The sequence below is a fragment of the Christiangramia fulva genome (assembly GCF_003024155.1).
Taxonomy (GTDB): Bacteria; Bacteroidota; Bacteroidia; order Flavobacteriales; family Flavobacteriaceae; genus Christiangramia; species Christiangramia fulva.
In genome coordinates this window covers 1901809-2132494 of record NZ_CP028136.1, presented here as the reverse complement: position 1 = coordinate 2132494, position 230686 = coordinate 1901809, and the positions used below count along the sequence as shown (strand labels likewise).

General features: G+C 40.5%; 195 protein-coding genes, 2 tRNA genes, 2 pseudogenes and 1 riboswitch (2 of these 200 running past the window's edge). Of the genes and pseudogenes, 72 read left to right on the top strand and 127 right to left on the bottom strand.

Annotation, left to right across the window (positions count from 1 at the left end; translation table 11 throughout):
- The 3 genes in view from C7S20_RS09710 to C7S20_RS09700 are tightly spaced (at most 7 nt apart) and all read left to right on the top strand, a layout consistent with a single transcriptional unit that may run on beyond the window.
- Positions 1 to 215 carry the end of an alpha/beta hydrolase gene (locus C7S20_RS09710; RefSeq protein ID WP_227009146.1) on the top strand. The gene continues 688 nt to the left of window position 1, outside the view, so only the last 215 of its 903 coding nucleotides appear in the window; its start codon lies off the left edge, out of view; the stop codon is at positions 213 to 215.
- A 6-nt stretch (positions 216 to 221) separates the two neighbouring features.
- The gene (locus C7S20_RS09705) at positions 222 to 1400 is read left to right on the top strand and encodes a PHP domain-containing protein (RefSeq protein ID WP_107012296.1); all 1179 of its coding nucleotides are present in this window, start codon (positions 222 to 224) and stop codon (positions 1398 to 1400) included.
- Between the two features lie 7 nt (positions 1401 to 1407).
- The gene (locus tag C7S20_RS09700) at positions 1408 to 3987 is read left to right on the top strand and encodes a glycoside hydrolase family 2 TIM barrel-domain containing protein (RefSeq protein ID WP_107012295.1); all 2580 of its coding nucleotides are present in this window, start codon (positions 1408 to 1410) and stop codon (positions 3985 to 3987) included.
- Between the two features lie 63 nt (positions 3988 to 4050).
- Here the strand turns inward: C7S20_RS09700 and bglX are convergent, their stop codons facing one another.
- From bglX to C7S20_RS09655, 9 genes are all read right to left on the bottom strand, one after another.
- Positions 4051 to 6321 carry a beta-glucosidase BglX gene (bglX, locus tag C7S20_RS09695; protein WP_107014175.1) on the bottom strand — a complete coding sequence of 757 codons (2271 nt, stop codon included), beginning with the start codon at positions 6319 to 6321 and terminating at the stop codon, positions 4051 to 4053.
- A gap of 22 nt (positions 6322 to 6343) precedes the next feature.
- Entirely contained in the window at positions 6344 to 8110 is a 1767-nt protein-coding gene (locus C7S20_RS09690) for a discoidin domain-containing protein (RefSeq protein WP_107014174.1), read from the bottom strand.
- Positions 8100 to 8927 carry a carboxylesterase family protein gene (locus C7S20_RS09685; protein ID WP_107012294.1) on the bottom strand — a complete coding sequence of 276 codons (828 nt, stop codon included), beginning with the start codon at positions 8925 to 8927 and terminating at the stop codon, positions 8100 to 8102. Before C7S20_RS09685 ends, C7S20_RS09690 begins: the two co-directional genes overlap by 11 nt.
- The gene (locus C7S20_RS09680) at positions 8917 to 10314 is read right to left on the bottom strand and encodes a glucoamylase family protein (protein ID WP_107012293.1); all 1398 of its coding nucleotides are present in this window, start codon (positions 10312 to 10314) and stop codon (positions 8917 to 8919) included. Before C7S20_RS09680 ends, C7S20_RS09685 begins: the two co-directional genes overlap by 11 nt.
- 15 nt (positions 10315 to 10329) lie before the next feature.
- Entirely contained in the window at positions 10330 to 11697 is a 1368-nt protein-coding gene (locus C7S20_RS09675; protein WP_107012292.1) for a glucoamylase family protein, read from the bottom strand.
- 150 nt (positions 11698 to 11847) lie between these two features.
- On the bottom strand, positions 11848 to 13557 hold the full coding sequence (locus C7S20_RS09670; protein ID WP_107012291.1) for a LamG-like jellyroll fold domain-containing protein: 1710 nt from the start codon (positions 13555 to 13557) through the stop codon (positions 11848 to 11850).
- A 6-nt stretch (positions 13558 to 13563) separates the two neighbouring features.
- A complete protein-coding gene (locus tag C7S20_RS09665; protein WP_107012290.1) occupies positions 13564 to 15141 on the bottom strand; it encodes a RagB/SusD family nutrient uptake outer membrane protein in 1578 nt (525 codons plus the stop codon).
- A gap of 11 nt (positions 15142 to 15152) precedes the next feature.
- The gene (locus tag C7S20_RS09660; RefSeq protein WP_107012289.1) at positions 15153 to 18164 is read right to left on the bottom strand and encodes a SusC/RagA family TonB-linked outer membrane protein; all 3012 of its coding nucleotides are present in this window, start codon (positions 18162 to 18164) and stop codon (positions 15153 to 15155) included.
- Positions 18165 to 18389: 225 nt separating this feature from the next.
- Positions 18390 to 21128: a helix-turn-helix and ligand-binding sensor domain-containing protein gene (locus C7S20_RS09655; RefSeq protein WP_107012288.1), complete on the bottom strand. Its 2739-nt coding sequence runs from the start codon at positions 21126 to 21128 to the stop codon at positions 18390 to 18392.
- 416 nt (positions 21129 to 21544) lie between these two features.
- Here C7S20_RS09655 and C7S20_RS09650 point away from each other — a divergent pair, with 416 nt between their 5' ends.
- On the top strand, positions 21545 to 21784 hold the full coding sequence (locus C7S20_RS09650) for a hypothetical protein (RefSeq protein ID WP_107012287.1): 240 nt from the start codon (positions 21545 to 21547) through the stop codon (positions 21782 to 21784).
- Positions 21785 to 21855: 71 nt separating this feature from the next.
- Positions 21856 to 22098, top strand: a complete 243-nt coding sequence (locus tag C7S20_RS09645; RefSeq protein ID WP_107014173.1) for a hypothetical protein — start codon at positions 21856 to 21858, stop codon at positions 22096 to 22098.
- A 21-nt stretch (positions 22099 to 22119) separates the two neighbouring features.
- On the opposite strand, the gene C7S20_RS09640 is transcribed toward C7S20_RS09645, so the two are convergent.
- From C7S20_RS09640 to rsgA, 8 genes are all read right to left on the bottom strand, one after another.
- Positions 22120 to 23097 (bottom strand): polyprenyl synthetase family protein, encoded by a 978-nt coding sequence (locus C7S20_RS09640; RefSeq protein WP_107012286.1) that lies wholly within the window; start codon positions 23095 to 23097, stop codon positions 22120 to 22122.
- 56 nt (positions 23098 to 23153) lie between these two features.
- Complete coding sequence (gene rlmN, locus C7S20_RS09635) at positions 23154 to 24197, bottom strand: dual-specificity RNA methyltransferase RlmN (protein ID WP_193510805.1); 1044 nt, start codon at positions 24195 to 24197, stop codon at positions 23154 to 23156.
- Positions 24198 to 24266: 69 nt separating this feature from the next.
- Positions 24267 to 25316 carry a tRNA preQ1(34) S-adenosylmethionine ribosyltransferase-isomerase QueA gene (queA, locus tag C7S20_RS09630; protein ID WP_107014172.1) on the bottom strand — a complete coding sequence of 350 codons (1050 nt, stop codon included), beginning with the start codon at positions 25314 to 25316 and terminating at the stop codon, positions 24267 to 24269.
- An 81-nt stretch (positions 25317 to 25397) separates the two neighbouring features.
- Positions 25398 to 26624, bottom strand: a complete 1227-nt coding sequence (gene aroA / locus C7S20_RS09625) for a 3-phosphoshikimate 1-carboxyvinyltransferase (protein ID WP_107012284.1) — start codon at positions 26622 to 26624, stop codon at positions 25398 to 25400.
- Positions 26625 to 26645: 21 nt separating this feature from the next.
- Positions 26646 to 26900: a hypothetical protein gene (locus C7S20_RS09620; RefSeq protein WP_107012283.1), complete on the bottom strand. Its 255-nt coding sequence runs from the start codon at positions 26898 to 26900 to the stop codon at positions 26646 to 26648.
- Positions 26900 to 27226, bottom strand: coding sequence for a nucleotide pyrophosphohydrolase (locus C7S20_RS09615; RefSeq protein WP_107012282.1), 327 nt, complete (start codon positions 27224 to 27226; stop codon positions 26900 to 26902). Before C7S20_RS09615 ends, C7S20_RS09620 begins: the two co-directional genes overlap by 1 nt.
- 72 nt (positions 27227 to 27298) lie before the next feature.
- A complete protein-coding gene (gene dtd / locus C7S20_RS09610) occupies positions 27299 to 27751 on the bottom strand; it encodes a D-aminoacyl-tRNA deacylase (protein WP_107012281.1) in 453 nt (150 codons plus the stop codon).
- The gene (gene rsgA / locus C7S20_RS09605; protein ID WP_107012280.1) at positions 27751 to 28698 is read right to left on the bottom strand and encodes a ribosome small subunit-dependent GTPase A; all 948 of its coding nucleotides are present in this window, start codon (positions 28696 to 28698) and stop codon (positions 27751 to 27753) included. The genes dtd and rsgA overlap by 1 nt, the downstream gene beginning before the upstream one ends.
- A gap of 89 nt (positions 28699 to 28787) precedes the next feature.
- On the opposite strand from rsgA, the gene C7S20_RS09600 reads away from it, so the two are divergent.
- A complete protein-coding gene (locus C7S20_RS09600; protein ID WP_107014171.1) occupies positions 28788 to 29429 on the top strand; it encodes a hypothetical protein in 642 nt (213 codons plus the stop codon).
- 86 nt (positions 29430 to 29515) lie between these two features.
- On the opposite strand, the gene C7S20_RS09595 is transcribed toward C7S20_RS09600, so the two are convergent.
- The 4 genes from C7S20_RS09595 to C7S20_RS09580 are packed head-to-tail and all read right to left on the bottom strand — an operon-like array spanning position 29516 to position 33444.
- Positions 29516 to 30604, bottom strand: coding sequence for a bifunctional 3-deoxy-7-phosphoheptulonate synthase/chorismate mutase type II (locus C7S20_RS09595; RefSeq protein ID WP_107012279.1), 1089 nt, complete (start codon positions 30602 to 30604; stop codon positions 29516 to 29518).
- Complete coding sequence (locus tag C7S20_RS09590) at positions 30594 to 31478, bottom strand: prephenate dehydrogenase (RefSeq protein WP_107012278.1); 885 nt, start codon at positions 31476 to 31478, stop codon at positions 30594 to 30596. Before C7S20_RS09590 ends, C7S20_RS09595 begins: the two co-directional genes overlap by 11 nt.
- A complete protein-coding gene (locus tag C7S20_RS09585; RefSeq protein WP_107012277.1) occupies positions 31475 to 32620 on the bottom strand; it encodes a pyridoxal phosphate-dependent aminotransferase in 1146 nt (381 codons plus the stop codon). Before C7S20_RS09585 ends, C7S20_RS09590 begins: the two co-directional genes overlap by 4 nt.
- Positions 32617 to 33444 (bottom strand): prephenate dehydratase, encoded by an 828-nt coding sequence (locus C7S20_RS09580; RefSeq protein ID WP_107012276.1) that lies wholly within the window; start codon positions 33442 to 33444, stop codon positions 32617 to 32619. Before C7S20_RS09580 ends, C7S20_RS09585 begins: the two co-directional genes overlap by 4 nt.
- Before the next feature lie 350 nt (positions 33445 to 33794).
- On the opposite strand from C7S20_RS09580, the gene gldA reads away from it, so the two are divergent.
- A complete protein-coding gene (gldA, locus tag C7S20_RS09575) occupies positions 33795 to 34700 on the top strand; it encodes a gliding motility-associated ABC transporter ATP-binding subunit GldA (RefSeq protein WP_107012275.1) in 906 nt (301 codons plus the stop codon).
- A gap of 15 nt (positions 34701 to 34715) precedes the next feature.
- On the opposite strand, the gene C7S20_RS09570 is transcribed toward gldA, so the two are convergent.
- From C7S20_RS09570 to C7S20_RS09495, 16 genes are all read right to left on the bottom strand, one after another.
- Positions 34716 to 35471, bottom strand: coding sequence for a head GIN domain-containing protein (locus tag C7S20_RS09570; protein ID WP_107012274.1), 756 nt, complete (start codon positions 35469 to 35471; stop codon positions 34716 to 34718).
- Positions 35468 to 36571 carry an acyloxyacyl hydrolase gene (locus C7S20_RS09565; protein ID WP_107012273.1) on the bottom strand — a complete coding sequence of 368 codons (1104 nt, stop codon included), beginning with the start codon at positions 36569 to 36571 and terminating at the stop codon, positions 35468 to 35470. Before C7S20_RS09565 ends, C7S20_RS09570 begins: the two co-directional genes overlap by 4 nt.
- Before the next feature lie 52 nt (positions 36572 to 36623).
- The gene (metF, locus tag C7S20_RS09560; protein ID WP_107012272.1) at positions 36624 to 37577 is read right to left on the bottom strand and encodes a methylenetetrahydrofolate reductase [NAD(P)H]; all 954 of its coding nucleotides are present in this window, start codon (positions 37575 to 37577) and stop codon (positions 36624 to 36626) included.
- 145 nt (positions 37578 to 37722) lie between these two features.
- On the bottom strand, positions 37723 to 40812 hold the full coding sequence (locus C7S20_RS09555) for a vitamin B12 dependent-methionine synthase activation domain-containing protein (RefSeq protein ID WP_227009156.1): 3090 nt from the start codon (positions 40810 to 40812) through the stop codon (positions 37723 to 37725).
- Positions 40813 to 40933: 121 nt separating this feature from the next.
- Entirely contained in the window at positions 40934 to 41974 is a 1041-nt protein-coding gene (locus C7S20_RS09550) for a homocysteine S-methyltransferase family protein (RefSeq protein WP_107012270.1), read from the bottom strand.
- A gap of 45 nt (positions 41975 to 42019) precedes the next feature.
- A riboswitch (SAM riboswitch) is annotated at positions 42020 to 42123 on the bottom strand.
- Between the two features lie 165 nt (positions 42124 to 42288).
- Entirely contained in the window at positions 42289 to 42711 is a 423-nt protein-coding gene (locus C7S20_RS09545) for an OsmC family protein (protein ID WP_107012269.1), read from the bottom strand.
- A gap of 30 nt (positions 42712 to 42741) precedes the next feature.
- Positions 42742 to 43236, bottom strand: coding sequence for an SRPBCC family protein (locus tag C7S20_RS09540; protein ID WP_107012268.1), 495 nt, complete (start codon positions 43234 to 43236; stop codon positions 42742 to 42744).
- Positions 43237 to 43389: 153 nt separating this feature from the next.
- The gene (locus C7S20_RS09535) at positions 43390 to 44454 is read right to left on the bottom strand and encodes an NAD(P)/FAD-dependent oxidoreductase (protein WP_107014170.1); all 1065 of its coding nucleotides are present in this window, start codon (positions 44452 to 44454) and stop codon (positions 43390 to 43392) included.
- Positions 44447 to 45040, bottom strand: coding sequence for a precorrin-2 dehydrogenase/sirohydrochlorin ferrochelatase family protein (locus C7S20_RS09530; RefSeq protein WP_107012267.1), 594 nt, complete (start codon positions 45038 to 45040; stop codon positions 44447 to 44449). The genes C7S20_RS09535 and C7S20_RS09530 overlap by 8 nt, the downstream gene beginning before the upstream one ends.
- Before the next feature lie 9 nt (positions 45041 to 45049).
- A complete protein-coding gene (gene cobA / locus C7S20_RS09525; protein WP_107012266.1) occupies positions 45050 to 45865 on the bottom strand; it encodes a uroporphyrinogen-III C-methyltransferase in 816 nt (271 codons plus the stop codon).
- Positions 45858 to 47951 (bottom strand): HEPN domain-containing protein, encoded by a 2094-nt coding sequence (locus C7S20_RS09520; protein WP_107014169.1) that lies wholly within the window; start codon positions 47949 to 47951, stop codon positions 45858 to 45860. Before C7S20_RS09520 ends, cobA begins: the two co-directional genes overlap by 8 nt.
- A 319-nt stretch (positions 47952 to 48270) precedes the next feature.
- Positions 48271 to 48900 carry a phosphoadenosine phosphosulfate reductase domain-containing protein gene (locus C7S20_RS09515; protein ID WP_107012265.1) on the bottom strand — a complete coding sequence of 210 codons (630 nt, stop codon included), beginning with the start codon at positions 48898 to 48900 and terminating at the stop codon, positions 48271 to 48273.
- A 134-nt stretch (positions 48901 to 49034) separates the two neighbouring features.
- A complete protein-coding gene (locus tag C7S20_RS09510; RefSeq protein WP_107012264.1) occupies positions 49035 to 49451 on the bottom strand; it encodes an RrF2 family transcriptional regulator in 417 nt (138 codons plus the stop codon).
- A gap of 106 nt (positions 49452 to 49557) precedes the next feature.
- Positions 49558 to 50721 carry a trans-sulfuration enzyme family protein gene (locus C7S20_RS09505; RefSeq protein WP_107012263.1) on the bottom strand — a complete coding sequence of 388 codons (1164 nt, stop codon included), beginning with the start codon at positions 50719 to 50721 and terminating at the stop codon, positions 49558 to 49560.
- Positions 50721 to 54101 (bottom strand): bifunctional aspartate kinase/homoserine dehydrogenase I, encoded by a 3381-nt coding sequence (thrA, locus tag C7S20_RS09500; RefSeq protein WP_107012262.1) that lies wholly within the window; start codon positions 54099 to 54101, stop codon positions 50721 to 50723. Before thrA ends, C7S20_RS09505 begins: the two co-directional genes overlap by 1 nt.
- Positions 54102 to 54165: 64 nt before the next feature.
- Positions 54166 to 55458, bottom strand: a complete 1293-nt coding sequence (locus C7S20_RS09495; protein WP_107012261.1) for an O-acetylhomoserine aminocarboxypropyltransferase/cysteine synthase family protein — start codon at positions 55456 to 55458, stop codon at positions 54166 to 54168.
- A gap of 835 nt (positions 55459 to 56293) precedes the next feature.
- Between C7S20_RS09495 and metK the strand changes: the two genes are divergently transcribed.
- The 13 genes from metK to C7S20_RS09430 all read left to right on the top strand — a co-directional run bounded on the left by metK (position 56294) and on the right by C7S20_RS09430 (position 68034).
- A complete protein-coding gene (metK, locus tag C7S20_RS09490; protein ID WP_107012260.1) occupies positions 56294 to 57556 on the top strand; it encodes a methionine adenosyltransferase in 1263 nt (420 codons plus the stop codon).
- Between the two features lie 115 nt (positions 57557 to 57671).
- Positions 57672 to 59036 carry an acyl-CoA dehydrogenase family protein gene (locus C7S20_RS09485; RefSeq protein WP_107012259.1) on the top strand — a complete coding sequence of 455 codons (1365 nt, stop codon included), beginning with the start codon at positions 57672 to 57674 and terminating at the stop codon, positions 59034 to 59036.
- An 18-nt stretch (positions 59037 to 59054) separates the two neighbouring features.
- Positions 59055 to 59984, top strand: a complete 930-nt coding sequence (locus C7S20_RS09480) for a 2-hydroxyacid dehydrogenase (protein WP_107012258.1) — start codon at positions 59055 to 59057, stop codon at positions 59982 to 59984.
- Between the two features lie 17 nt (positions 59985 to 60001).
- On the top strand, positions 60002 to 60457 hold the full coding sequence (locus C7S20_RS09475) for a universal stress protein (RefSeq protein WP_107012257.1): 456 nt from the start codon (positions 60002 to 60004) through the stop codon (positions 60455 to 60457).
- Between the two features lie 49 nt (positions 60458 to 60506).
- Positions 60507 to 61448, top strand: a complete 942-nt coding sequence (locus C7S20_RS09470; protein ID WP_107012256.1) for a pyridoxal-phosphate dependent enzyme — start codon at positions 60507 to 60509, stop codon at positions 61446 to 61448.
- 119 nt (positions 61449 to 61567) lie between these two features.
- Complete coding sequence (locus tag C7S20_RS09465) at positions 61568 to 61999, top strand: RrF2 family transcriptional regulator (RefSeq protein ID WP_107012255.1); 432 nt, start codon at positions 61568 to 61570, stop codon at positions 61997 to 61999.
- An 83-nt stretch (positions 62000 to 62082) separates the two neighbouring features.
- Complete coding sequence (locus tag C7S20_RS09460) at positions 62083 to 62817, top strand: DUF2490 domain-containing protein (RefSeq protein ID WP_107012254.1); 735 nt, start codon at positions 62083 to 62085, stop codon at positions 62815 to 62817.
- Between the two features lie 5 nt (positions 62818 to 62822).
- Positions 62823 to 63842: an inorganic phosphate transporter gene (locus C7S20_RS09455; RefSeq protein ID WP_107012253.1), complete on the top strand. Its 1020-nt coding sequence runs from the start codon at positions 62823 to 62825 to the stop codon at positions 63840 to 63842.
- A 176-nt stretch (positions 63843 to 64018) separates the two neighbouring features.
- The gene (locus C7S20_RS09450) at positions 64019 to 65776 is read left to right on the top strand and encodes an SLC13 family permease (protein WP_107012252.1); all 1758 of its coding nucleotides are present in this window, start codon (positions 64019 to 64021) and stop codon (positions 65774 to 65776) included.
- A gap of 109 nt (positions 65777 to 65885) precedes the next feature.
- Positions 65886 to 66239 (top strand): DUF202 domain-containing protein, encoded by a 354-nt coding sequence (locus C7S20_RS09445; RefSeq protein ID WP_107014168.1) that lies wholly within the window; start codon positions 65886 to 65888, stop codon positions 66237 to 66239.
- Positions 66240 to 66241: 2 nt separating this feature from the next.
- Positions 66242 to 66598, top strand: coding sequence for a DUF6122 family protein (locus C7S20_RS09440; protein ID WP_341476521.1), 357 nt, complete (start codon positions 66242 to 66244; stop codon positions 66596 to 66598).
- Positions 66599 to 66740: 142 nt separating this feature from the next.
- Positions 66741 to 67355 carry a deoxynucleoside kinase gene (locus C7S20_RS09435; RefSeq protein WP_107012251.1) on the top strand — a complete coding sequence of 205 codons (615 nt, stop codon included), beginning with the start codon at positions 66741 to 66743 and terminating at the stop codon, positions 67353 to 67355.
- Positions 67356 to 67368: 13 nt separating this feature from the next.
- Complete coding sequence (locus C7S20_RS09430; RefSeq protein ID WP_107012250.1) at positions 67369 to 68034, top strand: sterol desaturase family protein; 666 nt, start codon at positions 67369 to 67371, stop codon at positions 68032 to 68034.
- Positions 68035 to 68082: 48 nt separating this feature from the next.
- Here the strand turns inward: C7S20_RS09430 and C7S20_RS09425 are convergent, their stop codons facing one another.
- The 4 genes from C7S20_RS09425 to C7S20_RS09410 form a co-directional block, all read right to left on the bottom strand.
- On the bottom strand, positions 68083 to 69120 hold the full coding sequence (locus C7S20_RS09425; protein ID WP_107012249.1) for an App1 family protein: 1038 nt from the start codon (positions 69118 to 69120) through the stop codon (positions 68083 to 68085).
- An 80-nt stretch (positions 69121 to 69200) separates the two neighbouring features.
- Positions 69201 to 71669, bottom strand: coding sequence for a DNA ligase D (ligD, locus tag C7S20_RS09420; protein ID WP_107012248.1), 2469 nt, complete (start codon positions 71667 to 71669; stop codon positions 69201 to 69203).
- Positions 71670 to 72443 carry a non-homologous end joining protein Ku gene (ku, locus tag C7S20_RS09415; RefSeq protein ID WP_107012247.1) on the bottom strand — a complete coding sequence of 258 codons (774 nt, stop codon included), beginning with the start codon at positions 72441 to 72443 and terminating at the stop codon, positions 71670 to 71672.
- A 3-nt stretch (positions 72444 to 72446) separates the two neighbouring features.
- Positions 72447 to 72695, bottom strand: coding sequence for a DUF7218 family protein (locus tag C7S20_RS09410; RefSeq protein ID WP_107012246.1), 249 nt, complete (start codon positions 72693 to 72695; stop codon positions 72447 to 72449).
- Between the two features lie 324 nt (positions 72696 to 73019).
- Between C7S20_RS09410 and C7S20_RS09405 the strand changes: the two genes are divergently transcribed.
- Positions 73020 to 73484 carry a hypothetical protein gene (locus C7S20_RS09405; protein ID WP_107012245.1) on the top strand — a complete coding sequence of 155 codons (465 nt, stop codon included), beginning with the start codon at positions 73020 to 73022 and terminating at the stop codon, positions 73482 to 73484.
- Between the two features lie 48 nt (positions 73485 to 73532).
- Here the strand turns inward: C7S20_RS09405 and C7S20_RS09400 are convergent, their stop codons facing one another.
- From C7S20_RS09400 to C7S20_RS09385, 4 genes are all read right to left on the bottom strand, one after another.
- Complete coding sequence (locus tag C7S20_RS09400; protein ID WP_107012244.1) at positions 73533 to 75944, bottom strand: sodium-translocating pyrophosphatase; 2412 nt, start codon at positions 75942 to 75944, stop codon at positions 73533 to 73535.
- Between the two features lie 131 nt (positions 75945 to 76075).
- A complete protein-coding gene (locus C7S20_RS09395) occupies positions 76076 to 76597 on the bottom strand; it encodes an inorganic diphosphatase (RefSeq protein WP_107012243.1) in 522 nt (173 codons plus the stop codon).
- 69 nt (positions 76598 to 76666) lie between these two features.
- Positions 76667 to 79159 (bottom strand): DUF5686 and carboxypeptidase-like regulatory domain-containing protein, encoded by a 2493-nt coding sequence (locus tag C7S20_RS09390; RefSeq protein WP_107012242.1) that lies wholly within the window; start codon positions 79157 to 79159, stop codon positions 76667 to 76669.
- Between the two features lie 59 nt (positions 79160 to 79218).
- A complete protein-coding gene (locus C7S20_RS09385; RefSeq protein WP_107012241.1) occupies positions 79219 to 80196 on the bottom strand; it encodes a pyruvate dehydrogenase complex E1 component subunit beta in 978 nt (325 codons plus the stop codon).
- 305 nt (positions 80197 to 80501) lie between these two features.
- Between C7S20_RS09385 and C7S20_RS09380 the strand changes: the two genes are divergently transcribed.
- The 10 genes and pseudogenes from C7S20_RS09380 (at position 80502) to C7S20_RS09335 (ending at position 89125) form a co-directional block, all read left to right on the top strand.
- Positions 80502 to 81248 (top strand): electron transfer flavoprotein subunit beta/FixA family protein, encoded by a 747-nt coding sequence (locus C7S20_RS09380; RefSeq protein ID WP_107012240.1) that lies wholly within the window; start codon positions 80502 to 80504, stop codon positions 81246 to 81248.
- Between the two features lie 37 nt (positions 81249 to 81285).
- Positions 81286 to 82254 (top strand): electron transfer flavoprotein subunit alpha/FixB family protein, encoded by a 969-nt coding sequence (locus tag C7S20_RS09375; protein WP_107012239.1) that lies wholly within the window; start codon positions 81286 to 81288, stop codon positions 82252 to 82254.
- Positions 82255 to 82340: 86 nt separating this feature from the next.
- Entirely contained in the window at positions 82341 to 82967 is a 627-nt protein-coding gene (locus C7S20_RS09370) for a bifunctional nuclease family protein (RefSeq protein ID WP_107012238.1), read from the top strand.
- A gap of 6 nt (positions 82968 to 82973) precedes the next feature.
- Entirely contained in the window at positions 82974 to 84680 is a 1707-nt protein-coding gene (locus C7S20_RS09365; protein ID WP_107012237.1) for a NupC/NupG family nucleoside CNT transporter, read from the top strand.
- Between the two features lie 195 nt (positions 84681 to 84875).
- The gene (locus C7S20_RS09360; RefSeq protein ID WP_107012236.1) at positions 84876 to 85700 is read left to right on the top strand and encodes a thymidylate synthase; all 825 of its coding nucleotides are present in this window, start codon (positions 84876 to 84878) and stop codon (positions 85698 to 85700) included.
- A gap of 24 nt (positions 85701 to 85724) precedes the next feature.
- Positions 85725 to 86102, top strand: coding sequence for an energy transducer TonB (locus C7S20_RS09355; RefSeq protein WP_107012235.1), 378 nt, complete (start codon positions 85725 to 85727; stop codon positions 86100 to 86102).
- A 45-nt stretch (positions 86103 to 86147) separates the two neighbouring features.
- Positions 86148 to 86558: an energy transducer TonB gene (locus C7S20_RS09350; protein WP_107012234.1), complete on the top strand. Its 411-nt coding sequence runs from the start codon at positions 86148 to 86150 to the stop codon at positions 86556 to 86558.
- A gap of 127 nt (positions 86559 to 86685) precedes the next feature.
- On the top strand, positions 86686 to 87849 hold the full coding sequence (egtB, locus tag C7S20_RS09345) for an ergothioneine biosynthesis protein EgtB (RefSeq protein WP_107012233.1): 1164 nt from the start codon (positions 86686 to 86688) through the stop codon (positions 87847 to 87849).
- A gap of 7 nt (positions 87850 to 87856) precedes the next feature.
- The gene (egtD, locus tag C7S20_RS09340) at positions 87857 to 88825 is read left to right on the top strand and encodes an L-histidine N(alpha)-methyltransferase (protein WP_107012232.1); all 969 of its coding nucleotides are present in this window, start codon (positions 87857 to 87859) and stop codon (positions 88823 to 88825) included.
- A gap of 19 nt (positions 88826 to 88844) precedes the next feature.
- Positions 88845 to 89125 (top strand): annotated as a pseudogene (locus C7S20_RS09335) (DUF427 domain-containing protein).
- A 29-nt stretch (positions 89126 to 89154) separates the two neighbouring features.
- Here the strand turns inward: C7S20_RS09335 and C7S20_RS09330 are convergent.
- Both C7S20_RS09330 and C7S20_RS09325 read right to left on the bottom strand, forming a co-directional pair.
- Positions 89155 to 89445: an isoamylase early set domain-containing protein gene (locus tag C7S20_RS09330; protein ID WP_107014166.1), complete on the bottom strand. Its 291-nt coding sequence runs from the start codon at positions 89443 to 89445 to the stop codon at positions 89155 to 89157.
- 201 nt (positions 89446 to 89646) lie between these two features.
- Complete coding sequence (locus C7S20_RS09325; protein WP_107014165.1) at positions 89647 to 90723, bottom strand: aminotransferase class V-fold PLP-dependent enzyme; 1077 nt, start codon at positions 90721 to 90723, stop codon at positions 89647 to 89649.
- A 63-nt stretch (positions 90724 to 90786) separates the two neighbouring features.
- On the opposite strand from C7S20_RS09325, the gene C7S20_RS09320 reads away from it, so the two are divergent.
- The 5 genes from C7S20_RS09320 (at position 90787) to fabD (ending at position 94232) form a co-directional block, all read left to right on the top strand.
- On the top strand, positions 90787 to 91245 hold the full coding sequence (locus tag C7S20_RS09320) for a 2TM domain-containing protein (protein ID WP_107012231.1): 459 nt from the start codon (positions 90787 to 90789) through the stop codon (positions 91243 to 91245).
- Between the two features lie 4 nt (positions 91246 to 91249).
- Positions 91250 to 91738, top strand: a complete 489-nt coding sequence (locus C7S20_RS09315; RefSeq protein WP_107012230.1) for a dihydrofolate reductase — start codon at positions 91250 to 91252, stop codon at positions 91736 to 91738.
- Positions 91719 to 92579, top strand: a complete 861-nt coding sequence (locus C7S20_RS09310; RefSeq protein WP_107012229.1) for a fructosamine kinase family protein — start codon at positions 91719 to 91721, stop codon at positions 92577 to 92579. The genes C7S20_RS09315 and C7S20_RS09310 overlap by 20 nt, the downstream gene beginning before the upstream one ends.
- 95 nt (positions 92580 to 92674) lie before the next feature.
- On the top strand, positions 92675 to 93175 hold the full coding sequence (locus tag C7S20_RS09305) for a pyridoxamine 5'-phosphate oxidase family protein (protein ID WP_107012228.1): 501 nt from the start codon (positions 92675 to 92677) through the stop codon (positions 93173 to 93175).
- A 175-nt stretch (positions 93176 to 93350) separates the two neighbouring features.
- Positions 93351 to 94232, top strand: a complete 882-nt coding sequence (gene fabD / locus C7S20_RS09300) for an ACP S-malonyltransferase (protein ID WP_107012227.1) — start codon at positions 93351 to 93353, stop codon at positions 94230 to 94232.
- Between the two features lie 197 nt (positions 94233 to 94429).
- On the opposite strand, the gene C7S20_RS09295 is transcribed toward fabD, so the two are convergent.
- Complete coding sequence (locus C7S20_RS09295; RefSeq protein WP_107012226.1) at positions 94430 to 95563, bottom strand: DegT/DnrJ/EryC1/StrS family aminotransferase; 1134 nt, start codon at positions 95561 to 95563, stop codon at positions 94430 to 94432.
- 79 nt (positions 95564 to 95642) lie between these two features.
- Between C7S20_RS09295 and C7S20_RS09290 the strand changes: the two genes are divergently transcribed.
- Together C7S20_RS09290 and C7S20_RS09285 are read left to right on the top strand one after the other, a co-directional pair.
- Positions 95643 to 96893 carry a 3-deoxy-D-manno-octulosonic acid transferase gene (locus C7S20_RS09290; protein WP_227009145.1) on the top strand — a complete coding sequence of 417 codons (1251 nt, stop codon included), beginning with the start codon at positions 95643 to 95645 and terminating at the stop codon, positions 96891 to 96893.
- A 103-nt stretch (positions 96894 to 96996) separates the two neighbouring features.
- Positions 96997 to 97245 (top strand): hypothetical protein, encoded by a 249-nt coding sequence (locus C7S20_RS09285; RefSeq protein WP_107012225.1) that lies wholly within the window; start codon positions 96997 to 96999, stop codon positions 97243 to 97245.
- A gap of 70 nt (positions 97246 to 97315) precedes the next feature.
- On the opposite strand, the gene C7S20_RS09280 is transcribed toward C7S20_RS09285, so the two are convergent.
- The 6 genes from C7S20_RS09280 to C7S20_RS09255 all read right to left on the bottom strand — a co-directional run bounded on the left by C7S20_RS09280 (position 97316) and on the right by C7S20_RS09255 (position 107204).
- A complete protein-coding gene (locus C7S20_RS09280; protein WP_107012224.1) occupies positions 97316 to 98083 on the bottom strand; it encodes a LexA family transcriptional regulator in 768 nt (255 codons plus the stop codon).
- A gap of 67 nt (positions 98084 to 98150) precedes the next feature.
- Positions 98151 to 100130: a heavy metal translocating P-type ATPase gene (locus tag C7S20_RS09275; RefSeq protein WP_107012223.1), complete on the bottom strand. Its 1980-nt coding sequence runs from the start codon at positions 100128 to 100130 to the stop codon at positions 98151 to 98153.
- 160 nt (positions 100131 to 100290) lie between these two features.
- Positions 100291 to 100488, bottom strand: coding sequence for a hypothetical protein (locus tag C7S20_RS09270; RefSeq protein ID WP_107012222.1), 198 nt, complete (start codon positions 100486 to 100488; stop codon positions 100291 to 100293).
- 151 nt (positions 100489 to 100639) lie between these two features.
- Positions 100640 to 103093, bottom strand: coding sequence for a TonB-dependent receptor (locus C7S20_RS09265; protein ID WP_107012221.1), 2454 nt, complete (start codon positions 103091 to 103093; stop codon positions 100640 to 100642).
- A gap of 163 nt (positions 103094 to 103256) precedes the next feature.
- A complete protein-coding gene (locus C7S20_RS09260) occupies positions 103257 to 104633 on the bottom strand; it encodes an amidohydrolase family protein (protein ID WP_107012220.1) in 1377 nt (458 codons plus the stop codon).
- Positions 104634 to 104771: 138 nt separating this feature from the next.
- Positions 104772 to 107204 carry a TonB-dependent receptor gene (locus C7S20_RS09255; protein ID WP_107012219.1) on the bottom strand — a complete coding sequence of 811 codons (2433 nt, stop codon included), beginning with the start codon at positions 107202 to 107204 and terminating at the stop codon, positions 104772 to 104774.
- Between the two features lie 187 nt (positions 107205 to 107391).
- Between C7S20_RS09255 and C7S20_RS09250 the strand changes: the two genes are divergently transcribed.
- Both C7S20_RS09250 and C7S20_RS09245 read left to right on the top strand, forming a co-directional pair.
- Positions 107392 to 108561 (top strand): sensor histidine kinase, encoded by a 1170-nt coding sequence (locus C7S20_RS09250; RefSeq protein ID WP_107012218.1) that lies wholly within the window; start codon positions 107392 to 107394, stop codon positions 108559 to 108561.
- Positions 108542 to 109309, top strand: a complete 768-nt coding sequence (locus C7S20_RS09245) for a LytR/AlgR family response regulator transcription factor (RefSeq protein WP_107012217.1) — start codon at positions 108542 to 108544, stop codon at positions 109307 to 109309. The genes C7S20_RS09250 and C7S20_RS09245 overlap by 20 nt, the downstream gene beginning before the upstream one ends.
- On the opposite strand, the gene C7S20_RS09240 is transcribed toward C7S20_RS09245, so the two are convergent.
- Positions 109306 to 109641 (bottom strand): hypothetical protein, encoded by a 336-nt coding sequence (locus tag C7S20_RS09240; protein ID WP_159039913.1) that lies wholly within the window; start codon positions 109639 to 109641, stop codon positions 109306 to 109308. The genes C7S20_RS09245 and C7S20_RS09240 overlap by 4 nt on opposite strands.
- 495 nt (positions 109642 to 110136) lie before the next feature.
- On the opposite strand from C7S20_RS09240, the gene C7S20_RS09235 reads away from it, so the two are divergent.
- The 4 genes from C7S20_RS09235 to C7S20_RS09225 all read left to right on the top strand — a co-directional run bounded on the left by C7S20_RS09235 (position 110137) and on the right by C7S20_RS09225 (position 113648).
- Complete coding sequence (locus C7S20_RS09235) at positions 110137 to 110982, top strand: universal stress protein (RefSeq protein ID WP_107012215.1); 846 nt, start codon at positions 110137 to 110139, stop codon at positions 110980 to 110982.
- Positions 110983 to 111123: 141 nt separating this feature from the next.
- A complete protein-coding gene (locus C7S20_RS09230) occupies positions 111124 to 111558 on the top strand; it encodes a BLUF domain-containing protein (protein ID WP_107012214.1) in 435 nt (144 codons plus the stop codon).
- A gap of 378 nt (positions 111559 to 111936) precedes the next feature.
- Complete coding sequence (locus C7S20_RS19555) at positions 111937 to 112101, top strand: hypothetical protein (protein ID WP_159039912.1); 165 nt, start codon at positions 111937 to 111939, stop codon at positions 112099 to 112101.
- Positions 112102 to 112382: 281 nt separating this feature from the next.
- The gene (locus C7S20_RS09225) at positions 112383 to 113648 is read left to right on the top strand and encodes an IS256 family transposase (RefSeq protein WP_107012213.1); all 1266 of its coding nucleotides are present in this window, start codon (positions 112383 to 112385) and stop codon (positions 113646 to 113648) included.
- 34 nt (positions 113649 to 113682) lie between these two features.
- Here the strand turns inward: C7S20_RS09225 and C7S20_RS09220 are convergent, their stop codons facing one another.
- On the bottom strand, positions 113683 to 115713 hold the full coding sequence (locus C7S20_RS09220; protein WP_107012212.1) for a type I restriction-modification enzyme R subunit C-terminal domain-containing protein: 2031 nt from the start codon (positions 115711 to 115713) through the stop codon (positions 113683 to 113685).
- A 118-nt stretch (positions 115714 to 115831) separates the two neighbouring features.
- Here C7S20_RS09220 and C7S20_RS09215 point away from each other — a divergent pair, with 118 nt between their 5' ends.
- From C7S20_RS09215 to C7S20_RS09165, 11 genes and pseudogenes are all read left to right on the top strand, one after another.
- Positions 115832 to 117148 (top strand): N-6 DNA methylase, encoded by a 1317-nt coding sequence (locus tag C7S20_RS09215; RefSeq protein WP_227009143.1) that lies wholly within the window; start codon positions 115832 to 115834, stop codon positions 117146 to 117148.
- 61 nt (positions 117149 to 117209) lie between these two features.
- A complete protein-coding gene (locus C7S20_RS09210; RefSeq protein WP_107012211.1) occupies positions 117210 to 117773 on the top strand; it encodes an REP-associated tyrosine transposase in 564 nt (187 codons plus the stop codon).
- Positions 117774 to 118002: 229 nt separating this feature from the next.
- Positions 118003 to 118269, top strand: a pseudogene (locus C7S20_RS09205) (DUF4145 domain-containing protein); the annotation flags it as partial.
- A gap of 69 nt (positions 118270 to 118338) precedes the next feature.
- Complete coding sequence (locus C7S20_RS09200; protein ID WP_107012209.1) at positions 118339 to 119232, top strand: hypothetical protein; 894 nt, start codon at positions 118339 to 118341, stop codon at positions 119230 to 119232.
- Between the two features lie 179 nt (positions 119233 to 119411).
- Positions 119412 to 120233 (top strand): pentapeptide repeat-containing protein, encoded by an 822-nt coding sequence (locus C7S20_RS09195; protein WP_107012208.1) that lies wholly within the window; start codon positions 119412 to 119414, stop codon positions 120231 to 120233.
- Positions 120233 to 120862 (top strand): nucleotidyltransferase domain-containing protein, encoded by a 630-nt coding sequence (locus C7S20_RS09190; protein WP_107012207.1) that lies wholly within the window; start codon positions 120233 to 120235, stop codon positions 120860 to 120862. The genes C7S20_RS09195 and C7S20_RS09190 overlap by 1 nt, the downstream gene beginning before the upstream one ends.
- Entirely contained in the window at positions 120862 to 121164 is a 303-nt protein-coding gene (locus tag C7S20_RS09185; RefSeq protein ID WP_107012206.1) for a hypothetical protein, read from the top strand. Before C7S20_RS09190 ends, C7S20_RS09185 begins: the two co-directional genes overlap by 1 nt.
- 47 nt (positions 121165 to 121211) lie before the next feature.
- Entirely contained in the window at positions 121212 to 122507 is a 1296-nt protein-coding gene (locus C7S20_RS09180) for a restriction endonuclease subunit S (RefSeq protein ID WP_107012205.1), read from the top strand.
- Positions 122504 to 125506: a type I restriction endonuclease subunit R gene (locus C7S20_RS09175; RefSeq protein ID WP_107012204.1), complete on the top strand. Its 3003-nt coding sequence runs from the start codon at positions 122504 to 122506 to the stop codon at positions 125504 to 125506. Before C7S20_RS09180 ends, C7S20_RS09175 begins: the two co-directional genes overlap by 4 nt.
- A gap of 557 nt (positions 125507 to 126063) precedes the next feature.
- A complete protein-coding gene (locus C7S20_RS19550; protein WP_159039911.1) occupies positions 126064 to 126372 on the top strand; it encodes a GIY-YIG nuclease family protein in 309 nt (102 codons plus the stop codon).
- 477 nt (positions 126373 to 126849) lie between these two features.
- Entirely contained in the window at positions 126850 to 127800 is a 951-nt protein-coding gene (locus tag C7S20_RS09165; protein ID WP_107012203.1) for an Lcl domain-containing protein, read from the top strand.
- An 88-nt stretch (positions 127801 to 127888) separates the two neighbouring features.
- Here the strand turns inward: C7S20_RS09165 and C7S20_RS09160 are convergent.
- Together C7S20_RS09160 and C7S20_RS09155 are read right to left on the bottom strand one after the other, a co-directional pair.
- Positions 127889 to 127974 (bottom strand) — tRNA-Leu (locus C7S20_RS09160).
- Between the two features lie 153 nt (positions 127975 to 128127).
- Positions 128128 to 128200: transfer RNA gene (locus tag C7S20_RS09155), tRNA-Gly, on the bottom strand.
- A 542-nt stretch (positions 128201 to 128742) separates the two neighbouring features.
- Between C7S20_RS09155 and C7S20_RS09150 the strand changes: the two genes are divergently transcribed.
- Positions 128743 to 128922 (top strand): hypothetical protein, encoded by a 180-nt coding sequence (locus C7S20_RS09150; protein ID WP_159039910.1) that lies wholly within the window; start codon positions 128743 to 128745, stop codon positions 128920 to 128922.
- A 297-nt stretch (positions 128923 to 129219) separates the two neighbouring features.
- Here the strand turns inward: C7S20_RS09150 and mutS are convergent, their stop codons facing one another.
- From mutS to C7S20_RS08890, 52 genes are all read right to left on the bottom strand, one after another.
- Entirely contained in the window at positions 129220 to 131835 is a 2616-nt protein-coding gene (gene mutS / locus C7S20_RS09145; protein ID WP_107012201.1) for a DNA mismatch repair protein MutS, read from the bottom strand.
- Positions 131836 to 131928: 93 nt separating this feature from the next.
- Complete coding sequence (locus tag C7S20_RS09140; protein WP_107012200.1) at positions 131929 to 132795, bottom strand: CPBP family intramembrane glutamic endopeptidase; 867 nt, start codon at positions 132793 to 132795, stop codon at positions 131929 to 131931.
- Between the two features lie 104 nt (positions 132796 to 132899).
- Positions 132900 to 133577: a DUF6090 family protein gene (locus tag C7S20_RS09135; RefSeq protein ID WP_159039909.1), complete on the bottom strand. Its 678-nt coding sequence runs from the start codon at positions 133575 to 133577 to the stop codon at positions 132900 to 132902.
- A 32-nt stretch (positions 133578 to 133609) separates the two neighbouring features.
- A complete protein-coding gene (locus C7S20_RS09130; protein ID WP_107012198.1) occupies positions 133610 to 134680 on the bottom strand; it encodes a hypothetical protein in 1071 nt (356 codons plus the stop codon).
- 27 nt (positions 134681 to 134707) lie between these two features.
- Entirely contained in the window at positions 134708 to 135403 is a 696-nt protein-coding gene (locus tag C7S20_RS09125; protein ID WP_107012197.1) for a DUF6090 family protein, read from the bottom strand.
- Positions 135404 to 135418: 15 nt separating this feature from the next.
- Complete coding sequence (locus tag C7S20_RS09120) at positions 135419 to 136183, bottom strand: DUF6090 family protein (RefSeq protein ID WP_107012196.1); 765 nt, start codon at positions 136181 to 136183, stop codon at positions 135419 to 135421.
- A gap of 174 nt (positions 136184 to 136357) precedes the next feature.
- The gene (locus C7S20_RS09115; RefSeq protein WP_107012195.1) at positions 136358 to 137599 is read right to left on the bottom strand and encodes an ATP-binding cassette domain-containing protein; all 1242 of its coding nucleotides are present in this window, start codon (positions 137597 to 137599) and stop codon (positions 136358 to 136360) included.
- 3 nt (positions 137600 to 137602) lie between these two features.
- Positions 137603 to 138529 carry an alpha/beta hydrolase gene (locus C7S20_RS09110; RefSeq protein ID WP_107012194.1) on the bottom strand — a complete coding sequence of 309 codons (927 nt, stop codon included), beginning with the start codon at positions 138527 to 138529 and terminating at the stop codon, positions 137603 to 137605.
- A 74-nt stretch (positions 138530 to 138603) separates the two neighbouring features.
- On the bottom strand, positions 138604 to 140436 hold the full coding sequence (locus tag C7S20_RS09105) for an ABC transporter ATP-binding protein (RefSeq protein WP_107012193.1): 1833 nt from the start codon (positions 140434 to 140436) through the stop codon (positions 138604 to 138606).
- A gap of 200 nt (positions 140437 to 140636) precedes the next feature.
- Positions 140637 to 141044: a hypothetical protein gene (locus tag C7S20_RS09100; RefSeq protein WP_107012192.1), complete on the bottom strand. Its 408-nt coding sequence runs from the start codon at positions 141042 to 141044 to the stop codon at positions 140637 to 140639.
- Positions 141045 to 141089: 45 nt separating this feature from the next.
- A complete protein-coding gene (locus C7S20_RS09095; protein ID WP_107012191.1) occupies positions 141090 to 141584 on the bottom strand; it encodes a hypothetical protein in 495 nt (164 codons plus the stop codon).
- Complete coding sequence (locus C7S20_RS09090) at positions 141581 to 143614, bottom strand: TonB-dependent receptor (protein WP_107012190.1); 2034 nt, start codon at positions 143612 to 143614, stop codon at positions 141581 to 141583. Before C7S20_RS09090 ends, C7S20_RS09095 begins: the two co-directional genes overlap by 4 nt.
- 395 nt (positions 143615 to 144009) lie before the next feature.
- The gene (locus tag C7S20_RS09085; RefSeq protein ID WP_107012189.1) at positions 144010 to 144369 is read right to left on the bottom strand and encodes a GIY-YIG nuclease family protein; all 360 of its coding nucleotides are present in this window, start codon (positions 144367 to 144369) and stop codon (positions 144010 to 144012) included.
- A gap of 150 nt (positions 144370 to 144519) precedes the next feature.
- The gene (locus C7S20_RS09080) at positions 144520 to 145284 is read right to left on the bottom strand and encodes a DUF6090 family protein (RefSeq protein ID WP_107012188.1); all 765 of its coding nucleotides are present in this window, start codon (positions 145282 to 145284) and stop codon (positions 144520 to 144522) included.
- Positions 145285 to 145299: 15 nt separating this feature from the next.
- On the bottom strand, positions 145300 to 146130 hold the full coding sequence (locus C7S20_RS09075) for a hypothetical protein (RefSeq protein ID WP_107012187.1): 831 nt from the start codon (positions 146128 to 146130) through the stop codon (positions 145300 to 145302).
- Between the two features lies 1 nt (position 146131).
- Positions 146132 to 146842, bottom strand: coding sequence for a DUF6090 family protein (locus C7S20_RS09070; RefSeq protein ID WP_107012186.1), 711 nt, complete (start codon positions 146840 to 146842; stop codon positions 146132 to 146134).
- Between the two features lie 82 nt (positions 146843 to 146924).
- Positions 146925 to 150185 carry a S41 family peptidase gene (locus C7S20_RS09065; RefSeq protein ID WP_107012185.1) on the bottom strand — a complete coding sequence of 1087 codons (3261 nt, stop codon included), beginning with the start codon at positions 150183 to 150185 and terminating at the stop codon, positions 146925 to 146927.
- 85 nt (positions 150186 to 150270) lie between these two features.
- A complete protein-coding gene (locus tag C7S20_RS09060; protein ID WP_107012184.1) occupies positions 150271 to 151008 on the bottom strand; it encodes a DUF6090 family protein in 738 nt (245 codons plus the stop codon).
- 10 nt (positions 151009 to 151018) lie between these two features.
- Complete coding sequence (locus C7S20_RS09055; RefSeq protein ID WP_107012183.1) at positions 151019 to 151348, bottom strand: hypothetical protein; 330 nt, start codon at positions 151346 to 151348, stop codon at positions 151019 to 151021.
- A 32-nt stretch (positions 151349 to 151380) separates the two neighbouring features.
- Positions 151381 to 151947 (bottom strand): Pycsar system effector family protein, encoded by a 567-nt coding sequence (locus C7S20_RS09050; protein ID WP_107012182.1) that lies wholly within the window; start codon positions 151945 to 151947, stop codon positions 151381 to 151383.
- Between the two features lie 25 nt (positions 151948 to 151972).
- A complete protein-coding gene (locus tag C7S20_RS09045) occupies positions 151973 to 153013 on the bottom strand; it encodes an adenylate/guanylate cyclase domain-containing protein (protein ID WP_107012181.1) in 1041 nt (346 codons plus the stop codon).
- A gap of 17 nt (positions 153014 to 153030) precedes the next feature.
- A complete protein-coding gene (locus tag C7S20_RS09040; RefSeq protein ID WP_227009142.1) occupies positions 153031 to 153429 on the bottom strand; it encodes a response regulator in 399 nt (132 codons plus the stop codon).
- Positions 153426 to 157181 (bottom strand): sensor histidine kinase, encoded by a 3756-nt coding sequence (locus C7S20_RS09035; RefSeq protein ID WP_107012180.1) that lies wholly within the window; start codon positions 157179 to 157181, stop codon positions 153426 to 153428. The genes C7S20_RS09040 and C7S20_RS09035 overlap by 4 nt, the downstream gene beginning before the upstream one ends.
- Before the next feature lie 5 nt (positions 157182 to 157186).
- Positions 157187 to 157564 (bottom strand): response regulator, encoded by a 378-nt coding sequence (locus C7S20_RS09030; protein WP_107014162.1) that lies wholly within the window; start codon positions 157562 to 157564, stop codon positions 157187 to 157189.
- Between the two features lie 12 nt (positions 157565 to 157576).
- Positions 157577 to 161032 carry a sensor histidine kinase gene (locus tag C7S20_RS09025; RefSeq protein WP_107012179.1) on the bottom strand — a complete coding sequence of 1152 codons (3456 nt, stop codon included), beginning with the start codon at positions 161030 to 161032 and terminating at the stop codon, positions 157577 to 157579.
- Entirely contained in the window at positions 161029 to 166005 is a 4977-nt protein-coding gene (locus C7S20_RS09020) for a GAF domain-containing protein (protein ID WP_107012178.1), read from the bottom strand. The genes C7S20_RS09025 and C7S20_RS09020 overlap by 4 nt, the downstream gene beginning before the upstream one ends.
- Before the next feature lie 11 nt (positions 166006 to 166016).
- Positions 166017 to 168062, bottom strand: a complete 2046-nt coding sequence (locus C7S20_RS09015) for an ATP-binding protein (protein WP_159039908.1) — start codon at positions 168060 to 168062, stop codon at positions 166017 to 166019.
- 5 nt (positions 168063 to 168067) lie between these two features.
- Entirely contained in the window at positions 168068 to 174433 is a 6366-nt protein-coding gene (locus C7S20_RS09010) for an ATP-binding protein (protein WP_159039907.1), read from the bottom strand.
- Between the two features lie 8 nt (positions 174434 to 174441).
- The gene (locus C7S20_RS09005) at positions 174442 to 175476 is read right to left on the bottom strand and encodes a sensor histidine kinase (protein WP_107012175.1); all 1035 of its coding nucleotides are present in this window, start codon (positions 175474 to 175476) and stop codon (positions 174442 to 174444) included.
- Between the two features lie 3 nt (positions 175477 to 175479).
- Positions 175480 to 176025, bottom strand: coding sequence for a RidA family protein (locus C7S20_RS09000; protein WP_107012174.1), 546 nt, complete (start codon positions 176023 to 176025; stop codon positions 175480 to 175482).
- Positions 176026 to 176077: 52 nt separating this feature from the next.
- Positions 176078 to 177229 (bottom strand): FIST signal transduction protein, encoded by a 1152-nt coding sequence (locus C7S20_RS08995; RefSeq protein ID WP_107012173.1) that lies wholly within the window; start codon positions 177227 to 177229, stop codon positions 176078 to 176080.
- Positions 177226 to 178371, bottom strand: a complete 1146-nt coding sequence (locus tag C7S20_RS08990; protein ID WP_107012172.1) for an FIST signal transduction protein — start codon at positions 178369 to 178371, stop codon at positions 177226 to 177228. Before C7S20_RS08990 ends, C7S20_RS08995 begins: the two co-directional genes overlap by 4 nt.
- Positions 178368 to 179510 (bottom strand): FIST signal transduction protein, encoded by a 1143-nt coding sequence (locus tag C7S20_RS08985; RefSeq protein WP_107012171.1) that lies wholly within the window; start codon positions 179508 to 179510, stop codon positions 178368 to 178370. Before C7S20_RS08985 ends, C7S20_RS08990 begins: the two co-directional genes overlap by 4 nt.
- A 361-nt stretch (positions 179511 to 179871) precedes the next feature.
- The gene (locus tag C7S20_RS08980; RefSeq protein WP_107012170.1) at positions 179872 to 180900 is read right to left on the bottom strand and encodes a DUF6090 family protein; all 1029 of its coding nucleotides are present in this window, start codon (positions 180898 to 180900) and stop codon (positions 179872 to 179874) included.
- Positions 180901 to 180944: 44 nt separating this feature from the next.
- Positions 180945 to 181733 (bottom strand): DUF6090 family protein, encoded by a 789-nt coding sequence (locus C7S20_RS08975; protein WP_107012169.1) that lies wholly within the window; start codon positions 181731 to 181733, stop codon positions 180945 to 180947.
- 7 nt (positions 181734 to 181740) lie between these two features.
- Entirely contained in the window at positions 181741 to 182511 is a 771-nt protein-coding gene (locus C7S20_RS08970; RefSeq protein ID WP_107012168.1) for a DUF6090 family protein, read from the bottom strand.
- Positions 182512 to 182518: 7 nt separating this feature from the next.
- Positions 182519 to 183274 (bottom strand): DUF6090 family protein, encoded by a 756-nt coding sequence (locus C7S20_RS08965; RefSeq protein ID WP_107012167.1) that lies wholly within the window; start codon positions 183272 to 183274, stop codon positions 182519 to 182521.
- A complete protein-coding gene (locus tag C7S20_RS08960; protein WP_107012166.1) occupies positions 183267 to 184592 on the bottom strand; it encodes an APC family permease in 1326 nt (441 codons plus the stop codon). Before C7S20_RS08960 ends, C7S20_RS08965 begins: the two co-directional genes overlap by 8 nt.
- A 131-nt stretch (positions 184593 to 184723) precedes the next feature.
- Positions 184724 to 184885 (bottom strand): hypothetical protein, encoded by a 162-nt coding sequence (locus C7S20_RS19545; RefSeq protein ID WP_159039906.1) that lies wholly within the window; start codon positions 184883 to 184885, stop codon positions 184724 to 184726.
- Positions 184882 to 185640, bottom strand: a complete 759-nt coding sequence (locus C7S20_RS08955) for a DUF6090 family protein (RefSeq protein WP_107012165.1) — start codon at positions 185638 to 185640, stop codon at positions 184882 to 184884. The genes C7S20_RS19545 and C7S20_RS08955 overlap by 4 nt, the downstream gene beginning before the upstream one ends.
- Positions 185641 to 185673: 33 nt before the next feature.
- A complete protein-coding gene (locus C7S20_RS08950) occupies positions 185674 to 186423 on the bottom strand; it encodes a DUF6090 family protein (RefSeq protein WP_107012164.1) in 750 nt (249 codons plus the stop codon).
- A gap of 27 nt (positions 186424 to 186450) precedes the next feature.
- On the bottom strand, positions 186451 to 187731 hold the full coding sequence (locus tag C7S20_RS08945) for a DUF6090 family protein (RefSeq protein WP_107012163.1): 1281 nt from the start codon (positions 187729 to 187731) through the stop codon (positions 186451 to 186453).
- A complete protein-coding gene (locus C7S20_RS08940; RefSeq protein ID WP_227009141.1) occupies positions 187653 to 188162 on the bottom strand; it encodes an endonuclease domain-containing protein in 510 nt (169 codons plus the stop codon). Before C7S20_RS08940 ends, C7S20_RS08945 begins: the two co-directional genes overlap by 79 nt.
- Positions 188163 to 188431: 269 nt before the next feature.
- Positions 188432 to 189796: an MFS transporter gene (locus tag C7S20_RS08930; RefSeq protein WP_107012160.1), complete on the bottom strand. Its 1365-nt coding sequence runs from the start codon at positions 189794 to 189796 to the stop codon at positions 188432 to 188434.
- 118 nt (positions 189797 to 189914) lie between these two features.
- Positions 189915 to 190106 carry a hypothetical protein gene (locus C7S20_RS08925; protein ID WP_107012159.1) on the bottom strand — a complete coding sequence of 64 codons (192 nt, stop codon included), beginning with the start codon at positions 190104 to 190106 and terminating at the stop codon, positions 189915 to 189917.
- Between the two features lie 26 nt (positions 190107 to 190132).
- Positions 190133 to 190570: an ester cyclase gene (locus tag C7S20_RS19765; RefSeq protein WP_227009140.1), complete on the bottom strand. Its 438-nt coding sequence runs from the start codon at positions 190568 to 190570 to the stop codon at positions 190133 to 190135.
- A complete protein-coding gene (locus C7S20_RS19760; protein ID WP_107012157.1) occupies positions 190571 to 191446 on the bottom strand; it encodes an ester cyclase in 876 nt (291 codons plus the stop codon).
- A gap of 82 nt (positions 191447 to 191528) precedes the next feature.
- Complete coding sequence (locus C7S20_RS08910) at positions 191529 to 192014, bottom strand: nuclear transport factor 2-like protein (RefSeq protein WP_107012156.1); 486 nt, start codon at positions 192012 to 192014, stop codon at positions 191529 to 191531.
- 294 nt (positions 192015 to 192308) lie between these two features.
- On the bottom strand, positions 192309 to 193079 hold the full coding sequence (locus C7S20_RS08905) for a hypothetical protein (RefSeq protein WP_227009139.1): 771 nt from the start codon (positions 193077 to 193079) through the stop codon (positions 192309 to 192311).
- Positions 193080 to 193295: 216 nt separating this feature from the next.
- On the bottom strand, positions 193296 to 193823 hold the full coding sequence (locus tag C7S20_RS08900; protein WP_107012155.1) for a nuclear transport factor 2 family protein: 528 nt from the start codon (positions 193821 to 193823) through the stop codon (positions 193296 to 193298).
- 113 nt (positions 193824 to 193936) lie between these two features.
- Positions 193937 to 194755: a helix-turn-helix domain-containing protein gene (locus tag C7S20_RS08895; protein WP_159039905.1), complete on the bottom strand. Its 819-nt coding sequence runs from the start codon at positions 194753 to 194755 to the stop codon at positions 193937 to 193939.
- Between the two features lie 82 nt (positions 194756 to 194837).
- The gene (locus C7S20_RS08890) at positions 194838 to 195839 is read right to left on the bottom strand and encodes a PDZ domain-containing protein (RefSeq protein ID WP_107012153.1); all 1002 of its coding nucleotides are present in this window, start codon (positions 195837 to 195839) and stop codon (positions 194838 to 194840) included.
- Between the two features lie 327 nt (positions 195840 to 196166).
- Between C7S20_RS08890 and C7S20_RS08885 the strand changes: the two genes are divergently transcribed.
- Positions 196167 to 196703: an RNA methyltransferase gene (locus tag C7S20_RS08885; RefSeq protein WP_107012152.1), complete on the top strand. Its 537-nt coding sequence runs from the start codon at positions 196167 to 196169 to the stop codon at positions 196701 to 196703.
- Here C7S20_RS08885 and folK read toward each other — a convergent pair.
- Complete coding sequence (gene folK / locus C7S20_RS08880; RefSeq protein WP_107012151.1) at positions 196700 to 197851, bottom strand: 2-amino-4-hydroxy-6-hydroxymethyldihydropteridine diphosphokinase; 1152 nt, start codon at positions 197849 to 197851, stop codon at positions 196700 to 196702. The two genes, C7S20_RS08885 and folK, sit on opposite strands and share 4 nt — an antisense overlap.
- Before the next feature lie 153 nt (positions 197852 to 198004).
- Here folK and C7S20_RS08875 point away from each other — a divergent pair, with 153 nt between their 5' ends.
- Together C7S20_RS08875 and C7S20_RS08870 are read left to right on the top strand one after the other, a co-directional pair.
- On the top strand, positions 198005 to 198667 hold the full coding sequence (locus C7S20_RS08875) for a queuosine precursor transporter (protein ID WP_107014160.1): 663 nt from the start codon (positions 198005 to 198007) through the stop codon (positions 198665 to 198667).
- A gap of 34 nt (positions 198668 to 198701) precedes the next feature.
- On the top strand, positions 198702 to 201392 hold the full coding sequence (locus C7S20_RS08870) for an AsmA family protein (RefSeq protein ID WP_107012150.1): 2691 nt from the start codon (positions 198702 to 198704) through the stop codon (positions 201390 to 201392).
- Positions 201393 to 201695: 303 nt separating this feature from the next.
- Here C7S20_RS08870 and C7S20_RS08865 read toward each other — a convergent pair whose 3' ends face one another.
- Positions 201696 to 202493, bottom strand: a complete 798-nt coding sequence (locus C7S20_RS08865; protein ID WP_107012149.1) for a DUF2797 domain-containing protein — start codon at positions 202491 to 202493, stop codon at positions 201696 to 201698.
- Positions 202494 to 202605: 112 nt separating this feature from the next.
- Here C7S20_RS08865 and C7S20_RS08860 point away from each other — a divergent pair, with 112 nt between their 5' ends.
- Positions 202606 to 204117, top strand: a complete 1512-nt coding sequence (locus C7S20_RS08860; protein ID WP_107012148.1) for a GH3 auxin-responsive promoter family protein — start codon at positions 202606 to 202608, stop codon at positions 204115 to 204117.
- A gap of 73 nt (positions 204118 to 204190) precedes the next feature.
- Here the strand turns inward: C7S20_RS08860 and hemL are convergent, their stop codons facing one another.
- Genes hemL through C7S20_RS08840 form a run of 4 tightly spaced genes read right to left on the bottom strand, consistent with a single transcriptional unit; the run spans position 204191 to position 207590 of the window.
- On the bottom strand, positions 204191 to 205480 hold the full coding sequence (gene hemL, locus C7S20_RS08855) for a glutamate-1-semialdehyde 2,1-aminomutase (protein WP_107012147.1): 1290 nt from the start codon (positions 205478 to 205480) through the stop codon (positions 204191 to 204193).
- A gap of 18 nt (positions 205481 to 205498) precedes the next feature.
- Positions 205499 to 206314, bottom strand: coding sequence for a glucosaminidase domain-containing protein (locus C7S20_RS08850; RefSeq protein WP_107012146.1), 816 nt, complete (start codon positions 206312 to 206314; stop codon positions 205499 to 205501).
- Between the two features lies 1 nt (position 206315).
- Entirely contained in the window at positions 206316 to 207242 is a 927-nt protein-coding gene (locus tag C7S20_RS08845; RefSeq protein WP_107012145.1) for a 1-aminocyclopropane-1-carboxylate deaminase/D-cysteine desulfhydrase, read from the bottom strand.
- 21 nt (positions 207243 to 207263) lie between these two features.
- Positions 207264 to 207590 (bottom strand): hypothetical protein, encoded by a 327-nt coding sequence (locus tag C7S20_RS08840; RefSeq protein WP_107012144.1) that lies wholly within the window; start codon positions 207588 to 207590, stop codon positions 207264 to 207266.
- A gap of 32 nt (positions 207591 to 207622) precedes the next feature.
- Between C7S20_RS08840 and C7S20_RS19535 the strand changes: the two genes are divergently transcribed.
- The 4 genes from C7S20_RS19535 (at position 207623) to C7S20_RS08825 (ending at position 212236) form a co-directional block, all read left to right on the top strand.
- Positions 207623 to 207793: a C1orf53 family protein gene (locus C7S20_RS19535; protein WP_159039904.1), complete on the top strand. Its 171-nt coding sequence runs from the start codon at positions 207623 to 207625 to the stop codon at positions 207791 to 207793.
- 5 nt (positions 207794 to 207798) lie between these two features.
- Entirely contained in the window at positions 207799 to 209790 is a 1992-nt protein-coding gene (locus tag C7S20_RS08835; protein WP_107012143.1) for a urocanate hydratase, read from the top strand.
- Between the two features lie 26 nt (positions 209791 to 209816).
- Complete coding sequence (locus tag C7S20_RS08830; RefSeq protein WP_107012142.1) at positions 209817 to 210362, top strand: DUF4136 domain-containing protein; 546 nt, start codon at positions 209817 to 209819, stop codon at positions 210360 to 210362.
- A 116-nt stretch (positions 210363 to 210478) separates the two neighbouring features.
- Complete coding sequence (locus tag C7S20_RS08825) at positions 210479 to 212236, top strand: aromatic amino acid hydroxylase (protein WP_107012141.1); 1758 nt, start codon at positions 210479 to 210481, stop codon at positions 212234 to 212236.
- Here C7S20_RS08825 and C7S20_RS08820 read toward each other — a convergent pair.
- The 3 genes from C7S20_RS08820 to alaS all read right to left on the bottom strand — a co-directional run bounded on the left by C7S20_RS08820 (position 212233) and on the right by alaS (position 216821).
- Positions 212233 to 212847 (bottom strand): DUF4230 domain-containing protein, encoded by a 615-nt coding sequence (locus C7S20_RS08820; protein WP_107012140.1) that lies wholly within the window; start codon positions 212845 to 212847, stop codon positions 212233 to 212235. The two genes, C7S20_RS08825 and C7S20_RS08820, sit on opposite strands and share 4 nt — an antisense overlap.
- 302 nt (positions 212848 to 213149) lie before the next feature.
- The gene (locus tag C7S20_RS08815) at positions 213150 to 214115 is read right to left on the bottom strand and encodes a GSCFA domain-containing protein (RefSeq protein WP_107012139.1); all 966 of its coding nucleotides are present in this window, start codon (positions 214113 to 214115) and stop codon (positions 213150 to 213152) included.
- Positions 214116 to 214205: 90 nt separating this feature from the next.
- Positions 214206 to 216821 (bottom strand): alanine--tRNA ligase, encoded by a 2616-nt coding sequence (alaS, locus tag C7S20_RS08810; protein WP_107012138.1) that lies wholly within the window; start codon positions 216819 to 216821, stop codon positions 214206 to 214208.
- A 131-nt stretch (positions 216822 to 216952) separates the two neighbouring features.
- On the opposite strand from alaS, the gene C7S20_RS08805 reads away from it, so the two are divergent.
- From C7S20_RS08805 to C7S20_RS08785, 5 genes are read left to right on the top strand one after another with little or no spacing between them, the layout of a single operon-like run.
- Positions 216953 to 217930, top strand: coding sequence for a M23 family metallopeptidase (locus C7S20_RS08805; protein WP_107012137.1), 978 nt, complete (start codon positions 216953 to 216955; stop codon positions 217928 to 217930).
- The gene (locus C7S20_RS08800; protein WP_107012136.1) at positions 217930 to 218259 is read left to right on the top strand and encodes a MerR family transcriptional regulator; all 330 of its coding nucleotides are present in this window, start codon (positions 217930 to 217932) and stop codon (positions 218257 to 218259) included. Before C7S20_RS08805 ends, C7S20_RS08800 begins: the two co-directional genes overlap by 1 nt.
- Positions 218260 to 218856, top strand: coding sequence for a LemA family protein (locus C7S20_RS08795; RefSeq protein ID WP_107012135.1), 597 nt, complete (start codon positions 218260 to 218262; stop codon positions 218854 to 218856).
- A 3-nt stretch (positions 218857 to 218859) separates the two neighbouring features.
- Positions 218860 to 219297, top strand: coding sequence for a TPM domain-containing protein (locus C7S20_RS08790; protein ID WP_107012134.1), 438 nt, complete (start codon positions 218860 to 218862; stop codon positions 219295 to 219297).
- On the top strand, positions 219251 to 220075 hold the full coding sequence (locus tag C7S20_RS08785) for a TPM domain-containing protein (protein ID WP_107012133.1): 825 nt from the start codon (positions 219251 to 219253) through the stop codon (positions 220073 to 220075). The genes C7S20_RS08790 and C7S20_RS08785 overlap by 47 nt, the downstream gene beginning before the upstream one ends.
- A gap of 187 nt (positions 220076 to 220262) precedes the next feature.
- On the opposite strand, the gene clpX is transcribed toward C7S20_RS08785, so the two are convergent.
- The 8 genes from clpX to C7S20_RS08745 form a co-directional block, all read right to left on the bottom strand.
- Positions 220263 to 221495, bottom strand: coding sequence for an ATP-dependent Clp protease ATP-binding subunit ClpX (gene clpX / locus C7S20_RS08780; protein WP_107012132.1), 1233 nt, complete (start codon positions 221493 to 221495; stop codon positions 220263 to 220265).
- A 50-nt stretch (positions 221496 to 221545) separates the two neighbouring features.
- The gene (clpP, locus tag C7S20_RS08775; RefSeq protein ID WP_107012131.1) at positions 221546 to 222223 is read right to left on the bottom strand and encodes an ATP-dependent Clp endopeptidase proteolytic subunit ClpP; all 678 of its coding nucleotides are present in this window, start codon (positions 222221 to 222223) and stop codon (positions 221546 to 221548) included.
- 109 nt (positions 222224 to 222332) lie between these two features.
- On the bottom strand, positions 222333 to 223655 hold the full coding sequence (gene tig, locus C7S20_RS08770) for a trigger factor (protein WP_107012130.1): 1323 nt from the start codon (positions 223653 to 223655) through the stop codon (positions 222333 to 222335).
- An 85-nt stretch (positions 223656 to 223740) separates the two neighbouring features.
- Complete coding sequence (locus C7S20_RS08765) at positions 223741 to 224082, bottom strand: phage holin family protein (RefSeq protein ID WP_107012129.1); 342 nt, start codon at positions 224080 to 224082, stop codon at positions 223741 to 223743.
- A gap of 88 nt (positions 224083 to 224170) precedes the next feature.
- Positions 224171 to 225712 carry an SGNH/GDSL hydrolase family protein gene (locus C7S20_RS08760; RefSeq protein ID WP_107012128.1) on the bottom strand — a complete coding sequence of 514 codons (1542 nt, stop codon included), beginning with the start codon at positions 225710 to 225712 and terminating at the stop codon, positions 224171 to 224173.
- A 12-nt stretch (positions 225713 to 225724) separates the two neighbouring features.
- The gene (locus C7S20_RS08755; protein WP_107012127.1) at positions 225725 to 226975 is read right to left on the bottom strand and encodes an OmpP1/FadL family transporter; all 1251 of its coding nucleotides are present in this window, start codon (positions 226973 to 226975) and stop codon (positions 225725 to 225727) included.
- 119 nt (positions 226976 to 227094) lie between these two features.
- Entirely contained in the window at positions 227095 to 227856 is a 762-nt protein-coding gene (locus C7S20_RS08750) for an alpha/beta fold hydrolase (protein WP_107012126.1), read from the bottom strand.
- Entirely contained in the window at positions 227857 to 228570 is a 714-nt protein-coding gene (locus C7S20_RS08745) for a pyridoxine 5'-phosphate synthase (RefSeq protein ID WP_107012125.1), read from the bottom strand.
- 88 nt (positions 228571 to 228658) lie between these two features.
- Between C7S20_RS08745 and C7S20_RS08740 the strand changes: the two genes are divergently transcribed.
- The 3 genes from C7S20_RS08740 to porG all read left to right on the top strand — a co-directional run.
- Positions 228659 to 229315, top strand: coding sequence for a CBS domain-containing protein (locus C7S20_RS08740; RefSeq protein WP_107012124.1), 657 nt, complete (start codon positions 228659 to 228661; stop codon positions 229313 to 229315).
- 3 nt (positions 229316 to 229318) lie between these two features.
- A complete protein-coding gene (locus tag C7S20_RS08735; RefSeq protein ID WP_107012123.1) occupies positions 229319 to 230203 on the top strand; it encodes an NAD kinase in 885 nt (294 codons plus the stop codon).
- Positions 230204 to 230303: 100 nt separating this feature from the next.
- Positions 230304 to 230686, top strand: the 5' portion of a protein-coding gene (porG, locus tag C7S20_RS08730) for a type IX secretion system protein PorG (protein WP_107012122.1). 316 nt of this gene lie beyond the right edge of the window; 383 of the gene's 699 nt are visible here — the first part of the coding sequence; its start codon is at positions 230304 to 230306; the stop codon falls past the right edge of the window.

Here is a 230686-nt window from a genome sequence, read left to right as displayed (position 1 = left end):
GTGAGCCTTCAGAACCCGGATATATTATTCTGGATGGTGCAGAAACCATTACTGAAAAGTTGCAAAAACTGAATACTTCTTATCTATTTTTCTCTTTTGATGGCGCCGGACATGAGATTTCCGGAATGCCTTTTCAATATTTTCCGCAGCTATTTGGATTTCTGAAGAATGTTGTATTTCAAAATATGAAAATTCAGGAAACCGTCTATGAATAAAAAATTATGAAAAAGATCCTGCTACAAATCATTGCGCTTTTACTAATATTTTCGGCTAATGCCCAGAAGGAAAATTGGTATAAAGGAAATCTACACACGCATTCTTACTGGAGTGATGGCGATGAATTTCCCGAAATGGTCATGCAATGGTATAAAGATCACGGCTACCAGTTTGTGGCACTTTCTGATCATAATATTATCGCGGAAGGTGAAAAATGGAAAAGTATTTCAAAAGATAGCTTGTACAGAAATGCTTTTCAGGATTATCTGGACAAGTACGGCGAAGATTGGGTAGATTATAAGAAGGAAGGCGATGAACTTCAGGTGAAATTAAAGACACTTGACGAATTTCGTCCTCTTTTCGAGGAGCCGGAAAAATTCAAAATCTTTAAAGCCGAAGAGGTGACTTCTTATCTTGCAGATAAAGCGGTACATATGGGCGCGATCAATGTTCAAAAGGTCATTCAGCCTAAAGAGGGAAATACCATTGGAGAGCTAATTCAGAATAATCTGGATGCTATCAAACAGCAAAGCGAAGAAACCGGAAAGCCCATTCTTCAACATCTCAACCATCCTAATTTTACTTATGCGATCACAGCTAAGGATATCATTCAGCTCAATGGCGAACGCTTTTTTGAGGTTTTCAACGGGCATCCACTGGTAAATAATTATGGCGACAGCCTGCACGACAGCACCGAAGAAATTTGGGATAAAGTCAATATTGCCTATAAATCTATGGGCAAACCCCTGCTTTTGGGAATCGCCACCGATGACAGCCATAATTACCATAAATTCGGGTCGAGATACAGCAATGCAGGCCGTGGCTGGGTGGTGGTAAAAGCAAAAGAACTGACTCCTGAAGCCATCATCTCCTCCCTTGAAAATGGAGATTTTTACGCCAGTACAGGGGTAAGCCTTCAAAAAGTCGATTTTAAAGACAACAGGCTTTCGATAAGCGTAAAACCAGAAGAAAATGTTCATTACCAGATACAATTTATCGGGGTAAAAAAAGGATCGATGAAAAGCGAAGTGCTTAAAGCCGTCGAGGGAAAAGAAGCTTCTTATAATCTTCCCCAGAATGTGCTTTTTGTGCGCGCAAAGATCATTTCAGATAAAAACAAGAAAAATCCTTATCAGGAAGGCGATAAAGAAGTCGCCTGGACTCAACCCGTCTCACCCGAATAAAATATTTATGAATCATAAAGCTTTTCTTTTCATTTTCCTGTTTGCCTTTTCATTCTGCAATGCGCAGCGGCTTGTAAAAACCATCAATCCCGGCTGGGATTTTCGACTGGAAAAAGATTCGGTTTCAGAAATTGTGAATATCCCTCATACCTGGAATGCGAAAGATGCTTTTGAGGAAGACCGGAAATATTATCGCGGAAAGGGAATTTATTCCAAAGAGATCTTTATTCCCGAAGCCTATCAGGAAAAGTCGGTTTTTATTCATTTTGAAGGTGCCAATCAGCTCACCCGGGTTTTCATAAATGGCAAAAAAGCAGGTGAGCATATTGGCGGATATACCGGTTTTGCCTTTGATATTTCAGATTTTTTGAAATTTGGAAAGGCTAACGAATTCCGGATCGAAGTTGATAATTCCTTTAACGAAGACATCCCTCCGCTGGAAGCCGATTTTAATTTTTACGGCGGAATCTACCGTGACCTCGAATTGATCATTACCGGCAAATCCCATTTTAAAATTGAGGGCAATGCCGCGGGAAACCTTCTCATAAGAACACCAAAAGTTTCTGAAAAAGTCGCTTCTGTATATTTTGAAGGTGAATTTATCCCTCATTCTGAAGATAAAAACCTATCTGTTGAAGTGGAAATCTCAGATCCGCAAGGAAAGATCGTTCATAAAGAAGTCAAAACTTTTAAATATAAGCGCACTCAATTTTCTTTTAATTTTAATATTGAAAATCCCGTTCTCTGGTCTCCCAATTCTCCTGATTTGTATCTCCTGAAAGCCAATTTAAAGAATAAAAAAGGCGAAATTGTAGATTCATTTATCTCAAATTTTGGCTGTAGGTGGTTTCGCGCAGATCCCGAAAAAGGCTTTTTCCTGAATGGAAAACCCATAAAACTTATTGGTGCCAATCGTCACCAGGATTTTGAAGATCTTGGTAATGCCCTCCCCAATTTTATCCATCGCAAAGATTACAAAATGATCAAGGACATGGGCAGTAATTTTGTGCGGCTGGCCCATTATCCGCAGGATCCTGAAGTATACAGGATGTGCGACGAACTGGGATTGCTGGTGTGGACCGAGGTTCCGATAATTAACGATGTGACCGCTTCAGATACCTATCATCAAAACGCCGTGAATATGCAGCGTGAGCAGATCCTGCAGCTGTACAATCACCCTTCCATCGTGTTTTGGGGATATATGAACGAGATCTTTATAAGGCTGGTTTTTAACCGCGAGATGACCGAAGCTGAGAAATCGGCTAAGATCGAAACCAGCGTGGAACTGGCTAAAAAACTCGAAGCGGCGACTAAAGCCCTGGACACTTCGCGCTTAACGGTGATGGCGCTGCATGAAAATGAACTTTACAATACCTCGGGCATAGCCGATATTCCCGATGTTATCGGCTGGAATTTGTATTTTGGATGGTATTCCCCGGGGCTCGAAAATTTTGGGAAATTCCTTGATAAACAACATCAAAAATACCCAAACCGGCCTTTAATTATTTCAGAATACGGTCCGGGAAGCGATTCCAGGATTCAAACCAATGATCCAAAACCCTGGGATTTCAGTGAGGCTTATCAGTTAAAAAGCCATTTGAGCTATATCAACCAGGTGATGGAACGGCCTTATGTACTTGGAATGACAGCCTGGAATTTTGCCGATTTTGGATCTTCCGGCAGGCAGGATACGCGGCCGGGCATCAATCAGAAAGGCCTGGTGAACTTCAACCGGAAACCAAAAGATATTTATTATTATTACAAGACACGCTTCTCGGAGAATGATTTTGTGTATATCGCCGGCAGGAATTTCCAGAACAGGTTTATTCATAAAAATGATTCTATAGAGCTCAAGGTCTTCGCGAATACTGAAAATGTCGAGTTGAATATCGACAGGAAAACTTCAGAAACCGCAGCTGTAAATGATAATATTGCCATTTTTAAGCTTCCTTTATCAGAAGGAGAACATCGGCTGACGGCTAAAGCCGGAAATTCTGAATTTCAGCGGAAAATTAAAGTGCATTTCCGTGAAAACCTGCTTCAGAATATCGAAAACAATACCATCAATATAAACGCGGGTGCGCATTCCGATTTTATTGACGAGAAAACCGGGGAGATCTGGATAAGCGACCAGCCTTACACCGAAAATTCCTTCGGCTATATTGGTGGAAAAGATTACCGGGAGTCAGCTTCAAAATTCCAGGGAACAGCGGCCAACATCAAAAACACCGAAAATGATCCGCTTTTCCAGACCATGAGAGAGGGGATCAAGGCCTATAAGTTTAATACCAAACCGGGAAAATATAAGATTTCTTTATTTTTCACCGAACCAAATCGTTCTGCTTCCAAAGAAACCCTTTACAATTTGAGCAATGAAAGCAGGGGATCTACTGAAGATACACGAATTTTTAATATTTCTATAAATGGAAGAAAAGTAGAACGAAATCTCAACCTGGCTGCCCAATATGGTATTCTCCAGGCAGTAGAAATCGACTATGAGATCTGGAGTGACAATGGGATTTCCATTGAATTTGATCCCGTGGAAGGCCAACCTGTCTTAAGCGGAATTAGACTGGAAAGGCTATAAATGAAGAGCCCCGGCATCAACATGGAACGCAGGGGACTCTTTTACAAACTAAAACTAAATGGATTATTTTTCATAGACAAAACTTCCATCGAAATCGGCAGCCGAGGAACCTGCCACTGAAAATTCAAATTCTCCTGGTTCTGCCACGTATTCCAAATCGGAATTATAAAATTTAAGGTCTTCAGGAGTTATAGTGAAAGTCACTGTTTTAGATTCTCCCTTTTTCAAAAATATCTTTTTAAATGCCTTCAGTTCCTTGACCGGCGGGGTGATACTTCTTACCACATCGTGAAGGTAGAGTTGCACCACTTCCTCGCCGTCGTAATTCCCCGTATTGGTAATTTTCGCGGAAATTTCCAGGGAGCCATCGGCATTTAATGTATCGGCACTCGCTTTTACATCTTCAAAGTTGAAATCGGTGTAACTAAGGCCGTAACCGAATGGCAGCAAAGGTGAGTTAGGCGAATCTATATAATTAGAGCGAAATTTCTGAAATTCATCGGAAGCTGCCGGTCTCCCGGTAGATTTATGGCGATAATAAACAGGGATCTGCCCCACGCTTCTCGGCCAACTTGCGGTAAGTTTTCCGGAAGGATTATAGTCCCCAAAAACAACATCGGCCACGGCATTTCCGGCCTCCACACCGGGGAACCAGATTTGCAGAATGCTCACGGGGAGTTTCATTTCTTCGGAAATATCAAGGGGACGGCCGCTCATAAGAAGCAAAACCACCGGTTTTCCAGTATCGACAAGTGACCTGATCAGCTTTTTCTGACTATCGGGAATGGTGATATCGGTTCGACTGGCCGATTCCCCGGTCATTTCAGAAGCCTCTCCCACAACCGCTAAAATCACATCAGAATCTTTGGCCTTATCTAAAGCTTCCTTTAGAAGAACCTTAGGAGAATTATCGCTAATCGAAACCTTTTCACCAAAAACATTCACATTTTTTGCCAGCGTCGTATCGTTGGTAATATTTGCTCCTTTAGCATAGGTGATCTTAGCATTCGGCGCAGCCTTTTTAAGGCCCTCGAGAATGGGGATCGCAAATGATGAATCACCCGTTGGAGCCCAGGTCCCCAGCATATTGCTCTTATCATTGGCCAGTGGCCCAATTACAGCAATTTTTGCATTTTTTTTCAGGGGAAGCACATTATTGTGCTTTTTCAGAAGAACAAACGAATGAGTTGCCATTTTTCGGGCAAAATCACGATGTTCCTCTGTAAGAATATCTTTATCAGGCCTTCCTTTATCCAGGTATTTATAAGGATCTTCAAAAAGACCAAGTTTATACTTTGCTTTCAGAATCCTTCTGGCTGCCTGGGTAATTGTTTCTTCGGAAACTTTTCCTTCTTTAACCGATTTCTTCAGAGTGGTAAGAAAACCTTCACCCACCATATCCATATCCAGGCCGGCATTGATCGCTCTGGCAGAAACCGCCTGCAGGTCTCCAATACCGTGCTCGACCATTTCGTTCACTGAAGTATAATCAGAAACCACAAATCCGTCGAACCCCCAGCGATCACGAAGAACATCGGTTAATAACCATTTATTCGCAGAGGCGGGAACGCCTTCTACATCGTTAAAAGAGCTCATCACCGAGGCCACACCAGCGTCAACGGCTGCCTTGTAGGGAGGCAGGTATTCGTTGAACATCTTGATACGGCTCATGTCAACCGTATTGTAATCGCGGCCGGCCTCGGGAGCTCCATAAAGGGCGAAATGTTTTACTGTGGCGATCATTGTTTCAGGATCGGTAAGATCTTCTCCCTGATATCCGTGCACCATGGCTTTGGCGATCTGAGATCCGAGATACGGATCTGCGCCGGCACCTTCGGCGATACGTCCCCAGCGAGGATCACGGGCGATATCGACCATAGGGGAAAAATTCCAGTTTATTCCATCGGCGGTGGCTTCCTGCGCAGCAATTTCAGCCGCGTGTTTGATCATTTCCATATCCCAGCTCGAAGCAGATGCCAGGGGAATAGGAAAAGTAGTTTTGTAACCGTGAATGACATCAGATCCTATCAAAAGCGGAATTCCCAGCCGTGTATCGTTTACAGCAAATTCCTGCGCCACCCTGATCTTCGCCGGACCAGCAACCCCGAAAAGCCCTCCAACTTCTCCTGCTTTGATCTTCTCTTCAACATTTTTGCTTACCACCTCACCGGTCGCGACTCCACCTCCGGGAGTTAAAAGGTTCAACTGTCCTATTTTTTCATCCAGGGTCATTTTAGACAGGAGTTCTTCTACCTTGGGAATACGCTCCTGGGCCTGTAATATTGATATTCCCAGGAGGAAAATCATCGATATTGATACATAAACTTTTCTCATCGCCATTTTATTTTTGGTTTTGCTATTCAGATTTTATGATTTCAGATCTTTCGGAAATGCCATTATTATTAAAAGCCTCTATCTGGAAATAATAAGCATCGGTGCGGTCCATGCCGGTAAAGAAATAATCGTTTTTACCGTACACCATGATGCTTCCGTAAAGTTTGTCTTTAGATTTTCCGAAATAGATCATATAGCCATCGGCATTGTCGTTCATTTTCCATTTTAACCAGGAACTTCGGCGTTCGCCATATTTTTCAGGACTCGCCCTCAAAACAACAAAGTCTTCAACAGGATTGGGGGCCTTGCCGCTTCCCCTTCCGAAGACCCGAAAACCGCTCAGAGCAAACTTCCCGGTGGGCATTTTGATATTTTCAATTTTAAGAAAACGAGTCTTTACAGGATCCTTCAGTTCGATATAGTCATGCGGCACATCGGTTTTATTCTTGCTCTTATCAACCAGTACTTTCCAGTTCTTACCATCTTCAGAAGAATAAATCTTATACTGGTGATAGACACCCATTGATTTTCCAAGGAATTCCGCGTCCTGATCGGCATAATTCACCTGAATGGCCTGCACGGTGGAAAGCTCGCCCAAATCGGTTTGGAACCACTCCCCTTTTTTTCCGGTTTCGGCTGACCAATAGGTTTTGAGATCTTCATTCACCGCGTTGTTGGCATGGTAACCACCCAAAGTAGAGGAAACCTTCACCGGCTTATTATAGTTTAACAGCATCCAGCCGGTAAACATTCCTTTTAAATGGCTGGCATTTTCCTGCGGAAGATAGGTTGGATAATCGCCATAGGCCGTATTGCAGTAGAGCACGTCGTCTTCATCAAAGCCCGCGGGCCAGATTCCGATGCGTCGTTCGAAATTGTTCTTATTTCCCAGTACCACAGTGGAAACATGCCACCATTTGCCAAAATTATCGCGATAAGTTGCTCCATGGCCTGCGCCTCTCGCAAAGCCTCCCGGTTTATAGGAAAAAGGATTGTGCTTTTGATATTTAAAACCACTTAGAGGTTTATCGCTTACATACACACCATCGGCATAGCCGCTAAATTCGGTGCCAGGCGCACTGTATTGAAGGTAATACTTATCATTATGCTTGGTCATCCAGGCTCCTTCGATGAAGGGCTGCAAAAATGTATTGTCGTTATATTCGCCAAAACGTTCCCAGCCGTGATCTTCAGGATGTAAATTCACCAAAGGTTTCACATAACCTTCAGATTGTAAGGTTTGGGGATTGATCTCGGTGCCGAGAATGGGATATTCATTGCTTGAACCCCAGTAAAGAAAGAGTTTTTCCTTTTCTTCATCGTATAAAAAGGCAGGATCCCAGGCACCAACTTTCAGGGAGTCAACCGCGATTTCCCAGTCATCTTCGGTAGGATTATCGCTTTTCCAGATAGGAAAGGTTTTTCCGTGGGTAGAACCAATCAGGTAAAGTTCATCTTTCATCACAAAAGCAGCAGGCGCACAAAGTTCATCATAAACGTCGTGGTAGGGCAGCAAAAATTTCCGCGGAATAAAATTCCAATGATACATATCGTCACTCCACCAGTAGCCCCACTGATTCGTAGAAAACAGGAAATATTTATTATGATAATTTACAATAACAGGATCGGCAGTTGCCCGATGTCGCCCCTGGGTTGAAAAATTCGGAATTGGAGTATAGCCGTAATCTATATTTACAGGGTTGCAATAAGTTTTTTGCTGACCAAAAGATAAGTTACCCCACAGGATAAAAAGAAAAAGGCAGAAATATGGAATTCTTTTACTTCTCATTTTCAAATTTTTCTTCATTTAAGCTATAAGAAAACAACCAGTCTAAAAGATCACATTGAGCAAAAGCCCTGTCCCAGCTGTTGTGATTGGCTCCTTTGTACAATCGTAAACTCGCGTTTCCTTCATTTTCATTGATGGCTGCGGTCATTTGCTTAGAATAATTAGGAGAAACCACATTATCCTGTAAGCCATGGAAGATGCCAATGGGGAGATTTTTTCGATATTTTTCAGCGGTTTCGGTATCGGCGGCACCGCAAATAGCAATAGCGGCGGCGAAGGTTTCTGGTTTTCGGGCCAGTAATTCAAAGGTTCCCATCCCGCCCATGGAGAGACCGCCAAGGTAAATCCTGTCTTTATCGATAAAGCTTTTTTCAGCAACCGAATCCATCAGCTTCATCACCATGCTCATTGCCTTTGTAGGTCCCTCCTCAAAATGAAAGTCAAATTTTAAAGGAAATTCACTTCTGTCTACCTCGACATTCGCCAAGTAATCATCTTTTGGGCATTGGGGGAAAATCACAATTGCAGGATATTTCTGCCGGTTCTCCTCTTTCAGAAAAAGTTCTGAGCCATGAACTAATTGAGCTTTATTATCATCTCCCCTTTCTCCCGCACCGTGTAAAAATAAGACCAGGGGGTAATTTTTATCTTCCGAAAAATTTTCAGGATAAAGAATTCTGTAGTTCAGCGTATCTTTTCCCCGGATAAATTTTTTGGCCTTAAACTCATCTGTTTTTTCCTGCGCAATAGATGATAACGGAGCCATTAAAAAAACTCCAACCATCATAACCAGTAGAATCTTTAACCTACTTTTCATATTCAAAACCTAATTTTTTAAGTCCTTTTTGAACTTCAGGAGCTCCCATAAAGAGATCCCAGATCAACCCGGTTTTGTAATTTTCAATCATCACTATTTGAGGACCCTGGTCGATCGCCAGGTACCAGGGAGCAACCCATTTTTCGCCATTTTCAAGGCTATAGGCATCATAAAATCCGGCAGGCCCCCAAAGAAGATCATGAAGATCGGTATAGAAATACCGGATGGCGCGCATCGATTTTTCGGGGGTATACGGAATGGAACTTACGGCAGCGGTAGGTGAAACCACACCCCGATCATCATCTGGCGAATGTGCGGCATAACCTATGCTACCATCTTTATTTTTTGTGTAGCTGGCCGTTAAGCCCCAGGATTCATCAGAATAGGTATCAAAATTCTTCGGATTCTCTTGAGTATATTTATAGTTGATATTAGCATGATTCACATTCAGGTCCCAGTAATTGGCATATTTATCAGAAAGTCCATGGGGATTAAGTCCCATATATGAATAATGTGACCAGAAAAGAGGACCGCCTTTATTACCTTGGGTATTGTGTTTCAGAATTAGCGGAATACCATAAGCGGTCGTATCGGTGGTAATGTTACCGCCTCTTGCCCAGCCTTGATGATATACTTCAGGATCAATGGCATGATTTGGGGAAGATGCCGCCAGCACATAGGTAATAAGACCCTCATTATAGCCTTCCAATTTAAAATTCTTCTCGAATTTATAATCGGGAGACCAGTGCCAGAAAATACCGTTTTTACCATTGGTGTACCAATCCCATTCGATTCCCTGCCAAAGTTCATCATATCTTTTTGCCAGGTTTTGTTCTTTTTCATTGCCATTTTTAAAATACTCCCTTACGACTAAAAGGCCTTCGGCAAGAAAGGAAGTTTCAACAATATCCCCGCCATTATCCTTAGAGTTTTCTGAACCAAATGACCGCGTCTTCGCTGTCTCTCCGTTGATCCAGTGAGGCCATGCTCCATGGTACCTTGGCGTTTTTTCGAGAAAATCGGCTATCTTATTGAACCTTGCAATTGCTGAGTCCCTGTCTATAAAACCACGATCAACGCCCGCTATGATTCCCATAAGTCCAAAGCCGGTTCCACCCGTGGTAACAATATTTGAGTCGTTATTAGGATAATTTCCATCGGGATGAAATCGTTCCCTGGCCATCCCGCTGTTAGGTTCAGCATAATCCCAGAAATATTTAAGGGTTTGCTTTTGAACCGTGTCCAGCAAAGCCTCATCAGAGATTTGTATAGAATCATTTACTTCACTATTATCAGCTTTGGAATTATCAGCATCTTTTTTCCCGTCTTTGCAGGAAGACATGAGCAAACTTAAAATAGCAAGAGAAAAAATTGATTTTTTGAGCATTCGTAGATTTTTTGGTTAGTAAGTGAACCCCAGTTTATCCAATCCATTTTGCACATCTTCATCAGCCATAAACAGGTTCCATAATAATTGAGTTCGGTAATTTTCGATCATTGCGATTATGGGACCCTGATCTATTCCCAAATATCCATCAGAAACCCAATTATGTTCTTCAGAAAAAGCATCATAAAAACCATAATCACCCCATAATTTATTTCCAAGATCTTCATAAAAATGGCGCAATGCGGCCATTGATTTTTCCGGAGTGTACGGAAAAGAAGACAACGCAGCAGTTGGAGTGATCACTCCAAGATCATTTGTAGGGCTATGAGCCGCGTAGCCTTCATAACTATCGGAAGCGGTAAGCCCCCAGGAGTCTTGTCCGTAACCTTCATAATTTTTAGGATTCTCCACACAATAATTATAATTAATGAGAGTGTGAGAAGTGTTTTGATCCCAGTAATTGGCGTACTGATCCTGCAAATTACGCGGATCAAGACCTATAAAGGAATAATGACTAAAAAATAATGGGCCGCCATAAGGAGGGCCTAGAGGCAGGTTGATTCCATAATAACTTCTGCTGGTGACAATATTTCCATTTGAAGCCCAGCCTTGTTCATAAACCTCTTTAGAGATGGGATGAGTGGGTGATGAAGCGGCGAGAACATACACCATCAAAGCTTCATTCCAGCCTTTAATTTCCATGTGTATTTGGAAATCATAAACCGGGGACCAGTGCCAATAAAGCACATTATCGCCATTAGTGTACCAGTCCCATTCCACATTTTCCCATAAGGCGGTAATTCGGTTCCTTATACTGGTTTCGTTTTCGCCGGAACCGTCAAAAAACTGACGGTTGATCAAAAGACCTTCCATTAAAAATGCTGTTTCCACAAGATCTCCCCCATCGTCATAGGTGCTAAAAGGACGGGTTTGAGCAGTATTTCCTAAATACCAGTGCGAAAAAGCCCCGTGATAGGTAGGCACGGTTTCAAGAAAATCCAATATTTTTTGCATTCTGGTAATCGCCTCGTCGCGGGTAATCCATCCTCTCTGAACCGCTGCGGGAAAGGAAGCAATACCAAATCCGCTGCCGCCGGTGGTCACCAATTGAGGTGATTGCCCTCCATAGGCATCATTTTGAGATCTTTCACGAGCCATGCCGCTATTAGTTTCGGCAAAATCCCAGAAGTAACTGAAGGTTGTTTCCTGTACTAAATCCAGCAGTTCATCATCGGTGAGGGAGGGAGTTTCATTGCCACCTCCTTCTTCGGGAGGATTGGGATTATAAGGTTCCTGGTAACCCGGTCCTTTATCGTTCGAGCACGAGATACCAGAGATAATGATCAACATTAATATTAAAATCCCTTTTATTCTATTATTCATGTACATGTTTTTAGTCACTATCCAGGGTCAAAAAGAAGGATCTTTTAAAATTTTTGAAAAAGAATTCCACCTACATCCTTTTTGACAGGTTGGAGGAACACGGTTTTAAGGAAGCTGTTCCGGCAGGAATTCCTGCCGGAACAGCTTGAATTATTCAGACATTGCGGCCTGGATCTCTTCCTGAGAAAGCACTTTGTTATAGAATTTCAGATTATCCATAAAGCTGGTATCAGAGAGATGGTTCCAGCCGGTAAACCTGGGAGCCCCCGACATTACCGATACAAGATCTGTACCAGTCCAATCAATTGGAGCAGTGAGTGTTCCAGTATTTACCGCTTCCCCATTGAGGTAGATCACAGTTTCGGTTTCGGAAATTGTAAATGCTACAAATACCCAACTATCAGCAGTTACATCAATAACACCTCCATCGTTCCAGCTTTCTCCACTTCCGGTACCCACATTTAGTTTTATTCGCTGTTCTGTGGCATTACCTTCCCTGAATAAACGGAAACCGCTCGTGCGTATATTCTGTGCATTAGGATGTTCAGTATCTTCGGGGCCTATTACAATTATTCCTGCCCTGTCAGGATCTGAATGTACTTTATACCAGAAAGTTCCCGAGAATTCTGTAGAGAGTAATCCTTCTGAAGGAAGGGTAAGATAAGAATTGAGAGCACCTGCATAGGCATTAGACCCAATTTTACCTTCACCGGTAAAGCCCGGATCTCCCACCACAGTTACCTCTCTATTGTATGCCACATCTTTATAATCACCATCAAAAGGCATATGAAGTGTAACTGCAGAAGCACTAATTAAATTCTGGATTTCTTCCTTGGTTAGCGCATGGTCAAAAAACCTTAATTCATCTATTGGACTACTATCGTATTTATGATCCCAATAACTAAAGGTTTCTCCGCCTGAACCAATGGTTAACTGTTCCACCCCTGTCCAGTCTATCGGAGCAGTTAGGGTTCCAGTATTCATAAGTTCACCGTTAAAATAAATTTTAGATTCAGTTGGGGAAACCGTAACAGTTACATAAACCCAATCGCTATTACTTACATCCAGAACACCACCATCATTCCAGCTTTCTCCGGTACCTGTACCAACATTAAGTTTAAGCCTTTGTTCATCGGCACTTCCTTCACGGAATAAACGGAAACCCTGAGTACGGTTTTGATCGGCACCAGCTACAAGAATACCAGCACGATCAGGATCACCTTTTACGTTATACCAGAAACCGGCCGTAAATTCTTCGCCCAGGAAGTTCTCAGCCAATGGATAGGTAAGGTAAGAATCGGGAGCTCCTTTATAAGCTGCAGTTCCAAGGTAAGCATCGTTGGTGAAACCGGGGTCACCTACCTCGTTAGCAGTCTTTAAGGTCACAAGATCTGTATAATCCCCATCAAAAGGCATATAAAAAATCTCACCTGAGAATTTAGGAGAATAAGGTGGTTCCTTGCTGAAGTTGACCGTTTTAGTGGTGGTATTCCCAGCCATATCTGTCGCCTTTACCGTAACCGTATGATCGCCGTTGGCAAGGTTATCATATGGAACCGAAGCTTTGACAATTCGGTAATCGGTAAATTCATTGAGGGTTTCAATGGTATTTCCATCTACCATCACTTCAATATTATCGATTTCAATATCATCGGTAACCTCGAATTTTATGTTTATTGAGGTAGTTTCTTCAATCACTTTTATGGTAGTTCCCTCGAGAGGGTATTTAATTTCTACCTCCGGACTACCCGCGTCGGCACCTGCATCAACCTTTGTAATAGGATCGATATTATCGTACTCACAGGATGCTAAAACAAAAATTAAAAGTAATCCCAGGATCTTATATTTAGAATTTTTCATAGTTTCTTAGTTTAAATCTCTTAACACATCGTTCATTTGAGCATTCTCGACAGCCGTAGCCTCTAAAGGAAGGGCATCTATCTGAGCCTGTGGATATGGCAGGTATTCATCGGCCTGGGAAAAGGTTCTTCCCCCATAACTCAACTCATCGTAGTTGTTCAACCTTATCATATCATAGAAACGGATTCCCCATTCCATTGCCAGTTCTGCAAATTTTTCATCCATTACCTGATCGTGGGTTACACCGCTAAGGTCTGACAAACCTGCTCTTTCCCTTACAAGGTTCACCGCCTGATCTGCAGTCATTCCGTTACCACTGGCTCCCTGGGTAAGGGCTTCAGCATACATCAATAAAATTTCCCCGTATCTGATTATAATGTAATTCTTACCCGCACCGTAATTATTACGTCCCTCAGTAAGCTGAATAGATGGCAAATATTGCTTTCCACTCACATACATTTCCCTGGCGAAATTGTTCAGTTCATCACCAGATCTGGTTACGCTGCTGACAAAGGCCGGAAGATCGGTGTAACCATCTTCTTGCAAGGCTTCAATTCCCCTGGGAGTAAAAAGAACACTGGTTTCAAGGCGAACAGTTTCATTGCGATCCAGCATAAATTCAATATATTTTGTGCTTGGTTCAAAAAATCCCCATCCTCCTTCAGCATTTTCACGAGCAGGATCCCATCCCTGCGGACCAAATGGAGCATATAAATGATAAAAGGCATCTCCAGTTGAATTACCATAATCTGAATACTGTAATTCCAAAAGGCTTTCATTGCTTAATTCACCAGGCTTTTTGAATAACTGATAAAAATTTGGGAATAATTCAAATAAGCCTGAATTGATTATAGCACCCGTAGCATCAGCTACTGCCTGATAATTTTCGAGTTCCTGATTGGCAAGGGCTTTTATGGCGTAAGCGGTATATTTGGTCACTCCACCCGGAATATCTGTTCTCTGGTTGGGACGCATATCAGGCAAATTAGGAATCGCCTCGTCCATCTGATCAGAAATCCACTGCATCACTTCCTCTTTTGATGCCGGACCTCCTTCAACTTCATCCAAAGGCTGGTTGGAAGTAATAATAAATACATCTTTCCAGGTTCTGGCAAGATTCAAATGAAACCATGCTCTCAGCACCTTTATTTCAGCAATATACTGTTCGGCTCTCTGTACATCATTTCCTGTCGCAAACTCTTCAAATTTCTGAATTTGCTGAATGGCCGTATTCATATTGATGATATCATTATACTGCAAATTCCAAAGGGAATTGTACATCCAGTAGTCTTTCGTATAATTGTAGCGATCAGTATCAGCAAAAGGCTGTTGGTCTCCCAAACCTCCTGCATTTACATCATCTCCACGAACAGAAAGAAGAAGAGGTTCCTCCCAGCCCCGTGTATAAAATTCATAATAGGCACCAATTAAAGGCTCTACCATGTCAGAAGTGTTGGTATAGTCAAGATCACCTGTGTTTAACTGACCTTCCTGCGTATTAAGTTTATCACTACAGGAAACTGTTGTAGCGATACAAATAAGTATAAATACGCTGAAATATATTTTTGATTGTAATTTTTTCATATCGCGTTTTTTTAAATTTTTACGTTTACTCCAACAGTATAGGTCGCTGGAATTGGATAGGTTTCTCTTTCTACACCATTAGGAACTTCAGCAGTAAAACCATTATAATTAAAGAAAGTAAACGGTTTTTCTGCGGTTATGTAAAGCCTAATATTTGGTAATTTTTCAGAGCTCACCGTATAACCTAACTGAATATTCTGAATTCGGAAAAAATCTCCGTCCTCTACCCAGAAATTACTTAATTTTTGGTTCCAGGCTTTTCTTAATCCTGCTGAAGAAGGGTAGGAATTACTGGTACCTTCCCCATGCCAGCGATTAATGGCCAGATCAGCATCCATATTGGTGTCCTGGGTAAAAATAACTTCTCCTCTTTTACGGTTAAGTATTTTATTTCCCCCCTGCCCATAAAAGCTCAAAGAGAAATCAAAAGCCTTATAATTCATGCTGATGTTTCCTCCATAGGTATATTTTGGCAGGAAAGATCCTAATACTACCCTGTCGGCAGCATCAATTACTCCATCGCCATTTTGATCTTTATAAATAAGATCTCCGGGTTGAAGATTATTGGCTACAGCGATTGGATCTGCATTGATCTCAGCCTGGTTTTGGTAAACCCCTATACGCTCATAACCATAAAAGGCAAATAAAGGCTGGCCCTCAATTGTTCTCTGGCGAAATTCTGCGGTACCGGCATCTATATAACCGCTTTCGTTTTGAATTTCGGTAGCTTCGTTATGGAGGGTAGTAAAATTAGCCCCTATGCTATAGTTAAAGTCATCTGAAATGTTTTGGTTCCACCCCAGGTTCAATTCCAGACCCTGATTTCGGATCGTTCCTGAATTTTGGTCAATACTTCTGTTTACAATAGGGATAAACACCGGCATAATAGCATTGTGGGTATCCCTGATGTAATAATCGGCATCAAGAGAAAAACGATTTTCAAATGCTTCCATATTAATACCAAAGTTTTTCTCTTCGATGACTTCCCAGGTGTTATTAGAGAAAACAGTTGAAGAAACTGTACCGGTATTAGGAGAATCTCCAAGCGGTACAGATATAACCGATGTGGTATTAGAACCTGCACTGGCAGCAACATTATCGTTACCAAGTTTACCCCAATTCGCTTTAAGTTTCAAAAAGTTGATGAAATCTACGTTATTCATAAAATTTTCATCTGAAAGTACCCAGCCTAAACCTACAGAAGGGAAATACCCCCAGGGATCCCGGGTAAACTTTGAAGAACCATCGGCCCTCATAGTGGCATAGAGTAGATATTTGTCCTTGTAATTGTATTCAAGTCTTCCAAAATAGGAAAAACCATAATATCTTCTTCCTATCTCGCTCACATTATTACTAAAAGATTCCGGATCAGCAAAATCCAGGAACCAGCTGGATTCCAGTTGAATTCCCTTGATATCCTGGCCTGTGGCCGAAAATTCATTTTTTGCTTCATCCCGGAAAGAGGTACCTCCCATGAGTTTAAGACTATGATCACCAAAATGGTCATTATAAGTAAGGGTATTGTCCCAGTATTGTTTCGAAAAGGTAGTATTTACTCTTTTTATGCTTGAGCGGCGTTCCACGTTATTACCCAAAGTAAAAGGAAGACGGACCTCGCGAGTTTCCAATGCCTGAAAGTTATGACTATAGGAAGATTTAAAATCCAGTTTGTCTGGAATTATATCAATATCTACATACATGTTCGCCATAATTTTCCTGATTTTAAGGCGGTTGTTATTGTAAGTCATATCAGGAAAAGGGTTTTGTGTACTCCTGTATCCCAATAACTGAGCATTTGAATATCTTATAGGTGATGCCTCAGTATTGAGAGGATCTATTACCGGCATGGTAGGCACGGCATAATAGGCCTTGAAAAAAGCAGATGTTTCTGGATTATATTTGGTCGCATTACTGAAAATAGTATTTACCCCCGCTTTCACACGATCTGAAACATCCACATCAACTTTAGACCGAATATTAAAACGTTCATATTCATTTTTCATATCAAGTATACCTTCCTGGTTCAGGTAATTCGTACCGACAGAATAAGAAACTTTATCTCCACCGCCTGAAACACCCAGGCTGTGACTTTGAATAAGGCCGTCTCTGAGAATTTCTTTATACCAGTCGGTATTTACCGCAGGAACATTAGGGTTGATATGACTTCTCCCAAAGCGTTGCATCGCGTTCAAAATATATTGAACATCAGGATCTGATCCAGATTCATAGGCCATGGTTGTAAACTGTTCGGCATTGGCCATTTTTACAATATTCTGTGCATGCTGGAACCCGGTATATCCGTCATACTCGAAGGTAGGCTTTTGATTGAGGTGACCTGATTTAGTTTCAATAATGACTACGCCATTCGCAGCTCTTACCCCGTAAATAGCAGAAGACGACGCATCTTTAAGAATATTTATAGTCTTAATATCTTTAGTATTCAGGAAGTCAATATTATTATATAAAGTCCCGTCTACCACATAAAGAACATTCGTGGCATCTCCATTTCCATAAGTTCCAAGACCCCTAATTCGTACCGTTGGCGAATCTCCCGGCGAACCATTACTAACAATTTGGACACCGCTTACTTTTCCCTGGAGTGATTGCATCACATTAGCGGTTGGTGTTTTTTCGATCTGCTCTGCTTCCACAGTAGCAATAGATCCTGTTAGGTCTCTCTTTCTCTGGGTACCATACCCAACAACCACCACTTCATCTAACTGGCTGGTATCTTCCTGGAGTTCCACCAGGTATTTGTTGTTAGCGGTGATATCAAATTGCCTTGTTTTAAAACCAAGGAAACTCACTTCAAATTGATCACCTACTTCAACATTTTCAAGCGTAAATTTTCCGTCAAAATCAGTGACATCAAAAATATCTTTTCCAAGGACCTTTACCTGAGCTCCTGGTAGAGGCATTCCATTTGCATCGGTAACGGTACCTGTGATTGTTTGTTGCTGCGCAAATCCTAAACTGGTAAAAGCAAGGAAGAGCATGCAGCTAAAGAATAGTTTTACTTTCATACTCGTGGGTGTTTTAGCTTAATAGTTATTGAAATATACGCCTGATGTTAAACTTTACGCAAACGTTATAGTACACATCTACTACATCAAATTTTATTCAAACTTAATTATCTAATAAACAGTGTTTTAACTAGATAATGAAGTATGTTTTTCACAAAATTTAAACATATTGAAGTAGTAATGTAGTAGTAAAAAAGACTCGATTTAATTGCTGAAATTTTTTCCTTAGAAATTTTTTATCAGGAATTTGGTAAGATTCACATCACTAGAAAGCTTCATCTTCTTTCGTAAACGGTAACGATGCACCTCCACACCTCTAACCGAAATACCCATTAGAGGAGCTATTTCTTTTGAACTGAGATTCATTTTTAAATAAGAACATAGTTTTAGATCCTTACTCGTAAGCTTAGGATATTCCTTTAGAACGTCTTTAAAGAAATCTTCATGTACTTCATTGAAATTCGTTTCAAACACCTTCCATTCATCCTTATTTTTCACGGCTTTATTAATCTTATTCATTATATGTTTTAGCCGGAACTGATTTGAAAATTTATTTTTATCCTTACTTAATTCCGTCTGGATTTCCATAAGCACCTCATTTTTTTTAGCGGCCATCATGGTTGTATTGGCAAGTTCCTTTCTTTTAATATCTATTTCATGCATCAGCCTCTCTTTCTCAAGCTGATTTAGCCGATCCTGATGTTCTTTTTCAAATTTTGTTTCTAACTGCAATTGGTGCTTTTTCAATTTTTGTTGATTGAACCAGTACATGATTGCTATAAGGGTAATTACAAGCAATATGTAGACAAACTTCATCAATGATGACAGATACCAGGGCGGCTGAATGTGGAAATTGAATGCTGTTGTATTAGCTTTTATACCCGGAGAAAGCATGGAACTTAATTCTAATTTATAGTCACCATGGTTGAGATTACGAAGATTAATATATCCTTTTCTTGCGTCCCCCTCCAGGGAATCATCCCCACTGAGTTCATAATGGAGGAAAGAACTTTCAGAATCTGGCATTCCAACCCGAATGGCGAGGTTTTTAGAATCTGGATAAGAAATGGAAGGTTTTTCCTTTAAACTATAAGATCTATAGCCATCAGAAAAATTAATCACAAATGGGGTGCTAATCCATTCTCTTTCTTTTCTATGTTTGAGTTTATTAATATTAAGCCTGGCAAATCCATCATTTAAAGCAATTAGAAAGACAGAGTCATTCTCCCGAATGAACTTTTCATTAGATTTAACCAGCCTGTCGCCAAATTTATCAGAGGGAAGAAGGATATTACTGTTTTTGAGGTCGGTGTACATTACACTTTCATCCCTTTCATCCACAAAGAAATATTCTCCTTTGCCGGCGTATACCAGCCGGCAATTATTGTATTTTGAAAATTCTTTAAATGCTTCAAATTTTCCCTTAAAAGGATTGTATTTATACCATTTGGTGTTTAAGTAAACGATTATCTGATCATTGACTTTATAAAGTTGGGGACTAAAATTCGCCTTGCCATCTAAACCTGGCAGCTTCTCAATTTTTGAAAAAGTAGTATCATTTTTACGAAACAGATGGTAAATTCCTTCATAAGGGTGAGCTGCCCAAATACTGCCATCACTATCGAAAACAGCTTTTTTCACAGGAAAATTCACCTCTTTAAGATCTTCAAGTTTTTCATTTATAGGATCATAAAAGCTCAAACCTGTATAGTGACAGAGCAAATATTTGCCTTTATTTTCCTGATCTTCTTTAAAACAGTAACTTCCGGTATGCGTATCAATGGGTTCAAAAGTATTCTCTACTATTTTAAAGGTACCCGCATTATGATTCGCATAAAGATCCCCATTTATTAATTCAAGATTCCAGGTATGACTCTGTGAATTCTCGATCTGCTCAGGAACCATATCTTTAAACCTGTAAGTCCCTGTATTGGAGGCGATAAAATAATTATTCTTGTAAGAGGCAATGTCATAAACAGCGCCAATTTCGCCCGATTTATCGGTATAAAAACTGAACGGAGAATGAAGATCTATTGCGTCAATTCCTTTATCTAAAGCAAGCCACAGTTTATGATGGGCATAATGCATCCCCAGAACCGTATTATTTTGCAATCCGGAGGTACGATTATATAAATTCACCTTTCCATCTTTGTAATGAATGATCCCGTTTTTAAGGGTTCCAAGAATAATTTCATTGGGAGAAAGAATTAATAAATGATTAAGTTCAAATTCCGATAGCAGCTTATGGATAAGAGGATCAGGGAAGGATCTTAACTTATCACCGGAATAGATGTACAAATTATCTGTGGTGCCTATATAAAGGGAATCTTTATATTTTTTTAAATCAACTATCTTTTTTCCCTGCAAAGCTTTAAAATCTGCCATAGTTTCAGCTTTCGTTCCATCCTCATTAAAAAAACTTATTCCTTGAGAACCTTCTGCTGCAACAAGATGACCTTTAAAAGTTTCCAGCGCGGTACAGTTAATACTGGTGAATTTCTTTATTTGGTTATTAGCATATTTATAGATAGCTCCGAAGGATCTGAAATAAATATCATCTTTAAAGGATATGATCTGCCAGAATTCATCGCTTCTTAAATTAAGATCTTTCATTAGCGGACTTAAAGACCTATAAACCAATTGTCCTTTATCATTCCTGCTCCAATAGCCAAATTCATTATAAGATCCTGTATAAATTCTATTATTGAAAGGATATACGGCGCGAATAATTGACTGGGTATCTAAAGACAATAGCTCCCAGCTTAAACCGTCATAAACCAGTAATCCCTGATTATTCGCAGAATAAATTACTCCTTTGTCATCAATAGCAATTTCCCAATTCTGACTTCCACCTCCGTAGGTATTGGGAGAATAACTTTGTATAGGTGGCACAAGTTGCTGAGAATAGGCCGAAGCTACACTTAAAACAATGGCAAACAATGTTTTACAGACTTTACTAAACATTTATGAAATGACTTTGTGAAATTAATGAGCAGGTAAAAAGATACAATATTTTTAAATTTTGAAGTACTTTTTATAAAATTAATTGAGGTGCTTTACCTTTAAACCAACTACAATTTTGAATGTCTGAAACTGTTTTTTCCGGGAGCAGTATATTTGCAAGGATTTCAGTACATCAGCTTCGGGTAGTTAAGAAAGAAACTTAGGACGAAAATCCGGAGAAGAGACACAGGAAACCTACGAGATTCCTTTTATGAGTTTTTTAATAAAATTTAAGGTTCCTCGTTAATTTTTTAAGGAAATTTTTACCTCCTGGGGAAATAGCTCAAAACTTTAAGAATATTTAAAGTAAATACTCCGCTTTAACATAAATAAAATTTGCTTAAATTTGTTGCTTCAACTAATTAAACATTTTAACAATGAAAAAATTATTCTTACTATTTGCTGTTGCAACAATGACCCTTTCAATCTATTCCTGTAGAGAAACGACTCAGGAAAACGCGGAAGACGCAGTAGAAAATACTGGTGATGCGATTGAATCTGCTGGAGAAAATGCAGAAAACGCCGCAGAAAACGCTGGTGATGAAATGGAACAAGAAGCAGAAGGCACTGATGACATGAATGCCGATGACGATATGAATACTGATGATGATATGTAGTCTTTAAATATTCCAAATCCTTAAAGCCATTCTTGCGAATGGCTTTTTTTATAAGAAAGAAAAAAATGAAAATGCTGAAAAAATTTACATGCCTGTTCTTATTGACCCTTTTTACCATTGGTGCCTTTTCCTGCCGGGAAACTACACAGGAGAAAACCGAAGAAGCTGCCAAGGCCATTGAAAAAGATATTAAGGACGGTGCTGAAAAAGCAGGAGAAAAAATTGAAAAAGGAGCCGAAAAGCTTAATAAGGAGATCAATGAGGAAATTAATGATACCGATGATGGCCTGGAAGAGATCGATGATGCTTCTTAGCCTTTCAATCCTGTCTAAAAATTATTTCTCTCTCTCGATCACGTAGTTCACCATAAGCTCCAGGCTGTCTTTATAAGGTGAATCTGGATAATCCTTCAGGATGAGGAGTGCCTCATTTTGAAATTCCTTCATACGCTTTACCGCATAGTCCAGGCCTCCATTTTTCTTTACAAAAGAAATCACTTCATTTACCCGCTTACGATCTTTATTGTGGTTTTTAACAGAATTTATCAGCCAGTCCTTTTCCTTTTTTGAAACATTGTTCAAAGTATATATAAGAGGAAGCGTCATTTTCTGTTCCTTAATATCGATTCCGGTAGGTTTGCCAATTTTTTCAGCGCCATAATCGAAAAGGTCATCTTTTATTTGAAAAGCCATTCCAATCAGCTCACCAAATCTTCTCATTTTACCAATTTCATTGCTTTCAGGCTTAACTGAAGCTGCCCCGAGACTACAGCAGGCGGCGATCAAAGTAGCCGTTTTTTGCCGAATAATATCATAATAAACCGCTTCGGTAATATCAAGTCTCCTTGCTTTTTCAATTTGAAGCAGCTCCCCTTCGCTCATTTCTTTAACGGCAACCGAAATAATTTTCAGAAGGTCAAAATCATTATTGTCAATAGAAAGTAAAAGTCCTTTTGATAATAAGTAATCTCCAACCAGGACGGCAATTTTGTTCTTCCAGAGAGCATTAATACTAAAGAATCCCCTGCGCCGGTTGGAATCGTCCACTACATCATCATGAACTAAAGTCGCGGTATGTATTAACTCAATAACCGAAGCTCCGCGGTAGGTGCGTTCGTTTACAGTTCCTTCAGAAACCATTTTTGCAACGAGGAATACAAACATGGGGCGCATTTGTTTGCCCTTGCGGTTTACGATAAAATGAGTTATTCTATTTAATAGAGCCACTTTTGAAGACATGGACTCGAAGAACTTTTTTTCAAAAAGTTCCATCTCCTTTTCAACCGGTAGTTTTATCTGGGAAATTACCTTCATAAAGGCGGTAAAGATAAGTATTTTCCTTAAGTCGAAAACACAAAATTAATAGGGTCTTAAGAAGATTTATTAGCCAGTTGTCCACAGGCGGCATCGATATCTTTTCCCCTGGAACGTCTAACCGTGACGGTAATACCATTTTTCTCAAGCATCTCCTGGTACATATCTGTAGCACTGCCTGCTGCCTGCCGGAAATCTCCGTCGTCAATTGGATTGTACTCAATGAGATTGACTTTACAGGGAACATATTTGCAAAACTGCACGAGTGCCCGTGCATCTTCCGGAGTATCATTAATATCTTTCCACACGATATATTCGTAGGTAATGCGGCGTTTGGTTTTGGAATACCAGTATTCAAGGGATTCACGAAGATCTTTAAGCGGAAAAGTCTCATTAAAAGGCATAATTGCAGTTCTCACCTCATCCCTGGCAGAATGTAATGAAACCGCCAGTTTTATCTTCGCCTCGTCATCTGCCAGTTTTTTGATCATTTTAGGAACCCCTGAAGTAGAAACGGTAATTCGCTTTGGAGACATTCCAAGGCCTTCGGGAGAGGTTATTTTTTCTATAGCCTTCATCACGTTGTTGTAATTCATCAGTGGTTCTCCCATTCCCATAAAAACAATATTAGACAAGGGCCTGTCATAATAAAGCCTGCTTTCATTATCGATTGCGACCACCTGATCGTAAATTTCATCAGGATTTAAATTACGCATTCGTTTCAATCTCGCAGTTGCACAAAACTGGCAATCAAGGCTGCATCCCACCTGGGAAGAAACACAGGCAGTGGTCCTGGTTTTAGTTGGAATCAAAACCGACTCTACCGTTAGGGAATCGTGAAGTTTTACCGCATTTTTAATGGTCCCGTCACTGCTCCTTTGCATACGGTCGACCCGAATGTGGTTAATGACGAAATTCTCCTTCAGCATTTCACGGGTATCTTTTGAAATGTTGGTCATGTCATCAAAACTATGCACGCCTTTATTCCATAACCACTCGTAAACCTGAGATCCACGAAAAGATTTATCTCCCTGGGAAATAAAAAATTCCTGAAGTTGCTCTTTAGTTAATGCCCGTATGTCTTTCTTTGATTCTTTCACTTCACAAAAATACAAACCTCACAGGTTTCGAGAACCTGTGAGGTTGATTTTTAAATTATTATAAATTCATTATAATATCAGCATCGCATCGCCGTAAGTATAAAAACGATATTTTTCTTTTACCGCTTCTGCATACGCTTTCTTTACGAAATCATGTCCTGCAAAGGCAGATACCATCATTAACAAAGTTGATTTTGGCGTGTGAAAATTGGTAACCATACAATTAGCGATATTGAAATCGTATGGAGGGAAAATAAATTTGTTGGTCCAGCCGGCAAATTCGTTAAGAGTTTGATTTGAAGATACCGAACTTTCCAATACACGCATCACTGTAGTTCCCACTGCGCATACCTTACGTCTTTCACTCTTCGCTTTATTGATTATATCGGTAGCATCTTTAGTGATAAAAGCTTCCTCACTGTCCATTTTATGCTTTGAAAGGTCCTCAACCTCTACTGGGCTAAAAGTTCCTAAACCTACGTGAAGGGTAACCTCGGCAAAATCCACGCCCTTTATCTCAAGTCTTTTAAGCAAATGTTTTGAGAAATGCAGGCCGGCGGTTGGTGCGGCTACAGCGCCTTCGTTTTTAGCATAGATCGTCTGGTAACGTTCCTCATCCTCAGGTTCTACATCCCTTTTAATGTATTTTGGAAGCGGAGTCTGTCCCAGTTCCTTTAATTTTCTTCGGAAATCGCTATACGACCCATCGTACAAAAATCTCAAGGTTCTTCCTCTGGAAGTAGTATTATCGATTACCTCAGCGACAAGACTCTCGTCTTCGCCGAAATAAAGTTTATTTCCAATCCTGATCTTTCTGGCAGGATCTACAAGTACATCCCATAATTTGGTCTCCGGATTCAACTCCCGCAATAAAAAAACTTCGATCCTGGCACCTGTTTTTTCCTTGTTTCCAAACAATCTTGCAGGAAAAACCTTGGTGTTGTTCAGAACCATCACGTCTTCAGGCTCAAAATAATCGATTAAGTCTTTAAATTTTTTGTGTTCAATTGTCTGCTCTTTTCTATTTAGAACCATTAGCCGTGCTTCATCCCTGTTTTCAGTAGGATACTCGGCCAAAAGTTCTTTAGGCAGCTCAAAATTGAAGTTTGAAAGTTTCATTCCCATAGTTCCGGTTTTAAAAGCTGCAAATATACAATCCCGGAAGGGGGGTTGTCAAGTAAATGACGATTTATTTAAGAATTATTCAATTTCTGAACTTTCAATTCCCAGTTTACTGAAATCTTTCCAAAAATCTGGATAAGATTTGGAAACAACACCGGCATCTTCAATTTCCAAAGGAACACGAAGGGCTAGTGGTGCAAATGCCATAGCCATTCGGTGATCATTATAAGTAGCAATGCGCACATTTTCATTAAGCTTTCCTACTGGAAATAATCTTAAACTATCGCTTGTAATGGCTACTTTAGCCCCAAATTTTTCGATCTCTGTTTTTAAGGCCTGAAGCCTATCGGTTTCTTTAATTTTAAGGGTATGTAAACCGGTTAAATTGCATTCCATATTTAAAGCAAGACAGGTAACCGCAATGGTTTGGGCGATATCGGGCGAATTGGCAAGATCTTCGCTGAGCCTTTTGGCTCTTTTTTTATGTCCTTTTTTTAAAACAATACTGTTCTTTTCAAAAGTGGTTTCCACTCCAAAATTTCGGTAGATAGAAGAAAGACAGCAGTCTCCCTGCCTGCTTGTTTCACGGTAATTGGAAAGCCTGATCTCAGCTCTGTCAGAAATTGCTGCCAGGCTGTAAAAATAGGATGCCGAACTCCAGTCAGACTCTACAGCAATTGATTTAGATGTCAATTCTTTTACTGGCTCTATTTTTACACAATTCCCTTCCAGCTTTCCTTCTATGCCTGCATGTTTCATAATTTCCAGCGTCATAAGAATATAGGGAGTAGAAGTAATTTTCCCATGAAGTATTATTTCAAGCCCATTAGGCAAGGAAGGTGCAATAAGCATCAAGGCAGACACGTACTGGCTGCTAACATTTGCCTGAAGCTTTACACTTTTGGCGCCAAGTTTTTTGCCATTGATCTTAAGTGGTGGAAAACCATCATCCTTCATATATTCAATATCAGCGCCCATCTCACGTAAGGCTTCAACAAGTAAACGGATAGGTCGCTCTTTCATTCTTTTACTTCCCGTAAGCACGACCTCATTGTTTTCCCGGCTGGCGAAATAGGCGGTTAGAAAACGCATGGCAGTACCGGCATGATGGATATCAATAGTCCCTGAATGCTTCTCCAGGGCCATCTGCATCACTTTTGAATCATCGCTGTTGGAAAGGTTTTCGATTTCAATTTCAGGAAAAAGCGCCTGCAGGATAAGTAATCTATTGGATTCACTTTTTGAGCCTGTAATTTTTAGATCACCTTCAAGCTCTTTTCGGGTGTGGGATAAGGAAATAGTCATTGCAAAGTTTAAACTGCTAATTTAACTTTTCTTTTGTTTTACATGAAACTGACCGAAGGCTAAAATAAATCCATAAAGGAAACCTCCCATAAGCTGTGCGAGTACAAACCTCAACCAGTTTCCATTTTCAGTCCTGTCCTGAAAAAATTGGGCAAAATGAAATCCGCCGTAATCGAACATCATGGTGATAAAGTTGTAAATAAGAATAAAAGCCAGCCCTAACCATAAAACCGATTTCCAAAAAGCCTTCATCTTAAGAAAAGCCTTAGCCTTCATTATTTAAGTTTTTTGTTATTCTGATGTCTTTTGTGATCGCGTTTGGCCTTTAGATCCATCTTTTTATCGAAGGCATCCTGAAGGTCGATACCGGTTTGATTCGCAAGGCAGAGCACCACAAAGACAACATCGGCAAGTTCTTCGCCAAGATCTTTGGTTTTATCACTTTCTTTTTCGCTTTGCTCCCCGTAGCGACGTGCAATGATCCTTGCCACCTCGCCAACTTCTTCGGTAAGCTGCGCCATATTGGTGAGCTCGTTAAAATAGCGAACGCCATGCTCATTGATCCAATCATCTACCGCTTTCTGTGCTTTTTTTAAGTCCATCTGTTGAAACTTTTCCCAAAACTATACTTTCATTTTGTTTTTCAATAATTATTTCCGCACAGAATGTGAAAATCAACTTTTTTCTTTCGAATCAATCAAAATTGTCACCGGTCCATCATTTAAAAGCTCAACTTTCATATCGGCACCAAATTCTCCGGTACCGATCTTTTTCCCGAATTCCTTTTCGAAATGAGCGACGAACTTTTCGTACATAGGCTCAGCAAAATCAGGCTTTGCTGCTTTTATAAAACTGGGGCGATTTCCTTTTTTTGTACTCGCGTGAAGTGTAAACTGGCTTACCACAATGGCATCGCCATCAACATCTTTTAGAGAATTATTCATCGCATTATTCTCGTCTCCGAAAATCCGCATATTGATGATCTTTCGGCATAGCCATTCAATGTCATCCTGAGTGTCGGCTTCTTCAATTCCCAGTAAAATAAGAAGTCCGTTACCGATCTTTGCCGAAATTTCACCTTCAATAGTTACAGATGCTTTGGATACACGTTGTAAAACTGCTTTCATTATTTTTGAAATTGATCAATTCTATAATTGCTTTCCTCCCCTTCCATCAGCTGAAGATAACTTTTATAGCGTGACCACGCAATTTCATCATTTTCCAGTGCCTCTTTGACCGCACATTTCGGCTCTTCTATATGCAGGCAATTATGAAATTTACAATTCTGTTTTCTTTCGAAAAATTCAGGGAAATAATCGCCAATTTCTTCCCGTTCCATATCGACCACTCCAAAACCTTTAATTCCCGGAGTGTCTATAATTCGTGCCCCAAAACTGAGGTCGAACATTTCGGCAAAGGTCGTGGTATGCTGGCCCTGCTGGTGTTGCTCTGAAATTTCCGCGGTTTTAAGATCAAGAGAAGGCTCAATGGCATTGACAAGCGTAGATTTTCCGGTGCCGCTATGGCCTGAGATCATACTGGTTCTGTCCTTCATCATGGCGACCACCTTATCAACATTCTTTCCTGTCTTTGCGGAAATTCCTATGCACTCATATCCAATATTTCGGTAGAGCTCTGCCAGGTATTTTACTTCGGCAAGTTCTTCAATAGAATAGGTATCGACTTTATTAAATAGAAGCACCGCTTTCACATGATAGGCCTCTGCGGTTACCAGAAAACGATCGATAAATGTGGTTAAAGTAGGCGGATTATTAAGCGTGATTAGTAAAAAAACCTGGTCAATATTCGCGGCGATAATATGAGTTTGTTTGGAAAGGTTTACCGATCGCCGAATGATGTAATTCTCGCGAGGAAGTATTTTTTTTATAATACCGGTATCCCGGCCTTCTTCCTCAGCCGGATCAAAAACCACCACATCTCCAACCGCCACTGGATTGGTACTTTTTATTCCCTGAATTCGAAATTTTCCCTTGATACGGCACTCATAGAGTTTATTATTTTCAGCTTTAACCGTATACCAGCTGCCAGTAGATTTATATACCGTACCCTTCATGAATATTTTTTAATCCTGTCATAAAATTTTTGAAAAAATATTAAAGTTTTAAAATATATTTGGCTTCTTTTTTAACCAATCATAAACTTATGTACAAATTTAATTTTAAAATTTTTACAGTACTTTTCCTATTTGGTCTGGGAATAGTATCTGCTCAAACAAAGCTTTATCAGCATCCCGATTTTGAGCAAAAAACAAAAGATCACAAGATCATTGCGATCCTTCCCTTTGACGCAAAGGTAAGCCTTAGACCTAAACAAATGAAAGAGTTAAGCGAAGAACAATTCGCTGATATTCAAAAGAACGAGGGCTTTTCTGTGCAAAACTCGATGTATTCCTGGTTTTTGAACCGCAAGAAAAGAGGAAGCCTGAAAGTTGATGTTCAGGATCCTAAAAAGACAAATGTTCTTTTACTACAAAACAACATCGACTTAAAAGCGGTGACTTCTGAACAACTGGCCCAAATCCTTGGTGTTGATGCAGTTATTACCGGTACTTTTGAAACCGATAAACCAATGTCTGATGGTGCTTCCATCGCCCTGGGACTGCTGGTTGGATTTTGGGGAGCTACCAATACCGCCACGATCAATATGAGTGTTAACAACGGTACCGACGGCGAACTACTCTGGAACTACAATAAGAAAGTTGCCGGAAGCCTTGGTAGTAATAATGATGCACTAATTAACACCCTAATGCGCAAAGCTTCTCGCAGATTGGGTTATACCGATTAATTTCTTCCTGAAAAATCAAAAATTTAAAAGCCTGAGTTCAGCAAATTTTGAGCTCAGGCTTTTTTTATAAACTTAACCGGTGGAAGTTATCCTATTCCGTCAATAATTTTCTGTTGATGGTTGATCGATTCCTGGTGGATCGCCTTGAACATTCTCAAAACAAATTCTTCACTCAGGCCTTTTTCCTCACCTTCAAGAACCATTTTTCCAAGAATCTCATTCCATCTTTTAGTTTGTAGAATTGCCACATTCTGCTCTTTTTTAACCTGGCCGATCTCTTCTGAGATCTTCATTCTCTTGGAAATGATATCCAGGATCTGACTGTCGGCAATGTCAATTTTGGAACGCAAGGTGTTCAGTTTGTTTTGATATTCCTCGCTTGCAGAAACCTCTTTTCGTACTTTCAAATCTTTCATAATCTGTTTTAAAGTATCGGGAGTAATTTGTTGTTTGGCATCGCTCCAGGCATCATCAGGTGTATGATGAGTTTCAACCATTATTCCATCGTAATTGAGATCCAGGGCAGTCTGGCACAGATCAAAAATAATATCTCTTCTTCCTGCAATATGCGATGGATCAAGGATAAGTGGCAGGTCAGGAAATTTATTCTGAAGTTCGATTGCGATCTGCCATTCGGGATTATTTCGATATTTCGTCTTTTCATAAGCTGAAAATCCGCGGTGGATCACTCCCAGGTTCGAGATATCGGCTGTATATAATCTTTCCACAGCTCCCAGCCAAAGTGCCAGATCAGGATTTACAGGGTTTTTAACGAGTACGATCTTATCTGTTCCTTTTAGTGCATCGGCAATTTCCTGAACAATAAAAGGAGAAACGGTAGTACGCGCCCCAATCCAGAGAATATCCACATCGTGCTTCAATGCCAGATCAACATGAGTAGGATTTGCAACTTCAGTAGTAGTTAACATTCCTGTTTCTTCTTTGGCTTTCTGAAGCCATTTTAGCCCGAGGGAGCCCACGCCTTCAAAATTTCCCGGCCGGGTTCGGGGTTTCCAGATTCCAGCGCGCAGTACGGTAGCATCACTGTCTTTTAACTGATGTGCGATGGTTAGCACCTGTTCTTCGGTTTCGGCGCTGCAGGGCCCCGCGATTACGAGCGGATGATCCAGTCCGAAATCATCTAACCATTTTCTAAGTTCTTTCTTATTTTCCATTTTCCAGTTTCTTTAAGGGTTCATTTTCTGTTATTCCGTTTAATACTGATTTTATATGATTGGTTTTATCCATTTCGCTGAAAACTTCTTCAAAATTATCTTTAGAAAGCAATTCTCTGAAGTGCGATAAATTGGAAATATATTCATCCAGGGTTTCCAGCACATTATCTTTATTCTGTGCGAAAATCGGGGTCCACATAGCGGGGGAGCTTTTGGCAAGCCTTACCGTGGATGCGAAACCACTTCCCGCCAGGTCAAAAATATCCCGCTCGTTCTTCTCTTTTTCCAACACAGTTTTGCCCAGCATGAATGAACTTATATGTGACAAATGGGAAACATAGGCAATATGGCGGTCATGCGATGCAGGATCCATATACCGGATTCTCATCCCAACTGAGTGGAAAATTTCGAGGGCTTTTTCCTGAAGCTTAAAAGCTGTTTTCTCCACTTCGCAGATAATATTCGTTTTTTTGGAGAACAATCCGTTTATCGCCGCTGATGGTCCCGAAAATTCTGTTCCGGCAATGGGATGGGCCGCAAGAAAGTTCCTTCTTTTGGGATGATCGGCAACCAGCTGACAAATTTTCTCTTTAGTTGAGCCGGTATCGATCACCACGCAGTTTTCAGGTACTAATTCCAGAATTTCGGGTAGCAATTTAATCGCCGCATCCACAGGAATTGCTAAGTAAACCAGTTCGGCATTACAGAGATCAGAGAAATTTGCCTCTGCATCAATAATTCCGGTTTCGAGTGCCTGCTGAAGATGTTCCTCTTTCGCATCGATCCCGAAGATCTTTACTTTCGGCATCACCTGTTTCAGGTCCAGCGCAAAAGAACCTCCTATCAATCCTGTTCCAATTATAAAGACATTCATCGTTTGATCCTGTTTAGAGCTTCGTTGATCGCATTTTCTGAAGCGCAGAGTGAAAGGCGCACATAACCCTCCCCGTTCGAGCCAAAAATAAAGCCCGGTGTAGTGAAAATATCGTATTTATAAAGCAATTCATCAACCACTTCAGCTGAAGTTTTACCTGCAGGGACCTTCGCCCAGACAAACAATCCTGCCTGGTCTTTATCAGCCTCACAACCCAATTCCTTTAAAAATTGCATGACCAGTTTTTTGCGATCGCTGTAAATCTTATTCTGTTTTTCAAACCAGTCTTCTTTCAGTTTTAAAGCTTCCACTGCCCCGGCCTGAACAGGATAGAACATCCCGCTATCCATATTCGATTTTACCCTTAAAACCGAATCAATATTTTTCCTGCTTCCAACCAGCATTCCAACGCGCCATCCCGCCATATTGAAACTTTTGCTCAGGGAATTAAGCTCCATAACATAATCACTTGGGTTTTGCTTTTTAATGGCACTCGAGGGTTTTGAATTCTGAATAAAACTGTACGGATTGTCATTGATCACAAGAATCTTATGTTTTTCGGCAAAGGCTGTGATCTCTTCAAAAAATGATTCCGGAGCCCGGGTTCCCGTTGGCATATTCGGATAATTGATCCACATAAGTTTCACCTTACTCAAATCTTCTTTTTCCAGCCCTTCAAGATCAGGCAGCCAATTGGTTTCATCTTTAAGATCGTAATTTCTGATCTTTGCTTCGAGCAGTTGGCTTACGGAGCTATAGGTGGGATAACCCGGATTTGGCAGCAGAACCTCATCATCTTTATTCAAAAAAGCCATGGAAATATGCATGATCCCTTCCTTACTGCCCATTAGCGGAAGGATTTCATTCTCAGGGTCAAGAGAAACTCCATAAAAATGATCATAGAAATTGGCAATTTCCTCGCGCAATTCATTAATTCCTTTATAAGGCTGGTACTGGTGCGCATTGTTGCTGGTAAGAGCTTCATTCAAAGCTTCGATAACCTCCACTGGCGGAGCAAGATCTGGACTTCCTATCCCGAGATTAATAACCGGTTTTCCCTGTTTGCGCAACTCGGCAACCTCACGAAGTTTTTTCGAGAAATAGTATTCCTGGACTTCTCCAAGTCTGTCTGCCGTGATCATATCAGATTATTTTTATAGATCCCTAATATTTTTAATTCTTCTGTCATCAGTTTCAATACGTCCATCGCTCTTTGAAAATCTTCCGGTCTTTCGAAGATCACATCTACAAAAAACGAATATTTCCAGGGTTCATCGATCACCGGAAGCGATTGGATCTTGGTCATATCCAGGTAACAATCCCTGATGATATTCAAAATTGAAACCAGGCTTCCCCGCTCACTTTTCAGATCGAATTTGATCGAAGCTTTGTCCAGCTTTTCACCATTTGGCTTTTTCTGCTCCCGCCCTAATACCAGAAATCTCGTCGCATTGCTTTTAATGGTATGGATCTCTTTAGCCAGGATTTCCAGACCGTACATTTCAGCAGCCGCAGGACTTGCCACGGCAGCTGTCTTTTTAAGTTCCTGCTCCGAAATTCTCTTTGCAGCCTCCGCAGTATCACTGTCTTCAATAAGCTTGATATGCGGATGTTTTTTAAAGAAATCCTTACACTGCAACAGTGCCATCGGGTGAGAAAACACCTTTTTTATATCCTCGATTTTCTGACCTTCCAGCGCCATCAAATTCATATTTACCGGCGTGTAATGCTCGCCTATGACTTTTAAATTATACTCATCGATCAGGGCGTAATTAGGTAAAATCGAACCGGCTATGCTGTTTTCAATCGCCATCACCGCTTCATCGGCTTCTTTTGAAGCCAGCTTCTGCGCCAGCTCATGAAAAGAAAGATATTCCAAAACTTCCACCTCTTTATGGTAGTAATCCATCGCCACCAGATGATGAAATGATCCTTTTATCCCCTGGATCCCTATTTTTTTATTCATAAATGCATCAATAAAAAAAGCCCCGATTTTCGATCGAGACTTTTATATAATTTTATTTTTAGTTAATCATATAGCATTCCCGATCCTATCTCTGAAATAGAAATAAAAATAATAGAATGCGTTCCAGCTGATTAATCCAGTCATTTCCAGTATTATTGAGCGACTAAAGTAGCGCATAAATTTTAGTTTCAAAATAATTTTTGCTGAAATTTTACAGATTTCAGAAATTCGGAATTTGAAGGCTGTTTTTCTGCGAATTACAATTTAAAGCCTTTTTATTTCGTTGAAAGATTGAAAAGTTTTCTGAAGCCACAGTATATTTTTATTCCTAATTTTGACAGAAGAAGCCTATGTCTATAAGTGTACATAACATATCAAAGCATTTTGGCGACCAAAAAGCGCTAAATGCCGTCAGTTTTTCCATCAATAAAGGAGAGATCGTCGGATTTCTTGGGCCGAATGGCGCCGGAAAATCTACTTTGATGAAGATCCTCACCGGTTATCTTCCCGCTGATGAGGGAAAAGCTGAAATTGTAGGCCTTGATCTGGAAAATCAGCTTTCAGAAGTTCAAAAGCGAACCGGTTATCTTCCCGAACACAATCCGTTATACACCGAAATGTATGTACGCGAATATTTGGATTTTGTGGCTTCGGTTTATAAAAATGCCAAAAAGCCTAAAATTGAAGAAGTCATTCAAATGACCGGCCTAAAACCTGAAGCCAATAAAAAGATCGAGCAGCTTTCCAAAGGTTACCGCCAGAGAGTCGGACTGGCCGCGGCGCTGCTTCACGATCCGGAAGTACTGATCCTGGATGAACCTACTACAGGCCTGGATCCAAACCAGCTGGTGGAAATTCGGGGACTGATCAAGAAAATTGGACAGGATAAGACCATTTTCCTTTCCACTCATATAATGCAGGAAGTAGAGGCGATCTGTGATCGTGTGATCATAATTAATAAAGGACAGATCGTAGCCGATAAAAAACTGGAAGAATTGCGGGCTCACGAAGAGCAGGTGATCTTTGTGGAATTTGATTATAAGATCGAAAATGTAGCTTTGCAGCGCATTCCCCATCTTAAAAGTTTTAAAAATACCGGCGGATTTTCTTACGAACTTATATTCGACACCAAAGAAGACATGCGGCCTGCCGTTTTTGATTTTGCTCATGACCACGGTTTGAAAACCCTTCAGCTTAATCAGAAAACCAGAAACCTGGAAAGCCTTTTCGCTGAATTAACCAACACTGATGTTTAAGTCCCCTCTGGGGATTTAGGGGCTCTCAAAAATAAGTCTTCCACGGAAGTGTTCATTAACCCTTACCACAGGCGGCCTGTTCACCGAAATAATATCGCCATAACTGTAAATATCGCCTTTCAGGCTTTGCTGCGGATTCACAATAATAGAATTGGTGCCGCGATGAAAAATATCATAATTCTGAACGATAAAATCCCTTCCCTCCAGCCTTCCGTCACCTGCGGCAAAGAAAATATTCACATTTTCGGCCTTTCCGCTTATATAAAAATGAGCATAATTGTCACTGGTAATGCGAAGATTTTTAACATCCAGATCAAGAATAAAATCGCCGTCGGTATGAATTTCCGGATCCATTTCCTGGTTCAGGGAACGCAGCCATAAATTGTCAAATTTCAAGGTCCCGATACTTTCAATAGGAATATTCGAACTGCTTTGAAGCCAGGTAAGATCGGGCGTGGTCACATAAATTTTTGTCACGCCATAATCCCTAAATAAATTGCAGCCGTTTTCATTATAAAGCAACAACCGCCCATTTTCTACTTCTGCTGAAACCTCATTCATCAAATTTTTTCCCGTTTCGATTACCACTTTCTGCTCCGGACCCTGCTGAATATATAATTTGATACGTTCAAATACCTCAATTTCGGTAAAAGGCTCAACTGAAACTTCCTTCTGAATGATCTTTCCGGCTTTCTGAAAACAATCTGGAGCATTTTCGGTTTCACAACCAAAAACGACGAAAATCATCATGAATGCAATTAACCTTTTCATAATCTGTACCCAATTGAAAGTTCCACGCATTCCGCGTTTGCACCGTGTGCCCTCAAACTCACCGAAGTCCACCAGTCGTCATTGATTTTCCGCTCGAGCCCCACCCGATTATAAACCTGGTCCACATAATCGGTATATGGATAATACGCATAAAAGCCTAGCTGAGTGATGAGCGACATTTTATTAAAGGTGAGTTTATGCCCAACAAATACACCCACCCGTTTGGCATCTTCCTCGCCCGTCGTGGTTTGCTGTGGAAAAGCTATAGATTTATATTTTATAAATTCTTCAAGAGAACGGGAAAAGAAAATTTCTGCTCCGGCCTGGAGTGTGCTTTTATGATTCAACACTTTATCGGCGTAGGCAGCGATGGTAAAAAATGGCAATTGCGGAGAACCAACCACACCGGTAGTATTCACTCCACCACGCAAAGCAAAATTATAATGAACCGGTTCTGTATATTTTTCTTTCGGGCCTCGTGGAATATAATTAGGAATATCCTCATGTTCCAGCATATAATTCAGCCCAAGGTTAAAAGTAAAGGTATTTGTACTGTGATTCGGGGAGCCGAGATCGGCATTGGAATAATGGATTAATGTAATCCCTGCCTGCACTCCAAGACCTTCAAAAATATTTTCCTTTTTAAAATTCCCCATCAGGTAAGTGGTACTCAGAAAATGGGTTCCGTAGGCATTATTCCGGTAATTATCATTTTGATCATAAGGAGTCGTGGCATAAGCCACTCCCTGCCCGATGCGGAACATGAATTTCCGCTTTAGCGCATAAAAGCTCATATGAGCATAAAGGCCCATATTTTCTCCCAAATACTGATTTTTCAGATCCTGATAAATAAAAGAAAAGCCAAAATCTGGATAATTATACCGTCGTTCCCATTTTTCAAATCCGTAGGTCTTGCGGTTATAAGTTAAAATAAAACCGGTAGGATGACCGGTGATCAAATGTGAAATATCGGGATTATGCTCAACAATGCTCCCATAATAAAAATTCGCATCCAGGGAATGGAATTTCGGGATTTCATTTTCCTGCCCAAGTGCAAACAGAGTGGAAAGCAGAAAAAAGACTGGAGCGATTTTTTTCATACGAAGGCAAATCTAAGATATTTACGAAAAAAATCACCTTTAGGTTGAAAAATCAAAAAACGGCTGAAGCGATCTGCTCAATATTGCTGCTTTTGCCCATAGAATAATAATGCAGCACAGGCACGCCAAAATCCATTAATTCTTTAGATTGCTGGATACACCACTCGATACCCAGTTGCCTCACCTCCTTATTGGATTTACATTTTTCAACTTCAGAAATCAACTCTTCCGGGAGATCAATTTTAAAAACCTGCGGTAATAATTGCAGATGTTTTTTGACTGCAATAGGCTTGATTCCTGGGATTATGGGTACCTCTATGCCCATTTCCCGTGCCGCTTTTACAAATTCGAAAAATTTCTGGTTGTCGAAGAACATCTGGGTTACGATATAATCGGCCCCGGAATCTACCTTTTCCTTAAGCCTTTTCAGATCAGATTTTAACGAAGGTGCTTCCATATGCTTTTCGGGATACCCGGCTACTCCAATACAGAATTCAGAATTATAATCGGTTTCGATCACATCATGCAAATATCGGCCGGTATTCAGGTCTTTGATCTGCTTCACCAGCTCACAGGCGAAGTTATGACCACCTTCCGAAGGTTCAAAATACTTCTGATGGCTCATCGCGTCACCGCGCAGCGCCATTACATTCTCAATCTCGAGATACTGACAGTCCACAAGCAGATATTCGGTTTCCTGCTTGGTGAATCCGCCGCAAAGCACATGTGGGACGGTATCAACATTGTATTTATGTTTTATGGCCGCGCAAATCCCAACGGTTCCCGGTCGCATACGGGTAATTTGCCGATCAAATAGTCCGTCACGTTCAACATAAACAAACTCCTCACGGGAAGTGGTCACGTCTATGAATGGCGGCCTAAATTCCATCAGCGGATCGATATTATCATAGAGTTCCTGGATATTTTTTCCTTTTTTTGGCGGAATGATCTCGAATGAAAACAGGGTTTTCCCGTTTGCTTTCTGGATGTGCTCTGTTACTTTCATTTAAACTTATATCAGCTAAAAGCTTTAAGCTATAAGCCTAAAGCAAATTTTATCACTTTAATTATATTTTTTTAATAGATCTTCGAGGTCTTGAAAAACTGGCAGATCTACTCAATACTTACTACTAACTACTCTATACAATAATCTAATCCGCGATATTCGGATTCAGCCATTTCTCTGCTTTTTTCAAGGGAATTCCTTTTCGTTCGGCATAATCTTTCACCTGGTCTTCCTTGATTTTTCCAAGTCCGAAATATCTGGCTTCCGGATTAGCAAAATAATAACCACTAACACTCGCTGCCGGCCACATCGCCAGACTTTCGGTTAATTTCACGCCAATTCTTTCCTCAACCTTCAAAATATCCCAAATGGTCAATTTCTCCAAATGATCGGGACAGGCGGGATATCCAGGTGCAGGACGAATGCCTTTATATTCTTCTTTTATCAGGTCTTCATTGCTCAGGCTTTCAGCCGAAGCATAGCCCCACTCGTTTTTTCTCACTTTTTTATGAAGGTATTCGGCAAAAGCTTCGGCAAGTCGATCGGCTAATGCTTTGATCATGATCGAATTATAATCGTCATGATTTTTTTCATATTCTGCCGCTATTTTATCGGTTCCAAAACCTGTGGTCACGCAAAAAGCACCTACATAATCCTGAATTCCCGTTTCCTTAGGCGCGACAAAATCGGCAAGGGCGAAATTGGGCTTCTCACCATATTTTTTCAGCTGCTGGCGAAGCGTTCTGAAAATCGTCTTTTTCTTCTCTGAATCCTGGTTGTATTTAACTTCGATATCATCATTTACTGAATTCGCTTCAAAAAGTCCGAAAACAGCCTTTGCTTTAAGCAGTTTTTCATCCAAAATTCGCTTCAGCAGAACTTTTGCATCTTCGAAAAGAATCTGCGCCTGCTCCCCAACCTTTTTATCTTTAAGAATATCCGGATAACGGCCGTGTAGGTCCCAACTTCTGAAAAACGGACTCCAGTCAATATAATCCAGAAGTTTATCCAGTTCAAAATCTTCGATTACCTGGATTCCTAACTGGTTTGGTTTAAAAATTTCGGTAGATTCCCAGTCAATTTTGAACTTATTTTCTCGGGCTTCCTCAATGCTCAGGAAGGATTTAACCTTGCTGCGCTTTTTAAAATTCTTCCTGAATTTGTCATATTCAACTTTCAGATCAGATTTGTATTTTTCGCGTGTAGTTTCCTTGAGCAAATCGCCCACCACGGTCACCGCCCTTGAGGCATCGTTCACATGGGCCACCGCATGTTTGTATTGTGGATCGATCTTTACCGCGGTATGGGCTTTGGAGGTCGTCGCGCCACCGATCAACAGCGGCACCGAAAATTCCTGGCGCTCCATTTCTTTGGCGAGATACACCATTTCATCCAGCGACGGAGTAATGAGTCCGCTAAGGCCAATGGCATCAACGTTTTCCTTTTTAGCGGTTTCGATGATCTTTTCCGGTGGCACCATTACGCCGAGATCGATAATTTCATAATTATTACAACCCAAAACCACGCCAACGATATTTTTCCCGATATCGTGTACATCGCCTTTTACGGTTGCCAACAAGACTTTTCCTGCCCCCCCAACCCCCGATGGGGGCGCTTTTTTCAACTCTGCTAAAATCTTTTTCAGAACTTTTTCAGTTTCATTTAAAACTGCTTCATTTGAAAATCTTATCACTCTGAATTCCTGAGATTTTAACCACTCAGTTCTTTCTTCATCGCTCTTTTTATTCTCCGGGAGCTGATGAATAAGCCCGTCAACTTCTATTATAAGTTTTTCTTTCAGGCAGATGAAATCGGCGATATAACTGCCAACAATATGTTGTCTTCTAAATTTGTATCCTTCGAGTTTCTTGTTGCTTAGTGCATCCCATAGCACCCGCTCTGCTTCGGTTGATTTCTCATATCGCATTTTCTTCGCGTACTCCTTCATCTTTCCGTATAGCAAAGGGTCGGCAGTTTGCCAATATGGTTCCCCCTTTGGGGGAGTGGGGGCTTTTTTTGCGGCTTCAATATAGGGTAATAAATAAGCCACGGCTTTTTTCATCACCCTTGCCGATTTCACCACTTGTGGCAGGAACATTTTCCCACTTCCGAAGAGGTCTCCCACGACATTCATCCCGATCATCAAAGGTCCTTCGATCACATCCAGAGGTTTTTCGGCCTCCTGCCGCGCCTGTTCTATGTCTTCAAGAATAAAGCCGTCTATTCCTTTTACCAGCGCATGGGTAATCCTATCCTGAAGCGGTTTTTCTCTCCATGCAAGATCGGTTTTTTGCACTTTTTTGGAAGCGACCACATTTTCAGCAAAATCCAGCAATCGTTCCGTGGCATCATCGCGACGATCCAGGATCACATCTTCAACATGTTCGAGCAGGTCTTTGGGAATCTCATCATAAACCTCCAGCATTCCGGGGTTTACGATTCCCATATTCATTCCGGCTTTGATCGCGTGATACAGAAAAGCAGAATGCATGGCCTCACGAACGGGATTATTTCCGCGGAAAGAAAAGGAAACATTGCTCACCCCGCCGCTAACGCTGCAATAAGGGAGATTTTCTTTCACCCAGCGCGTAGCTTCAATGAAATCGATCGCGTTACGACGATGCTCATCCATCCCTGTTCCGACAGGAAAAATATTAAGATCGAAAATAATGTCTTCGGGAGGAAAATTTACTTTGTTTACAAGAATATCATAGGAACGTTTGGTAATTTCAATGCGTCGTTCATAATTATCTGCCTGGCCTACCTCGTCAAAAGCCATCACGATTACAGCTGCGCCGTATCGCCTGATTTTTTTAGCATGCTTAATGAATTCTTCTTCACCTTCCTTTAAACTGATGGAATTCACCACGCATTTTCCCTGGACAACCTGAAGACCGGCCTCGATAATTTCCCATTTCGAGCTATCGATCATGATCGGAACACGAGCGATATCGGGTTCGGCAACCATGAGATTGAGAAATTTCACCATCGCTTCCTTACCTTCAATAAGGCCATCATCCATGTTTACATCGATGATCTGTGCGCCACCTTCCACCTGCTCGCGAGCAACATCGAGGGCTTCTTCAAACTTTTCTTCTTTTATAAGACGCAGGAATTTTCTTGAACCGGCAACATTGGTTCTTTCCCCTACATTAACGAAATTGCTTTCCGGCGTGATAATCAGCGGCTCGAGTCCGGATAATTTTAAGGGACGGGACCCACCCGAACCCCCCATGGAATCTGATTTATTTATTGAATTTGTACTTATAGTACTCATATTTTACAGTTTTCGTCACCCTAAAACAGTTTAACTCCGATGAATCCTCAAGATTTCAGGGTCTCCGTTCAGTTCTCAATTAATTATTTGATTGATGGGATGCTGAAACAAGTTCAGCATGACGTTTAATTTTAATCTTTCGAGGTTTATAATTAGCGGCAATTTCAGCAATTGCCTTAATGTGGGCAGGTGTGGTACCGCAGCAGCCACCGAGGATATTCACCAGTCCTTTTTCAAGGTATTCCTTTACCTGCGCAGCCATCTCGGGAGCTTCCTGGTCATATTCTCCAAAAGCATTGGGAAGTCCGGCATTAGGGTAAGCCGAAACTCCAAAATTGGAATTTCTTGCCACTGCTTCCAGATGTGGCGTCAGTTGTTTCGCGCCGAGTGCGCAGTTAAAACCTATGCTCATCAGCGGAATATGAGAAACCGAAATCAGGAAAGCTTCAGCAGTCTGCCCCGAAAGGGTTCTTCCGGAAGCGTCGGTAATCGTACCGCTGACCATGATCGGGATATCTAAATTCAACTCTTCTTTCAATTCATCAATGGCGAACAAGGCAGCCTTGGCATTCAATGTATCAAAAACGGTTTCCACTAGAAGTACATCCACACCGCCGTCGATCAAAGCCTTAGCTTGTTCCTTGTAATTTTCATATAATTCTTCAAATGAAATCGCCCTGTAGCCGGGATCATTTACATCGGGGCTCATACTCGCCGTCTTATTGGTGGGTCCCATTGCACCAGCGACAAATCTTGGCTTTTCAGGATTTTCAGCCGTTACTTCCTCTGCCACTTTTTTGGCAATTTTAGCCGACTCGTAATTCAGCTCATACACCAGATCCTCCATTTTATAATCGGCCATGGCGATGCGCGTACCTGAAAATGTATTGGTTTCCACAATATCGGCACCGGCTTCAAAATATTTTCGGTGGATATCGGCGATGGCGTTTGGCTGTGTGATTGACAACAGGTCGTTATTTCCTTTTAAGGAAACCGGCCAGTCGGCAAATCGTTTTCCGCGGAAATCTTCTTCAGAAAATTTATATTCCTGAAGCATGGTTCCCATGGCTCCATCGAGTATCAGTATTTTTTGTGAGAGTACGTCTTCTATTTTTGACATTTGATTGTAATAATTGTTATCAAAAAAGAAGGAGGAAAGAATCTTTTGTTATCTATCCGCGCCAGGCGTGGTAGAACGTAGCACCTTCTCCCGTGGGAGGGTTGCTAAGGCTTCAGCGGGTCTATTCCCTCAGCCTTTCTTGATAACGACATTTTATAAATGAACTTATAACGCAAATATAGGGCGAAGCCTTGAATTTGCAAGGATTTTTAGAAAAAGTTAGCTTAAATAAGTTAAAGAGGAAATGAGTTAAAAAGCTAAAAGTAATATTGAAAAAGAATTAACTCATTTCCTTCTTAACTCTTTTACTTTGTTTATTCAATTTTTTCTCCATTCAACTGAACGGCATAACTGATCTCGGCCGCTTTTTCAAGCATTTTGGCAACAGAACAGTATTTTTTCATGGATAGATCAACCGCTCTTTTTGCTTTGGCCGGAGGCACATCGCCTTTCAGAATAAAATCAAGATGAATTTTCTTAAAAACATTCGGAATGGCTCCGTCTACACGGAAACCTTCCACTTCAACCCGTAAATCTTCCAGTTCGTGCTGCTGTTTTTTTAGGATCATCACCACGTCAATACTACTACAGCCCGCGATCCCACGAAGCAATAAATCCATGGGACTGGAACCTTTTGGATCTGCTTCAGATTTATTATCGAGCAGCACGATATCGCCCCGCTCATTTTTGGTTTCAAAAAGATAATTATCGTTGATTCTTCTTAAACTGACCTTCATTTATATGATTTTTAGCAAAGATAACATTCCTTATCTGGATTTGAAGTGCTCATCTAAACTGTTAAGCGCAGCAGTAAAACCTTCCTGAAATCCCATATTCAAAATAGTTTCGAGCTCTTTAGCGGAGTTATATTTTGTTTCTATTCTGACTAAAGTACGCGCCCCTTCCGGTTCAAACTCCACTTTCCAGTAAGCTTTCGGAAGCTCCTCATTCACCTTTCCGTTTTCATCACAGAAAGAATCAATCCCTTCAAAAAGCTGCTCAGGTATTACTAATTTATATTCCACAATGGCATGGTGTTCTTCGCCTTCTGGACCAATCATCGCATAAAACCATTTTCCTCCTTCACGAAATTTCATCGATTTGGTCTTAGCTTTCCAGGGTTTCGGCGCCCACCATTTATCTAGAGTTTCCGGAAGCGTCCATGCCGACCAGACAACATCAACCGGAGCGGCAAATTCTTTCTCAACGATCACCGCATTTTCATCCATATTTATCCTAAAATCCATTTTTAAAGTTTCCATCTGCCTCCTATTTTAAGCTGAAAAAAAATATTTTTTCGTGATTTTTCTGAAACTAATTTAGCCTTTATAAGCTTATGTAACTGAGAAAGAGGAGTTAAAAAAACCTGCGGAAACTAAATCCGCAGGTTTTGGAAAACAAGTATAATAGACTAATTAAACTCCTATACTCTGCACCACTTCCCGCTTGGCTTCTTTTTTTGTTCCATCGAATCCTTCAACACCTCCAACAGTGGTGTATTTCAATACGAATTTCTTATCGGGATGAATTTTTTGATAGGCGCTCTGGCACATGATCGCCGCCTCGTGAAAACCGGAAAGGATCAGTTTCAATTTTCCTTTATAGGTATTCACATCGCCGATCGCGTAAACGCCGGGAATGTTCGTTTGATAATCGTAAGAATTATCAACCTTGATAGCGTTTTTCTCAATTTCGAGGCCCCAGTTGCCAATAGGTCCAAGTTTGGGAGACAATCCAAAAAGAGGAATAAAATCATCCACTTCCCGAAATTCCTCGCCCCGTGCTTCATCTTTATGACGGATCACCACCTGTTCCAGCTCATTTTCACCACGAAGTCCAACGACTTCAGCATTGGTGATCATTTCGATCTTTCCGAGTTTTGCCAATTCAGAAACTCTTTCCACAGAATCCAGCGCGCCACGAAATTCGGCTCTTCTATGTACCAAAGCAACTTCCGAAGCGATATCGGCCAAATAAATCGCCCAATCTAAAGCCGAATCACCGCCGCCGGCAATCACTACCCGACGGTTTCGATAGATCTCCGGATCTTTGATAAAATAAGAAACTCCCTTATCTTCATAATCGCTAATATTCTTGATCGGGGGTTTTCTGGGCTCGAAAGAACCTAATCCTCCCGCAATCGCCACAACCGGAGCATGATGCTGAGTACCTTTATTAGTGGTGACGATGAAAGTGCCATCATCTAATTTTTCAAGGGTTTCGGCACGTTCCCCCAAAGTGAATCCGGGAGAAAAAGGCCTGATCTGTTCCATCAGGTTTTTCACAAGGTCACCTGCCAGGATTTCCGGAAAAGCCGGAATATCATAAATAGGTTTTTTCGGGTAGATCTCTGAACACTGCCCTCCCGGTTGTGGTAAGGCATCAATTAAGTGTGTTTTAAGCTTAAGGAGTCCCGCTTCGAAAACGGTGAACAATCCAGTGGGTCCTGCTCCAATGATCAGGATATCTGTTTTAATCATCTTTCTCTTTTTTTCCAATTAAGGTTTCTGTTATATTATTCAATTCAGTTACTTTGGCTTCGAAATCGCCTTTTATCGTTTTTCGGTATTCGTTCAAATTTTCTACCATTTCGTTTACGTTTTCGGGAATTACCTCCTCGAAGAACTGGCGCAATCGCTTCGCAGTTGTCGGGGATTTCCCATTAGTCGAAATGGCTATTTTCACATGGCCTTTATTTACAATTCCACCCATATAAAAATCACAGAGTTCAGGGGTATCGGCGATATTGGCCAGCAGGTAGCGCTTTTTAGCATCGCGATGCACCCGCTTATTTAATTTTGCATCATTGGTAGCCGCAATCACAATATGCCTTTTCTTCAAATACTTCTTTCTATACCTTCCTTTGGTGAGCTTCACCCCATGTGCTTTCGCGAGGGCTTCGGTCTCGGACAGAAACCATTTCGCCACCACCTCAACATTCGCATTCGGACTGGATTTCAGCAGAAAATGCAACTTTTCATGGCCTACATTTCCGCCGCCAACTACGAGGATGTTCAGTTTGCTGACTTTCAGAAAAACCGGGTATAGCTCGTTTCTTTCTTCCATTTCGCCCCCTTAGCCCCCAACGGGGGTATTGAAATATTCTCTTTTCTGAGCATCATTCTCAAATGCCTTCGGTAAAGCATTCACTTCATTATTTATTTTCTGAAGCTGCTGACTCTCCCGTACCACTTCCCCAATAACGATGATCGCCGGAGCGGTTAATTTCTTTTCAGTAACTACCTGTTCAATCGTATTGATGGTTCCAAAACCTGATTGCTCATTTTCGGTAGTTCCATTTTGGATCACACCTACAGGAATATTTTCTTTTCCGACTTTACTGAAAACATCCACGATCTCTCCCAGTTTTCCCATTCCCATGAGGATCACCACAGTCGCGGTAGATTGAGCCGCAAGTTTTACATCTTCTGAAAGTTTTCGCTGAGTGGTGGTTCCCGTGATCACCCAGAAACTTTCTGATGTTCCTCTTTGGGTTAGCGGTATTCCCACATTTGCCGGGACTGCAATCGAAGAAGTGATTCCTGAAACTACGGCCGTTTCGAGCCCGTGTTTCCTGGCGAAATTAATCTCTTCGGAACCTCTTCCGAAGATAAAAGGATCTCCACCTTTCAGCCGAACAACATGGCCGCGTTCCAAAGCATATTTCACAATAAGTTCATTGATCTCATCCTGAGAATAGCGATGTTTATCCTTTCGCTTTCCGACGAAAATATGCTCGGCCTGAGGCGCATATTCCAGAAGCTCCCGATTGATCAAAGCATCATACAAAACCACTTTTGCGCTTTGTAAAGTTTTTACAGCCTTGATGGTTATCAATTCCGGATCTCCAGGCCCGGCTCCTACTACGGTTAATTTTGGTGTATTAAACATGTTGTACCTCCTTCGTTCTATAGGCATCTACTCTCTTTAAGAATAAATGCGCGTCATCTAAATATTTCTTTGCAAAAGCCTCAGAGGGCTCATTTTCTTTTAACTGATAGGCAAACTCCTTAAATGAAGTTGAAAGTTCTATTTTACCTGTTTCTATAAAAATCTCATCGAACTGGGAAATAATTCCTGCCTGAGTGTTCGTTTTAACATCTTCAGCGGTCAATAAAGCTTTAGCCGAATTCACAATGGAAGTGTAGGAATGATAAATACTGTCACTCCAGGCTTTTCTTTCCAAAGCGGTTTTGGCATTGTCGATCTTTTCTTCGCTTTCAAAAAGCAAAGTCGCTACCAAATCAATAACTACTCCGGCACATTCTCCCACTCCCACGGCTTTGATATATGGCTTTTCATGGCCCCAGTCTATAAAGTCATTTTCGGTGAGATTGGACGTATCGGCCAGATCTTTAAGTAGATCATAGAAATACGTTTTACCCTGACGGTCATAATAGGCTGCATAGCCTTCACCACTTTCAGAATTGGCTTCAAAATCATTCAATAATAATCTTAAAGCTTCCGGACCTCTCTTACTTGGAATTTTCACTACTTTATCGGCAAAACGGCCATTACCGTTGCCAAGGGTTCCGCCACCAAGCAACACCTGAAGCGCAGGAGCCACCGCCTTCCCTACTTTAACCGACATTCCCTGGAAGCCGATCTCAGCCATATTATGCTGCCCGCAGGCATTCATACAACCGCTGATCTTGATGGTAATATCCCGGCCATTAACGAACTGAGGATATTCTTCTTTTAATACATCTTCCAGTACATCGGCAATACCTGTGCTGCTGGCAATCCCCAGGTTACAGGTATCGGTGCCCGGGCATGCAGTAATATCAACCGTTTTGTTATAGCCGGTTTCAGCATAGCCGAGTTTTTTCAATTCAGTATAGAAAAATGGCAAGAATTCTTCTTTAATATGTCGGACCAGAATATCCTGTCTCAAGGTTAGTCTTATCTCATTTCCGGCATATTTCTTCACCAGATCGGCCAGTTCTCTAGCGCCGCCGGTATAAAAATCACCTAAGGGAACGCGAATTCCCACAGCGAACAATCCCTCCTGTTTTTGCGGAAAAACATTGGTATTCTTCCAGGTTTCGAATTCTTTCTGATCTTCTATTTCAACTTCAGGAACTTCCACATTCTGCAAGGGCGGAGCCGCTTCGAATTTTTCAATCTGAAAATCGGGTTGTTTTTTGGAAAGTGCGGTTTGCTGTTCAGCTACCAGATCCATAAAAGCCTCTTTTCCGATATCTTTTATCAGAAATTTCATTCTTGCCTTCAAACGTTTGGCTCTTTCACCATAGCGGTCAAAAACACGAAGCACGCCTTCGATCAAAGGAATCAATTCTTCAACCGGCAGAAAATCGTAAAGCTCATCGGCGTGACGTGGCTGTGAACCAAGCCCTCCACCCAGCATTACTTTAAATCCGCGTTTGCCTTCTTTCAGTTTAGGAATAAATCCGAGGTCGTGGATGTAGCTCAGCGCGGTGTCATCATCTGAAGAAGAAAAGGAAATTTTGAATTTTCTACCCATTTCCTGGCAAATTGGATTCCGAAGGAAAAATTTAAAGGTAGCTTCGGCATAAGGCGAAACATCAAAGGGTTCCTTTGGGTCAATCCCCGCGGTAGGCGAAGCAGTGACATTTCTAACCGTATTCCCACAGGCTTCACGCAGGGTGATATCATCTTTTTCCAGCTGTGCCCACAACTCAGGAGTTCGATCCAGGCTCACGTGATGGATTTGAATATCCTGCCGGGTGGTGATATGCAACCTTCCTGTGGAATATTCATCGGAAACATTGGCAATACGATGCAACTGTTCCGAAGTCACTTTCCCAAAAGGCAGTTTTATACGAACCATCTGAACGCCAGCCTGCCTTTGTCCGTACACTCCACGCGCAAGACGCAGACTTCGGAATTTCTCTTCATTAGCCTTTCCTTCACGGAAAAGCCTGATCTTTTTTTCCAGATCCAGAATATCCTGTTCCACCACTGGATTTTCAATTTCGGTTCTAAAACTTTGCATAATTTTCTTCTTTTTTTCTCTATTCTTCATTTGACAGATGCTGAAACAAGCCTGCCATTCGGGAGGCAGGTTCAGCATGATCCTGCATTTCGTTGGCATTTCGGCAACCTGAACTCTTATCAGTGTCTTTTCATTAATTTAAATTTTCCCTTTGCTTAAAATTTTGAAAACTCATGAAATGAAAAAAGTCCTTTAGAATTCCACCTAAAAGACTTTTTATATCTCTATTAATACAAAAGACTTCTAAGTGTGCGGCGAAAAACGCATACACATGCACATTGATGACATCATCATATGTTTGGAATTCTGTTTCATTTTATTAAGCGTGCAATCCACATTCGCGGTTCGCCAAAACCTTGGTGGGATCGAAATATTTAAATTCGTTAGGCAGATCATATTCCTTTAAATATGCATCCAGCTTTTCATCGCTCCAGTGATAGAACGGACTTACTTTTAAGAGTCCGTCTTTGCTGTAGCTCAAAATGTCTATACTATCGCGGAAAGCAGTTTGTCCCTTCCTCAAATTAGTAAACCAGACATCGGGATTTTGCTGTGCCATGGCTCTTTGGAAAGGCTCCAGCTTCACCTGGCGGGTGAACTCATCATGCAAGGGACTGTCAACTCCGGGAATTCCTTCGTTTATCGCATCACGGTAGGCGGCAGTTTGTCTTGGCGTGTACAACTTCACATTCAAATTTAACTGCTCGATCACCTCTTTTGCATGTTTATAGGTTTGAGGCGTATTATAGCCGGTATCACACCATACAACCGTCACATCAGGCTTTTCTAAAGAAACAGCATGCAGTATAGCCGCTTCATAAGGTCTAAAATTCGTTGTCACTACCGGTTTTTTACTGCCTGCCAGCACCCATCTAATCACCTCAAAAGGGTCTATTCCCCTTAGCTGACTGTTTAAAGTCTTCAATTCTTCTGCCGAATACTTTTTCATAATCTTCTAATTTAAGAAGTATTGATAATCAAAACCTATTTCCCTATCGGGTTAGTAGGTTATTGGCAAATCTATACTTCAATTACTTAATCACCAATTAATTTGTCTCTAAATTTTAATTTTTAACACTTTGCCTATTGAAAGTTTGCAATATCGGCCAGTGTATTTTGTCCTAGCACCTTAAGGGAAGCATCCCTTACCTGAATCATCAGCTTGTGAACAGAACATTTATTTTCGTCGGGGCAATCATCACATTTTTCGTAATAATTGAGGCTTACACAGGGAACCATGGCGATGGGCCCTTCTAAAACCCTAATTACCGCCGTCATTTTTATCTGATCGGCTTCCTTTATGAGATAATAACCTCCGCCCTTTCCTTTTTTTGAACCCAGGAATCCGGATTTTCGCAATTCCAGAAGAATACTCTCCAGGAATTTTTGAGAAATATTCTCACTTTCCGAAATTTCTGAGGTCTGTACAGGTCTCTTACCTTCTTTTCTTGCAATGTAGCTAAGAGCCTTAATTCCGTACTTGGTCTTTTTTGAAAGCATACCGCGAAGATACTTAATTTCAGAATTTTCACCAGTCTGAATATTCCATTTCGCGCTTCCACTTTTCTTTTACTTTTTCACTCTTTACCTACTTTACTTAAAAATTTTAATTTTTTAACGCCTGTTCCAGATCGGCAATTATATCATTGATATGCTCCAATCCTACAGAAACCCTTATCAATCCTTCAGTAATTCCCGCTTCCAGGCTTTCTTCCTTGCTCAGTTTACTATGTGTTGTAGAGGCGGGATGGGTGATGATCGTTCTTGTATCACCCAAATTTGCGGAACGGGAACAAAATTTTAAATTATCGATAAAATTCCGCCCTGCTTCTATCCCTCCTTTAATTTCGAAGGAAACGATGTTTCCTCCCAGTTTCATTTGTTTTTTCGCGATCTCAAATTGCGGATGCGACTTCAGAAATGGATATTTCACCCATTCCACATTTTCATGCCCTTCAAGAAATTCAGCCAGTTTCACCGCGTTTTCACAGTGTCTTTCAATTCGAACTGGAAGTGTTTCCAGACTCTTTGAAAGCACCCAGGCGTTGAATGGCGAAAGTGCCGGACCGGTATTTCTACTGAAAAGATAAATCTCTCGAATCAAATCTTCCCTTCCAACAGTAACTCCACCTAAAACGCGTCCCTGGCCATCGATTAGTTTTGTTGCTGAATGGATCACCAGATCAGCTCCAAATTTTATAGGATTCTGAAGATAAGGCGTCGCGAAACAGTTATCGATGATCAGCAACAGATCATGTTTTTTGGCAATTCTGCCCAATTCTTCCAGATCCAGAATATCAACGCCGGGATTTGTAGGTGTTTCAGCGAAAATGATCTTTGTTTGTGGTTTTATCAGACTTTCAATTTTATCAACCTCATCTACTTTAAAATAGCTGTGGCTAATGTTCCACTTAGGAAAATATTTGGTCAATAAACTATGCGTGGACCCAAAAACCGATCTCGCCGAAATGATATGATCGCCACTATCCAAAAGCGTCGCCAGGGTCGAAAACACGGCCGACATTCCTGTTGCAAAAGCATAACCGCTTTCCGCGCCCTCCATTTTCGCGATCTTCTCGACAAATTCAGAAGTATTTGGGTTTGTAAATCGGCTATAGATATTTCGCTCCTTTTCTTCGGCAAAGCTTGCCCTCATATCTTCTGCATTGTCAAAAACATAGCTCGAAGTGAGATAAAGCGGCACCGAATGCTCCTGAAATTGCGTTCTTTCGGCCTGTGTTCTTATTGCGATTGTTTCTAAATTTTCCATTAAGCAATTTTTTCTGATAATTTTAAAATATCCCCAAACACCCCTCTGGCAGTGACCGCAGCACCAGCTCCGGCGCCCTGTATCACGATAGGTCGGTCGCCATAAGATTCGGTATAGATCTCAAAAATCGAATCGGCTCCCTTAACCTGTCCCAGACTGCTATCTGCCGGCACAGAAACCAGATTCACTTCCAGTTCTCCTTTGTCCTGTTGCAAATCTCCGGAGAGATCGCCTATAAACCTCAAAACATGGTTTGGTTTCTGTTGTTCTTTTATTTTTTGATAGGTTTCGTCCAGTTTCTCCAGATTCGAAATAAACGTACCGGCATCTTCTCCCCTAAATTCTTCGGGTACCAGGTTCCTGATTTTCACATCTTTAAATTCATTTTGCAGATCAAGCTCCCGTGCCAAAATCAGCAGTTTTCGGCCAACGTCATTTCCGTTCAAATCCTCGCGAGGATCGGGCTCGGTAAAACCTTTTTCGATGGTTTCTCGCACAACACTGCTGAACGGACGGTCTTCAGAAGAAAATGTATTAAAAAGATAACTTAAGGTTCCTGAAAAGACACCTCTAATTCTTGTGATATTTTCTCCTGAAAGATGTAAAATTCTAATCGTATCTATTAGCGGAAGTCCGGCGCCCACGTTAGTTTCATAAAAATACCGCTTCTGATTTCTTTCCAGATTTTCCCGCAGATCCTTGTAAAACTGAAAATCCAGCGTGTTCGCGATTTTATTGGAAGAAATCAAATCGAAGCCATTTTCAACCAGTTTTGGATATTGCTGAACGAAATCTTTGCTGGCCGTGTTGTCTATGGCAATTAGATTTTCCAGGTGGTGCAAACGCGCATATTCAATGACATTTAAAGCTGAAGATTGATCTTCTGAAACCTGTAACTTTTCCTTCCAATCGGTTGAAATACCTTCAGAATCAAGCAGTAATTTCCTGGAATTGGCTACGGCAAAGACATTCAGTTTTATTTTCTTTCGTTCTTCAATGGAAGCGGCCGATTGCAGGATCTGATCAATCAACGTACCGCCAACATTTCCGTGGCCAAAAACAGCGATATTGATCTTTTTATAAACCTCAAAGATCTCTCCGTGGATCACATTTAAGGCTTTATGTAATTGCGTTTTTTTAACCACAAGACTCACGTTTTTCCCGGTCACCGTATTATTGAAAAGCAAAGGCACGATCTGGTTTCTTATAAGCGCATTATAGGGCTTGTGGAAAGTGCTGAGATCCTGCCCCACGATCGAAATCACTGAAACGTCGCCAACCACCGAAATCTTATTGACGTCTTTGGAATAGAAATCACTTTCGAATTCGCGTTCCAAAGCTTTAACTGCACGACTGGCATTTTGAGCATCAACTACCAAACCGATACCCCTTTCCGAAGATCCCTGTGAAATAATGCTAACACTAATTCCGCTATCGCCGAGCGATCTAAAGATTCGTGCGTCAATACCCGATTTTCCCAGGAGTCCGCGGCCTTCCAGGTTGAGTAGAGAGGTGTGTTCCAAAACCGACAGTGACTTAATCCCCTCTTTGGTGGGTTTCGCGGTGATTAAGGTTCCCTGGTTATCGTTATTGAAAGTATTTAAAATACGAAGCGGAATATTTTTTTCAATCAGAGGAATAATTGTCTTGGCATGCAGAATGGTCGCGCCGAAATTTGCCAATTCGTTCGCTTCGCTATATGAAAGTTCTTCAATACGCTGAGCGTTTCGAACCAGATCGGGATTAGCCGTAAAAATTCCATCAACGTGCGTATAATTCTGCAGTTCTTCGGCATCCAGATAATTGGCGATCAAAGCCGCGGAATAATTGCTTCCGTTGCGGCCGAGCGTAGTAGTTTCACCATTTTCTGTTGCACCAATATAACCGGTGATGATATTTACAGTTTGCCCGTTATATTTTTCAAAATGCTTCAGAAAATAATCTTTGGAGATCGCTTCGATGGGCTGCGCATTACCGAATTTATCATCGGTTCTTAACAGCAGGCGGGAATCGGTAAAATTTGCCTGGTGACCTCGCTGTTTTAATGCTTCAGTAATGAATTTGGCCGATAAAATTTCTCCCTGGGCCAGCAGCTGATCTTTCACTTTTAGGCTATAATCACCAAGTAACCGAACCCCTTCCAGGATGTTTTCAATATTTTTAAATTCTTCTGAAAAATCAACATCCGTAAAATCGCCAATCTGATACTTTTTGAATTTTTCGAATGCTGCGGAATAATCATGATTGGCAGAAGCCAGATCTAAAAGTTCTTCCAGCTGGTCGGTCGTTTTTCCCCGTGCTGAAACAACTACACCAATGCGCTCCCGATTTTCAATTTTATTTTCAATGATATCGAGCACCGCTTTGATCCCATTTCCATTAGAAAGAGATCTACCCCCAAATTTTACAATTTTTAGCTTATTCCCCTGCTGGAAAATCCCGGCAATGATTTGTTCTACCTGTTTGGCTTCGATCAGAAAAGCATCGTGACCATGAACCGAGTGAATCTCGCTATAGGTCACCTTATTGCTGCTTTGTGCCAGCTGACGATGGGTTTCCCTATTCTCTTCCGCAGTAAAGAACAGATCAGAATCAACACCGATGATGCAAATATTCGCCTGGATTTGTTCCAGTATCTTATCAAGTTCCGGCCTGCCACGAGACACATCAATGGTTTTCAACAACTGGTTCATCAGTTTGTATGCGCCAATCTGGAAACGCTCCTGAAGTTTATTTCCGTGATGCAACAGCCAGCTTTCCACATTAAAAACCTGCAATTCTTCATTTGTGCTTCTCTTAAAGCGCGATTTGAAAGATTCAGGCGTGCGGTAACACAACATAGCATGCATCCTGGCATCATGCACAGGATTTTTAGAATTATTGAGAAACAATTCCTGCACCTGGCAATTAGCTATGAGCCAGTCGGTAGACTTCCAGTCGGTCGCGATAGGGATTAAATTCTCAGTGATCAGTGGGTTTATAGCGGCCATCTCCCAGGCAATTCCCCCACCCAGAGAGCCTCCAATAAGGGCGAACAGTTTTTCAATTTTCAGTTTTTCGAGTCCAATCAGGAAAATTTCCGCAATATCGCGCGCCACGAAATCTTTATAATTTTCGATAATAAAACCATCGTAGCCATTTCCAGGAATATTAAAAGACAGGATGGTATATTTACTGGTATCGATACATTTCCCTTCACCCACAATTTCCTTCCACCAACCATCTTCGCCAGCCACATTCGAGTTACCGGTGAGCGCATGGTTGATCATCACAATGGGCGCCGAATGCAAAGGCTTACCAAAAACTTCGTACGAAAGTTTCAGATCCTGAACAGTGCCTGCGGAATTTTTAAAATCCTGTATGTCGAATTCGTGTAGCATTTTCTTTTTTAAGAATCCGGGAGAGCCTTCACTCTCCCGGAATGTCTAACCAAAACCCAAATAATTAAACTAAATCTTTCTTTTTAATTTTTGAAAATGCTTCGTTAAGATCGGCTTTTAGATCTTCAATATCTTCAAGACCTACTGAAAGCCTGATCAAATCTGGAGTCACTCCGGTGGAAGCCTGCTCTTCTTCGGTTAGCTGCTGATGAGTTGTACTCGCCGGATGAATGATCAGCGATTTGGTATCCCCAATATTTGCCAGAAGCGAGAAGACTTTAGCCTCATCGACTACTGTTTTAGCCGCTTCATAACCGCCTTTGACACCAAAAGTGAGCAGACCGCTTTGACCTTTTTTCAGATACTCCTGAGCCAGCTTATGATATTTGCTGCTTTCCAGACCGGGATAATTAACCCATTCCACTGCATCCTGTTCCTGCAGCCATTTGGCCAGTTCCAGCGCATTTTTACTGTGTTCCTTAATTCTTACTTTCAAAGTTTCCAGTCCCTGAATGATCTGGAATGCGTTAAAAGGACTTAATGCCGCACCGTGGTCACGCAAACCTTCTATTCTAACTTTACCAATGAAGGCTGCTTCTTCGAGTGCTTCGGTATAAACGAGTCCGTGATAACCCGGAGAAGGCTCTGTGAATTCAGGGAATTTGCCATTCGCCCAGTCGAATTTCCCGGCGTCGATGATGGCTCCTCCAAGAGCGGTCCCGTTACCATTGATATATTTTGTAAGTGAATGGATCACGATATCTGCCCCGTGCTCGATAGGATTGAGCAAATACGGAGTTGCCACCGTATTATCGACGATAAATGGAACTTTAAAGGCTTTCGCTTCTTTAGAAATTCCTTTTAAATCCAGTACGTCGAGTTTTGGATTTCCGATAGATTCGGCAAAAAACACCCGTGTATTTTCTTTGGCTGCCTTGCTGAAATTTGCAGGATCTGAAGGATCTACAAAGCTTGTGGTAATTCCTAAACGAGGTAAGGTGTTTTTAAAAAGGTTGTAAGTCCCGCCGTATAAGCTATTGGAAGAAACAATATGATCTCCGGCTTTTAAAAGGGTTAAAAGTGCTGTATTCGTCGCCGCTGTTCCCGAAGCGGTCACTACCGCCGCGATCCCGCCTTCAATAGCCGCCAGGCGTTGTTCCAGGATGTCGTTTGTTGGGTTATTAATTCTCGTGTAGATAAACCCAGGTTCGGCAAGCGAGAAAAGATCGGCCGCATGATCGGAATTTTTAAATACGTAAGAAGTAGATTGATAAATTGGCACCGCACGTGTTCCGCCGTTGATGGTTACATCGTGTCCTGCGTGTAAAGCTGCTGTTGAAAATTTTTGTGTACTCATGATCAATATTTTTTATGTGTTATTTTAAAAGTTTTTAAATAAAATCCCCCTGATCTTGCTATTACCAGGGGGATTTAAAATTGAACTTATAACTAATTTCATCCTCGATTTAGGCAATAGCTTTTCATGTGACGCATACACATCAGCATCATTCGGCACATCATCATATTTACTATTATTCTAAATCTCATTTTATCTCTTTTTATTCTTTTAGTTCTGTTTAGCGCAACAAAAAAGCCGCTGCGTTTGGCAGCGGCTCATTGCAATTTTATATTTTCAAACTCATGCAATAGAAGACGCTGCGGATTTTCTCCACATCATACACATCATCATATTGCAAATAGTTGTGATCATTTTTTCTTTTGATTCGATTACAAAGATAACAACGGACTTTTCTAATTTCCAAGCTATTTGATGAGAATTATTAAAATTTAGATTTTCTGAGGCTTTTGTTGTGATAATGAAAATTTAAGGCCGTCTTTATCATTTATCTGAAAAAATAGTTGCGTTAGGGATGGAGCGAATTGTTTGAGCTCTTTTGGTTGCAAAACCAAAAAGCGAGTCGCGAGAGCCCGGCGCGAGCCATTTTTATGGCGAAGCGCAACGCCCCTACCATCAACAATATTTAAATTAGGATAAAATGACGTTAAATCGATTTGCGATCCTGCTAAATTTTATACATTTGTAACCGAATTATTGAAAGGGACAGATTTGACTGATTGCAACCCTAAATATGCCAGAGGTGTATTCTAAAATGCTAAAGCAGTAGTATTGAACTCCTATTAGCCTTTCACGTCAAATTTATCCATTCGTATAACTTAAAAAAAGTATTTGAATGGCTTACTTATTTACTTCAGAAAGCGTATCTGAAGGGCACCCGGATAAAATTGCAGACCAGATCAGCGATACCTTATTAGACAATTTCCTGGCATTCGATGAAGAATCGAAAGTTGCCTGTGAAACTCTTGTGACCACGGGTCAGGTTGTTCTTGCCGGAGAAGTGCGCAGCAATACCTATCTCGATGTTCAGAATATCGCGCGTGATGTGATCAATGATATTGGTTATACCAAGGGCGCTTATAAATTCAGCGGTGATTCCTGCGGTGTGATCTCGCTTATTCACGAACAATCCCAGGATATTTATCAGGGCGTTGACCGCGGAAATAAAGAGGAACAGGGAGCCGGGGACCAGGGGATGATGTTTGGCTACGCTACCAACGAAACCGAAAATTATATGCCGCTGGCGCTGGATATTTCGCATAAGATCCTGATCGAACTTGCCAAACTTCGAAGGGAAGGAAAAGAAATTGATTATCTGCGTCCCGATTCCAAGAGTCAGGTGACCATAGAATACAACGACGATAATGTACCTCAACGAATCGTGGCCATTGTAGTTTCTACTCAGCATGACGATTTTGACAAGGACGATGAGGCGATGCTGAAAAAGATCAAAAAGGATATGATCGAGATCCTGATTCCGAGAGTAAAGGAACAGCTTCCGGATTATGTTCAAAAATTGTTCAATGACGATATTATCTATCACATCAATCCAACCGGGAAGTTCGTCATTGGTGGCCCGCATGGGGATGCCGGACTCACCGGAAGGAAGATCATCGTAGATACCTACGGCGGGAAAGGAGCCCACGGTGGTGGTGCATTCTCAGGAAAAGATCCCTCGAAAGTGGACCGTTCTGCGGCATATGCTTCAAGACATATCGCCAAAAACCTGGTGGCTGCGGGAGTAGCCCCGGAGGTTTTAGTTCAGGTTTCGTATGCGATCGGTGTGGTGGAACCAACTTCTATTTCGGTATATACTTACGGTAAGCGAAACACCGATCTTACCGATGGTGAGATCGCTCAAAAAGTGAGGGAAATTTTTGACATGCGTCCCGCAGCTATTGAAAACCGTTTGCAACTTAGAAATCCGATTTACCGTGAAACCGCCGCTTACGGACATATGGGCAAAGAACCGCGAAAAGTCACCAAGGTTTTCGAGAGTCCGTATAATGGTAGAATCACCAAAGAAGTAGAATTGTTCACCTGGGAAAAGCTTGATTATGTAGAAAAGGTCAGGGAAGCCATTCCCATCAACGATTAATAAAATATTTATAAAGCCACGTGAAAGCGTGGCTTTTTTATTATTCTTCGGAAAACCTTAACAGGAAGGCGCTTAATAAATCCCTATTTTTAGGCCTCACCAAGCACATTTTCCTATGTCTTTATTCCAAAAAGTAAAAAATACGGTCAAATTATTAAAGTCGGTTGATATGGATCAGCTGGCAAAGATCAACCAGAAAATTGATCTGGCCGATGCAATGAAAACCCTGGGAAAGCTTGATGACCAGCAACTGGCAGGACTAATGCGCATGCTGAAGACCAAAAACAGAAAAGGTCAGCACGACCTCCCGCCCATCGACGGGGACTTTTATAAGCTTGACCTGAAACTCACCGAAGAACAGCGGGAACTTCAGCTGAAGGTGAGAAATTTCATGGAAGACGAGATTCGGCCTCTGGTGAACGAATATTGGAAAAAAGACCAGTTTCCTTTTGAGATCATCGAAAAATTCAGGAAATTAAATATCGTGGGAGTGCCTTATGAAGGTTACGGCTGCCCTAATTTGCCCTTTTTGATGGAAGGTATCATAGCGCAGGAAATAGCCAGGGTTGATGTTTCCACTTCTACTTTTTTCGGCGTTCACAGCGGGCTCGCGATGGGTTCGATTTATCTCTGCGGCAGCGAGGAACAAAAGCAGGAATGGTTGCCAAAAATGCAGAAAATGGAGAAAATAGGCGCTTTTGGCCTTACCGAACCTAATGTGGGTTCCGGCGCGGCAGGAGGCCTGGAAACCACTTGTAAGTTTGATGGCGAAAACTGGATAATAAACGGACAAAAGAAATGGATTGGTAACGCCACTTTTGCCGATGTCACCATTATCTGGGCGAGGGATTTAGATTCAAATCAGGTGAAAGGTTTCCTGGTGAAAAAAGACAATCCCGGTTTCACAACCGAGAAAATCAAGGATAAGATGGCGCTGAGAATCGTTCAGAATGCCATAATTACGCTCAAAGATTGTAAAGTTCCGGAAAGCGACCGGCTTCAGAAGGCCAATTCATTTAAAGATACCGCGAATGTGTTGCGAATGACTCGTGCCGCTGTGGCCTGGCAGGCCGTGGGTTGTGCCAGAGGAGCTTATGAGAGCGCTTTGAAATACACCAAAAAAAGAGAACAATTCGGGAGACCGATAGCATCTTATCAGCTGGTTCAGAATCACCTCGTGGAAATGCTTTCCAACCTGACTTCCATGCAAACCCTGTGCTTCCGCTTATCAGAATTACAGGATCAGGGAATGCTGAAAGATGAACATGCGAGCCTGGCAAAAGTTTACTGCAGTTTACGAATGAGAGATACCGTTAGTCAGGCACGGGAAGTCATGGGCGGTAACGGAATCCTGCTGGAATATGATGTGGCGAGATTCGTTGCCGATGCCGAGGCGATCTACAGCTACGAAGGAACGAAAGAAATAAATTCACTCATTGTAGGGCGTGCCATTACCGGTTACAGCGCCTTTGTGAGCTAAATCAAGAAAAAAAATAATATGTCATTGTTGATCATTTCACCGGGAAAAAATTCCGAAGACTGGAAAAAAGCTATTGAACATGAAGATGCCGATATTGAGGTATATAATTATCCTGAAGATCATGATAAAGAGAAAGTTGAATTCGCGCTCACCTGGAATCATCCACGCGGTATTTTCAAAAATTATCCTAATTTAAAGGTGATCGCGAGTATGGGTGCAGGCGTTGATCATATTCTCAGTGATCCCACGCTTCCTGAAAATGTACAGATAACGCGTGTAGTAGACGAAAGGCTTACCGAAGACCTGAGCGATTTTGTGCTGGCGCAGTTGATGAACCATTTGCGCTCCTTATCGTATTACAGCAAAATTCAGAAGGAAAAGAAATGGGATCGGTTTCAGTATAAAAGGCCCAAAGACACCAAGGTGGGCATTATGGGTCTTGGAGTACTCGGGAACGCCGTAGCCCATAAGCTCTATAAAAATAACTTCCAGGTTTATGGCTGGGCACGCACAGAGAAAGATTGCCCTGATTTTACGTGTTATCATGGCAGGGAGCAGCTGGAAGATTTTTTACAGCAAAGTGAAATTCTGGTTTGTCTTCTTCCGCTTACTGAAGACACTGAAAATATTCTTAATGCAGATCTCTTTGATATGCTTCCGGAAGGAGCATTTGTCGTGAATGTTGCAAGAGGCGCACATCTGGTGGAACACGATCTTCTGGAAATGATCGATAACGGTCATCTTTCCGGAGCTGCTCTCGATGTTTTTAGAAAAGAACCTTTACCTGAAGACCATCCCTTTTGGGAACATCCAAAAATCAATATTACACCCCATGTCGCCAGTTTAACCAGTCCTGTATCGGTTGTGCCGCAGATCATAGAAAATTACCAACGTATGCTAAAAGGAAAAGCGCTCAAAAATGAGGTACAGAAAGAGCATGGTTATTAATTTAAAAAAGGACAAAAATGGAAAACATTAAAAACATAATGGTCGCTGTAGATTTTAATGACAGTATTGGTGAACTGATGGTTTATGCCGATGGTTTAGCGCAGAAATTCGGGGCCAAGATCTGGGTTTTGCATGTTGCCGATCCCGAACCCGATTTTGTAGGCTACGAACCGGGGCCGCAGTACATAAGGGATATCAAAGCCGAGGAGTATAGAGAGGAACATCACAAGCTCCAGGATATTTGTAAAAACTTCATCAGCGAGGACATAAAATCGGAAGCCTTGTTGATCCAGGGATCTACTGTGGAAACGGTAATGGAAGAGGCTCAGAAGCTGCATGTGGATTTGCTGATTGTAGGAACTCACAAACACAGTTTTTTGCATAATTTACTACAGGAAAGCGTGTCTATGGAACTTTTAAAGAAAGCTGAAATTCCCATGCTTACCATCCCGATTATAGAAAAACGTAAATAATATGCATAAATGGGCGAGATTTTATAATTTCAGCCCAAATTAAGATTTCTTGGAAACAGCTCAAAATCTTCTGAAAAAGGCTCAGGAAGACATTCAGCCTTTTATACATCGTACTCCCGTCCTCACCTCTAGACTGATCGACGAAATTTCGGGAGCGGAACTTTATTTTAAATGTGAGAATTTTCAGCGGATGGGTGCTTTTAAAATGCGTGGAGCCGCGAATGCTATCTTAAATCTTCCTGAAGAAAAAAGAAAAAAGGGCGTTGTCACCCATTCCTCGGGAAATTTCGCGCAGGCGCTGTCGCTTGCCGCGAAAAATATAGGCATTCCTGCTTATATCGTCATGCCAGATACTGCTCCCGAAGTAAAAAAAGCTGCCGTTCGCACTTACGGCGGTAAAATTACCGAGTGCCCATCTACCTTAAAAGACAGGGAAGAAACTGCCAATAAAATCCAGGACGAAACAGGTGCGACTTTTATTCATCCTTCTAATGATCTTGACGTTATCTATGGCCAGGGAACTGCTGCGCTGGAATTGCTTCAGGATTTTCCAGATCTTGATTATGTGGTATGTCCGGTGGGCGGCGGCGGACTTATTGCCGGTACAGCGCTGGCCGTTAAATATTTTGGCAGGAACTGTAAATGTTATGGCGCCGAACCAATGGAAGCCGATGATGCCTGGCGCTCCCTTCAAACCGGAAAAATAGAAACCAATGAAACCGCGAATACCATGGCCGATGGTTTAAAAACCCATTTAGGCGATAAAAATTTTCCCATTATCCTGGAAAATGTAAGTGACATCATCAGAGTTTCAGAAGAAGAGATATTTCAGGCTTTAAAACTCATCTGGGAGCGAATGAAGATCGTGGTGGAACCTTCTAGCTCCACTGCACTCGCAGCGGTTTTGCGAGAAAAAGAGCTTTTCAGAAATAAAAAAACAGGAATAATTATTTCTGGCGGAAATGTGGATCTTAGCCGACTTCCTTTCTGAAAAATTTACTTTTACAGCTTCAATACTGAGTATCAGTTTTATCAGATTAAAACTTAATGTATAATTTTGTTAAATCTTTTTGAAAGAGAGGAATTCATAATCAAACTAAAGCAAGGCGAGTGTTATCAAAAAAGACAAAATATGCAATTAATGCATTGGTTTATATCGCAAAGAACAGGGACGAACAACCTATACCGGTCAGCAGGATTTCGGAAGATCAGCATATTCCGCTAAAATTTCTTGAATCGATATTAAGAGAGCTCAAAAATGCTCGGATACTTAACAGCAAAAAAGGAAAATACGGAGGTTACTCACTTAACGGCACTCCTGAAGAAATTCATATGGCAAAAGTTATGCGCCTGTTTGACGGAGCAATTGCCCTGCTTCCCTGTGTAACTTATAAATTTTATGAACGTTGCGAAGAATGCATAGACGAAGAAACCTGTGGCATTCGCCAAATTGCAATGGAAATACGTAATGAAACTGTAAACCGCTTAAAAGCCGCCACTCTTGCCGACATTATTAAAAGAGAGGAAAAACTAAAGAAATAATTTTTTTTCATTTTTTTAACTCCTACTATTTTGGTAGGTTTAATAGTTTTTGATATTTTTGGCGCTTAAATTTTCGAAATCTTATGTGGAAAATCAGGCCCATTGTCTTTACAACTTTTCTATTTGGACTGTTTTCAATAGCTCTAAATGCCCAAAAAAAGGTAGAAACTCAGCATCTGTTATGGACACGCTATTCCTTAAAAGTAAAACTCGATGATAACTATCAAATAAGGCAGGAAATAGAAGAAAGGACTTATTGGTTTCCCTGGCGGCAGCATCAGTTTCTATCAAGAACATTTGGTGAAAGGAAACTTGGAAAAGGGTGGAATGGAGGTCTTGGCTTTACTTATTTCCTGCAATCACTTCCCCACGACCCTGAAATTAAAGCTTTTCACAACAGGACCGAATTGCGGCCACAGCTTGAATTAGCGTATACCCAAAATGTATCAGAAAAAATATCCCTGCACCACCGCTACTGGAGTGATTTTCGGTTTTTCGAACAACCCAACGGCTCATTTAAGTACGGAAATAACCGTTCCCGGTACAAATTCGAAATAAGATACTACCCTTTTCAAAACCTTACTTTAAAAGCTTTCGACGAAATTCTTATCAATATTGGCGGGGAAATCGTCCAAAATGTATTTGATCAAAACAGATATGGAGCGAGTGTGCAGTATATGCCCATAAAAAATTTCGGCTTTGAATTAGGTTATATCAATTGGTTTCAGCAACAAAAATCAGGAGTTGATTTTTACAACCGCCATATTTTAAGATTTACCATCCATCATACTATCGACTTTAAGAAATCAAAAATCTAGGAATTATGTCAGAACTATTTAACGCCTTAACCATCCCTTTCTTATTAGCAATGTTTCTGGCAATAAATATGGGAGGTAGTGGAACAGCTCCATCATTTTCGGCGGCTTATGGAGCCAATGTTTTAAAAAGATCACTTATCCCCGGGCTTTTCGGGATCATGGTTCTTGCAGGTGCTTTGATCGCAGGTAAAGAAGTTTCCCTGACCCTCGGAAAAGGGCTTTTAGACCATTCCTTTTTTACGCCCTTGATTACTTCTATTATTCTGGGGTCAATTGGTTTATCGCTTCTTATCGCGAATTTGATTGGAGTTCCACAATCAACCAGTCAGGCAACCGTGCTTTCAATTGCAGGAGCGGCAACCGCACTGGATGGTTTGAATACGCACAAATTATTCTATGAAATTATTCCTACCTGGATACTTCTGCCTTTTGTCGCCTTTTTTATAATGTTAGGACTTTCAAAATGGGTTTTCCCTTTTTTAAAAGACAAAATTTTTACTGATGACTATTCACATCTAAAGAACCACAAAGGTTTAAAAGCTGTTTTAATTTTGTCTTCGCTGTATGTTGCTTTTTCAATTGGCGCAAATAATGTTGCCAATGCAGCCGCGCCAATTGCCTCTTTGACCGCCAATGAAATCGGAAAGGAGGCCATTCAGAATTTTCTGCCAATTATCATTTTATCAGTGTTGATAGTAGCTCCCTGTTTCGCCATTGGGAGCTCATTGCTTGGGCACAAAGTGACAAAAAATACCGGAAAGGATATCGTGAAAGTATCTCCATTCTACGCCACGATAATTGCAATGATCACTGCCAGTTTACTCTTATTGGCATCCATTACCAAAGGCATTCCTACCTCTCTGGTACAATTGAACGGGGCTTCTTTCATCGCTTTGAGCATTAGCAAAAACGGATTTAAAAATACTTTTTCAAATAAGACGGTGAAACGCTTCTTCACGGTTTGGGGAATAGCTCCCGTTTTTGCTTTTTTTCTAACTTTTATTTTGGTAACATTATTGAACTAAAGACTGCTCAACACCAGTAATAATTGCTGTTATCAGGATTAATTCCACAAGACTTTATCCTAATTCCAGCATTTTGATTCTATTCAGATTTTACCTGGAGCAAATAAGGGATCTATATAGTTTTTTTTAACCGAATAGCTTTTTAACTATATTTAATAGCTCTAATCGTATCCATTATGGAAATAGCTCTGGTGATTTCTTTACTGATATTGGCAATTATTCTATTCGCCTCTGAAAAATATTCGGTAGATGTCGTCACTATTGGCTTACTCGTAATACTTGCATTATTCGGGATCATCACTCCCAAAGAAGCTTTCGAGGGTTTCAGCAATGATTTCATCATCATCCTCGCGTCCATATTCGTTATTTCCGGAGCTCTTTCAGAAACAGGTTTGTTAAACAAACTTGGGGATAAAATGATTAAAAGCGTACCCAGCAGAACAATTTTTATTGGTTATACCATGATCATTACGGGAGCTCTTTCGGCTTTTATGAACAATACCACAGTAACAGCGCTGGTAACGGGACCTGTGGTAGGGATTAGTAAAAAACTGGGATTAAGTCCCTCTAAAGTACTTATTCCTGTTGCTTACGCATCAATTTTAGGAGGAACCTGCACGCTTATTGGCACCTCTACAAACGTAGCCGTAAGTGGTTACATGGAAACCGTCGGCCTTGAACCAGTCTCATTTTTTGAAATTTTTGGTATTGGCTTCATTTTATTTATCACCGGCTTTATATTCCTGTTAGTCTTTGGAAACAAATTATTACCAAATCATAAAGGAGTGAACCTGGATGAAGAATATAATTTCAAGCAATATCTTTCGGAAATTATAATTCCAGGCGATTCAGATTTGGTGGGGCAGCAGGCATTTAATTCCAATCTTGCAAAGATGGAAATTAATATCTTTAAAATCATCAGGGGTAATATGGAGATTATACCGGACCATTCTACCCTTCTTGAAAAAAATGATATCCTGCTTGTAGAATGCAAAATTAATGATCTTATCAAGGTCAAAGAATCTGCAGGCATAGAGGTGCTGGCAGATTTGATCTCACACAGTGAACTCCAAAGTGACCAGATCATGTTTCTGGAACTTTTAATCACCCCGGGGTCAAGACTTCTTGATAAGACCTTGCAGGAAGTAAAATTTCGTCAAAATTACAACCTTATTGTTCTTGGAATTCACCGTCTACGCGGAAAAATCTCGGAAAAGATTCAGGATATTCATTTCAAAATTGGTGATGTTCTGCTTGTTCAGGGAACAGAAGAAGCAGTTGAAGCCGTTAGGAACTCCCAGGACTTTTCCATTCTGGGCGATCATCGGGTAACCATGTTCAGAGAAAGAAAAGGACTTTTCGCCGCCCTAAGTTTCCTGCTAGCCGTCATATTAGGATCCCTTCAAATTATACCCCTTTCCATCGCATTTCTTTCCGCAGCTTTACTTACTGTGATAAGCGGTGCTATTAGTGCTAAGCGGGCGTATGAATTGATGAACTGGAAACTTCTTATTCTTATAGGAGGAATGAGCGCTTTTGGTACGGCTATGCATAATTCAGGAGCTTCCAAATTTCTGGCTGAAAACATCATGAACCTTCTGGGCGGATTTGGTGATATATATATACTTGCGGGTTTTGTGATTTTGGTGATCCTGCTAACCCAACCAATGTCCAATGCTGCAGCCGCCCTGGTCATCTTACCTATTGCTATAGAAACTGCCGAATTGCTAAATGTGGATCCACGAAGTTTTGCCATCGCTATAATGCTGGGTGCTTCTGTATCACTTATTACGCCTTTCGAGCCCTCATGCATCCTGGTCTACGCCCCTGGAAGGTACAGGTTCATAGATTTTTTTAAAGCCGGATTACCATTAACCATCATATTATTAATTATAATTCTAACACTTGTGCCAATCATTTGGCCTTTACATTAAAACAGATGGATGATTCAAGCTTTTATTCTTTAAAATTTTGTATCCCGCTCAATTTTTTGATCTGGATCGCGGCATCCTTTTTAATTCCAATCTTTTTTCCTTTTTAGTTATGAAAAAGAGACACGTAAAACTTCATAATCCGTTTAAAACCCGCATCATAGATGAAAAACAGTTAAGGGAGCACCTGGCGCTACAACGCACGAAACTCGCCAATGAACGCACCCTGCTTTCTTACATCAAAGCTTCCCTTTATTTGTTAATTGGCGGCATTGCCCTTTTGCAAATAAAAGAATACCAGGGAATAGACGTTACCTGGATTGGCTATATCGCATTTTTTTTCTGTGTATTGTTTATGGTTGTTGGTATTTCGAGGTATATTGCACTGGAAAGAAGGCTTGAAAAATTATTAAAGCCAAATAATAGTTTTTATCCGGAAAATTCAGATAACCAGCAAAAAGACTGATTTTGATCTTACAGGAATTTGTTCATTACTTCCTTCATCTTATTGCGCCTGCGGGTATCGCTTATCTTTACGACAAAAAGCACTGGCAGAAATACTGGCTGATCCTAATCGCGACCATGCTGGTAGATCTGGATCATCTTTGGGCAACACCCATTCTGGATCCAAATCGCTGCAGTATTGGCTTTCATCCGCTGCATTCTGAAATTGCCATTACCATTTATATCGCCGGGATGATCTTTGTAAAACATCGTATTATCCGCCTTATTTTTATAGGTTTATTTTTCCATATGTTTACTGATTTTGTGGATTGTATCTGGATTTTCGCGAAATGCGCGCCCTGCCTCCAGGATATTTTCTGATAGAAACTAAGGAAGATTTTTAAAGATTTTAACGTATTCCGAAGCTATCTTTCCCCTGAGGTTTAGCTGAAATCTCTTATATTTACTCCTTTAAATTTTCGACCAGAATCAACCGAATCCTTCCGGAAATAAAATATAGATTATGCATGTAGCCATCGCAGGAAACATTGGTGCAGGAAAAACAACTTTAACAAAATTATTAGCGAAACATTATAAATGGGAGCCGCAATTTGAAGATGTACTGGAGAATCCTTACCTGGAGGATTTCTACAATAAAATGGAGCGATGGTCATTTAATTTGCAGATCTATTTCCTCAACAGCAGGTTTCGGCAGATCCTTCAAATAAGGCAAAGTGGTAAAAAGATCATACAGGACCGTACTATTTATGAAGACGCCTATATTTTCGCTCCCAACCTGCATGCCATGGGCCTGATGACCAATCGGGATTTTGAAAATTATAAAGCGTTGTTTGACCTTATGGAAAGCGTTGTGCAGGGACCGGATTTGCTAATTTACCTAAGAAGCAGTATTCCAAACCTGGTAGCTCAAATTCACAGTCGTGGCCGCGATTATGAAAATTCAATTTCAATAGATTACCTCAGCAGGCTCAACGAACGCTATGAAGCCTGGGTTCATGATTATGACAAGGGCAATTTGCTGATAATTGACGTAGATAATATTAACTTTGTAAATAATCCTGAAGATCTGGGAGATATTATCAACCGGATTGACGGAGAACTACACGGACTTTTTTAAAAAAGATTGCATTATGGAATCAACAAAATTTAAAAGACCAAAACATAAAGGATCACCAAAGCTTTTTGATAATCCTATACTTGAAAAATTAACACATACTCATATTTCACTCCCGCTGATCATTTTCGGGGTGATCGCTGCCGCTTTGATCTATTATGGCATTTTTGAAAAAGGATTCGAGGTGCCTATGATGGTATTGCTGTTTTTCGCCGGCCTCTTCTTTTTCACTTTTGTGGAATATATCATGCACCGGTATTTGTATCACATCCCTGCAACTACGCCAAGGAGACAGAAAATCTCTTATACTATGCACGGCGTGCATCACGATTATCCCAAAGATAAATCCAGACTTGCCATGCCACCCGTACTGAGCCTGGTAATCGCAACCGTTCTGTTTATAATATACCGCGCCGTTCTGGGGGATTACGTTTTCGGATTTCTCGCCGGATTTTTGATAGGTTACGCGGCTTACCTTGCTGTACATTATTCGGTTCACGCTTTTAAGGTGCCTAACAATTTCCTAAAAACTCTATGGCATCATCACAGCATCCATCATTATCGCGAGCCAGACCGTGCTTTTGGAGTATCCTCGCCGCTTTGGGATCATATTTTCAGAACCATGCCGAGAAAATCACCTCGTCAGCAAAGAGCCGCTGTGGGTACGAGTATTGACGATTAATTTGGAGTTCGTAGTTCGTAGTTCGTAATTCGTAGTTCAAAGATATTTTTATTTTATCCAGCCGTTTTTTCGTGCGTGCTTTTCAGCATCGACGGAATTTTCTACCATCAGCACAGGCACGGTATCGAAATTATCGATGATACTTTGCACCCTTTTCATTCGCTTTTCATGCCGAACGCTTCTTAGGTATATTGCCAGGATACGATCGGAATATTGCGCTGCAATATCAGTATAAATAGTAGCGTCATGTTCTCCGCTATCCCCGATAAGGATAAATTTTAAATCGGGATAAGTTTTCAGAATGTTTGTGATCTCTTTCTGTTTATGCGGTTTTTCGGGTTTTATCGCCGCTTCGAAAGGTGTGCGCAGGTCTCTTAAAAGAATAGGGCCTTTTGGAAACTTATTGTAATCAAGAAAAAGTTTCAGGTATTCGTATAAATTCCACGGACTGTTACTTAGATAAAAAACAGGGTTTTTGTTCTTACCCGATTTTCCTGAATGCAGTTTTTGATAAAGATCGGCCGCATTCTTCAACGGAATTCGCTTATAAGCATTCGTTAAAAGAGAATTTTTCAACAAACGCCATTTCAGAAAGGAAGTAACGCCGGTATGCATGATCGTGTCATCTATATCGCTAATAATACCAAATTCGGCTTCGGGAGACGGGATCAGAAATTCACCTTTAAAAGGATCTTCGAGCAAGCTGGTTTGCGATTCAAGTTTATTCCGGTAGAAAATATCGAATTTTATCCATCCTTCTTCCGAGGCTACTTCCGAAAGATTTTCCTCAAGAGTTTTATCTATAAGAAAATAACCTTCATCATCGGTTTTAGTCTGTATATTCAGCTTATCCGAAATTCGGAGTTCTAATGCAGCCTGCGGAATCTCAAAACTGTCAAATTGTTTCCATGTATTTTTAAGGGTGCTGAAAACAGACTGATCCTGGACAATTTTGAGGGGTTGGTTATCGAGTACCCTTCCTTTTAGATACAGATGCGAAAAGGTGCCATAGCTGCGGTAGGGAATGATATATACCTGTTCAAGATTTCGATAGCGGCCAAGAAGTTTTTTGAAGCGTTTGATCATTAAGAAGAGCTTTTTAACAATTTAGCAGTTCTTGCGGAAGGGGATTCCAAAAAATCTGATTTTTACCAAATTTTTAATAATTACAACTCGTTGATCCTGGCCAGGGCTGCTTCCATATCTATCTGTTTTTCCAGTACGCCTTTAAACAGATCTCCTTTTTCTTTTAACCTTTCCGGCATGTTCTTTAAATTAAAATCCAGAATCTGCAGGCCCGATTTAAGTTCATCCCATTCTATAGGCGCGGAAACAGGCGCGCCGGGTTTAGGCCTCACGCAATAAGGAGCAGCAAGGGTTTGGCCACGACGGTTCTGCAAATAATCCAGGTAAATTTTTCCTTTGCGATTCTTTACCGCCCGCTCCATACTGGTTAAATCGCCGGTCCTTTCTTTAATAAAGTAACAGATCAATTTAGTGAAATCCCTGGCTTCATCATAGGTATATGCCGCTCCTAAAGGCATATAAATATGGATCCCGCTGGAACCGGTAGTTTTGCAATAAGCCTCTATTTGTGCGGCGTCAAGGATCTCTTTTGCTACCTGCGCCACCTCTATGACCTCTTCAAAAGTATTTTTATCACTGGGATCAAGATCGATCACTGCATAATCTGGTTTATCCAGCTCCTCCAGGCGTGAATTCCACGGATTTATTTCAATACAACCCAAATTCGCCATATAAAGCAGGGTCGCCTCATTTTGACAAAGCAGATATTCAATTTCCTTTTTCGAAGATTTAGAATGGATTTTTACAGTTTCTACCCATTCCGGCAGAATGCCTTCGTTATCTTTTTGAAAAAAACCCTGGCTGTTTATTCCGTCGGGATGCCGGTGAAGATTTTCGGGACGGTCTTTTAAATACGGAAGAATATATTCCGAAATGTTCAGGTAATAATCTATAAGATCATATTTGGAATAACCCGAATCAGGCCAGTAGATCTTTTCAAGGTTTGTAATAGGAACATCGATATTGTTGATTTTAAGGTGTCCGGGTTTAGCTTCAGAAGTATCTGAATTGGCATCCTTACTGGCAGAAGCAGAAATTTCTTCGGGTTTATCAATAACTTTTTCTCCTGTGATCTCCGGCAGGGTTTTATCGGCTCGTAAGCCTTTGAATACAGGGTGCCGAAGATGGCCTCCCTTAGTCCACTCGGTATACTTTACCTCGCAGACCAGTTCCGGTTTCACCCAGACAGGACTTCTTCCTTTGAGATTTATAGATTTCTCAAAAGGACTTTCCGAAATTTCAAGTGGCTTGAATTTTTTTAATAGCTCCTTATGTTTGGCTCCCGAAAAACCAGAACCACAATTTCCAATATATTCTAATTGACCTTCCCTAAATAATCCTAAAATCAGCGAGCGAAATCCGGCATTATCAGATTCGGTATAACCACAAATTATAGCTTCGGTACTTTTTACTTCTTTTATTTTTAACCATTTTTCACTTCGATATCCAGGAGTATAGACAGAATCGGCTTTTTTGGCGATCACTCCTTCCATACCGGCGTCGATCGCGCGTTGGAAAAAAGTTTTTCCCATTCCTTCCAGATGCTCACAATAAAAAGTATGGTAGGTATCTTCAATGACTTCCTCGATAAGCGATTTTCTTTGCAACAGCGGAAGGTCCATCATACTAAGACCGTTCAAAAAAAGCATATCGAATACATAATACCGAAGTTCGCCCAAGGTCTGTTCATCGTAATTCTGAAGTTTTTGGAAATCGGGAATTCCTTTTTTATCTACTACCACTACCTCACCATCAAGAATGGTATTGTGGGGAATTTGTTCCAGATCCCTCACCAGTCTTGAGAATTTAGAATTAAAGGAAATCCCGTTTCGGGAATAGAGGTCAACTTTACCGTCTTTCATATTCGCGATCATGCGGTAACCATCCCACTTCAATTCATAGATCCAGGCAGGGTCGTTGAAAATCTCCTTAGTGGCGGTAGCCAGCATAGGTTCAATGGTTTCGGAAGGTTGTATGCTTTTTACTTTAGGCTCGGTGGGCTTTTTAATTTCCTGACCGGGAGGAAAATCTTCAGCATTGTAATCTAGATCTGTCGCATATTCATCTTTCTTCTTTATAAGCAACCACTGATTGTCTTTTTCCCCTCCTCTTTTGGTTTTCACTAAAGCGAAAGTTCCTTTAATTTTTTTTCCGAAGAATTCAATTTTGAGATCTCCTTTGATGAACTGCTGCAGAAGCTGTTTTTTACTTATTCCGCCTGCACCCTGATAATAACCTTCATCCCAGATATCCATTTCTCCCGCGCCGTAATTTCCTTTGGGGATGGTGCCTTTAAAAAATAAATACTGGATTGGGTGATCTTCCGTTTGGATAGCCAGGCGTTTATGATCTGGATTCATGGAAGGTCCTTTAGGAACAGCCCAGCTTTTGAGCGTGCCCTGCATTTCCAGGCGTAAATCGTAATGAAGACGTGTGGCCTGATGCCGCTGAATGACAAATCTTAAGCGCCCTTCCTGGTTTACTACAGCACCTTCAGGTTCGGGAGTACGCTGAAAATCGCGCTTTTTTAAATATTCATCTAAGCTCATTTAAGAAGCTTTGCCTTTCTTCTTTTCCAAACTGGCCCGTAGCTGAGCCATCAGATCTTTCGCCGGAGTAGGTTTACTTTCAAATTCCTCTACTTTGGTCGGTTTTCCAGAAGCTTTGGAATTGATTATTTTCATCAACTGCTTATTATAGACATTCTTGTATTTCTCAAAATTGAAATCCTCGGTATATTGTTCAATAAGAGAAACCGCCATATCTACTTCCTTTTTTTTGATCTTGATATCGGAAAGATTTAATTCTCCGGGGTCACGAATCTCATCCTGAAACCTGATCACATGGAGCACCAGGGCATTTTCATACACCCCTACCAGGCTCAGATGCTCCTTTTGTCTCATAACAAAGGTTGCCACGCCTAATTTCCCGGTTTTCTTCAGCGCATCCCTTAATAGATTATAAGATTTTCCGCCTTCTTTCTGAGGTTCCAGAAAATAAGGTTTCTTAAAGAGCACATCGGCTACTTCACTCTCGTCAATGAATTCTTCAATATCTATCGTACGACTTTTTTTCATGTTTGCCTTCTCAAAATCTTCCTTCTCGAGCACAATATAGGCATCGTCTTTTTTAAATCCCTTAACGATATCTTTCCATTCTACCTCCTTCCCGGTATTTTCATTGACCCTTTTATAGCGTATTCGTCCCTGGTCATGCCGATCAAGCATATCAAAATTGATCTTTTGGTCTTCTGAACCGGAATAAAGCTTGACGGGAATAGATACGAGTCCGAAGCTGATGGAACCATTCCAGATCGATCTCATCTCTTAATGGTTTCGAAGCGCATTGATAAGTTCTTTTTTACTCATATTACTGCGACCCTCAATGCCTACCTCTTTTGCTTTTTCATAAAGCTCCTGTTTTGTACGTTCCTCATATTTTTCAGATTTACCTCCTTTTTTGCCGGAGTTTTTAGTATTGGCAATACGAGCTGCCTTCTCTTTGCTCATTCCCTTATCTCGAAGTTTTTCGTATTGCTCTTCATTTTTAATTTGTGGAGTTTCTTTGTTTGGCATAACACAGATTTTTTATTTATTCTCTCTTAAAACTACGATTTCCAAAAGATTAGCAGAAGCTTAAAACACTGATTAACGCCAGTTTAACGAAGAAATTTAACATCCTTAAACATTTATTAAGAAAATGTGAAAAATTTTTATGCAAAGAAGTATTGTAAATCAGGCTGTTTCATAATAAGTTGTTATAATCAATGGCTATAATTATATAAGAGCGGGTTAAATAAGTTAAAATTATCGAGGAATGAGAAGGTAAATAATAATTTTATAGGAAAGAAGATTATGTGCTTTATGTGAGCTTTAATACGGAAGTATAGGGGGAGAGTTATGAGATTATCTGAAAAAAAGAAGACGCTGGAATTGCTGGAAAAACTACGTGTTTTAAATTATAAAAGCGCTTTTATTTATGAAATTACTTATCAGAAGGAAAAAAGGTTAATGCTCAGAAAGCTTTACCAGCAACTCCACCAGCAAAAAAAAGAATTTCTTTTGGAAATAGAAGAAAAGATCGAACAGCTAAAGAAAGAGATCTCCCCCATCCCAGACCCGGAAAAACTCGCTTTTTACAAAAGAAAAAAGCTGATCATTTCCCAGCTTTATCTTAAGTATAAAATGAAATGCAATTTAACCTATGCCCATAAGCGAGAGTTAAAAAGTTATAAAAAATATTGTAAATACCTTTCGCAGACTAACCATGGCGGCGTGAGGGCTATTATTCTTGATCACAAACACCGCATAAGATCATTGCTTAATGAGATGAATTCTACAGGAATCATCAATTATCAATCATAAAAAAACCCGGCTTGCAGGCCGGGTTTGATTTTATTAAATTTCTCAAAATTATTTGAGAGAGCTTATGGATTTCTTTACCTCTTCCTCAGTTCCGTTAAAAGTATAATTACGGGTAGTCTTTTCTCCGTTTTCAGTTCTTACAACTTTTACTTCGGCAACGGTTTCTCCATTTTTCTCATACATATCCACATTCATCTCCTGAATGTACATACCGTTTCCCTGTTGAATTACCGCAGCGGTTTCTTCTTCATGAGGAATATCAGTTTCGGTATGATTTCCAAGGATCGGAGCCAGTACAAGGCCTATCAAACAGGTAAGTTTAATAAGAATGTTCATAGACGGCCCTGAGGTATCTTTAAACGGGTCTCCCACGGTATCACCTGTTACAGCGGCTTTATGAGCATCAGAACCTTTATAGGTCATTTCACCGTTGATCATTACCCCGGCTTCAAAAGATTTCTTCGCATTATCCCAGGCACCTCCAGCATTATTCTGAAAAATAGCCCAAAGTACACCACTAACCGTTACACCGGCCATATAACCTCCTAACATTTCGGCGATTAAGATATTTTCATAACCAAAAAGCCTTGGAATAAAAGCGATAGCAATGGGAAAACCTATGGTAATCACCCCCGGAAGTAACATTTCTTTCAAAGCTGCCTGTGTAGAGATCTCAACACATTTATCATATTGAGGTTTAGCGGTTCCTTCCATTATTCCTGGAATTTCTTTAAACTGCCTTCGCACTTCACGAACCATTTGCATGGCGGCTTTCCCTACTGAACTCATTGCCAGGGCCGAAAATACTACCGGAACCATTCCTCCAACAAATAGCATGGAAAGCACTGGAGCCTTAAAAATATTGATACCGTCGATCCCCGTAAAAGTTACGTAAGCCGCAAAAAGCCCCAGTGAAGTAAGAGCTGCGGAAGCGATCGCAAAACCTTTTCCGGTTGCAGCGGTAGTATTTCCTACAGAATCCAGAATATCGGTTCTCTCTCTAACTTCAGAAGGAAGTTCGCTCATTTCAGCAATACCTCCGGCATTATCGGAAATCGGCCCGAAGGCATCAATAGCTAACTGCATTGCTGTAGTAGCCATCATCGCGGAAGCGGCAAGTGCCACTCCGTAGAAACCTGCAAAAGCATAAGAAGCCCAAATAGCAACGGCAAAAAGTAAAATTGAAAAGAAGGTAGAGATCATTCCTGTAGAAAGTCCCGCGATAATGTTTGTCGCAGCTCCTGTTCCGGAATTCTGCACGATGTTCAATACCGGTTTTTTTCCAAGGCCGGTATAATATTCCGTCACGGCTGAAATAACTCCGCCAACAATAATTCCTACTAAAGTAGAATAGAATACACGAATAGAGCTAATATCTTTAAATTCAAAGCCCTGTTCACCTCCGCTAAAAAATCCCATGGTCATTGGGTGAGAAGGCAACATCCAGGTCACCAGAAAATAACTCACAACCGCCACTAGAAAAATAGAAAACCAGTTTCCTATATTTAAAGCTTTCTGAACTTCGGCTTCTTTGGCATCATTTGATTTTATATGAACGAAAAAAGTTCCTATGATAGAAATAATGATCCCTGCTCCAGCAATTGCCATCGGTAAAAGAATGGGGCCAATTCCGCCAAATCCTTCATTGGTGATATTACCACCCATATCTTTTATTATATAGTTCCCAAGAACCATAGCGGCAAGAACGGTAGCGACATAACTACCAAAAAGATCGGCTCCCATTCCGGCAACATCCCCCACATTATCACCTACGTTATCGGCAATTGTGGCTGGGTTTCTTGGATCATCTTCAGGAATTCCGGCTTCTACTTTTCCAACAAGGTCGGCACCTACATCGGCGGCCTTGGTATAGATTCCGCCACCCACACGGGCGAAAAGCGCAATTGATTCAGCCCCAAGAGAAAAACCTGCGAGAGTTTCAAGAACGACGGTCATTTCTTCGGTGCTGGTCCAAACGCCGCCCATAAAGAAATTAAAAAAGATAATGAAGAAACCGGTAAGTCCAAGAACAGCAAGACCGGCCACTCCGAGCCCCATAACTGTTCCTCCACCAAAAGAAACCTTCAGGGCTTTGGGCAAACTAGTTCTTGCGGCCTGAGTAGTTCGAACGTTAGACTGGGTAGCGATACGCATCCCCATATTTCCTGCCAGAGCAGAAAAAATAGCTCCAAAAATAAAGGCTACAATAATTAGCCAGTGAGTGGTAGGTACAAAATAAGCAATGGCCAAAAGAGCGATACTCGCACCAATGACAAAAAAGGTCAATAATTTATATTCTGCTTTTAAAAAAGCTAAAGCGCCCTCATAAATATGAGATGAAATTTCTTTCATTTTTCCGTCCCCGGAATCCTGTTTCATCACCCAGGATCTTTTGGCCCACATGTAAATGAGCCCGATTATTGCCAGAACAGCGGGCATATAAATCATTATTGCTTCCATAGTAGCGTTCTAAATTGTTAATTAAATATTAAATGCCCGCAAATGTAGTAAAAACAGTAATAATTAAAAAAGCAATAACTTTTTAAGGCTATTGCTTTTATACTATTAAAAATTATACAGAAAAATTACAATTATATACCAAATCGCGATTTATCTCCTTCGTAATTATTATACCGATCAACGCAATCCTGGATAATCTTGCGTGCCTCTGAAGCATCTCCAAAATCGCCAGTATCTACCTTCTTCTTTTCCAGATCTTTATATACTTTGAAGAAATGTTCAATTTCTTTTAGCATATGTCCGTTCAATTCCCTAAGGTCATTTAACCGGTTCCAAACAGGATCGGAAACAGGAACACAAATTATCTTCTCGTCGGGACCTTTCTCATCGGCCATATGAAAAACACCAATTGGCTTCACCTGCATCACAATTCCCGGAAACGTAGGCTCGGTAACCAAAACCAGCACATCCAGCGGATCCTGATCAAGCGCAAGTGTATTGGGTATAAAGCCATAATCGGCAGGATACATCATCGAAGAGAAGATCATCCTGTCATATCGAACTTTTTTCAGCTTAAAATCGTATTCGTATTTGTTTCGGCTCCCTTTAGGGATCTCGATCAATACATCGAAGGTCTCATAATTCTCAGACATTTTTTCTGTTGTTTTCTGCAATTAATTAGGGCTGCAAAGATAGGCAATTTATAGCCTTGCGAATCTTAACTAAAAGTGAAATCCGAAGTCAATGATCAGCGCAAAGGAGCGCGCATCCGGAATTTCAAAATAATTACCTCGGAAATACGCGTACACCCGCATCACTTTCAGAATATTTCCCACCCCAAGTCCATACTGATAATAAGGATCGCCATCGGGAGCGCGTAATGGAAGACCGGAAGCATCAATAGCGATATTATTATCGGAAATCTGCCCCCAGACCGCATCTACGGTCACAAGTTCACGAAGATCCAGTTTGCGCAGAAAAGGGATTCTCGAAAAAAACCTTCCGTTGAAACTATGCCAGAAATGGGCAGCAGCATAAGTATCGGTCACAAATTCGTAATAATCTAAAGTGGCGAAAGAATTATACATATCAAAATACGTCTGGTTTCCCGGCACCACGTTTAAAAGTGCCAGAGGCACCGTTCCGAAGGTTTTACCCGCTTCAATGCTAAGGTGAGACCGACCCAGGCCACCTATTAAAAGGGGCTGATCGTAAAAAAACTGAAGTTTTTTATAATCGAAATCACTATTTAATAAACTTTTTAAGCCCAGGGAATAATCCAGAAATACGGTAGGGTACTCTCCTTCATTGATCAGTTGTGGTTCCACTCCATAACCTGAAATCTTTTTTCCAGGCGTAAAACCTATCACCGTGGAAAGCTCGGCCTGGTTTATTTTAGAATCAACAGTGGTATGAGAATCATCGGTATAATAATCAAGGCTGAAACCCTCCGACGCAGGTTCTATTTCGCGGTAATTAATCCCGGCGCGAAACATTAGGTTCTTAACCGGTTCCAGGGAAACCGCGAAGGTGCTCAGGTCAATAGAGCTCAATTTATTGTTATTCCCTACCGTGATAAGGGAAGAAGAAGCCAGGCTCCTGCCCAGAACATCGGTAGAATTGGTAAGACTTGTTCCCAATTGTTCCACATCTCTCCTCTTTCCGCCGGAGATCATTAACCGGGATTTGGGATCCAGAAGCACTTTTCCGGCTATCCCATATTTGAATCTCTGATCTTTAAATCCATAGGCGCCATAGCCTTCAATTCTCCAAAAATCATTTTGGGTGAAATAAGTTCGACCACCAAAGCGTAATCGCATACCTTCCACATCGTTGTATCCAAAGGTGGAATATACGGGGCCATAATCCCATCCGTCAAAATCTATATATCCCGTTTGAGCAACAATGGCGATATCGTATAAACGGCGGAAAGCCCTGGTTTTGGTAAGGGTATCCAGCATGGTATAAATACCTTCCTCATCTTTATTGAGGTTTTCCATACGGTTCTCCTGCCAGAATTCATTGCTTCGGTTATAAACCTGTGGCTGCGGATTGTAGATCTCCTGCTGGTAAAAGGCCGCGCCTTTTTCCTTATTGAACTCGTAATCATCAAAAATTTTGGTCCGTTTTGCATAAACCCCTTTAGAAGTTTTCTTCTTATTGAGTCCGAAATCGGCCATGAAAAAGTCCTTTTTGATCAGGAAGAGCGAATCATTCATCACCTCATATTCCTGTTCGATATAAACCTGTTTTACCCAGTTAATATTGGCCTCCCGGGAAGTTTCCAGGTTGATCTTCTTAATCGCCCAGGTAGTATCATTTACCCAAAAATCACCGCGAAAAGTAAGTTCATTTTTACGGCGCGGATAATAAACTATATTGTAACACCATTTATTATCGATATAAGCACTGTCTGACAGCACGTAGTTATACGATTCAATTCCCACCGTAGACACAGGATTGACAAAAGCCTTATCGAAAAATTTGATATAACTTTTATAGATATCGTAATCCTGGTACATATCCCTTACGAAATCAATAAGATTCCGGTTTTCATTAAAACCTGAGTTTTTATTTCCCAGCAATACCTCTTTTTTTCGATCTAATGAATTATCGCCATAAACTCGTGAAACCGATTCATTGATAAACATGGGAAGGTATGTTTTACCAGTCACCCTGTTTGTATCGGCATAATCGAAAATGAATTCCATTCCATTAAAAAGCCTGTTTTTTATCACAGAACTGTCAATGGTATTTAGATCAAATTCCAGTTTTTCATATTTTTTATAGGAATACTGGTCGAAAGCATTAACACCATTCTTTCGGCGGTTAGCCCAGACTTTTTTAAGAATATCAATGGCCGGATTGTTCTTTTTTGAGGTCTTCCCCCTGTAAATAACCACTTCATCAAGGCTGGAAGTCTCTTCTTCAAGAATAATTTTCATCCCGAGATTTACTGAAGACTTTAAAGGTATTTTGGTGGTTTTATATCCGAGAAAGGAAATTTCGAGCGTATCATAGTTTTTCTCACTTTGCAGGTAAAATTCCCCAATCTCATCTGTGGTGGTGCCTTCAGTAGAATGTTTAAAAACAACATTGGCAAAAGGCACCGGTTCTCCGGCAATGTCTTTTACCACTCCGCCCACTTTCGTTTGAGAAAAAACGAGAATAGAAAAGAAGAAAAAAATAGAAAATAAAAGGGATTTCTTTTTCATTTTAAGCAAAAAAAAACTCCATCGATATCGATGAAGTTTCAAAGATAAGCTGAATATGTTTACTTGTACATTACCTTTTTAACGGCTTTAACAACATCTTCGCTGTTAGGCAACCATTCCTTCAGCAGAACCGGGGAATAAGGTGCCGGTGTATCGGCCGTATTCAGTTTCACAACAGGAGCATCCAGATAATCAAAAGCTTGTGACTGCACCTGGTAAGTAATTTCAGTGGCAATACTTCCAAATGGCCAGGATTCTTCAAGAACTACAAGCCTGTTGGTCTTTTTCACAGAATTGATTATCGCGTCGTGATCCATGGGACGAATAGTTCTCAAATCAATGATTTCGCAGGAGATCCCTTCTTCAGCAAGTTTTTCAGCTGCCGCATGGGCTTCTTTTATGATCTTTCCGAAAGAAACAATAGTTACATCGGTTCCTTCCCTTTTAATATCGGCTTTACCGATCTCGATCACATATTCCTCTTCCGGCACTTCACCTTTATCGCCGTACATCTGCTCACTTTCCATAAAAATAACCGGATCATCATCGCGAATCGCAGCTTTTAAAAGGCCTTTCGCATCATAAGGAGTAGAAGGAATGATAACTTTAAGTCCCGGAGTATTCGCGAACCAGTTTTCAAATGCCTGTGAGTGCGTTGCTCCCAGCTGGCCGGCAGAACCCGTAGGACCGCGAAAAACAATGGGAATATTGAATTGCCCACCGCTCATTTGCCTCATTTTAGCGGCATTATTGATGATCTGGTCGATACCAACCAGTGAAAAATTAAAAGTCATGAATTCAATAATAGGCCTGTTGCCATTCATCGCCGATCCAACGCCAATACCCGAAAATCCAAGCTCGGCAATAGGAGTGTCTATAATGCGATCGGGACCAAATTCTTCAAGCATTCCTTTGGAAGCTTTGTAGGCGCCATTATACTCGGCAACCTCTTCCCCCATTAAATAAATGCTTTCATCCCTTCGCATTTCTTCGCTCATCGCCTCGGCAACGGCTTCTCTAAATTGAATTGTCCTCATTATAATTTCTTAAATTTTATTCCTGAGGAGCAAAAATAGTAATTCAGTAAGGTAAATACCATATTTGCCGATTAAAATTTTCGGAAAGCGCTTATTTAAACGGGCTTTAAGAATTTACTTCCAAATATTCTCATTCTCCATTAATTTCTTCTGAAAGATTTTATACTGAACGCCGCATTTATTGAGAATTATCCAAAAAAATAATAGAATTTTAAGATGCATTTTACTATGCATGCATAGCTTTTTTTGATTAAAAATACTTACCTTCGTGTCGAAATCGTTTTATTAAAAAAAGAACCTGATATATGAAAATTTTAGTATGTATAAGCCATGTGCCCGATACTACCTCTAAGATCAATTTTACTGATGGGGACACTAAATTCGACACGAATGGTGTTCAATTTGTAATTAATCCGAACGACGAATTTGGTCTTACCCGTGCCATGTGGTTCAAAGAGAAACAGGGAGCTACTGTAGATGTTGTAAATGTTGGCGGAGCAGAAACCGAACCCACCTTAAGAAAGGCACTGGCCATTGGTGCAGATGCGGCAATTCGTGTGGACAACACTCCCACCGATGGATATCAGGTAGCCAAAGAACTTGCGAAAGTCGTTCAGGATGGCAATTATGACCTTATTATTGCTGGAAGGGAATCCATCGATTATAACGGCGGAATGGTGCCGGGAATGCTCGCCCAACTAATCAAAGCAAATTTCGTAAATAACTGCATAGGCCTTGAAGTTGAGGGAGACACCGCAACAGCGATAAGGGAAATAGATGGCGGTAAGGAAACACTTAAGGCTAAACTTCCACTGGTCATTGGAGGCCAAAAAGGAATTGTGGAAGAAAGCGATCTTAAGATCCCTAATATGAGAGGGATCATGCAGGCTCGTAAAAAACCTCTTAATGTGGTACAGCCTTCTGAAAGTGATATAACAACAAAAGTGGTCAAATTCGAAAAACCCGAGCCAAAAGGAGCAGTGAAACTGGTTGATCCAGAAAACCTTGATGAATTGATCGATTTGCTTCATAACGAGGCCAAGGTCATTTAAAAAGGGAAAACGAATCAAGAATTTTAAAAATCAGAAAATGTCAGTTTTAACATATATAGAATCAGAAGAAGGAAAGTTCAAAAAAGCTTCTTATGAATTAGCGTCTTACGCCCAAGAAGTTGCCGATATGCTGGGAACTTCCGTAACGGCAATTACTTTCAATGCTAATGACACTTCCGAACTTGGGAAGTATGGAGTGGATAAAGTTTTGAAAGTAAGCAGCGAGAAACTTTCCAAATTCAATGCCGAGGCCTATGCCGATGCCATTAAGCAGGCTGCCGAAAAAGAAGGTTCAAAAGTTTTAGTTATCAGCCAGAGCGCCAACGGAAAATATCTCGCCCCACTTTTAGCTGTTCAGCTTAAGGCAGGTTACGCTCCAAATGTTGTGGCTTTACCTGAAAGCACTGAACCTTTTACCGTAAAACGCGCAGCTTTTACTAATAAAGCCTTCAATTTTACTGAAATCACTACCGAGGTAAAAATCATAGGTCTTTCAAAAAATTCATTCGGTTTAAAGGAACATCCTTCCACCGCTACCGAAGAAGATTTTACTCCACAACTTTCTGATGAAGATTTTTCAGTAAATGTAGAATCGGTAGATAAAGCAAAAGATAAAGTGACCATTGCCGACGCCGAAATTGTCGTTTCTGGCGGACGCGGATTAAAAGGTCCGGAGAACTGGGGAATGATAGAAGAAATGGCCGATATTCTGGGTGCCGCTACCGCCTGCTCGAAACCGGTAAGCGACATGGGCTGGAGGCCTCACAGTGAGCACGTAGGCCAGACCGGTAAGCCGGTTGCTTCCAATTTATATATTGCCATTGGTATTTCAGGAGCTATTCAGCACCTTGCCGGAATCAATGCCGCAAAAACCAAAGTCGTCATTAATAATGATCCGGAAGCACCATTTTTTAAGGCTGCAGACTACGGTGTGGTGGGCGATGCCTTTGAAGTTGTACCCAGATTAAATGAAAAATTGAGGGAATTTAAAGAGAAAAACGCATAATTTTCATAAATTGTGCCCCATAAAAGGGCTGTCTAAATGCGGCTAACTGTCCTTATTTAGGCAGCTTTTTTAATTGATTTTGATGTATGAGTTTAGTGCGCCTGAATATTAAAGGAATTTCTTACAGTCAAACACAAAACGGTGCTTACGCCCTGATCCTCAACGAGGTTGGTGGCGACCGCAAGCTGCCTATAGTAATTGGAGCATTTGAGGCTCAATCTATTGCCATAGCGCTGGAGAAAGAGATAAAACCTCCGCGACCGCTTACCCATGATCTCTTCAAAAATTTTTCAGACAGGTTTGAAATTGTTGTAAAACAGGTGATCATCCATAAACTGGTAGACGGTGTTTTCTACTCCAGTCTCATCTGCGAAAGGGATGGGATCGAAGAGATCATCGATGCGAGAACAAGTGATGCTATTGCGCTGGCACTCCGTTTTAACGCTCCTATTTTTACTTATAAGAATATCCTCGATAAGGCCGGAATTTACCTGAAAGTCGAAGAGCGGCAGAGCGAAAAAGAAGAAAAGAAAGAAGAAGAGATACTTTCAGACGAATTATTGAAAGAAGAGATCGAAATGACCTCTGATGAAAGTTCTGATTATAAAAAAATGTCGCTGGAAGAACTTAAAGAGCTCCTGTCACAGGCTGTTGCAAAAGAAGATTATGAAAAAGCAGCGCGCCTCAGGGATGAAATTTCCAAAAGAAAATAACCTAAAATGAATAAAACCTGGCATTGCCTGCTGCTCAGCCTTTTCTTTATTTCTGCAGCATTTTCCCAGAATATTTCCCAGACCTGGCAATTCGAAAAAGATACCGATAGCCTTTCCCAACAACAAACTTTTCCCAATACCCAGTACCTTCGTTTTGACGAAGGCAGGTTTAGCTTTCTGGATAGTACGGCAAAAGACACACTGGCTAAAGGTGACTATCTTTATCAAAATAACCTGCTGGTCCTTTTTTATAATTCGCCAAAAGACAGTGTTCAGCATTTGCGGGTAACAGAACTCACAGATTCATCCCTTGTCATCAACAGCAGCGGCCAAAATCTTCGGTTAAAAATTAATAATCCCACGGTAAATGAAGCTGTTCCCGCTTCAACGGCCAAAGAGATCATTCCAAGCGCCGGAATAAGCACCTCCAGTATCCTGCGGGGAATACTGGGAATGTTCGCACTTATTTTAATAGCCTTCCTTTTTAGCAGCAACAAAAAAGGCATAAACTGGAAAACAGTGGGCCTGGGTCTGGCTGCACAGCTGCTACTTGCCATAGGTGTTTTAAAAATTGAAATTGTCCAGGATATCTTTGAGTTCGTAGGACAAATATTTGTTCTTATACTTGATTTTACCGAAGCCGGAAGTGAATTCCTTTTAGGTGATCTAATGGATGCGAATTCCTTCGGGTTTATTTTCCTTTTCCAGATACTGCCCACGGTAATTTTCTTTTCGGCATTAACATCGGTACTTTTTTATTTGGGAGTTATACAGGTAGTTGTAAAAGGAATGGCCTGGGTACTTACCAAATTACTGGGAATTTCAGGCCCGGAAAGTTTAAGTGTAGCCGGGAATATTTTCCTCGGTCAAACTGAAGCGCCTCTTTTGATCAAAGCCTATTTGGAAAGAATGACACGCTCTGAAATTCTCCTGGTCATGGTTGGCGGAATGGCAACAGTAGCCGGTGGCGTACTCGCCGCTTACATCGGTTTCCTTGGTGGTGAAGATCCGGAACTGAGGCTGCAATTCGCAAAACACCTGTTAACTGCCTCGGTAATGGCTGCGCCCGGCGCGGTGGTAATTTCAAAAATTTTATATCCACAAACCGAAAAAATTAATACCGATGTGGAAGTATCCGCCAATAAAATAGGTTCGAATATACTCGACGCCATAGCAAACGGTACTACGGAAGGACTTAAACTGGCAGCGAATGTGGCGGCTATGCTTCTTGTATTTATAGCATTTATCGCCATGATCAATTATATTTTAGGCTGGATAGGAGGCTGGAGCCATTTGAATATGCTGATGGCCGAATACACACCTTACGAAAAATTCTCTTTGGAGTCGGTTCTCGGACTCATTTTCGCTCCATTGATGTGGATCATTGGAGTCGCTAAAGAAGACATTATGCTGATGGGCCAGCTGCTGGGAATAAAACTTGCCGCAAGTGAATTTGTTGGCTACATTCAACTCGCCGAGCTTAAGAATCCGGTGAACGCGCTTAGCCTTAACTACGAGAAGTCTGTTATAATGGCTACTTATATGTTGTGCGGATTCGCAAATTTCGCTTCCATTGGTATACAGATTGGTGGAATTGGCTCTCTCGCTCCGGGCCAAAGAAAAACACTTTCAGAATTTGGTATGAAAGCTCTGATAGGAGGGACAATTGCATCCCTGCTTTCTGCAACTATCGCGGGAATGATCATTGGATAAATAGTATTGAGTATTGAGTATTGAGTATTGAGTTATACTAAATTCAAAAAGTTGAAAAACTATTGATAAGTTGAATAAAAAACAGCATCCATAATCGATGCTGTTTTTCTATTTTAGTCTGCATATCAAATTTTTAGAACTCCCGAAGTGAATTTGGCATCGCAACTGGTTCACTTTAAAATAACAGCATAAAAAATGAAACAATATCACGAACTTCTTAAGCATGTACTTGAAAACGGAACCGATAAAGGAGATCGTACCGGCACAGGAACAAGAAGCCTTTTTGGTTACCAGATGCGCTTCGACCTTAGCGAAGGTTTCCCCATGGTCACCACGAAAAAATTACACCTGAAATCTATCATTTACGAATTGTTATGGTTCCTGAAAGGCGACACAAATGTGAAATACCTTCAGGAAAACGGGGTTCGCATCTGGAACGAATGGGCCGATGAAAATGGAAATCTGGGACCGATTTATGGCCATCAGTGGCGAAATTGGAACAGCGAAGAGATTGACCAGATCAGTGAGGTAATTGAAACGCTTAAAAAAAATCCCAATAGCCGGCGCATGCTGGTATCGGCATGGAATCCCTCGGTGTTACCTGATACTTCAAAATCTTTTTCAGAAAATGTGGCTAACGGGAAAGCTGCCCTCCCACCCTGTCACGCCTTTTTTCAATTTTATGTAGCCGATGGAAAACTATCCTGTCAGCTCTACCAACGCAGTGCCGATGTATTCCTCGGGGTGCCTTTCAACATTGCCTCTTATGCGCTACTAACAATGATGATGGCACAGGTTTGCGGTTATGAGGCCGGAGATTTTGTTCATACTTTCGGCGATGTACACATTTACAGCAACCATATGGAGCAGGTAAAACTTCAGCTAAGCAGAACCCCAAAACCGCTCCCAACGATGAAATTAAACCCAAAAGTCAAAGATATTTTTGATTTTAAGTTTGAAGATTTTAAATTAGAAAATTATGATCCGCATCCTGGCATTAAAGCCAGTGTGGCTGTTTAATTCTAATTTTAAATTTTTATTACCATGAAGAAATTATTAGTTATTACATGTTTTTTACTAGGTGGGCTCAGCCTTGCCAATGCACAACAAAAATCACCCGTCTGGCCGGGCTGTGAAAATGCCAAAAATGTAAAAAAATGTTTTAACCAAAAACTTTCCCAACACGTAAGGGCGAAATATGTATATCCCAAGAACGACCAGGGGCAATACGAAAGAGGAAAAGTGAAAGTAACTTTTACAATTCAAAAAAATGGGGAGGTTGTTGTAAATGAAGTTACGGGTAAAAATCCTGCCGTGAACCAGGCCGCTAAAGAAATGCTTCAGAAAATCCCAAAAATGAAACCCGGAACCCTGAATGGTGAGCCGGACGACAGGGAGTTCACCCTTTCATTTAATTTTTAATTAACCCGGCCGAAAGGCCATTGCCCCAAACCTAATTTTTAAACTATGAAAAAGCTATTTTTAATATTCTTTGTCTTTATCGGTATTCAGGCCTTTGCGCAGGAAGGCGTAAAAGTCGAGGGAAACACTATCACTATTAAAGAAACTACCCCTGTATGGCCGGGCTGCGAAAATAACAGTGATAAAGACGAGTGTTTTAACAAGATGTTTATGCAGCATCTGAAAAAAACCTATAAATATCCGAAGAACGATAAGGGAGAATATATTCGCGGCAAAGCTACCGTTTCTCTTGAAATCAATGAAAAAGGAAAGGCCGTGGTAAAATCGATTGAAGGCAAACACCCTGAAATCAATGCCGAAGTAAAAAAAATGGTGGAGGCAATGCCCATTATGAAACCCGGTATGCGCGGCGGCAAACCTGTGGCAATCAAGTACACCATCCCGCTAAATTTCTAAATTGCTGTTAAGCCAGGGGGTTAAACATTTGCAAAACAAGTTTAACGTCACCTTAACGCATTCTTAGGAAGCGAACTTTGTAAAAATTGTAAATTTGAGTGGTACATATAAAGTATCACTCTTTTTTATGCTTTCACAAGAAGAACTAATTGAACTTTTCAAAAAAACAAGGGCAGATTCCGAACATATCTGCTCGTTTCTGGAAACCGAAGATTATGTGGTTCAGCCCATCGTTGATGTCTCGCCTCCAAAATGGCACCTTGGCCATACCACCTGGTTTTTTGAAGAATTTGTCCTGAAAAAATATTCCAATAGCCACCAGCTTTATGATGAGAATACCGCTTACGTTTTCAATAGTTACTATGAAAGTGTGGGCGAAAAGGTAATTCGCACCAACCGCGGAAACCTTTCCAGGCCTACCGTTGCATGGATCTATAATTTCAGAAAATATGTTACCGATGCCGTTCTGGATCTTTTAAAAAACAAAAAGCTTGATGAAGAAGCTCTTGCCGTTCTGGAAATTGGTTGTCATCATGAAAAACAACACCAGGAGCTGCTTTATACCGATATTAAATATATACTGGGAAATAATCCGCTTTTTCCCAAATACAACGATGAATTTGAAGAAAATCCCGTCCAGGAATTCGATCGTGAATGGATAAAAATTCCTGAAGGAATCTACGAAATTGGCCATAAATCTGATGATTTCTGCTATGACAACGAAAAAGGCCTTCACAAGGTTTTTCTCTGCGATTATGAAATTTCGAATAAACTGGTCACCAATAAAGAATTCATTGACTTTATTGACGACGGAGGTTATGAAGATGTTTTGCTGTGGCATGCCGAAGGCTGGGACTGGGTGAATGAAAACGAGATTTCGGCTCCCTCCTACTGGCATAAAATCAATGAAGAATGGCATCAATATACCTTAGGTGGACTCCAGAAACTCAACCTGAATGCGCCGGTAACCCATATTTCATATTATGAGGCTTTTGCCTATTCACAATGGAAAGGAATGCGACTTCCAACTGAAGAAGAATGGGAAACAGCCCAATCTAAATTTGAATGGGGAAGTCGCTGGGAATGGACCGAAAGTGCCTATTCACCCTATCCGGGTTATAAAAAAGCCGATGGCGCACTTGGTGAGTACAATGGTAAATTCATGGTCAACCAGAAAGTCCTGCGTGGCGGCTCGGTAGTTACTCCCCAAAACCATACACGACCTACTTACCGCAATTTTTTTCATCCACAATTAAGGTGGCAGTTTACCGGTTTCCGATTAGTTAAATAATAAATAAATGAACACAACCACCAGGACTATGTTTGAGTCTGCTTTTGCCGAAGACACATATAAGGGGCTCACGAGTTATCCCAAATACCTGCTTTCAAAATATATCTACGATGAAAAGGGAGACAAATTGTTCCAGAAGATCATGGATATGCCTGAATATTATCTTACGCAGTGTGAGTTTGAAATCCTGGAACAAAACGCTGCTGAAATCTGCTCGGCTTTCAGTGAGAAAGAGGCTTTTGATCTCATCGAACTCGGAGCGGGAGATGGTAAAAAAACTAAAATTCTTCTGAAAGAACTTCTGAAAAATAGCGATGATTTTAAGTATCTGCCGATAGATATAAGCCAGCATGCTCTGGATGAACTCCAAAAATCTTTAAAAAAGGAACTTCCTGAAGCAAAAGTTTCACCGCAACAGGGAACTTATTTTAAAACCCTTGAAGAGCTGGCAGAATATAACAGACGGAAGAAGGTAATTTTGTTTCTCGGCAGTAATATCGGGAACTTATTACACAAAGATGCGGTAATCTTTTTATCGAATATCGCTAAAGCCATGGATAAGGATGACATGCTTTTTATGGGCTTTGACCAGAAAAAAGACCCGAAAAAAATTCTTGATGCCTACAATGATCCTAACGGAATAACCGAAGCCTTCAACAAAAATTTACTGGTACGTATTAATAAGGAATTAGGCGGAGATTTCAATCCGGATAGCTTTAAACACTGGGAAACCTATGATCCCGAAACCGGAACGGCAAAAAGTTTTTTGGTTAGCAGTATTGAGCAGAATGTAAAAATTCAAAAACTGGAACTGGAAGTCCATTTTGACAGCTGGGAAAGTATTCACACCGAAATTTCCCAGAAATATGACGATTCCATAGTAAAATGGCTGGCCAGTGAGGCAGGATTGAAAGTTGAACAAACTTTCACAGATTCAGCAGGTTTTTACAAAAATTATATCTTTAAGAAAAACTAAACCTTAGAGATATAATATTATGAAAGCGATCTGGAACCAACACGTAATTGCAGAAAGTGAAGATACCAGGACCGTTGAGGATACTCACTATTTTCCCATGGAAGATATTCACAAGGAATATTTCGTTCACAGCAATATGGAAGGCATTGCCCATGGAAAGGCAGGGCTGCTTATTTCCATATAAAAGTAGCCGGGGAAATCAATAAAGACGCTGCCTGGTATTTTCCGCAGACAAGCTATGCTGCCCGCCCGATAAAAAATTTCGTGGCATTCCGGAATGGAGTAAAGCTTATTCCCTAATTTTTACCTCATCCAGAATACCGAAAAATTTAAACTACAAGTACGCTGTTCTCAGTTGAAGCATATTCGTTCCATTCCAAACGATCGGCTTCAGGTTCATTAACCCATTCACCGTCTATGATATACTTGAACTGATATTCTTTATCTACCGGCAGGTTCACCTGACCCTTAAAATTGCCGTTTTTGAATTTTTTTAGTTTAGTAGATTTCCAGTTATTGAAATCTCCTGCTACCTCCACATTGTTTGCATCTTTCGCTGGCACATTAAAAGTGACCTTACACTCAGGTTTTGACTTTAAATACTGTTTTGTAATTGACATGGCTAAAAAATTAAAATTTCCATTGGCCAAATTAAATTAATAAATTTTTACAAAACAATAAAAATCAAAAGCTTAGCTTCATTTTTTCGATATTCTGATATTTTTATGTTATTTAAAGGCGACATACAAATTCGCAATCGTTATCATAAAGATATCTTCAAAATATTTGAAACCTAAATCCCTGGAATTTGCATCTAAAACTTAAATTTTTAACAGCTTAAAAAGGAGTTTAAGCTCATCTTCGGTATTAAAATAATGCATACTCACTCTAATTCCATCCCCTCTGCGGGAGGTAATAACTCCTTCGCTTCTAAGTTTTTCAGATAGTTTTTCGTCACCTTTTATATTGAAAAGTGGGGCAATATCGGGTCTTTCTCCAATCCAGGGTTCAATTAAACCGGCTTCCAGAAACTTTTGCGCTGCACCATTTTTGAGTTTTTTCACCTGGGTTTCTATATTTTCCATTCCTTTTTCCTTGATCACGTCAATAGCTACTTTCAAACTTCCGTAATTGAGCGTATCCTGATGACCAGGCTCAAATTTACCTATGAAATTCCCTTCGTGAGCTTTATATTTTCCCTGCAACGAACCAAAACCTAAATGTTTTGGAGATATCTTTCCCTGAATATCGTCGTTAAAAAGCATAAAACCATTTCCGTAGCCGCCATTCAGCCATTTATAACAACTGCTAATGACAACGTCTATATTGGTTTCATCAAATTTGAAATTTTCAGTTCCCAGGTATTGAGTGCCATCGGCGATAAGGATCAAATCGGGAAATTTCTGCTTCAGTTCTTTGAGAAAATCAATACCCAGCTTAACTCCGTTTATATACTGAACAATACTAAAAGCAAAGAAATCTGGTTTTTCCTTTTCAATTTTCTGAAGGATATTATCCTCAAGATTTTGATCAATTTTAGCAAAAACCGTTTCAAATTTTCGCGATTTCACTGGCCAGTTAATAGAAGGATAATCATTCTCGAGCAGCAAAGCCTTTTTATCACCAGAAATGCTTTCCAGAAGACTATTGAAGCCGTACGAGAAATTAGGCACAAGGGCAACCCGATTTGGAGCACAATGGAAAAAATCACCTACCGCTTCCCTAACTTCTGTTAAAACCTCGCCCTGTTTTTCCTTTAAAATACTGGCCTGAATTAAGAAATCCAGGTCGTGATCCTGGCGGAATTCCCAGACTTTTTCAGGAAGAAGTCCCGAAGCAGCCGTATTTAAGTAGGTATATTGTTGCAGTACCGGGAAGCCTTTTCTTAAATTATCCATAAGCATTTGGGGTGTTCTTTTTTTTAACAGTAAATTTGATAGTACACTAATGTAAACCGAATTATGTTCTCTAAAAAGAAAAACGAATCTAAAATAGATTACGAGCAACGTGAGTTGTATGAAAATGCAAGGCGTCGCACCCGGGAAAAGAAAAGACTTTTTCGTCATTTCGTAATCTTTCTTATCGGCGCGGTTTTGCTCATTGTGCTCAATGAGGTAATAGGCTGGCAGCAGGATTTTCAAATTTTGGGCTATGACTGGTTTGTCTGGGCCGTTTTACTGTGGGCTTTAATTTTGATCATTCATTTTTTCAATGTCTTTATCGTAAACAGTTTTATGGGAAAAGAATGGGAAGCAAAAGAAACCGATCGGCTGGTTAAAAAGCAAAAAGAAAAAATTGCCCTTCTTAAGGAAAAAGTGGAAAGAGAACATCCATTGCCGGAAAATAAAAAAAAGCCCGGACCCGAAGATGACAATAAACCAACCCGTCCGCTTGATCCCCGGGGACCCATAAACAGTTAGGTTAATGATAACAATGATTGCCGCTGCCGCGGAAAATAATGCACTTGGAAAAGATAATGATCTCGTCTGGCATTTACCAGATGACTTCAGGCGTTTTAAAAGACTAACGAGTGATCATTATATTATTATGGGCAGGAAAACCTTCGAAACTTTTCCAAAGTTACTGCCCGACCGGACCCATGTTGTGATCACGCGACAGGAAGATTACCAGCCCAAAGGAGTGATCGTGGTACAATCGCTGGTAGAAGCACTGAAAGTTTCAAAACTGGATCCGCAGGTTTTTATTATTGGCGGCGGCGAGATCTACAGGCAGGGAATGGAATATGCGGACAGGATAGAGCTTACGCGCGTGCATGGGAAATTTGATGCAGATACCTTTTTCCCTGCGATCAGGGAAGATGAATGGAAGCTTATAAAGGAAGAACATCACCCTGCCGATGATAAACATAAATACGCTTTTACTTACAAGACTTATGACCGACGAAAAGATTAATGACGTACTTGGAAAAATTGCTGAAGAAAATGATCTCAGGTTTTCAGAATCCTTTCCTTTAACCGGCGGAGATATTAATGAAGTCTTTGTTCTAAAAGGAAACGAAGAAAAATTCGTGGTAAAAATAAATGATGCCGATAAGTACCCCGGCATGTTCGAAGCCGAAAAACTGGGACTTGAAAAACTGCTTGAACCTGATAAAATTGATGTACCAAAACCCTTTAAAAACGGTATAATTGACAACAAAAGCTATCTGCTTCTCGAACATAAGGAATCGGCCCCAATGCATCCCGATTTCTGGAAGATCTTCGGAGAAAAGCTGGCTAAACTGCACCAGGTTTCGGCTGACCAGTTCGGACTCGAAAAAAACAATTATATAGGAAGCCTGCCGCAGTATAATGAAAACAAAACTTCGGCTTCAGAATTCTACATTGAAATGAGGCTAAAACCTCAACTTAAAATGGCAGAAGTAAACGGCTTTAAACTAAAAATTAACGATTCCTTTTTTAAAAATATCAAAAATGAGATTCCCGATGAAAAACCTTCCCTGATCCATGGTGATCTTTGGAATGGCAATTTCATTATTAATAAAGAGGGAGAACCCTGCCTGATCGATCCCGCGACAGCCTATGCTCCACGGGAGATGGATATCGGGATGATGCATTTATTCGGGGGATTCAATGACGAACTTTTCAACCGGTACAACGAGGTATTTCCTTTAGAAAATGGATGGAAAGACCGAATACCCCTTTGGGAACTCTACTATCTCCTGGTTCACCTGAATATTTTCGGCGGCGCCTATAAATCCCAGGTTACTTCGATCATCAGCCATTATAGCTGATTTTGCATTTCTTAACAGGCACAATACCTTTTTTAGCACTTCCTTAGCGCAAAAGACTGTTTTGCTAAAGTATATTCAGAAAAAACAGTTAGACTATGAGTACTAAGAATTTATATGATAAAAATGCGAGGGAAAAGATCAAATCTTTGGTCGAGGATATCAAAACCGGAATTCTGGTCACCGATATGCTTTCAAAACCATTGAGTGCTATCCCAATGACGGCCAAAGAGGTAGACGAGCATGGCGCGATCTGGTTTTTGAGCAGAAGTGACAGTGAACACAACAAGAATATTGAAAAAGACAGGGATGTACAATTGCTGTTCAGCGACAATTCAGATAAAGAATACATCAGCATCTTTGGCGAAGCTTTTATTGAAACGAACAGGCAAGTTCTGAATGAACTTTATTCAAAAGTTGATGACGCCTGGTTTGAAAAAGGAAAAGACGATCCAAAATTGACCGGTATAAAAGTCAATCCTAAAGAGGCTTATTACTGGGATACCAAAACCAACAAATACATCACCCTCTTTAAAATAGGAATGGCTGCAGCAGGCAAAGATACCGACATTGGCGAAAAAGGAAAATTAGAACTTTAAAGACTGTATTTGTCGGAAAAGACCTCGTAACCGCTCTTTTGTTATGAGGTCTTTTTATTTATGCCTAATTTTGGGGAGGCAGAAAACTTGACAAAACAGCCATACAGATCCTTAGGTCATTCAAAATGTTGAGTGCCTTATTTGCATCTGAAATAGAAAAACTAAAAAAAAAAAGATGAAAGCCTATATTTTTCCGGGCCAGGGAGCCCAATTTTCAGGAATGGGAGCCGATCTATATGAGAAATCGGCCGAAGCCAAAGACCTTTTCCAGCAGGGCAATGATATTTTAGGTTTTAAGATTACAGATATCATGTTTGAAGGCACCGCTGAAGATCTTAAGCAAACAAAGGTCACTCAGCCCGCCATTTTCCTTCATTCCGTAATTCTAAGTAAGGTCCTGGGAGATAGTTTTAAACCCGATATGGTGGCAGGCCATTCTCTTGGGGAATTTTCAGCCCTTGTAGCAAATAAGGTTTTGAATTTTGAAGACGGCTTAAAGCTTGTTTTTAAAAGGGCCCAGGCGATGCAGGAAGCCTGTGAACTTGAACCATCTACCATGGCTGCAGTTTTGGGACTGGAAGACGAAGTGGTGGAAGAAATTTGTTCAGAAACCGAAGGCATTGTGGTGGCTGCCAATTATAACTGCCCCGGACAACTGGTGATCTCAGGTGAAGTTGATGCCGTGGAAAAAGCCTGTGTGGCTTTAAAAGACAGGGGAGCAAGAAGAGCGATGATACTTCCGGTTGGCGGCGCATTTCACTCGCCATTGATGGAACCGGCTAGAAAAGACCTGGCAGCAGCCATTGAAAATACCCACTTCAACAAGCCTATTTGCCCTGTTTATCAGAACGTAACCACCTCGGCGGTTAGCAATCCTGATGAGATCAGGAAAAATCTTGAATATCAACTCACTTCCCCGGTAAAATGGACACAATCAGTTCAGAATATGATCAAGGATGGCGCCAGTGAATTTATTGAGGTTGGCCCCGGAAAAGTGCTCCAGGGACTGGTAAAGAAAATCGACCGCAATGCCGAAACTTCTTCAGCCGAAATTTAGAATAATTAGCATAAACTGTCTGAAATTTCCAACACGTCAAGCTGAATTTATTTCAGAAGATCCTGAAACAAGTTCAGGATGACAAAAATTGAAAGTTTTAGACAGTTTTTTTATTCTGATTTAAATTCTTCTTATCATAAATTTCACCTTCTCAAGAGTATCTTTCCATCAGGAAATATTCTTTCTTCTAAAGAATGTTAGCTGTTTAGAAAATCCTTGATGGTGGTCGCGATAAAATCGATTTGATCATCTTCCAATTCGGTATGCATGGGGAGCGAGATCACTTCTTTCACAAGTCGGTTTGTCACCGGAAAATCCTTATCATTATATCTTGGATCTTCGTAAGCCTTTTGCTTATGCAGTGGAATAGGATAATAAATCCCAAACGGAATGCCTTTTTCCTGAAGGTGTTTTGCCAGGGCATCGCGTTTTCCGTTTTTGACCTGAAGCGTGTACTGATGATACACATGAGTGTCATCTTTACCGGCCAAAACCGGAGTTATAACCTGAGATTCACCTTTTAAAGCTTCATTATATTTTTGTGCCGCGTCCCTCCTCGCCTGGTTATAAAGGTCGAGTTTTGGCAATTTCGCGCGGAGTACTGCTGCCTGAAAGCTGTCCAGACGCGAATTTACACCTACCACATCGTGATGGTATCTTTCGTACATACCATGATTAACGATCCCGCGGATGGTATGGGCCAGGGAATTATTATCAGTAAAAATTGCACCGCCATCGCCATAGCCGCCAAGATTTTTAGATGGAAAAAAAGAAGTCGCTGCTATGTCACCAATGGTTCCGGCCTTTTTAGTCTTTCCTTCCGAGCTGTGATAATTCGCGCCAATCGCCTGTGCATTATCTTCAATTACATAAAGTTTATGTTCCCGTGCTATGTCCATGATGGCATCCATATTGGCAGCCTGGCCGAATAAATGCACGGGGACTATGGCCCGTGTGCGGGGAGTTATGGCCCTTTTTACCGCTTCAGGATCTATGTTGAAAGTTTCGGGATCTACATCAACAAGAACCGGCGTTAGCTGAAGCAGCGCGATCACCTCAACGGTAGCTGCAAAGGTAAAATCGGCAGTGATCACCTCATCACCGGGTTTTAAATCAAGGCCCATCATGGCAATTTGAAGCGCATCGGTTCCATTGGCACAGGGGATAACGTGCTTAACACCCAAATATTCTTCCATTTCTTTCTGAAAAGAATGCACCTGAGGGCCATTTATAAAAGCCGTGCTGTCAAAAACCTCCTGGAAAGAAGCATTTACTTCATTTTTTATACCTTCATACTGACCCTGAAGGTCAACCATCTGAATCTTTTTCATTTGCTAATTTTTAGGGCTACGAAAATACGAAATATGACACCTACTAACAATCGATTTATCAGGAAAGGCCTATTTTAGCATGCTCAAAAGGAAATCGTTGCATAGTATCTACAATTTTTTAATCTACTCAGCACAAAATCTGCTGAAAACTGCAGGAATTTTCAGTCCGAAACTGGCAGAATTCACCAAAGGAAGAAAGCAGCTTTTCCAGGATCTGAAGGAAAAAGTTCAGGCAGAGGAGAAGTATATTTGGATACATGCAGCTTCACTGGGAGAATTTGAAATGGCAGTGCCCGTTATGAAGATGCTCAGGAAGAATTATCCTCAAAAAAAGATCCTTATAAGTTTTTTTTCGCCCTCGGGATTTAAAAACAAAAAGAAACATCCCCTGGTGGATATTTTCACCTACCTGCCTCTGGATACTCCGGCGAATGCTCGAAAATTCCTGGATATCGTCCAACCGGAAATGGCCATTTTCATAAAATATGATTTCTGGCCAAATTTTTTAAAAGAACTAAAGCAAAGAAAAATAAGAAGTTTCCTGGTTTCAGGGGTTTTCAGGAAAGACCAGCTTTTTTTTAAAAGTTATGGAAAATGGATGCGAAATTCCCTCGAAGCATTTGAGCATTTTTTCGTTCAGGATAAGGAATCACAGCGCCTTCTGGCCGAGCTCGGATTTACAAATTCAACTGTTGCCGGGGATACCCGTTTTGACCGTGTGGCTGCACAATTAGAAAGCGATAATCACATCGATTTCCTTGAGGATTTCTGCGGAAGCGAAACCATTATTGTTTTTGGTAGCACCTGGCCCGAAGACGAAGAATTATTTGTCGAAGCCATTAACAAGACTAAAAAAGGAAAATTCATCATCGCCCCTCATGAGATCAAGGCTGAAAAGATCGAAGATCTCGTCAAAAAATTGACCCTTCCTTCGGTTCTATTTTCTGAAAAAGAAGCCAAAGATCTTTCAGAATACAGGGTTTTTATCCTGGACACCATCGGGTATCTTGGCCGTGCCTATTCGTACGCCAACATTGCTTATGTAGGTGGCGCCGCCGGAAAAACAGGTTTACACAATATCCTGGAACCTGCAACTTTCGGGGTTCCCATCATCACTGGAAAAAATATCAGCAAATTTCCCGAAGCTCGAAAACTTCAAAAACTGGCAGGACTTTTTTCAGTTGAAAATAAAGACGAACTGACCGAAATTCTTCAAAAATTGCTTAAAAACGAGAATTTCAGGGAAAAAACCGGGATGATCAGCGAACATTTCGTAAACAGCAATACCGGTGCCACCAGGCTGCTTGAAAGCTATCTCAGCAAAGCCTAATTCTTTATTTTAGAGATATTTAGCAATAATTTAGCATGACTTTAAAAGAAAGTCGGCTGAAGCCCTCTACATTTGTTAAAAGTAATACCAAAAAACCAGAAAGATGAAAAAGACAATTTTAATGCTCGCAATGGTATTTTCCATGGGAATATTTGTTACTTCCTGTAGAGATACTAATGAGGACAGAAATGATAATACCGAGATGAGAGACGATGCCGATGAAGTTGGCAATGATATTGAAGGTGCCGCCAATGATGTTGGTGATGCAGTAGAAAATGCGGCTGACGAAACCGGCGATGCAATCGATGATGCTGCTAATGATGTACAGGACGAAACCAATGACGACTATTAGATTAGGTCATTGTTTTTAAACACTAACCAGCCTGGAAAAGCCTTTTTGTACTATAAACAAAAAGGCTTTTCTATTTTTTAAAAGATTTCAATTCCTTTTTAAGTTCTTGCATAGACTGCTGTAATTCCTGGAAAAGGCTGCTATTCGAGGGATTATCGAGATTAAAGGTGAGTTTTGAATTCACCTGCCATAATTCCTGGATTTCGCTAACGCTAATTTCCAAAGGAAGATATTCCTCGTTAAGAGAGATCAACAGGACCTTGGAAGGATCGGGCAATTTCTGCAGTTTTTTCACCAGCACAGAATCATACATAACCACCACATGAACCCGGTTATTACTGGCTTCTTCAAGGCCCGCGACGGCTTTCCCCATCACCCACTCGCCAGGCCGGTAATCGGGGAGCATACTATCCCCCTCCACCTGAAATCCTCGATAGGTAGCATTCCTGAATTCCGGCAGCGGAATATCAAATGCAGGTAGTTGATTGTACCATTCAACATCCTGGATATTATGCGGGTATCCAGCGGCGGCCTTTTGGTTTACGAGCACGATATTCTCGTTATCAGAATTATCTACCGTTACTACTTTAGGGCTTACATCTCCCTGGGAAACTTTCAAATATTTCTGGCCGCTATCCCCAAACAACCACAAAGGATTAATTCCAAACTGCCGCAAGAGCTCAGCAACAATTTTACCTGAGAGCCGCGTCCTTCCCCGTTCAATATCGGCTGTAGAATTTTTGATACCCAGAAGGGAAGCGAATTCAGCCTGGGTATAATTATTTTCTTCCCTTACTTCTTTAAAGTGTTTGATTTCAATAGATCCGGGTGTGCCCATAATAGTTATTTTGGAAATATTCCAAATTTATAACTTTTCAGGGATTATTTCCTAATGAAAATGGAAATTAGAAGTATTTATTTTTAAAGCCAAGCAGTCTAAGGGCATTTAAAACCACAACCACGGTAGAACCTTCATGAAAAACCACTGCTATTCCAATATTGGCAAGCCCTATAATGGTAGCAGGTAAAAGCAGCGCTACCACACCCAGACTTATCCAAAGATTCTGCTTGATGATGAGTCGTGACTTTCGGCTTAGCGCAATTGCAAACGGAAGTACCTCAAGTTTATCGGCCATCAAAGCAACATCAGCAGTCTCCAGCGCCACATCGTTACCGGCGGCGCCCATGGCAATCCCAACGGTACTATTGGCCATTGCCGGCGCATCGTTAACACCGTCACCCACCATCGCTATTTTATTTTCTTCCTTCTTCAACTGTATGATACGCTCTACCTTCTCTTCGGGTAAAAGGCCTCCGTAGGTATGGGTGATATTGATCTCTGCTGCCACAGCATTGGCTACCTCCTGGTTATCACCGGTAAGCATGATCATTTTTCGGATGCCGATCTTTTTCAGATTTGCGAGTGTTTCTTTTGCCGATTTTCGCGGCACGTCCATAAGGCCAATTATGCCCTCAAAGTTCTTTTCATGCTGAAAAAGCATCACCGTTTTACCCTCTTTTTCAAGGTCATTGACTTTTTTTTGAAGCTCAACCGGAACACCTCCATCTTCGCTGTAAAGGCTGCAATTTCCTATTTGCAGCTTTTGACCATTGAACTCTCCCCTGATTCCTTTTCCCTGAACCGCTTCAGAATTTAAAATCTGAAGGACACCATTTCCCTCTCCTAATCTTGCTTTACCATCTCTTACAATTGCTCTGGCCAGGGGATGATTACTGGAACTTTCCAGCGAAATGAGCATTTTTAAAACTTCGTTTTCGTTCTTTCCATTAAGAAGTTCAAAATTGGTAAGCTTTGGTTTTCCTTCAGTTAAAGTACCTGTTTTATCAAAGGCTATAGCCCTTAAGGTCCCCAGGTCTTCAAGGGCTTTTCCTCCTTTAATTAGAACTCCTCCTTTCGCTGCACGGGCAATTCCGCTTAAAACAGCAGAAGGAGTGGAAATGGCCAGCGCACACGGACTCGCTGCTACAAGGGCAGCCATAGACCTGTAAAAGCTCTCTCCCCAGGTTTCATCTACCACCAAAAAAGCAAAATTCAGAAGGATCACCAGGGCGAGAACTGCAGGCACATAATATTTTTCAAAATTATCGGCCAACAATTGGGTGGGCGATTTTTTTTCCTGTGCTTCCTGAACAAGGTTTATCAACCTGTTTAGGGTAGAATCTGAAGATTCCCGGGTCACTTTTACCTCTATGGTATTATCACCATTTATAGTACCGGCATAAACTCGGCTAATGCTGGGAATAATTTCATCAGAATTGTAATCTTTAGAAGTGTCGTTAACCGGTTCTTTATCTACAGGAATGCTCTCGCCGGTAATGGGAGCCTGGTTTATACTGGTCCTGCCACTTATCAGCACACCATCGGCACTAACCGTTGAATTAGGAATGACCTTGATGATGTCACCTCGTTTCAGGGTTTCAATGGGAACTTCCCGATAATTTTCACCTTCTTTTTTAAGCGCGAGTTTAGGTGAAAGTTTAGTGAGTGATTCTATAGATTTTCGGGCTTTATCCATGGCCTTATGTTCCAGCGCATGACCAAGACTAAAAAGGAAAAGAAGAAGTGCTCCTTCAGCCCATTTATCAAGAAAAGCAGCACCTAGGGCCGCCACAAGCATCAAAAAATCTATTTCAAATTTCGCTTTTGCAACTGCCTTAACCGCTTCAAGAAAAGTAAAATAACCTCCAAAAAAGTAAGAAAACAGAAATGGGATGAGGGAATATAAAAAAGGAAGAGAAGTGAATTGTAAAATTAAAAATCCGGTTACAAGAAATAATCCGCTTAAACCAGCAAAAATAATTTCGGTTTTATCTCCGAAAATCCCGTCGTTATGACTGGCGCAACAACCAACCTGACAGCTCATGGTATGAAATTTTCAGCAAAGATACGCCAAAAAAGCTGCAATTTCTACGGATTACGCTCTATAACATTCAGTATTTTCAATGAAATTTGAAGCAGTAAAATGTCAAAAAGAAAAATCCGCCATTTAATTTTGGCGGATCTCTAAAATATTTAAAAGTTGATTAATCGTAGCAACATTTACAAACAATAATATTTGTTACCAGAAGGTTTTGTTGCGCTTTTTTCTTTGCCAGGTCTCCATTGGCAAAAATCCCCAGATATACCCTATCCAGGACGTCGGGAAGTTCTTTGCAATCTTCCCCGTGAACCCTTATCATTCCATTATGATCGGGGTTCTTGGCCGAGTAATAAAATTTCATGGCCGAAAATTAGAAGTATCAACAAATCATAAATACTCTTATTGAAATATATTTTAATGCAATTGCTCAAAGTGTTTGTTAAATAGTAAATTAAAAAAGCCCGATGCAAAAACATCAGGCTTAAGAATAAATTTAAAATCGGAAAAAATGCTTAACCGCCCGCCCTGTTCAATTCTTCCAGATCTTCCGGGCTGGATTTTCTTTTTATTTTTGAGCCTTTGCTAAAGCTGTAACGGATGTTCAAACTGAGTGCACGGTTGAAAAAATACTGGTCTATGGTCAAAGAATTACTTCCATATTCTCCTTCCACATGCATATCTCGGGTTTTAAAAATATCGGTGGCTTTCAGGCTGACATTCAGCCTTTCATTCATAAATGACTTCTTCAATCCGGCATCTAACCACCATTGGCTGTCTACGGTGTAAACACCAATGGCCAGCGGACCTCGAAACGTGCCATTCAGCTCCAGGCTTAAATCCCATGGAAGGCTAAGCTGATGATTAGACTGTAACATATAGAAAAGATTTTTGTTTTGTTGTTGCCTCCCCTCAAACATTAAATCGTAATTCTGCTGGTTGACCACAAAAGTATTATTCGCATACCAGAAAGAGGCAAATTCAATGGGAGCTATCACACTAGCCGTATAACTCCTGAAGGATTTTAAATTCTCGGTGGTATAAACCGTTTCACCTGTTTCAGGATCGGTAGTTGGATTTTCAGCCATATAATTTTTCGCAAAATCATAGCCCAGGCTTAAATGATATTTTTTGGCTATGGTCTGAGACAATTTCAGCGAATTGGTGATTTGAGGTTCCAAATCGGGATTTCCAAGAATATAGCTGTAGGGATCGAGATAGAAAATAGCGGGATTCAAGGTCTGGTAGTTAGGCCTGGTAATTCTGCGGGTGAAAGAATAATCAAGCATATAATTCTCGCTTACCTTCTGCTGAACCATTACATTCGGAAAAAAATTGAGGTAATCTCTCTTATAATCTCCATCCATATTGTACAATTTGGCTTCACCGGTAGTTTCTTCAATTCTAAGGCCCAATTTAACATTCCAGGTATCATTTATTTTATTGTCATAACTGGCATAGGCCGCATAGATATTTTCGGTGTATCTGAAACGGTTGCTGATATCCTCGTCGAACTGAAAAGTTTCATCCTCCAAATGGTAAAATTTGAGATCGCTGTCAGAAATCACCTTACTTGCCTTGAGGCCGGTCTCCAGAGAAGAAGTTGTACTGAATGGTAATCTAAAATCTACTTTCGCTGAAAAAATATCGAAAGAAGATAATTTATCATTGGTAAGCAGCTCATTTACCTGGCTGTTCTCAAGCAAGTAATGATAATCATTCGCAAAGCGCGAATCGGTATTTGTCTGCAAGCGAACATAATCTAGATTGGCAGAAAGCGAAGTGCCCAAAGTATCCAAATCGCCGTTGTAATGAAGATTAAACCTTCCGTTCCTGAATTCTTCATCATAATGATTTTTCGCATCGATATTTATAACCTCTTCTGAAGGGTTCCCCAATTCTGAAAATGTATTCCAGTCAGACGCGGTTTCACGATAAGTAAGATCAGCACTAAAGCCTACACTGTGCTTCTTATTGATAGAATAATCAGTGCCTATTTGAACTGACGGAACCAAATTCACGATCTCCTGAGTTCCGTTTTGCTCATAAAATGAGATGTTCTCATTCCCGGGAAAACTTCTGGTTGCATGCTGATCGCGGTACATCCCGCGTTTAGCAAAATCAGCGTTAAGAAAGGAATTCCATTTTCCTTTTTTATAATTAAGGTTGAGCCCGGCATTATAAAATTTTTGTTTTCCGTATTCAAATCCGGCATAAACGCTGCCATTCATACCTTTTTGCGCATTTTCTTTCAGCACGATATTGAGAACTCCTCCCGTACCCTCGGCATCATATTTTGCCGATGGAGTGTGCACCACTTCTATCTCTTTGATATTTTCAGCAGGCATGCTTTCCAAAAAAGCCTTGAGCTGATCGCCCGATAAATAGGTTTGCCTGCCATCGATCATTACCGAAATTCCGGATCTGCCGTTGATCAGAAAATTCCCCGATTGATCAAGAGTAACGCCCGGTGAACGAGAAAGCATATCATAAGCGGTATTCCCGGCAGCGATTGCCGTTCCTTCTACCCGCATCACCATTATACCATTTTCGACCTGGATTTGAGGGCGGGTAGTCTTTACCATTACCTCATTGAGCATGGTGGTTTCGGTTTGCATGTTAATTTTTCCGAAATCTTTATAAAAAGATGGATTTGAAATCGAAAAGGTTTCGGTATAAACTGGTTTATATCCGATCGAAGTGATTTTCAGGATAAATTTTCCTGTTTTAGGAGCTTTTATCTCAAAATTTCCGTCTATATCGGTTGTGGTTCCTTTTACCACAGACGAATCGGCTACTTTTAAAACCGCTACGGTCGCGAAAGGAACCGTCTCATTATTTTCATCCAGAAGAACTCCGGTAATGGAACCTTCCTTTTCTTCAGGTTTACTTTGTCCTCCCTGTGCAAGACAGGCAGATCCGAATAAAATAAAAAGTATCGGGATTATTAATTGTTGATACAACATCATCTTAAATTTTACGATTATTATTGGTTAACAGGCTAAAAATCAGAATTATCAGAGCTATCTGGAAGTGATTTTCTATGAAACGGGATATAGCCCAGGTGAACCGGGAATTTTTAAAGCTGAAACAAAAGCCTTCTTTTTGAAGACAGCTGAAAAGCAATTTTTTTTAACTAGTGAAAAGGGTTTTAGGCTGAAAGAATTTTCCTTTAAAAATGACTTTTTCTATGCTAAGAGTATTCCTGATATCTTTAAGCGGATTCTTTTTCAGGATAACAAAATTAGCATCCCCTCCACTGTTAAAATAATCAGTTCCCACAATTTCCTCCCAATACTGAGCGGGATAAATGGTCGCTGCACGTAATGCCTCAAGGTTAGAGAAACCGTGCTTTACCAGGTTTTGCATCTCCTGATGAAGTGACAAGCCGGGAATAAGGAATGGATTTGGAAAATCGGTGCCAGCAAGGACTTTTACTTTTTGCCGCGCCATTTCCTCTAGAAAAACGCTGCTCAGTTCATCCATGGGGATATTTCTTTGACCACTATCTTTACTGGAAAGCCACCAGTTCTTTAAAGCTCGATCCATTCTTGCGAAGGCTTCGGTTTCTATAAGGTTTTCAATTACCTCTTTATGGGATGAATTTTTCCAAAGAACCGAAGTTGGACAAATCCAGATGTTATTTGCCTTTATTTGGTAAACCACTTGCTTTACTTTGAAAGCATCGGGATCTTTGCACAGTTCGGTTCCATAGTAGTTATAGTCATCTGGAGCTTCTACTTTTTGAATCTCAGAACAGGTCACAAAGGGACCAAAATTCTTTAAGTGTTCGAAAGAAGGAGATTTTTTATTAAAAACCTTTTTTATTACTGGTTTGGAAAGCAGCGCCAGAGGAATATGGGCTGCAACTTTGATATCATATTTTTCAGCGGCTTTTAAAAAAGCGAAATATACATCTGCAGGTAATCTTTCATATAACTTTATAAAATCATAGCCTTGTGATTTCTGCATTCTTACAACAGAATCTACTTTATTCACTTCATCTACCACAGGACCGTCGTGAGCTTTTCCCCAAAGCGGTGGTGTACCATCTATCAAAGGGCCGGCTACCTTGAGTTCTGGCCCCATTAGCAAGCCTTCTGAAATACTATCTCTCCAGGCCAAAAGGTTTTCATTTCCGGCCATGACGCGTATCCGGGTGATACCATATCCTAAAAAATCTTTCAGATACTGTTTATGAAATGGATTTTTTGGTTGCAGGTGTGCATGCATTTCAGAAAAAGAAGGCATTAAAAATTGCCCATGACCATCGATGATAAGCGAATCAGCAATTTGATATTCGTCGAATTCTTTTTCAGAAATAAATTTGAAAATCTTACCGTTCTTCAAAAGGATAATTTTGTCTTTTTGCACCTGTTCATCCTTAAGAGTAATAATCTTGTAATTCACAAGCGCTTTCAATCGGCTGGGGTGAGATTCTTGAGCTTTGGTTAAAAAAGTTGAAAAACTGATAATTAGAATGATGATTTTACAGGAAAAAATATTCATTTGACTGATGTTAAAAATTAGTGATGTACTATAAAGACTGCTTTAAAATTCAAATGTTACGCAAATCCTTTTATTGAAAATCCCGGTGCCAATGACACCGGGAAATCAGATGATAGTTGTATTGGAAGAATGAACTTTCTATTTACCGCCTGCTCTATTCAATTCTTCCAGATCTTGCTGGCGGATTTCGTTCTCCGGCTTTTTGTTGCTCAACTTATACCGCAGATTTAAACTGATTGTCCTATCACCCATATACTGGTCTACAAAAGTGGTATTACCGTTCACATTGGAAGAACCTGTGACCTGCATGGTCTTGAAAATATCGTCAGCGCTTAGGGACACATCCAGACGATCGTTCAAAAAGCTCTTTTTGATCCCGACATCCATCCCGAAGCGACTTTCAATTCTATAAAGATTGTACGCGACGGGTCCTTCATAGCGCACATTTAGTTCAACGCTGAGGTCAAGAGGAAGATTCAATCTTTGCGTACTTTGGAACATATAGAAAAACTGCTTGTTCTCTACCTGCGTATCACTTACAGAGATATTGTAGCGCTGATCTGACAATACCACCGTGTTGGTCATATCCCACTCGGGGATGATCTGAAATGGTGCCACAAGCGTTGCGGTAAGGCTTTTATAGCTATCGCTGTTTCGAATCGCAAAAGCAGTCTCATTGGTTTCAGGATCCTGGATTGGGACCTCCCCTATAAAATTATCAGCAATATCATAGCCCAGCATCAGGTTATACTTTTTGAAAAAAGTCTGCGTGATCTGGAATGAATTATTGATCTGAGGCTTCAGGTCGGGATTTCCACTTACATAAGTATAGGGATCGATATAGAAAATGAACGGATTCAACCTTTCATAATCTGGTCTCAGAATCCTTCGGTTAAAAGAGTAATTGATCTTATAATCATCGCTTACCTTCTGCTCAATGCTCAGATTAGGAAAGAATTCGAGGTAATCTCTTTCTTTTGTCTCATTCATGGTTAATGAAACACCTTTCGCTACGGTTTCTTCCATACGAAGTCCTGCAGTAATGTTCCAGGTTTCGTTCAACTGACTGTTGAAACTGGCGTAGGCCGCGTAAATATTCTCTTCGTATCTAAACTGGTTGCTTCTGGAAGGATCTAAAACTTTTCCACCTTCTTCATCTATATAAAAGTTAAGGTCACTATCGGAAACCACATCACTGGCCTTTAGCCCCATTTCGAGTTGAGAAGATTTCGAAAGTGGCAAACTAAGGTCCAAACGACCTGAAAAAATTTCATAATCTGAAATACTACTGCTAAACAAAAGTTCACTATGCTGCTCATCCGTTTGCCTTAAGGAATAATGGTTGTCAAAACTTGAGTTGGATTCCTGGCTCAGGGTGACATAATCTACATTCGCAGTAAGAATTGAACCTAAAGTGTCCAGTTTTCCCTGGTAATGAACATTCAAACGTCCTTTTCCGAACTTTTCCTGGATGTTATTCAGAGCAATAATGTCAGTGTTTTGATCATTTACATAATCATTAATGTATCCTATCGAATTCCAGTCGTTGTTAAGATCCTGGTAAGAAAGATCGGCCATTATGCCAATGGTATTATTTTCATCGATTGCAAAATCGGTTCCTGCTCTGAGGGAAGGGGTTATTTTTTGCCTGCTGTCCCTGGCGTTTTGAGCCAGGAAAGCCGAGGGTTCATCGTCCACTACAAATCCACGGGTCATATACTGGTCGCGGTATCTTCCGCTTCTTCTCAGGTCAAAATTGAAGAAAGAATTCCATTTGCCTTTTTTGTAGCTAAGATTTGCACCCGCATTATAACCGATGATCTGATTGTATTCGTAGCCGGCATACACACTTCCATTGAGTCCGTTTAGGGTATTCTTTTTCAGATGGATATTCAGAATTCCTGCGCTCCCTTCTGCATCATATTTAGCGGAGGGATTTGTTATCACCTCAATACTTTCAATATTTTCAGCCGACATTCCTTCCAGAAGAGTTTTTAGCTCTGCACTAGAAAGATAGGTAAGACGGCCGTCGATCATAATAGAAACGCCATTTTTTCCGTTCAGCTTAAAATTGCCATCTTGATCTACCAGCACACCGGGAGCCCGGGAAAGTACTTCATAGGCTGAACTTCCCGCGGCAAGGGCCGTTCCCTCTACTCTAACATTAAGGTTGCCGCCTTTCATTTCCACCTTTGGTCTCCAGGTTTCGATCATCACCTCATTGAGCATGGTAGATTCTTCCTTTATAATAATAGCCCCAAAATCCCGGCTAAAGTTGGAACTCTCTACCTTAAACCTGCTGCTAAATGTAGAGGAGTATCCAATCGCGCTAAATCTGAGAAAGTAATCGCCGGGATCAGGAGCTTTAATTTTAAAATTTCCATTAATATCGGTAGTAGAACCGGTAACCACAGTAGAGTCGGGTAATTGCATCACCGCTACCGTTGCGAAAGGAACCGTAACCTCCTCCTGATCGAGGAGGCTACCTTTTAATATCCCTTCTTGAGCTAAAACAAATTGACTAAGTAAAAAACTTAGAATAAACAGATTGATCTTTAAATACAACTTCATCTTGTTCGTTTTTTGATTGATAAATCATTTGATTGATGCTTCAAAGATCCAGTGTTTAGGGGCTTTACAGAAGTTGTTTTTGGTGAACCGGGATATTAAGGGAATGAATCGGGATATGGATAAGGTGAAGCAGAAACAAGATCCTTTTAAAATAAACATCTTGCAATAAACCTTTTTATAGGAAATTATGCAGACGGGCGGGAATAGATTAATTGCTTATTTTTATCTCAGGAATAATCTTAAGACCATTCATAAAGGAATTTTAAATAAAGATTCAGGGGAAAGAAAGAATCTCAAAAAAAAGCTGCTTTTTTTCCTGAAGAAAGCTGGCAGAGCAGCATTTGTCACCATTACGGTCTACGAACTTTTCTTTTTTCTGAATCTTGGCCGATTTCTTAACTGGGAAGAATTTATCAATACCCCTTTTATCCAGCTGGAGGTTGGGCTCGCCTTTATTTTTTTCTTAATGCTATTTTTGATTTTTCCGTTCATCTCTACTTTTATAAACGAGGGAAAAGTCTCAAAACTTAATCCTTTGCTGAGGTTGATAATAGAAGTCTTTCTTGTGATCTTCTGCAGCATTCTTCTTCTTTCTTTATTCAATTATGGGCCGCTGTTCATTTTTACCGATGTTAAACCTTCGGCAGACCGGCTGCGCACCGGCTATTTGGTAACTTCGGTCTTTGCTCTTTTCTTCTATTATTTTGTGGAAAGAGAGCAGCATAAAAAGAAATTACGTGCTGAGATGTTGCGTTCGGCACAAATACAGAAGGAAAATTTCCAGGCGCAGCTTCAAAACCTGAAAAACCAGGTAAATCCTCATTTCCTGTTTAATAGTCTGAATGTTCTGGGAACACTCATTTACAAAGACCAGGACCAGGCGGTGGAATTTACGCGCCGCTTATCCGACCTTTATCGTGCCTTTTTAGATACCAGTAACGAACCACTTATTCCTTTAAAAAAGGAATTGGAAATTGTTAAATCATACATTTATTTGCTTAAAACAAGATTTGGGGAAGCCGTAGACTTTCATATGGAAATTACTTCAGAAGAAGAATATTATCTCCCTCCGGGCACGCTGCAAATGCTGATTGAAAATGCAATTAAGCACAACGGTTCAACGCGAAAAAGTCCGCTTCAGATCCATATTATAAAATCCGGAAATATTTTAGAGGTAAGAAATCGGTTAAAGCCGCGGCGTGAAAAAATTAATTCCACGCATACTGGCTTAAAGAATATTGAAAGCCGTTATAGATTTCTAACAGACCGGATCCCGGAATTTAAAAAAACTGAAAAAGAATTCATTGCCAGATTACCATTATTAAAAGTTGAAGATTATGAACATAGTCATCATTGAAGATGAGGCATTCGCGGCCGAAGCACTTGAAAAAATGATCCTTGATTTACGGCCCAACACGAAGCTAATTGAACGCCTGGAATCGGTTGAAGATGCAATTGAATGGTTTGAAGAAAATGAGCACCCGGAATTGATCTTCTGCGATATTCATCTTTCTGACGGAAGTAGTTTTGAGATCTTCAGAGAAGTTAAAGTAGAATGCCCGGTTATTTTCACTACCGCATTCAATGAATATGCTATTGAAGCATTTAAAGTGAACAGTGTTGATTACCTGCTTAAGCCAATTAAAAAAGAAGACATACAAAAGGCCATAGAAAAATATGAAAATCTAAAGAAGAACAACCTTGCTGATGAAATGCAGAACCTTTGGAATTTGCTCCAAAATGAACACGTGGCATCAAGAAATAAGAAAAAAGCGAGGTTCATGGTAAAAAGCGGACAAAGCATTGCCGCCATTCCCAGCGAAAACGTAGCCTATTTTATGGCTGAAGAAGGTGTGGTGTTGCTGGTAACTTTTGAGGCTAAGCGTTATATTGTGAATTACACGCTGGATGAACTTGAAGTACTACTGGATGAAGTAATTTTTTTTCGGGCTAACCGGCAGCTCATTATCAATATAGAGTCCATAAAAAAAGTCAATCCATATTTCAAAGGACGGCTCCAATTGGTCCTTTCACCGGCCACCGAAGATGATCCTGTAGTGAGCAGTGGTAAAGCCTCAAAATTTAAGGAATGGCTTGATCTTTAAACCTCAAGATGCAAAGCCCAGAAGCTAATAATAAAGACCAGGGAGATCATCAGCCCGATAAAAACCATCAGCAATCCGCGATTTTCTATTCTAAGACGCCTTAATTCCTGTGAAAGCAATTCCTTCTCGGCATTCTCAAGGTTCATAAAATTTTCAATTCCCATTTTTCTGGCCAGTTGTCCGCGATCGGTGAGGTAAACTTCACTATTTCTGCTCACCACGATCAGGTCGTTCTCCCTGAGGGTATTTATGAAAGAGGTGGAAGTTTCCTTTTTCAATTGGTCAAGGCTCATCCCATCCATCAAAGAAAGCGAACCTCTGTTTCTCATCATTCTTAACATTTCCTTAACTTTTTAAATCTGCTTAAATTTAGAAAAATTTAACTTTAAGAACAAGAGCAGACTTTTAGGGAAAAAGTTAAATTTTTAAAATTTATTCCTTCATATATTCGAATTACTGGTTTTTTTCGAAAAGTAAAAAACAATTTTATATTTAGGAGACTGGCATAAATCCAAATTCCAACTATTTATATTGGGAATTGTTTAACACAAGTGCCTTCTATAACATTTTATAGGATCAAAGAAAAAAATTGGTTCATTTCCTGCCGAAACACAGCTCAAAACCTATCAAAAATTTTCAATTGCTATCTTCTGTCTTTCATTTTTTCCCTATCTTTTTATGAAATTCTGCCAATAAGAAAGATTAGAAATTCAGGAAAAATGAAATGCCATATTCTGATATTTATCATTTTTAAAACGCCTTTCATAAGGTACTTTTATAGTTAATTCCAGGAGGTAAATCTAATCCTCTTCAGAAAGTAAAAGACCATGAAAAAGATACTTTTTGCAACCGATTTTTCAGAAGAAGCTTACTGTGCCCTTTATTACGCATCGCGGCTTTTTGCAAAGGAGAATTGCAAGTTCTATATTTCCCATTTTTACGGCGATGAGCTGCGAATTTCGGCCTACGGAATTGTGAACGAAATGGAACATAAAAAAACTCCTGTCCTCGCTCAAAAATCTTTAGATGCCTGCAATGAGACAAAACACCGCATTAAGCGGGATATCAATCTCGATAATCACGAGTATGAAATAATAAGCTCCAGGTATAAAATGGCCTCAGAAATTCCGCTTATTGTCGGTGAGAAAAAAATTGATCTCATCGTGATGGGAACCAAAGGCCATCGCGGATTACTGGCTAACTGGGAAAAAAGCCATACCAGTGAACTTATAGAAAAAGCAGTTACCTGCCCTATTCTGGTGATCCCGAAAGAGATCAATTATACGGCACCCCAACATATAGCAGTTGCCAGTGATCTTACAAAGGCCTTTACCGATGCCCAGGTAAAATTACTCAGGGAACTTTCAGAAAATTTTAATTCTAAGATCACCCTTATCAATGTTGGCTTTAAACGCTTTTTGGAACCTCGTCAAAAGGCGAATTTTGCCAATCTTCAGGAACTGCTGCCAAATACCGATATAAAGATCAAGCACGTCCTGACAGATCATGAGATCTCGCGGGCCATTTCAGATTATGTAAAAAGCAACTCCATTAATCTGCTGGCCATGGTCTATAATAAACACTCATTTACCGAAAAATTATTTCGCGAGCCGGTGGTAAAGAATATCGATATTCATCTGGGTTTTCCATTTTTGGTACTTCCGGAGAAATAAAGAAAGAATGACTGTTTTTAAAGCCAATTTTGGTAAGATTTCAAATGTGCCGCGCAGGATAAAAAGCAGAAAGCCTGGAACCATTTCAGGAGCGGGTATAAAAAAACCGGAGAATTTTATAACTTATACAGAAAGCAAATTATGAGATATGCAATTTCATATGTAAGCACTAAAAGCCCTTCAGTTAAAGAGGAAGAAATTTATAAGGTTTTAGAGGACTCCTGCTCGTATAATAACGAGAATAACATCACCGGTTTACTGGTCTATTTTGACGGTAATTTTTTTCAGTTAATTGAAGGAGAAAAAGAAGCGGTGAGAGAATTATTCTACAATAAAATAAAAAAGGATTCCCACCACCGGAACATCATTAAGTTTTTGGAAAAGGAAATTACTAATCCGGCCTATGACGGCTACGACTGCGATATAGTCAATAACCAGTTCAAAATTGACACCTCAAAGCTGCATAAATATATAAATCATCTGAAGGTTTTAGACCCGGAAGTGAGAAAACCGGTAACAGCAATTCTAAAATCTATTATTCCTGATATTGAGAGCCGGCTTGCGACAACATCCTAAGAGGAGGTTCGATTATTTTTGAAAAGACCACAGTTCTTACGCAACCGTGGTTGTAGTTTTCAAGTATTACATGATAATTGAGAAATTCAATGCGATTCAATCGCGCACCAGCGGGGGTAGCCTGGAACTAAAAAATAACAAAAACTAAAACACCCCGTCAGTTCGGATGATCCCGAGGACTCGGGATTGTATCGAGAACACGCGAGGGAGTTCTCTGCTCAAAACCCGTTCTTGATACATTTTTCCCTTCCGCTCTCGCTACAGGAAAAAACACTCGAACTGAGGTTTAGAGATGTTAAAATTTTTAACTAACTTTCCCACTCAGGATCCTACCCTACTTGATCCTTTTTTTACAACCGAAACTACCATCTTCAATAAATGGCAAAAGCAGACATTGATTTTGAAAAAGAACTCTGGGATGCGGCGAACGAATTGCGCGGCGCGGTATCTGAGAATAACTATAAAAACTACTTTTGCTACCGCGCGATTGTATCGCGTGGTTTCTCAGCAGATTGGACCGATAAAAAATATCGTTCAAAATGAAACTCAAAGTTGCTAGGATATGAAAAAAAAAGAAATTGAACGCGATGCAATCGCCCACCAGCGTGGGGATTGGTAACGTTATTAAGACCGGGAAGAAGAAAATCAAAAATCCTTTCGCTGGTCAGATTTAGTCCTAACTGGTCCAAACCATCAATAGAAGTTAATGTGCTTCAAAGAAAAGGAACAAAAACCTTCCTTTCCAATTGAGTAAGATTCTTAAGAGGGTGTAAAATAAACTCTGTCTGAAGGAAATTTTAAATTAATTTTATTCAAACAGACTTATGACAACAGAAGAACAACAACAATTAGAAAAGAAGGCCCTGGAGCAGTTTATGTCGGGCAAGAGTCTTTTCGGTAAGGGCGGTGCTTTTGCGCCTATGCTTAAGAGTTTTATTGAAAAAGCTCTTGAAGCAGAAATGGATTCACATCTTAATGAACAAGAGCGCTCTAATGGCAATAAGCGCAATGGCAAAGGAAAAAAGAGGATAAAGAGTGGCTATGGATCCTTTGAAATTGATACCCCGCAGGATCGTCAAAGCAGTTTTGAACCCGATCTGGTAAAGAAACGCCAGACTATTTTAGCAGATAATCTCTCTGAGAAGATAATAGGCCTCTACGGCCTTGGAATGAGCTATCGTGACATCTCTTCTCACATTAAGGAAATGTATGACACAGACATCTCCCATACGGTTTTAAGCCAGATTACTGACAGGATCATTCCTGATGTAAAAGCATGGCAGAGCCGTCCCCTGGATTCCCTTTATTGCATTGTATGGCTCGATGCCATGCATTACAAAGTGAAGGTAGATGGAAAGATAGAACACAAGGCCCTCTACAACATTCTAGGCATCAACAAAGAGGGATATAAAGAAGTTCTGGGAATGTATATTTCTGAGAGCGAAGGTGCCAACTTCTGGCTTCAGGTATTGACAGATTTACAAAACCGTGGGCTGGAAGACATCTTGATTGCCTGTACTGATAATCTCAAAGGTTTTACCAATGCTATTCTCAGTGTGTTTCCAAAGACGCAGGTACAACTTTGTATCGTTCATCAAATAAGAAACTCTCTTAAATATATCGCTTCTAAAGACCAGAAGGAATTTATGAAGGACCTTAAAAAAGTCTATCGAGCTGTAAATAAAGAAGTAGCTGAAGATGAACTGCTGAGCCTGGAAGAAAAATGGGGACAGAAGTATCCAGTAGTAATTGAGAGCTGGCAACGCAACTGGGAAGAACTCTCACAGTATTTTCAGTTCACTGAGCCTATCAGAAAGATCATTAATACCACTAATGCCGTTGAGGGCTTCCATCGCCAGATTCGTAAGGTTACAAAGACCAAGGGAGCCTTCACTAATGATATGTCCCTTCTAAAGCTGGTTTATCTGGCTACCAGGAATATCGAAAAGAAATGGACAGCTCCTCTCCATAATTGGAGTCTTACCATTCAGCAATTTTATATTAAATTTGGTAATAGGATACCATTGACCATAAATATCAGTGCCTCTGGAATTAGTAAAAGAGAAATTGAAAGATCAGACAGAGTTTAATTTACAGACCCATTCATAAATCAATTTTAAAGCTTTAAGCTATCCCCGCATTCCCGTTCACCCTGTCTACAATGGATATTATTTTAGTTATTCGTTCTTTGTCTCCTTTAAAAACATCTAGAATTCCCCTTTCATATCCTTTTTCAAAGGTAGCGGAAGAAAGAAGTTGCTTTTCTATAGTTCCTTTTTCGTTAAGGTGCTGGATGATTTTATTTACAAAAGTGATTTGGTCGGCATTCAAATTTTCATCCTGTATAAAATCACTGAACAGATTGTTTGCTACCCGTATATCCAGGCCAATTATATTGCGCACAAACTTACCTAAGGGAGCTCCGTTAATATGTTCTTTAAAATCAGTGCCGATCTCACCCTTAGATAAAAATTGTTCAAGAATTACAAGTTCTTTTTCAGTGATTGGCAAATTTTTGTAAAGTTTATCAATAACTAAATGATTTTTATTTTTACGGATAAATGCTTCCACTCTGTTCATATAGCTAGGTGAATTTTGATAACCTCCTAATATATCCCACTCTTTAATTTTATTCTCATAAACCGTATCTTCGAAATTGGAATAAACCGGATCTAATTTTTCTTTATCCAAAAACTGTATCAGGCTCCTTAATTCTTCTCTAACTTTTTCCAGTTGAAGCAAGGAAATCTGTTTCCAGAAATCTCCGTCCTGAACCTCCCTTATGGTATTAATTTTTTCAGCTACTGCAGGAATATTTCTTTTTTTCTCTAATCGGTTCCCTATATTTATTATTCTATTTATATAATTTTCTTGAGAGCGGTTACCATTAATTAGTGCTAAATGGAGTTTTAAGATGATCAGGTCAAATCTTTTTGCGAGTTCATCCTCATCATCTTTGTAAGATGGAAGCTTTGCCAAATGGGTTTTTATATCATTTTGATCCCCAATATTCAGATTTTCCCAGGATTCCCTTTCTTTATATTTCTTTACATATTTCCATACAGATCTAACCTGATATCTGTTTTCATCCAGTTCTTTTATTAATTGATGAAGATTTTCAGTAAAATTTTCCATCAATTGATCTTCTTCTTCCGTTGCATCCGTTTTGTCCCTCAGGGCGATCACTAAATCTAATTTGGCTTCAAAAATTTGTTCTGACAAACCTTGGGAACTGGCAGCAGTAATTCCATCGGGAAATTCATCAAAAAATTCGAAATTTGAACAAAAATCAAATATTACGAAGTACTCTTTATCTTTTCCAGGCGCAAATAAATTAAAACGCAACCTTGTTCCGCGCCCAATCATTTGCCAGTATTTTGCAAAGGAGCGCACTCTTTTAAAAAATACAAGATTTACCACTCTTGGAGCATCTACGCCTGTATCCATCATGTCTACAGATACAGCTATTTGCGGTTCCATCTCCACTTTATCTTCACAAAAGCGTTCTAAAAGATCCTGGGCCTTGTCAGCATAATTATCGATAATTCTTAAAAAAGAGCCACCATATTCCGGGTAGTTTTTATTAAAGCGTTTTTCTATAAATGCAGCATGTTTATGGTTCTTAGCAAAAATGATGGTTTTTCCTAGTTTGTCGCCTCCAGCAACTTTAATCCCATTTTCCATAAGATGGGCCAAAACTTTATCGACAGTGTCTTTATTAAATAGCCAACTATTCAATTTTCCTTTATCAATTTCGTCAATATATACCTCACCAGTAATCGGATCGCCAAATAACTCTTCGTAATGTGCTTTATCCTTTTCCGGTAGTTCCTTATACTTCACTCCTTCCAATGGAAATTTTATTGGAACTTCCATTGCTTTTGGAGGTACCAGAAATTTATCATTGACTGCCTGATTGAGTTCATAAGCGAAAGTTGGATTATCGTCTTCTATTTCAAATAATGAATAGGTATTTCTATCTATATCTTTTTTAGGGGTAGCTGTTAAGCCTATTAATAAACTATCAAAATAATCAAAAATCGTTTTATATTTCTGATAGACGGAACGATGAGCTTCGTCAATAATCACAACATCAAAATGACCTACGCCATAAAACCTTTCGTCATCCGATTTCAAACTGTCAATTTTGTTCATAATTGTCGGGTAGGTAGAGAACACAGATAAGGAGGAGATCAATTACGTCCTGGAGGACCGGGATGAATACCGCTCCCGCAACACCTTTAAAATTCCTGAAACCGCTTCCTGGCAATATTTGAAAGACAATGCCGAGCAGGATGATATCAAGGTGAAGGTGGATGATGCTTTTGATGTGATCCAGGAGTTATTAACGGGGTATAACCCCCAGCTGGTGAATATTCTGCCGCGGATCTTTGTGCGGAGTGAACTTTCTCCCAAACAAACCGGCGGAATCATCAACCTGCTTTCCCACCCCAAATTTTCTGAAAAGGAAAATCCCGAAAGCGATATCCTGGGCCGTATCTATGAATATTACATCGGCCGATTTGCAATGGCTGAAGGTTCGGGTGCGGGACAGTTCTTTACGCCCGGAAGTATCGTAAGGCTGCTGGTGGAATTGCTGGAACCTTACAAAGGGCGCATCTTTGATCCGGCTTGTGGGAGTGGTGGTATGTTTGTGCAGAGTTTGAAGTTCATCAAGGAACACGGCGGAAACAAAAAAGACATCGCGATCTATGGGCAGGAAATGACCGCGCAAACCTTGCGTTTGTGCCTTATGAACCTTATGCTGCGGGACCTTTCTTTTGACATCAAACTTGGAAATTCCTTACTGGATGACAAATTCCCAAACCTGAAAGCCGACACTATCATTGCCAATCCGCCATTTAATGTGAGCAACTGGCACCCGGAAGATCTGCCCGATGGCGATCCACGGTTATTTGGTCCCAAGGAAGAATTCACTACAGATGGCAGCGCCAATTATATGTGGATGCAAACCTTCTGGCACCATTTAAGCGACACCGGTACTGCTGGAATTGTAATGGCCAACGGGGCGATGACCTCCAACAACAAAGGCGAGAAAAACGTGCGGCAGCATATGGTAGACAATTCTATGATAGATGCCATTGTACGCCTGCCCGATAAGCTGTTCCTTACCACCGGGATCCCCGCCTGTCTTTTTATCCTGAGCAAGAACCGCGACGGAAAAGACGGCACCCACCGCGAGCGAAATAACGAGATCCTGTTCCTGGACGCCTCAAAAATGGGCACAATGGCCAGCAGGAAACTGCGGGTTTTTAGTGATGAGGATATCAATAAAATTGCCGAGACCTACCACAAATGGCGCAATGTCACCCCTCCCGATGTCAGGCCGAGCGGAGTCGAGGCCTACCAGGACATCGAAGGCTTTTCCAAAGCAGCCACCATAGCCGAAGTTCAAAAGCAGGACTACAAACTCACTCCTGGCATCTACGTAGGTACAGAAGCCGAAGAAGATGACGGGATCCCTTTTGAAGAAAAAATGGAGGGCCTCAAGGCGCAGTTGCTAGAGCAGTTTGAAAAAGGGGAAGAATTAAAGGAAAAGATTAAAGTTAATTTTGATAAGATATTATAAAGCTCAATGCTACCGCGCGATTGAATCGCGTGGTGTAGCCATAAGACAAGAACTTTAAAACATGAGCCGAAATTACAAATTCCATAACCCTGAAGGACTTTATTTTGTAAGTTTTGCGGTGGTGAATTGGCTTGATGTTTTTACCCGTAATGAGTATAAAGATATTTTATTGCAAAGTCTTTCTTATTGTCAAAAAGAGAAAGGAATGGAAATCGTTGCCTGGTGTATAATGACTAATCACGTGCACCTAGTATTTAGAAGTGTAGACGGGCAGCATCCGGCGCTGCTTTTAGGAGATTTTAAACGGTTTACCAGTAAAGCAATTGTAAAAGCTATACAAAATAATCCAAAAGAGAGCCGGAAAGAATTTCTCCTTGAGCAGTTTAAAAAAGCTGCTGCAGAATCATCTAATGTGAAAGAACATCAGTTCTGGAGGCACGATAATAAGCCTATTGAATTATGGAGCAATAAAGTTATTTGGGAAAAGATTAGCTATATTCACCATAATCCGGTGGAGGCGGGTTTAGTTTATAGAGCAGAAGATTATGTTTATAGCAGTGCAGGTGATTATGCAGATGAAAAAGGACTTTTGGAAGACGTAGTTGTTTTTAGATATTACGGGTGAAAAAATTGATATAGATATGAGAAATGGAACACGCCCTTCAATACTTCTGCTCCCGCGCGATTGCATCGCGTGGTATCTAAGAAGATTGAACAGATAAAAACAGATATAGAAAATTTCATTCAAAATCCAAACTCTTATAAATGCCAAATATTAAAAAAACAAAAATTGAACGCGATGCAATCGCGCACCAGCGGGGGAAGTTTTACTAAACGAGCACAAGGTAAAACGATACGAAATTAACAATGGTAAGAGAAAGCCCATATCATTACATAAAAGAATATTAATTTTTGATAACAAAGAGCTTACAGACTTGTTAATAGCAATAAAATGGATCGGAAATACTGGAAGTCATTTAGGAGATTTAGAAACCATTGATATACTTGAAGCTTATAAGCTATTGGAATTTGCTCTTAACAGATTATATGCAAATCCGGAAAAAGAAATAAAGAAAATCACAAAGGATATAAATAAAAGAAAAGGTACACGAAAAAGATAATACCTGTTCAACAACCTATAAAACCCTCCCGCACGCGAGGGACGCTATTGTGAATTTGAAACAATCAAAATGGAATTAATTGAAAAATCAAATAGACTACAATTTCACTATTGTTTTAAAGATAATAGTCATACAATTGATTCCATTATTCGAAATGAATGTGAAAAAGAAATTCTTCATATTTATAAAGAAATAGCAAATACATTAGGATTACAACTTACATTAGAAACTTTTCCGACCGAAGAGGGTGGTTTTAAGGAGACTTGGAAATTTCTCGGGAAAAATTCGGTTCAAATCACCCTTATTGTTAGTGTTGCAGCAATTATTATTTCCCGTTTCCCAGTTGAAAATAAAGAATTAACACAACTACAGATTGAAAATTTAAAACTGGACAACGAAATTAAAAGAAAAGAATTAGAGAAGCTGAATCTAGACTTCATTCAGGATGATTCAGAACTTGACCAGCAAAAGGTTAAAGATTCTATTGAATTTTTAAACAAGAATTATAAAATTTCCTGGCGGAAATCCAATCTCTACAAAAAATTAAATAATTATCAAAAGGTTGAATCTATCGAGGTTCAACGTTTTGAAGAAGAAAAACCAATTGGTAATTCAAGAAAAATTCTAAAAAGAGAATTTTCAAAGTTCATTTTGAGTTCAGATGACTTACCAGAACTTAAACTTGAAAATGTGGTCATAGATGTTATATCGCCAGCATTGAAACGGGGTAAGTTCAGATGGAAAGGTTTTTACAATGACGAAATCATAAATTTTTTAATGGATGACGTTGAATTTAAAAATCAAGTCCTGCGGGGCGAAATCCACTTCTCAAACAGATTTTCAATTGAAGTTGAAATGACTCAAGGTCGCAAAATAAATCAAGATGGGAATATTATAATTACAAACTCCATTGTAAATAAAGTATTAGCATCAATTGACCAAGGTGAACGGATAGAATACTAAATATACTAAGCTAAAATAATATGAAAACAATGTTAAGAACTGTTGCAAATTGAAGCATTTTACACGCTTTCTCAGCGGATTGCCCCAAGGTCAATCACCCTCAGCAGCTCGCACTGTTTTTACGTGAGGCGTAGTCTAAAATTACTAAAAAATTTACAATTGACTTACTTATAAAATCGATGAGTGTGATAGATAGTGGAAGAACAAGATTAGAGGATAAAATATTTGATTCAGATTTGGAAAATGAATCATTTCATAACTATCTTTTTGTTAGGATAGGATCCAAAAAACAGAAATTTGTTGGAGTTGACTTTAGCCATACTTACTTTGAACATTGCTACTTCAGAAATATTATATTTGAAGATTGTAATTTTAATGGATGCAAATTCATTAACTGTAACTTCACTCAAAGTACATTCCCAGGTTCAAAATTTGAATACGCAATATTTGAAAAGACGTTAATAGAGGATGAAATCCTTTCTAATAATTGTCCGAGTTATGATAATTTAATTCAAAAGTTTGCTAGATCCTTAAGATTAAATTATCAGAGTTTAGGAGAAGCAGTTTCAGCTAATAAAGCCATCAAAATTGAATTAAAAGCGACTAAAAATCATCTCTATGACGCTTGGAATTCTAATAAAACTTATTACCGAACCAAATACGGAAATTGGAAAAGTTGGGAAAGATGGGAAATGTTTTTTAAATGGCTGAACTTTAAAATTCATGAATTCGTTTGGGGAAATGGTGAAAATGTCCGGAAATTAATTCTAACAGGAATCTACCTTTGGATTGTATGTACTCTAATCCATACGTTTTGTTTTAAAAATAGCTCCTTAATTATTAGCTATTGGGAATCTTTTAAAGAAGTTCCCAGCATCATTTGGGGTGTTCGAAAACCTGACTATTACTCGGCTAACTACTTGACCTTCTTAACGATTTTAAGATTTTTAGGTTTTGCATTATTTACCTCTATAATTATTAAAAGATTTAATCGTAGATAATGGAAATATTTGCATTCGGCTCACTTTGTCGAGGAGAAATTGACCAGAGCTCAGACATAGATTTATTATTAATAAAAAATAAGGATGAAAAGCTTAATAATCTTGATATAGATAAATTTTCTATTTATAATAGAAATCGTATTGAAGAAATATGGAATGAAGGAAATCCGTTTTCTTGGCATCTATTTTTGGAATCAAAACAAATATTTTCAACTAGTGGTGAAAATATTTTTAAAGATTTGGGAAAACCAAAACCTTATCAAAATTTAGAAAATGACTTGAAAAAATTTTCAACCTTATACTACACTTCAAGGGATTTTCTAATGAATTCATCGGACTCCAGAGACTTTGAGCTCTCAATGATTTTTTTAGCTATCCGAAATTTCGCCACCTGTTATTCTTTAGGTAAGCTAAAACAATTTAATTTTTCCCGAAAATCTGCTCATCATTTAGGAGAGGATTCCATTCCAGTTTCCAAAACTACCTTTAAATTATTGGAGCGATCGAGGATTTTATCGACTAGAGGATTCGGTAATCTGATAACTGATGAAGAATTAAAAGAAGTCTTTTCCGAATTAGTTATAATTGATAACTGGTTTGATAACCTTGTAAAAAAATCAAAAATATAATGAGGGAATTTTTAAATAGAATTGATGTTCAAAGAAAAGTGATAAACGAAATCAATAGTAAAAGATTTCACTTTCCTCTTGTTGGTTTATCTAAACAATCAATTGATAGATGGCAAACTGAAAATTCTATAAAAAACGATACAAGATTATTAAATTTATTACTCGACATTTCTGCTAAACTGTTTTTTCTTTCTAATAAAAGTCAAGAACAAATTACGGAAGACTATAAGAATAAAAGTTTAGAGATTTCAGAACTAATTGAGGCTTTAAAAATTGAGCTAGAAACAAACTTTTCGTACTGAACAAAGGCGCAACTTGTGTTCCCGGAGGTTAAAAAATCCAACAACTAATGCCAGAGAATTGGAAAACATTTACAGTTGAAGAGCTGATAAAGAACAAAATTTTAGAAAAACCGCTTGATGGAAATCACGGTGGTTCGCACCCTAAAGGTAAAGATTTTATATCATCAGGAATTCCCTTTGTTATGGCTTCTGATATTATAAGAGGCCAAGTTAATTTAAAGAGTTGTTCATTTATTTCTAAAATTCAAGGAGATAAATTAAGAAAGGGTTTTGCAATTGAAGGGGATGTATTGTTAACTCATAAAGCTTCCATAGGTCGCACTGCCATAGTTCCAAAAATTGAAACAGAATACATAATGTTAACACCTCAAGTTACTTATTATCGTGTTTTGGACAAAAAGCAACTAAATAATCATTATTTAAAATTTTACTTTAACTCTCCTGAATTTCAGAACGAATTAAATATGCGGGCAGGCTCTGGTTCCACAAGAGCGTACATCGGAATAACTGACCAACAAAAGCTTTCAATAATTGTACCTCCTCTTCAAGAACAAAAATCCATCGCCTCCATCCTTTCAGCTTTAGACGATAAGATCGAACTCAACCTTCAGATGAACAAAACCCTGGAAGAAATGGCAATGGCTCTATACAAGCACTGGTTTGTTGATTTTGGGCCTTTTCAGGATGGTGAATTTGTAGATTCTGAGTTGGGAGAAATCCCGAAGGGATGGGAAGTCAGGAGTATTTATTCAATAGCTGATTTTGTAAATGGTGCAGCTTTTAAACCTAGAGATCTATTAGAGAGTAACAACAAAGGTTTACCTGTTATTAAAATTGCAGAAATAAAACAGGGAATTACCTCTCAGACGAAATATTCAGAAAAAGAATTAGATAATAAATATTTCATTTCAAACGGAGACATACTCTTTCCCTGGTCAGGAAATCCTCATACTTCATTAGGCATACATATTTGGGATAAAGGGAATGCACTGCTTAATCAGCACATTTTTGTCGTGAGAACAGAAGATACTGGTCAAAAGTGTTTCGTATTTAATTTACTAAAATACCAGCTTCCAACTTTTATCAATTTAGCTACTCATAAACAAACAACTGGTTTAGGACATATAACAGTTGCTAACCTTAAGGAACTTCAAATACCTTATCCTAATAAAGAAGCTCTAGAAAAATATAATGAGGAGGGATTGCCAATTTTTGATTTGATGTATAACAATCAATTGGAGAATATTTCCCTCACTCAACTCCGCGACATCTTACTGCCAAAGCTCATCAGCGGGGAAGTCCGCGTAAAAGATGTGGAGAAAACCTTATCTGAAGTCTTATGACACAAATGATCGAGATCACGGTGCAAAAAGCGGCCATAGAGTGCCTTCAGGAGTTGGGATACACCTATAAAGAAGGAAATTCCCTGCAGCGGGATCTCAAAAAGGTGGTTTTGGAGGAAGATCTTCGGAAATTTTTAGTCAGTTCTTATCCCGGTGTACCCGGCACCGCCATTAATGAAGCCCTTTCAGCTTTTACCCAGCACGAGGGAATGGATCTCGATCACCGCAACCGCGATTTTCATCTTAAAATGACCCAGGGGGTTTCCATTAGCTGGAAAGATGCTTCGGGCAAGGAACAGGCCCGGCACCTCTATCCTATTAATTTTAGGGAACCGGAGAAAAACACCTTTGTGTGTGCAGATGAAGTGAAGATCATTGGCAAGAACAGCCGGCGCACAGATCTGCTCGTTTTCATCAACGGACTTCCGCTCATTGTTTTTGAATTCAAGAATATGTTTGATCCCGAGGTGGGTGTGGAAAACGCGCACCGGCAAATTGGGCATTACTTTCAGGATATTCCGCAGCTGTTTGATTACAATGCCATCACGGTAGTTTCAGACGGGCTGGAAACCCTGCACGGGATGTACAACTCCTCCCTGAAGTGGTTTGCTCCGTGGAAAAGTCTGCACGGGGATGACCTTCAGCAGCAACAGGAACTTCAGCTGGAGACCTTGCTGAAGGGATTATTTCCGAAGAAAACCTTATTAAACTACCTGCAAAACTTCATTTTCCACGAAGACCACAATGGAAAAATAATCAAGAAAGGCGCGAAATATCACCAGTACTGGGGCATCAAAAAAGCGGTAGACTCTGCCGTGGAAAATATAAAACCCAACGGTGACGGTCGGCTGGGAGTGATATGGCACACGCAGGGATCTGGCAAAAGCATTTCGATGGCCATCCTTACCGGGATCCTGAGGCAAATGCCCGAAATGAAAAATCCCACCATCCTCATCCAGGTAGACCGCAATGACCTGGACCAGCAACTCTATGAGAATTTTGTGCTGTGCAAGGACCTGGTGGGCCACGTGCAACACGCCGATACCACCGATGAGCTGCGGGCCCTGCTGAGCACCGATGGCGGCGGGGTGATCTTTACTACCATTGAGAAATTCCGCTTAAAAGAACTGGCTTCGGGAAAAGAGCTTTCCCACCCGGTACTTTCTGAGCGGTACAACCTTATTGTGATGGCAGATGAAGCCCACCGCACCCAGTATGGATTCCATAGCGGCGGCTTTGCGCAGAACATAAGACGCGCCCTGCCCAATGCCTCCTTTATAGGCTTCACCGGCACGCCCGTAGATAGCAAAGATGCCGATACCCAGCAGGTATTTGGCCCCACCATTCACACCTACGATATCAAACAGGCCGTGGAAGACGGTGCCACGGTGCCCATTTATTACGAGCCAAAGATGGTTCCGCTCAACATCAAAGCCAAATATGACAAGGAGCTGGATGAAATGGAAGAAGATGAGGACGAAGAGAACAATGCCGTTTGGGCCGCGATAGAAGATGCCGCCGGGGCTGCGGACAGGGTGGAAAGGGTTGCCAAAGACATCCTTACCCATTTCAAGGCCAGGACCGAAAGCCTGGAAGGCAAAGCGATGATCGTGTGTATGAGTCGGCGGAACTGCGTGAAAATGTACAATGCCCTCACCGCGCTGGAAGCTTGCCCTGAAATAGCCGTGATCATGACCGGGAACATCAGCAAAGATCCCACGGAATGGAATCCTCACATTCGGACCAAAGAAGCGATGGAAGCCATTAAAAAGCGTTTCCGCACGCCTGAGGATCCGCTGCAAATCGTGATCGTTCGCGATATGTGGCTCACGGGATTTGATGCCCCCTGCGCCCATACGATGTATGTCGACAAGATTATGAAAGGCCATAACCTGATGCAGGCCATTGCAAGGGTAAACAGGGTTTTCCAGGACAAACCCAACGGACTCGTAGTGGATTTTATAGGCATCTCCGGCTTCCTGGCCGAAGCCACCAAAAAATACACCGCCGGAGGCGGGGAAGGAAAACCCACTCTGGATCTTGAAGCAGCGGTAAAAATTTGTCTGGAGCAATTTGAGAAAGTAAAGGATCTGATTGGCGATTTTGATGCGGAAAGTGTCAATGCAATGTCCGATATGGACAAAATGAAATGGTCAAAAGGTGCTGTGAATAGCCTTTTAAAATCTGACGCCGTTACCGATGCCTTTTTGCTCGAAGAGCGAAAGCTGGCCGAACTGGTGGCAATGACAAGTAGCGATCCGCAGGTTTGGGAGATCCAGGAAGAGCTGGCGATCATTCAGAAGATAAGGCAACTCATCAGAAAGATCAAGTTCCCTCCCGGTCCGCGCAGAGAGAAGAACGAAAAGATAAAAGACTTAATCAGCAAATCTCTGGAATCGCAGGAGATTGTAGACCTGGCAAAAATGTACAACCTGGACAAGATCGATATTTCCATAGTAGATGATAGGTTCCAGGCCATTGTAAAGGAAAAAGGCGACGAGAATATTAAAATTGAATTGCTGCGCAGGATCATCAATGACGAGATTCGGGTGCGGATGCCGAAGAATTTCCGCCGAACGCGCAAACTGAAAGAAGAGCTGGAAAAAGTGCTGAGCAACTACCACCGCAATTCGCTGGATTCCATCGCCGCGATTAAGCATTTGCTGGATATTGCCAATGAATTTCAGCAGGACGACATCAGGACCAGACAACTCGGTTTAACCGAAGACGAACTGGCTTTCTATGATCTTTTATCTGCCAACGAAAAGTTACTCAACCAATCCGGTCCCATCCAGGACCTGGTTCATACCGTAGTAAACTCAGTAAAGAAAAACCTCCAGCTCGACTGGACCAAAAAAGAAGACGCCCGCGCTGCCATTCGGTTAGCAGTGAAAAAAGAATTGCGCGGAAAAGTGCCATTTTCTGAACTGGATAATTTGCTGAAGGAGGTGATCGAACAGGCCGAGGGACAGTATAAAGATTGGCCGATGGAGGCTTAGGGTCTCGATACAATTTCTTATCGCCTCTCGGCTCAAGAAATCACTCGACCTGACGAAAAATAGAATACCCGCACCGTCAGTTCGAAAGCTGTCAGTTCGAGTGTTTCCTTTTGGAACGCCAGTGAAAAAAGGAAATGTATCGAGAACCGGTTTAAAGTTCGATCATCCCTCTGGTCTCGATACAATTTCTTATCGCCTCTCGGCTCAAGAAATCACTCGACCTGACGAAAAATAGAATACCCGCACCGTCAGTTCGAAAGCTGTCAGTTCGAGTGTTTCCTTTTGGAACGCCAGTGAAAAAAGGAAATGTATCGAGAACCGGTTTTAAAATTCACTCGAACTGACGAGGAGTCAAAAAACCGTCAGTTCAAATGATTTTTCTGAAGCAAACCGAAAGAAAAAATTGTATCGAGAACAAGACGAACAGATTTCACCCCTCTGTTCTCGATATAAATTTATTCTCCCTATCGGTCGAAATAAATTCACTCGAACTGACGAGGAGGCAACGTCAAAAATTACTTACACAGATGAAGAATAAAAAACAGTACATTAATTGAATGAAAATCAGTTACGTTTATATTTTGAAATGTTCTGACAACACCTTCTACACAGGCGTTACATCCAATCTCCACAAGCGTCTCTTAGAACATCGATCTTCTAGATACCTTTTTGCTCGCGCGCGATTGCATCGCGTGGTTTCTCAGCAGATTGGACCGAAAAAAATGGAGATAGAAATTATCATTATAAATGAAACTCCTAAAGATGCCCGAAAATTGAAAAAAAAGAAATTGAACGCTATGCAATCGCGCACTAGCGGGGGTATTCTATTAATCTGCTTGCAATGGTTTATAACAAGCATTCTATAACCCCAAAACTTTTTAGGGAACCGGTCATTAAAAATATTGATCACCACTTAAGTTTTCCGTTCTTAGTGCTTCCGGAAAAATAAGAATAGTATAATTTTAATCTTTGCTTTCAATATTCTTTTACGTGATAAACTTTTTTCCGTAAAAAGAAAGGGGGGATTATAAAAACCTATAGGTTGCTCCTTTTAAGCATTAAGATTAAAATAAGTATATCGTTTTTTTGTTTTCTCATGGTGGGCTACAAGGAATGCTAGTTTTCCAAAAATCTTTCGGTTGATTATTTCCATTTCCTATTTATAATACATCCTGCAACTTTTCTTTTTTTATTGCTGATTTCAAATATCCCCTTTAAAGGTTATAGCATTATATAATACTATTCAGTAGTTTTGAAGAGATCAGCGTTTATTTTGCTCAAAATTCGCAATTAAATATTCCTACCGTGATCAGAAATTTCATTAATAATTTAAATTAAAACTTATGAAAACAAGAGGATTATTCAGTTTTGCACTAAGTGCAATGATTTTTACACTGATTATTAGTTGCAGTAAACAAGAACCCATTCCAGAAACTCAACAAAATAATGAGTATGAAACTTTTTATGAAATTATTAAGGAGAAAACTAATTTAAATAAATCTTTAACCGAGACTTGTGCTAAAAACAACGTACTTCTTGAGAGTGCCTTTGCTGGAATTAATGTGGGAGGTGGTAAATTTAAAACACTGTCCACTAAAGTTTACCAAGGATATGAAGGAGTTACAATTTCAGCATACTATGTAATTGATGACAACCTAGGCTTGCCTGCGCGTATCAGTATATCTTTCGGAAATGACAAAGTATTATTTGAAGACGTCACTCAAGGTGAAGGGGTTAGTTATACCTTTGATTATCCAGAAAACTGGCAACCTGGTGACGACCTTAATTATCGAATTGATCAGACCGTATACCTTTCCCCTGTATCTGTAAGCAGTAGTATTCAACTTCTACCGTTATGTGAAATAAATATTGGTGAAAACCTTTTGGGGGGACTCGTAGCTTATATTTATCAACCAGGAGATGAAGGGTATGTTGAAGGTGAAACACATGGTATAGTATTATCTACATTACTTCCTTCAACTAAAATAGCATCATGGAATGATGCTATTGAGTGGGCTACTAATTTAACTACTAATAATTATAGCGATTGGATAGTTCCAACAATAGATGAACTGGAACTATTAATGCCTTTGTATTCAACCTATTTTGGATACGATAATATTCGAAATTATGGATATTGGTCACGGACAGAATCGGAATCTAATCCTGACTCGGCGTATGGAGGAACGTTGATCGGCGGTAGTCTTTTAGGTGGAGGACAAAAAGAATTTAATGCTCAACTATTTTCAAAATCTAATTCAGGTCTATTAGTAAGAGCAGTAAGGTATTTCTAAGGTGTACATTTATTTAAAAGAAGATTCTCTATAAGAACTCGAGCATGAAACTGAAACAAAAAAGCCCTTGCAAATCAAGGGCTTTATGTACTCGGAGCGGGACTTGAACCCGCACGACCGTTTCTGGTCATTGGATTTTAAGTCCAACGTGTCTACCAATTCCACCATCCGAGCGAAAAACAAAACCCCGTTAAACCGGGGTCTATTTTTAAAATTTCAAGAGCGAAAAACGGGATTCGAACCCCTGCCTACCGGCAGGCAGGCGCGACCGGTCGCTCCCATCAGTTTAAAGAGTCATATTTACTACAAACTCAACTAACTTTCCAGAGCGAAAAACGGGATTCGAACCCGCGACCTCCACCTTGGCAAGGTGGCGCTCTACCAACTGAGCTATTTTCGCATATTTAAAAGAACATAAGCTTTTTAGTTTTGCGACCTCTATCCGCCTGAGGCGGTTGGCGCTCTACTCCCGAGCACTCGGGAAGCTATTTTCTCATTTTAAAGAACGTTCGCAATAATATTCATAGCGATTATTGCGGAGGCAAATTTAAGACAAATCTCAAAATAGCAAAGAATTTTTTGGAGAAAATGTAAGCTTTAAACTTTGGTTCCTCTATTAAACAGTTTGACATCCCAAAGTGGTACAGCCTGAGTTATTCAAATAAAGGAAAGTGAAAATGTATTAGACTTCAGATGAGGCGAATCGGCCCAAATCAATATTTTAATTAATGACTTTAAGGTTACTATAAAGGTAAAAAAAGATTTTACCTTATATAATTTCAAGTTTTTCGCCTGCGTATTATGTTATAAAAAATACGTTGTTGTGCTTTAGGACCTTCCATTAGGTATAATTCTTCTATGGTATCCAAAAACAGCTTCTTATAAAAAGAATTCATTTATGTAACTTTATTGACCTCAACATTAATGGGTTATATTACTAAAATGAAAAAGTACGTTATAAACACAAATATGAAGATCGAGGAATTAGAAGGAACTCAAAAAATAATCCTCGAATTGGCATCGGGAAAACGAACGCCCAGGAATAAAAAAGAGCAGGACCTTTTGAAACAAATTAAAGAAATAGAAAAAAAGGGGAACATTTTAGATTTGCCTTTTGAATAAAAATATCAAAATCGCCGTTTTTCACTCAGGATAAAAAGGCTTTTCCAACCTATGGTTTTTATGCATACCTGATCGGAGAAAAAAATAAAGCTTGGCCCATAAAAAAAAGAGATGCTGAAACGAGTTCAGCATGACGACGACTTTATTCCTGGAAATATTCAAGCAACGTCTTGCCTATAATTTTTCCCTAAAAAAGATGCTGAAACGAGTTCAGCATGACAGCGATATTAGGATTTTTGCAACATCTTCTCACCTAAGCATAGAGCCTACAGCCTACAGCATACAGCATAAAGCCCATCACTTCTGCTTACTTTTAACCAGCTTTCGCTTGATCTCATTAAGCTTCATCAGGGCTTCCACGGGAGTGAGAGTATCGATATCTATACCTATCAATTCTTCCTTGATATCCTGGAGCAAGGGATCATCCAGGTTGAAAAAACTCAGTTGTAATTCGTCTTCTGCCGACTGTTTCATTACTTTACCCGAGTCTTCCATATGGTGAGAGGCCTCTAGCTTTTTCAATATCTTATTGGCCCTTTGAATGACCATCTGTGGCATCCCTGCCATTTTAGCCACATGGATCCCAAAACTGTGCTCACTTCCTCCCGGGACCAGCTTCCGAAGGAACAAAACCTTATCTTTTAATTCCCTTACTGAAACATTGAAATTCTTGATCCGCTCGAAAGTCTCGCACATCTCATTAAGCTCATGATAGTGGGTGGCAAAGAGCGTTTTTGGCCTCGCGGGATGCTCATGCAGGAATTCGCTTATCGCCCAGGCAATCGAGATCCCGTCGTAAGTACTGGTTCCACGCCCGATCTCATCGAGCAGCACCAGGCTTCTTTTGGAAATATTATTCAGGATGCTCGCTGTTTCATTCATCTCGACCATAAATGTCGACTCCCCCATCGAGATATTATCGCTGGCGCCTACCCTGGTGAAAATTTTATCCACGAGTCCGATTTCTGCCGATTTCGCCGGCACAAAACTTCCCATTTGCGCCATAAGCACGATCAAAGCGGTCTGCCTGAGAATAGCCGACTTACCACTCATGTTAGGCCCGGTGATCATAATGATCTGCTGCTCCTCCCGGTCGAGCTTAAGGCTGTTGGTGACATAAATTTCTCCCGGAGGCAATTGTTTTTCAATTACCGGGTGCCTCGCTTCTTCAATTTCCAGGGAAAGGGAATCGCTGATGCCGGGGCGGCAGTAATTTTCATTTTGTGCCTGCTGGGCGAAGGAACCCAGACAGTCCAGCCTGGCGATGAGCTTCGCGTTTTGCTGCACAGGATCGATATAATCGGCCATCCAGCTTACCAGTTTTCCAAAAAGTTCCTGCTCGAGCTGAAGGATCTTCTCCTCCGCTCCCAGGATCTTCGACTCATATTCCTTGAGTTCTTCGGTGATATAACGCTCGGCATTGACCAGCGTCTGTTTACGGTTCCAGGTGTCGGGAACCTTATCTTTATGAGTATTCCGGACTTCTATATAATACCCGTAAACGTTATTATTCCCGATCTTAAGCGATGAAATTCCGGTCGCTTCGGTCTCCCTTTTGATCATCTCATCGAGGTAATCTTTTCCGGAAAAGGCGATATTTCTCAGTTCGTCCAGTTCTTTTGAAAAACCCTTTGCGATCACATTCCCTTTTTGAACGTTCACCGGCGCTTCTTCACTGATGGATTCAGAAATTTTCTTCCGAAGCAATTCGCAGGGATTCAGGTTTTCACCAAGCACTTTCAAAGCTTCATTTTCAGCATTCATCGCCAGTTCCTTCACCGGCATAATGGCATTCAATGAATTCTTAAGCTGATTCACTTCCCTAGGACTGATCTTCCCCGTCGCTACTTTCGAAATAAGCCGTTCCAGGTCACTTATTTCCCCAATATGCTCCTGAATTTCCCTTAAAAGTTCGGGATGATTCATAAGGTGTTCCACCACATCATGGCGTTTCCTTATCGCATCTTCATTTTTTAGCGGAAGGGCAAGCCAGCGCTTTAGCAGCCTGCCGCCCATTGGTGAAATGGTCTTATCGATCACATCGAGAAGAGTTACCGCGTTCACGGCGTTGGAATGATACAATTCCAGGTTTCGAATGGTAAACCGGTCCATCCACACATATTCCTCCTCGGCAATCCTGCTGATGGAAGCGATATGCTGAAGCCGGTGATGCCGCGTTTCTGAAAGATAATAAAGAACCGCACCCGAAGCAATGATGCCTTCTTCCAGATGATCGATCCCGAAGCCCTTTAAAGACTTCGTTTCAAAATGCGCGTTTAAGGTCTCTTCGGCGTAATCGGGTTTAAAGATCCAGTCTTCCAGGTAAAAGCAGTGCAGCTCTTTTCCGAAGGAATCGCTAAAATCCTTTTTATATTTTTTCTGAACCAGGATCTCACTGGGCGAGAAATTCTGAAGCAGCTTGTCGATATATTCCCTGTTTCCCTGGGCGCATAAAAATTCACCCGTAGAGACATCAAGAAATGAAACCCCAAGCAGGTTTTTTCCGAAGTGAACTGCGCAGAGAAAATTATTCGATTTACTCTGAAGAATGTCATCGTTCATCGCCACACCCGGCGTCACCAGCTCGGTCACCCCCCGTTTCACGATGGTTTTGGTCATTTTAGGGTCTTCCAGCTGATCGCAGATCGCCACCCGCTGCCCTGCCTTTACCAGTTTTGGCAAATAGGTATTTAGTGAATGATGCGGAAATCCGGCCAGTTCGGTGCGTTCCCCTCCATTATTCCGGTTGGTGAGCACGATATTGAGAATTCTCGCAGCTTTCACCGCGTCTTCACCAAAGGTCTCATAAAAATCACCTACCCTGAATAACAACAGCGCATCTGGATATTTCAGCTTGATGCTGTTGTACTGTTTCATTAAAGGAGTGACCTTCTGGGATTTTTTGGCTGCCAATTTTCCGGAATTTAGTTGATCGCTAAAGTAACCAATCTGCCTTTTTTCAGGAAAATTTTTCAGCGGTAGTTATAAAGGGTTTTTAAACAGAATTTAATTTGAAACCTCAAGTATTTCGGCAGAAATATCATGGCTTTCCTGCTTATTATATTTCCACAGAAAATAGGCGGCAAAAAACAGCGAAATTAGCGGCACCATAATTCCGAATTCACCAATAAAATATTCCGTTTTACCAGTATCAGCAGTAAGATTGGTAAAGAAATGCTGGATCACCCCGTTATGCACGGCATGGAAGATCACACAGGGCCAGATACTTCCGGACCTCAACCGAAGAAAGGCCAGTACAACAGCTCCCGCAAGAACCAGAACTGTAAAACAAACCACCTGAAACCAGAGAGGCGTTCCTTCTGCCCCGTAATTTCCCGAAAGGATCGCGGGCAGATGCCAGCCAAACCAGATTATTCCGCTGAAAAGGGCCGTTTTCCAAAAAGAGGTGATTTTATTTAATTCTGGCACCAGAAATCCTCGCCAGCCCAATTCCTCGCCCAACGCGAAAAGCATATTCGGCAACAAATTGAGAATAGTGATATAAAAAAACGCCGCAATAATGATGAGTATTTCATTATTAGAGGTCATTCCCATGGTTAATTTTCCGTTTTCAATAAAAGAAGCTTTCGGAATACCACCCAGACCCAATGCCCAAATGATACCAAAGGCAATCGCTCCATAGAAGACGGGTAATAACCAGCCCATTCCCATCCATTTCCAATTTGGTTTCCAACCGACCTGTTTCAGACTCCTCCAGGTGACGAGCGAGGTTAAAAGTGCGGCTATCCCCGGCATCCACATGATAAAAAGCATGGTGAAATTTGAGCTTTCCGGAAGAAACCTCGAAGCAACTGTGAGGCACGCCAGGATGATGACAAAGACGAGGATCCTCATTTTAGCAGAATTTTTCATTCGTTCTTTGATTTTCAGCTAAGACGATAAGATTCTGCTTATGGTTACTTAATCAATTCATTTTATTGAGCTTTTCCTGTAATTTTTTCAAGAATTGAGTCGATTCATCCAGTAACCGTTTTTTTTGCACCCGAAATAAAAGTGTACATAAGTATTTTGGACGCAATACGATTGTTTAGCACTTCCAACACTTCAATACCATCCTTATTTTGCCAAATACTATCCATGAGGTGCCCACGAATCATAGCATTGTCTAAACTGGGATTGCTACTTGAAAACAAGCCTCCGTTGGCATTTGCAGAAAAGAATATATCGACATTCTTATCCATAACTTTAAGTAAAGCAAGCTGAATGGTATTATGAGTTAAAATAGTATTCTGAATTTCCTTATCAAAAAGGTTCAAATCTCCGGTAGACAGCAGTGAGGTAATGGTATTTCGATTCAATTCATTGCTGGGGTCAAAGAAAGGCAGGTATTCGTATCGGGCAATATGCCGTACCGTATCCAAAGTGGACGTACTCTTGGATAAGCGATTCTTAAAAGAAGTAATTAGTGAAAGATCCCCTTCGATACTTTTGATGTTATCTTTTAAGACAATTGTATCTTTTATGGTATCTGAAATCAGGGAAGATAAATACTGTTTTTTCAACACGTTTTTCTTCTGGTTTTCATTCCAGTTATTTACCTGTAATGCAATCAATATCCCGATAACTACTAAAATGATTTCTCCAATTGCATATATGACGTATCTGGTAAAGCTGTTTTCCTTAAGCGATTTCATTCTTATGTTTTTTAAGAGTTTGATCATAACCTTCAGTCAACAATTAAATAACTACTTCTTTTAACTTTAAAGCGTTTTGCGCATTGTTCATTTTCATCAACCTGGAAAAGGGTACCTTCAGCCTGACCAAACACCACAAATCCTTTGGAAGGCAATTCAAAAGTTTCAAAGATCCTATACTTGGGATCTAAACGATGGATATTAACCGGGTGGTCGGTAGCATTATAAATAGGATTGAACTGAAATAGATTAGCCTGTCTAATTTCTGTAGAATCATCTGCACAAGAAACTAGCTTCATGGGTAAATAACCCAGTTCTGAAAAGGCGTTTTCAATATCTGAAACTTTCCCGGAATGAAGTCTTACAAGTTCCCCCATAACAACAGCCTGGCTGGCTCTGGCACTCGTTACACTCTTATTAAGTAGATCGTAATTTCTCCGGAATAATTTAACCCGCGTTTTATAATTGGTGTTTTTTAAAGAAAAAGCAATGGCCTTTTCGATACTCAGACTATCGCTGGCATAGAACCAGGGATAGTGATCCAACATATATTGCATAAATTCATTTTGATTTTCGGAAACCCGATTCATGTTACTCTTTAAATTTGCCACGGTCGATTGATACAATTTAAGGTAGTACAGCAACTGCTCGTATTTTTCAGAATATTCTGAACGTTTTTGCAGGATGATCTCAGCAGTTTCCGTTTTAATAAATTTTTCCGCTTGATCACCCATTAAGAAAAGGTTCTCCTGTTGCCGTGAAAACATAGGAAACAAAAGCTCCTTATTTTCTCTATACTCCTTCTCAGTAATCTCACCCTCCTGAATAAGCTGCAGAATAGAATCAGAGGTTATATAAATGGTATTAAGTCTTTTAAAGAGATTGAACTGACTGTGGCCTTTCTGGATTTCCTCTTTTAAATCGCTAATAAGGCTTTGTCTTTGCTTTTCACTCTTCTGTTCTGCATTCCAGTTATTTACCTGTAGCGCAATCAAAATCCCAATTACCACTAAAATGATTTCTCCAATCGCATAAATTATATATCTAGTGAATTGGTTTTTCCCAAGTAAACGCCGACGGACTTTTCTAAAGAATTTGATCATGTCTTTTTAATTCTCGCAGGTAATCTTTTAAATGGATTTCCAGTGTACTTTTATTTCTAGAAGTTCTCGAATATCTGTCAAAGTCTCCTGCTTCCAGGAATCCAAAGACATCAATTTGACCAGAACATCATCATTTTTACAATAGATGGACAAATAATCTTTTGAATTTTTGTAGTTTTCCCTCATTTCCATCCATAGTCTAAATCCAAATTCGCCGGTTGCATAAAAATTGTGATTCTCTATATCTACTACAATTTCAGCATGCTTTCCCATAAATCTGGTTATAGAACGATTAATCTCGATTGATTTAAATTTAATTGGATGTAATTGCAGACTGAGTAAAAACTGAGACTGCGATGTAAATCCACCTAAAATATCTTCAAGGAGATTACCTGGCGATAAACCTTTAAGAGAATCTACTGTTTTACCGCTACAATGTTCATTAATCCACCTAAGCTTTTTAACACCATTGGTTAGGTGTTCTTCATTATGGGTAAATTTGTCGTAGTCAAAGGCAAGATCTTCGAGCAGTAAGCTAACTATTTCAGCCTCATATTTTTTATTGTTTTCAGAACTATTGTAATTATTGATTTTAACGGCTATCAAAATCCCAATTACCACCAGGATGATTTCCCCAATGGCGTAAAGTATATATCTTGTGAATCTATTTTCACCAAGCAGTCGACGGCGAATATTTCTAAAGATTTTAATCATATCAAGCATCAGGATTGATCCTAATTAAGGAGACTTGGCTTTTAAATTTAGTTCGGTTTGTATCGCTTCTTCAAGCTGCGCTATTTGGTTATCCAGATTTTTCCTTAGATCAAGAACCTGGAGGGTCATATACAATTTTATGGCAAAAAGATTCCTTACTCTTTGTTTTTTAAGGAGTGACCCATAATCATTTTCCGGTTCCTCAGCCATATTTATATCAGGCAATCTTGAATTTAAATAACGAACAAAGTTTACCTCGTTTTCTGCTATATCGTCAATCCTAAGCTGATGTACAAAGAGCCGGTCATCAAGCATTGATTTTAACTCTGCAATACTTGTTTCCAGATCGGTAAATTTTTCTCTGAGTTGTTGATTTTTTATTAGTCCAAGACGGTCACTATTTTTAAGATCGGTGTAAGTATTGATAATAGGGGTATCAGGCCCAATTCCCCATAAGGCTGTATAAAAGGTTTTATCTGAAATACTATCTAATGGCAGATTTTTGTCATCCAGGTTGAGAACTGTTATTAATAATTTTTTCAATTTTTCATCGCTGCTGATATAATTTTCAGACTGTTCTTTAGCCTGAATTAAATTATCCTGAAGATTTTTTAATATAACAGTTTCCTCCTGGGAATTTTTACGGGCTTCATTCCAATTATTCACCTGTAAGGCGATTAAAATCCCAATCACTACGAGAATAATTTCGCCGATGGCATAAAGGATATAACGCGTGAACCTGTTCCCGGGCAGCAACGATTTTCGGTAATTCCTTAAAAAATTGACCATATTGTATCCCCGAATCTTTGCTGCAATGAAGTAAGAAAAGATTCAATTAAGATTAACAGAACTCTTATCGACGTAAATCACTGACTTCGTTGGTATTAAATATACATAAAAGTCTCTAATGAAAATCAGGATGGCGAAATTAGATGAGAAACGGTTAACCTTAAAAGCAATCTCTTAAACAGATTCCTCTACTCCTTCTGAACCATTTGCAGAAGGAATCAACCGGTAAGTTTTTTGTGCAGAAAGGCCTTTTTCTTTTCGGTGAGAAACAAAGATGATAGCCGTTTCACTTTCCGAAGCGATTTTATTGATAAGATTTACCAGCATCCGGGCCGATTCATCATCCAGCCCAACGGCCGGTTCATCTAAAATAAGCAGCGGCGGATGTTTGATCATTGCCCTGGCGATAAGAACCATACGTTGTTCCAGCCGGGAAGCTTTATAAAATTTGAGTTTTTTCTTATCGGAAAGTTCAAGTGCCTGAAGCCATTTTTCGGCAAGTTGTTTCTGAATTTCGGAAGCCGTTCTGTAAAGTCCGATGCTGTCAAACAATCCGCCCAAAACCATCTCGCACAGGCTGTAATTCCCTTTAAAAAGTTCGGTCATAGCGGGAGAAAAATAACCGATCTTGTCTTTGATCTCCCAGACGCTTTCCCCGCTGCCTTTCCTATTTCCGAAAAGATAGATCTCCTGCCCATAAGCTTTGGGGTTATCGCCATAGATCATATCTAAAAGCGTGGTCTTTCCCGATCCGTTGGGCCCGCGAAGTTCCCAGAATTCCCCTTTTTGAACGCTCCAGTTTATCTTATTCAGAATTGGCCTTCCTTCATAATTCACCGAAACATTCTCAAGCCGTATCAATTCCTGCGGAATATTCCTGTACCTCTTTAGCGGTGCAGGAATCGAAGCTGAATTTCCATTATTTTCTATATGCTGAAAATTGAAATTTTCACGATCTATTATTAAAATTTGATCTTGCCTTACCTGAATGATCTTTTCAATAAATGGCAAAAGATCTTCCTCTCTTTTAATCAGTTGTATAACGGAAATTTCATCATGAAGTTCAAAAAACCTCGCTTTTAGTTCCCTCACCGATTCCTGGTCGAGTGCATCGAAGGGATTATCAAGAATAAGGACATCATTTTTTTCAGCAATAAGATATTGCAAAAGTGCTTTTCGTTTTTCTCCCGTGGAAAAAGTCCTGATCGACCGGTTAGCGGATAAACCGGAGCTGCCATGCCGGGAATCCTCTTCTATAAAACGATCCAGAAACTCATCTGAAAAATAGCCGATCTTTTTATGGTCGAGGAATTTTAAATCTTCAGGTAATTTCCCATGAAGAAGGTCTGCAATCAGGCCTTTTTTCGAAGTACCGTAAGCTCCAGCCAGTCCATAATGAAAATTTTGTGGAGCCATTTATTACTCCTGATCCTCATTTTCTTCCTGCCGCTGAAGCCAGTCACTCAGCCTGTCTGTCCAGGTTTTTAGATAGCCTTTATCAAGCGCCAGGGCGAATCCATGGCCGCCTTCGGGATAAATATGCATTTCGGCATCGATATTTTTGTCAACCAGGGCACGATAGAATTGAATGCTGTTTTCCACAGGCACCACATCATCATCAGTGGCATGCACCAGGAAAGTTGGCGGAGTATCGATTTGAACCTGTTCTTCGTTGGAGAATTCCTCAACAAGCTCTTCCGAAGGATTTTTGCCTAAAAGAGAATTCCTGGAACCCATATGGGTAAATTCCTTTTTCATGGTTATGACCGGATATACAAGGATCATAAAATCTGGTCTTGCATTGATATCACGGATGCTATCCTGCGGAACGGTTTCCTCGGCATTAAAATGTGTCCCCAGCGTGGAAGCCAGATGTCCGCCGGCAGAAAAGCCCATTATTCCCACCTGATTTTGATCTATATTCCATTCATCGGCATGAGACCTTATAAGCCTGATCGCTCTTTTCGCATCCTGAAGCGGCGCTTCATAACTTGTTTTAACCGATTTAGAATTGGGTAAGCGATATTTCAGAACTATACCTGCAATTCCTTTTGTATTCAGCCATTTCGCGATTTGGGTCCCTTCCCAGTCATAGGCCAGGCCTTCGTAGCCGCCTCCAGGAAAAATAAGCACAGCCTGTCCCGTGGCGGCTTGTTTTACCGGTAAAAAAACTTCCATCGTGGGTTCCTGAACTTTAGAGATCCATAAAATACCTCTTTTTTCCTGAGTTTCTTTTTCTGAAGAAGTCTGGCTATTCGGAATTTTTTCAGGCCATAATTTGAGGGTTTTATCCTGTGCGAAAATCGAACCGGAAACAAAAAGTAGTAAAATCAGAAAAGATCTCATAAAATTAAAATTTGAAGGAAAACATTCGGTTTATTCCAAAGGTACAAAGTTTATGCTTTAGCAACGGCCTCTTTTTACTGATACCCGGAAGCCTGCAACCGAAAAAGTTCGGCATACAGCTTATCATTTTTCATCAATTCCTGATGCGTGCCGATCTCCAGCACCGAGCCATTTTTGAGCACCATGATCCTGTCGGCAATTCGCACCGTACTAAAACGGTGTGAAATGATCACAGCCGTTTTGCCTTCGGTTAGCTCTATAAATCGTTGAAAGGCCTCGGTTTCAGCACGGGCATCCAGTGCCGAGGTAGGCTCATCAAGAATAAGAACTTCCGCGTCTTTCATATAAGCACGCGCGATGGCGATCTTTTGCCACTGACCTCCCGAAAGATCTTTCCCGTGTTTGAACCTTTTTCCCAGCGGCTGACTGTAGCCCAGAGGTAAATCTGAAACTACCTCCCGAGCCAGACTTTTCTCAGCGGCACTATCTATACGCTCCTGATTATCGATCTCATCAATTTCCCCCATGGCTATATTCTCTTTCAGAGTCAGTTCAAACTTCACAAAATCCTGGAATATCACCCCAAAATATTGCTGATAAGCTGCCTGATCAAATCGTTTGATCGAAACATCGTCTAAAAGTATTTCTCCTTCTGTAGGTTCATAAAACCGAAGCAGCAGTTTGATAAGCGTAGTTTTTCCCGCGCCATTTTCGCCAACAAAGGCCATTTTTTCCCCGGCTTTCAGCTCAAAATTAATATTCCGCACCACCCATTTTGCAGATTTTGGATATTTAAAGCCCACATTTTTGAACTCAAAACCTTTTTGAATTTTTTCCGGCAAAGGCAGTTTCTTTTCTTCTGTATCTTCCGTGAAAGACATATCGAGAAAATCGAAATAATCCTGGAGATATAGGGCGCTTTCGGTAATTTGGGTAAAACGCGTGAAGAATCCCTGCAATTTAGACCGCAACCTGTTGAAAGATCCGGAAAGGAAAGTAAGGTCACCCAAAGAAAATACTCCGGCCACCGTTTGAAATACGATAAAAATATAGGCGCCATAATAAGCGACCGTACCAATAACATTAAAAAAGGAACCCCAGCCGGCGCGCTGTTTCGCCAGTCTCTTGCTCTGCAAATAATATTGGTCTGAAAGGCCCTTAAACCTGTTGGCCAGATATTCCGAGAGTCCGAATAATTTCACCTCCTTCGCGGTCACATCACTGGCGCCGGCATAACGCAAATAATCCAGTTCCCGCCGTTCCTGCGTCCAGCTTCTTGCCAGCGAATAACTGGTGCCGCTGAATTTAATTTCGTTGATGATGGTAGGAATGATGGAAACCACCAGCAAAAGGATCAGCCAGGGCTCGAAAGCGACGACTCCCGCCAGTAAGGAAATGATCACGATAATATCTTCTCCCTGGGTGAGAATGTTCGACATGAGTCCCACGCGGCCTGTGGTTTGTTGTCTTGCACGTTCCAGCTTGTCGTAGAATTCCGAATCTTCCAGATGAGCCAGGTTCAGCTCCGAGGTTTTCCTGATGATCTTTACTGAAGTGTCTATGGAGTACTGGTCACCCAGCAGGGCATCGCTAAGGCTTATCCCCCGGCTTAAAAGATCGGAAAATATCGCCAGCAGGAACTCTGCTCCCACCAGGATCCATAAATGATCAAGATCTTTAGTTTTCGCAGCCATTTGTGCTACCACCTCATCGATGATCAGTTTCCCCAGCCAGAGCATCACTACCGGAAGCACCGCATTGAGGATACGACCAATGACATTCGCGTAGAACAGCATAGGATTCACGCGACGGATCTCTTTAAAAAAACGCGGCACGAATTTCAGGGAAGCAAAGCTCTCCCGAAAATTGATATTATTGGTTTCGAATGATTTTTTGGGTCTTGGCAAATCCTGTAATATTTATAACCGCAATTTACGGGCTTCTGTTTTTGTTCGACGAAATTCGTTATTCAAAATTTCTATGCGATCATTAAAAATAAAAAGGAGCTGTCCCAAAAGTTTTTTTTCGTCAAGCTGAACGTCAGGAAGGTTCAGGATGACGTTTTTTTGACTTTCCGTACAGCTCCTTTGAACTATTTCGAAACCGGCTATTCTATAGTAATCTCCAGTTCCAGTTGATTCGTGATCCCGTCACGATTGGTGATCGTAAAAGTATAGACGTTTACCTGGCCGCTTTCGCCTTCCAGGGTCTCGGTGAAATCATATTCAAAATGAACCCCCTGATCATCGGTCAGTGATTTATTCAATACAGTTTCAGGAGTGCCACCGTCAATAGATTTGGAGACATTGAAAACCTTCAGGTTGTCTTTATCTTCGGTCCTGTCGGCTTCTATCCCAACTTTCAGCACAGTCCCGGAGGCGAGTGTCGCATCGCTACTGGTATAACCGGCACCGGTCTTGAAATTTAATTCCGGCGGAATGCCTTCATCTTTTTCACAGGAACTTAAGTTGATGGTTAGGAAAAGCAATAGTGCTGCTTTTAAAGCATATTTCATGATATTTTGTTTTTGAATTAATAAGTTTTATTTGAGATTCCAGGTTTAACTTATCAATTCAGGAGGCGGGGAAATCACTTCATAAGTTTCCAGTTCATTTGTGGAGTTATAACTGAACAAGTGTTTGATATTTGTTGATTTCTGAAAGGTGATCTGTGGTATTTCCTGAAAAAAATATCCTGCTTTTTTAAGCTTCTGAACCTTATCTTTCTGATTTTTCTGAAGATAATTTTCATAGGCTCTGAGTAGCGAATCCTCGTCTTTATCGGCTACACAGTAAATGATCTTTTTATCATCTTCAGAAGTGATCCTGACCACATCATAAAAATTGCCCCCCAGGCGGAATTCTTCATTTTTTCGCTCCCACTCCATCGCAGCGTTCCATTCTATTTGCTGAATTTCGGTGGCTCTAAAATCAGATTTTTTCTGAAGGAAATTCTGCCAGCATTCCTTTCTCCTGATCTCATATTGCGCATATGGAAATCCGATCTGGAAGATCCAGGTTAGCAATAAACTTATAGAGAGGAGTTTAATTTTCATGAACGCGTGGTGCCGCTAAGATCGATTTTAAGCGTAAACATAATATTTCGGCCCATATTGAGCAAACCGTAATTCTTAAACCTGGAAAGATGATCATAATAGGCCTTATTCAGAAGATTTGTTCCACTTATACCAATGCGATAATGCGCTTTTTCATCTGAAAATTCTGCCGAAGCCCCAAGATCCCACAAAAGATAATCGCCGGTAGCGATCTCGTTAGGCGCGGTTTTATCCTGCTGAAAAGCGTATTTTAATTTTGAAAATAGCTGCATTTCATCTGCGAAAGAAGGCTTCCAGCTGTAATTGGTTTGAAAATTCAGTTTTTGGGCAGGCAGGTAAGGCGTGTAATCGCCATCTACCGTTTTACTGATCATTCCTGAATATACCAGGCTATTTTTCCAGTTTTCAGAAAAGTTCCAGTTTACACCTGTTTCAGCGCCGTACTGACGGGCATCCTGCTGACGGTAACGAAACACAGGAAAACCGAAATAATCTTCTACAGTCGGCGCCAGGTAAACATATCCGTTGAAATAATTAAAAAACGGACTCACAAAAAACCCAAAATCGCCAGTTTGATAATTGAAATCGAGATTAAAAGAATAATTCTTCTCGTTTTCTAAATCCGGATCGCCAATTTCATAAGTGAAAATTCCTTCATGCAAACCGTTCGAGGAAAGTTCGGCTAAATTGGGAACTCTGACACCGGTGGCTGCATTGAATTTTAAAGTGAAGTCTTTGGAAGGCAGCCAGGAAAAACCAGAGTAGAAATTATAATACCAGGAGAATTTATCAAACGGATCGTTCTCTTCATCAGGCCCGTTGAGATGGGGCGTAAAAAAGGTTTTGATATATTTTTCCCCGACTCCCATACCGTTTTCCAAAATAAATTCTTCTGATACTTCGGTTTCCAGAAAGGCCGAAATATTGGCTTCCTGCATATTCGCGTCGGGCACCAGCTTTCTCGCGCCGTAATTGGTATTATCTTCAAAAGAAGCCAGATTTGAAAGTATCAGTTTGTTATTTTCTGAAAGTTGTTTTTCCCATTTCAGCAAATACTGAATATTGAGCAAATGCATATCCAGGCTGATCTTTCCGCCGCCTTCATTTTCCATTCGGCGGTTCGAATGAACTCCGAAATTAAGGTGAAGCTGCGATCCATCTTTCAGCTGAAAATCATTTTCTGAAGAAAACAGGTTTAAAAACACGAGATGCGCGGGATTCTCACTCAGGCTTCTGCTCCATCTAGAATCGGGCTCGATAAAATCATAGACATCGTTGAAAATAAATCCGGAACGCGTGTAGGTACTGGTAAACGTATTATTTGAGGTCCAGCTGTTTTTCTTAAAGCCATAGCCCGCTTTCAGGAAATAACCATCATTCCGACTATTCAGCACGCGCTCATTATTTCCATCGGAATAATCAGCATTGTTCTCCACTCCCAGTCGAAATCGCCACCAGCTGCTGCCATTATTTTCGCGATAACCGGCCTGAAAGAGTCCGCCCAAAGTATTCAAATTGAATTTCAGGGAGCCATCGGCGATCCAGGCATCGGGTTTTGGTTTGGCTTGGTCGATCAAATTGATCACACCGCCCAAAGCATCGGTTCCGTAAAGTACGCTTAGCGGGCCTTTAATTACTTCGATTCGGGAAATGCCAAAATCGGTCAGTCCCATGCCGTGCTCCTCCTGCCATTGCTGATTTTTAAATTTTAGACCATTGAGTAAAATAAGAATCCGGTTGCCGGAGAGCCCGCGAATGACGGGTTTGGTAATTCCGGGGCCGGTGGTAAGCAATTCCACTCCGGGAAAGCTTTCCATCATATCGGCCAATGAATAATTGCCGGTAAAAGAAAGGCTGTCGGTTTCAATCGCCGAAATATTGGTCGATAATTCCCGAAGCGGTTTTGGTTTGTAGGCGGTGATCAAAACGGTCTTTAGCCTGTTTACCTTAGAAGTATCGGTTTGAGCCTGAAAATTCCAGGCAGTGAAAAATGCAATAAAAGTTAACAGCAGGCTTTTGATTGGATGCAAGGGAGTTTTTTTATTGGGCCTAAAGTTAAAAAAAGTTGGTTTGCAATAAAGAATTTTGCAATAATCACTAAGACAATTAAGTTCCAGGACGATATTTTTCCAGTATGATGATCAACTTTTCCGTTTAATTGGGATAGGCTGAAAAAGAGGTCTCGACTCCCTGCCTGCCGGCAGGCAGGGAGTCGAGACCTGTCCATGTTTTTCAAAATTCCAAAGTTTTTAAAAAAGAGCTCAACTCATGATTTCTGCCAGATATTTCAAAAGAATTCTATCATTCATTATTTGTTGTGTCAGGTCGAGCGAAGTCGAGACCTATTCCTGTTTTTCGAAATTCCGAGGTTTTTAAAAAAAGTCTTCAGCTCTTAATTTCTGCCAGATATTTCTAAAGAATTCTATCATTCATTATTTGTTGTGTCAGGTCGAGCGGAGTCGAGACCTATTCCTGTGTTCCTCAATTTTGAATTTGTTTCATTTCTGCATTCAGCAAGAAGTTGCAGCAAATCATAATCACCATTTGCCAGAGCTAATTTTTTATCTGCACTCCATTTCTTGATTTTCTTTTCAAAATATATCGCCTGGTTGACATCATTAAAATCCTGCTGAAAAATTAGTTTTACCGGTCTGCGTCGATAAGTAAATGACTCTCGATTCAAGCCAGTTTGGTGTTCTTCGAGACGGCGATCAGGATTGTTTGTGATGCCTGTATACGTCAGGCCATCACTACAAAGCAGAATGTAAACATAGTATAGCTTCATTAGGAATTATTTTAATCGTTCTCATTTAAAAGGTCTCGACTACGCTCGACCGGACAAGTATTTTCGAATTAAATTAATCTGCCAGAATTAAATTCCTGTTTGGAGGTCTCGCCTACCTGCCTGCCGGCAGGCAGGCGCTCGACCGGACAGTCATTTTTTCTTAATTCCTTTATCGGCCTCGGTGATGATGAATTTGATCTTCTCATCCAGGATTGAATAAAAGTTCTTATTCAGGTTGGACGAAGCAGTTATAAACAAATAGAGATTACTTTCAAACGACTCGTCTTCCAGAAATTTAAAGTCGTTATTTGGAAATCTACTTGGGGAGACCTTGATTATTGCTTCATTTATAAGATAGAGATGCCTTCTAAAATTCCCGTTATTAAGAAAATACGCATGTGCGATATCTCTTCTTCCAACCACATAATCTTCCTGGTTTTTAACCAATTCTAATGCTGACTGCCACGCGGAAATGGCTTTGCGAAGTTCATCATTTGAAAGCACAGAGAGTTTTCCCGAATTAATGGTCTCATTTACGGTTCCCTGATTAGGGATAAATCGTGCTTCATATTTAAAAGCTCCTACCATCAAATCTGAAAGTTTTCTCTCGTCAAAATTTTCAAGCTTCGGGCCGGTATATTCTCCTAAACCAGAGGCCCGGGCAATAATATAATCGTTCATTTGTTTGGCCTGGTCAAGAATTTTAAGGTTCGCCTGGAATTCTTCTGATATCGACTTTAATAGTTGTTGCTCCTCCTTTCTGATCTTTCGCTCTTCATTCCAGTTATTGATCTGCAAGGCGATCAAAATACCAATCACCACCAGGATGATTTCGCCAAGGGCATAAAGCAGGTAACTCGTTAATTTGCTTTTATTTATTAGCTTACGACGGATATTTCGGAAGAATTTGATCATTTGTCGATATTACTTTTAGGTCTTTTTTAAACGTCTCAACTCATATTCAATAGCCTGGGCCAGCTTCTCCCGATCTTTATCGCGCTGCTCGCATTGCATCGTGATACGTGCCTGGATATGGTACATCCCTTTTATTTTAGTCTTCAGGTCAGGAGAATTTTGAATATTTTTTAGAAATTCATCATACTTCTTCCCGATTTGCAACGACTTTTTAAACTCTTTGTCATCGGGGTTGGTGTAACCTATTCTTGCAGCCAGGGGCAAAATTTTATTCACCATCATATCGACCTGCGTTCGTGTAGGTAAGTAGGAGGCATTCCAGTCTTCATAAATCTTTTCCTTATTATAATAAATAATGATTTCGTTTTTAAGAGAATCATTACTCAGGAGTTTGATATTGCCGGTTGATCGAAGATCGGTGATCGTATTCTCAAAAATTTTCGGAAACTGTACAAATCCGGCCTGTGAAAGGGAAAGCATCAATGCGGAAGTATCTGTGAAAACAAGATTTCTCCGCCATTCTGTAGGCTTAATGGTAGTGTTGTTGATCTTATAATCATTATCAATAAAATTCAGGATGTTCTGAAGTTTATACTGATTATAATTGGCATTTTTCCACTTACTTCCGTATTCTAATGAATCTTTCTGAAGGTCTACAAGCAGGTTTTCATAATAGCTAATTTCCAGTTTTTTGAGCCTTCTGCCTTCATTCCATTCGTTCACCTGTAAGGCGATCAAAATCCCGATTACCACCAGGATGATTTCACCAATTGCGTAAAGAAGATAGCTGGAGAACCTACTTTTATCAATCAAATTTCTACGGATATTTCTAAAAAATTTGATCATGCTATTCCTGAATTTCTTTACTGATTAAATGCATCAACCGAATTGACCGCTGAAAAGAAAAATCATAATCCTGTCTCAATCCTTCAATCATAAATTTTTTCGCACTAATAGCATTATTAATAAACACATCACGTCCATATTCAATAGGTTTCTTCCGGATTTCATTACTAAAAACTCCATCAAATTTTAGTAGATAAGGTCCGATGGTATTCCGGGTATAGGTTTCTATACTGGAAATTCTTTGCTGAGGAAAATTATTTAGATCGTTGTAGTACACGAAAATGGAATCAACCAGTGCCTGATTGGTAATTAAACCCAGTTTACCTGTGGAGATCAGGTTATCAAAAGTGGAAGTTTGCGGTGTAAAACTGAAGACCGCGAATAAATTAAACATCGCATTATCATTGCTGAATTTTTGTAATTGCGGATCATGTATTTCTTTTTTTAAAAGCTCAAGTCCTTCTTCGCTACTTTTGATTTCGCCTATTCGTTGCTTCAAATAGATCGTGTCTTGTTGTAGATTTTGTTTCAGTTTTTTAAGATAGAACTGTTCATCACTACGGTTAGCTGTATCTATTTTCCATGTATTCACCTGTAAGGCAATTAGAATCCCAATTACCACCAGTATGATTTCCCCTAACGCATAGAGCAGGTATTTCTTTACGCGGTTTTCTTTGATGAGTTCTTTCCGATTATTTCTGAAATTTTTCATCCGGTAAATAAGCCAAAGGCTTGTTTAATTAGATCCTAAATTTATAGGAGCTCCTCCGGTAAAAAACCGGAGGAGCGACTTTTTAATTTTTCTTCATCTTATCTGGATAGGCAGGTCTTTTCACTTCTTCCGGCGGATTTTGTTTCAGTTTTTCCATGACTACTTCGATGGCTTTTTCCAGCTGCGGATCATGTCCGTTAATGACTTCTTTCGGCCATTGTTCCACTTCAATATCTGGAGCTACCCCTTCATTTTCCACGCGGAAACCATTTTCCGAATAAAAAGCAACATTCGGAGCGGTAACGCTTCCACCGTCAATAAATTCAGGAAAGCCCAGTACGCCAACGAGTCCGCCCCAGGTTCTTTTTCCTATCAGCGTTCCAATATTGAACTTGCGGAACATCCATGGCAGATAATCCCCACCGGAGCCTGCAGTTTCATTGATCAACATCACTTTAGGTCCCTGTATAGATGCACTTGGCGCTTTCTGGTCTATCCCATAACGATAGTTCCAGAACGACTGTCGCGGCCGTTTCAGGATATCGATATAATAATCGGCCAGCTGTCCGCCGCCATTAAAACGTTCATCTATGATCACCGCTTTTTTATCGGCTTGCGGAAAGAAATATCGCTTGAAATATTCGTGACCGGCAGCGGCAGTATTAGGCACATACACGTAAGCGACCTGGCCGTTCGTAGCGGCATTCACCTTTTTGATATTCCCCTCTACCCAGTCCCGGTTCCGAAGAGCCCATTCATCTTCAACCGGAGTCACTTTTTCTACGTGAGAATTATTACCATTGGCTGAAGAGCTGACGGTAAGCCTCACAATTTTATTAGCTGTATTCTCGAAGTATTTATATAGATTGTCTTTGGCAGTTATATTTTCACCGTTCACAGCAATGATATAATCTCCTTCGTTCACATTTACGCCGGGCTCGGTAAGTGGGGAACGCATATCGGGATTCCAATTGAGTCCGCCATATATTTTTTTAATTCGATAACGGCTATTTTCAACTTCATAATCGGCGCCTAAAAGTCCGCCTTTGATGGTCTCTGGATTATTGAGCTGGTCTCCACGGCTTGAGAAACGATGGTGGCCTACCCCCAGCTCGCTGAACATCCACTCCATTACCCGGTAAAGATCACTTCGGGTGGCCACATCGGGCAGAAACTGGCTGTATTTATCTTTCATTGCCGGCCAGTCTACTCCGTGCATTCCGGGATCATAAAAGTAATCCCGGTTTACGCGCCAGGCTTCATCAAAAATATCATCCCACTCCTTTCGCGGATCGATCTTCACCTTAACAGCACTAAGATCAATAGGTTTATCAGGCTTTTCACCAAGCTTTGTGACGCCGAATTTATTATCCATATAATAAAGAACCTTCTCTCCATTGGCCGAAATCTCATACCCGTTAGCAGGCATAACTTCAGTCTCTTTGCGCTCCTTCAGGTCATATTTTTTCATAGTACCGGGACCCTGTGCGTGATGGGAATATTGCATATAATACAATTGCCCTTCTTTGGGAGCTTCCAGATTATCATATACCCCGGCCGGAATGGGAATATTGACGATTCGATATTGTAGTCCATCAAAATCGATCTTTAAAGGCGGTGCTTTGATTTCCTTATTATCTTCTTCGGCTTTTTTCTTGTTGGCCTCTTCCTCTTCTTTTTTCTGAATGACTTCCACATCGTTTTCCTTGAAAAATGGGGAAACCACATCTTTCTGAAGCGTTACCAGGTAAAAGGAAGAATTCATTTCCATATCCTGGCTGGACTGATCGAACCAGTTCACCACCGGTCCGGCATCAGTTGAAGCAAGCATATAAAGATATTTCCCACTCGGATCGAATTCCGGACTTGTAACATCGGAATAGCCATCAGAAATCGCATGAGATTTTCCTTCAGAAACAGAATAGACAAAAGCCTGCTCAAAATTGGTCTGCTGAAGAATCGTATAGGCCAGCCAATTGGAATCATGCGACCAGTCTCCAAATAATTCCCTGAAAACACCGGGAGTATAAACTACATCTGAGGCTACCTTGATCACCTTATCCTTATCCCAGTCATAGAAATAGAGACTACGGCTGTTATCTACAAAAGCAATTTTTTTGCTATCGGGCGACCAGTGTGGATAGGCATAGAACCCGGCACCATTAAGTTTCACTTTTTTCACGACTTTATTTTCACTCTGATCGTAAAGATGCAGCGCATATTCCCCGCTTTCATCTGAAAAATAAGCGATGGTCTTACCGTCGGGCGACCATGCGGGATATTTTTCATGAACTCCGGAGGAATTGGTGATATTCATAGGATCTCCCTTTTCGGCCGGAACGGTAATGATCTCTCCCCGGTAATCCATAGCCACTCTCACCCCTGTTGGTGAAATAGTTGTGCTTCTAACATATTGGTCACCACTCACAAAACGCGGACGGACCTCCAGCAGATCGGTTGCGATACCTATAGTAAGCTTTTGAGTATTTCCGTTAGAAGGATCGAAAACATGAAGATAACCGCCTTTTTCAAGAATGACCTTTCCATTCCCTGCCCCGATGTTCAAGACCGGGAAATCCTGAAAATCGGTAAGCTGTTTTACTTTTTTGGATGATGGATCATAACTGAAAAGATTAAACTCGCCATTACGGTCACTTCTAAAATAAACTATTCCGTCCATCCATTGTGGCTGCGTATCGTTGCTACCTTCTTCTGGCTTCGGAATTTCGGTTACTTCATAGGTATCTGTATCATAAATCCAGATCCTGGTGTGGGTTCCACCACGGTAATGTTTCCATTGTTGAAAACGATCGGACAAAGGTGTATAGGCAATTTTCTTTCCGTCAGCCTTGTAACTGGCCCAAACTCCATGGGGAATTTTTAACTCTTCTACATTTCCGTTTTCAATATTTACTTCGAAAAGTTTCGCATAACGATTGGTAAACACCTCACGCTGAGAAACGAAAAGCACATTTTTTCCATCGGGAGTAAAATCGCGAACAATATCGGCATAAGGATGCCAGGTAAGACGTTTGGGCACGCCACCTTCAGTAGGAACGATAAAAACATCGATATTACCATCATATTCGGCACTAAAAGCAATACTTTTTCCGTCAGGAGAAAAAACCGGAAAGCTTTCCACTCCTTCATCAACAGTTAAACGCCTTGGATTGGAGCCATCTTTATTGGCCACCCAGAGATCTTCCGCATAAATAAAAGCGATTTTATCCCTACTTATCGCAGGATCGGTCATGAGCCGGGTATCCTGCGTATTTACCTGAGCTGATAAGAAATAAGTTGAAAACAGGAAAATGCAAAACGGGAGGTTGAAGAAGTATTTCATAAAAGTTTGATTAGTAGTTATAGCCTTCTCAAGTTACTGAAAATCATTGAATAAACTATTGGGAATTTTATGACCCATGAAAGCTTTAAATCTTTCGGAGCTCATGTTGGGTAAACTGAATCATGGTGTCAAGGTTTTTAATTTTATTCTTATACAATCGATTTAACACGGAAGCATCCCGAACCAAATCAACGAACCCATTTCGAAATTTGCGGTCATGAAGAATAAAATAGCGCTCCTCCTCATCGGTTAAATTATTATGTAACCTGTTTAGTCGCACCATATCAATTTTGTCATCCAGCCGAATTTTGTTGTTTTCGAAGGAAGTTTTGAGAAGCGCTTCCCTCTCCCTGATCATTTTAAAACCCGCATCCCAGGAGGCGATCATCCTTCTTAAGCGGTCATCCCTAATCACCTTAAGATCGCCGGAACCACGGATATCATTAATGGTTCCCTCATTGGTCATGGCAATGGTATAGCCGAAAGTCTTCACTATCAAACTATCGAAAACGGCCGCCGGTGGCAGTTGGGCGGTATCGCTGGCATATTCCAGAACCTGAAGGGTAGCAAGAATAATAGTGTCTGTTTTATAAATCACTCGTTCTAATTCGGCCTGTGATTCCTGAAGATCACTTTGAAGAGAACTGAGATACATTTTTTCCCGTATTCTATCTTTGCGGAATTCATTCCAGTTATTGATCTGCAAGGCGATCAAAATACCAATCACCACCAGGATGATTTCGCCAAGGGCATAAAGCATGTAACTCGTTAATTTGCTTTTACTTATTAGCTTACGACGGATATTTCGGAAGAATTTGAGCATCCTGAGGCTTTTAGTAAAGCATATTCCTTAAAATTCGCTCCATATTCCTTTCCAGCATCCCAAATTTCTTATCGGTGAAGAACACTTCCTGCATTTCCTTTCTCAGGTTTTCAATTTCCCTGTGCGAATAATGGTGAAGCGCGATGTTATCCTGGATCTTCTCAAAACTTCGCTCTTCGGTATCCTCTAAAAACTCCTGGTAAATTTTATCAAAAGTGGGTTCATTGAACTTCGATTTAATCAGATCTAATTCCGCCTCGGTGCGCACTAAATCTGCACTGGCACATAAAAGCAGGATGTATAACTGCAATTCGTCTTTGGTCCATTTAATTTTTTTCATTTTTCATCGAATTTGGTTTTAATGATTTATGGTTAAAAAGCAGTGATTATATAATAGATCACTGTCAAAAGAAGTATAAAAAGTCCTACTGCCAGTAAACGCAATGCCATATTTACATTTCTAAATTTCACCGCGGCTATCTTGGAATTTATAAATATTTGCTGGCCGAGGTGATCGAATAACTGGTCTTCATCAAGGCTGATGGTATAAAAGGTCCTGGAAAAATTCTTAATATCCCCGAATTTGCTGATCACATCCCTGAAGAAGAAAATATTTTTATCGTACCGCCCTTCTATGCGAGGAATAAAACATTTAATACAAAAATAAATCGACCCAACTGTTGACAAGAACCACAGCCCCAAAAGGATATCGATCACTATTGTATTGCTGAAATGGGCAAAAATCACATCGATATTCTGATAAATAAAATTGAGCAGAATTCCGAAAAAAGAAAGGATAAGACCAGCTTTCAATTCAGAGGCTTTTATTAGGGAAGCCACGTAGGAAATACTGCCCCAGTAATGGTCAATAAGATCATCGGTATGTTTATTTTTTATATGTGGTGCAACTTTAATATCATCGTTATTGAAAGGATCCATAGTTTTAGTTTTTAGAGTTTATAATTTATTCCATTACCTCAAAGACGGTGACCGGCTTTGATTTATTTTTCATTTCGATCTCCCCGATTTTCCTGCATTTGAAAAACTCCTTGATCTTTTCATGACAACTTTCCGAAATAATGATCTGGTTCTCTCCGGCTGCATCCTGCAGTCTCGCGGCAGTATTCACCGTATCCCCAATGACGGTATAATCAAGCCTTTTCAGACTCTCTGAGCCTATATTTCCTGAAATCATTTCACCGCTTTTTATGCCAATAGACACTTTAGGAGTGAAGTCTATATTTTCATCGGGCGGCGCCAGTTCTTTTATCTTATTCCTTACCGCCAGGGAGGCATCTATTGCCCTATCCAGGTGATAATCACCCCGAAAAACCGCCATTACCGCATCCCCGATGAATTTGTCTATAAAGCCATTTTGCGCCATGATTTCCTTCACCATAATATCAAAATACGAATTGATCATTTTCACTACGGTATTGGGAGGCGCAGTTTCGCTGATGCGGGTAAAGCCACACATATCTATAAAGACCACACTGCCCTGCACGGTTTCATTTTCCATGAGGGAAGACTCAAATTCCCTGCTGTTCATGAAATTCAAAACTGTTTCGTCTACATACATCTTTAAGATGTTGTTCTCTTTAACCGCCTTAAGTGTATCTTTTAGATGCTGTGCATGTTTAAGCGTTTTCTCAACGGTAATGGTAAGATCCTCAAAATTAATCGGTTTGGTTACAAAATCGAAAGCACCACGATTCATGGCGGTTCGAATATTGTCCATATCGCCATAGGCCGAAACGATGACCGCCTTAAGAAGCGGATTTTTCTCGCTTATCTTACTAAGCAGTGTAAGACCGTCCATTTCGGGCATATTGATATCGCTCAGAACGAGATCGAGATCGGGTTCCTGGGCAATCTTTTCCAGGGCATCCCTGCCATTTATGGCAAAGAAAAATTCATATTCCTGATCCCGTATTTTCTTCCGGAATTTTTGCTTGATCAAAACTTCCAGATCTGCTTCATCGTCGACTACAAGTATTTTAGCCATAAGTTTTTAATTGTTTTTTAATTTATAAGCTGCCTGATCTCCCTTCGAAGGGATTCAAAATCGATGGGTTTGGTAAAGAATTCTTTTGCTCCATTATTTTTCGCCTTATCATAATTTTCCTTGTCGCCATAAGCCGAAATCATACTTACTGTAATTCCAGGAAACCGATTTTTGATCTTTTCCAGAAGCTCAAGACCTGTCATCCCGGGCATATTGATGTCTGAAAAAACATACACCACCTCGGGAGGATCATTTTCCTGAAGGATTTCCATGGCTTCTTTCCCTGAAAAGGCAAAATTCAAAATCAGCCCTTCATTTCTTACTTCCCTTCTGAATTTCTGACGAAATAAGGCTTCCATGTCCTTCTCATCATCTACAATGAGGATCTTCATCACATTTTCTTTTGTTGTCTTCATAATTTCTGTTTTTTCGTTTTACCATTCAGTGTTTTGGGAAGCTGTATCGTAAAAGTGGTTCCTTCTGGTCCTTCAGGCTCAGAATTACCATTATTCGTCACTGGAACTCCATGCCGGGTATTTACTGTTAAAATTCCACCATGCATTTTGACAATATCATAAGAGAGGGACAAGCCCAGGCCGGTGCCCTGACCGCTTGGCTTGGTGGTAAAGAATGGCTGAAAGATCTTTTCCTTTACTTCCTCGGGAATTCCGTAGCCATTATCCTGAATATCTATTTCTATAAATTTGTCATTTTGCCGGGTGCTCACAATTACCGTGGGTTCATAACCCGGATCATTCGTTCTCCTCTTCTTATCGGTCACCGCATAAAACGCGTTATTGATAAGATTGAGAATTACCCTGCCAATATCCTGAGGAGCCACATATATTTTTGGCAAGGTTTCATCAAATTCGGTTTTCATGCCCGCGTTGAAGGTCTTGTCTTTCGCCCGTAAACCGTGATACGAAAGCCTTAAATATTCATCGGCCAGTTTATTGATATCGGTAAGCTCTTTCTCAGCGCTGCTGTTTCGGCTATGCTGAAGCATTCCCTTTACGATCGCGTCGGCTCTTTGACCATGATGCCTGATTTTTTTCTCATTTTCTGAAATATCGGTAAGCAGTTCCTCTTCCAGCGCTTTATCCCTTAAGGCTTCCTCCTTGTTTTTCTCATTTCTCAATTCCTCTATCAATTCTGAATTGACTTCAGAAAAATTATTGACGAAATTCAGCGGATTTTGTATTTCATGCGCAATCCCGGCAGTGAGCTCACCCAGGCTGGCCATTTTTTCAGACTGAATTAACTGAGCCTGAGTATTTTCGAGATCATGGATACTTTTTTGCAGCTGCGCGGTTCTTTCCGAAACTCTTTCTTCAAGTACCCGGTTCTCCTTTTTTAACCATTGTGAACGGTACTGCATAATGCTGTAAAGAATCGCGATGCTAACGAGCCCGTATAAAAGATACGCCCACCAGGTCTTCCACCAGGGCGGAATAATGCTGAAACTGAACTCGGCCGGTTCGCTCCAGATGTTATTATAGCCTTTGGAACGTACTTTAAAAGTATAGTCTCCCGGAGGAAGATCCCTGTAACTCTCACTGGTCGTTTTAAAAGTTATCGGGCTCCATGTCTTATCAATACCTTCAAGAAAATAGCGATAGGAGACCTCATCAGGATTATCATAGTTCAGGCTGTTGTAACTAAAACTAAGATAGTTTTGATCGTGAGTCAGTCTTAATTCTGAAGGAAGCTGGTAAGGTCCATAGAGGTCTTTCCATTCCATTTCATTTTGTGCATCTTTTCCTTTCTCAGTATTACCAACAATCGTAAAACTTTCCCTGTCAGGATTCCAGATCGTATCAAAATCCTGTCGGTGTTGATCAAGGTATCCACCTGTATTAAACTCCTTTCTTTTATCGGTAATATTTATACTGGTGATGTAGGTTCGGGGTGCGGTTGTATAATCTTTAACCTCGTCTATAACAGTTAGAATTTGATTCTCCACCCCTGCCCATAATCTGTTCTTTTCATCAAAAGACATACTGCCCTGTGCCACATCGAGAAAATTAAGGCCCTGCTTAACATCGATGGTTTTTACATCCCAATAATCTTCGCCGGTAATGGAAGATTTTATTTTCTTTAAAATATTAAAACCTTTTGAAGTACCTGCGTAGGTTTTTCCATCATTCACAGCCACATCAAAAACATCATTCGCAGCAAGTCCCTGATCGGTTGTGAAATTATAAATGCTGTCCTGATCCCTATTTAAAAACTGCAACCCTTGTTCACCACTTATCCATGCATTATTATCCTTATCAAAAGCGATAGCATAAATATTATTAGATGCCAGTCCTTCAGAAGTAGTCAAAAAATAACTTTGATCATTTTCAATATCTATTTTCTGCAGACCCACATCTCTCCAACTTACCCATATATTATTTTCATTATCAGATTCTACGAAATAATTAAAACCGTCTTTAATATCTTTTAATCCATAAAATTTCGTCTCTTGCCCTTCTACATCCACAGTCATAAGTACTCCTTTCGCCCCTCCAATCCACATTTTACCATTAGAGCCCTTCGCAATACGCCCTATAGTGTCTGTTTTTAATCCCTGATCATGGGTAAGGAATTGAATAGACTCTTTTTTCGGATCGATAATGCTAACCCCTTGGGCATTTCCAGTCGCCCAGATCCTTCCTGTTGAATCTTCAATTAGTCTTGGAAATCTTGGATTTCTTAAACCTATTTCTGCACCAAAATGTTTAATTTCTTTTTTGTCGCGATCATACACATCAATTCCGTTATAAGTCCCAATCCAGGTTTTCCCATCTCTTGTATGCAAAGTGCTCCACACCTGGTTAGCACCCAGACCATCTTCCATAGTGAAATTACCCGGGCGGCCATTATTTATGTTAATTCTAAAAAGCCCACCATTTAAAGCAGTGATCCAAATCTGACCTTCCCTATCTTCCAAAATGGGAAAATAAATCTTTGGCTCATCAGACGAATCGAAAATAAATTTTTCAAAACTTGAAAGATCTGGTGAGTATTTTTTAGCAATTCCTTTAAGGTTTACAGACCATACAATCCCACGACTATCTTCATATACCAGGGCGCTAATTTGCAGGGTATCCTTTTCGGGAGGGAGGCTTATAATTTCGTGATCTTTTTTATTGATGCCACTTATGCGGGTACCATTAGTAATCCATATCCTTTTTGAAGGCCCCTGATTTATATCATAGACAGGGGATTTAAGATAATCACCGCTTAGACGATAATTCTTCCTCTCTTTTAAATCAATGATATTCACACCGCTTCGTGAAGTTAACCAGATCAATCCTTCCTTATCCTGAAAGGGTTTTAAAAAAGGGGGCTTGATTTCGTTACTTTCATCAAGGTATTTTACCGATTTCTTATCAAAATCAATAATACTATAACCAGTCGCAATATCTCCCGCCCAAACTCTGTCCTCTTTATCTTCCATAAGGCCATATATTGGGGTTTCCCCGAAGCGATTGAATATCTCAAAAATTAATTTTTTCTTTAAATCAAGAACCATTAGCCTTTCATTGTTTGCAACCCAAATGCGTCCTTTAGAATCTACCATTAGGCCTGTTAATCTGGTAATATTCAATCCCTGTTCAGAGCCGTACATCTCGATATTTTCAGAATCATACCTGGCAAGCCCATTAGTAGTGCCTATCCATAACATTCCTTCTTTGTCTTTCATAAGGTTCATGGGACTCCCGGTAAGACCAAAATTGAAGTTGGTGCTCATCACACCACGATTGGTTCCCGGAAGTTTAACAAGAGCACCCGCTTCTTTGATCTCGGGATCGCCCAGCGCAACAATTTTAACCTTTATTTGTTTTTCCGGTAATTTTTCCAGGTCAAATGGCGTTGAGGGAAGACTGTCAAGATAAAAAGGTTTAGTCTCAATTTCACCCTCTAAAGGCTCAGCTTCTCCTATTTCAAAAGGCTTTGTTGGAAGTTTATCCCACTCGAATTTTATTTCCGGCAGGGGTTTAAGTTTCGCCGTCTCCCAGTGAATGGTATCCGACTCGGGCATTTTAAAAGGTTTTGCTACCGGTTGCTCGTATCCTAAATCAGTTTCAGGAAAAGGTGGTGCTTCCGGAGCATTGTTACAGGAAAAAAGCAGTAATACGCTGGCGATGATGATCAGGAGTTTAAGAATATCTTTTTTCATTTGCTTCAAGATTTAATCAAATCATGTATTTCCTTCCGCAGCGATTCAAAATCGATGGGTTTGGTAAAAAATTCCTTGGCGCCCGAATTGATCGCCTTGTTATAATTTTCACTGTCTCCGTAAGCCGAGATCATACTAACCGTAATATGCGGGAATTTTTTCTTGATCTTATCCAGCAACTCCAAACCGGTCATGCCGGGCATATTGATATCTGAAAAGACATAGACCACCTCAGGAGGTTCTTTTTCCTGAAGCATTTCCATGGCCTCTTTGCCCGAAAAGGCAAAATTTAATTCGAGTCCGTTATTTCTTACTTCTCTTCTGAATTTCTGACGGAAAAGAGCTTCTACATCCCTTTCATCGTCTACGATTAATATTTTCATATCCATTTAATTTTAGTTTGGCAGTTGAATAATAAATTTTGTAAAAGGATTTTTTCCCCGGCTGGTTTCCATTTTCAGTTCACCGCCATGAGCATTGATAATATCATGGGTAATTGAAAGCCCCAGTCCCGTGCCTTCGGTTCCTTTTTTGGTAGTGAAAAAGGGCTGAAAGATATTGTCTTTAAGATCTTCAGGAATACCCGGACCGTTATCTTCTATTTCAATGGTGATGTGGTTTTCCTCGCGTCTGGTTCGGACGGTTAATTTGGGCTCATAATTGCATTCATTCTCCGTAACATTCACCGGGGCAGAGGTACTTCCAGGCGACGGGGAAAGGGATTTTACCCTCATAGCATCAAAAGCATTGTTGCAAAGATTCACTATGACCCTGGAGAAATCTTCCGAAATTAAATTTATCATCCCCACTTCCTTTTCGAGCTTCCATTCGATCTTGACATTGATAGGATTTTTACTCGCTCGCATACCATGGAAAGAAAGATTGACATATTCTTTAATCAGGGCATTAAGATCTGTTGGTTCTCTCTTACCTTCCCCGCCGCGAGAATGCTGCAACATTGAGGTTACAATTCCATTAGCTCTGGAACCGTGTTGATGAACTTTGTTCAGATTCCCTTTTACGCTCTGCAGTATCGCCAGGATTTCCTTTTTGGCATCTGAATCATCGAGTTTTTTCAATTCATCACATGCCTCATCGATCAATTCATTACTGACCTCTGAAAAATTATTCACGAAGTTTAGCGGGTTCTTGATCTCGTGAGCAATTCCAGCCGTGAGTTGTCCCAAAGAAGCAAGTTTCTCCTGCTGTACCAGTTGTTTCTGGGCTGCCTGAAGATTATGGTGTGCTTCTTCAAGTTCAAGATAAGCTTTTTTGATTTCCTGAGCCTGTTCCAGTTCTTTTTTACGGGCCTTTTCTCTCTCTTTCTGCTGAACTTTTCTGCGCTGGATCCTGTCGGCAGCTATGATCGCGGCAATAAGAAGCACTATGTAAAACGTATATGCCCACCAGGTTCTCCACCACGGCGGCAAAATGCTGAATGAGACTGAAGCACTGTTTTTAGAACCCAGGCCATCTGCATTAACGGCTTTTACTTTGAAAGTATAATCTCCCTCGGGCAGATTGCTGAACTGAGCTTGCTGTCGCTTCCCGGCATCCATCCAATTATTCTGAAAACCCTCTAATTGATACGAGTAGGTTGTTTCATCAGGATTGCTGTAATTGATCGAAACATATTCGATATTGATAGAATTGGAATCCCAGTCGACCTCAATATCTTTCGCGGCGTTTGAATGGGAAAGTATGTTAGTTTTTTGATCTTCACCTATATGCATTGATTCTATTCGTATAGGCGGAGGATCTGAGATTTCCTGAATAGTATCCGGTTTAAAATAGGTTATACCCCCAACTCCTCCAAAAAAGAGCACCCCCTCCTGATTTTTGTATATAGCTCCTTCATTCATTCTGGAGGGCCGCAACCCGTCATCCCGTCCATAATTTCTAATCGATCCCGTTGAGGGGTTTAATCTGGAAATCCCATATCGTGTGCTTATCCATATCATTCCCTGATCATCTTCAATAGTACCTAAAACTTCGGGATACTGCAGCCCGTTAGTCTGGTTATAAATTTTGATGTGGCTAAAGGTAGAATCCAACTGGACCAGGCCATTACTTTTAGAAACCCATAGCCTTTCCCGGCTATCTTTAAAAATATGAGTGGCTATTCCATTACCGAAAGCGTTTATATAATCTTTACTAATTTTGGGCGGGATTAATGTTCCGGTTTTTGGATTATATCCGGCGATTGTAAATCTATAGTTTGTTTTTGTACTATCCAGCAATACGTTACCAGCAATAAACCATAAAGTGCCTTTCGAATCTATATCCATCCAGGGAATGAATAGCCCATATCGATCGCTTTTTATGCCTTTCAATTCTATTTGGTGGAATTGACCGGATGCTTCATCTAAAGTCCACAACCCATTTCCCCCTATCACGAGCGTTTCATCAGCTAATTTGAGCATTCGTTTCACCAGTGCATGATTGGGAAGGACGCCAAAGGATTTGGTTTTCAGAGTATTCAGATCAATTTTGTTAATGGAAAAGTCCTCTGAAACATACCATGCTTTGTCGTTGCCATCATAAATCATGGGAACTCTTCTTGCTTCTGATTCCAGCCTGGACCAGGTATTGGTGCTGCGATTCCAGATAATCAAGGGGGCACCATCTGATGTAAGCCCGTATCTATTTTCTCCTAACCCAGTTATCCCATATATATTATTGGTCAGATCTTGGCTGTTTTCAGGAACCGGAACAAAAGATTTCATCTGTATTTTATTTCGCCTGGTGCGGTTTAAGCCCCGGGACGTTCCCACCCATAAATTACCGAAGCTGTCTTCTAATAGCGTAGTAGCAAACGACCAGGCGATAGACCCGGGATTGTAAGCATCATATGAATATCCAAAAAAAGAATCTGCCTTCCGGTCATAATACACCAGGCTTTCAGGCGCACCACCGGACTGAGAAAACCAAAGTCGGCCATCTTTAGTTTGAATAATATCGCTCACACTAAACCACAGGGGATGTGCCTTTTCCGGCTCAAATATATATGTATACTCAACCCCGGTTTTCAGATCTTTTTTCCAAAGGCCGGAAGGGGTTCCTGGTTTGACTTCTTTTTGTATAGCACCCATCCTATCATCTCTCCTTAAATAGTTTCCCCAAAGAATATCATTATCGTCAATAAATATTGTTTGAATCACTTTACTGGAAAGCTGGGAGCCATTTTTCTGGTTTATATTGATATGAGTTTTTTGCCCCGTTTCAGGATCGAAGCTCATGATTCCGTTTCCAAGGCTTGCCACCCAAATCTTACCGTCCTTATCCTCAGTAATTGATGATATGATTAGAGGATCTTCGGTTTTACTATCGGCAGAAGTCAAAACCTCCTTGAAAGTTTTGTCTTCTGCATCGAAAAAGGAGAGCGCGGTTTCAGAGCCAATCCACAGGGTGCCCTTTTTTGATTCATATAGCTCTCTAATAAAATCATCCGGGAGGGAGGTGGAATCGGCAGGGTCGTGCTTATACCTGTGGAAATTGCCCGAGGAGCGGTCAAATTTATTTAATCCGTTGAAAGTAACAACCCAGATATTATTATCCCTGTCAGAAAGAATATGGAAGGTTCCGTTGGCAGATAGACTCGTAGAATCTTCAGGATCGTTTCGATAATTTATAAATTCATAACCATCAAACCTGCTTACACCTGAACCTGTTGCTATCCATACATACCCATAATGATCCTGAGTAAGATCAAATACTTTGTTATCTGCCAATCCATCTTCAATAGTGTAGGTTTGAAAGTACAGGGCTTCCTTCCCGGTATTTTGAGCTGATAAGTTAGTAGCCAGCACCAGGAGTAAAAAACATTGTATAAGTGGTGAAACGTATTTCATGACGGAATCTCTATTTTAAATATGGTGGCCGAATCACGGCTGTCAATGGCTAAACTACCGCCATGAGCCTCAATAATATCGTTCGTGATACTCAGACCCAGCCCGGTCCCATCCGTTCCTTTTTTGGTAGTGAAAAAAGGCTGGAAAATTTTATCTTTTAGATCTTCAGGAATACCCGGACCGTTATCTTCTATTTCCAGATAGACCTTCCGGTTTTTTTCATAGGATCGAATGGTCAGTTTTGGTGAATACTCTGAAGTTTTCTGCTTCGCGTGTAACTTTTCAAACATCGCGTCGAAAGCGTTATTGCATAAATTGAGTATAACGCGACTAAAATCTTCGCTGATCAGCGGTACTTTGCCAATATTTTCATCCAGCTGAAGATCTATTGAAACATTGATCACCTTTTTTCCGGCACGCATCCCGTGGAAAGCGAGATTCACATATTCCCGTATGAGTTCGTTGAATTCCACCCTTTCAATTTTACCACTGCCGCCACGGCTATGCTGAAGCATGGATTTTACAATACTGTCTGCCCGGTTGCCATGTTGTAATATTTTTACAAGGTTAGATTTCACATCGTTCAGAATTTCAACAGCCTCGGAAATGTTCTTATCTGAGGGTGATTTTTGAAGTTCTTCAAAGGCCTCATCGATCAGCTCGACATTGAGTTCAGAAAAATTATTGACGAAATTCAGCGGATTCTTGATCTCATGTGCGATTCCAGCCGCCAACTGACCTAAAGAAGCCAGTTTTTCCTGTTGTACCAGCTGGGTTTGTGCCGATTTAAGATCTGCAAGCGCTGCCTGTAATTTTTCATAGGCCTCGGCATTTTGCATAGCCACACCCACATTGGCTGCAATAGTGGTTAAAAGCCGAAGATCATTTTCGTTAAAACGGTTTTCCTGTTCGGTACTCTGCACGCTTATAACCCCGATCGCTTTTTTGCCGTATACGATAGGCACCCCCAGATAAGATTCCACCATTCGGCCTTTTTTCTCAGCCTTGATCTTTTCATAGGCTTCATCCATATTCTGATTGATAAGAAGGGGCTCTTTTGAGTTGATTATTTTTTCAGTAATTCCATTTCCGAAAGGTCGTGGCTTGGGGTTATCCCCATAATAATATGGAAAACTTAGCATATTTGTTTCTTTATCATGAAGCGCGAGGTACACAATATCTGCCCTAAAGGTTTCGCGCATCTGCTCGCCCACAAGATTCATTAAAGCATCGAATTCGAGCTGGGAAACGAGGGCGCGGCTAATATTATTTACCGTTTGCATCTCGGTAGCCCTTTGCTCTGTTTCAGCCAATAATCGTGTAGTTTCATTGAATAATCGGGCATTTTCCAGGGTTACTGTCATACTATTGGCCAGAGTACTCAGTAATCTAATATCAGCATCATCAAAAGCATTTTCTCTATCTATATTCTGAAGGCTGATATAACCATTAACCACATCCCCAATAATTAAAGGAACGAAGATCATTGATTTAGGCTCCTTTGTCCCGGGAACGAGGTTCGCAGCTTTTCCGGCTTCTTTATTAATACAGATCAGCTCTTTGGTATCTATCAACTTTTGACGCAAATCGTTGTATGGCCGAGGTTTTGGGTAATGCCTTTCCCCATTCTCATAAATAAAGTTGAAAATTTCTTCTTTCCTTTCCGGAATTAAAGTTGCTATGACCACAGCCTGAGCATCGAATAAGTCTCGTAGCCTGTTACCTACAAGGTCATAAATTCCCTGCATATCCATTTCGGCCACTAAACCTTCCTGAACACTGTTGATCACCGCGAGTTCAGCATTTCGCTGTTCGGTTTCGTTGAAGAGACGAGCATTTTCAAGGGCCACACTCATAGAGTTAACCAAAGTGTTTAGCAGCCTCACATCGCTATCGCTAAATGCATTTTCTTTATCAAGATTTTGAAGGCTCACATATCCTCTTACCTCTTTTCCCACTGTCATAGGCACGAAAAGAAGAGATTTCGCATTTTTTGTTCCCGGCACCGCAACGATCTTTTCTCCCGTTATTTTTGTCCATTCTTCATCCGCATTTTCATTGATATAAAGAAGCTGCTGAGAATCGATAAGACATTGACGAATTTTATCCAAAGGTCTGATAGTACCCACAAAGCGCTTTCCGTCTTCAAAAATGTAGTGAAATTCCTCTGTATTATTATTATAATTAAAAGTTGCAACTGCCGCTACCTGGGCATCAAATAAATCTCTTATCTTATCTCCCACCAGGTCATAAATTCCCTGCATATCCATTTCAGCCACCAGGCCTTCCTGTACACTGTTTATAACAGCCAGTTCTGCATTTCTTTGTTCAGTTTCATTGAAAAGACGAGCATTTTCCAGCGCCACCGTCATACTGTTGGCCAGCGTGCTTAATAATCGAACATCAGATTCCGGGAAAGCATTTTCACGATCCAGGTTTTGAAGACTTACATAACCTCGAACCTCTTTTCCCACGATCATAGGGACATACAACATCGATTTGCTGGTACGAGTACCCGGGGCAGAATCTGGAGCCTTACCTGTAATTCTTCGCCATACTTCTTCGGCATTTTCGTTTATACATATAAGATTCTGAGTATCTATAATTTTCTGTCTAAGCAGGTCATATTTTCGAGGCTGAATATCTTTGAACCTTTTGCCATCCTCAAAGACATAATGGAATTCTTCCGTTTTATTATCATAATTGAAGGTGGCAATAACGGTAACCTGGGAATCAAAAAGTTTTCTGATCTTATCTCCTACAAGATCATAGATTCCCTGCATATCCATCTCGGCTACCAGGCCCTGTTGTACGCTGTTTATTACCGCCAACTCCGCATTCCGCTGTTCGGTTTCACTAAAAAGACGAGCATTTTCAAGAGCCACACTCATGGAGTTGGCAAGAGTAGTAAGTAACCTCACATCGGCATCGTCAAAGGCGTTCTCTCGATCATTATTTTGTAGCGTCACGTAACCCTGCACTTTATCACCCACGATCATGGGAACATATAAAGCCGATTTTGCCAGGCGGGTACCAGGGACAGGCTTCACCTTTTCTCCCTTTATTTCCGACATTATTTCGGCTGCATTTTCACTTATTAAAAGTGGAGATTTTTCGTTGATTATTTTCCTCCGGATATTATCATAGAGCCTTCCTGACGGGTAAATACGTTCTCCTTCTTCAAATGCATATTGAAAATATTCTTTTTCTTCATCAAGATTTAGGGTCACTATAGCAATGACTTCGGCATCAAAAAGCTGCCTAACCCTTTCCCCAACCAGGTCATAGATGCCCTGCATATCCATTTCGGCCACAAGACCTTCCTGCACACTATTAATCACCGCCAATTCGGCATTTCTTTGTTCAGTTTCATTAAATAGACGGGCGTTTTCCAGAGCCACACTCATACTATTCACCAGGGTACTCAAAAGCTGTACATCGGCATCACTAAAGGCATGCTCCTTGTCAAGATTTTGAAGGCTTACGCAACCCCGAACATCATCACCCACTTTTAAGGGCACAAAAACTACCGATTTTGGAAGTTGAGTCCCAGGAACGGCTTTTGGCACCTCCCCGGTTATAGTAGTAACAGCTTCTTTAATATTTTCCTGAATGTTAATGGTGTTCTGCGTTTTTATTAAACGCTGCTTAAATTTATCATAAGGCCTTGGTTTAGGATAGATTCTTTTCCCATCTTCAAATAAATATTCGAAACTTTCAATTCCTTTTTCTTTATTAAAGGAATAAATACCGGTTACCTGCGCATCAAATAATTTCCTAATCTTATCCCCTACCAGATCATAAATTCCCTGCATATCCATTTCGGCCACCAATCCCTGCTGCACACTATTGATCACGGCCAGTTCAGCATTTCGCTGTTCGGTTTCGTTGAATAGACGAGCATTTTCAAGGGCTACGCTCATACTATTGGCAATAGTTCCCAGTAGCTGAACATCTGAACCACTGAAGGCATTTTCCTTATCAAGATTTTGTAAACTTACACAACCTTTCACTTCATTGCCTATAATTAAAGGCACAAAGAGCATGGATTTAGGAAGGCGGGTGCCGGGAACTGCGGTATGTTTTTCGCCGGTAATTGCAACTATTTTATTATTCGCATCCTCATTAACCAGTAACAGAGATTTGTTCTCAATGATCCATTTCCTGATCTGGTTTAACGGACGTGGATCGGGATACAATCGTTCCCCGTCTTCAAAGAGGTAATGAAAATTCTCCATCCCTTTTTCTATATCAAAAGAATAAATGCCGGTAACCTGAGAATCAAAAAGATCACGAATTTTGTCTCCTACCAGATCATATATACCCTGAATATCCATTTGGGCAGCAAGTCCCTGTTGTACGCTGTTTATTACCGCCAGCTCCGCATTTCGCTGTTCGGTTTCATTAAAAAGACGGGCATTTTCAAGAGCGACGCTCATGCTGTTTGCCAGAGTACTTAGTAACTGCACATCGGCTTCGTTAAAAGCATTTTCTCTATCATTGTTTTGAATACTAACATATCCTATCACCTCTTCACCTACGACCATAGGAACATACAAAGCAGATTTGGCCATTCTGGTTCCGGGAACAGGTTTAAAAGTTTTCCCATTGATCTTAGACAAAACTTCAGCCGCATTTTCACTGATGTGAAGAAGATTTTTCTCCCTAATTATCTTTTTTCTCACCTCATCATATTTTCGACCGGGAAGACTAAGGCGTTCTCCGTCTTCGTAGGCATATTCGAAATATTCCTCTCCTTTTTGCTGATCAATAGTCACGATGATAGTTACCTGGGCATCAAACAGTTCTCGTATTCTCTCACCGACCAGTTCATAGACATCCTTCATTTCTTTGCCACTGCCTATTGCTTCCTGAACACTATTGACAAGTTTAAGTTCTGCCTCACGCTGCCTGAGCTGATTAAGAATCTCCTTATAAGCCTCTGTCCTGTCTAATGATTTTGCATCTTCCATAATCTGTACTTTTATTTTTTAAGGAAAATTGTAAATATGGTTCCTTCCCCATCATGGGTTTCTAATTTTATTTCTCCACCATGCGCCTTTACTATATCATAAGAAAGCGACAACCCCAATCCTGTACCTTCTCCGGTGGGTTTGGTGGTGAAAAAAGGCTGAAATATCTTTTCCCGTATCTCTTCCGGAATTCCCATCCCGTTATCACGAACCTTTATTTCTATTTGATCTTTTGTTCTTCTTGTACTTATCCAAACCCTTGGCTCATATTCATTATCCTCCTGAGCTTGTTGAAGGTTCTTTCTTTCACTCACCGCATAAAAAGCATTGGTTACCAGATTCAGGATAACCCGGCCCAGTTCCTGCGGAACCGCTTCTATTTTTCCAGTTTTGGGATCAAAATCGGTTTTCATGGTGGCATTAAAACTTTTGTCCTTGGCCCGTAAACCATGATATGCCAGTCTTAAATACTCATCTACGAAACTGTTTACATTGATCTCTTCTTTTTTACCACTACTGCTGCGGCTGTGCTCAAGCATACCTTTTACAATGCCATCGGCTCGCTTGCCGTGGTGCAGGATCTTTTCGAGATTTTGATTGACGTCTCCCGCAATTTCAGCTACAAGATCATAATTGCCATTTTTGAGCTCCTCACTCATCTCTTCCAGAAGTTCTTTACTTACTTCAGAAAAATTATTGACGAAATTCAGCGGATTCTTGATCTCATGCGCAATGCCCGCAGTAAGCTGACCAAGGGAAGCGAGTTTTTCCTGCTGGATTAGTTGCGACTGGGTTGCTCTGAGTTTTGTATAGGATTCTTCAATAATCGCCTTATCTCTTTTTTGCCGGCGACTGTTTCTGTAGGCTATCATACTAATCAAAAGCAAAACGCCGGTTCCGGCAGCCAATCCATACATTCTTATTCGGTTCTGGTACAATACCTTTTCGGTCTTCAGTTCATTCAATTTTAACTGCTCGTTGAGCCCCAGTACCTGAAATTCTTTTACTCTCTCTTCTTTGTTCATAGCTGAACTTAAAGCCGCACTCTCTTTCATATGGTAATAAGCGCTGTCAACTTGAGCCCGGGCATCAAAAACTGAGGCAAGGGTTGAATGCGCATTAATTAAGCCCAGCGAATCGTTTATGGCATAGTATGTAGAAAGGGCCTTAGTAGCCAAATTATAACTGGAATCAATAGATCCGGATCTTTCATATAACCCGGCCAGTGCCAGGTATCCCATTCCAAGAAAATCGGGTCGGTCTTCTTCCAGATTGGTTGCCACAGTCATTTTATAATATTTTTCTGCTTCGCTGTAATTACCCTGAGCTTCATAGACATTCCCGAGATCCCAGTAGACCAGTCCTGTATATATATTATAACCAGAGGACCTAAAATGTTTAAGCGCAGACTCCATTTCGGTTTTTGCCAAGTCATACTGCCCCATCTCAAAATAAGATTCCCCTTTGTTCATATGCAGCAATGAAGTCATAACTTCATCCTGTCTAAGTTCATTCAATGCGGAGGCTTCCTGATAGTACTCGATGGCCTTTTCGTAATTACCAACGAAGTAGTTGAGTACCCCGATATGGGTAATGATTTCCATAAGGACCGTCAGTCGCGCGCTATTTGCAACCCCATCATCGGTAAAGTATTCAACCTTCCACATATTCATGCCGGCATTGGGATCTGATGCAAGGTCACGGGCAGCCAAAAGGTAATGTAACGATCCGGGATAATTTTGGATCACACTTGATATATAACCGAGCTTGCTCAAGGCTTCAGCTTCCCATAATTTTTGGTCAAGGCTTTTTGCCAGTTCCAACTGCGCCTTATAATATTCAAGTGCAGTAGACCGGCTTCTCTCTATATAATACAGACCAAGCTGCTGGTTGATATACATCTTCAATGAATCGTTTTTAGTAGATTGAAGCACCGTCTTTAAACTGTCAGCTTCGGCGGCTGTAGGTTCCTGCCAGAATGGATTTTGTTGACCGAACACCATCATAGGAACGGTCAGGATGAAAAACAGAATGATATTGATTTTTATAATTTTCATAAACCTCATTTTGGCAGTTGAATTATAAATGTGGAACCCTGCCCGGGGGTACTCTTAATTTCAATTTTTCCCCCATGCGCCTTTACTATATCATAGGAAAGTGACAACCCAAGACCTGTACCTTCCCCGGTTGGTTTGGTGGTAAAAAAAGGCTGAAATATCTTTTCCCGTATCTCTTCCGGAATTCCCATCCCGTTATCGCGAACCTTTATTTCTATTTGATCTTTGGTTCTTCTTGTACTTATCCAAACCCTTGGCTCATATTCATTATTCTTCTGAGCCTTTGAAAGGATTTTCTTTTCACTCACCGCATAAAAAGCATTGGTTACCAAATTCAGGATAACGCGGCCCAGTTCCTGCGGAACCGCTTCAATTTTTCCGGTTTTGGGATCAAAATCGGTTTTCATGGTGGCATTAAAACTTTTGTCCTTGGCCCGTAAACCATGATATGCCAGTCTTAAATACTCATCTACGAAACTGTTTACATTGATCTCTTCTTTTTTACCACTACTGCTGCGGCTGTGCTCAAGCATACCTTTTACAATGCCATCAGCTCGCTTGCCGTGGTGCAGGATCTTTTCGAGATTTTGATTGACGTCTCCCGCAATTTCAGCTACAAGATCATAATTACCATTTTTGAGCTCCTCACTCATCTCTTCCAGAAGTTCTTTACTTACTTCAGAAAAATTATTGACGAAATTCAGCGGATTCTTGATTTCATGCGCAATGCCCGCAGTGAGCTGACCAAGGCTGGCCATTTTTTCAGCCTGAATTAGTTGGGCCTGGGTTGACTTAAGATCTTTTATTGTATGCTCCAGACTATTTTTAGTGTTCTCTAAGGCCTTAAAATCTTCATACCTGGAATAGGCTACAGAAAAAGCTTTGGACAGACTTTCCACAAGAGATATCTGCTCTTTTGTTAAATCTTCTTCATGCCCTATATAGAGCATACCCTGTTTAAATGGTACCAGGTGTAAGACCAGATTTTCTGGTGGTGTATTTACAATAGGATAAGATTGGGGATTTTCGATCTGGCCCTTATCTACAAATAGTCGTGTTTGTTGAATGAATTGTTTTCTGTCCCATTTTTCTTTAAAGGTCTTTTGTTGGCGCCAGTTTTGGATCATAGGCTCAATAAGTTTATTATCCTTATCATCAAAAGGGATATGGATCGCTGCCACAGAGGCACCATCTGGTTTAGACAGGTAGGCGTGCACCATTTCTTCATCTTCGCGAATTATGAACACCCCACACCTGAAAAATGGAACCCCGAGCACTGTAAGTTCTTTCCAGATAACGGGGGTTATTCGCTCAAGATCTTTAGTTGTTCGCATGGAAGCGATCTCTCCCCTCACCCGGTCCAGAGAGGCTTGTTTTACGGCCTCTTTTTCCCGTGCTTCGGCTTTTTCGAGATCTAGAAAACGGGTATATGTTTGGTCAAAGACTTTGGTAAAGCGTCTAAAAATATCGTGAGCATCGGGAACCGGCTCGTAGGTTATAAACAAGAGAAATCCGTGACTGAATTTACAGAGGTGGTTGATCTGATAAGTTGGGAGAGATAATCCAGCGTCTATAAGCTCTTGAAAAATAAGTTTCAGCTGCGGCAGGGATTTCATGTAGTTGTAGTGACTTTCAATAGCATCACCCTCCAGTTCCTGAGTGAAAAAGGTCTTGTCACTGTGAACAAAACCATCCCATTCCAGAAACGAAGCCTCTCCGGTATGGCGAAGAAGAAATGGTTTCTGAAGTGTCCCTTCACTGCTCATGATGCATGTGCTTGACCCACGATCTTCCATTAATATACAGTACCCACAACTCCAGGCCGGAATGCCCAGATCCTGCACTTCCAGGAATAGCAGGTTTGCCACTTCCGGCAGTTCCTCACTCGACTGCATACCCATGGTACGGGAGCGAATTTTTTCGAGGGCAGTTTCTATTTTCGCTTCTTTTGCCTGAGCTTCTGCTTTTTGGAGATCAAGAAAACGGGTGTAGGTTTGTTGGAATACAGCTGCAAATCTCTCTAGCAGGCCAATTGTTTCCATTTGCAAAGGGTTTGATGTGGTTGTACCGATCAATCCTTGAGAGAAGTATGCCGAGGATAGTACCCTTTGTTCTTTAACTAATTCCGGGTACACGGGCATTCCCAAAACTTTTGTAATGTATTGGACCCAATCCTTCACATCCTCCCCTTGAAGCTTTATTACGTTAGATTTTTTCTTCTCTTTCCAAGCTTTAAACATTCCCATTAAGACCGGATGATCGTCAAACTTGGTGATAAAATTATTTTCTATTAGAAGACCATCCTGGGTGGTGATCCACCATTCAATGAGATTTTCCTCTTCTTTAAAAATGCCCAGATTGATCCTTTCTGGTGTATTGCCAAGAATACGAAGCTGTTCGAAAAGGACAGCTGCAGTTTCTGCCAACTCTTCACTTTTGTGCATGGCCATAGTCCTGCTCCTCACTCTTTCCAGAGCTGCTTCGATTTGTGCCTCCCGGGCTCGTTCTTCAACGTTTTGAAGGTCTAAAAACCGGATGAACGCCTGATCAAATACCTTTGCAAATCGTTTTAAAATGCTGATCTGACTTTCCGATAGCGGATTTCCTTGAAAATCATTCACGGCCAATAGCGATTTCTTAGCCGGCACCATGGTAATCTCATAGAATTCGCTTTCTCTTATCATGGTTTTAACCTCAGCCGGTATATCCTTCAATTCAGGAAGGTCTAAAACCACTTCGTAAAGGCTGTCTTTCTCTTTTTTCGAATAGGTGCCCACATAATAGTCCGGACTCTTTTCGTATGCTTCGAGGTAATCGTTCAAGATAGGATGATCGAAATAGGGCAGCAGATACTGATCGATGACCATTCCGGTACCCACATCTCCGCAAATAAAACACTGCATATCTTTAGAGTCTTCCGAAAACGTTTGAATACCGACGGCAGTGGACGGAATCTCCAGCTCCGTCATTTTTTCGAATAATACCTTCACCACTTCATTCAGCTCATCGCTGTTGTGCATGGCCAGTGAACGGGACCGTACTTTCTCTAGAGCTGTTTCTATTTTTGCTTCCCGGGCCTGAGCTTCTGCTTTTTGGAGATCCAGAAAACGGGTATAGGTTTGTTCAAAGACTTTTGCAAAACGCCTCAATATCGAATTATCCTGGTCGGAAAAGGATTTGCCAGAGAAACGCTCAATATATAGCCCAATATTGTCCCCTAGAACGGTAGAAATATCCAATCCTGGACGGCTAAGGTAAAATTCCTTTTCTTCCTCCGGAAAATCGGGTACAACTTTAAAAAGTTTCTGATAAAAATCTCTGGTCTTTGCCGCATCGTGATGATTCACGAAAAAATTTTCTCCTTTTCCTTTAGCCTTTTTAAAACTATTCCAGTGGGGCGCATCAAAATAAGGTATAACGACCTGTGCAGGGATATTCTGCTGGTCGGCCAGCCAGATGTGCATATCTTCATTTTCCTTGTAATCCAGAATGAATCCGGTATGTTCTATGTTAATTCCTAAAAATCCAAATTGGTCATAAATCAACTGTATGACTTCCTTGAGCTCTGCACTTTTGTGCATAGCCATCGTTCGGGCTCTCACTCTTTCCAGGGCAGCTTCTATTTTTGCTTCTCTTGCCTGTGCCTCGGCTTTTTTCAGATCGAGAAAGCGGGTATAGGTCTGATCAAATACTTTGGCAAACCGTACCAAAACTTCCGCATTCGAATAGGGTTCGAGACTAATAATTAACAAATATCCATGCTCGAAATAGGCGGCATTCCACTGCTGCCACTTTGGAAATGTGAGTCCTTCATCGATAATTTTTTGAAAAAAGGGTTTAACCTCCGGCAGAGAAAGCATGTATTCATAATGTCTTTTAAGTTTCTTACCGCCAGCCTCTATGGTCAGGATATCTTTACCGGCTTTCCATCCTTCAAACATTTGTTTATGAGCAGGATCTGTAGTGTTTGGAATAGACACCGGCGGGAAAACCCCATGCTCATTGGCAAACCAGAAGGAATCCATATCGCTATCCTTCTTACATAATCCAAAACCGGTACCCCAAAGATTTCCACCCAGGCCTCTTAGTTGTTCAAAGAGTACAAAGGCTACGTCTGCCAATTCTTCGGAGCTCTGCATAGCCATGGTTCGGCTTCGAACTCTTTCAAGTCCCGCTTCTATCTGCGCTTCACGTGCCTGAGCTTCTGCTTTTTGGAGATCGAGGAAGCGGGTATAAGTCTGGGAAAATACACGGGCAAACCTCACCATGATTTGCTCTTGCTCTGTATCCAGTGCCTCATCTGCGACAATGTGCAGATATCCATCGCGAAAATTAGCGCAATAAAAATGGGGATTATCCGGCATCTCTTTTCGAGCTATGTCCTGAGCCACTTTTGATCCGAGCTGATCAAAAACCAGATTGAGATGGGATTCGAATTGCTTTTTAGTTACTTTTTGGTGACAAAGGGGATCACCTTGTTTCCATGAATTGTATCGCTCATTCAGAATGGTTTCACCCTGAATGGGCAGTGTAAATTTTTCCCGGGAAGTTCCGCCGGGTCTGGTGAGCCATAATACCTGATTACCTTTTTCTTCATTGTAAATGCCGTAGCCACATTGGTTAATTTTCCTGAGGCCAAGCCGGATAAGTTCATCATTAAGTACTTCGGCTGCTTCCTGAAGTTCGTCGGTACGTTGCATCGCCATACTTCTCGCACGAACTCTTTCTAATCCTGCTTCTATTTGTGCTTCCCTGGCCTGTGCTTCTGCTTTTTGAAGATCGAGAAAACGGGTATATGTTTGCTCAAATACTTTTGCGAATCGCTTAAATACTTCCTTAGCTTCAAGCATTGGTTCTGGCGTGATAAACATCAGATAACCCTGTTGAAAAAAAGCGCAGTGCATCACCTGGAAAGATGGGGTTGTAAGTCCTTCAACGGCAAGATTATCGATTATCTTCTGGAACTCGGGAATAGAAGCCATGTATTTATAGTGAGCTTCCAGTTCTTCTCCAGATTGTTCTTCTACAAATAGCGTATCACCCCGCTGTGCAGCTTCATAAATCCTTTTGAAAATATCTTCTGAACTTGATGTCTTAAATGGCAACTGAATACGATTTAGTCCAGACATCCAGGCAGTAGCAGATTTTTGATCCTCATCCCAGATATTAAAACCGCAACCTATTAAGTTGACATCCAACCCTGCAATTTGATCGAACATTAATATCGCAGCTTCCTGTAACTCATCACTGTGCTGCATGGCCATAGTCCTGCTCCTCACTCTTTCCAGGGCAGCTTCTATTTTTGCTTCTTTTGCCTGTGCTTCTGCTTTTTGGAGATCGAGAAAACGGGTATAAGTTTGCTCAAATACTTTTGCGAAACGTTGGAAAATGGAATGTGATTCAGGAACCGGCTTGTAGGTAATAAAAAGGAGGAATCCATGCTTAAAAAAAGCAATATGGTCAAATTGGGACTCGGGCAATTGGCCACCGGAAGCCACAATTTCCCTCAGGGCATCACCCATCACAGGAATGGTCATCAAGAATTCATAATGTGCTTTGCAATCCTCTCCAATGAATTCTTCCACATGAAAAGCTTCGCCGGCTTTACCCTTTTCGTAAAATTTAAGGAAGAAATTTTTACGTGGTGTTTTGTAAAATGGTAAAGTCCCTTCGCGGCTGCTGAACCATTCATAGTCACCGTCCGGATCGTTAGCATAAATATGAAATGCACAGCCCCAGGTCTGAATGCCCAGTGCACGAACCTGCTCATCCAGTATTTCGGAAGCTTCAGTAAGTTCATTGGAATGCTGCATCGCCATGGTTCGGGCTCGAACCCGTTCCAGAGCTGTTTCAATCTCCAGCTCTCGGTTTTTGTTTTCCAACTCTGCGGTTCGCCTTTTAATGGCATCCCTTAATTCCTGATTTTCCTTTGATACCTGTTCAAATCCTATTGTTTCACCCTCCTGTGCTTTAGAATCGGGAACGGAAAAATGCTGATAAATAAAGCGCCAGCCGTCAGGCCTTTTTCTGAGCATGGATGAAAAACGGAATTTTCCATAAAAAGTCCACTCATCTCCGAACAGCAGGTATGCGTCCGCCAATTCCGTTATGAATACAATCCCGTCGTAATATTCTGTAGTAAGTTTACTGTTTCTTTTTTGGGTTTTTCCAGCAAGTTGTTCTGCCGTATCATCAAAGAATTTGGTGGTATCCAGTTTGTTCAAAAAATCTTCTGCCTCTGTAGAACCAACAAATCGGTAGTGATCATCCAGATAATGATCATAGGTTTTTACATCACCATTCAAGTAGCTATGCCACCACTTCTCATAGATCGGCATGATTTCCGCTTCCTGTTCTTTTGTTAATTTCATGGCTTCATTCATATTGGTAATTCAATAGTGAAGGTGGTTCCCACTCCTGCCTTAGTAGATACGTTCAGCACTCCACCATGCGCCTTTATAATATCGTAGGAAATGGAAAGACCAAGTCCGGTTCCCAGTCCCGTAGGTTTGGTGGTGAAAAACGGCTGAAATATTTTCTCCCTGTTCTCTTTCGGGATCCCTTTTCCATTATCGATTACCTGAATTTTTATCACCTCTTTCTCCCGGCAGGTTTTGATATGAACCGTGGGTTCAAAACCACCACCGTCCTCTTTCTTTTTCTCATCCACGGCATAGAAAGCATTGGTCACCAGGTTTAGAACTACTCTGCCCAACTCCTGGGGAATGGCCATTATTTTTCCTGCATTTGGATCAAAATCGGTTTCCATTTTAGCATTAAAGCTTTTGTCTTTTGCCCTCAACCCGTGATAGGCCAATCTCAAATATTCATCTACAAAATTGTTGACCGTGATTTCTTCTTTCTGGCCGCTATTGCTCCTGCTGTGCTGCAGCATCCCTTTTACAATCCCATCGGCACGCTTCCCGTGATGTAATATCTTTTCAAGATTTTGGTTGACATCTCCGGCTATTTCTGCCACCAGATCATAGTTCCCCTTCTCTAATTCTTCCTTCATTTCTTCTAAAAGTTCTTTACTGACTTCAGAAAAATTATTGACGAAATTCAGCGGATTCTTGATCTCATGGGCGATGCCTGCGGTAAGTTCACCGAGGCTTGCCATTTTTTCAGATTGAATAAGCTGTGCCTGAGTCGCTTTCAGCTCTTTTATAGAGTTGTTCAAGGCCTGATTTGCCTCTTCAATAGATCTTCTTTTCTGCTCAAGTTCATCAATTGTTTCTTCCAGAAGAATGGCGGTGGTACGCTTTACCTTTTCGGTGCGCTCCAGTTTAAATTCTGAGATCGTCAGGACTTTATCGGCCTCTTTGACCAATTTTACAGCTTCTTCTTTCTCCTCTTTAGAAAGTTGAAGTTTTGACTCGATGAAATCAAGAATTGCCTGATGCTGAGGGTTCATTTTTTATTCTGATTTATGTGCTTCCATATCGATCTCTATTAATTGCCCGGGCAGGGCCAGGCCTTTAACTTCGAGCCAGGTGCCTGTGGGGAACTGTTTTTTGTAAATGGAATCTCTAAAAGTGGAAACCTCGATAAACTTTGCCATATTGGTGGTGTACACATTTTCCACCACCACATCGTCAAAAGAATAGCCGTAATGCTTTAAAATCTTTTCGAGATCGGAATAAACATTTTTCATTTGCTGCCTCATATCTCCCTCCGCTAACAGATTCCCGTCATTATCCATGCTCACGGCTCCCGAAATCTTAAGGTCATTTCCAATTTTTACGGCGTGGGAATAGCCATAGGTTTTTTCCAGTTCCGGCCGTAGCAGAAAATACTCCGGTTTTTCAGGTACTTCGGTTTTTGTGATTTCAATTGTTTCTTTCTCCATTTCCTTTGGGTTTTCTTTCTCCTTTTGATCACAACTCAGGAATGAAAAAGTCAGTAAGAAGGTTACACCAAAAAGAAGCAACAAATGTTTATTAAGGATGGTTCGTTTTTTCATGATTCTAGTTATAAAGTGCCTGAGATTTAAAGAATCAGACTTCCTCGTTTTTTTATATTTCCTTTAATGCTACCCAGCAACAGGCGCCTGAATGAACATTTTGTGCTCCTTTATAGGCTCTTCCGTATTCGCCATAGGTAAAGAAGCCAGCCATTGGTGCATTCCATAATTTGGCCAGACCTTCGTTTTCTTCGGTTACCATAGGCCCAAGAATGGGAGGCCTGCCAGCGCAGGAAAAAACCAGCAATGCATCTGCTTTGGCTTTTTGTGTTTCCTTTATCATGGCTGCTTTTTCAAGTATTTCTTCCACAATATCAAAGCCCGGAGGCTGCGCGAACCAAAAATTGGATCCCTCAGGCAATTTCATATCGGTGACCAAGGCATTTTCTTCCTCGTTTATCTCCCGTATACTTACTAAAACTGTTTCATTTTGATCCCTTTCAACGATAAATGGATATTCTACAGAAACATCTTTAAAAATGTCCAGATCATCCTGGTGATCATTTTGACCCAAATATTTCAAATACATATCTACCGCCGGCTTTCCATCTATTTCATAGAGCAGGTTAGCCTTGCTTTTAGTGACAGTTCTGCAAATACCCATGCGCTTATATCCGTTAATCGCCATTCCATTCAATTGGATTTTATCACCATCAAGAACAATTGCAGTGATTCCGGAATCGGTTTCATTTTCATTGGCAAAAACAAAAGTTCCATTCATGTTCCAGTCATCTCCGGCCATACCACCGTAATAGACCTTATCCGGCCCAAGGCTCGTTTTAAGACTGGAAACCATCCTGTGACCGTCAAAAAATTCAGCCTTTCGGTTTATAGCAGTGCTACAAAGAATTAGAGCAGGATTTTGAAACTTTTTGAGCGCTTTATTGGCTAAACTCTGAGTAGCCGATTCCATTTGATCATCGTCTATTTTTTCAAATTCCAGGCTGTACAGATCTTTGGATATCTCCATTAAAAGCATGGCTATTTCACCATCGGTTTGATGCTCATTTATAAATTCTCCGCATGAAGTTGCACCCAAAACATCAATTCCATTCTCAATTAATAAAGATGAAACCGCCTTGCGGTCCTGCTTTACTGAAATAAAAACAAAGGCCAGTGTTGGCTTGAATCCGTCCTGCAGTGAATTTTCCAAAGCCGATTTTATACTGCTTATTGAATTGCCTGAAATACTTTTAGCTTTCATCCTACTTTCTCTTTTAATGCAACGAGGCAACAGGTGTTATTATGAAATTCGTGTTTCCCGGTATGTGATTTTCCAAATTCACCATAACTAAAAAACCCTACCATGGGAGCATCCCAGACCTCTTTCACCTGGTCTATTTCTTCACTTATCAAAATTCCGAAAGACAGATTTCTACTAATACAGGAAAACATGATTAAGGCATCTGCTTCAGGTTGCTTATTCTTTTTAAGTGCCTTGCATTCTTCTACCACTATTTCAATAGCATCAAAATCTGGCGGAAGGGAGAATTTCACCCTGGATCCCTGCGGCACATTCCCAGCACAGATAAGCGACCTGTCCTGTAAATTCGCAAACATAGCCGTTCGCATCACCGGAGCTACATTTTCCCGCTCCATCTGGAGCGGATAATAAGCTCCAATCTGGGTTACTATCTCCTTGGCCTGATCAAAATTTATTTCCACTCCCAGGTATTTCATAATAGTGTCAAGAGCAGGTTTGTCATCGATGGTATACACCACATTATCTTCACTTTTCGTGATGGTCTTATTGGTTCCTATAGCCTTCCAGCCACAGGTAGCAATCCCATTTATTTCGATTTTATCGGCATCTAAAATGAAGGCGAGCAGGCCTTTATCACTCTTCTGGGTATTATTAAAAACCAGAGGCCCCTCTAGCTTTAAATCGTCGCCGGCCATTCCGCCAAAGATCACTACTTCACCTCCGGCTCCATTGGTAATTCCTTCCACGATAGCCTCTCCATCCTGGGTTAACCATCCCGACACTATGATAAATGCCGGATTGGCAAATAGTTCTTTTCCTAACCTGCCAATTTCAACTGCATTCTCCTTGGTAGATTTTTCACCGGTCTCCAGGAATTTAAGTTTGTAGAATTCGGAATTTATCTCAAGTAACAATGCGACAATACTTCCATTCCCGGTTTCGCCATCTATGAATTCTCCTGAAGTGGTAGCGCCGAAAACATCAATTTTATACTGATTAAATAAATCCACTACCGCTTGCCTGTCCTGCTGAACTGATAGAAACAACACTACCATTGTAGGTGAAAAATCATTCGAGATAACACCAGCTAATACCTGTTGCAGCTGCTTAACGGAGTTTGCTTTGATTGACCGTGCCTTCATACTTTCTCTTTTATAGCCACACAGCAGGTAGTTAGATTATGCATTTCCAGATTTCCTCCCGTAGCCCTGGCAAGTTCTGCATTGCTAAACATCCCCACCATAGGGACGTTCCAGACTTCTTTTATTCCTTCAATTTCCTGAGGCATTAATGGCCCAAGGGAAATTAACCTGCCCCCACAGCTAAAAACGATTACCGCATCGGCTTCGGGCATTTCGGTTTCCTTTAAATTTTCAACCTCTTTTACCACTTTTTCCATTACATCAAAATCCGGCGGTAACGAGAATCTAACTTTAGATCCCTGTGGTACAGAGCCACTGGTAAAAAAAGAATGATCATTCCAGTCTACCACCAGGCCCGGACGCATTACGGGATCGCCCTGCGGACGTTGTAATTGCAGCGGGAAATTACCCGCCAATTCCATTAAAAGGTCTTTATTCTCAGGAGTCACATTTTCGAGTCCGCCATACTTTGTAGTTATGTCAAGTGCCGGAATATTATCTATGGTATAAACATGGTTCCCTTCACTTTTAGTAACTGTTTTTTCTGTGCCCACGGCTTTCCAGCCGCAGGTGGCAATACCTTTGATCTCTATTTTTTCTTCATCGAGAACCAGGCAAACAAGACCATTATTGCTTTCAAAATTATTTGTAAAAACGATGGTTTCGCTAAAAGAAAAGTCATCGCCGGCAGCACCTCCAAAAGCATTTAAATTTTTATCTATCACCGCTTCCAGTCCGCGAAGTATCAGTTCACCATCAGTAGCGGCATTACTTATCCCTAATAAAAAGGCCGGATGATCGAATCGCTTTTTGGATTTTTCAGCTACTTTTTCAGCTATTTTCTTAAAATTTCTGTTTTCGAATTCTTCGGAATAAATCTGAAAGTAATCAGGCTTTATATCCAGCAGAAGAATTGCTGCCGATGAGGTATTTAGATTTTCATCTATAAACTCACCATTTGTGGTAAGCCCGAAGACGGCTATATCCTTTACATCAAAAAGTTTATTAATGGCTGAAAAGTCCATACTCTTTGAAATAAAAATAATAGCCAGAGTAGGTTGAAAGTCATTGTTAACTAACTGATTGAGTTTGTCTTCCACTTCGGTTATAGCGGAGCCCCTGATAGATTTTGCCTTCATTCTTTAGATGGGTATGATATGGGTAATCTCAGGTCACCTGAGAAAACAGCTTATCGATTTTTTAATTTTTAACAATAATAGACTCCGGGGAAAGTCTGGGTAATACTATTGGCAGGGTACAATAATCTTCATCTAAAAAACAATGTTTTTATTAAGATGATAAGGGTCGGTGGGGGCGGAATAAAGGCTTTTCAAATAGAAGCTTTTAACTAATTTAGTGAAATTTAAAGAAACTTAACAAGAATTATTTTACTGTGCTTAAGATTGTTAGACGAAATACCAGATAGGTAGATTAAAGTGCATTTTTTTAAGTTTTTCAGAAAAAATCTCCCTGATAGTCGTTAATGATCAAAGAGAATTCTCAATTTTTCAGCGGCGTAAACTCCATGGTATTTTTCTCAATATCGATTTGAATGTGATAATTGCCTTTTTTCACCGGGATATCGCCGCCTTTGAAAACCAAAGATTTTGGATCGCTTTCACCCTTTCCCCAATCGAGAAGCCATTCATCATCAGCCCTGAATTTTATGACTCCATCCACGAGTTCCTGATCGATCTCCCAGATATTCTCATTTTCAGGATTTACCCGTTTCATTTCAAGTCCCGAAGCCCATTGGCCGTTGGGTAGCCCTGTGCCTATGATCTCCATTTTTGGAAGTGAATAATCGGTTTTAGGATCGTATTGCTCAACATAGTTCAGGAAAGATTCGGCCGAAAAACCCACCGTTGAAGTATAATTTAAAATATTCTCTTTAATAGATTTAATCGTCATTAAATCGGCAATAAAAGAGGGGGCCTTCACCAGGGTACGGACCTGTGACAATTGTTGAGGGGTATACTCATTCTCACTTCCCTTTTTTATAAATTCTTCGTAGCCAGTCCCAGCATAATATATCTGTATTGGCACATTATATTCTCTTAAATGAAACACCATCACATTATTCATGTTAATTGCTTTAATACGGTCCTCAATATCGTTCCATCCAAAAGCGATAGAGCGCAGAGCCCTTGCCATCTGATTTCTTTTATCATCGCCTGGCACAAATTCCAGATATTCTGCTTTCCAGGTATTATCCTTGACGTCTAAACCATACTGATCAAAAAGCTGAATCATCGCCGGCAGACGTCTTAATGGAATTTCTTCAGACTTATTTAGAACACTGTCAATTCTTATTAGCTGAAAGGTGAGTTTATCTTTTAAAGCACTTTCATAATAGGCAGTTGACTTGATCTCACCATAAAGTTCACGTAAACCAAACATAAAGCGTTGATCCTGCTTTCGCTTTTCATTCCAGTTATTCACCTGCAGGGCGATCAAGATCCCGATGACCACTAGAATAATTTCACCAATCGCATATAGCAGATAGCTTTTTACCTTATTCTGTTTCAAAAGAAATCGTCTTATATTTTTGAAAATAACAGGCATAAGTTATTTTAATTTCTCTTGTGATTATCCAATTCTCTTTCTAAATCCAGGATAATTTCCATCGTCTTTTCTTTCAGAGGCAGATGTACTTCTTTTCTGCCCACTTCCCTGTTGATCTCTATGTCTCCAATAAGACCTTCGACGCCATCGATATCCTTTAACTGACTGATGTATTTTTCCTCACCTGGAAACTTCTTATAATTGGTGTTTCCTGCTGTATCTATATTTTGCCTGATAATTTCATTCCTTAATCGCCAATTCATGAGCTCATTGGTCTTTTTCCTATATTCTAAATGAAAGGTACTCCATTCATCCTCCAGCTGCTCGGCACTGGCAACCCGAACATAAAAATCACCGATCTTTTTTAGAATTTCTTTATTCGAAATCAGGTTGATATTCCCGGTATTGTTCAATTCATTCCAGGCACCGGCTACATATTTGTTATGAGGAATGAACCATAGCTGATTAACCGCATAGAACCATCTCGCCGATTCCTCCGGGGTTAACTTATCGTAAAAACTTTTTAGTACCACGTCGGCATTTGCTTTTTGAATGTCACAAAACCGAACATTCTGATCGGCGATCAATTTATTATTTCGAAAATCGTCTTCGAGCCGCTGCAGATAATAAATTTCGCTATTTGTCTTTTTTCTTTCTTCATTCCAGTTATTCACCTGCAGGGCGATCAAGATCCCGATGACCACTAGAATAATTTCACCAATCGCATATAGCAGATAGCTTTTTACCTTATTCTGTTTCAAAAGAAACCGCCTGATATTTTTAAAGATGACCGGCATAAATTTCTTATTTTATAGTTTCTAATTTCTCAATGAGATCCTTTGCGGCAACATCCATATCTCTAAAGCTCTCATTTACATTGTAAAAGATAGTTCTCATATTGTCTACAGCGGCAAAAACTTCAGGTTTTTTTATAAATTCCCGGTATTCAGAATCTGAAAGTTTATAGGCATCAGGCTCAATTTTGCGGGTTCCGTTTCTTGACCTGTATTCTCCCGCGAGGGCGACGATATTGCCAATTTCCTTTCGTAATTCCCAGATAGAACCCTGGTAAAATATTTGTCCGCTCAAAGTCGCTTCCGCTTCATATCTTTCATAGGAAGTGAGAAAATCTGACATACTATTATAAAATCCCTTGTCTTCCATGAGCCCTATACTTCCTGAAGAAACTGCCTGTTCATAGGTGGTTAGAACAGGTTGATAATAAGCAAAATCAAAAATTCCCGACAAGTAATATTTCAGACTATCGATTGAAACCGAATTTGTATCAAGGTAAGAGACACTTAAAAATTTAGAACTCAGATCGATGGAATTATCGTTTTTAGCTTTCATTTTCTTTAGCCTCTGCCGAGACGTTTTTAGATCAGAAATCAGGGAATTGATAAGCTCTGTTCGTTCAAGACTTAGTTTTCGCTGTTCGTTCCAGTTATTTACCTGCAGGGCGATCAAGATCCCGATCACCACCAGGATGATTTCACCAATTGCATATTTCAGATAGTTGATGGTTTTGCCTTGTGTTAAAAGTTTTTTACGGATTTTATTGAAGAATTTTGCCACAGCTTATTTAATTTTTTGATAAATGCTTTTTGATTAGCCTTAGAATTTTAGCCTGGTGTGCTTTTAGGTCTATAGCAATAAGTTCAAGCAGCTCCTCATTTACCCTTCTTAGTTCTGCCAGGTTTTCAAGTATGGGATCTGATAAGATTTTTTCCTGATTTGTTGAAAACCTGCTGGGCCCTGTATTGCCCAGTCCAATGTCAATCATTGAATTTCTAAAATGAAGCTGCTTGGCCGTATAAGGTAAAATCTGGTTTTGGTAAAGGTTGTAAATAATAGTAGATCCAAACTGATAATTTTCTAATTTTTCTGGCCACTTGCTTAGTAAAAGAGCTAAACTGTCATTTGAAATAATTGAAATTTTCCCGCTACTTATCAGGGTAGTAATAGTTGCTGTATTAGGCTTATAAAAGACCATATGAGAAATATCTGAAATATATTTATTTAAGGAATCTTCAGGTATTTTTTCAGGATCAGGTCTAATGGCTGTTAGTAATTTTCGAAGCGAGCCGTCGATGCTTTGGTGTTCTTTAATTCTATCTGTGAGCTGATTTTGGTTATCCTGGAAATCAATTTCAAGTTGATTCAGCAACTTTTTTTCTTCAATTTTTGTTTTTCGGTCTTCATTCCAGTTATTGACTTGCAGGGCGATCAAAATACCAATCACCACAAGAATAATTTCACCAATGGCATAAAGCAAATAGCCTTTTACTTTATTCTGTTTCAAAAGAAACCGCCTGATATTTTTGAAAATCCTAGGCATTGCGCTTTGATTTTACTTTTCGAACCCGTTTATCAAGTATCTTCATACTTATAAAAATCAAGGAGAGTATGATAAGAAGTACTACGAACCCTATAATCTCATATCTCTGTAAGTTGGACAGGAAATATAGAATAATAATTGCCGATAAAACCGGAACTGTTATTCCACCGGGAATGGTATATTCTTTAGGGGAAGATTTTTTTATTTTTCTGAGTCGAATCACGGCTAAGGAAACACCCAGATATGTTAGAAGAACACATGCCGAAGCAATTGAGACCAATACCTTAAAACCGCCAAAAATTGCAATAAAGAAACCGGTCAATGAATAGAAAAAAATTGCCAGATATGGGGTTAAAAATCGGGGATGTATCCTGGCGAAAAGGCCTGTAGGGATTACCCTGTCTTTCGAAACGGCAAACAGAACCCGGGGATTATTGAGAATTTCTCCGCTTAACATTCCGGTCATTGATATAGCCGCGCCAATAAAAAGCAAACCAAAACCAACCGGTCCAAAAACCACCCTGGCGGTTTCTGCCAATGGAGCTTCCTGAAAATTTTGCAGTTGATTGCCTAAAACTCCCTGTGTCACTGTTTGGATGAGCATGTAAATAACTATGACACCTGAGATTCCAATAAAAATTGCCCTGGGAATATTTTTTTTAGGTTTTTTGATCTCCCCTCCCACACTCAATCCCACATCCCCGCCCTGAAAGGCGAAGAAAAGTAGAAGTGAGGTTTCTCCCAGTTGTTTAAGAGTTGGAAAACCATCCCAGGCCAGATTGGAAAAAGCCACATCTTTCCATCCCAGGCATATAAGTATTAAAAGTGGAATAAGCTTTCCTATGGTAAGAAGTTTTACCAGACCTATACCCTGTTTAATACCCACGATATTTATAAAAGAGAGCGTACCGAAAATAAGGAACAGGAAAATGATTCTCCACAGCGTTTCCTTCAAAAATGGAAAAAGACCCGCCGCAATATCTACCAGAGCATTAGAGACGGAAGCATCGGCTAGAACACCTCCTAAGAGGTAAAAAATCGCGGTCAGAAAAGCGGGAAATGGGCCAAAAGCTTCTTCAACGTAGGCATATCCTCCACCAGATCTCGGAACTTTGCTTCCCGCCTCAGCAAAACACAACATAATAAGTGCTATAAGTATTCCGCAGAAAAGATAGGCCACCAGACTGTTCGCCCCCATATTCTCAGCGACCAGTGCCGGAATTACAAAAATTCCCGCCCCGATAATTATATTAACGATATTGGCGGAAAGTCCCCAAACCCCGATACTCCGAACTAACCCTTCGCCTTTTATTTTCATTTGTTATATATAAGAAGATTAATAATTACTAAATCACTGCTACCTGTTTTTTATTTTGATAATCAATTCATCTAACTTTTTTTGTCTTGCCATTATCTTCCCGATATTTAATACCTAAAGACACGACTACTTTATTTTGTATACATACTTACCAAAATGTTGTCCCTAAAGGGACAGGGTTCTAAAACCCCGATGACCACCAGGACGATTTCGCCTATGGCATATTTAATATACTTTGAAGTTTTACCCTCTGCAAGCAGGTTTTGGCGGATATTTCTAAAGAGTTTTATCATTCCTGAATCATGGTTTTCCGGTTCGTATGTTTGATAATATCGTTAATAATGATTTCGAGTTTATCAAGTTTCAACAGGTAGTTGGCAACTCCCCAGGCCTGGTTGTCCATATGGTTTTCAAATTCAACTTCCTGAAATAGAAGATGGTTTCGCGGCCCGAATTTCGAAAGGGAATTTTCTTTCAGAATACCGTAATGGTCGGTATTTTTCATGGAGCCGTTTTTTGCTATATAAGGCAATGTCATGGTCTGGCTCATTTCGTCCATGGTTGCATATCCCTCTTCTTCTTCCTCCATGGCGCTGCCCCATTCAAAGATGAGCATACGCAACGAATCAGATGAAATGAGGTTGAGCTTACCTGAAGAGATCAAATCTGATATCACCGACTCACTGGGACTATAATCTCTGTAATCCAGCGTTAGATAGATGAGACTGTCGGGGTTATGTTTAAGAACAGTTGCTTCCGGCTCACCAATCAGATCCATGACCTTTTTTGTGGCCCTGAGAATCGAACGGTGGTAATTAATTGTGGAATCGAGTTTCACCTTATTCTTTTGAAACTCCTGATGAAGATCACGGAGAATTGCAGTTTCTTTAATTTTGTTGGTGCGATTTTCATTCCAGGTATTAATTTGCAACGCAATCAAAATCCCGATAACCACAAGAATAATTTCGCCTATGGCGTACTTAAGATAACGTAAAGAATTCCCTTCAGTTAAGAGCTTTCGACGGATATTTCTAAAGAGTTTTATCATAAACTTATTTCGTTTTGTTTCTGGAACCTAATTCTAATTTTTATTTTCAGAGCTGTTTATCCGTCTTAAAATCTCTTCCGTTTTTTTCTCAATAGTTTTCAACTGATTAATGGCATACATATCAGTAATATATCTAATAGAAATGAGTGCATTCAGAAACCTGCCCAGTTCTTCAAATTGAGCTTCGTCCCAAATGGCATTGGCTAATATTGAATTCGGATTAATATTACCATAGTCTCCTAGCGGATACATCCGTTCATAGGATATAACCTGATTTACATAGGCTCCAACATTCAATTCGGTTCGGGAAACATTTTCCTGATGCAAGGCATTAAGCTGAAGTATTTCATCTTGCATCCACTTATCCAGAATATTTAAATCTCCGGAAGACAATAAGCTTTTAAAGGTGTTATCGTTAAAGGCGACAGCTACATTAATTTTCGGGTTATACTCGAACCTCGCTATTTGAATTAGAGTATCAATGGTAACCCCGCTGGAAGACATTCGCTTTATAAAACCCACAACCTCTGTAGTATCGTGCTGCAGAGAATTTAGGGTTTTATGGATCACGAGGGTATCCATTTTCAAATCGGTAACCAGCGATTGCATGATCAAATCTTTTTCAATATTCTGCTTCCGACCTTCATTCCAGTTATTTACCTGTAGAGCAATCAAAATCCCGATGACTACAAGAAAGATCTCGCCAACGGCATAGAGAACATAGTTTCTAACTTTGTTCTGTTCGACGAGTTTTTGGCGGATATTTCTAAAGACTTTGATCATATTTAAGCAGGTCTTTTTTGTTTAGGATTAATCTTTTAAAAATTGAATATTCCGCACGTAAAAGGTCATGCCTTTGAGGTCCTGAACTACAAAACCTGCCAGCTGGTGCAAGTTTTTTAAATTAGCTGTTGGAAAATTTTTACGTAAATCGAACGTGTAGGTTTGCCATTTTGTGGATAAGGTGATGTCTGCCCTGGATTCGGTACCATCGTCAGGGTCGAATTTATCTTTTAAGGCCAATTGTAATTTTTCTCCTCCTTTATCACCTTTTAATTCAACAGATATTTTCTTGAAGTCTCTAAAATCTTTGCTGGCGCGAAGATTCCGGCCCAGGGAATCTACTACAAACATGCCAGCGGCCCATTGAAGATCGGGTTGGATTGTAAACTCTAAATAATCTTCATTGCCTTCAAATTTTAACTGATCAAATCCATTATTGGAATTTGTAAAAACTGCAATAGATTTTGGAACGATACCATTCATGACAACCGCTTCTTTTCCTACATCAGTAAAATCTGTTTTATAAAGCATTACTGAACGCATAGTCTGACGGGAGGCTTGTAATTGCTGGGTTTCAATAAGAGACATAATACTTTTACCAATAAAATTCAATTCTAATTTAGACGGCAAAAAATAATTAAAGCTGTGGTTTACCACAGCAGCATCATAGGTTGGCGCATTTATCATTTTTTGATATTTATCTTTAATTTCCATAAAAACGGTAGAGTCTCTTTCCGCTAGATACATTTCTTCATAAGAGAATCCCCAATCCGTTTTATTATTTTCCATTAAGATATCGGTTAAAAAAGCTTTGTCATTTTCTCGCTGATCTTTAATTTGCTTTGCCAGATCATAATAAAAAAATAGCAAGGTTTCCATATCGGTATTCTGCAATTTTCCCATATATCCCGTTGTTTTTAATGTTTCAAACCCAGATGTATTTGGTTCAAAGGTCTGTAAGCCAAATAAAGTATTTATATGATCTTGAGTGTTTTTATAATCGGTAAGCGTAAAATGGGGTTTCGACCGAAGTCTCCAAAACCTTGGCGTATTATTAGCAAGCTGATCAAGTACAAAATTTAAATCTGATGCCTGGTCTAAATCGTTTTGAATGTTAACGCTAATATTGTTTAAATAACCCCAAAGCACATTATTTTCAATACGTTTTTGGTTCCAGTTATTAATTTGCAAAGCGATCAAAATTCCTATGACAACCAAAATAATTTCTCCTATTGCATAGCGGAAATAGGCAGGAATTTTATTTTCAGCTGCAAGTTTTTTACGGATGGTGCGGAAGAACTTAACCATGTTTTAGATTTTATGCCCACGCCCGCCCCTGCCCCTAAAGGATTGTCAGCGCGCAGTTTTGAGTTTATTAATTCAATCGATTTTTCAAATTCAAGTAAGATTTCTTCATTGGTAAATCTGTATTCTGTTATACCGACACTTTTTAGATACTCTGTCTTTTGTGAGTCTTTTATTTTTTGTTCTTTTTTGAGGTGATAGCCGCCATCAACTTCTACGGATAATCTGAGTTTATGACAGTAAAAATCCAGTATATATCCAGCAATGGGATGCTGTCTTCTAAATTTATAACCTAATGGTTTGGTCTTCAAATAATTACATAATTTTATTTTAGGTTCAGTCATATTCTCACGAAGCCTTGCAGCATTTCTATAAACTCCTGGTGTTGCGCCATCGTGTATTCCTGATATTTTTAGAGGATCATTTTTCATCATTCGCAATATTTTATAGGTGAGTGCTCCCCCCTTTAGGTGCTGGGGGGCAGAGTTGAGCAAGGTTTTCGGGAATCAAAATCCAAATCACTACCAGCACAATTTCACCAATGCCATATTTTAAATAACTGATGGTTTTCCCTTTAGTGAGCAGGCTTTTTCTAATATTTCGGAAGAGTTTGGTCATATTCATCGAGTCTCTATAAGCTTTAAAATGTTTCCGAAAGCATCGGGCACCACAATGATTTTAAAAGGTCTAAATTTCATTTTAATTAATCCTTGGTTACATTGGGAGCTACGAGGGTTTCCCCTAAAATCACAAAACTATCTACTCTTTCCCTGTGTTTACTGAAATTGATAAATTGAATAAGCACTACCATAAGTACAGGCATAATGGCGATAAAAAGAAAGACTCCTTCCCAGCTGAAATTCTCCTTCAACACACCCAATAATGCAGCGCCTGAGGACCTTCCCATATTATTAAGTGCCATATAAAGAGTGAATTGTGTGGCGGCTACGGTTTTCCAGCAAAGGTGCATAGCCGATGCAAATACCGCGATACACAAAAAAGTGTAGAGCGTATAATACAACAATAAAAAAGCATAGATCACGCTATTAAACCGCCAAAGATTTGGCATAAAAGCAAAGGCTGTTATAAGAACGGCCAGGATGCCCAAATAAAGGCTCAGCATTTTTATTTTTCCAAAGTAGTCTACCAGAAATCCTCCTACGAACATTCCCAATATGCCACCAATAACCGTGGTAATAGAGAAAATTTGCGAAAATGAAGTATTTGTCCAACCCAATTCCTGTATGGTGAAAATCGGGAAAAGGGTATCTATAAGCCCATACATATTACCAACGGCAAAGCTTCCAATCCCAAAGACGACACTAGATTTCAGGCTTACCACTTTGTAAAAACTTTTAAAAATTAATTTCCAGCTTCTTAACTGGGTATTTTTAGAGTCTGGTGAAGCCTGGCCAGAGGTCCATGGCATAGCTTTTTCACCCGCCCTTTCCTTAAAATAAATAGGAAAGATCATTATACATGCAACCGCGACAGAAAGTGAGGAAACCGCCAGTGAAAAACCCAGGCTGTTGATAAGCCAGGTGCCAATTACCAGCGATAAGGAAGTGCCTATGATTTTGGATCCCCACATCAATCCATTTGCCCTGGCCTGTTCGTTTACGGGGATGACATCTACAGCCATACCGTCGGTAGCCACATCCTGGAAAGCTCCAAAGAAACTGATAAAAAAGCCAGCGATCATCAGCCCGGTGAGGTTATTTAAAGGGTCGGGGATCAGCCCGATATTTAAAAAACTCAATATGAGCCCAAGCTGACCAAAGATCACCCAGGGCCGCTTTCGTCCCATGGCCAATAGCGTGAAACGGTCCATCATCGGTGCGATTAAGATCTTGAAACTCCAGGGAATCCCAATTACACCCACGAATGCAGCTATCTCCAGGGCCGATTTACCGTTCATTGCCAGCCAGGCCGGAATGGCAAAAAAGGTCATGCCTTCGGGTATTCCCTGCGCCAGATAGAGGGCAGAGAAAGTAACATAACGCGTTAAGGCATTATCGGCTAAATTCCTGCTAAACCTTATTTTAAGATCTATCGTTCCTTTTGCCATGACTTATATTTTCCAAATTCTTATTTAAAATCGATGATTGCATGCAAGCTTGAAAGGCCATTTTAGAGGTATCTTCTATTATTGCGAATTACCTTTGATTAAAGGCATTCCACAACTCCTAACCGGCCTGGCCGTCGCCATCTATATCTTTGTGCAGATGCTTTTCCAGGGCCACCAGTGTTTTCTTTAGCACTTCTTTTGTTTCGGCTAGTTCAGTTTCAACTTTGCTTAACCGCTCTTCCATGGTATCAGCCTGTTTTTGCTGCTCGTCTAATTTGCTTTCCTGCATTAAGTCCCAAAATATTCCCATAATATTTGATTTTAATTTGTACTATTTTAAAAGTTCATTGTCCATTCTTCAAAGCCGCTAAAGTCAACTTTGTTTCCAGTACCTCCGGGTCCGGTATTGGTTCCTTTGAAAGTCCAATAATATCTGTAGGTATTTTTCTGCACTGTTAAACTATCCATCGTTAATCTGATATCTGGGAAAGCCTCCATATAGGATTGAGCGGTTGCTGCTATTTGTTTTCTCCCAACAGCTGGTTTTCCGTTGTTTACGGTCAGGGTTCCATCTTCGCCCATTGGCGCCCATAAAAATCTCCACAAATTAGCTGATATGCCTATCGCGGTAATTCCTGCTGCCTGGCCTACTCTAATACCATGTTGTACCAGAATATAGGGCAGGGTTACCGATACAAACCCAAAACTAATTCCTTCCGGTGCAGACAGGAAAAGAAAATTAAAAGGAGATGCTATGCCTTTTTGAACGCTCACCTATTTTTTGGTATTAGTTTCGGCTATTGTTTTAGTATCTACATATTGTTGAAATCCGGTTATCTTGCCATTATTCAGCGTCCATAAATGTGCGGCCTGAACATTATATTTTTCCCCATCTTTCCATTTACCGTCATAACGCAAAGTCGCCAAAACCTGGTTGTTATGCATTTCGTGCAATTGCACGTCTTCCAGTTTGAAATATTCATGTTCTGCCCCTATCCTGGCGAAAACACCGTTTAAGACCGCATCTGGACCTATATAAGGATTGCCTGCAGCATATTTGTTTCCTTCGGCTTCATTCCATACTATGTCGGGATCCATTCTCTGCAGAACACCGGGAATATCGCCTGCCTGAAAAGACTTATAAAGATTAGCGATCACTTCCATATTCCCGGGATCTGAAACCAAACCCAATTGCTGCATGAACGCCATATTATCCATAAAATCCTGCTCCTGGGCGATCCTTCCGTTTTTCATTTTGACCAGGGTTACGCCCTCAACATCTACAAGATTTCCGGTGGGAGGAATTCCGAAGAAATCGCCTGTATGTTTTCCATTAAAGCGCCAGTGCTTTACAATTTTATTTCCCTGGCCAAAAACGTCGATAATATCAAAAGTGATATCGGAAAATCCGGTAAGGAAATTCTGGTAATAGGCCTTAAAATCTGCGATCCCTACAATATTTTCGGGACTTGTAAGCATAACCACATTTTCATCAAAATTTTGGTTATTGATCTGATCGATCTGTCTTTTATTAATAATATTATCCCAGGTTGCAGTATACATTTCAATATTTTTCTCAACCTGATTTTGAGCAGAAATAGCCGGAGTACTTCCCAGTATAAAAACCAGTATTAAAAAGGGTATCTTCATTTTTTAGTTAGTTTAAATGAAATTATAGACCGGACCTGAAAGGCCCGGTATTTATATAAGGATTACTAATTATTTTCAAGAATTACATTCGTTCGGCCATTGCTTTAGAAAAATCACCGTAGATAAATTGTCTCACAATTTTGCCATTTTTGTTAAATGCGTCAAACATCACCATGGGAACCTTGAAAACTTCTCCTGTTTTTTTGGACTTTGCTGACCAGTTCCACCAGGACTGCACATATTCAACATCACCTTGCTCATAGTGTAGATAATCAGGATAACCAACCGCCTCCAGAGAAATATCGGTTAAATAATTCTCGTCATTTGTCCATCTTTCAATGGCATCGTTCATGGGTGCGAATTTTTCCATTCCGGATTGCCAGTACATTGCTGAATCGGCATAATACTTTTTAAGGGATTTAAAATCCTTACTAGTGTAATCTTTGACCGCATTGTTCACCACTTCTATATAAGGGTGCTTAATGTAAATGGTTCCGTTGGTTTCTTTCTGGGCAAATGCAGTTATTCCAAATAGAAATAACACTGCTGTGATCATGATTTTTTTCATTTTCTTGGTTTTTGGTTTATATTAATTATTAGTGTTTAGAAATTCACTCTTTATTCTTCAACTGCCTGCAGTATTCATAACTGTTAAAACTACCTGTTATCTTTTTGATGAAGGCTTTCTACCAAAAGTCCATAGTTCAACAAGGGTTAAGTTTCACTAGTTTCATCGCCTGTTCTTTGGGGATTTATCTTCAAAAAATCCCTTCAAATGAAGACACAGGCTTTTTCCAAAAATGAAATGCCTGTTAATGCAAAATGTACAGTATGGCCTTACCATACTGTACATTCGTTTATACTATTGCCTTTCAGCGACCTTAACGTTCCCGCTAATTCCGCTCAATTCTGGATGAAAGATCCATACTTCACTTTCACCACCATCGGTAAGATCATACCAGTCTTTTAAGAACTGGTCCCAACTTCCGGCACCATACATGTCGTCATATTTTTTTGAAATACTATTGTCCTCGCCCAGCCATGCAGATTTATCAAAAAAGGAAATGACTGCCAGGTCGCGACCTTCTTTGGAACTTCCAAATTCATTGGTATAGATACCATAAGTTTCATTAGGCGACTTTTCAGCGTAAGCTTTATTAATTTTTTCAATTAATTTCATAGCATCCTTTGCTTTACCCCTCTTAATGTCATAGTAGTCTACAAGCATATTTTTTATGGTAAAATCTTTTGGAAACCTGGAAAGTTCATTATGAAAGCGCCAGTAGCTCTGCTTACCACTTTCGGGCGTCATATAGGCTGCTACATTTAAATTCCAATCGGTATCATGCCCCGCTGCCTGAGCAGGTCTGTTATCTAAAGAGCTCCAGGGGAATGGTCCCATGGTCCAAACATAACTTCCGGTATTAGGACCGTTAGAAATCCAGTACATCCGAACCCCATAAGGACCCTCACTATGGTATTTTTTATTATGTGCCGCTATACCTTTCTCGAACTGTGCAATTTGAGTTGGATTGGGTGTTAATAATGCGTTTTCGAATACCATGTATTCGGCATTATCTTGTGATAGCATCAATAAAGGCGCTAACAGCAATAAAAAAACAGTTTTTTTCATAATTGTTGGTTTGTGCTCGCCTATGGCGAACGAGTTAGTATTGATTAATTTTAGTATCAATAAGCAGCAGATGTCTTTTCAACAGGTCTGCACTTCCTATTCAAATTTTTGTAGGGCAAATTGTGGATTTGGGGTAATACTGCGCATTTTCAGTCGCTGCAGATATCAATCTAAACCCCGGTAGGTGCGAAGGTTAGGCGGTTTTTTAGCCGGCAGTTATTCTTTAACGGCTATTTCTTCAGTAGTATTTTGTTCGGCTTCAAGCAGGGCTTGTATATCAGGCACAATTTCCGAATTATCCCAGTATCCAAACTCTTTGACGATTTTCCCGTCAACAAACTGGGCACTAATATGGGCGGGTATCGTATAAGTTTTATTATTTGCTTTCAGTGTCCCTTTCCAGATTCCCCAAAAGTTAACCCAGGTATTTCCCTTATCACTAACGGTCATTTCATATTCAGAATCATCATCAACATAATCCCAATCCTTAAAAAGAACAGCATCGGCTTTATTTTCTGCAATCAATTCAGCCAGGCTTTGCCCATTTTCTTCGGTTACATTGTTCATTATTTTAGCTGAGTCGGCATAATAGTTGGCCAACTCCTGCCAATCTTTATTCTCATAAGCGGCGATCACCTTTTTATAGGTGTCGATTTCAGGAGATTGTTCGGTATAGCGCTTTTCCTGCTGATTGCATGAAACAAAAAGGACAATACCAAGGCCTAAGAGATAAAACTTTTTCATTAATGATGGTTAAGGCTTAGGAAATAAAAGTAGTATGTTAAAATCGTCAAATCTTGTACAAATGCGACATTTTTAATTTTCTGAATTTCAGAAGCTTAAACCCCTAATTAAAATTATCTGGAAAGCAAATAATAGATAAAGTTCATGTCGAGGAGCACCATACTATTAGGTGATACCTTTAAATACTTTTTTATATATCTTGACATATGAGCCTGATCATAATACCCGGCCTGATCGGCCAGCTCTGTCCAGGTGATACCGGGATTTTGTTGAAGTTGGTTTATAAGACACTTAAACCTGTAGATCTGGCAATAAACTTTGGGTGATAAACCCAGCATTTTGGTAAAATGCCTCTCCAATGTTTTTCTCTGGTAATGACATTCATTTTCAATATCTGCCACGCTAATATCTCCTTTATTTATATGAATATATTCCACCACATCTTTCATTTTCCTTACCGGAAATTTCCGGGTTATTTGATCTTTGAAAAAACTATTCAGGATTTGAATTTGATCCTCATTCCTGTCACTCTGCTTTAAAGATGAGATAAGGGCTTCTGCTCTGTTTGCTTCTAAAAATTCATACAATGATTGGGAAGTATTGGTCAAAGCGGCCATATCATTTCCGAATAACTGATACATTCCCAAAGGCTGGAAAAATACCATAATAGATTTAATATGCCCAATTAATTCGCCATAGACAGGATAGGTTACCTGTCCCGTAGCAACCTCATTAGTAGAAAAAAAATAATCTTCCCTTAACTTCGAAACGATCTGTCCGGTAGAATTAGTGGTATTGATTATAAAGCCGCTCATGGCTAAGGGAGGAGAAAAATAGGGTTCACTCCTTCCTCCCGGTATTTCCAGGATCCCATAACTGGCAATAACTTCACGAAGTTCGGGTGGCGGTAAAAAGATAGTAGGCTCGGTCATGTAGGGATGTTTTGTAGGGAAATTTGAAATCATTAAAAAGAAAGCCGGAAAAAATCACTCTTTTTCCGGCTTTCAGAAAGTATTATACCGCCAGCTCTTTTTCTCCCCTGTGCATAAGAGCCAGTGAGAAGAAAATAGGTATGGCGATAAATGTTAGAAAAACATAATCATTTCCAGGTAGAATGGTCCCGGGTGAAAAAGTAGAAATTGTAAAGTAAATAAGGATTGGAAGCAAGCCAATTACGGCACCAATTAACATAAGATCCAAACCACTGGCTTTTCTTTCCTCAGCGTTGGAATTTAAAAATTTGCTTATGAGCGTTACCAGGGAAAGTCCGAAGTAAAAAATAATCACAGCACCTACAAAATACCGCACGAGCATATTTAAACTCTCGGTACTCTCGGGAAGTGTGAATTCCAGGATCCAGAAAAGCAAGGCTGCCAGAGCGGCGGGCAGGTAAAGAAGCTTTAAATTATACCTGCTTTTAGGCGGATAATTAAGCATATAATTTGCCAGGGCTCCAAAAGAGAACAACACAATAGAAATTGAAATGCTTCTAATTAACTGGTTAGCGATGCCCGGCGCTATATAAGGTCCCTCAAAAAAGACAAACCCAAAGCAAAGCATAAAAATTGCGAAAGTCCAGCTTAGACCTGTTTTTCTTCTATAATGCATAAAAACACCCAGCACAATAAAAATAACCCCTATTAAAAAACCCAGGATATTTAGGGTATTTTGTTTATCGGGTAAGGCTGCATAAGTGAGATCCAATTTCATTTCTTCACCATTTCTTGTGATCACATATTCTTTAGATTCACCTATTTTAGGCCGGGGCTGCATGCTTTGAGCTTTTGTATTGGCAACTGCAATTCCGCCCGTACTCATTATCACATCACCTTTTTTTAAGCCTGCGGCCTCAGCAGGACTTCCTTTTTCCACCTGTACTATGGTGTTGTTACCATCGGTAGAATAACCAGAATAGGTAAAGTTCTTCTGGTCGAGGACTCCAAGGATTCCCCACGCGATAAAAAGGATGCCTACTCCCAGCAGGACACCCACATGATCTTTTGGTTGATTTTCCATTTTTTTATTGGCTTTTGTTAATATTTGAAAATGGCGTACGCCTGTAATCTAAAGCTGAATTGGCTCGGTTCAGGAGCCTAATGGATAGGTTTGGAGGGGAATAACCCTAGCAATTTAAATAAATTTTTGGAAATATTTAACTTTAAATCAGTCAATTGGCGGCATATCTGAAATAAATCTTAAAAATCGGGCTGACCATTGTAAAAAAAGAAGATTTCCAAATTGGTTAATCTTTGAGTAATTCAGAATTTATTTCAGAACTATCCTCCAATCAATACCTTCCAATTATTTTTCAGAATTAGCCTGCGAAATTTCTATTTTTGTCGCATGAAAAAGAGAAAATTGCTCAACAGCGAACTCGACCGAAAAAGTATTTCGGAATTTCACCAGGCTGAAAAAACGCCTTTAATTGTTATTCTTGATAATGTAAGAAGCCTCAATAATATAGGTTCGGTTTTTCGCACTTCCGACGCATTTCTTATCAAAAAGATCTATTTATGCGGGATCACGGCCTGCCCTCCTCATAAAGACATTCGCAAAACCGCTCTTGGAGCGACAGAAAGCGTACACTGGGAATACCGGGAAAAAACCATCGAACTTGTAAAAGAGCTGCAGGCAGAGGGAACTAAGGTCTACGCTATCGAACAGGCCGAAGGTGCTGAAATGCTTAATGATTTCCAACCGGAACCGGGCATAAATGCCGTTGTCTTTGGCAACGAAGTGAAGGGTGTGCAGCAGGAGGTGGTTAGTGCCAGCGACGGAGTGATAGAAATCCCCCAACTAGGAAGCAAGCATTCTTTGAATATTTCGGTTAGCGCGGGCGTTGTGCTTTGGGATTTATTTAGTAAAATAAAGAAAATTTAAACCTGAGCAGGTGATTTTATCTGCCTTTCTATCTCTTCCAGCAACCATAGGTAATCTGCCCTGTTGTTCACAAAATCGAGGCCTGAAATATCAATGATCTGTACCTTCATACTGGTTTGTGACTTGATAAAATTCAAGTAGCTTTTATTGATTTCGACCAGGTAATCGGGTTGAATGTTCTGTTCGTAATCCCGGCCGCGCTTTTTGATATTTTCAAGTAAACGCCCGGTATTCTGGTATAGATAAACATATAAATCTGGTTTTACCAGTTCCTTATACATCAAATGAAAAAGCTTTTGATACAGCAAATATTCATCTTCATGAAGGGTGATTTTGGCAAAAATAAGGGACTTAAAAACATCGTAATCTGAAATCACGAAATCGGTAAAAAGATCGTATTGTGCCAGGTCATCAGAAAGCTGCTGATATCGATCGGCCAGAAAAGACATTTCCAGTGGAAAGGCATAACGCTCCTTATTTTCATAAAATTTTGGCAGAAAAGGATTGTCTTTAAAGCGTTCCAGAATAAGTTTAGCATTGAAATCCTGCGAAACCATGGTTGAAAAACTGGTTTTCCCCGCCCCGATATTCCCTTCAACGGCAATATATTTGCATTGCGGAAAATTGTATTTCCCGGCCGGATTCTTCAAAGTTTCTTCTATCACCGAAATGGAAGAATTATCTGATGTATTTTGGAGAATACTGCTCACCTTTTGTTTAAGAACGGGATGTACAAAAGAGGAAGCAATATCATTAAGAGGTTTTAAAACAAACAGACGATCGGCAATACAGGGATGGGGAATACTCAGCTCATCTTTAGCGACAATTTCGTTCCCGTAAAAAAGGATATCAAGATCGATATTCCGGTTTTGATAATTCTGCGTATCGCTACGTTTTCTACCCAGTTGCGCTTCTATTTCAAGTAGGATCTTCAATACCTCCCGGGAAGTTTTGCGGGTAGATACCTCCACACAGGCATTTAAAAAAGCCTGACCCTTAAACCCCCATGCCGGGGTTTCGTAAACTCTTGAAATATTCTTTATCCAGCCAATCTTTTTATGAATAGCTATGATTGATTGTTGCATATAATCCAGACGGTCACCAAGATTACTGCCAAGCGCAATTATGACTGTGTGCGGGGATCTCAAGACTTATTAAGAAAATTTTAAGAGGTAGTGCTAAATAATTTCACAGCAAATTAAGCAAAACAAAAGCACATACCCTTATTTTTGGTAAAAAGACTTCAAAAAAATTTGGCTAAAATTTACCTGAGAAAAAACGTGGGGGCGCAACAAATCTATATGATCCTCAGTGCCCTATTTATTGCTTCACTGGTTGTATCGAACCTGATCTTTCAAAAGTTTTTCCACTGGGATTTTTTCGGTCTGTACACTTTTGAAATTTCGGTGGGTATCCTGCCATATCCCGTCACTTTTCTAATAACAGATATTATTAGTGAGGTGTACGGAAAGAAAAAAGCCAACCAGGTGGTGACCACCGGTATTTTCGCCTCGTTCTTTTCTTTATTGATCATTTATATGTCTAATGCCGTGCCGGCAACCGATTGGTCTCCCGTTAATAATCACCTTTTTCAAAAGGTATTTGGCGCGACTGCCATTGCTGTTTTTGCTTCAATGGTCGCCTATTTACTGGCGCAATACATAGATATCCAGCTTTTTCATTTCTGGAAAAGACTCACCAAAGGCAAACATCTTTGGATCAGAAATAATTTCTCTACCTTCTTCTCCCAATTTGTCGATACCTTTTCGGTGTTGTTTTTGCTGTGTAGTTTCGGGAAGATCGACTGGAGTCTTTTCAACGGACTCCTATTAAGCGGGTTTCTTTTCAAGGTGCTGATCGCGATCCTTGATACGCCATTTCTTTATATGGCCGTTTATGCCTTGCGCAGCATTTTTGATCTTGAACCAGCCGAAGAATTACAGCTAAAAGAAGTATTAAATTAATTATATTTTACAGGTAAACCCGAAAAATAAAAATATGAAAAAGTTTCTGAAAATACTTGGGATAGCACTGCTAACAGTGGTCATTTTGCTGGTAGCAGCCCCTTTTGTTTTTGAAACTCAGCTAAAAGACCTGCTTCGAAAAAGCATCAATAAAAATGTGAACGCGAAGGTAGAATTCAGCGATATTGATCTTAGTATGTTCCGCAGTTTTCCAAAGGCTACGCTGGTAATTCATGACCTGAGCATTATTAATAATAAACCTTTTGAAGGAGACACTCTGGCCTTAAGTGATGAGGTGGTCCTGGAGATGTCTATCAAAGAACTTTTTAAAAGCAGCGATCAGCCCAAACGTATTGACCAGTTAAAACTCAATAATCCTTTCATCAATATAAAAGTCGACTCCCTGGGAAGGAATAATTATGATATTGCCACCAAAGATACTACCACTACCTCAGATTCAACTTCGATTTTTCGACTGGATCTGAAGCATTATGAATTGAATGATGCTCATATCAAATATGTAGATCAGCAGGGCAAGATCGCGCTGAATGTGGAAAATCTGCAACATCAGGGCAACGGAGATTTTTCCCTGGAAAAATCAAAATTAGAAACCTATTCAGAAGGTCTCGTCACCCTGGATTATGATGGCACCAACTATTTGAACCAAAATAAGATCTTATTGGATGCGGTATTTCTGATGGATCTGGAGCAAAATAAATACACTTTCCTTGAAAATGAAGCGCGAATTAACCAGTTGCCGCTAACCTTTGATGGTTATGTAGATGTAAATGAAAATAATAATGAGCTCGATATCACTTTCCAGACACCTTCTTCAGATTTTAAGAATTTTCTGGCGGTGATCCCGGAAGCCTATTCTAAAAATATCGAAAATGTCAAAACGGAGGGGAATTTTACAGTTAACGGAAGAATTCACGGAATAGTAGACGAGACCTATATCCCGGAAATGGATATTATGATCAAATCTAAAGACGCTTCCTTTAAATATCCCGATCTTCCAAAAAGTGTCCAGGATATAAGCCTTGATATTGATATTCTAAACGAAACCGGGCTGGCTACAGATACCTATGTAAACATTAACAATGTGAACTTCCGCATCGATCAGGATCGTTTTTCGGCACAGGGAAAACTGAGCAATATTACCGGAAATACTTTTGTCAACCTGAATGTGAACGGTACGGTGAATTTGGCTAATTTGAGCAAGGCATATCCGCTTGACCTGGAACAGGATCTTAATGGAATTCTTACCGCAAATGTGCAAACGAGTTTTGATATGAATTCGATAGAAAAGAAACAATATCAAAACGTCAACAGTAAGGGAACGGCAACAATCAGGAATTTCAGCTATCGTTCCCCCGAAATTCCTAATGAGGTTAAGGTGGCAAATGCCGACTTAATTTTTAACCAGGGAACGGTAAATGTCCCGGATCTTAAAATGAGTGTTGGAAAAAGTGATATTGCTGCTTCGGGAAAACTGGAAAATCTGATGGGATTCTTATTTTCAGATCAAAGCCTGAAGGGAAATTTTAAGGCAAATTCAAATTATTTCGCGGTAAGCGATTTCAAAACTCCAAATGTAAAAGAAGTTTCCACCACCGAAAATGATGAAAAGAAGAATGTTCCTCAGCCTTCAGAAAAAGATGCGATAAAAATTCCTTCGTTCCTTGATGTTAGCATGGCATTTAATGCAAAAAAGGTCATTTATGATAACATGGTTCTAAATAACGCGACCGGAACCCTGGTGATAAAAGATGAAGCCGTTCGCCTTGAAAATGTTAAAACCAATATTTTCAATGGTAGCATTGGCCTTGACGGAATAGTTTCAACCAAACAGGAAGTTCCCACTTTCAAAATGAACCTCGACCTCAACCAGCTGGATATTTCATCCTCTTTTAATGAACTGGATTTATTGCAGGGATTGGCTCCCATCGCAAAAGCCATCCAGGGAAAACTGCAGTCTAATTTAAGCCTTCAGGGAAATCTGGATGGGGACCTGGCTCCTATTTTAGGAAGTCTCAGCGGGCAGGCTCTTGCCCAGTTGTTAACAGCAGAAGTGAATCCTGCACAGATGCAGTTACTGGCACAATTAGATTCCCAGCTTAATTTTATTGATCTCAGCAAAATAGATCTCAATAATTTGAAGACCAAACTTACATTTAGCAACGGAATGGTGCAGGTCGATCCTTTCGATTTTAAAATAAAGGATATCACGGTAAATGTCTCAGGTTCTCACAGTTTCGATATGTCGATGAACTATAACCTTAAATTCGAGGTGCCGGCAAAATACCTCGGTTCACAGGTAGGCACTGCATTAAGTCAGCTTAGCGGAGAAACTATTCAAAATATGACAGTTGCCCTACCGGTAGATTTAACCGGAACTTTCGAAAATCCGAAGATCAATCTTAACATGCAGCAGGCGGTGAATAATCTCACACAAAAAATAGTAGCCCAACAAAAGCAAAAAGCAGAAAACAAGGCCATTGACGCGATCAATGATATTTTAAAAGGAAAAAGAAATCCTAATCAGCCATTTTATAAAACCAAAGAAGATTCCATAAAAGCGACCGATTCTACAAAAACACAGGCTCCTGCCACTAAAAAAGATTCTGTAAGCCAGGAAAAGCAAATCCAAAATGCCGCGAAAAATATTCTGGGAGGTATTTTGAAAAATGCCAAAAAGAAACCTGATACTACCAAACAGCAGTAAGCCGTAGGTTTTAAGCATTAAGCTATAGTTTGAAGTAAGAATTTAGAAGTACGAACCAGGAATCAAGAATCTGGAAATTTCCGAATAAAAGGAAATCAGTTATAATCGGTCCCCATATGAGACTGCTGCGGTCACTATCCTCCCTCGCAGTGACGAATAATTGTATAGTAATTGCGATCCGGACGAAGGCGGAGAATCAATCTCCTAAATAAAAAAAACCACTGTACCTGTTTTGTTTGATATTCGGCTTTTGGTTTCAAGACCTAAGCAAACGGCTTAGGGCTTAAGGCTTATAGCTTTAAGCTAAACAACCACTTTCAGCTCCACTACAAAACCTTCATGCCCACGTACATTGAAAACCGTTCCATCGCCAAAAATAAGATACTGTCCCTTAATTCCTTTTAAAACTCCTTCATAAAAAAGGCTTTTTTCGAGATTAAGTGTTTTAACCTGCGTGGGGAATTCAAGAACGGGAAATTTTATTTCCAGCTCTTCATTATTCGCCAGATAATATGGTTTAACTTCTTCGGGAAGAAAATCCTTTAATTTCTCGCGCTCTTCTGCCAGGTTAAGATCCAGGACATCATTGGTAAGCATTTTTCGCCAGTTCGTCTTGTCGCTCACATGATCTTTTAATGCGACTTCGGTAATTCCGGCAAGGTACCGGTTGGGAACTTCCACAATTTCTATGGCCTCATGAGCACCCTGGTCGATCCAGCGGGTTGGAATTTGAGATTTCCGGGTTACTCCTACTTTTACATCGCTCGAGTTGGCCAGATACACTACGTGCGGCTGTAACTGTGACCTTTTTTCAAAATCAAGATCCCGATCTTCCTCTTCCAGATGTGCTTTGCTCAATTCCGGGCGCATGATCCACTCCCCGGCCTGAGGAATACTGCTCCAGCAGTCATAACAGTAGCCCTGCCTGAAAATCTTTTTTTCGAGTCCGCAATTAAGACACTGATACCGCAGGAAATTGATGCTCAGCTTTTTATCCATCAGCTGATTGAGATTGATAAAATCTTTTTCAAAAACCAGGTAGTACTGGACCTCGTCGGTAATTTCGGTAAGCATTTTCTTTAAGACTCCTTCGTATCTCATCGGAATTATTTTAGACCTCCATTAATTTTTTTGCAGGCTTCAAAGATTAGATTATTTTTAACCAATAACCAACCGTCTTGCGCAAATCAAGGCTTAAAGATAGAAAGAAATAATGCCAATTCCATTAGTAAATTCGATAGCCTCATGGTTTTTAAAGAAGCGCATTCACCAGATGGAATTATTCCTGAAATACCCTTCTGAAGTTCAGAATGAGCTCCTTAAAAATCTGTTGATCAAAGCAAAAAGTACCGAATTTGGCAAAAGATATAACTTCTCAGAAATAAATTCCTACGAGACCTTCCGCGAACGCATTCCTATTCAGACATATGAAGACTATCAGGCTTGTATTGAGCGCAGCCGCCGTGGCGAGGTCAATATTTTCTGGCCAACTCCCATAAAATGGTTCGCAAAATCCAGCGGCACCACAAATGCAAAAAGTAAATTTATTCCCGTTAGCCAGGATTCACTCATGGATTGTCATTTTGCTGCCGGAAAGGACCTACTTTGTATTTATCTAAATAACAATCCGCAATCCCAGATGTTCACGGGTAAAAGTCTGCGTTTAGGTGGCAGCAAGGAGATCTACCGGGAAAATGGCACCGCCTATGGCGACCTCAGTGCGATCCTGATCGATAATTTGCCTTTCTGGGCTGAATTCAGCAGCACACCCAGTAATGAGGTTTCGCTGATGCACGACTGGGAGGTGAAAATGCCCGCAATTGTGAACGAAACCATCGATGAGAATGTGACCAGCCTCGCCGGAGTTCCAAGCTGGATGCTGGTTTTGCTGAATAATGTTCTGGAAACCACCGGTCATGAAAATCTTTTTGAGGTCTGGCCGCAACTGGAGGTTTATTTTCATGGGGGCGTTAGTTTTGAACCCTACGCACTACAGTATCAGAAGATTTTACCACAGGAAAACTTCAGGTTCTATGAGATCTATAATGCTTCGGAAGGTTTCTTCGCTTGCCAGGATCAGAATGATCAGAAAGATTTGCTGCTGATGCTGGATTACGGAATATTCTATGAATTTATTCCTATGGACAGCTACGGAACAGAGGAAGAACAGGCCATTCCGCTTGCCGAAGTTGAAGTAGGCAAAAATTACGCGGTAGTTATCACTACCAATGCCGGCCTCTGGCGATACAAAGTTGGTGATACTGTTAGGTTCACGAGCACTAATCCTTACAGGATAAGGGTTTCAGGAAGAACTAAACATCACATTAATGTTTTTGGCGAAGAGCTCATCATCGAAAATGCGGAAACTGCGCTAAAAAAAGTTTCCCTGGTTACCAATTGCGAAATTGTAGATTATACGGTCGCTCCTATTTTTATGAAAGGAAGAGAAAAAGGGTCTCATGAATGGATGATCGAATTCAAAACTCCGCCGAAAGATTTTGAGAAATTCAGAAATCAGCTTGATCTTGCGCTCCAGGAAATCAACAGTGATTACGAGGCTAAACGATACAACAACATGACCTTAAATAAGCCCACGATTCACCAGGCGCGGGAAAACCTTTTTTACGACTGGCTTAAAAAACACAATAAAGTAGGCGGTCAACATAAAGTTCCGCGGCTTTCTAATTCCAGATCTTATTTGGAAGAACTTTTAAAAATGAATTGAAGCTTTTCAAAAGAAAAACCTCCCGGGTTTTGAAAACCCGTGAGGTTTGATTTTTTTATCCCAACTCCTTAATTTATAACTCCTTTGCCGCTATCCCGGCGGCTTCAATAGTTTTATCCAGATCGTCGTAGGTAAGCGCCTCACTGATAAACCAGGTTTCAAATGCGCTCGGCGCGAGGTATATTCCGTTTTGCAGCATTCCGTGGAAAAATTTATTGAACATCCCATTGGAAGCCGATTTAGCAGAAGATTCAAAATCGGTTACCGCATCTTCCCCAAAATGTACCGAAATCATCGATCCGATTCTATTAATGCTATGCGGAACATGGTTCTCCTTCAAAACCTTATCAAGGCCTTTATGAAGATACTCGGTCTTTTTATCGATGCTTTCAAAAATATTGGGATTATCGTGCAATTCTTTCAGCATGGTATAACCCGCAGCCATTGCCAGCGGATTTCCGCTTAAAGTTCCCGCCTGGTAAACCGGCCCAACAGGAGCGAGATAATCCATAATTTCATTTCGTGCGGCAAAAGCCCCGACGGGAAGTCCGCCACCAATTACTTTTCCGAAGCAGAGAATATCGGCTTTAACACCCATTCTTTCCTGAACTCCTCCCGCGGCCAGGCGAAAGCCTGTCATCACCTCATCGAAAATGAGAAGAATTCCTGTCTCATCACAAATTTTCCGAAGACCTTCTAAAAAACCTTCTACAGGCGGGATACAGCCCATATTGCCGGCAACAGGTTCTAAAATGATACAGGCGATCTCCCCTTTATTGGCTTCGACCAGATGCTTTACATTCTCAAGATCGTTATATTTTGCCAGTAAGGTGTCTTTTGCCGTTCCACGGGTTACTCCCGGACTGTTAGGCATGCCAAAGGTCATTGCTCCACTTCCTGCCTGGATTAGAAAGGAATCGCTATGCCCATGATAACAACCCGCGAATTTTATTATTTTCTCTTTACCGGTAAAACCACGGGCGAGCCGAACCGCGCTCATACAGGCTTCGGTTCCTGAATTCACCATTCTTATCTTATCGATATTCGGAACCATTTTAACCGCCAGTTCAGCGATTTTTGTTTCCAACCCGGTGGGAGTACCAAATGAAGTTCCCTGTTTTGCCCTTTCCACTACCGCATCAACAACAGGTTTATGGGCATGGCCAAGGATCATAGGTCCCCAGGAATTGATATATTCGATCAATTTATTTCCGTCTTCATCAAACAAATAAGCGCCTTCGGCTTTTTTTATAAAAATTGGATCGCCGCCAACGGCTTTGAATGCACGAACCGGAGAATTAACACCTCCCGGAATTACTTTTTGCGCTTCTTTGAATAGTTCACTGCTTCTTTTATAGATCATAAAATTGTTCTAGTTCTGCTATTTTATACTTAAAACCTGGCCGATAGAAATGGTATTATCATTAAGGCCATTGGTTCTTTTAATTTCTTCGACTGTTGTGTTATACCTTTTGGCTATGGAATATAAAGTATCGCCTTTTACAACCGTATGCCTTTCTGAAGTTGAAGTCGCTTGTGGTGCGCGATCATTATTACTTGCAAGAGAAGATATCTGTGAATCGGGAACTTCAGAATCGTAACGGTATAACTTATATTTTTCAATAAGGTCGATGAGCTTATCAGGATAATGCCTGTCGGTTGCATAACCCGCTCTTCTCAAGCCATGCGCCCAGCCTTTGTAATCGTCGGCATCTAACTCAAAAAGTTCGGAATAGCGCGGACGATCTGCCAAAAATAACGAATGGTCCCGAAATGAATATCTGGCGTATTTATATTTTCTGAAGCACTCCTGCCTTCGATCGTCGTCATGATAGACCTTTTCGCCATTCCAGTCGTGACATTTTATTCCGAAATGATTATTTGCAGTCCGGGTAAGTTCTGAATTCCCGGCAGCAGATTCCAGGATACCCTGTGCAAGGGTAATACTTGCCGGAATATGATATAATTTCATTTCTTCCTGGGCGATTGGCGCGTAGGTTTCAATATATTTCTCGACGGTATAAGCGTATGAATCTTGTGGAGCCGAGGGTTCATCGGGCTCTTCAGTAACACGAGGAGTTTCATGTTGATGTCTTTCGGAGTGTTCTTCTTTATGGGTAACCACTTTTTTATGGCTTCCGCAGGAAAACACGAAAAAGGCTAATAATGGAAGGAAAAGAATTCGGCTGAATTTCATATCAGTAATTTATTTGAGGCATTTTTTTCTTTTTCAACATCTGGTTCATTCCTTCAATTCCCTGCAATCCGCCGGTGTGAATAGCCAGAATTTTAGAATCTGAAGGAAAATATCCTTTCTTTATAAGGTCAAAAATACCAAAAACTAACTTTCCAGTATAAACAGGATCCAGTTTGATTTGATAATCTTTATAAAATTGATTCAAAAAGGCGATTAATTCAGCGTTTGTCTTTGCATAACCGCCAAAATGATAGTTTAGTATGAGCTCCCAGTTAGACTTATTCACATGGTTTTCAACTTCTTGCCGCAAATAATCAGTTTTTAAGGCAGGAAATCCAAGAATTTTTTGATGTGCAGCGGAAGAATTTATGAGTCCGCTGATGGTGCCACCTGTACCCACACTCACGGCTATAAAATTAAAATTTTCATCCTCAGCTTTTAAAATCTCCTCGCAACCTTTAATCGCCAGTTCATTAGTACCACCTTCCGGGATTAGGTAAAATTGGCCAAATTCAGCCTTTAATTTTTTCTGAAAGGTTTCGGTATTTTTTTCACGATACTCACTTCTACTTACAAATTTGAAGTTCATTCCGCAGGTTCTGGCAAATTTAAGGGTGTGGCTCCATTTTTCTTCCTGAAATTCCAGCTCCTCTCCTCTTATAATACCTATAGTTTCGAAATTTGCCAATTTTCCGGCTGCTGCCAGAGCCGCGATATGATTGGAATGTGCGCCACCAAAGCTGAGAAGCCTTTCATAGCCTAGCTTTTCAGCTACGATGAGATTATATTTCAGTTTTCTGAATTTATTTCCAGAAACCTGCTCATGCAGCAAATCTTCCCTTTTTATCCATAATTCAATATTTCCGGGAAATTTCCGAATAAACTGATTGGGAATTTCAGCTTCATGAATATGAAAGAAATTGGGCATGCTGCAAAACTACAGGAATCTTTACAAAAATTTCAAAAAAGCCCAGAAAGGACGATTCTTAAGATAATCCAGATCATTTTCCCGCCGATAAGCCTCCCGCTCCAGGCTGATATTTCGATAAGCTCGCAGGGAATTTCCGCATTTTATATATCGAATAAGAAATTCTGCAACATACCACAGGTAAAAAAAGATCACCAGAAGTTCCAATTGCTGGCGAAGATGTATCTTTTCATGATTAATAAATGCCCTATCGGCTTTAAGCTCCTTGTTCCCAACAATTACAAAAGGCCAAAGGCTGATGCCTTTAAATCTGCCCGATAGCAGTCGTTTATTCACGATTAGAATCATGCATTCAAGATAAGAAATTGTAATTTAGCTCTATGAATTTTCAGAAAAAAAGAATACCACTCGAAGAAGGTGATTATTATCTTACTCCTGAGGGATATCGCTGCTTTACGGAGCAATATCTTCTGAAAAGAGGCTACTGCTGCGAGAGCGGATGCCGGCATTGCCCGTACGGATATAATAAAAAAACAAACCGACAAGAATAATAAGAATGAACTTCAAAGAACAGATACTGGAAGGAATTCCTGATGAGTTACCAAAAGCCAGGCCTTATGACGAATCGGTAAACCACGCGCCAAAGCGAAAAGAGATTCTGGATGATGAAGAAAAGAAACTGGCACTCGAGAATGCCTTGCGATATTTTGATAAAAAGCACCATAAAACACTTTTACCTGAATTCAGGGAAGAACTGGAAAAATACGGCCGCATTTATATGTACCGTTTTAAGCCTGACTATGATTTCTATGCAAGACCTTTAGAGGAATATCCCGGAAAAAGCATCCAGGCCAAGGCGATTATGCTGATGATCCAGAACAACCTTGATCCTGCCGTGGCACAGCATCCCGATGAATTGATCACTTACGGCGGAAATGGGGCGGTTTTTCAGAACTGGGCACAATACAGGCTGACCATGAAATACCTGGCGACGATGGACGAAAATCAAACGCTGGCGATGTATTCCGGTCACCCAATGGGACTTTTTCCTTCGCATCCAAACGCTCCCCGGGTGGTGGTGACCAACGGAATGATGATCCCTAATTATTCCAAACCTGACGACTGGGAGAAGTTCAATGCTCTGGGGGTCACCCAATACGGACAAATGACGGCTGGTAGTTATATGTATATTGGTCCGCAGGGAATCGTTCACGGCACCACCATCACTGTTTTGAATGCCGGCCGAAAAATATCAAAAGCAGGAGAAGATCTTAGCGGAAAATTATTTGTGACCTCAGGTCTTGGCGGAATGAGTGGTGCTCAGCCCAAAGCCGGAAATATAGCCGGTTGTATTACTATTTGCGCGGAAGTGAATCCCAAGGCGATTCAAACACGGCATTCCCAGGGCTGGGTAGATGAAGTGATCGAAGATCTGGGATCTTTAGCCGAAAGGGTAAAAAAGGCCAAAGAGAATAAGCAAGTGATTTCCATCGCTTACCACGGAAACATCGTGGAGGTATGGGAGTATTTTGCTGAAAAAGATATTTATATCGACCTGGGAAGTGACCAGACGTCGCTGCATAATCCCTGGGCCGGAGGTTATTACCCGGTAGCCCTAACTTTTGAAGAAGCACAGGAGATGATGGCATCCGATCCTGATCAATTTAAAGAAAAAGTAAGGGAAAGTCTGCGGCGACAGGCGGCCGCTATCAATAAACATACGGCAAAAGGCACTTATTTCTTTGATTATGGAAATGCTTTCCTTCTTGAGGCTTCCCGTGCAGGCGCCAATATTATGAAGGAAGACGGAAAAACTTTCAAATATCCGAGCTATGTGCAGGATATTATGGGCCCCATGTGTTTTGATTACGGTTTCGGCCCTTTCCGGTGGGTTTGTACTTCGGGAAAAGATGAGGACCTTCAGAAAACGGATGAGATCGCCGCCTCGGTTTTAGAAGAGCTGATGAAAAATTCTCCGGAAGAAATACGCCAGCAGATGCAGGATAATATCCAGTGGATCAAAGGAGCAAGAGAAAACAAGCTGGTAGTAGGTTCAAAAGCAAGGATCCTATACGCTGATGCCGAAGGCCGAATTAAGATCGCCAAAGCTTTTAACGATGCCATCGCAAAAAGAGAAATTGGCCCAATAGTTCTTGGCCGCGATCATCACGATGTTTCAGGAACCGATTCACCTTTCCGTGAAACCTCCAATATTTATGATGGTTCCAGCTTTACGGCAGACATGGCCATACAAAATGTGATTGGTGACAGCTTTCGAGGGGCTACCTGGGTAAGCATCCATAACGGCGGCGGAGTTGGTTGGGGTGAAGTTATCAACGGCGGCTTCGGCATGATTCTTGAAGGTAATTCAGCATCAGAAGAGCGCCTGAAATCCATGTTATTCTGGGATGTCAATAACGGGATCGCCAGAAGATCATGGGCCAGGAACCAGGATGCTGTTTTTACCGCGAAAAGAGCAATGGAGCTCAATCCGCAGTTAAAACTCACCCTACCCAATATGGTGGATCAGCGCCTTTTTGATGAATGATTTGTACAAATTAAATTCGGAACCCTATGAGATTTCTTAAAATTACACCAGTTCTGCTACTGTTTACACTGCTCATTACATCGTGCAGCTCAGTGCAGGTAGCTTCCGACTATGACCGCGAAGCAAATTTCGACAACTACAAGACCTATGCGTTTTTTAAACCTGGAATCGACAAAGCTGAGATTTCAGACCTCGACAAAAAAAGGATCTTACGGGCGATCGAAGACGAAATGCAGGAAAAAGGATTGACAAAATCTGAAAATCCAGACCTGTTGGTAAGCATTTTTACCAAGACCAATGAAAATATTAATATCTATCAGAACAATTATCCTTACTGGGGTTATGGCTGGGGCTGGAGCCCATGGTACTGGGGAGCAGGTTATAACAATGTAAACCGTACCAGCGAAGGAACCCTTTATATAGATTTAATAGACGCCTCTGACAAGGAACTGGTATGGCAGGGAATGGGAACCGCCGCCCTCGCCAGGGAAGTGAACCGCAAGCAGGAACGCATTAATGAGATCGTCTCTGAGATTATGGAAAAATATCCTCCGGGAAAAAAGAATGAATAACACCTAAAATAAAGCTCCTGTTAATGGGGCTTTTTTTAGCTCTTATCGTTACCTGAATTTTCACAATCTATTTCAATTTTTGTACTTTTAACGCAAACGTTATAGTTAATAACCTGATGATAGAAAAAATCGAATCGAACGAAGTGCTGGACCGACTTCCTGCGCATTTGAGGCAATATATAAAGCCTCAGAATTATGAGGATTATTCCTCAATAAATCAGGCAGTTTGGAGGTATGTGATGCGCAAGAACGTAGATTACCTGAGCAAGGTCGCCCATGAGTCTTACCTGGAAGGACTCAAGCAAACGGGAATTTCGATCGATCATATTCCTAATATGTACGGGATGAACCGCATCTTAAAGGAAATTGGCTGGGCTGCCGTAGCGGTTGACGGATTTATTCCGCCAGCGGCCTTTATGGAGTTCCAGGCCTATAACGTATTGGTGATCGCCAGTGATATTCGCCAGCTGGAACATATAGAATATACCCCTGCTCCAGATATAATACATGAAGGAGCCGGCCACGCGCCTATTATCGCAAATCCTGAATATGCCGAATATCTGAGAAGGTTCGGAGAAATTGGTTGTAAGGCGATCTCCAGTGCCCATGATTATGAGATCTATGAAGCCATCAGGGAACTTTCTATTTTAAAGGAAGCCGAAAACACTCCTAAGGAAAAAATCGAAGCGGTTGAAAAACGTGTGGATGAGCTTCAGAATGCCGAAGTTACGCCCAGCGAAATGGCACAGATAAGGAACCTGCACTGGTGGACAGTTGAATACGGCCTGATAGGCACTCCCGAAAATCCGAAGATCTATGGTGCCGGATTGCTTTCTTCTATTGGTGAAAGCAAATCCTGTATGACCGATGCAGTACCAAAACTCCCATACACGATCGAAGCTTCACATCAGGAATTCGATATTACAAAACCTCAGCCACAGCTATACGTAACTCCAGATTTTGCACATTTAAGCCTGGTTTTGGAAGAATTTGCCAATAAGATGGCGCTTCGCCGTGGGGGACTCGAAGGTGTGAAAAAACTTATCGATTCCAAAAATATTGGCTCCATAGAATTGAGTACGGGAATCCAGGTTTCTGGCAATTTTTCACGAGTGATAGAATATGAAGGTAAACCCGCTTACGTCCAAACTGAAGGAAAAACTGCCCTCTCCTATCGCGAAAAAGAACTTGTGGGCCACGGAATTTCAACACACCCTGAAGGTTTTGGTTCACCCATTGGTAAGTTGAAGGGAATAAATCTGGCTATAGAAGATATGAGTCCGCGGGATTTAAAGGCCTACGACATCTATGAAGGAAAGAATGTCGCTTTAGAATTCGAAGGCGGCATTCAAGTAGAAGGTGAGATCATTACCGGCACCCGAAACCTGCAGGGCAAGATCATTCTCATTAGTTTTAAAAATTGCACCGTTACCTACGGTGATGAAATACTTTTTAAACCCGACTGGGGACGCTATGATATGGCCGTTGGCAAAGAAATCATTTCAGCCTTTGCGGGACCTGCCGATCATGGATCATTTGATTTGATCACCCACACTCCTTCTTCCACTACCATCAAAAGCAAAAAAACACCCGAAAGGGAAGAACTCGAATCTCTGTACCAGGCGGTGCGAAATATTAGGAATGGTGAGAACACGAAATTCTCTTTGGAAGCTGCTTTTGATATTGTACGAAAACATCATCCCAAAGATTGGCTGCTTTCAGTAGAAATATATGAAATAGCCACAGAAGACGATCAGCGCTTTGCAGCTGAAGTAAAACAACATCTGGAAGAAGTTAAAAGACTAAGGCCAAATATCGCGCATTTAATCGACGACGGAATTGAAATGGCGCAAACCGGATTAGTAATTTCTTAAAGCTTCAGACTTTCAAAATCTTCTACATTTTTTATAGGCTGATTGCGATATTCCAGTGTCCATCCCATACTGCTGGTAAGAATATAGATCTTTTGAAGCTCGCTTATAAGGCGGTTTTGAGAATTGGTCATTAAGGAAGATTTTTCAATCTTTTCCCGAAGTCCTTTTTCAATTCGTTCTTTGATGCGGTTATAATCTTCTGCGTTAAACTGATTCAGATAATCCTGGGTAACATCATAATATTTTATGTTTGGATCTATCTTTAATTCTGGTTCGGGAATATTTTTAATGATAACCTTTTTGTTCTTCCTGTCAATTTCGGTTTCCATCTTACTGAGATCATACGCAACACTGGCTTCGGCATTAACGATGATCAGCGCCTTTTTTCGCGCAGAAAGGATATCCAGATAAAAACTCTTTGAATTCTTATAAGTAAAAACCTGGGTGAAATTGCCTTCGGTCACCACCAGCTTTCCAACATTTCGAATTTGATTCCTGATCAATTCGGTATTTTCTTCCAGGCTGTCTTTATCATTTTTGCGCTCCCTGATATACAGATAACTTAGAATGAGTACCGCGATAAACAGAAAAGCCAGTAAAAAATTTTTCATTATCAACTTTTAGGAAAAAAAGATAGGCAAAAAGAAAGAGAAGAAAAATGACAGAAATCTTAAAGAAAGTTAAGGAATAAAAAAACCAGAGGCCGGCCCCACCCGTACCTCTGGTATATTCTAAAATCTACCCCAACAAATTTTAGAAAACAAATCTTTGTAATTTATTGATTATTTGGGCTGTACAACCTTCTACAATCAGGTTTTATTACCTCAGATTTGCATGATAAAAATACGAATATTTTAATATAAAAGATAAAAATTGTGTTTCCTTTATATTAAAATTCTGATGATCCCAGTAATCATAGGGGCTCAGAAAAAGTAATTTCAGGGTGTTTTTCTTGAATTTCAGCGATTTTTGCTTGTATTTTCGTAAGAATTTTCTTATATGAATCTGAATTTTCTTCGCGAAAACGATGAGAAAGCGCCTTTTGAACAGCATCGATCTTAGGGTTAAGCTCAAGACTTTCGATATCTATCCACGCTTCAGAAAATATTTTCCATATATAATCTATTGCGGTTTCATTCGGGTGAAGCATATCTGAAGTGTAAAACCGATAATCTCTCAATTCATCCATCAGAACTTCATAGGAAGGAAAATAATGAAGTCTCGGATCATCTTCTTTTTCCAGAAAATTATGAAGTCCGCTTAGCAGATTTGCTTTACCACGCTGATTTTCGATCATCCCGTCTTTTAAATGCCGCACCGGTGAAACGGTAAAAAGAATGCTGGCCGATTTATTAATTTGAAATAAAGAGGTAGCAATCACTTTTAAAGCCTGCTCAATTTCCCCGATGGAAAACAGTTCTTTAATAAACTCTTTCTGAGGAATCTTATGGCAATTAGCCACAATACCTTCATAATTTTCATGCCGGTAGCCCCAGGCTGTGCCAAGACTAATAATAACATGCGAAGCGCGGCCTATGAAATTCCGGCTATGTTCCAGGGAAGCATTAAGATCAGAAAGGCATTCTTTTTCGGTTTTGCGGTTCATCCTGGAATGCGCTTCAAGACTGATCCATCTGCCGTTAAATTCCAGTATGTTCTCTCGTTTAAACTCCTTTTCCTGGCTTATCCTGTTTAAAAATCGGGCAATGGGAGCTGGATGAAAAATAATCCCGGTTGGATTCTGAAGGTTTTTATAGCGGAACCACTCCAGTTTAGAACCAATATTTTCAACAAAACAGGAACCCATAAGAAAGATTCCCGAGCTATGACTGATTTTCGGAAATCCGTTTTGCACTGGTACTTTTGTTCTAAACTCCATAATAAATAATAAGTCAAATTACTCTTATTTTAGGGTCCCGGGATGATTTTTATTCCTATATTCTAAAACAGGTCCAGAATGAAATCTCACTTACTTCAGATAACTTTCAGCGTTTTGCAGTGCTTCATTGATGCCGCCTGGATTCTTACCGCCGGCAGTGGCAAAAAATGGCTGTCCGCCACCACCGCCCTGGATATATTTCCCGAGCTCACGAACGATAGTCCCGGCATTCAGGTCTTTTTCCGAGGTCAGATTTTTAGAAATATAACAGGTAAGCAAAGCTTTTCCATTTTGTTCTGTTCCGAAGATCACAAAAAGGTTTTCCAGTTCATCTCCTAACTGGTAAGCAAGATCTTTTAGAGCTGCCGCATCAAGATCAACTTTTTTAGCGAGGAAATTTACACCGTTAATCGATTTCACTTCCTGTTTCAATTCTGATTTGAGGTTTTTAGCCTTGTCTTTTAACAAGCTTTCCACCTGCTTTTTCAATTCCGCATTTTCTTCCTGAAGATTTTGAACCGCTTTCACAGGATCGCCAGCACTCTTGAGTCCGCTTTTTATCTCCTCAAGAATTCGATCCTGATTTTCAAAATATTCAAGAGCAGCCGTGCCGGTTATGGCCTCTATCCTTCTAATTCCCGAAGCTACCGAAGATTCTCCAACAATTTTAAAATACCAGATATCAGCGGTATTACCAACATGGGTTCCTCCACAAAGCTCCATAGAATCTCCAAAACGGATGGCGCGAACAGCATCGCCGTATTTCTCACCGAAAAGAGCTATGGCACCTTGTTCCAATGCGTCCTGATAGCTCATATTTCGTTTTTCTTCCAGCCTCAACTGTTCCCTGATGCGCTCATTCACGAATTTTTCAACTTTTTCAAGTTCCTCATCGCTTACCTTACTGAAATGCGAAAAATCAAATCTCAGGTACTCGCTCTGCACCATTGAACCTTTTTGCTCCACATGTTTTCCCAAAACATGCCTTAGCGCCTGGTGTAATAAGTGTGTGGCAGAATGATTTGCAGCCGTTTTGGCTCTTTCGGTGCTGTTGACGATCGCTTTGAAATCGGCATCCGGGTTTTCAGGAAGTTTACTGGTAAAATGAACGATAAGATTATTTTCCTTTTTTGTATCCTGAATTTCGACCACTTCGCCTTCAGAAGACATCAAAATGCCCGTGTCGCCAACCTGCCCGCCGCCTTCAGGATAAAAAGGAGTTTGCGTAAGAACAATTTGATAAGCTTTTCCTTTTTTCCTGGATTCTACTGTACGATATCGGGCAATTTTCACTTCAGCTTCCAGCTGATCATACCCAATAAAAGCATTCGATTCAAGCGGGTTCAATTCTACCCAGTCACCGGCACTTACCTGAGTGGCCTTTCGTGACCGGTCTTTCTGTTTCTGTAATTCTTTTTGAAATCCAGCTTCATCAAGCTCAAAACCGTTCTCACGAAGTATCAGGGAAGTAAGATCGATGGGGAATCCGTAAGTATCGTACAATTCAAAAGCTTTTTCACCTGATATTTTTTTGGTCTTAGCCGTACGCATCAGGTCGTCGAGAAGGATCAAGCCCTGCTCCAGTGTGCGAAGGAAAGAGGCTTCCTCTTCGCGTATCACATTTGAAATAAGCTCTTTCTGATTTATTAATTCCGGAAAGGCACTTCCCATTTGTTCGCTGAGAACCGGAATAAGCTTATAAATAAAGGCTTCCCGAATTTTCAAAAAAGTGAATCCGTAGCGGATGGCCCTTCGTAAAATACGACGTATCACATAGCCGGCACCGGTATTTGAAGGCAACTGTCCATCGGCAATCGAGAAAGCAACCGCACGAACGTGATCGGCAATCACACGAATGGCAACATTAATTTCTTCAGATTTGCCATATTTGGAATTGGTAATTTTCTCAATTTCTGAGATCAGAGGCGTAAACACATCAGTGTCGTAATTAGATTTTTTATTCTGAAGCACCATACAAAGGCGCTCAAAACCCATTCCGGTATCGATATGTTTGGCCGGGAGCTCTTCCAGGTCTCCGTTCGCTTTTCGGTTATACTGAATAAATACCAGGTTCCAGATCTCCACTACCAGCGGATGATCCCGGTTCACCAAATCTCTTCCGGGAACCTTTGCTTTTTCTTCTTCTGAACGCAGGTCGATATGGATTTCTGAACTGGGCCCGCAGGGTCCCTGGTCTCCCATTTCCCAGAAGTTGTCTTTTTTATTTCCGTAGATGATGTGTTCTTCAGAAACTATCTTTTTCCACAGTTCTAAAGCTTCAGAATCGAGCTGCAGATTATCTTTATCTTCAGTTCCTTCAAAAACGCTTACGTAAAGATTTTCGGGATTTATCCCGTACACCTCCGTAAGCAATTCCCACGCCCAGTTGATGGCTTCCTTTTTAAAATAATCCCCAAAACTCCAGTTTCCGAGCATTTCGAACATGGTGTGGTGATAAGTATCATGACCCACTTCCTCCAAATCATTGTGTTTTCCGCTTACCCGAAGGCATTTTTGCGTATCGGTCACACGTTTGCTTTTCGGTTTTGAATTTCCAAGGAAATATTCCTTAAACTGGTTCATCCCCGCATTGGTAAACATCAGCGTGGGATCGTCTTTGATGACCATTGGAGCCGAGGGAACAATGGTATGCTTTTTCGACTTAAAAAATTCTAGAAACTGTTTGCGTATTTCCTGTGACCTCATGGAGTTGATTTCTTGCAAAATTCATTAAATTATGAAGACGGCAAAACAATTTATATATTTGTTCGTTTACCGTTTAAAGTTGCACGGTATTTGAGCCGTATCGAGACGCAAAAATAGTATAAATTTAACTCATGTCGAAGGTCAAATATTATTACGATAACGAGACCCTTTCTTATAAGAAAATCGAGCAGAAAAAAGGCCGTCGTTTTGGGATAATCTTGTTAGGAATTACAGGTTCTTTCCTTGCAGGTTTTATTCTTCTGGTAATTTACCTGAACATTCCCCAAATTGAAACCCCAAAAGAGAAAGCCCTGAAAAGGGAGCTTCAGAATATGAAACTCCAGTATGGCCTTCTCAACAAAAAAATGGACCAGATCCAGGATGTAATGGCCAATATTGAAGACCGCGATAATAATATCTACAGGTTGTATTTTGAAGCCAATCCCATTCCTGAAGAACAGCGTAAAGCCGGGTTCGGAGGGGTGAACCGCTATAAGGATCTGGAAGGATTCGACAACAGCAAACTCATAATTCAAACCGCCAAGCGGATGGATGTACTTACCAAAAGACTGGTGGTGGAGTCAAAATCCCTGGATCAAATTGCTTCACTTGCTAAAAAGAAGGAAAAGCTTCTGGAAGCCATTCCTGCAATACAACCCGTGGCGAATGAAGACCTTTCCAGGATCGCTTCGGGCTATGGATGGAGAACTGACCCCTTTACCAAAGTGAAAAAATTCCATTACGGAATGGATTTTACGGCCCCACGGGGAACTCCTGTGTATGCTACCGGAGATGGCACCGTGATAAGGGCAGACAACCGCTCTACCGGATATGGAAACCATATACGAATTGATCATGGTTTTGGTTATACCAGCCTCTATGGTCACCTCTATAAATACAATGTGAAAAGCGGACAAAAAGTAAAACGTGGAGATGTAATTGGATATGTAGGAAGCACAGGAAGATCGGAAGGCCCGCACCTTCACTACGAGATCTTTAAGGATGATAAAAGAATCAATCCTATCAATTTCTATTATGGAAATCTTTCACCTGAAGAATTTGGTGAAATCCTGGAAAAAGCCCAGCGAGAAAACCAATCACTTGATTAATGCACATCAGCCTTCCCGAGAAACGTTATTATAGCATAGGTGAAGTTGCCGGTGCCTTTAATGTGAATACTTCCCTGATAAGGTTCTGGGAGAAAGAATTTGACGTGATCAAGCCGAAAAAAAATGCCAAAGGCAACCGGAAATTCACTCCGGAAGATATCAAAAACCTCGAACTCATTTATCACCTGGTAAAAGAGCGCGGATTTACCCTGGAAGGCGCGAAAATTCATCTGAAAGAAGAAAAGAAGAAAACGCTTAGCAACTTCGAAATAATTCGTAAGTTGGAAGCTATAAAAGCAGAACTTATCAACTTAAAAAACCAACTATAAATGAAAAAATGGTTAATCCCTACAATAATTATTGTAATTCTGGGAATTATAATATACAGCCTCACTGCCGGGGTGAATAATACGGCCGTTGAACTTGAAGAAAGTGTAAAAAAGAACTGGGCCGATGTTGAGAATGCATACCAGCGTAGAAGTGATCTTATTCCAAATTTGGTGAATACCGTTCAGGGTTCTGCCGATTTTGAAAGAGGGACTTTAAAAGATGTGGTGGAAGCCCGGGCAAAGGCCACTTCGGTAAACGTGAATGCCGATAACCTCAGCGCAGACCAGATCCAAAAATTCCAACAGGCTCAAAGCGGCTTATCATCAGCACTGTCCAGACTCTTGGTAACCGTGGAAAGATATCCTGAAATAAAATCAAATCAGAACTTCCTGCAGTTACAATCTCAGCTGGAAGGTACAGAAAACAGGATCAGCGTGGCAAGAACGCGCTACAATGAATCTGTACAGCAATACAATACTTATATCAGGAAATTTCCTAACAATATTTTTGCAGGAATGTTCGGATTTGAACGTAAACCTCCCTTCCAGGCAGAAGAAGGAGCAGAAAATGCACCTGATGTAGATTTCGATTTTTAACAAATGGCAAAAGAAGCTTTCATTACCAAAAAAGACGAAGAAGAAATTGTAAACGCCATTCGCGTGGCAGAGAAAAAAACTTCCGGTGAGATACGGGTTCACCTCGAACCAACGGCTGGGAAGACCGATATTTTCGAACGTGCGATGGAAGTTTTCCACATGCTGAAAATGGATAATACCAGGCAGGAAAACGGGGTTCTTATTTATGTTGCCGTAGAAGATCGAAATTTTGTGATCTATGGGGATAAAGGCATTAATGATGTAGTTCCCGACGATTTTTGGGAAAGCACCAAAGAGCTCATCGTCTCCCATTTTAAAAATGGCGAATTTAAGGAAGGTTTGGTAAACGGAATTTTGAAAGCTGGAGAGCAGCTACAGAAGCACTTCCCCTGGGATGAAGACGATACCAACGAATTATCTGATCAAATTTCAAAATCTTAGCACCATCAAAAAGCTATTCTTATTACTTTTCCTTCTAGTCGGTTTACAGGTTTTTGCCCAACTGGACATTCCTGAAAAACCTTCGAAAGAAACCAGCGTCTATGACGGGGCAGATATGCTTTCAGCTACCGATGAAAACCGGCTCGAGCAAAAGCTAATCAATTATGCTGATACCACTTCAACTCAAATCGTGGTTGCTACCATTCCCAGCCTTAATGGAGAATATGAAGGCACTTATGCCGCTCATTGGGCCCATAAATGGGGAATTGGGCAAAGCAAAAAAGACAATGGTCTGCTCATTCTTGTAGCCAAACAGGACCGAAAAATATGGATCACCACTGGATACGGCCTTGAAGAGTATTTAACCGATGCCAAAACAAAAGAGATCATTGACCAGATCATACTACCTGAGTTCAAAAATGGCGATTTCTATACCGGCCTCGACAAGGGAACGACCGCGATTTTCCAGGTCTTAAACGGAACTTTTAAAGGTGCACCTCAAGGAAGGTCTGGCGGCGAAATTCCTGCAAGAGCCATCATCTTCCTTATTCTCTTTATCATAATTATCATTTCCATGATCAATAAACGCGGAGGCGGAAGAGGCGGTCGCGGACGAGGAAGAAGTCTTTTATGGGACGCTATAATTCTGAGCTCTCTTGGCAGGGGCAGCTTTGGAGGCGGCAGTTCCGGAGGCGGAGGCTTTGGCGGCGGCGGAGGCTTTGGTGGAGGTTTCGGTGGCGGCGGCTTTGGCGGCGGCGGAGCCGGAGGAAGCTGGTGATATTATAGACTTTAGACTTTAGACTTTAGACTTTAGACTTTAGACTTTAGACTTTAGACTTTAGACTTTAGACTTTAGACAAAATTATTATTCAACTAAAAATCCCTCGATTGCGAGGGATTTTTTTTTATTATCTATTTTCTAATCGAACTCGCTTAGAGCTTACGACTTAAAGCTTATAGCTCTTTTACGATACCGCTTTTAGTTTGCTCATTGTAGATTTGTTCAATTTGTCTTCAGCATATTCACGGTCAACGCTTAATTCACCCTCACCACTTTCAGGAAGTTCAAACATCGCATCGGTTAATATAGCCTCGCAAAGCGAACGCAAACCACGGGCACCAAGCTTATATTCCACCGCTTTATCAACGATATAGTTCAATGCTTCTTCAGTAATATCAAAATCGATTTCATCCATTTCAAACAGCTTTTTATACTGTTTAATAATGGCATTTTTCGGCTCGGTAAGGATGGCCCTTAAGGTGTCTTTGTCCAGCGGATTCATATAAGTAAGCGCAGGCAATCTACCAATGATCTCCGGAATGAGTCCAAATTCTTTCAGATCTTTCGGAATGATATACTTCAGCAGATTGGTTCTTTCAATAGTATCCTCGCTTTTGGAAGCGCTGAAACCTACGGCCTGCATATTCAATCTTTTGCTGATGATCCTTTCAATTCCGTCGAAAGCTCCTCCGGCAATGAATAAAATATTTTCAGTATTTACTTCAATGAATTTCTGATCGGGATGTTTACGGCCCCCTTTAGGCGGAACATTCACTGTTGTCCCTTCCAGCAATTTCAATAAAGCCTGCTGAACACCTTCTCCTGACACATCGCGGGTAATGGAAGGATTATCACTTTTACGCGCTATTTTATCGATCTCATCAATAAAAACAATTCCACGTTGGGCTTTTTCCGTATTGTAATCGGCAGCCTGAAGCAACCGCGTTAAAATTCCTTCTACATCTTCACCCACATAGCCTGCTTCAGTAAGCACGGTAGCATCAACGATTGCCAGAGGCACGTTAAGCATTCTTGCAATGGTACGGGCCATCAGGGTTTTTCCTGTTCCGGTTTCCCCAACCATCACGATGTTACTTTTCTGAATTTCAACATCATCTTCACTTTCAGGCTGCAACAATCTTTTATAATGGTTGTAAACAGCTACAGAAAGTACCTTTTTGGTTTCTTCCTGCCCGATGATATACTGGTCCAGAAATGATTTTATTGCCTTGGGCTTGCTCAGCATAAGATCGGAAGAAAGCTCTCTTGCCTCTCCCTGCCTGGATTCTTCCACGACGATCCCATGCGCCTGTTCAATACAGCGGTCACAAATGTGGGCATCCAGACCTGCGATGAGCAGATTGGTTTCAGGTTTTTTTCTCCCGCAAAAGGAACATTCTAGATCTTCTTTCGCCATTTTTTCTTTTTTTGCCAGTTTCTAACAAGTTAGAAAAAGCAAGTTACAATTTATCCTTCTCTCTTTAAAACTTCATCGATCATACCATACTCTTTAGCTTTTTCAGCTTTCATCCAGTAATCACGATCGCTATCTTCATGAACTTTTTCATAAGTTTGACCGCTATGTTTAGCGATAATCTTATATAATTCTTCTTTTAGCGTAAGGATTTCACGAGCTGTAATTTCAATATCGCTCGCCTGTCCCTGGGCTCCCCCCATTGGCTGGTGAATCATCACACGGCAGTGAGGAAGACCGCTTCGTTTGCCTTTTTCGCCAGCACATAAAAGTACCGCTCCCATAGAGGCCGCCATTCCGGTACAAATAGTGGCAACGTCGGGTTTTATAAACTGCATGGTGTCATAAATCCCAAGACCAGCGTACACGCTTCCACCGGGGGAATTGATATAGATTTGAATATCTTTACTAGCATCGGTGCTTTCAAGGAACAGCAACTGAGCCTGTACAATATTAGCAACCTGATCGTTGATCGCGGTCCCTAAAAAGATGATCCTGTCCATCATTAATCTGGAGAATACATCCATTGCCACGGCATTCATTTGTCGTTCTTCAATAATATTGGGAGTCATCCCAACGGGCACCATACTACTTATGATCTTATCGTAATAATTGCTGTTGATCCCATGATCTGAAACAGTATATTTTCGAAATTCTTTTCCGTAGTCCATTTATTTTTTTGTTTTCTTTATCTTAATAAATTAAGGGCTAAAAGCAAAAAGGCGTTAGCCTTTTTTATGAGTTAACGCCTTAAAGATAGATAATATATCGTAAAAAGGCTTACTTATAAATCTCTTTCACAAATTCTTCGTAAGTCACTTCTTTCTCATTGAATTTCATATTCTCTTTATAGAAATTCAACAGTTTCTCGTTCATTAACTGCTCTGAAAGTCGCTTGGCCTCATCCTGGTTTGAAAGAATTCTTGCGGCGATATCGTCAAGTTCTTTCTGAGATGGATCGGTTTGACCGAACTGAGCCATTTGCTGCCTTATCTTATCGGTCGCAAAAGCTTTCAGATCATCAAAGTTCACATTAAGATTATTATCATTAATGATTTTACCCTCGATCAACTGGTAGCGAAGCCCTTTTTCACTATTCTCATATTCTTCTTTGGCCTCTTCCTCGGTCATTGGTTTTTCACCAACAGTTTGGATCCATTTCTGAAGAAATTCCTTTGGAAGTTCAAATTTTGTGGCTTCAATTAAGGCTTCGGTAACATCGTTCATCAATTGCTGATCACTTTGCTGCTGAAATTGTTTCGCGGCGTCTTCTTTTATTTTTTCTTTCAGTTCAGTCACAGATTTCACCTTATCCTTACCAAAAAGTTTATCAAAAAGTTCCTGGTCAAGATCGGCAAGTTCTCTTTCATTGATTTCCGAAATGGTAAATTCAACCTCAATATCAAGGTCATGGGCGCGATCATGCTCAATATCCAGATGATTGATCAGCGCATGATCATCTTCAAAAAGTCCTTTCGTATTCAACTTGATGGTATCACCAACTTTAGCTCCTACGAATTTATTCAGGTTTTTCTTCCCTTTTATATTTTCAAGTTCTACGGAAGTTTCATGGTCAATTCCTTCTTCTTCGTTTTTGAAGGTTCCGGCAACGACATCACCTTCTTCCACAACATCTTTAGATTTTAACTTACCGTATTGCTTCTGAATATTCTCAATTTGCTTATTGACCATTTTTTCATCGGCAACGATATTATATTTGGTCACAGGTTCTTTAAGATCAAGGTTGACCTCAAATTCGGGAGCAAGCCCTAATTCAAACTCAAAGCTATAATTCTCCTTATCCCAATCAAAATTTTCCTGCTCTTTAGGAATCGGATTTCCAAGAACATCCAGTTTTTCTTCGGTAAGGTATTTATTAAGACTATCCTGAAGCAACTTGTTCACCTCATCCACCAAAACAGCCTTTCCGTACTGCTTCTTAACCATTCCCATAGGTACGTGCCCTTTTCTAAAACCGGGAATATTGGCATTCTTACGGTAATCTTTTAATATTTTATCTACTTTGCCTTCATAATCTTCTTTGGCGATATCTACCTTAACTACCGCGTTTAAGTCATCAATATTCTCTCTGGTAATATTCATTTTGATCTGTTATAAAAAATTGGAGTGCAAAATTACACAATTTTCAAAAGCATACAAAGTTTCAAATAATTGAAATTCAGCAATTCTAATCTGCTTTTGATGCAGAATAGACAATACTTTGAAAAAGTGACAGCAAAAGGCTAAAAATGATGGCCATAAACCAGCCGTCCACATTAAAGCCCTCCACGAAACCATCAGCAATAAAAATAATAATTGCATTGATCACTAAAAGGAACAAACCAAGGGTCAGTATTGTGACCGGAAGGGTTAATAGAATGAGAATTGGCTTTACCAGGAAGTTTAAAATTGCAAGAACCAGAGCAACAATTACGGCTGTCCAGTAATTTTCTACACTTACGCCGGGAAGCAACCAGGCCAGAATAACAACAAACATTCCGGTTAATAGCAGGCGGATTATAAATTTCATAATAATCTAATTTACTGAAGCATAAAATTGCAAAAAAATAGCCGGGTTACTCCCGGCTATTCCAAATTTTATATGAATTTTAATATTACTAAAGGTTCTGGTCCAGTGTTACAGTTGGATATTCTCCCACGTTGGCTTTTGGAACCTCAGCGTTATAGGTGGTATTTATTTCGGCAATTATCTTATTGGCTAAAAGGGCATAGCCTCTTGGAGTTAAATGAACTCCATCGAGTGAAAAAGCACCTCCTGTTACGAAAGTGGAAGTAAGTGTACCGCCATCGAAAGCAATTCCACCACTATTCAATTGATTAAGCAGTTCTCCAGAATCAACATATCCAAGTTCATAGGCATCTGCAATGCTTTTAATAGCTGCATTATAGGCCGTGGTAGCTTCAACTATATCCTGTTGCTCTTCAAAAGTCAGCACATATTGATCGGCTAAGGGAACAGAAACTCCATTAACCAGCAGAGGATTTCCGTTTACTGTTGTCCCAATAAATGAAGCTGAGGTTAACGGGATAAGATCGGTTGAATTAGCTTGGCGAAGCTGGCTCAGCAATCCCGCTGTTTGAGCGTCAAGATTGAAAGGCTCTCCCATCAAAATACTGGCAAGCGCGGTAAGATCTTCATCTACGATAGTTACAAAATTACCTTCTCCGGCCGTAAAAGAAATTTTTCTGCTGTCGGCTTCAGCCTGAGTGATCACCCCAGCCTGAACCAATCCCGGAAGGATTTGAGTGTTATAAGCACCAAATTTCGCGTTAAGGGCAGCGACGGTTTGAGCATCCAACGGTATCGGGTTTGGGGGAACCAAATTAAAGAAAGGAATCGAAGAAACCTGTGGAATCCCAATAAGAACTCCGTCAGCATTTGCTCCATCTTCTCCGGCCAGCTTGCTCACAATTTGGTCATACACATAGGCAAAGGCATTGGGATCTGTAATATCATTTTCGCCGTAGGTAGTAAAATCGGTGTTATTTTTCTGATAAATACCTGCACCACCCGAAGTAGCATAATTTAAAACATCATTATTTCCAATCCATAAAGTAAAGAAAGTTGGATTCTGCGCCAGTGCATCGGCTAAAACGGTGGTATTATCTGAACTGGCGAACCTTGCGAAATAGGGATTTGCCATTTCGGCTGCCACCGCCTGCATATTCCCATAACCGGGTGCTATTAAATGAAAAGATTTCGCACCGGGCACTCCCATATTTCCGAAGGAACCTTCCAGCCGGTTGGTCACCTCGGTAGTGGGAGTTTTACTAAGTCTTACAGGCATTGGCCCATCAGCTCCAACGCTTAATACATATCGCGTTTCTTTAATTGGATTACCATTATAGAGCAAACCTCCAAAATTATCGCTTACGAGTGGTTGAGTAAATTCATCAGTTTCCTGAACAAGGGCAAATTTCTGAGCAAGGATACTGGGATAAGAATTCATTTGTCCGCTTATATACAAGGCTCCATCAGCATAACCTGCGGTCAAGGAATTCCCTAAAGCTACATAATGAGAAAAATCGGCTGTCCCACTGGTATAAAAATCCTGTTCTTCAATAGAATTTCGAAGTTCGGGTTCGCAGGAAACAAGACCCAGCGCCAGAAGTCCGGATAATAATATATATTTTTTCATTTTTTCTAAATATTAAATTTTAATGGTTACACCCAGGCCAGGTACGAAGGCACTTGATTTATAAGTTCCTTCAAAGGGAACGTTCTGCTGGTTTTCCTGGTAATAATCATAAGATTCATTGATCTCTTCGAAACGGCTGTAAAGGAAAGCCGCATCGATAGCAACACGATCGCTTACATTAATTGAAAGACCTCCGGTGAAGTTATTAGAGCTGTTACGAGGGGTTTCAGGCGCAAAATATCCCGATCGAACCGGTGACTGATCGAAGTAATAACCGGCTCGCAAAGTAAAAGTTTCGTCAGCGGTATATTGAAATCCGAATCGATAAATTGAAGAATTCTTATAATTTCTCGGGTTTTTGGAATCGGGTATATTGGGATCGGCAAAATCTATATCCAAAGATTCATAAGTACTCCAGAAGGTCCTGTTGTAATCGAAGGCAAACAACCATTTTTCATCCAGCTGGTAAGAAATTCCAACTGAAAGTTCAGCCGGCATGGGTAATTCAGCATCGAAAGTCGTATCGTGAAACGGAGTCAATGGAGAATTAGGAACATTTTGAAAATCTGCAGTACCGCCTTCGGCTTTCATTTTCACCAGAGAGCGATAATTCACGCCAATCCTGAGGCTGTCTGTTGGGCTGTACATAAGTCCGGCAGACCATCCAAACGCATTCACACCACTGGCATCTACTGTTACATTCGCCCTGTTTCCTTCAAGATCGGTAAGGCTTCGGTTAAGATTCCGGTTGAAATTGACTTTTCCGTTAACGTAAATGGGACCCCCACCAATAGAAAGATTATCGGTGATTTTGAAGGAAGCCAAAGCCTGGACATAAATTGTCTGAAGCTCGATATTGTTCACTAAATGAGAACCAGCCCAGTCGGTAGGCCATTCAACGCTACTCCCGTAAGGAGTATAAGCTGCAAAGCCAAGGCTGAACCTATCGCTTAATTTATAGGAAAAATAAGCGTAAAATGGAGTGCCCACAGGGCTATCGGTCCTGGCCATCTGCCCGAATTCTTCATTTTGCCAAACAACATTTGAAAATACAGGGCTCACACCGGCTGCAACATTAATTTTATTTTCGAGATAGACTAATCCGGCGGGATTAAAAAAAGCAAGCTCGGCATTGTTCACCACGGCTACTCCTGTATGCCCCATCGCCAGCGAACGCTGACCCTGAAGACTCACACGGTAACCTCCAGCATAAGAAAATGCCGTGGCCAAACAACATAGGCCAAGGAAAAATATTCTTTTCATGATTTGTGTAGGTTTAATTTTTTAACAAGTGTTATAGAGTGACAAAATCTGAAGAATTTATCAAGTATGCAACCAAATGATGATATTTATTATGTATGCATAATAAATTTAGAAAGGTTTTAAACAAAACGGACAACAGCCTCAAAAAATTCGTCACTTTTTTCAGCATGCACCCAATGCCCTGATCCCTTGATGCTCACTATGATAGCTTTTGGGAAGTGTGATTTTATCTCTTTTCGATCTTCAGAAATAATATAATTAGATTTCTCCCCTTTTATAAAAAGTGTGGGGCCTTCATAACTTAAATTTTTATCAAGAGCCGCACCTATATTCTCAATATTTGCCTTTAGAGCAGGCAGGTTTAACTTAAGAGAAAGGCGGTCTTTAGTTTTCCAGTAAAGGTTTTTAAGAAGAAATAGCCTTACACCGGTATCAGGAATAAATTTTTCAAGCAGATCTTCTGCATCTCCGCGCGATGAAAGTTGCGCATCGTCGAGCGCAGTGAGTCCCTCCAGAATTTGCTGATGATGCGGAGCATAATATTTTGGCGCAATATCAACTACCACTAATTTCTCTACCAGTGAAGAATTTTTACAGGCAAAGAGCATGGCCGTCTTTCCTCCCATTGAATGCCCCATAAGAATCACTTTTTCAAGCTGATGCTCCTTACAGTATTCATTGATATCAGCGGCCATAAGCTCATAAGAAAAATCGTCACTATGTGGACTTTTTCCATGATTTCGCTGATCGATAAGATGGACCTCAAATCCTTTTTTTGAAAACTGTTTCCCTAGGGTTTTCCAGTTATCGCTCATTCCTAAAAAACCGTGAAGAATGAGGAAAGGCTTACCTTTTCCTAAGATCTTGGAGTGAAGTTTCATTTACTTCAATAATTTTAAATATTGATGAATGGTTTTTTCCAGGCCGAGGTAAAGTGCTTCTGAGATCAATGCATGTCCTATGGAAACTTCGTCAAGATATGGCACCTCTTTATGGAAAAAAGCGATATTTTCGAGAGAAAGATCATGCCCGGCATTTATTCCCAATCCCAATTCATGGGCGAGCTTAGCACATTCGGCATATGTTTTTGCCGCATTTTTATCTCCTTTGCCATAATCAACAGCAAATTTCTCAGTATATAGCTCAATACGATCGGTCCCTGTTTCGGCTGCACCCTCCACCATTTTTTTATCGGGATCTACAAATATCGAAGTACGAATGCCATGCGATTTAAAATCGGCGATCACTTCCTTTAAATAAAGTCCGTTTTTCAAGGTATCCCAGCCGGCATTTGAGGTGATGGCATTTTCGGCATCGGGCACCAGTGTAACCTGTTCCGGCTTTACCGCAAGAACGAGATTCATAAAATCCTGAATTGGTTTTCCTTCAATATTAAATTCAGTTTTTATTACAGGTTTTAGCTCCCGAACATCGTTATATCTTATATGCCTCTCATCGGGCCTGGGATGAACGGTTATTCCCTGAGCTCCAAAAGATTCAATTTTTTTTGCAGCTTCTATCACATCAGGAACATTACCTCCGCGGGCATTTCTAAGAGTAGCTATTTTATTGATATTTACGCTTAACTTGGTCATTTCGGCTTATTTTATTAACAAAAATACAAAGTGTATCCTGCTTCATTGAATTTTATTTTGATTAATTTGCAGAAAAGCAACGGAGATTATGAGCATGACAGAATATATTTTAAATGACGTGGAAATACTGGATATCTCTGAAAAAATAAAGGATGTTCAGAAGCTTTTTAACGAGCTAACCTATACGCATCTTCCTGTAAGGCAGGAAGGAAATTATGTTGGCTGTATTTCAGAAAATGATATTCGGTGTTTTGAAGGTGAAAAAACCCTGGAAGATTATCTGTATGCCCTTGAGGGATTTTTTGTGAGGGAAAATATGTACTGGCTGGATAGCCTCGAGGTTTTTGCCCAAAACGGAACTAATATTATGCCTGTTTTGAGCGAGGAAAATGTGTATATGGGTTATTTGGAACTCAGTGAGATCATTACTCTTTTCAATGAAACCCCTTTTTTAAACGAGGCCGGAAATATTTTAGTGGTCGAAAAAGCCTTTAAAGACTACACCTTTAGCGAAATCAGTCAGATTACCGAATCTCACAATGCTCATATTTTAGGAGCTTTTGTTTCAAAAATTGAAAATGATATGGCCCAGATCACTTTAAAGGTGAGCCCTTCTAACATGAATGGGATCATCCAGGCTTTCCGCAGATACGGGTATATCATAATCTCTGAACACCAGGAAGATAATTTTAATAAAAATCTTAAAGACCGCTCCAAATATCTGGACAAATACCTGAATATTTAAATTATGAAAATAGGTATATACGGACAGTTTTACCACCCAAATGCCGCCCGTTATATCGGCCAGCTTCTTAGTTTACTGGATCAGAAAAATATTGAAGTTCTTATTGAAGAAGAATTTCTGAAACTGATCCACGAGAACAAAACCATTGAAAAAGAATACAAACACTTCAATTCTTTTGAAGAACTTGATAAATCTTTTGACCTCTTTATGTGTATAGGAGGTGATGGAACCATTTTAAAGTCTATTAATTACGTAAGAAATTTAGATATACCCATTGTTGGTATTAATACCGGCCGACTTGGGTTCCTGGCTACCATCCAGAAGGAAGAGATCGAAGAAACACTGGATGATATCCTGGGAAAAAAGTTCAGTCTCTCGCCAAGATCAGTTCTGACCTTACAGACCAATCCAAAAAGCCTGGACCCGGTTTTCAACAATATCGCGCTGAACGAAATAGCGGTAAGCCGAAAGAATACCACTTCCATGATCACCGTCGATACCTGGCTGGATGACCAGTACCTCACTTCTTACTGGGCAGATGGACTTATTATAAGCACCCCTACAGGTTCTACAGGTTATTCTTTAAGCTGTGGCGGACCGGTAATAATCCCCGACACAGATTCCCTTATCATAACCCCTATTGCGCCACATAACCTCAACGCCCGCCCGCTGGTTATAAAAGATCATACAAAAATCAAGTTGAAGGTTTCGGGAAGGGAAGATTCTCACCTTATTTCTATGGATTCCCGCATTGCAAGTTTGCAAAATGATACTGAAATCATCATTCAAAAAGCTTCCTACTCCATTAATTTTGTAGAACTTCGCGGCGACAGCTTCCTTAATACCCTTCGAAAAAAACTTCTCTGGGGGGAAGATAAGCGCAATTAAGCAATAAAAAGCTACAAAAAGTGTTTATAGGTATGTACAAATCTGCCCAAATTATTGCAGAGCAAACAGAATTGTTATATTTGCAAACTTTTGAAAACCTATGAGGCACCTTATCGCATTTGTAGTGATAACAATTATATCCACAAGCATGTACGCACAACAATTTGAAGTGGGAGCTTTTGCAGGCGGTGCCAACTTTGTAGGTGATGTAGGAAGAACAAATTACATTCTCCCCAATACACCTGTGGGAGGATTTATCGCGAAGTGGAATCGCAGTAACCGCCATGCGATACGGCTAACCTTGTTATATGCGAAAATCAGTGCAGACGATGAAAAATCGGGAGATACCAGGAGGCAGCAACGAGGTTATTCGTTTAATAATACAATTGCAGAAGGTTCTTTAGGAATAGAATTCAATTTTTATAAATTCGACCTTTCAGAACCCCTTCCACAAAGTACTCCTTATATTTACACCGGAATCAC

Excerpts from the sequence above, each read along its gene's own strand:
- C7S20_RS08755 (WP_107012127.1), bottom strand. The coding sequence starts at position 226,975 with ATGAAAAGAATATTTTTCCTTGGCCTATGTTGTTTGGCCACGGCATTT.
- C7S20_RS09190 (WP_107012207.1), top strand. The coding sequence starts at position 120,233 with ATGGAAATATTTGCATTCGGCTCACTTTGTCGAGGAGAAATTGACCAG.
- C7S20_RS09505 (WP_107012263.1), bottom strand. The coding sequence starts at position 50,721 with ATGGAAAATTTAGAAACAATCGCAATAAGAACACAGGCCGAAAGAACG.
- C7S20_RS09535 (WP_107014170.1), bottom strand. The coding sequence starts at position 44,454 with ATGATTAAAACAGATATCCTGATCATTGGAGCAGGACCCACTGGATTG.
- bglX (WP_107014175.1), bottom strand. The coding sequence starts at position 6,321 with ATGAGAAAAGTTTATGTATCAATATCGATGATTTTCCTCCTGGGAATA.
- gldA (WP_107012275.1), top strand. The coding sequence starts at position 33,795 with ATGTCTATAAGTGTACATAACATATCAAAGCATTTTGGCGACCAAAAA.
- C7S20_RS19535 (WP_159039904.1), top strand. The coding sequence starts at position 207,623 with ATGAATTTTCAGAAAAAAAGAATACCACTCGAAGAAGGTGATTATTAT.
- C7S20_RS08805 (WP_107012137.1), top strand. The coding sequence starts at position 216,953 with ATGTCGAAGGTCAAATATTATTACGATAACGAGACCCTTTCTTATAAG.
- fabD (WP_107012227.1), top strand. The coding sequence starts at position 93,351 with ATGAAAGCCTATATTTTTCCGGGCCAGGGAGCCCAATTTTCAGGAATG.
- C7S20_RS09480 (WP_107012258.1), top strand. The coding sequence starts at position 59,055 with ATGTCATTGTTGATCATTTCACCGGGAAAAAATTCCGAAGACTGGAAA.
- C7S20_RS09555 (WP_227009156.1), bottom strand. The coding sequence starts at position 40,812 with ATGGGGGGTTCGGGTGGGTCCCGTCCCTTAAAATTATCCGGACTCGAG.
- C7S20_RS09275 (WP_107012223.1), bottom strand. The coding sequence starts at position 100,130 with ATGAGCTGTCAGGTTGGTTGTTGCGCCAGTCATAACGACGGGATTTTC.
- C7S20_RS08985 (WP_107012171.1), bottom strand. The coding sequence starts at position 179,510 with ATGAAGGCAAAATCTATCAGGGGCTCCGCTATAACCGAAGTGGAAGAC.
- C7S20_RS09005 (WP_107012175.1), bottom strand. The coding sequence starts at position 175,476 with ATGAACCCTCAGCATCAGGCAATTCTTGATTTCATCGAGTCAAAACTT.
- C7S20_RS09280 (WP_107012224.1), bottom strand. The coding sequence starts at position 98,083 with ATGGGCACACCCGGATCTATTGAAATCAAACACTTTAAAGAAGTAAGG.
- C7S20_RS08930 (WP_107012160.1), bottom strand. The coding sequence starts at position 189,796 with ATGGCAAAAGGAACGATAGATCTTAAAATAAGGTTTAGCAGGAATTTA.
- C7S20_RS09705 (WP_107012296.1), top strand. The coding sequence starts at position 222 with ATGAAAAAGATCCTGCTACAAATCATTGCGCTTTTACTAATATTTTCG.
- C7S20_RS09385 (WP_107012241.1), bottom strand. The coding sequence starts at position 80,196 with ATGAGGACAATTCAATTTAGAGAAGCCGTTGCCGAGGCGATGAGCGAA.
- C7S20_RS08905 (WP_227009139.1), bottom strand. The coding sequence starts at position 193,079 with ATGAAAAAAACTGTTTTTTTATTGCTGTTAGCGCCTTTATTGATGCTA.
- C7S20_RS09685 (WP_107012294.1), bottom strand. The coding sequence starts at position 8,927 with ATGAAAAGTAGGTTAAAGATTCTACTGGTTATGATGGTTGGAGTTTTT.
- C7S20_RS09295 (WP_107012226.1), bottom strand. The coding sequence starts at position 95,563 with ATGAAAAAGATTCAGATGGTTGACCTTCAGGGTCAGTATGAAGGTATA.
- C7S20_RS09700 (WP_107012295.1), top strand. The coding sequence starts at position 1,408 with ATGAATCATAAAGCTTTTCTTTTCATTTTCCTGTTTGCCTTTTCATTC.
- ligD (WP_107012248.1), bottom strand. The coding sequence starts at position 71,669 with ATGAGCTTAGATGAATATTTAAAAAAGCGCGATTTTCAGCGTACTCCC.
- C7S20_RS09120 (WP_107012196.1), bottom strand. The coding sequence starts at position 136,183 with ATGGTCAATTTTTTAAGGAATTACCGAAAATCGTTGCTGCCCGGGAAC.
- C7S20_RS08830 (WP_107012142.1), top strand. The coding sequence starts at position 209,817 with ATGAGATTTCTTAAAATTACACCAGTTCTGCTACTGTTTACACTGCTC.
- C7S20_RS09010 (WP_159039907.1), bottom strand. The coding sequence starts at position 174,433 with ATGAAATTAACAAAAGAACAGGAAGCGGAAATCATGCCGATCTATGAG.
- C7S20_RS09645 (WP_107014173.1), top strand. The coding sequence starts at position 21,856 with ATGCTGAAAAAATTTACATGCCTGTTCTTATTGACCCTTTTTACCATT.
- C7S20_RS09515 (WP_107012265.1), bottom strand. The coding sequence starts at position 48,900 with ATGAAAAAGTATTCGGCAGAAGAATTGAAGACTTTAAACAGTCAGCTA.
- C7S20_RS09450 (WP_107012252.1), top strand. The coding sequence starts at position 64,019 with ATGGAAATAGCTCTGGTGATTTCTTTACTGATATTGGCAATTATTCTA.
- C7S20_RS09540 (WP_107012268.1), bottom strand. The coding sequence starts at position 43,236 with ATGGAAACTTTAAAAATGGATTTTAGGATAAATATGGATGAAAATGCG.
- C7S20_RS09650 (WP_107012287.1), top strand. The coding sequence starts at position 21,545 with ATGAAAAAATTATTCTTACTATTTGCTGTTGCAACAATGACCCTTTCA.
- C7S20_RS08990 (WP_107012172.1), bottom strand. The coding sequence starts at position 178,371 with ATGAAGGCACGGTCAATCAAAGCAAACTCCGTTAAGCAGCTGCAACAG.
- C7S20_RS09255 (WP_107012219.1), bottom strand. The coding sequence starts at position 107,204 with ATGAAGTTGTATTTAAAGATCAATCTGTTTATTCTAAGTTTTTTACTT.
- C7S20_RS08870 (WP_107012150.1), top strand. The coding sequence starts at position 198,702 with ATGAAAAAGTTTCTGAAAATACTTGGGATAGCACTGCTAACAGTGGTC.
- C7S20_RS09355 (WP_107012235.1), top strand. The coding sequence starts at position 85,725 with ATGAAGAAATTATTAGTTATTACATGTTTTTTACTAGGTGGGCTCAGC.
- C7S20_RS09530 (WP_107012267.1), bottom strand. The coding sequence starts at position 45,040 with ATGGAAGAAAGAAACGAGCTATACCCGGTTTTTCTGAAAGTCAGCAAA.
- C7S20_RS08925 (WP_107012159.1), bottom strand. The coding sequence starts at position 190,106 with ATGGGAATATTTTGGGACTTAATGCAGGAAAGCAAATTAGACGAGCAG.
- C7S20_RS19555 (WP_159039912.1), top strand. The coding sequence starts at position 111,937 with ATGGCAAAAGCAGACATTGATTTTGAAAAAGAACTCTGGGATGCGGCG.
- C7S20_RS08790 (WP_107012134.1), top strand. The coding sequence starts at position 218,860 with ATGGCAAAAGAAGCTTTCATTACCAAAAAAGACGAAGAAGAAATTGTA.
- aroA (WP_107012284.1), bottom strand. The coding sequence starts at position 26,624 with ATGACTATTTCCTTATCCCACACCCGAAAAGAGCTTGAAGGTGATCTA.
- C7S20_RS08850 (WP_107012146.1), bottom strand. The coding sequence starts at position 206,314 with ATGAAATTCAGCCGAATTCTTTTCCTTCCATTATTAGCCTTTTTCGTG.
- C7S20_RS09230 (WP_107012214.1), top strand. The coding sequence starts at position 111,124 with ATGAGATATGCAATTTCATATGTAAGCACTAAAAGCCCTTCAGTTAAA.
- C7S20_RS09240 (WP_159039913.1), bottom strand. The coding sequence starts at position 109,641 with ATGATGAGAAACAGAGGTTCGCTTTCTTTGATGGATGGGATGAGCCTT.
- C7S20_RS08815 (WP_107012139.1), bottom strand. The coding sequence starts at position 214,115 with ATGGAGTTTAGAACAAAAGTACCAGTGCAAAACGGATTTCCGAAAATC.
- C7S20_RS09390 (WP_107012242.1), bottom strand. The coding sequence starts at position 79,159 with ATGAAAAAGAAATCCCTTTTATTTTCTATTTTTTTCTTCTTTTCTATT.
- C7S20_RS09580 (WP_107012276.1), bottom strand. The coding sequence starts at position 33,444 with ATGAATAAAAAAATAGGGATCCAGGGGATAAAAGGATCATTTCATCAT.
- C7S20_RS09565 (WP_107012273.1), bottom strand. The coding sequence starts at position 36,571 with ATGAAAAAAATCGCTCCAGTCTTTTTTCTGCTTTCCACTCTGTTTGCA.
- C7S20_RS09100 (WP_107012192.1), bottom strand. The coding sequence starts at position 141,044 with ATGAAATATGCTTTAAAAGCAGCACTATTGCTTTTCCTAACCATCAAC.
- C7S20_RS09060 (WP_107012184.1), bottom strand. The coding sequence starts at position 151,008 with ATGCTCAAATTCTTCCGAAATATCCGTCGTAAGCTAATAAGTAAAAGC.
- metK (WP_107012260.1), top strand. The coding sequence starts at position 56,294 with ATGGCTTACTTATTTACTTCAGAAAGCGTATCTGAAGGGCACCCGGAT.
- C7S20_RS09055 (WP_107012183.1), bottom strand. The coding sequence starts at position 151,348 with ATGAAAAAAATTAAATGGACCAAAGACGAATTGCAGTTATACATCCTG.
- C7S20_RS08840 (WP_107012144.1), bottom strand. The coding sequence starts at position 207,590 with ATGATTCTAATCGTGAATAAACGACTGCTATCGGGCAGATTTAAAGGC.
- C7S20_RS09235 (WP_107012215.1), top strand. The coding sequence starts at position 110,137 with ATGAAAAAGATACTTTTTGCAACCGATTTTTCAGAAGAAGCTTACTGT.
- C7S20_RS08995 (WP_107012173.1), bottom strand. The coding sequence starts at position 177,229 with ATGAAAGCTAAAAGTATTTCAGGCAATTCAATAAGCAGTATAAAATCG.
- C7S20_RS08865 (WP_107012149.1), bottom strand. The coding sequence starts at position 202,493 with ATGAGATACGAAGGAGTCTTAAAGAAAATGCTTACCGAAATTACCGAC.
- C7S20_RS09430 (WP_107012250.1), top strand. The coding sequence starts at position 67,369 with ATGGAATCAACAAAATTTAAAAGACCAAAACATAAAGGATCACCAAAG.
- metF (WP_107012272.1), bottom strand. The coding sequence starts at position 37,577 with ATGAAAGTAACAGAGCACATCCAGAAAGCAAACGGGAAAACCCTGTTT.
- C7S20_RS09475 (WP_107012257.1), top strand. The coding sequence starts at position 60,002 with ATGGAAAACATTAAAAACATAATGGTCGCTGTAGATTTTAATGACAGT.
- egtB (WP_107012233.1), top strand. The coding sequence starts at position 86,686 with ATGCTTTCACAAGAAGAACTAATTGAACTTTTCAAAAAAACAAGGGCA.
- C7S20_RS08860 (WP_107012148.1), top strand. The coding sequence starts at position 202,606 with ATGCCAATTCCATTAGTAAATTCGATAGCCTCATGGTTTTTAAAGAAG.
- C7S20_RS09425 (WP_107012249.1), bottom strand. The coding sequence starts at position 69,120 with ATGATCAAACGCTTCAAAAAACTTCTTGGCCGCTATCGAAATCTTGAA.
- C7S20_RS09125 (WP_107012197.1), bottom strand. The coding sequence starts at position 135,403 with ATGCTTGATATGATTAAAATCTTTAGAAATATTCGCCGTCGACTGCTT.
- C7S20_RS09670 (WP_107012291.1), bottom strand. The coding sequence starts at position 13,557 with ATGAAAAATTCTAAATATAAGATCCTGGGATTACTTTTAATTTTTGTT.
- C7S20_RS09085 (WP_107012189.1), bottom strand. The coding sequence starts at position 144,369 with ATGAAGCTATACTATGTTTACATTCTGCTTTGTAGTGATGGCCTGACG.
- C7S20_RS09365 (WP_107012237.1), top strand. The coding sequence starts at position 82,974 with ATGAATAAAACCTGGCATTGCCTGCTGCTCAGCCTTTTCTTTATTTCT.
- C7S20_RS09595 (WP_107012279.1), bottom strand. The coding sequence starts at position 30,604 with ATGGAAAATAAGAAAGAACTTAGAAAATGGTTAGATGATTTCGGACTG.
- C7S20_RS09325 (WP_107014165.1), bottom strand. The coding sequence starts at position 90,723 with ATGGATAATTTAAGAAAAGGCTTCCCGGTACTGCAACAATATACCTAC.
- clpX (WP_107012132.1), bottom strand. The coding sequence starts at position 221,495 with ATGGCGAAAGAAGATCTAGAATGTTCCTTTTGCGGGAGAAAAAAACCT.
- C7S20_RS09250 (WP_107012218.1), top strand. The coding sequence starts at position 107,392 with ATGCAGACGGGCGGGAATAGATTAATTGCTTATTTTTATCTCAGGAAT.
- C7S20_RS09185 (WP_107012206.1), top strand. The coding sequence starts at position 120,862 with ATGAGGGAATTTTTAAATAGAATTGATGTTCAAAGAAAAGTGATAAAC.
- C7S20_RS09130 (WP_107012198.1), bottom strand. The coding sequence starts at position 134,680 with ATGATCAAATTCTTTAGAAAAGTCCGTCGGCGTTTACTTGGGAAAAAC.
- C7S20_RS09445 (WP_107014168.1), top strand. The coding sequence starts at position 65,886 with ATGAAAAAGAGACACGTAAAACTTCATAATCCGTTTAAAACCCGCATC.
- hemL (WP_107012147.1), bottom strand. The coding sequence starts at position 205,480 with ATGATCTATAAAAGAAGCAGTGAACTATTCAAAGAAGCGCAAAAAGTA.
- C7S20_RS08765 (WP_107012129.1), bottom strand. The coding sequence starts at position 224,082 with ATGAAATTTATAATCCGCCTGCTATTAACCGGAATGTTTGTTGTTATT.
- C7S20_RS09075 (WP_107012187.1), bottom strand. The coding sequence starts at position 146,130 with ATGATCAAATTTTTTAGAAATATCCGTAGAAATTTGATTGATAAAAGT.
- C7S20_RS09270 (WP_107012222.1), bottom strand. The coding sequence starts at position 100,488 with ATGAAATTTTATTACTCGGCCAAGAACCCCGATCATAATGGAATGATA.
- C7S20_RS09600 (WP_107014171.1), top strand. The coding sequence starts at position 28,788 with ATGTACAAATTTAATTTTAAAATTTTTACAGTACTTTTCCTATTTGGT.
- C7S20_RS19550 (WP_159039911.1), top strand. The coding sequence starts at position 126,064 with ATGAAAATCAGTTACGTTTATATTTTGAAATGTTCTGACAACACCTTC.
- C7S20_RS09660 (WP_107012289.1), bottom strand. The coding sequence starts at position 18,164 with ATGAAAGTAAAACTATTCTTTAGCTGCATGCTCTTCCTTGCTTTTACC.
- C7S20_RS19545 (WP_159039906.1), bottom strand. The coding sequence starts at position 184,885 with ATGATAAAACTCTTTAGAAATATCCGCCAAAACCTGCTTGCAGAGGGT.
- C7S20_RS09095 (WP_107012191.1), bottom strand. The coding sequence starts at position 141,584 with ATGAAAATTAAACTCCTCTCTATAAGTTTATTGCTAACCTGGATCTTC.
- C7S20_RS09585 (WP_107012277.1), bottom strand. The coding sequence starts at position 32,620 with ATGATCACGGCAGACAGACTTGGAGAAGTCCAGGAATACTATTTCTCG.
- C7S20_RS08745 (WP_107012125.1), bottom strand. The coding sequence starts at position 228,570 with ATGACCAAGTTAAGCGTAAATATCAATAAAATAGCTACTCTTAGAAAT.
- C7S20_RS09675 (WP_107012292.1), bottom strand. The coding sequence starts at position 11,697 with ATGAATAATAGAATAAAAGGGATTTTAATATTAATGTTGATCATTATC.
- C7S20_RS09195 (WP_107012208.1), top strand. The coding sequence starts at position 119,412 with ATGAGTGTGATAGATAGTGGAAGAACAAGATTAGAGGATAAAATATTT.
- C7S20_RS09460 (WP_107012254.1), top strand. The coding sequence starts at position 62,083 with ATGTGGAAAATCAGGCCCATTGTCTTTACAACTTTTCTATTTGGACTG.
- C7S20_RS19760 (WP_107012157.1), bottom strand. The coding sequence starts at position 191,446 with ATGAAGATACCCTTTTTAATACTGGTTTTTATACTGGGAAGTACTCCG.
- C7S20_RS08965 (WP_107012167.1), bottom strand. The coding sequence starts at position 183,274 with ATGCCTAGGATTTTCAAAAATATCAGGCGGTTTCTTTTGAAACAGAAT.
- cobA (WP_107012266.1), bottom strand. The coding sequence starts at position 45,865 with ATGTTTAATACACCAAAATTAACCGTAGTAGGAGCCGGGCCTGGAGAT.
- C7S20_RS09375 (WP_107012239.1), top strand. The coding sequence starts at position 81,286 with ATGTCAGTTTTAACATATATAGAATCAGAAGAAGGAAAGTTCAAAAAA.
- C7S20_RS09025 (WP_107012179.1), bottom strand. The coding sequence starts at position 161,032 with ATGAAATACGTTTCACCACTTATACAATGTTTTTTACTCCTGGTGCTG.
- thrA (WP_107012262.1), bottom strand. The coding sequence starts at position 54,101 with ATGCTACACGAATTCGACATACAGGATTTTAAAAATTCCGCAGGCACT.
- C7S20_RS09000 (WP_107012174.1), bottom strand. The coding sequence starts at position 176,025 with ATGAAAAAACGAACCATCCTTAATAAACATTTGTTGCTTCTTTTTGGT.
- rsgA (WP_107012280.1), bottom strand. The coding sequence starts at position 28,698 with ATGAAGGGTACGGTATATAAATCTACTGGCAGCTGGTATACGGTTAAA.
- alaS (WP_107012138.1), bottom strand. The coding sequence starts at position 216,821 with ATGAGGTCACAGGAAATACGCAAACAGTTTCTAGAATTTTTTAAGTCG.
- tig (WP_107012130.1), bottom strand. The coding sequence starts at position 223,655 with ATGAATATTACCAGAGAGAATATTGATGACTTAAACGCGGTAGTTAAG.
- C7S20_RS08800 (WP_107012136.1), top strand. The coding sequence starts at position 217,930 with ATGCACATCAGCCTTCCCGAGAAACGTTATTATAGCATAGGTGAAGTT.
- C7S20_RS09510 (WP_107012264.1), bottom strand. The coding sequence starts at position 49,451 with ATGCTTTCAAAAAAGACCAAGTACGGAATTAAGGCTCTTAGCTACATT.
- C7S20_RS09020 (WP_107012178.1), bottom strand. The coding sequence starts at position 166,005 with ATGGAAGATGCAAAATCATTAGACAGGACAGAGGCTTATAAGGAGATT.
- C7S20_RS08825 (WP_107012141.1), top strand. The coding sequence starts at position 210,479 with ATGATAGAAAAAATCGAATCGAACGAAGTGCTGGACCGACTTCCTGCG.
- C7S20_RS09520 (WP_107014169.1), bottom strand. The coding sequence starts at position 47,951 with ATGCAAAGTTTTAGAACCGAAATTGAAAATCCAGTGGTGGAACAGGAT.
- C7S20_RS08795 (WP_107012135.1), top strand. The coding sequence starts at position 218,260 with ATGAAAAAATGGTTAATCCCTACAATAATTATTGTAATTCTGGGAATT.
- C7S20_RS09320 (WP_107012231.1), top strand. The coding sequence starts at position 90,787 with ATGTTCTCTAAAAAGAAAAACGAATCTAAAATAGATTACGAGCAACGT.
- C7S20_RS08890 (WP_107012153.1), bottom strand. The coding sequence starts at position 195,839 with ATGGAAAATCAACCAAAAGATCATGTGGGTGTCCTGCTGGGAGTAGGC.
- C7S20_RS09245 (WP_107012217.1), top strand. The coding sequence starts at position 108,542 with ATGAACATAGTCATCATTGAAGATGAGGCATTCGCGGCCGAAGCACTT.
- ku (WP_107012247.1), bottom strand. The coding sequence starts at position 72,443 with ATGAGATCGATCTGGAATGGTTCCATCAGCTTCGGACTCGTATCTATT.
- C7S20_RS08975 (WP_107012169.1), bottom strand. The coding sequence starts at position 181,733 with ATGCCGGTCATCTTTAAAAATATCAGGCGGTTTCTTTTGAAACAGAAT.
- C7S20_RS09690 (WP_107014174.1), bottom strand. The coding sequence starts at position 8,110 with ATGAGAAGTAAAAGAATTCCATATTTCTGCCTTTTTCTTTTTATCCTG.
- C7S20_RS08820 (WP_107012140.1), bottom strand. The coding sequence starts at position 212,847 with ATGAAAAATTTTTTACTGGCTTTTCTGTTTATCGCGGTACTCATTCTA.
- C7S20_RS09015 (WP_159039908.1), bottom strand. The coding sequence starts at position 168,062 with ATGAAAATTATAAAAATCAATATCATTCTGTTTTTCATCCTGACCGTT.
- C7S20_RS08885 (WP_107012152.1), top strand. The coding sequence starts at position 196,167 with ATGAAAAAGAGAAAATTGCTCAACAGCGAACTCGACCGAAAAAGTATT.
- C7S20_RS09065 (WP_107012185.1), bottom strand. The coding sequence starts at position 150,185 with ATGAAATACTTCTTCAACCTCCCGTTTTGCATTTTCCTGTTTTCAACT.
- C7S20_RS09435 (WP_107012251.1), top strand. The coding sequence starts at position 66,741 with ATGCATGTAGCCATCGCAGGAAACATTGGTGCAGGAAAAACAACTTTA.
- C7S20_RS09200 (WP_107012209.1), top strand. The coding sequence starts at position 118,339 with ATGGAATTAATTGAAAAATCAAATAGACTACAATTTCACTATTGTTTT.
- C7S20_RS09405 (WP_107012245.1), top strand. The coding sequence starts at position 73,020 with ATGAGATTATCTGAAAAAAAGAAGACGCTGGAATTGCTGGAAAAACTA.
- C7S20_RS09410 (WP_107012246.1), bottom strand. The coding sequence starts at position 72,695 with ATGCCAAACAAAGAAACTCCACAAATTAAAAATGAAGAGCAATACGAA.
- C7S20_RS09570 (WP_107012274.1), bottom strand. The coding sequence starts at position 35,471 with ATGAAAAGGTTAATTGCATTCATGATGATTTTCGTCGTTTTTGGTTGT.
- C7S20_RS09030 (WP_107014162.1), bottom strand. The coding sequence starts at position 157,564 with ATGAAAATATTAATCGTAGACGATGAAAGGGATGTAGAAGCTCTTTTC.
- C7S20_RS09035 (WP_107012180.1), bottom strand. The coding sequence starts at position 157,181 with ATGAAAAAAGATATTCTTAAACTCCTGATCATCATCGCCAGCGTATTA.
- C7S20_RS09620 (WP_107012283.1), bottom strand. The coding sequence starts at position 26,900 with ATGAAGGCTAAGGCTTTTCTTAAGATGAAGGCTTTTTGGAAATCGGTT.
- C7S20_RS09225 (WP_107012213.1), top strand. The coding sequence starts at position 112,383 with ATGACAACAGAAGAACAACAACAATTAGAAAAGAAGGCCCTGGAGCAG.
- C7S20_RS08785 (WP_107012133.1), top strand. The coding sequence starts at position 219,251 with ATGAAGACGATACCAACGAATTATCTGATCAAATTTCAAAATCTTAGC.
- C7S20_RS09350 (WP_107012234.1), top strand. The coding sequence starts at position 86,148 with ATGAAAAAGCTATTTTTAATATTCTTTGTCTTTATCGGTATTCAGGCC.
- C7S20_RS09050 (WP_107012182.1), bottom strand. The coding sequence starts at position 151,947 with ATGGATCCTTTCAATAACGATGATATTAAAGTTGCACCACATATAAAA.
- C7S20_RS09330 (WP_107014166.1), bottom strand. The coding sequence starts at position 89,445 with ATGTCAATTACAAAACAGTATTTAAAGTCAAAACCTGAGTGTAAGGTC.
- C7S20_RS08955 (WP_107012165.1), bottom strand. The coding sequence starts at position 185,640 with ATGATAAAACTCTTTAGAAATATCCGTCGAAAGCTCTTAACTGAAGGG.
- C7S20_RS09545 (WP_107012269.1), bottom strand. The coding sequence starts at position 42,711 with ATGAAGGTCAGTTTAAGAAGAATCAACGATAATTATCTTTTTGAAACC.
- queA (WP_107014172.1), bottom strand. The coding sequence starts at position 25,316 with ATGAAACTTTCAAACTTCAATTTTGAGCTGCCTAAAGAACTTTTGGCC.
- C7S20_RS09220 (WP_107012212.1), bottom strand. The coding sequence starts at position 115,713 with ATGAACAAAATTGACAGTTTGAAATCGGATGACGAAAGGTTTTATGGC.
- C7S20_RS08750 (WP_107012126.1), bottom strand. The coding sequence starts at position 227,856 with ATGAAACTTCACTCCAAGATCTTAGGAAAAGGTAAGCCTTTCCTCATT.
- C7S20_RS09140 (WP_107012200.1), bottom strand. The coding sequence starts at position 132,795 with ATGAAAAATTCTGCTAAAATGAGGATCCTCGTCTTTGTCATCATCCTG.
- C7S20_RS09175 (WP_107012204.1), top strand. The coding sequence starts at position 122,504 with ATGACACAAATGATCGAGATCACGGTGCAAAAAGCGGCCATAGAGTGC.
- C7S20_RS08940 (WP_227009141.1), bottom strand. The coding sequence starts at position 188,162 with ATGATGAAAAATGATCCTCTAAAAATATCAGGAATACACGATGGCGCA.
- C7S20_RS09150 (WP_159039910.1), top strand. The coding sequence starts at position 128,743 with ATGAAAAAGTACGTTATAAACACAAATATGAAGATCGAGGAATTAGAA.
- C7S20_RS08845 (WP_107012145.1), bottom strand. The coding sequence starts at position 207,242 with ATGCCCAATTTCTTTCATATTCATGAAGCTGAAATTCCCAATCAGTTT.
- C7S20_RS08760 (WP_107012128.1), bottom strand. The coding sequence starts at position 225,712 with ATGAAAAAATATATATTATTATCCGGACTTCTGGCGCTGGGTCTTGTT.
- clpP (WP_107012131.1), bottom strand. The coding sequence starts at position 222,223 with ATGGACTACGGAAAAGAATTTCGAAAATATACTGTTTCAGATCATGGG.
- C7S20_RS09680 (WP_107012293.1), bottom strand. The coding sequence starts at position 10,314 with ATGCTCAAAAAATCAATTTTTTCTCTTGCTATTTTAAGTTTGCTCATG.
- C7S20_RS09395 (WP_107012243.1), bottom strand. The coding sequence starts at position 76,597 with ATGTCTGAGAATTATGAGACCTTCGATGTATTGATCGAGATCCCTAAA.
- C7S20_RS08740 (WP_107012124.1), top strand. The coding sequence starts at position 228,659 with ATGAGCATGACAGAATATATTTTAAATGACGTGGAAATACTGGATATC.
- dtd (WP_107012281.1), bottom strand. The coding sequence starts at position 27,751 with ATGAAAGCAGTTTTACAACGTGTATCCAAAGCATCTGTAACTATTGAA.
- C7S20_RS09380 (WP_107012240.1), top strand. The coding sequence starts at position 80,502 with ATGAAAATTTTAGTATGTATAAGCCATGTGCCCGATACTACCTCTAAG.
- C7S20_RS08900 (WP_107012155.1), bottom strand. The coding sequence starts at position 193,823 with ATGAAAAAGTTTTATCTCTTAGGCCTTGGTATTGTCCTTTTTGTTTCA.
- C7S20_RS09290 (WP_227009145.1), top strand. The coding sequence starts at position 95,643 with ATGCTCAAAAGGAAATCGTTGCATAGTATCTACAATTTTTTAATCTAC.
- C7S20_RS09550 (WP_107012270.1), bottom strand. The coding sequence starts at position 41,974 with ATGTCAAAAATAGAAGACGTACTCTCACAAAAAATACTGATACTCGAT.
- C7S20_RS09655 (WP_107012288.1), bottom strand. The coding sequence starts at position 21,128 with ATGTTTAGTAAAGTCTGTAAAACATTGTTTGCCATTGTTTTAAGTGTA.
- C7S20_RS09080 (WP_107012188.1), bottom strand. The coding sequence starts at position 145,284 with ATGATCAAATTCTTCCGAAATATCCGTCGTAAGCTAATAAATAAAAGC.
- C7S20_RS09040 (WP_227009142.1), bottom strand. The coding sequence starts at position 153,429 with ATGAAGACAACAAAAGAAAATGTGATGAAGATCCTCATTGTAGATGAT.
- C7S20_RS09305 (WP_107012228.1), top strand. The coding sequence starts at position 92,675 with ATGAGTACTAAGAATTTATATGATAAAAATGCGAGGGAAAAGATCAAA.
- C7S20_RS09310 (WP_107012229.1), top strand. The coding sequence starts at position 91,719 with ATGACCGACGAAAAGATTAATGACGTACTTGGAAAAATTGCTGAAGAA.
- C7S20_RS09260 (WP_107012220.1), bottom strand. The coding sequence starts at position 104,633 with ATGAATATTTTTTCCTGTAAAATCATCATTCTAATTATCAGTTTTTCA.
- C7S20_RS09045 (WP_107012181.1), bottom strand. The coding sequence starts at position 153,013 with ATGGCTAAAATACTTGTAGTCGACGATGAAGCAGATCTGGAAGTTTTG.
- C7S20_RS09665 (WP_107012290.1), bottom strand. The coding sequence starts at position 15,141 with ATGAAAAAATTACAATCAAAAATATATTTCAGCGTATTTATACTTATT.
- C7S20_RS09180 (WP_107012205.1), top strand. The coding sequence starts at position 121,212 with ATGCCAGAGAATTGGAAAACATTTACAGTTGAAGAGCTGATAAAGAAC.
- C7S20_RS09135 (WP_159039909.1), bottom strand. The coding sequence starts at position 133,577 with ATGAAATCGCTTAAGGAAAACAGCTTTACCAGATACGTCATATATGCA.
- C7S20_RS09485 (WP_107012259.1), top strand. The coding sequence starts at position 57,672 with ATGTCTTTATTCCAAAAAGTAAAAAATACGGTCAAATTATTAAAGTCG.
- C7S20_RS09165 (WP_107012203.1), top strand. The coding sequence starts at position 126,850 with ATGAAAACAAGAGGATTATTCAGTTTTGCACTAAGTGCAATGATTTTT.
- C7S20_RS09285 (WP_107012225.1), top strand. The coding sequence starts at position 96,997 with ATGAAAAAGACAATTTTAATGCTCGCAATGGTATTTTCCATGGGAATA.
- C7S20_RS09070 (WP_107012186.1), bottom strand. The coding sequence starts at position 146,842 with ATGAAAAATTTCAGAAATAATCGGAAAGAACTCATCAAAGAAAACCGC.
- C7S20_RS08945 (WP_107012163.1), bottom strand. The coding sequence starts at position 187,731 with ATGGTTAAGTTCTTCCGCACCATCCGTAAAAAACTTGCAGCTGAAAAT.
- C7S20_RS09360 (WP_107012236.1), top strand. The coding sequence starts at position 84,876 with ATGAAACAATATCACGAACTTCTTAAGCATGTACTTGAAAACGGAACC.
- C7S20_RS09455 (WP_107012253.1), top strand. The coding sequence starts at position 62,823 with ATGTCAGAACTATTTAACGCCTTAACCATCCCTTTCTTATTAGCAATG.
- C7S20_RS09495 (WP_107012261.1), bottom strand. The coding sequence starts at position 55,458 with ATGAGTACACAAAAATTTTCAACAGCAGCTTTACACGCAGGACACGAT.
- C7S20_RS09265 (WP_107012221.1), bottom strand. The coding sequence starts at position 103,093 with ATGATGTTGTATCAACAATTAATAATCCCGATACTTTTTATTTTATTC.
- C7S20_RS08895 (WP_159039905.1), bottom strand. The coding sequence starts at position 194,755 with ATGACCGAGCCTACTATCTTTTTACCGCCACCCGAACTTCGTGAAGTT.
- C7S20_RS09315 (WP_107012230.1), top strand. The coding sequence starts at position 91,250 with ATGATAACAATGATTGCCGCTGCCGCGGAAAATAATGCACTTGGAAAA.
- C7S20_RS08960 (WP_107012166.1), bottom strand. The coding sequence starts at position 184,592 with ATGAAAATAAAAGGCGAAGGGTTAGTTCGGAGTATCGGGGTTTGGGGA.
- C7S20_RS09615 (WP_107012282.1), bottom strand. The coding sequence starts at position 27,226 with ATGGACTTAAAAAAAGCACAGAAAGCGGTAGATGATTGGATCAATGAG.
- C7S20_RS08875 (WP_107014160.1), top strand. The coding sequence starts at position 198,005 with ATGATCCTCAGTGCCCTATTTATTGCTTCACTGGTTGTATCGAACCTG.
- C7S20_RS09370 (WP_107012238.1), top strand. The coding sequence starts at position 82,341 with ATGAGTTTAGTGCGCCTGAATATTAAAGGAATTTCTTACAGTCAAACA.
- C7S20_RS09640 (WP_107012286.1), bottom strand. The coding sequence starts at position 23,097 with ATGAAGGTAATTTCCCAGATAAAACTACCGGTTGAAAAGGAGATGGAA.
- C7S20_RS08910 (WP_107012156.1), bottom strand. The coding sequence starts at position 192,014 with ATGAAAAAAATCATGATCACAGCAGTGTTATTTCTATTTGGAATAACT.
- egtD (WP_107012232.1), top strand. The coding sequence starts at position 87,857 with ATGAACACAACCACCAGGACTATGTTTGAGTCTGCTTTTGCCGAAGAC.
- C7S20_RS09110 (WP_107012194.1), bottom strand. The coding sequence starts at position 138,529 with ATGAGATCTTTTCTGATTTTACTACTTTTTGTTTCCGGTTCGATTTTC.
- C7S20_RS09210 (WP_107012211.1), top strand. The coding sequence starts at position 117,210 with ATGAGCCGAAATTACAAATTCCATAACCCTGAAGGACTTTATTTTGTA.
- C7S20_RS09590 (WP_107012278.1), bottom strand. The coding sequence starts at position 31,478 with ATGAATGTCTTTATAATTGGAACAGGATTGATAGGAGGTTCTTTTGCG.
- C7S20_RS08835 (WP_107012143.1), top strand. The coding sequence starts at position 207,799 with ATGAACTTCAAAGAACAGATACTGGAAGGAATTCCTGATGAGTTACCA.
- C7S20_RS09115 (WP_107012195.1), bottom strand. The coding sequence starts at position 137,599 with ATGGCTCCACAAAATTTTCATTATGGACTGGCTGGAGCTTACGGTACT.
- C7S20_RS09400 (WP_107012244.1), bottom strand. The coding sequence starts at position 75,944 with ATGGAAGCAATAATGATTTATATGCCCGCTGTTCTGGCAATAATCGGG.
- C7S20_RS08735 (WP_107012123.1), top strand. The coding sequence starts at position 229,319 with ATGAAAATAGGTATATACGGACAGTTTTACCACCCAAATGCCGCCCGT.
- C7S20_RS08950 (WP_107012164.1), bottom strand. The coding sequence starts at position 186,423 with ATGATCAAAGTCTTTAGAAATATCCGCCAAAAACTCGTCGAACAGAAC.